The following is a 174495-nucleotide window of genomic DNA, read 5'->3' as shown; positions in this document are numbered from 1 at the left end:
TATGTTTTTACCTTCAAATTGTTCCATTTATCAGTATTTTAAAGCAAAAAAATACAGATTTTAAATTAATAAGTCAAAAAGTTTATTTAAAACTCTTTGGATGCCTATTAATTTGTAGGTCGTTAATAGTAGCATTTTCCCATTGTTTGATGTCTAACCCTAAAGCGGTATTAATTTGTTTTAATTTTTCAAGACCTTCTAGTTGATTGTCTTTTTTACAAGGAAACCCAAATTCAAATACCAATTTCCCTTGTTGGTAAAATCCAAAAAGATAGGTTTTATAACCACAACTTACCCAATAAACAGCAGCTTTATACTTGGTGTTCTTTTCATATAAAAATGTTTCAGACAAATTAGCTGTATAAACTTCATTAGAGGCATTAACACCAGAAAATATAATATTGCCTCGTTCGCTATAATAATCTTTTAAAAATAATTCGGTTGGCTGGTATAACAGCATTCCATACATAAACGATTCTCCCCAAAGCGTGTCTTTAAAAACGACAGTTTCTTCTTCATATACATTGGCGTGTTCTTTGCTGGTGTCTTTTTTAAAATCATTAAACTTTCCCATAAATGGAAATACTTGTTCAAGATTCGTAAATACGTAGCTATTATCATTATTATCAATAACCCACTCGTTATTAAAGGGTGCCTTTTGTAGCCAACCTTTTAAGTTTTTATTGGTAAGATTTACTACGTCATTATCCCAATCTAAAGGCTTTTTTGTGTTGCAAGACATAAAAGCGAGTATAATTGTAAAAAGTAGTATGATGGTTTTAGTATTCATAGATGTGTAATGTATGTTAGTTAAATGAATTATAAAATTGTTTTTTATTTCGGTATTTTTTTGAAAATTTCGTTCACGATAGTCTGTCTATCGTTTTTATGAAATTCTTTCAGTGAAAGTTTAATTTTTTTAGAAACTTTTGTTATAAACACAATTTTTTTCTTTTTTGGGTCAAAATGAGCGTCCTGTAGTTCGTTATATTTTATAAGGCGCTTGCTCTGTAATGGCGCAGTGTTAAACTCTAAATGGGTTGTATTTATAATAAGCGCTTTATGGCTTTTTTGCCAAAAGTACCGTAATATTAAAACAATAATCGGGGCTATTAGCGAAAGACTCATGTGTCCTGTTTGTTTAAAAGATATATACATAGAACATAAAATAAATATAATAAGCCCTGGTATTATTTTGTTTGTGTTTTGATTCAGTTTGTACGTTTTCATTTATGGTTTGTTTACAGATTCAATAAGTTTGTTGGCACCTAAAATTCCGATAACTCCAATAGGAATAAATATAAAGCAAGTGTATTTAAATAGTTTTGCTCCAAGTAGAGTTTTATTGGTAATCATAGTAAGCAATAAGCCTACAAGATTTATAGCTAACGGAATAGTACATAAAAGAGCCACTTGTTTACGTACGAGGTCGCCATCCATAGCAAATGAAAGTACAATGATGCAGTGAATGGCAAAAGCAATATACATGCTAATTGGTGTTTTTTTAGTTGTCATAAATATCCTGTTTTTTGTGAACCCAGTTTTTAAAATGTGAGTCGTTTGTGCTTGTAATTTCGTTGCCTGTTTTTGGTATGCTAACCTTAAACGAGGTTTGCACCCAATCTTGAAAATCTAGGTTCACAGATTCGTCGTCATCTGCATCATTCCATTGATAGGCAGTTTTTGTCATGTCAGCGTTTCCTATTTCATCGTAGCCAATGGCTAGCAAACGTAAAAAATCAATAAATGAGGTTGCTAATATGCACAATGCATCACCTTCAGAGCCTAAATGCACAATTTTTTGATTGCCATCATCATCTAGCCAAAAGGCATAAATAGAACCATCTGGTCCGAGCCCAAAAACACCAAAACGGTCTGAAATAGCGGCATTATCAAACCAACTTTTTATACTGTATCCATCATCAGCTTGTAGTTCAAAAAGACCGCTAATCGGGTAGTCGTTTTCATCAACCCAATCACATAATAGCTTTAGTTCTTGTGGTATGGTTATAGTTTTAGGAATTCCTTTTTTAATGCGGGTGTATAAATCCATTTTTATAATATTTCATATAGCTTTTGAGTTCAAAATTAGGTATGAAATAAAGCCTGTATATCCCTAAAAACAGTGATTTTATTTTTTGTAAGTTCAATGTATAAATACCAATTACTTATATTTCCTCGAATAGAATTAATTTACAACCCTGAAGCAACAAGAAAATAATGAGAAATTCGTTGGAAAATTACCTTACAGAAGGTGATTTGTTAACACCTAAAGAAATAAAGGACTCCTTGTCTTTTTTTAAAACAAAACAACTTAAAAAGAATGATTTTTTTGTAAGAGCAGGAGAGGTGTGTAATTATATTGCTTTTATAAATAAAGGAGCTGTTAAAACATTTTCTTTAGGCGATGAAAGCATTACGTGTTTTAAGTTTGAAAATCAATTTATGACCTCTTATGAGAGCTTTATGACTAGAACCCTGTCGCACAAAAACATTCAAGCTATAGAGAATTGTGACTTACAACTTATTTCTTATAAAAATTTCAAACAATTATTAGAGCGTATTCCTTCTTGGAAAGCTTTAATGAACGGGCAACTAGAGCAAGAATATTTAGAAAAGGAACACTATCTCATGCATTTTAATAACAAAACAGCAAAGGCAAAATACATACAGTTACTTGAAGCCAATCCAAAACTTATTTCGCGAACTAAATTAGATGACTTAGCATCATATTTAGGCATGACTCAACGTACACTTACCAGAGTCAAAAAAGACATTTTTCAAGAAACCAATTAGGACAAATGTACTTATTCTGATAGCTTACTTGCCATACTTTTGCTTAAAAACATAACATAATGAAAACCGTAGCAAAAGATGTGTACCACATTCCGTTAATGCCTAGAAATGGTATAAATTGTTATATTATTGAAGGCGTATTAATTGATTCTGGAATAAGAAGTTCTTATAAAAAAATAGCCAAAAATGTTACTGATGTCCCAATACATTTACATGCACTAACACATGCTCATGCCGATCATCAGGGTTGTAGTAACGAAATTTGTAGTCAATTTAAGGTACCCTTATATTGCCATGAAAAAGAAGTAGCTAGAGCAGAATCTGGCTTAGCAACAAAAGATTATCCAGCAAGTCAAGGTATGATTGCAAAATTTCAGCAAAAACATTGGGCAGGTAAGGGGCAAGAGGTCTCAAAACACTTAAAGAAAATGATTACATTGAAAGTTTTAGAGTACTTGAAACCCCAGGACATGCTGATGGTCATCTCTCATTTTTTAGAGAAAAAGATGGTGTGTTAATTATTGGTGATGTGGCAACTAATATGAATTTATTAACCACCTTTACAGGGTTGCATTTACGGCCAAGTATGTTTACAACAAATCAAGACGTGAACATCAATTCGTTAAAAAAATTAAAAGCGTTGCACCCTCAAATTATCTGTTTTGGACATGGTTCTGTTTTGGTTAACAAAAACAAAAAGTTTGAAACCTTTGTAGATAAACTTACCATCTGATTTGATGATAAGTTTTTTTACATTGTGGCTTGAAAAATAACATTTTGATATACTTGTGCATTTCCTTTTTTAATGGAATTTTCTATTGAAAGTAACTTACTCATAAATCAAAATTTATTTTATAGTTCTTCATCGGTTACCAAGCTTGTGATAAGACTTTCGAATGAATTGGCAAGAAAATACATGTTTTCTAAAACCGCTTCTTCATTGGTAAATAGGTATTCTTCTTCGTGTTTCCAAAAGTAAACAGCCCCATTCGTATTATTTAATGAAACATCCAAGCAAATTTGGTTTCCACCAGGGTCATCTCCAATAGCAAGGAATCTTTTGGGTATGCGACCGTCGAATATTTCAATATTCCAAACTAGTCCATTTTTGCCTTTCAATAAACCATTCAACCAATTGATTACAATAATACCTAAATCTGGGTTTTTAGTAAACAAGCATGGTTCAGGAGAGCCGCCATTATGGTTGAGTAAAAACTTGAAATAATCGGTTGGTAAATGTATTTTGTAGTTTTGTTCAAATGCAAGAACTTCGGCTTTGCTTGGTTTGTAATTGGGACTACGATAGGTTACAGGATGTTTTTTCATGGTTTTTAATAATTCAATTCGTTAATTTCATTTATGCATCCTTTTATAAGCGCTAGTAAACTAGGATATTCATGGTTTTTTGTATAACTTATATTTGAAGCATCACCTAAACAGAATTTGCCATGTACCCATCGTAAGGTGTTACAATCGTTTTGCCCAAGCCAAAGTTTACCGTCTTCCCACCACTCAAAAATACTTTCATCAGTACAGGAATGAAATTCTAAAACGACTTCATATCTAAAATTATTAGCTACAGTACATAGATCCAGTAATTCGTCAATAATCGTTTTATTAACTCCTAAAGCAATTGCACGATATTTGAAAGCTTCTAACTCTTTTTGTGTCGCTGGAATCAATGCGCTTCTGTGTTTTTCAGGAAGTGCGTGCAATAATTCCTTTATTTCATTTTGTGCGTTAGTCGTACTCATAACTCATATGTTCACCAAAAGTATTTGCACAGGGCTTTAACCATTGCTGCATTTTAGATTTCTTTTTTAAATACTGTTTTGGGTTTATTCCTACTGTGCTTATATCAATATGGCGTATAAATTTCACATCAAGAGCTGTTTCTAAAGCAGGTATCATAAGCGGAAATTTTGTATAAGATGTTAGTTTTGGCCACGGTATTAGTCTGCGATATTTAAGCTGTTGTGATTCTACCGTTAATCCACTCTCGCGCCATTGCACTAAAAAAAGTTGGTCTTTTCGTTCTAGTTGTGCTACCCAAGACCCTGTAATGTACATGCTTAATGTAAGTTTTAAATCTTCAGGTTTTAATTGGTTACGGCTGTAAAGCCAATGTTCTATGTTTACCGTGCTCATGGTGAGTGTCATGCCCCAATATTCATTACTGTATTTAAGGTTTAAGGATGAAAGCCAGTTTTCTAGAGATGCTTTATTCATTAGTTCTGTAGTTTTTTATTTTCTTTAAACAGATGGTATCTAGATTGCGAATTGCACCTTTTCTAGCGCCGCCACCTCGAGTATTGATAAATGAAATATAGGTGGTTTTATAACCTTCTTTTTTTATAGGAATGTTATATGCAACAGGAGGGGCTTCCATAGTGAATAGTTCTGAAAGCAAAAATTGGTTGTAACGCTTTTCTGGAAGATAAAAATAGCCGTTGCTGTCGGTTTTTGTTGTTCCAACAGTACAATTTACAATAGGGGGTTTTTGCATGTTGGCTATCGTTTCATAGAGCGCATGTTGCTCTAATCTAGAGATGCAACTAGAGAGTGTTACTATAAATACGGCTATGGCGATTGCTTTGTTGCTAGTCATTTGTCACAGTTGTTAGTTTCAAGGGGTCTAATCACTATTATCTTAAAATATCTTTATCAGCCTCTAAATAATTGCATATTTTTTCAAAGTTTAACCAGTGTTGTACGTTGCCCTCATGATCAATCATATGTTCTATTAGTTCAGGTTGTAGCACCTTTGTATAGAGGAGTGTATTTTTATCCTGCCAATGGCAATTTTTGTGTGCTTTATAATTAGGGATTTGAAATCCCCTATAATCATCAGTAAGCAGTAAATTGGTGTATAGATTTTTTGTGCTGATGCTACCGTGATTGTAGTATGCGATAAAGTTTTCAGTTACGTGAATGTCATTGGTTACATAAATTTCACTACCCGAACAAATACAATTTTTAGCGCGTATACTTCCTAACACGACTAATGTGGTATTAATGTCTATTTCAGCATTAATGAGCAGAGAGTTTACGTTTAAATTACCATTAATAACCAATGCGTTTTCTGAAATTTCGTCGAGGTCCAACGTGTCAAAAACAACATCATGGTTGTAGTAAATTGCCGTGGGTTCTGGGGTTTCAAAAGCAACATTGTTAGAGGTAAAATCTTGTGCATTTTTGTTAGGAAGCAAGTTTTTTATTTCACGAAACATGTCTTCCATTTCTTTTCTTCCTTTTGGGCTTGTGTTGTATTTGTACTCTTCAACTAACGAAAGTGTTGGGAAGTTTGGAAGTTTTTCTGCTAATTTTACAAGGCTTATTGTAATCATGTGGTTTCTATTTTAGTACGCCGTTAGACTACTATTAGCAAATTGATGTGTTTTAAACTCTATAAATCGCTTGTTTATCATTTTTGTTATTGCTTCTATAGTTTTTAAGTTAATCGGAATATTTTTTAATGCTTCTTGAGCCTTATCTATCTGGTAGTTATTAAAAAGTTTTTTTTCGTTTAAATAGACATGGGCAATATCACGTTGGTAAACAATATCATAGTCACTTAAATTATGTATTCTTTTATAAAATTTTGCTCTGTGCAAAAATGTGCGACATATATATACCCGTTTAAAAAGCTCTGTGTGATGAATGCTACTAATGTATTTACGTCGTTCAACGCTTTTTGCGCTAGTGCCTTTTGTTGTAAACTAGCTCTAAAAAGCTGATTTTCTATGGGCCAATACACAAAACCAAGCGTTGCTAATCTCTCTGGTGATGTTATAAAATTGTTGATACTTTCCTTAGCTAAAGGATCAAACAAAATGAACAGAATTTCGTTTTCAACAATAGTTGTTTGAACAGTTTCTACCTGTTTGCTATTTGTATTGTACTCAATGTATTGCTGAACACCTTTCGGGCTGTCTATAACTTTGTGCCATGAATAAAAACTTTCTGAACCGTCATTGTTTAACCAAAGGTTGCTTATATCACTACTTTTTCCCGTTGGTTGCCCTAACTGTGTTTCTAATTGTTTGTAAGAATCGTTGAAATGTATAGGAAACTTAAACTGACTGTTTTGTTTTGAACAAAATACACCACTTATTCTAAATACATAACTGCCCTTCCTTTCGGCTGGAATAGGTGGGTAATCTGAATTGTTTATTTCAATATTCAATACGACTTCTATACCCAGAATTTCATTTGTTAAATGAAGACCAGATTTTCTTGTTTCGCTATCATATCTTGCGGTATCTTTTTTGGGGTATTTTATTTGATACGTTTGTAAAAAAAGTACAGCGTCTTTATCTCGTATTGACTTGCCTAATACTTTTATGATATCTTCCAAAGGGTCTTGGTTTTATTTAATGATTAAGCCGAGGAATAAGCTTTTACAATCTTCTCACAAGGTTATGGTAATTTGGCTCATTTATTATTGTAAGCTAAAAAAGCTATCAAAAATGTCTATTCTGTTATTGTATTTTACTCGATAATCGAGATTTGAAGGCTCCGAGGCTTGCCCTAAAATCAAAATCAAATTTCTATACATGGCTCGTGTGCTTGCACTGAGATGGCTTACTCCTTTTTTTGAACTATTGTAGTGGTCATGGCAATATTGTTTATGCCATTTGCGCGGTGTGGGGTAAGCTTGGTTTCTAAAATATTGCTTCTAATCCATTGAGCATCTGTTTTCGTTAAATAAGCTCTTGCAGTAATAGTATAGTTACTTTCTTTTCTTTGTTGAAATAATTCGTGTTCTTCCCATGAACTATTGGTGTTTAATTGAATGGTAGCACCATCCTTTTTTATAAGTGTGTTAGGTGTTAAACGTCCTTCTGCATAGTTAAAGGTTTGGTTTAAAACCATAGTTAAATATTTAGGATTGATGTAAGTTTTTAACTCCAGAATAGGGTCTCCATGTCGTAAGTTTACTTTGTTTTTGTAATCCTTCCAAGGAATTTCTCCCGATAAAAATTTAAAGGTACCATCGGCTGTTCTTTCAAATAGAAATTGTGTGTCTTTGAGTTTTTTGTAATGTGCTAACCACTTGTTTAACTTTTCTTGTTTCTCTTTTTTAAAATACACTTTTCCAAAAGAGCCTTTGGTATTCCCTGTGGTATCTATGCGGCTGTCATAAACAAATGTACAAATGGGAGAAGGTACTTGTATGGAAAACTCATTTAGCTTTACAGTATATCTGTTGGTCTTGTTTTTAGCGATTTCTAAATTTAATTCATGATTGATAATAGAGGGATTGTATGAAGATATATATGTTTCACCTGTACCTTCTTTCCTCTCTATTGTAAGAGTATAATTACCTTTTATAGTGTTTAATTGTGATACAGAAATGGTGTTTTTTGCTTCGTTACTTTTGTTATTAACATCTTTACAAGTTATTACTGTTGTAAAAAGCAGTAAAAGGGGTAATAATTGATTTATAAAACTTTTCATTGTGAATCGGTTTGTTTTAAAATTATATGTTGTTAAATAGCGTCCTTATTCTGAACAGTTGCCATTTTTTAAATTTTCAAATGTTGGGTTGTAACCATTAAATTTTGTCCTAAATGATGTTGAATTTTGATTTTCTTGCGCAAAGCTTGTTAAAGCACAGAAATTAGTAAGCGAATTGTTAGAAACCACATCAATTACAGAGGCGTTTTCAAGGCTATTTATGCCGTTAAGATTTTTTAAGTTAATATTATTTAACACCAATAATTTAGAAGTTTCTGTTAAGTTTTCCAATCCAGATAAATCAATTAAATTCTTATTGTCGTTTATAAATAATTGCCCTTTAATTATTGTTAATCCATTGAGACCTGTAAATGAAGTTAAGCTGTCATTATTGATAATATTAACGTTTGTTAAAACCAGTGATACATTGTCAAGACCTGAAATAGAGGTTAGTTCAATATTATCCTTAATTGATATAAAATCTACCTTCTGAATATTTTCTAAACCCTCTAAAGACTTTAAATTGTGGTTGTTGTTTATGATAATGCCATTTACTTCTTCTAGGTTTTCTAGCGCTCTTAAATCTGTAATTTCATAGGTGTTTTTTATAATTAAATTACCATTTATAGTCTTTAATGCTTTGGTTTTTGGAGTGCTTAAATCTTTTAAAGATCGGATTTCAAGATCACCTTCTAAATGTGTGTTCAGTTTTTTTATTGAGTTGTCGTCACTGCATGCAAGCAACGTAAGTGAGATTAAAAAAAGAGTAAGTCTTTTCATTTTTAACTGGTTTGTATTATCAACCAAAAATAAAAGTATCAGGTTAGATATGATTCCCTGAAAACAGGGATATTATATAAAGCTTTTAGAAATATAGGTGTATGTAGGCATAAGTTAATCTCATATAATCGTCAGTTACAGGATTAAAGATAGTGCTTTGAGTTAAGTATTGACTTTAGAAACTTCAATTTGAGTGGATTCGAACATGATTGAATTTGCCATAATTGCGGTTATATATTATTGGGCAATGTGTTTTTATTACGTATATAAATTTCAATGGCTTTTTTGTGAAAATCTCTAAATTCGTTTTTGTTGTTATGGCTCATAAGAGATTCTTGAATATTCAGCATATCTACACAATAGGTTTTAGAGATCCAATAGGCGAGCTGTTTTAAATTATAAACTATCTTGCTTATTCCTAGTTTGATGCGTTTTGTGTTTTGATATGCTTTGTCGGTTGCTGTAATCACTTTTTCTTAATTTTTTGAAGCCCTTGTTTCTGTGATTGCTTAAAGCTTTATCGCTACTTTTGTTTTAGTTTTAACCGGTGGTTTGTTTTTTGCTTAAAATCGCTTTGCCATTGCTCTAAATTAAAATGATACCTTTCTTGAAAAGATGTTGTTTCTCTATTCATCATCAGGGCGTAATTTTGTTCCATAATTAAGGCTTTGTCAATGTCTTCTATGACGTTGAGTTCCGAGAGGATTTCGCTAATTATCGTATAAATTTTATTTTCTTTCACGCCCCCAAAATGAAGGTCAAAAATATTTCTGTTTTTAATTAACGGATGCTGTTTTAGCGCACCAACAGGATGTATGTTTTTAAGCGTATATAAGGCATTTTCTGATGGATGCTGTATTGCCCAGTTAGAAAAAATAGCATTTATGATACTTTTTTGAAACTCTAGTTGATTACCATCTTTTTCATGTAATAAGGCTAATTTATACCAGTTCTCACTGTATTCACCAAAAACATCAGTGCTTTGTTTGTAATATGCCAATGCTTGTTTGGTTTGACTTTGTTTTAATTGATTACCGCCTTTTTTTATGAGATTTAGAACAAAGGCGTCATCATCTATTTCGTCTTCTCCCCAGTCATAATCGTTTAACTGATACCATTCTAAAAATTTATTCAAGCCAGAAAACCTTGGCATTATGATACCTTCATCATGTAGTATTTCACAAATAATTGGTTCTTGATGTTCTTTTCCAAATTCCCAATACAAGCCAAAATAATCACCATTGCCAAAGCTGGCTTCTTCAAATTTTTGAAAACCATTTGGAGGGAAAGGACCTATCTCTTTATCCTCAATTAAAGTAATCTTATCAATATTCTCAGGTAGCTTCATGGTATTGGAGTTACTTAATGTTTTTGTAAATGCCTATGTTTAAAAGGTTACTTCCTCTAACTTCTAAATAATAACCTCTAAACGGTAATACCCGCTCTTTATAATCTTTATAAAGACTTGGATTAATCTCTGCATTAAACAACAGTTGTAGATTCTCGTTGAATGTTTTAAGAGAAATGGAATGGTTTTGTTTGTTTAATTGAAAATATTTCTCCGATGGAAATCTGCTATAGCTTTTTATCCAAATGGTGCCTTCTTGTAATTCTCCGTCTTTAAATACAGCTTTGTATTTGGGCTTATTGTTGCGATACTGAATAACTTCCCCTTGAAGTTGATCGTAAATTTCGGTATATGAAAGCAATTTATTGTTTTTTAAATCATAAACAGTAACCTGTTTTGTTGCTTTATCTTTATGGATGGTAATGGTTTTAATAGTTTGGTAGGTGTTGTTATGTGTTTCTACATCTGTATGGTTTGTTTCTTTAACAATACTCCCGTTTTTATATACCTTTTCATCGTTAAACCTATTAACAGTAACACCTTCAAAAGGCTTGTCGTTTTTATAGAGTAGACGATAGGTTTTATTGGTTTTCACATTGTAGCTTGTTGAATAGCCTTCACGTTTACCATTTTTGTATAACACCTTAGAAATTTCTTTGCCTTGTTTGTTGTATTTAATGGTGTATCCATCACGTTTGCCATGTTTGTAGTTTTCTTCTTTTTGCTTGACTTTTTTTGACTTATAAGAAGTTCTAACACTTCTCCATGTAATAAATTTTCCGTGTTTTTCTCCATTTTCATAATAGCCTTGTTCGCGGATGGTTTTTTCATCACCTGTATAATCTACATATTCACCGTGTTTTTTTCCATCTTTTACTTGGGTTTTTCTGTTGTTTTTATAATCGTACACCACACCAGACCATGGTTTTCCATTTTTAAATGGGGCTTTAGCTATAACAGTGCCTTTTTTGGAGTAAAATATTGATTCGCCATTGGCAGTAACATCTTCTCGAAGTACACTTTTGTACGCTTTGAGGTTGCTGTCATACACACGCTGATACCGTCTTCCAGCGATGAATTGTCCGTTTTTTTGCGTGCTAACTTCTTTAATAGCATCAGAATTTTCATAAAATTCATAGAACGTACCTGTTTTGGTTTGGTAGTTGAATTCTGAAATTTTATCGCCATTTTTATTAAAAAAGATGCCTTTTTCTTTTTTTCCAGTAGCAGGATTAAAAAACAGTTCATATTGTTTGTTGCCATTGCTAAAATAAAACGTGTGTTTTAGGGGTTCTTCGTTTTCGTTATAGCGTATATGCTGCTTAAAACGCTTATCTTTTATATAATCAAAAGTTGTTTTTTGTGTTTTTTTATAGTTTTTAAAGGTTGTTTTACCTGCAATACGTTGATTAAGGTCTGGAGTCACCAAGGTTCCTTCAATAGGTATTGGTACGTATTGGCCAGTTTCTAGTCTGTCTGGAATAAACTCACCTCTTCTTAAGTGTACTTTTAAGGTAGTTATGGGGGTACCAAGCGTGTCGTGGTAGGTAATTACAGAATCTTTTAAGGTAGAGAATAACTTTCTAGAGTTTATGTAAGGTATGGTTGCCTTTATAGGAATGTTATTTTTATAGGTGATGATTTGATTGTATTTATTACGAATGGTACCATTTAATTCGTTGTTATTTTTTGTGAATTCCCCTATTTTCTTGCCATCGTCCGTATAGCTAATTGTTCTTGTAATCTCGAAATCGTCATAAAAATTTTCACGTATTAATACGCCACCATTATACTCTTCGTCTTTTATAAGATATTCACTATCGTACGTTTCAATTTTTTCAATTGTTTTTCCGTCAGGATAGAATGTATAGCGTTTTCCGTGATAATAAAGTAATTTGTCCAGCTCACCTTCATATTGCAGTTTGCCCATGACTTTGCCTTTTTCATCATAATAGGTTTTAACTTTTTGAATGGTGTCAAAACTGCTGCGGGTTTTTCCGCTAGGATAATAGGCGTGAGCGTACATAGGGTAATCATCTTTAACGGCTATTATTTCTTTAGGACGCATGGGTTTATTATAATAGATAACCCTTATGCCATGTGCTTTGCCATTTATTGGTAAATGATAGGTGCCTAATAGCTTACCGTTAGTATCGTAATACATTTTTTTATAGATGTGTCCTTTTTTATAGTAATATTCTTTGCGTGCACCTTTTTTATTGGTATCGTATAGTATTTCTTTTATGTGATGGTTATCTTTATAAGTAATCTCACGGACGCTATAAATGCAGTAATCATCAGCACCAGTTTCTTTAACATATTCAACTCCAGCTATTGTTTCATTAGTATTGCTATCGTCACAATCATCATATCTATAATAGGTACTTACACCGTTTAGCTTGTTGTTTTTATAGGTTTGCATTTGCATTATTTTACCATCAGATCGGTACCAAGTAGCAGTACCTTCTAAATGCACAGAATCTTTAAATTTTGAAAGTCCCGTCATTTGTAGTTTACCGTTTATATAGTAGTCATTTATGCGGTATAGGTTGCGTTTTTCTTTTTTTGCGTGTAATCTGTAAAAGTGGGCTTTGTCTTTTGTGGTTTTATCCCAACTACCATTAAACCATATAGTATCTTGTTGTGCAAAAACGGTGACAGTAAAAAGCGTTATTAGTAGGGTTGTTATAGGTAATTTCATCTGTTAATATTTATTTGTTTTTTATGGTCAGATGGAATTCGCCATTGAACATATCGGTTGGTATCAAGATTTGTTATGGCTCATTTCATTAATATAAAAAATTATTAAACCATTTATTTTGAGTTGTTTATATTGGTTATTCTTTTTTAAATGCCCATTATGGGCTTTCATATATGTAGATTCAAAATAAACAGTTAATTTAATATTGCGATGTTATTCGCATAGAGGTTGTTGTAAAGTTCGTTAAACAGTTTTACAGCCCAAAAATAGCGTTCGGACTGATTGCTTAAAATAAGTTCCATCTCATCGTTTTCTTTTGAAAAGAACACCAGATAATCTGCTGAATATGATTTGTAATAAAACATATCAAGACCTACTTTTATGCCTAACATTGGCAGTATGTCTTCTTTTACATTTTCTTGATTAAGATGACGTACATAAAACTCAAAAGGTTGGTTAGGGAATCTATGTGCTTCTTCATATGAGCAAGTAGCAAACCTATCGTCGCTTATAATTTTACGAAGTTTTTTAGAATCTATTTGTGGGTAATAAAACTCTAAATTTTCTAGTCCTCTTAAGGTGCGTTCCCATATGAGCTGTAACGGATTATCTGGTTTTAAGAGCAAACTATTGTAATTGCTATTATTGATAAAATGTTGCTGTGTTTCTTGTTGTTTATATTGGCTATCAGTGGCTAGGGTATATTGTATAAAAAGTTCATTCGTCTTGTTTCCGTCCCATAAAAGTGAACTTTCTTCATCCTTGTTTTTGATTTCTATTAAGTAGGTTTTTTTAGGTTTGCTAAAAAGTCGTTTTAATGGACTTCTAAATTCGTCTTTATCGTCCTTCAAAATTTCTACCTGTTCTTCTAAATTATTATAAAACCAGTAACTAGTACGGTTTTTTAAGAGGTAACTGTTTAAAATTCTAAAAAAGTTGTTATAGCTAATAGACCGGTCTGTAAAAATTCTAGGCACTTTATCCTGTTTTTCATGGTAGAGTAGTGGGAGTAGTTCAAAGGCGTCTTTTACAGGGATAGAGGTGTCTTCTATAACATCAGACACCTTAAAATAAGGTTGTTGTAAGCATAAGCTGTTCAGTTTGGTTATATCACTAAAAGCTATGGGTAAAAATATAAAATCGTCAGCATTTGTATCTATAATCAATACTTTTTGGTGGTGTTTTTTAAACAATGAATTTAGGTAATTATAAACATCACTTTCATCAGGTTCTTGGTCATATTCGTCATCAGGATAGGGTATTTCTTCTTGATGAAAAAAGGTGTAAATATCTAGCGCATCAAAATAATCAAACGCATAGTCATTTACATAAATCAGCTCTAATGCTTCAAGCTTTTCTGTAATAAAAAAAGTGATTTTTTCAGTAGTTGTATGTTCCCAGTCTGGGTACTCTAATTCAAGAGTACATTTTTTTCTGTTATAAAAAATGGCTTCTAAGTCACTCATTACATCTGGGGTAAACTGTGATTTAAAAAGAAGTTTACAAATACTATGTAACGAATTTAAGTGTTTTTTTTTTGTGTCCATTAAACCAATCATTTAATTTGAACAACAAAAATGAAACAATTAATTAATCTGTATATCCCTGTTTATAGGGAAATGGTAAGGTCTTACTTTTGTTTGTAACAAATAAAAAAAATGGAGAATAGTTTTTTTTAAAACTCCAAACACTGGAGAAACCTATTCCGTTATTGCATTATTAGGGATCGCTAGGCTTTCTGCCGTACAAAATTTAAAACGTCCTACTATATTCAGATCTAATAATATGGAATTGTGGTATGCAGGAGGAAAAAATGTGAAAAAATTGGATTATGGGGACACCAGAGGACTACCTGTCTATTATTCGTGTGACTGGGATTACGATGATCTATTTATTTTTTCTCCATTAGTAATAGAAGTAGGAAAAAGTTCGAACCAAAAATTTTAGACTTAATTTTATTTTTGTTAAGTATTAGATTTTTTTTATTGAATGTATTGTTGTTTAGGTGTTTATGGTTCGCTTTTCTCTGCTGGTTTTTCTAAATCTTCTAAAAAATGATTTGGAAATTGTATCGGGAAGCTCACTTAAAGCTTCACTAGAAATAGTGAGGCTTTTTTGTTATTTAAAATTATTTTATTTAGTTATCAAGCTATTTTAAATAACTATACAGTTCGAATTATTTTCACTCATAAAAAGAGTTGTTCCTAGGGTAGGGGACTTTACCTGATAATTAAGGTGAATTAAAACTAGCACTCGTAAAAATCATTTTTTTTTAGTAAATTGTAAGAGGTTAGTGTGTTGTAAATCAGTTTGTTTAGGTGTCTCTTCAAGTCTATTGCCTTTTAGCTATGAAGACAGTGCTGATATAACCCCCATATTTACTCGAAAAAAACATTAGAATTAATTTATTAATAAAACTGAATTAAATGTAATACATGATTGCAAAGAAGTCCCACCCAAACAAAGAAAATAATGAAAAAAGTAGCTACCCTCGTACTCTTAATTTTAAGTGTAACAACTACAGCACAAGTAGGTATAGGAACCTTAACACCTAATCTATCTGCCCAATTAGAGATTAAGTCAAATACAAAAGGTTTATTAATACCCAGATTAAATATTGATAATTTAAGCACAGCTTCACCTGTAAGTAGTGTTACTGTTAATGAAAGCTTATTAGTTTATAATACGAATAAAAATTCAGGAAAAGGTTTTTATTACTGGAATGGAATGCTGTGGGAAAAAATAGTAGATATAACCACAGCTTCAAATCTTATTGCTACACAAGCGGATAATCAACAAATAACAAGTTTTTTTTTAAACAGCTCTAATACTCTAACTATAGAGTTAGAAAATGGAGGTTCACAGTCAGTTGATTTATCGTCTCTTTTAGGCGATAATGAATTACTAACAGGAGAAGGATCGCCCATTAGTAACTCTATAGATCCAGTTACAGGCGCTTTATATGTAGATACTAACTCTGGGGAGGTTTATAGCTCAGACGGAACCTTATGGGAGTCAGTAGTGTCATCAGGAACCGATGGGAAATCGGCCTATCAAGTCTGGTTAGATGCCGGAAATACAGGGACCGAAACGGACTTTATTACTTCTTTAAAAGGAGACACCGGAGTAGCAGGAGCTGATGGGCAAGATGCTGCTTTATCAGGGGTGGGAAACCCTAATGGAACAGTTACAGGTATTGCAGGTCAGGTTTATACAGATACCGTTTCGGGAATATTATATAAAACTAGTGATGGAAATACATGGGGAGTTGTTGATTCAGATACGCAAGATTTGAGTTTAAGTGGGAATACCATTAGCTTAGTTAATGGAGGAACTGTTGATATGGGAGCTTCTTCTTTAGCAGGAGATGTTGCCGGAAACAATGTTTTAGCTACAATTAACCAAACAAATATTGCAACTATTAATTCTTATTTAGCAAGATTAAATAGTATAAGAATTGTAAAGAATCCAACAAGTAGCACAACTATTAATAATTCAGATGGTACAGTAATAATTGAACAAACAGGCCTAATAAATCTTGGACTAGGAAAAGATATAACATTACCAACACCAAACAGTAGTAACCTAGGAAATAAATTAGTGATTGTTAATAGAGCGGGTAATGGGCTTTTAATTGGACTTTCAGTCTCCTTAAATTTAAATATAATAGGCGGAGGCTCTATAAAAGGATCTGGATTGAGTTCATTAGGTACATCCTTGTTAGGAATTAATTCTTCTATAACAATACAATGTGGTTTTGATGGAACAAACTACTATTGGTATAAAATTGATAGTACTTCTTTATAATAAGCAGATAATTATGAAAAAAATAATAATATCATCAATAATTATGTGCTTTGTTATAGCTGTTAAATCTCAAGTGGCAAGTATTGGATCCTTTTATGTTTCAGAGAATACATTGGTAAGTGTTTATGAAGATGTACTTATAAAAGATTATGGGGCAATTACAAACGATGGAGATTTGTATTTATTTAAAAACTTTACTAATAAAGGGAAATTCAAATTTTCTAATAATAAAGTAACAGGTTACACAAGTTTTGTCGGTAATGATAATCAAACTATTTCAGGTAAAGGAACTTCTAGCTTTATGTTTGTAGAATTCGATAACACATCAACTGATTTGGCTTTTAATTTAGATAAAGAAATAGAAATAAATGGAACTACATTTTTTGAAAATGGAATTATAGAAGTAAGTGAAAAAGGTATAGTTACTTATTTAAATGGAGCAACGAACATAGGAGTAAGTAATAAGAGCTATGTAAATAATAAAGCACAAAAAATAGGAAACGAAAGTTTTACTTTTCCTATAGGAGATTATCAATCAAAAACTTTTGTGCCAAGAACGGTAACTATTTCTGCTCCTTTAAGTTTAAGTACAATTTTTTTTGTGGCATTTAATTGGGAAAAGGCAAATATTGATTTCGATAAAAAAGAAGAAGATATTGGTTTAATAGATATGAATGAGTTTTGGGATATTCAAAACAAATCTAATGATGAGTTGGTAAACTTAACTTTAACATGGAATATTGTAACAACTCCTGAAGATGTTTACTCAGACCCAAGTAAACTAATGATAGTACGGTGGAATGGAGAAAAGTGGATTAAAGAAAGAGAAAATATAAAGATAGATGCTTCTAACAAAAGTATAACCGCTAAAGTTTCAGGTTATGGTGTTTTTACATTAGCAAATGATAAAAAAAGAGGGACTATTGATTCAGTTATAGACTTTTCTACCTCTAATTCTTTTTCTCCTAATAATGATGGTGTTAATGATGAATTTGTAATACCAGATTTGGCAGAGAAGTATCCTAAATTTAAAATGAAAATATATAATAGGTATGGAAGTGTAGTATATAGCTACAGTAATAATAATGAGTTAAATCCAGTTTGGTGGAATGGAAAGTCACAAGGTAAACTAACATTAACTGGAGATACAGAAGTAATGCCAGCTGCAACTTATTGGTATGTAGTAGATTTTAATGACGAAAAAACAAAACCATATCAAGGTTGGTTATATTTAAATAAGTAGCTATATGAGAAAGACGGTACATAAATTATTACTAGTTTTTTTGGTATGTATGAGTAGTGAAAATTTTGCACAGCAAGATCCTCAATACACTCAATATGTTTATAATATGGCAGTTATTAATCCTGCCTATGCAGGTAGTAAAGAAGGAATAAGTTTAGGATTACTAGCACGATCACAATGGGTAGGTGTTAGTGGAGCTCCAAAAACATTTAGCGGATTTATACATAGTTCTGTAAGTAGAAAAGTAGGCTTGGGCTTATCTTTAATTCATGATAAGATAGGGCCTGTAAGTGAAACACATGCTTATGCAGATTTTTCCTTTACAATTAATACATCAGAAAAAGCTAAACTAGCTTTTGGATTAAAAGCAGGAGCAACTTTTCAACAAATAGGACTGTTAACATTAAACCAAGTAGAATCGAACGATACTAAGTTTAATCAGAACAGTAATAAAACACATCCTAATTTTGGAATGGGAGTATTTTATTACCAAGAAAAATTTTATTTGGGAATTTCTATACCTAACTTACTAGAAACATTGCATTTTGAAAGATCTAATGGAAAAATAACCAAAGCATCCGAAAAGATGCACAGTTTTTTAACAGCAGGATATGTGATAGATTTAAAGAATAATTTTCAGTTAAAACCATCAACATTAGTTAAGTATGTAGACTCAGCACCTTTATCATTAGACTTATCATTAAATTTATTGTGGAATAATAAAGTGGAATTCGGAGTATCTCATAGGTTAGATGATTCATGGAGTGGAATAGTTAGTTTTAAAATAAAGAAAAATCTACAAATAGGTTATGCGTATGATCATACTATATCTAACTTAGGAGAATTTAGTTCAGGGTCGCACGAGTTTTTACTATTATTCGATCTTAAATTAAGAGAAGATACTTATAAAAAACCAAGATTTTTTTAGAAAGTAATATGAAAATTATTTCATAAATATTTGGTTTTAACTTTATTTATATCAATTGTTTATGTTTTTTTTTGAGTGGGGGAAAAACACTTGTATCAAAATTATAGTCATTAATACTTTGTATTATTACGCTCATAGTTTTTTTAAATGAAAAAGAGAAATAAGAGTTTAACTTCGTTACCACTAACTAATTAAACTTTTAAATTATGGCAACTACTGCAACACAAAACCCAGTAATTAACCAACAAGGTTCAGCAGCTATAGATTCAGGTCAATTCGCAACCTGGAATACAGCAAATGGTTCTACTTCTACTTTAACTGTTTCTAATCCAAGCAGAGCTAACACCTTATCATTAGGGATTACAGGAGCTCCTGATAATGGGATTATTGTTCAAGTAAATGGTGAAAGTAAGTCAACACTGAATAACTTTTATGAGATTCCACCTAATACGCCTTCTTATGTTATTAAGGCACAAGGTAATTTTGGAGGAAAGATTGTTACTATTACTAACAATACGAACGCTCAGAATGATGCAACTGCAGAAATTCAGGCGCAAACTACACAAGGTTAATAAAAAACAAGGATTGTATATTTTATATATAATCCTTGTTTTTTTTGTATTTACGAGTAACACAGCATTTTCTCAAAGCATTACAAAATCCAAACTGGATACAATTGTGCTTTTAAAAAATGAATATGCTGTATTAGATACCAATAATGGGTCTCAATGTATTTGTTATATTAATAATATAAGTAAGGCTCAGCAAGCAACTGTTGTTAACACAGGAGATACTAATAATGTAAAATTTAATGATAGTACTTCGTTTAATGGTATCCATATTTTAAAGATTAGAGAACAGCTTATAGCTGTCGCTGATTTTAAAGGGAGTCAACTGATTGTATCCAATTTATCACCTTACGATGTAATAGTAATTGTATCTATTTTATGTCCTAAGGATGATTAGTTTATAGTGTATCACGATGCTTTTTTGGGGGTGTTTTCCATTCCTTAGTTTTGATACTCATACTTTATTGCACTACCAAGTTATTTTACACACATATTATTCTAATGCTATGGGTTCAACTCTACAAGATACTGAGGGTACTTTATTTAGTAATGTGGATTCTGGAGATCCGTTATTGTATATTAACATAACTCCAGAGTTAAATGAGTGGTCGGCTGTAGTGCTACCAGAAGATTCAACTTATAAAGAATCTACACTTACTTTATCAAAAGCGAAAACACTTTCGGTTTATTTTCTTTTTGCGGAAAATGCTCCTGATAATAATAATATTATCAGTTACATAGATGAAGTTAAGGAGTACTTACAAAAGTATAGAGAAAACTTTTCAAATAATATTACTACTGCTTGGTTGTTAGATGTAAATTCAAAACCAACTAATGAAAATGTTGTTGCAATTAATTATTATGTGAATTCTCAGAATGTAATTAAGGTTAGCCAAACTTTTAATTACACCATGGGAAATGGTTTTGCAACATTATCGATTAGAAATAATACAGAAGTATCTTTCATTCCAGAAGGTGCAGCTACACAAATAAAATTAAGTTACGATTTAAACAGTCCCAATATATCTTTTAATAGTAAAGAATTTGGAAGTGATACGTTGCTTAATAAAGACATAGCTATAGCATTTACTCAATATAATTGTGGTGCATTTAGTTTTTCACTAGGATTTAATTTAGAAAGTGATTTTAAGGCCTTTTATTCAGAAACTTGTTATTACCATACAGAACCAACAGACAAGAGTATTGAAAAATATAGTTATCCTATTTTTAAACCTCAATCTGATGCAGAGTATGCAATGACTCAAGCGGCTATTGATCCTTTAGATATAGGAAATAAAAAAGGGTTAAATACCTATTTTGCGTTTACAGGAAGCATTTTTAATAGTACTTCAGGAAAATCGACACCTTGCTATTTACCTAGTTTTTTTTCAATAAATACAGGGCATTCTATTACTTTATGGCCAAAAGCCAATTTAATTGAAAATACGAATCCGTCTAACAATTTAACTCCATTACCTAATAGTTCCTTATTACTTATTTCTCCCAGAGATATTAATGAAACAGAGCGATTTTACTTACAGCCTGAGGGAGATTTTTTTCTAGACCCAGAATCAGATCAAGTAGATGAAAATGGACAATTTGATTTTCTACCAGGGTTGTCAGGAACAGAAACTATCTCTTTTACACCTTATTCGATTAAAGATGGAACTCCTGTTGGAGATGTATTACGATTTAAAAGCAAACAACCAGCTTACGCTCCAAATTTTCCTGCACAAGAACTTTCACTGGTAAACCCAGGAACCAATAATTCAACTTTAGAAAATAAATATTTAACAGGATGGTGTAATATTATATCTGATGTAGCTGAGAATATACAATATGTTTCTCAGCCTGAAGGCGCTTCTTTATTTGCTAAAGATCATGGAGTAAGCCAAGTTATTACGGGTAAATCTAATTTACTAGGATTTTATGAACCTAGTGTAGATATGCCTCAACAAAATTTTTATGTTCCTATTGTTCCATACTTGGCAGTAGAAGCAGATTCTCAAAAACCAGGAAACGATAATTTAACTAGTTTTGAATCTGAAGTACTTAGTAAAGAACGAAAAACACTTATTGCAGCACAATTAACTACACAAAGGGCATCAAAAAGTGCAAACAAAAGAAAAAGACTTTTGAGTAATGCAGATAGCAGTTATACAAGTTCTACAACACCGCAAGGATTAATAGCAAATGTAAATAATAATGGAGCTTGGAGTTTACTCAACTTAGGGCAAAATGATATTAACCAGGGGGCTACACCTGAATATTTGTATCCTGAAAACCAGACACCAACTGACCCAGCCCAGTACCAGATGAGCTTTGTAAATCTATCCACTACATTACAGAGTGCTTTTTTAACCAATCAGCAGTTTTTAGTAGCGACTCAAAACAATCATTTAGGTGCACTATTTTCTAAAAGTGGAGAACAAGGAGGGCAAACTACAGCAGAGGCTATATTTAATAACAAAATGTCAATTGAAGATTGGCCGTTTGATATTAATGTAGGAACAACAAATACTTATGCTGATTATAATAATGTAGTTATTTTTAAATTTTGCAAAGGAACTTTATTAGATAGAGTTAAAGATCCAAAAACTTGGACTCAACCCAATACTTTCAATACAGAAGGAGTTGAAGATCCAGCCAATGCTTATCAACAGTTAATAGCTATTTCATCATGGATACAGAGTTATATAGAAGATGCTGAAAAAGCTTATCAATATGGTTTAGAACACCCAGAAAGTAATCAGGCAATTCTGTATGAAAAGTTCCATAATATTATAAACAATAAAGATTGGAACGGAATATTGGTACTCAAAGCCGATATTGATTTACAAGAGTTTCCTCAACAATTAAAAGGATTGATCTCTGGTATTGACTTGACTAGATTTAATGCGCATCATTTTGGAATAGAAGTCAATAAAGTAAATGCTGATGGTGAAATTCAAATGCAAAAAAAGAGTTCTCTTTTTGGACTCATTAATTATCTAGACACAGCTTATCAGCAACAAGTATTACAAGGATTAAATATAAACAAACCTGTTCCTCCTTTAGCGGGAGCTACTTACGATTTTAAAGTGCTTCAATTACAGGTTCTTTTTGAAAATACAGCGATAAAATTTTTCCAAAGTAAGGTGCAATTAACGATGAACAATTTATTTTCTGATACCGTTATAGGTACCAATAATAAATACGGTTCTAAAACTCTAAATACGGTAGTGCTTGATGGAACTTATCAAGATCATGATGGTACACCAGTATATGTGTTTGAAAATACGGATGATAACTTATTTTATTTTGATAGCAACCTTCTTAAAAATGTAGAAATTACCAAAATTCAGTTTAATACATTAACAACCGATCCAAAAGCAACTTATATAGAGTCTAGTTTTGCCATGTGGGGGTATTTAAACTATGCAGTAATGCAAACAACCATACCTGTAACAAATGAAACTGAAGAAAAAACAATTGTTATGGATGCTTTTTCTTTTGGTAATGGTGATGGTAAAGATACAGACATCATAGACGGTTTAAGTTATAGCAACTTATATATTGATATGGCTTTTGATATCAGTACACCAACAGTGGTAGACTACGTTTTTGATGCTTCAAAAATAGTATTTAACTCAGATCTTAGTACGACTAGGCAGCTAAGTTTATACCCTAACTTTGCACTACAAATCAATAACCTTGTTAGTGGAGATAAGGATACCAAACCTTCTAGTTTAGGATATCTTAATTTAAGTTTGCCAGGAATCAATACTACTGGGCTTTCAGAAAATTGGTATGGACTAGAAATGACCTTAAATATGGGAACTCCCGGTGAATTAGCGGCGTCATTAGATTTTAATGCTAGTTTACTGATTGCATGGAGCCCAGGGAATAAAGCTACCGATACTTCCTATAACGCATTTGTAGGAATAAAACTCCCAGGAACCAGCAGTAATGCTAAACTTCTTAGTCTACAAGGAGTTTTAAAATTATCTATTGATACTTTAAAATTAGAATATGTAGAAGCTCAACAATCATATTTAATGACATTGAGTAAAATAGCATTGAAGTTTTTAGGAATTCTCAAACTACCACCAGGAGGAAGTACCAATTTTTTACTTTTTGGTAACCCAAACCCAGGAGCTACTGCCAAAAGTTTAGGATGGTATGCAGCATATAACAAAACAAAACCTTAAGCTATGGCAAGAGTACTCTATTGGAATATACAGCAGTTTGGTATTAATAAAATAAATAACCCAAGTAGAAAAAGGCAACGTGGAAGCTCTTTGTCAGGTCAAGCAGCATCTGTAAATAGAAGACAATATATTATGGATACTATTGTCGCCCATCCTCCAGATATTCTGGTAATAGTAGAGACTTCTACTGGTGGAGGAGCTGAAGGAACTCTTGTGACAGCAGGAGGTAGCCAAGGAGCTTTGGATTTATTAAATAGAATTAGAGCTGCACTTGGGGTAAACTGGATGCTAGTACCTCCTCTGATTCTTGGTGTAGGAGGTGTTTCAGAAGGAATATCTGTCTACTATAACAGTGCTAATCTTAATTTTAGCGGTCCGTGGGGCTGGCAAGGTGGAGGAAATTCGTCAGATTCTATAGCTAATATTGGAGCGCCAAATCTAGCGACCTACGCAGCTCCTTGGAACAATTGTTTACCTGCAGTAGCTGTTCCTGGAGGTAATATCAATGCAGGAATAAATTCTAATAGGTTAGCAGGGCAATGGCTTTTTACAGATAATGCAATGCCTCCGAATAGATTACAATTTCCTGGAGTTGGAAATCGACCACCATATTTAACAACATTTTGGGAGGCAGCTAATAATAGAACTATAAAATTATTGTCATATCATGCACCACCTAATAATGTAGCAGCAGCAAATGGTACAAATCAGCTTTCCAACGTAAGAGAAATAACAAATGATCTAAATGCAGACGAAGTAGGAATTATTGTAGGAGATTTTAATGTTAATATTTTCAATGCTTACTTTGAGCCTATAGCCTATAATAACCTCATTAATTTTTTACCTGCAGGTGCAGGATATACTAGAGCCATAAATCCAACAGCTAATAACGGATGGCCAGATAAAGGGTATGTTTTTACACATATAAAAACTAGTAATAAAGCAAAACCTTGGTTTATGAATGGATATCCTGGATATGAATATATTGGAAGTAATCCTAATTTTCAAGGATATGATAGTATTGACAATGTTTTAACTCGGTATGGAGCTAATGCGGGAGGGCCTGCAACAAATATGACCATAATTAATAGGGTCACAGGTAGTCCTTATAATAGAGTATTACCTACCCCTGGAGGAGCCCCTGCTGGTCATTATGCATATCCTACAAGAATGAATCAAATACCTATTGGAACACCAAATGCTGGATTACCTGTAGCATTACCTCTTCCTCCTAATGGTCCGGGAGGAAATGGAGGGATAGCACCTGGAACTATTGGAGGCCTTAGCCAGTTTAAAGGGTGGTCAAACTATGGTCATATAAGAAGTACCAGCGATCATCTTCCTTTAATTATAGATATATAACAATATATACACCTCGTATTATGAGTCTTTCTAATTTAACAACCACTTTTAGAGATCAGGCAGCTGCTAATAATGGAAATATCACTATTAATGCTGCTACTTTTTCTGCTTCTCAATTAACACCTCCAGAAAACTTAGATGAGTTATTATCTAAAGGATATCAGTTAGCTGAAGGAACTTTTTTATTGATAGATACGTCAGAAACATCTATTCCAGATCCAGCAGGGAATACATTGACCATAAGTAATGCTAAAGCAAACATTTTAAATGTAGAAAAAACTAATACAGATGTTATTTTAAAGGTTGTTGTTGATGAGAAAGGAGAAGCTCAGTTTACTATACAAATAGCATTAAGTGACTGGACTTTTAAGACTAGTTGGGAATATATGACAGGAGGTGTTTTTGATGGGTTACCTTATACTTCACCATCTTTTATGTTTAGTACAGAACAAAAGGATAATTTTAAATGGCAAAATTCAGACATCCCTTTAGTTGAAGGGCAGAATTTCTCTGCTATGATAACTCTTACAGATTGGTTAGCTGATGTTGTTGATTTTTTAACATCATGGTCGGTAAGTACAAAACTTCCTTTAACAGGGATGTTAGATCCATCAAAAGTAGATAATAAGGAGTATTTATATCCAGATATGAATCTTATTGTACCTATAAATGCTACTCCTGTATCTCTTTTGTTTTTAGAAGTAAGTAACCCTGCTGTAGGTTTCAAGATAGAATCTGTAGAGGATGTTGTAGAAGAAGATTTAGAATCAACAACAGAAATAAGTCAAACACCTTCTTTATTTTTTCAATTACAGTTGCATCTTGGGTCAGATATTCAAGTGGATTTCACTACTTCGGTTGCTCCAAAATCATCAGATTTTGATATTGCAATATCGTCAGATCCTCAAAAACCACTTACACCATTAAATATGTTTTCATTAATGGCTGGAAATAATTGGTTCAGTAATATTCCTCCAACATTGCAACAGTATTTAAATAGTATTGCATTCAAAGGGTTTACAACTTCCTTAAACTTTACTAATGGGGTACAAATAAATAGTGTTTCAGCACAAGTGGGGTCAGTTGGTACATGGAACCTTTTTGATAATTTTTCGGTTGAAGAGTTTGATATAAACTGGTGGATATTAGGACCAGGAACAATCAATGCTCAGAGTATCTTTTTTTCATCAAGAGTAAATTTTTTTCCAACCATATTCAAAGGAGGTTTTGATGTAGAAATTACTTCTGATCTTACTTTATCAGCAGCTTTTGATGGAACCGTTTCAATCAATGATTTATTAGCAGCCATAACAGGTGGTTTTATAAAAATACCTGAGAGTTTGGTAAGTGTAGTGTTTACAGGGTTTGGTATCAATATGGATATCAATAGTAAATACTATGCATTTTTTGCATCAGGAGATATTGAAATGAACCTTATAACCAATATATCATTAACTGATGCAGCATTACAGCTTACCTCTACTTCTCCAGTAACTGGAACAGGTTCAAATGTATATACAGCTGCTATTAGTGGTCTTTTTACTATCGGAGATCTAAGATTACAATCAGCAGTAAACTATAATTCTTCAACAGAAGATGGAGGGTGGGATTTAAGCATAAATATGCCTGCAGGTGACAAGTTAAACTTAGGGCAATTGATGGACGGTTTGTTTAAAAAAGTAGGCTTTGAGTTGCCAACTAGTTTTTTACCAGCAGATTTGTCAATTACTAGTTTTGATTTAACAGCAGATATTCCAAATGGAGCAGAAAAAGGCTCTTATGAAGTTAAAACGAGTGTGGAGTGGAAGTTTACTTTCCCTATTATTAATCAGAAAATTGATATTGCAGCGGCGTTAGCCTTAAAATATGATGCAACCAAAGCAGCAGGAAAGCAATATTCTGGCGGTGTAATGGGAAGTGTTTTACTTGAATACTTTAATGCTGAAGTTAAAATTGGTTATAATTTTGATGGTGATGACCAATTATTAATGATTGAATGGGAAGGATTTATAGCGAAATATAATGTTGCGGGAGAAAGTAGAACGATCATTTTTGAGATTAAAAATTGGAGTGTAGGATCGTTACTTACCTCATTTATGAAGATGCTGTTCGATCCTAACTTTGAATTAGATGCTCCTTGGGATATTCTCAATAAAATAAGTTTAGATGGATTTAAGGTTACTTATGATTTAGATACTAAGGAGGTAGTAGTAGATTATAAATTACCAAAAAGCCTTGATTTAATATTCATAACAATCAATGGTATTAAGCTAACAAAAAATGCGCAAGGTGTTCAAATAGCATTTGATGGTAGTTCAGTAGTACCAGCTGTTAACGACAGTAATGTCTTTAACAAAGAAAAAGGACAAGATGTAAAAAATATGCCAGAGGTTCCTGGACAAGGAACGCAATATTTTGAGCTACGTTTATTAGCTATGGGGCAACATGTTGAGCTAAATAATGCAGCTCAATACCAATCAATAAAAGAAGTTACAGATGCTATGGAAAAAGCATTTGATACTCCAGAAAAAGGCAAAGTACCTATTGGTCCTGGTTCAGGAAACTCGTTACTTTCATTTAATGAAAACTCCAATTGGTTAATAGGTACCGATTTTGGAATCCTTAATGTTGGTACCAAAGAAAAACCAGTATGGACATTAGAAATGCAAGCCGTATTCAATGACCCTAACTTATACGGTTTACGAATTGCCATGGCAGGTGATAAAGCTAAAATTTTTGCGGGATTAGATTTTGAGATTATGTATAAAAAAATCTCAGATGGAGTAGGAGTATACCAAATAGCACTTACACTACCAGACGCCTTGAGATATTTGCAGTTTGGAGCAGTTAATATTACACTTCCTTCTATTGCTTTAGCTATTTATACCAATGGTGATTTTATGGTAGATATAGGATTTCCGTATAAACTTGACTTTTCAAGATCTTTTACCTTACAGGCTATTGTACCACCAGGAATTCCAGCAATGGGATCAGGAGGTTTTTACTTCGGGAAATTAAGTAGCGCTACTAGCAAAAAGGTACCACAAACTAATTATGGTAATTTTAATCCAGTAATTGTTTTTGGAATTGGTTTACAAGTAGGTGTTGGTTATAGCATTAATTATGGAGTATTAAAAGCTGGATTTAGTATTACAATTTTTGGTATTTTAGAAGGAGTAATTGCTACATATCATCCATATCAAGGAACTCTTCAAGAGAATAATAAGACAGAAGTAGAAACTTCTTATTACTATTGGTTACAAGGAACTCTTGGGTTAATTGGTAAATTATATGGTTCTTTAGATTTTGGAATTATTTCGGCATCTGTAAATATAACAGTAAAAGTATATGCACAAGCAACTTTAGAAGCTTATAACAAAATGCCTCTGGCTATTGTAGCTTCAGTAGATGTACAAGTTTCAGCAAAAATAAATTTAGGATTATTCTCTATTAAAATTAACTTTAGCTTCAAGGCAGAAATACGAACAGATCTTACTATTGGTACAGATCAAACAAGTATGGCTCCATGGAACAGACAACTTTCAGATTCTGTTGATGGAAGAGCTTTGGTATATGCAGCAAAATCAAGCCAATTGTCGGAATTACCGATCAAAGACATGCATTACAGCTCTAAATTAGTGGTAAGTACAGAAGAAAAGTCACCTACATTGAACATCTATTTTATTCCACACTTAACTGTTGCTGGATCGGAAAATGGGGATTTAAAGAATCAAACAGCGCAGTATGTCACTTCACTTTGGATTGATGCTCCTGATGCAGAAAACTCAGATAGTACAGTTACTTCATCGTTTGAATATTTAAGTCAAGACTTTTTTAGATGGTTAATACAAAACTATGCAGATGAAACAGCTACAGAAAGTACGAGAGCTACGGCAGACGAATTAGCAGTTTCTGCGGCCGATTTACAGCTATTACTAGCTCTGTTGTCAAATGAAGATACTCCATTACCAATTCCTACAGATAAACTATTATCATTCCTTGAAGATACATTTGAAGCAGTGAACATTCAAAACGTTACAGAAAGTTCAAAACCTGAAATAGCAGCCGTATTCCCAATGTTTTTCGATTTAGAATTATCTGTTCCAGATGCAGGGGTTGATGTTGATTTTAGCACGTATAATATGGCAACAGATGCGTATTTATCTGAAGTTAAAAAGTGGTTTAATGAATTAGCTGTAAAAGTATCTGAAGAAAATACGAACGCAGCTCTGAAAAAAAGTACCTCAGTAGAACATTCTTTATCAACATTTGTATTTGAAGACTACTTTGTACTTATAGGAAAACAACTTATAGGATACGCAGAAGATGCATTAAAAAATTACACATATCCATTATCTAAAGGTAACAGTCTAAATGCCATGGCAAACTGGGCTAATAGTATAAGCACTTCTGATGGAACAATCAATGCTGTTGAGGTAAGTAGCCTTTCTAAGGCCAACCAATCTCATCCTTTACATGGTGGAATTGATATTCAAATTACTGGAGTAATGTACACTATTCTTGATGGTGACAATTTTGTTTCTATCGGAGCTAAATACGCCCTAGAAACAGCATTACTGATTACACAAAATGCAGCCATTCCAGGATTATTACAAGTTCAAGAAATTACGTATGACGCTAAGACTTATACAGTAAAAGTGACTGATACTATTAATGAGGTGGCTACGGGATTACAAACTACCGTAGCAGATTTAGCGAATGATTCAAGTTTCCAGAAAAATACACTTTTAACTACGGAAGCAAACTTGATTATTGCTGCTGCAAATTATACAGCAAAAAGCGAAGACACCTTTACTAGTGTAGCTAGTACCACATTTAATAATATTTCAGTAGTTGATTTATTATTACAAAACCAATCTGTTCCAGGACTATTTATATCAGGTGATTCATTTGTTTATGATAGTATTACCTATGAAATTGTACCTGGAGATACCCTAACAGGGATTGCAAAAAAACTAAGTACACCTACTAATACAGTAACAGTAAATGATCTTGCTAATGATGCAGAAGTTCAATCATTGCAAGTACAACCATTAGGGGTATTATTAATTCAACCTTTTGTTCACACAACTGCTACTTTTAGTAATCCAGATGATGCAGAAACTTTAGGTAAAATAGCTCAAAAATATAACACAACCTCTGAGGTTTTAGGAACAAATTATCATAACCAACAAATCAATAATTTATTTTATGATTCAGATAATTACAGTACAGCAAACATACCAGAATTAAGATGCTTAGATGTACAAAGTATATTAGATTATTTCAAAGCAAAACAATCATATACACAATTATCAGGTATGGTATCGAGATACCAACTTCATGGAATGAGGTTGCCAACTACCTTACCAGGTTTAACACTCGATGCAAACTCTCCATGTACAGGTGATGATTGTGCATTATATCGATTAACTGGACAGCAATTTGAAATACCAAGTGACGTTAAAGAAGGGTTTACGATTAATTTAATCAACACTACATTAAGTTGGTTGCAATTTAACGGAGAAGTTCCTTCAGGAGATCCTAAAAAAGCGACACTACCAATACAGTTAACTCCAGAAGACATATCACAAATAGCTACTGTGGTTACTTATGCTCAACAAACAGGTATTGAGCCAAATATTTTAAACCTGGCCGCTATGAAGCCTTATAACTTAATTCCTGTTCAATATACATTTCAAACAGTTACCCAGTGGAGTACCTCAGGAGAGGTAACCCTTCCTTATGGTAGTTTGGGAGGACAAACTGAAATATCTCCACTAATTTGGAATTTCCCATCAGGTCTTATACAACAGATAGCGATACCTAAAAGAGCTGGCTCAGCTATGGATATTCAAATAGGAACATATAATGCCACAACTGGAGCAATGGATTATAAAAACTCTGAGTATTATGGATGGTCTACACTTTTAGAAATAGACATTAAAAAGCAGGCTGACGATACTGCCCCGGGTACAAGTGCATTTACTTATGAGTTAATAGGAGCGAATGAATCAGGAACACAGATTTTAGAAAGATTATTAAGAATTTTAGACCCTAATTCTTCTTCTAATAATCAAGGAGTAATTGAGGATATACAGTGGTTGTATGAAGGAAGTGATGGATTACTTTCTGTTGGAAATCTAAATATGAAAACATTTATAGTTCAATCTAACTTATCAACAGAAACAAATCCAGTACAATTAAAATCATTACAAAAAAGTCTTGAAATAGAAGAAGCTGAAAAGCCTAATGGAGTTTTAAACACATTATACGATTTTGTAAAACTATTATGGGAATGTAGTATTACGAGGTCTGGAGGATACTATTTATTATATAACGAAATTGAAGGAAATACTGGTTTCCCTGATACTATTTTTGATAGTTCAGGAAATGGAACAATATCATTATTGGTTACTTATAGCAATTCATATAATAATATTCTTAAAGATTTTATGAACTGCGCTATAACGGGAGACAAAATTGATACGTCGTCTTCTATCGTTTATGCAGAATCTAAAGCCCAAAAAGATTTAAGCTATACAACGACTTCAGCAAATGAAACGTTACAAAGCATTTCATCTCAATACAACATATTAATTAGTGAGCTCGCTAACTTCAATGAAACGGATGTAAAACTTAATACCTCAGCAAAACCAATTGTATTGGAAGGATTGCAATATGAGGTTGGTCTTTCAACTGATACACCGTCTAATAACTTAACAGCCATTGCAGAATATTTTAATGTAAATCCAGATGATGTTAAGAGCCTTAACCCAAGTATTGACAATTGGGATAGTTTACCTGTGTGGCAATTGGTAGAAATACCTACAGTTACTTATCAAATAACAACAGGAGAAGGTACACCAGGTAATACGATGCAGAGCATTGCTAATTATTATTTTATAGATGTTGATACATTATCTTTTATAATTAAAGATGCAGCTGTTTTTAATGTCAATACAACATTTGCTATAGTTGATCAGGTAGTTCATAAAGTATCATCAATACAACAAGGTACAGCAGGTTTTGAGTTAAGTAGAACAAATCCGGGAACTCCTCCAGATAATCCAAGTGATGCTGGATATGCAGAAACCTATTTGAATAACTTATACAATTTATTAAGCTACCAAGTAGTTGCTAACAGATATTTTAACAAAAGTATTGTAGGCTTACCTTCAGGTCCATCGAATGATAAAGACCAAAATGAAGAGAATACTAATTCGCCTTGGACTTATAATCAAGTAATACCTATTGCACAGTATGCGGTTGATAACCCTAATAATTCTTACCCGGTAGGATTCCCTCAAAAAGAAGACAATCCATATAGAGGTATAGGTAACACATTACAAATACATTTTGATTGGGTTGATTATTACGGTAATGAAACGGTAACACCGTTTAGTAATCCAGAGTTGAATACAAAATCACCTCTTAATAATCCACCAGTAGCGGTAGGGTATTTAGATGAATTAAAAGGGTTCTCGCAATGGCCAAGTTTGTTTATCACTTATGATGTAACCTTAGAAAATGATACAGACCGAGAATTGTTATTAAATTTCTCTTTTGATGTTACACGATACCTAAATACAGATGGTAAACCTTGCGTATCTGACCCTAATAATCCAGATGCACCAGAGTATCAAAAAAATGCATTACACGATTTAGCTGTATATACGAACATATACTATCAAATTAATCAATTTAATCCTTATGTAGAAGATCAAAATACGGTTACACTTTTATTAAGCACTTCATTGCTACCAGGAATTGAAACAGATGTAGACTTAGCACCAATCAATAATTTTGTAAAAGAAATTTACGCTTATTTATATGCTATTGCTTACTGTCAATCGGTTCCTACAGCTCCAACAATGAGTTCAATAAAACAACCAGTTGCAATAGAAAACTTGGAAACAGCTTCTATTTTTGAGTTAACAGTGGCATTACGTATGGAAAGAGATCTTTCTTTTGTTAACAACGATTTTAAAGATAGTCCATCGGTTACTTCAACTAATACAGTTGTTCAGCCAAATACCTATGTTCCTAATCTTGAACAAGAAAATAGTACAGACGAAAAAGTTCAAAACCATTCATTAACAGAATTTGCGGTCAATTTTGAAAAAACATTCTATCAAGAAAATGAATACGTACTTAAAATAGCTACAGGTATAGATAAAGAGTTGGTTGGAAGTCAGAAAAATGAAGCTATTTACATTGTAAGAATGGGACTAAAACCAGGCAATGGTATTTATTGGAATGTTGAGCCAGCAGGTTCTTATGAACTTACAAACGATTCAATTTCTAAACTATCAAATCTAGGTGTTCCTAGTTCTGTAGTAGATAAGATTACTCCGTTAGTAGGAACTATATATATGAGTAAAGCTAGTTTTGATGAAGCGTTACAAGGAGTTCTTACCCAAGAAGAGTTTACCACATATAAGATACAGATCTATACTTATAGTTTATTAAATGCATCTTTTTATGCGCCTTTACCAATTTCCACTAGCTTAGTATCTAAAAAGGATGTTCCAATATGTTCTTATGTAACAGGTAAAGGGCTAGATTGTGAAAAAGGTACAGTAAAGAACTTTACGGATGTAGATATGGATATTTGGGGAAAACAATGTTTAGATGCAATTGACCTTTTCTTAAGTTCAGAATATGCAGTGCCAGCATTTTTGGTAGACGAATTAAAATCTGAAGAAGAAAAAGAGTTTTTAAAATCTTTAAATAGTGATGCTACATCTTACCTTGAAGCCATAACCAAAGCTAAATCATTACTGGCAGAAACTATTTCAACTAAGGTAGAGCCAATTCTTACAGCACCAGAAGTAAATGAAACAAGAAAATTAAATGCTCAAGAAAAGTTTAAACAACAACTACTTATTCAGTTAGGAAATACTTATTCTGTTAATGCAGTGGTACAAATGGAAGTTACTGCCGAATCAGGAATAGCAAGAGAAGGTCAAAATCAGATAGCTCCTCGTTTATATGGTACTCCAAGTATTGTTAGTAGTACAGAAGGAGATAGTAAACTGTATTCAATTTCTAATGCCAAAATACAGTTAGATTATGAAGATGGAGAAAAAACATCTGATATATCTTTTATCTTTTCTACTAAAAACACAAAAGAGTTTACGACAGTGCCTCTAGGAATGGATTATCAAATTACTCATGTTGAATTTGATATTACAGATGTGCCAGATGTAAAAGGATATCAAGCATCAAAATGGTTAACATTTATAGTACCTGTTAATTTAGCTGAAACAGTAGAGCCTGATTTTGATAAATCTCCTTTACAGCAGTCTTTAGGTACTGTAGATATTCCTATAGTTCTTCGTAATTATCCAAAACCACCAACGCTAACAACTCAAGAAGGTAAAGCAGTGTCAGTAGTAGGTGATACAACGAAAGAAGTTCTAGAGAAAGCTTCAGAATGGAATTTCACGTACACTTATTCTGAAGATCAAGCAGCACAAGACCAAATTTATTCTGATGTTAGGTTTAATACTTTTGATAGTCAGGATAATAACCTACAAGCTAAACGTAGTAGTAAACGAAATTTATTCAATGATATGGCTCAAATGGTAAATGTATGGTCATCAGTGTTAAATGATATGACTAAGTATTTAACTCTTATATCTCCTACATCTGATGAGACTGATCCAAATCTTGACAAAGCATTTTATGCAATGCAAGCTATGGTGCAGTTAACTGATAATTTATCATTAGCTTGGGATGAACATAATAAAAAAGCAATGCTTTATAAAGCTTCTCAAGTGGGGGATACAGAAACTACAAGTGCTTATAATTTTATCATACAACAAAAAGAAGATCCACATTTTACTACTACTTGTGATTGCCAAGGAGGTGAAGAGTGTAAGCGTTTGGTAGTAAGTATAGTGCTTCCTCAAGATATGTCTGAAATAGACAAGCAGTTGTTTATGAATGAATTTAAGCTGGCGGAGATTCCTAGTGTTCCATTAATTAACATAAATAATTATACAAGAGTACAAGCAACGGATGAATCTGGAGCACCAATTGAAAATTCGTATTGGTACGTAAAAGACCCTAAAGCCAAGGTAAAGGAGTATTTAGGATATCCTTGTTCTTTTGAAATACCAAATAGAACAGTTGAGGTAAACGGACTAAATGTATTACAGTTCCAAAATACATGGGCTGGAATTGCAGTAATTAGAAATGAAGGATTGGTGGAAGACAACCCTACAAATCCTAAGTTCATTTACAGAACTCCTTTAATTAGATTCTCTAATAAACTAATACCGTTGTTAAGTAATAATACCAAAATTAATATAGCTAAAATCTTAGATGAGAATGGAAGCAGTATGTCTTTGTCAGAACATTTGGCAACATTCTTTAAAACATTCTTTACGTACGATCAATTACATCAACAAACAATTAAGATAACAAGCTATTGGAATTACTATTTACAAGAAACAGCTAAAAGTGACTTACCACCGGTTCAATTACCAGTGTTATTATACACACCTTTTTCTTTTAAAATTCCAGAAGATTATACAATACCGACTGAGGGATGTTCAGAAGAAATTACTTCTAATACACCTTTTGTATGTCAGTTAGCAAAAGCACTAGAAAAATGGTATGAAGATAAAAAACCAACAACAACAGAAGCCTATTTTTCATTTGATTTATCAGTATTCTCTGAAGTAACCGAAACTCAGCTACCACTAATACAATTATCAAATTTAGTATTACCTTATAAGTACATAAAAAACTTATAAGAAAAGTATTTTAAAAAGATATAGATAAAAGAAAAGCGGACGAAAGTCCGCTTCTAAAATTTAACAAAGCTCTTGTTTGCAATCATAAAAACAAGCACTAAACTCTTCTTTAGTCTGAAAGTTTTGAGATTTACAATAATCAAAGCACACTCTACATGTTGGTAATGCACCACCTAGAACAAGTTTTTGTTCTTTTTTTGTTAATGTCAATCCTAAGGCTGAAATGTTTTGTAACATAATTAGTTGTTTTAAATTTCTTAAAAATAGGATATTAGTACTCTTTAAACTTTTTAAAAACCGTAAAATAAGTAAGGCTTTCCCTTTTTTATATAAATATAAAAAAGGGCTAAAATTTAGTATTAATATAATTTATAATTAGTTAACAATCCTTAGTTATATGGTAGGTTGGAATATTAACATTTAGGTAATCAAAACTTAATTTTACTATGGTTAATCTATGTTTTCTCTAAAGTAGTTTTGTTGGTTATAAAAGATGAAATTGTTTGGTATGAGGTTGTTTTTTTTCTTTTTTTTAATAGTTACTACTAGTCTTGGTCAATCTTTAAAATTTAAAACATTAACAACGAAAGATGGACTCTCCAATAATTCAGTAAATGATATTATAAGTGATGTTAAAGGACGACTGTGGATTGCCACTTGGGATGGACTTAATCGTTATGATGGTAAAGATTTTAAAGTTTTCAAACATATAAATAACGACTCAACTTCTCTTGCAGGAAATGTAATTTATAGTCTACAAAGAGATGGGACTAAAACAATTTGGTGTTTAACAGATAATAATACCGTAAGTAGGCTTGTAAATCAATCAATCTTTCAAAATTTTTATTTTTCTGAAACTCCCGTTAACCTAAAGCTGTCAAAGAAAAATAATCTTGTAGTAGAAACTAAAAGTGGACAATATTTAGAGTTTGATGGAATGAGTTTCCTGAACGTAAACGAAACACAAGTAAAAACAAGCAAACAACTAATTAATGATCAATTATTACTTAACAAGTTTCCTGAAGTAATTATTAATGAATCTTATCAAGACAGAAAAGGAAATATATGGTATGCAACAAGAAAAAGTGGGCTTTATGTAATAAGAAATAATCAGGTAGATATTCACGAAACAAAAATAGAGCACTATACCTACGATTTATATAACCCTTACAGTTTTACAGGAAATGAAATTGAAAAAATTTATGAAGACAGCTTTGGTAACATCTGGTTAGGTCATAAAGATGGAGGATTAAGTATGGCTTACGTTGGGTCTGAACATATAAACACTATTGCTCCCCATCCTGTAGAATATAGACATTTGCCTAATGAAACTGTAAGAGCTATAACAATGGACAACGATAATAATCTTTGGTTAGGTTATTATACCAAAGGATTATATAACTATAGTAAATCAGACAAATGTTTTATTAAAAAACGATTAGAGAAAGCAAAAGAAAATAAAGACTGGGAAAGAATACGTAGTTTATATACAGCAACAGACGGTTCTATTTGGGTTGGTACCTATGCAGGACTAATTCACATAAATAAAACAAAAGTGTCTTATTACGCAGCAAAAGAGAATCCTTTACTACCAGCAAATAGGATTTATGCAATGACAGAAACTAACGATGGTAGAATTTGGTTTGCTTGTTGGGGAGGAATTGCAGTGTTCAACACAAAAGAAAATAAGTTTGAAGATGTTGAAGGAAGCGAGCTTTTAAAAGCATACCATATTCGAGACGTTTTTGTTAATGGTGAAGAACTGGCTTTAGCAACAGAAAATAATGGAATGATCCTATTTAATAGGAATAATGGAGAAAAACATCACCTTACTACAGAAAATGGTTTAACAGGTAATAGTGTATATAGTATTGATAAAGATGAAGAAACAGGGTTGTATTGGATAGCAACTTTGGGGGGAGTAACAGTTTTTGATCGTAAAAAAGGAGTGATTAAGACCATTTCAGAAAAAGAAAACTTACCAAGTCATATGGTTTACAGTGTAATTCCTAAAGAAAAAAATGTATGGGTAAGTACAACTAAAGGTTTAGCTTCTATTAATAAAGAAAATTATAAAGTAAATATATTACCTCCAGAAGAAGGATGGCAAGCACCAGAATTTTCAGAAGGAGCTTATTATCAAGATACCAAAGGAGTGTTGTATTTTGGTGGAATTAAAGGCGTAAATTATTTTGCTCCAGAATTAATAAACTTTAATAAACAACTTCCTCAATTAGTTTTAAAAATAGATGGTGTAGAGAATAGAAGAGATATTATTAAAAAAGCATTTTCAGAAAATAATATCAGCCTAGGTATAACTCCTGTAGCCTACCGAAAAAATCATAAAAATTTAATTTTATATAAGTTGAAAGGCTTTGATAAAGATTGGAGAGTGTATAGAACAACCCCTATTTTATATAAGAAAATACCACCTGGAGAATATGTTTTAGAAGTGAAAAATAGTTTAAGTGCTTCTAAAACAAATATATTTTCTATAAAAATAGTAATAGCCCCACCCTTTTATAAAACCTCTTGGTTTGCATGGAGTTTAGCATCAGGAGGGGTAATTATACTCATTTTAGGTTTAGGGTATAAAGTTCGTAAAGATAAAATTTACCAAGAAAAACTTAAACAAAAAATTAATGAACGAACAGCTATAATTAATAAGCAGAAGAAAGACTTAATAAAAGCTAATGCAAAGCTCGAAAACCAAAACCGAAAAATTATCAAACAAAAAGAAGAAGTACTGGCTTTACATCACAAATTAAAAAACGAAGATTTTGAAATAGATAAATTTAAAACGTTTGTACTGGCAGAGTTTAAAAAGCCATTAATGCAAATGCTACAATATAGTCAGCAAAATAACATTCCAAATGAAATACAAACAAAATTAGTTAGTCAAGCGAAAACCATGATAGATGTATTAACGGAGTGGGATTTTCTAGAGCAAGTAAACCGTATAAACACTACAGAAAAATCCGTAATAAAAATCAATACATTCTTAGATTATTTAACGCAAAATTTAGAACGAAAATTACTACAATCACAAATAACCCTTAGCTATCAAACCCAAGTAGAAGACAAGTGGATAACTATTGATTTACTTCGTTTTAAACTTTTTTATAAATATATTTTCAATGACTTTATAAAGTATAGTAATCAAGGTAGTAACATACAAATAACCTATACCGAAAAAGAAAACAAACTAATACTAAAAGTAAATTCTGATAGTGGTATTTTAGTTAATAATATAAAAAGTTTACAACGCTATAGTCCTTATTTTAAAGCAGCGAAAGATTTACTATTAGAATTAAATGGAAAGTTGGATATAAATAATTCTGAAGAAGGAATTATTTCAATAAAGGTAGAAGTACCCTTTCACAAAGTAACCTCAGAAAAAGCCTCAATGATACAGTGGAATCATATAGGGATGATAAATGAGCTCCCACAAGGCAAGCATAAAGTGTTGGTATTGACTAGTGAAATGAACTATGGGATATTACAATCATTATTGGGAGAAGAAACTTATCATTTAATATTTGAAAACAATGTAGATAAATTATTTTCAGCACTTTCAAGTCTCAATGTAGATACTATAGTATTTTATGATGTAAAACTTACAAATAAAGTAGTACAGTTCTTAGAAAACCGTAAAGAAAATATAAAACTATCTAACTATCCTATATTATACCTATCAGAAGAAATTGGATACTTTCAAATGGAAGAAATTACTAAATTAGGAATAGATGTTACCATTCAACTTCCAGTAAGTAAAACTTTTTTACAAGCAAAGCTAACCAACTTACTAAGTAGTAGAAAAAAACTGTTTGAAACAAAAAATCACATCGGTTGGATTGAGAATCATAAAGACGAGCAATTACTATCACCAAACGAAAAGCTAGTAAAAAAGGCACTTACCTATATGCATGAGTGCTTGCACAATCATACTTTTAATATTGAAAGTCTTCAAGAAAAATTAGAAATATCTAAAGTAAAATGCTACCGTGTTTTTAAAGAAATACTCAAACAATCTCCTTCAGAAGTGCTAATTAGCCTAAGACTTCAAAAAGCACAACACTTATTAGGTCAAAATGTATTAAACATTTCAGAAATTAGTTTTGAGTGTGGTTTTGCCAATCCAAAATACTTTAGCAGGCAATTTAAAAAGCATTTTAATATGAGTCCTAAAGCTTACAAAGAACAAAAAGTAGTAGCATAAAAGTTAGCTTCAGATTAGGCTAATGTTAGCAGAAGGTTACTGAAACAAAAGTGTAAGAATTAAGGTGTTTTTATGAGGCTTTTTGAAATATAAGTACTCCTTTTTGAAACCATTTGACCCTCTTTAAAAAGCATCTTGAAATAGATTCGTCTCAGAATCAAAACCTAAATTATCAAATGAAAAAACACTATTTATTTATATTGTTATTATGTTTCGGGGTAGTCTCCGGAACGGTAGCACAAACTATCTTAAAAGGTACAGTTGTATCTAAAATAGACGGTGAACCCATTCCTGGAGCAACTGTTCTTGTTAAAGAGCAAAGTAAGAATGGAGTAGCTACCGATTTTGATGGTAAGTTTACGTTAAGTGTAAATAAAGGGAAAGGAACTCTAATCGTTTCTTTTATAGGGTTTCAAAAAACTGAATTTCCTTTTTTAGGAAACCAAGAATTTTCAATAGCGCTTAATGAAGAATCAAGTGTACTAGATGAAGTAGTGCTAATTGGTTATGGTAGTGCAAAAAAAGGAGATCTTACTTCAGCGATTTCAACCGTAGAAAATATTGAGTCAATGTCTAGTAGACCAGTATCTACGTTAAATGATTTTCTTCAAGGAAGCGTATCTGGGGTAACAGTTTTGCAACAAGGAGGAGATCCATCTGAAGATGGTAGAGTGGTTATTAGAGGATATGGTTCTTTTGCAAATGAAGAGCCACTAACGGTTGTAGATGGTGTGCCTTATTATGGTCCATCGATTAATCCAAATGATATTGCATCGGTGTCAATACTAAAAGATGCAGCAGCTGCTGCCATTTATGGAGCACAAGCAGCTTCTGGTGTTATTGTAATTGAAACTAAAAAAGGGAAAAAAGGAAAACCAAGAATTAGTTTTGACTTTTATAGCGGTGTGCAATCAGCAGCTAAATTACCTACACCTTTAAATGCAAAGCAACAAGCAGATGTATATAATATGGCAGCAGATAATGCAGGTGCTCCAAGACAGTCTGCTCACGAAGCAGAACAAAATCCATGGGGTCAAGTAACACGTACTAATTGGATGGATGCTATTTTTAGATCAGGAGCTATGTACAATACCAATATGAATATAAGTGGTGCTACTGATAAGATGAATTATATGACCTCTTTTGGTTATCATAAAAAAGAAGGATTATTACTAAATACCTATTCAGAACGTTTTTCTTTTAGAGTAAAAACAGACATACACCTTACAGATAATATTACCATAGGTGAAAATGTGTATTATTCAAGAAGTGAAGCAGTAGGTACAAACTCAACAAGTTCTTACTCAGGTAGTATTGTAAATGCATTATACATGCCGTCATCTGCACCTATTCGTGATGCAAACGGAAATTTTAGTGGAGTAGTACCAGAAAATTTATCAAATTATGCAGGAGCTTACGGAGACGTATATAATCCTGTAGCCTTGTTGTTACGTCCAGATATTAGTAATCCTGTTAATTACTTAAACGCTAACGTATATTTTAACTACGACATTACGGACGGGTTAAAGTTTAAAACGAGTTATAGTTATAGTACTACGGATACGAAATATAAAAAGTTTTCTCCAAAAATTCCTGAGTTAGGAAGAACGAATTTAAACAATTATTTATATCAGAGTTACTCAGATACTAAGCGTTGGGTATGGGATAATCAATTAAGCTATAAAAAGAGTTTTGGAAATCATAATTTAGATCTTACCGCTGTTTACTCGTCACAGTTTACTGATTACGAATACTATTTCCAGCAAGGAGAAGGGTTTAGTAGTGAAGAACCTTTCAATCAATTCATGTCTAATGCATCAGTAATTAGAACTCCAGAGATAGATGTGTACGAGGATGCTTTAACTTCTGCAATAGGAAGGGTATTATATAACTATAAAGGTAAGTATTTCTTATCAGGAAGTATTCGTAGAGATGAAACCTCACGTTTAGCTAAAGAAAATCAGGCAGACTATTTTCCATCAGCTTCAGCAGCATGGAAAATATCAGGAGAAGATTTCTTTAATATTAAAGCTATCAATAATTTAAAAGTAAGAGCATCTTGGGGACAAATAGGAAATATCAACTCTGTAGGATATTACTCTTTTGATGTTCCTTTAAACACCACAAATGTTATTTTAGGAGCAGATGGTTCTTTAGACGATAAAGGTACGTATGTAGGAAGACAATCAAACCCTAATCTTAAATGGGAAATTTCAGAATCTTTAGACTTTGGAATTGATATGAATTTATTCAACAATCGACTTTCTATTGTTGCCGATTATTTTGAGAAAACAACAAAAGGAATGATTATTCCTGGACTAGAAGATATTCACCAAGGAACGTCGGCTGCTGATGTAAATGGAGGAGAAGTTAAAAACACAGGATATGAATTTGCAGTTTCGTATAAAGATTATGTAGGAGACTTAAATTATAGTATTAGTGCAAACGCTAGTTTTCTTGATAATGAATTAAAGAACCTTAATGGCTATAACAGTAGTGGAATTGATTATATAGCACACTCAGATAATGTTAGAAGCACATTATATCCATACAGGTCTGTAGTAGGGAAAGAATTATACGCTACATATTTAGTGCCTTACTTAGGAATTTTCCAATCACAAGAAGAAATCAATGCACATAGTAAAGATGGACAATTAATACAGCCCAACGCAGTACCGGGAGATTTTAAGTTTCAAGACACAAACAACGATGGTAAAATAGATAATAACGACCGTGTTTTTATGGATAGTTATTTACCAGAAGTAACCTATAACTTAGGGTTAAATTTAGATTATAAAGGGTTTGATTTAAATATGAATTTCCAAGGAGTAGGAGGTGTTAAAGTATTTAATGCATATAAGTTTACAGCTTTCAACGCTTCTCAACAAGGGTATAATTTAGACAACGGAGTGTTAAATGCTTGGACTCCTGAAAATACAAATACAAGCATTCCGAGGTTGTCTACACAAGATAATAATCAAACGTACGGAACCACTTCAAGCTGGTACTTAGAAGACGCTTCCTACTTACGACTTAAAAACGTAACACTAGGTTATACAGTACCAACAAGTAAAATGAGTTCTGTATTAAGTCAATCATCATTAAGAATCTATGTTTCAGGAGAAAACCTGTTTACAATCACAAACTATAGTGGAATGGATCCTGAAGTAGGAGGTAAGGGATTAGATGTTGGTAGATATCCTTCAGCAAGAACTATCTCAGCAGGAATATCATTGTCATTATAACAAAATAAAAAATAAGAAGATGAAAAATACATATATAAAACTAATTGCATACATCGTAAGTATTCAAGTAGGATTTGTTTCCTGTTCAGATGACTTTACAAATCTAGATCCATTAGGAAGTACTTCATATGAAAACTTTTGGAAAACAGAACAAGATGCTTTGGAAGCAGTAAACAGTTTATATTATTATATGAAAGATGATGATATGTTTGGAAGAGGATTCTTTTGGTACATTAATGCATCAGATGATATGGTAACAGGGCGACTAAATGCTACAGCAGATAATGTGAGAAATTTTAATATAACAGGAGATGAAGGATATACCTCTTGGATGTATCCTCAAAGTTATAAGATAATAAGGAGAGCGAACGATGTTATTTTAAATGTTCCGAAAATGAATATTAGTCAGTCAACTAAAAATCGTTTGTTAGGCGAAGCTTACTTTATGAGAGGGTTTCATTATTTCTGGTTAGCACATACCTATGGAGATAATGATAAAAATGGAGGTATCCCTATTGTTACCGAAGATAATATGAACAATGAAGCAGGAAGTTATAAACGACCACAAAGCGTCATAGAAAATTATGAATTTATTGTTAAAGACCTAAAAAGAGCAGCAGATTTATTACCTCTTTTTACTGAAATGGGAGAAGGTGATTACGGACGAGCACATAAAGATGCAGCCTTAGCGTATATTGCAAAAACCTATTTGTATTGGGCACAATATGACAGTTCTAAATATGCTAATGTGGTAACTTATTGTGATGCAGTAACAAATTCAGGATCAGGTAGAGCACTTATTGATACAGATAATCCAAAAAAAGATTTCAGATTGTTGCACAGTCATCTTAATAACTGGACGAGTGAATATATTTGGTCTGCTAATTCAGGTGTTGAAGGCGGAAGTATTTTACCAGGTGTAATGTTAGAAAATAAAGGCTGGGGGCAATATAATGGTTGGGGATATTATACACCAACAGAAAGCCTGTATAACGAATTTGAACCTAACGATGCAAGAAGAGAAGTAACCATCTTAAAATTTGGAGACGAATTTGAATTTTTTGGAGAAACAAAAAGATACCAGTCAGAAAACTCACTATCAGGGTTTCAGTTCAACAAATACATGTATGAGTATACATTTGAAAATCCAGTAGGAGCTTATATAAATTCCAACGGTAACTCACCAACAACACTATATAATACTCCAATACTGCGTTATGCAGAAATATTGTTAATGAAATCGGAAGCATTAATACAACAAGGAGGAAACGGAGATGCTGATCTAAACAGCGTAAGAGAAAGAGCAGGATTAGCTCCAGTTACCAATGCTACATTAGAAGATATAAAACACGAAAGACGAGTTGAGTTTGCTGGTGAGTTTGCAAACAGACACTACGATTTAGTACGTTGGGGAGATGCTGCTGAAGTATATAGTAAACCTTTGTATGGTAGAATTCACACAGATAGATCAAACCCAGATTCAGATTACACTGTTGAACAAGTGTGGCAAGCAAGAAATTTTGACCCTAGTTATATGCATGTATGGCCAATTCCTAATGAAGCGATTATCTCTTCAGGAATTAAGCAAAACATAGGATGGTAATTTTAGTCATTTTTTTAATTTAAGTTTAACAAAAAGATGTCGTTAAGGCGACATCTTTTTTATAAATGCATAAAATGAAATTTATTCAAAAGATATTTTTATACCTAATATTAGGGGTAGGAGCTATACAAGCACAAACCTCAAATTATACTTATAAAGTACATTCTCACAACGATTATAAACAATCTGTTCCTTTTTGGAAAGCCTATGCAGCAGGAGTTCATTCTTTAGAAATAGATGTAATATTAAAAAATAACACCCTATTTGTAGCACACGAAACAGCTGAAATTATTAATAAGCATACTATAGAATCACTTTATTTAGAGTCTTTACGAACAGCGTTAAAAAATGATCTTCAACTTACACATAAAATACAGTTGTTAATAGATGTAAAGTCAGAACCTTATAGTACACTAAATCGCTTAGTAAAAACTTTAAAAGGATACCCAGATCTTACTAAAAACAAAAATATACAGTTTGTAATCTCAGGCGGAAAACCACAAGTTAAAGACTATGCAGATTATCCAGATTATATACAGTTTGATCATCAAAAACTAACCAAAATTTTAAACCAAGAAGCTTGGAATAAGGTTGGGTTAATCAGTGTTGATTATAAAAACTATTCTGTATGGAACGGAAAAGGAAGAATGGTTGCAGATGATCTTAAAAGAGTAAAAAAAGTAATTGAAACAGCACACAATTTAAATAAACCTTTCCGTTTTTGGGGAGCCCCAGATTCTGAGTCAGCTTGGAAAGTTTTTACAGATTTAAAAGTTGATTTCATAAATACCGATCAACCTTTTGAAGCTACTAAATATCTAAAAAGTTTATCAAAAAGGATAAGTTTCAATAAAGAAAAATCAGAAGTTTATAAACCTACATTTGCCTACGATCAAAAAAACAAAAAAGTAGAAAACATCATCTTATTAATTGGTGATGGAAATGGAGTATCTCAAATTTCAGCAGCAGCTTTGGCGAATGGTGGAGACTTAACATTAACTCAATTAAGAAGTGTTGGGTTTTTAAAAACACAATCTTCAGACGATTTTACAACAGATTCTGCTGCAGGAGGTACAGCTATAGCAACAGGAACCAAAACATACAATAGAGCAATTGGTGTAGGACCAGATGGTAAACCAGTAAAAAACATCAGTGAGTTATTAGTAGAATACAATTATAATATAGGTTTAATTACTACTGATGAAATTACAGGAGCAACTCCATCGGCTTTTTACGCACATCAAAAAGATAGATCACATATGCAACAAATAGCTACAGATCTTGAAAAAAGTGAGATTTCATTGTTTATAGGTGGTGGAGCAAAACACTTCTTAAATAAACAAACGATGCCCTTCAGTATTAAAAATACTATTGAAGAAATTACTAACGATGAAGAAAAAGTAGGAGTTTTTACAGCAGAAGGAGGCATGCCAGGAATCAAGCAAGGAAGAGGTAATTTTTTAGCAAAGGCAACCCAACGTAGTTTGTCTTTTTTAAACTCGAAAAAAGAACCATTTTTATTAATGGTAGAAGGAGCTCAAATAGATAGTTATGGACATTTTAACGATACCCATGGAATTATAGCAGAAGGAATTGATTTTGACAAGGCGGTAACTGAAGCGATAAAATTTGCAGATGCTAATAAAAATACCTTAGTAATTGTTACAGCAGATCATGAAACTTCAGGATTTTCTATTCCACAAGGAAATGTAGAAAACCATATGATTGAAGGAGACTTTACTACTCACGATCATACAGGAGCAATGGTGCCTTTGTTTGCATACGGTCCACAATCAGATAAGTTACAAGGAGTTTATGAAAATAGCGATCTTTTAGGGAAGATTCTAGAAGTCTTAAAGATAAAAACCAATGAATAAATCAATATTTATTTTCAGTTTATTAGTGCTTATGGTGCAAGTAGCTTTAGGGCAATCGCCTAAAATTTTAGGAAGAGTTTATCATGATAAGAATCAAAATGGAATTTATGACAAAGGAGATAAAGTTCTTAAAGGTATACTTGTAAGCAATGGAAAAGATGTTGTAGCAACCAATTCTAAAGGAATTTATAAAATAAAACCTTTACAAAATAATCCACTATTTGTTGTCAAACCAAAGGGGTATGTTTCACCACGTACCCCACAAAACAACTTGAAGTTTTACTATTTATCTCAAGAGTTAACTAATAAAAAATCATTTGATTTTCCGTTATATACTAATAAGGAAAAAGACAAGGTGAAAATAGCGTTGTTAGGAGATCCTCAATCAGATGTAATTGACGATATTCATCATGTAAGCAAACTAGTTACAGAAGAGCTGGTTAAGAATAAACCCGACTTAATAATTCCATTAGGAGATCTTTCGTTTGATAATCTTGACATATTTAAACCATTATCAGAAACCTTAGGACTAGTTGGAGTTCCAGTATTTTATGTAATAGGGAATCATGATTTAAACTTTGGAGAACAAGAGTTTTCTAACAGAGATAAAACCTTCGAAGCTTCGTTTGGACCTTCGTACTATGCTTTTGAATACGGAAACAACCTGTTTTTGGTGCTCAACAACAATTTCCCAATAAATAATCGTGAGTATATAGGTAAGTTTGATGAAGATCAATTAACATTTGTGTCTCACATTACTAAGAAGTTTGCAACCAAGTATAACTCAATAAAAGTTTTTACGCATATCCCTTTGGAGTATACAAGTAATAAGGAAGAATTCATATCATTAATGAATCCTTTTGACAAAGTATTGGTTGCTGCGGGGCATACACATACACAATACCATAGCTACTTTCAAAGAAATCAGAAACAAGCAGTACATCAGCTAGTAGGAGGAGCGGTTTGTGGTGCTTGGTGGCAGGGAGCACACGATATTCATGGAGTTCCTTTTGCTATGATGTATGATGGTACCCCAAAAGGATATTGGTTCTTAGAAACAGAAGACAAAGATTATCATCTTAGTTATAAGGTTTCAGGAGCACCTATAGAAAAGCAAATGCATATTTGGGTTCCAGAGAACAAAGGATGGGATACAGAAATGAACATTTTAAATGAACCTTATGTATATGCGAATGTGTTTGCAGGAGGAGAATCTACAAAAGTTGAGGTTTCTTTTGATGGTACAACATGGCAATCTATGGAGTATTATCAAGGAGTAGCACCAGAGTTAAAAAGATTTTATTTACTGCAAGAATTAGGAAGGTATAAAGGACAAAAACTATCTAAAATGCCCAAACCAACTACAAAAAGTAAACACCTATGGAGGCTTAAAATATCTGAAAACCTTTCAAAAGAAATGCATTTAATAAGAGTTAGAGTGAAAGACGACTTATTAAAATTACAAGCAGAAGACGTAAGAGTTTTTTACAAGCAATAACAAAAGAAGGGGAGTTTCTCGATAACGGTCATTTCGAAAGAGGTTACAATTGAGAAATCTTTTTCTTGGTTTCAGTCACCTCGAAGATAGCTTACGAAGTAAGTTGAGAGGTCTCAAAGTTAAGATTAACTCCCATTCATGAGATTTCTCAGTCGCTCATAAAATCGCTTCTTCGAAATGACCGTTTTAGATTCATGAGATTACGTCACTTTCCACTTTGATTGTGCTCAATGTTTGTTCATAATAACGTTGAAATGTCAGTTCGAGTGATTTTGTGTAACTAAGTGGAACAAAATAGTATCGAGAACCTTATTGTTATTCTTTTTCCATTGATGAAAAAGAACCAAAAAATCTAGTCTTTCGAAACCTTCACTCTAAAATTATCATCCTCGAAACTAAATGAAAAGAACTCGCTATCGCTCAAACAGCTTTTCATTTATAACGTTTCTTGCGGTGTAATTTTTGGCTTGTTTTCTGAGGACGTTCTGTTATCGCCATTGCGAGGAGGTAGGACGAAGCAATCTTTTCCTTGATGCCTGTCATTTCGAAGGAGTATGCGACTGAGAAATCTTTAAGTTGATAGTAACTTACATTCATAAGATTATGAGTAACTCCCATACATGAGATTTAGTTCTACTGAACTTAATGTTAAAAATATCTTCCTATACCTGTACACCAAAAAAATAACCAAACAAAAAAGTGTACAGTACCTGTACACTAAAAAAAAAATCATTTTAAAAAGTGTACAAGTGGTGTACACCAAAAAAGTTGTAAGAAAAAAAAGTGTACAAGATTATTTTCTTTTTATCTAGCAGATAATCGTTTCATAGTATCTAAAAAAGCCTGAAAAAATGCATCATCTTTTGCATATAAGCGATACAAATCTAAATCCTGCTTGCGCTTTTGCGCCATGATATCATCTAGAATCTTTCTGAATGCCAAATCTTTATTTTGTGAATCCTGATTATTAGCAAACTTTTCTTCAAAATCTGGATGCGCTTGTATTGCTTTAGTCAAAGATAAAAAAACTACACGTTGGTCTTCAGGAGTAGCTTCCCAGTCTTTAAACCATCTTTCATTAAAGCTATATACAATATCATCTAATACATCTTTCTCTTCTTTAGAACCATGCGCTCCTCTTGGGTTTGAGTTTTGAGGAAGTATTTCTGTTTCATGAGCATCTAAACCTATTGTATAATTTAACTTAACTCTTTCTAACCCATAGGTAGATAAATCAACACTGTTTAATAACTCATCCAGCTTATCTTTATCCTCATCTTTAATAGGTAGTTTAGGAATTAAGAACTTTAAAAACCAAAATAATTTTTCCCATTTTACATTTAAAAAAGGGAGTATTGCAGCCATTTGTCCGTAAATTTTTACAAACTGTTTTGCTTTTATTTTAAAGTCTGCTTTATCCTCTTCACTAAACCCCAATTCATCTGTAAATCGATAAGCAGAATTATCTATAATAGGACTTAAGTTTTGTGCATCTTCTTTGTTAAAAAAGCGAAGAACAAACTCTTCAACCTCTTGCCATTCGTATACTCCACTATCATCTAAAACATCTTTCAAATCATGTAGTATATTCACATCTGTAGCTTCAGATAAAATGGTTGAAGTATAAAATGGATCAAAAGCAATTTTTATATCTTCAGTTGTATTGAAGAAGTCTAATACAAATAAATCTTCTGTTTTCTTTCCTAACTCTGGATTAGATCTGTTTAAACGAGATAAGGTTTGAACCGCTAGTACACCTTGTAACTTTTTATCAACATACATCGCACACAACTTTGGCTGATCAAAACCTGTTAAATACTTATTAGCTACAACTAGTATTCTATACTCGTCGGTATCAAACATATCTTTGGTTTCCTTATCTGAAAAACCATTCATACTAGCTTCGGTATACTTTATACCCCCAACTTCTTTTTCTCCTGAAAATGCAATAACAATTTTAAATGAATTTCCTTTACTTTCAATAACTTCTTTTAAAGCATTGTAATATTTAATGGCAGATTCAATACTTTGAGTTACCACCATTGCCTTAGCCTTACCTTTCAGTCTTTTTTTGTTGACCACATTAGGTATAAAATGATCTAAAATAATTTCGGCTTTGGTTTTTATTGTTCGCTGGTCTCGTTCAACATAGGCCTTTAAATACTTTTGTGCTTTTTGGGTATCAAACTCTGGATTATCACTAATTGATTTTTCTATTTGATAGTAACTTTTTAGCGTGGTGTAGTTATGTAAAACATCTAGAATAAAGCCTTCTTCTATGGCTTGTTTCATAGAATATAAATGAAACGGGATAAACGTTCCATCGGCTTGTTGCATACCAAATTTTTCAAGTGTTGAATTTTTAGGTGTTGCGGTAAAAGCAAAGTAAGAGGCATTTTGTTTTAATTTTCTCGCTTTCATTGCCTCTACTATTTTGTCTTGAGCGTCTACTTCATCTAAATCGGCACCCATGGCAGTATTCATACTGTCGTGTGCTTTACCACTCTGACTACTGTGCGCTTCATCAATTATTACAGCAAAGTTTTTATTCGTAAGATCACCAATACCATCTAATATAAATGGAAACTTTTGTATGGTAGTAATAATTATTTTCTTACCCTGCTCTAGGCTTTCCCTTAAATCTTTAGATGATAATGCTGGGGCAACAATGTTTTTAACTTCTGAAAACTCTCGAATGTTTTCACGAATCTGTTTGTCTAATAATCGCCTATCCGTTACTACAATAACAGAATCAAATAATGGAAGGTCAACACTTTTTGCTCCCTGTGCTTCAGTATGAGTAGGATAGGTTTCTATTAGTTGATAAGCAGCCCATGTTATAGAATTTGATTTCCCCGAGCCTGCTGAGTGTTGAATTAAATACGTGTATCCTGTACCATTAACACTAGCATGGTCTATTAATTTCCTTACTACATCTAACTGATGATAACGAGGAAAAAACAAGGTGCGTTTTGTTAAAGTATCTTTCTTGGTACCATCTAAACGTACAAAATGTTGAATAATATTAGCTAAACTTCTTTTGGTAAATATTTCTTCCCATAAATAGGCTGTCTTATGTCCGTTTGGATTTTTAGGATTTCCTTTACCATGATTATTTCCTTTGTTAAAGGGTAAAAAGAAGGTGGCATCTCCTTGTAATTTAGTAGTCATATATGCTTCATCAGTATCTACTGCAAAATGAACAATACAACGAGCAAACTGTAATAAAGGCTGTTTAGCATCTCGTTGCTTTTTATATTGATGAATACCATGAGAACGCGCATTTTGTCCTGTCCAATGGTTTTTTAATTCCATGGTAATAATGGGAATACCATTGATAAAAATTACCATATCAATTTCCTCACGAGGATTAGCCTCTGAATAGGCTACTTGACGTGTAACACTAAATATATTCTGTCGGAAATTTTCTTTAACACTAGCACTACTACTGGCTAATGGAGCTTGAAAGAACAAGGTAAAGTGTGCATCATCCACTTCTAAACCTTTACGAAGTAAATGCAATACGCCATACTTTTTTATAAGCCTCTCAAACCTGTTTAAAATTTTTAATTGCCAATCGCTTTGTTTTTGTAGTTTTTCTAACTCTTCTTTTTGTGTATTCTCTAAAAACTGCCAAAAGTATTGCGTGTCTATTGCAAAACGCTTGTCAAAATCACTAGGTTGTCCACTTACAAACAATTCATTAGTATATTGTATATCTTCTTCATTAGAAAAGCCATTTCTTTCTTCTTTACAGCTTCCTGTTAATACTTTTTCTATGGTTTGTTCTAAGGCTATTTCGGAGGTATTGCTATGCATAGTTTTGTTTATAGTAAATTTGATAATTTTTTGGGAGTACCGCCTTTTAAATTTCCTTTTGTATTGTAAAAAATATAATTATTAGAAAATATTTCATCTTTACTACTCCAATCAGACAAACTGCACGGGTTTCCTAACGAAAGACAAATATTGGTACCTTGACTCCACATTTTTTCTTTTAATTTGGTACTGTACCAAAGTAGTTTATCGTTGAAACTTAAACAATCTTCTGGCTTTAATTCTGAAGTACCTTTTTTTTCTATGAATTTATTTATAGTCCCTTTAAATCGTAAAAAATCATTCCAAAAATCTTTAAAAGGATATGTTGTATCTTTTTTTTCGTTGCCTAAATTTCTAATTATTCTTCGCCAATTACTAAAGTTATAATTCCTATAGTAATAAGGACTTACTCTATCATAAAAAGCCCCATAATACAATAACACATGCTTTATTGTATTATGATTTTTGTCTCCTACAGGAAAAAGTTCATAAAATTTATCTCGTATAAGAGTTAAACTTTCAATTGTAATTTCTGATGATTTATCTATTAAATGTGTGATGTTTATATTTCCAACATCTCTACCTAATAAATTATATTCGTGGTCTTCAATCTCCCATATTAATTCTTCTAATTCTTTTTGCTCAGATGGTTTACAAGTGTTATAAATTTTGTTTTTAAAATGCTCATCAACAGTAGATTTCTCTTCTGTATCCATAATTGGTTCTTTCCAAATACCTGAATTAATCTGAGAATTAACCTCTATCTTTATGTTACTTACTGAACGGATATTATTATTATACCTTACCCAATAAATACGTAATAATCTGTAAGTATCAGAAATTAGCTCTATACTTGTTTTAGATTTGGTTAAGTATAGTAAAACAGACCAAATATATACCATAGCATTTCTTTCTACAGCCCTGTTATTATCAGTATAATCAGCAAACCAATTTATAGTATTTGTATTTAATAACTCCCAAAACTTGTCTAATGCTATAGGTAACCACTTACAATAATCTCTTTGCTTAATAAATTGTTCCTTCTTCTCAAATAGTTCTTTTAAAACATTAAAATATTTTTCGATACAACTAATATCTAAAACTTCTAAAATATCAGATATTTTTATTCCATTTTCATCAAATCTACTTTTATTGTAAAATTTAGTTCTGTCATCTTTTAAATATAACTCTAAGCCTGCTATACATGATAAAAATTGATTAAATCCTTTATCTGCATTTTGGTTTTTATCTCTTTTAACCCAGAAGAAATCTTGCCATTCCTCCCATTTTTTGCCATATCTATTTTTCTCCTCAATATCAGGTAGTTTTTCTAATAAAACAGCCTTTATATTTTCGTTAGCCTGCATATGCTCCCCGCGAGCATTCATATAAATATATAACTCCTCACCTTGTTCGCTAATATTTGTATCAAAATACCAAAACTCTACTTTGGTTTCTACATAATCAAATAATGCTTCAAAACTTACTTCTTGGCATTCAAGAATTTCTAGTATTCTATTATAGTTATTTAAAACAGATTGTATTGTCTTATCACTTTCATACCTATTCCCAAAGTAATGAAGCGATTCTTTGAATGTAAAATCTTTATTGGATAATTCGTGAGAAATAAAATCTTGTAAAAAAACATGTGAGCTTTCTCTTACTTTATAGTCTAATTTATGTAAATATGTTGCTTTAAATTTATCTTCTAACTTAGAAAATGCTTTTTTGGTAATAGCCAATAATAATAAAACTATTGTTGTTATTCTTTGTTGTCCATCAATTAGAAAGTATTTACCTTCAGATTGTGCGTCTGTATATGCATAGATAAAACCAATATTTGATGAGTATTTACGTGATAAATAAAACTCTTGAAAAGCTTCAGCTAATTCTAAATCTTCTATTTCAGGTAATTTTATTGAAGAAGATGTAAAGCTTCTGTAATCTGTTAGTATAGAGTTTAACAAACCATCTACTTGTAAATTAGACCATACATAATCTCGTTGAACCTCAGGTATTATTATTTGATTAACATATCTGTTGGCAAAAAGATCTTTAACATTATATTTTCCTGCTTTCATAGCTATTATATCTACAAGGTGTTTATAGTTTGCTTTATATGATTTTCATGTTTTAAAATATCAGTACCTGTCCATGCTTTCATGTTGCCTGTATCTGCTTCTGGAAACATTTTGCTAAATACATCAAAAGTATGTTTAGGTACAAAACTTCCTCTTTGTATACGCTCTAAAATATTTTTTCTTTTATCATTAAAAAACTTATTCCCATTAGAGCTATTATCTTTTAGTGAAAGCAAACACATATTACCAATACTGTTTAACCCCCTATCCTCTTTTAAAGCTTTGTAATAGATTTCTTTCTCTGGCTCTTCTCTAACTTCTAATGCTAAAACAGTCTTTATTTCGTCTGTTATTTTATCTCCTAAAATTTGTTTTATAGCCTCTTTTTGTGGATTATCTAAAACAACATTTTTACCTTCTGGTGTTTGAGGAAAAATATGTTCTAAAGTCCAATTTTCATCTTTATAACTATAAAAATCAAATCTTACATTTTCTTGCCCTATGGGAAATACGTTCATAGCCAATAGTATATTATGTAAAGGGGTACTATCTTCATCAGCATAAGATACTTCATCAATGTTTATGTTTAAAATATCTTTTTTTAATGCATTTAACTCTTCTTTTAATTTTTTAATTGAATCATAGGTTAAAAACTCTAGTAATTTGTTTTTAAACTTATGTTTATTAGCTTTTTCAAACCTAAGAAAACCTATTAGGTTATATATTTCTGTATTGTAAAACCAAGACTCTAGTTTATTTTTAACTTCTACAATTATATGAAAGCTTTTTACAAAATTCTCATTTTCTAAATAATAATTAAATAAGTTAAACTCTCCTTTTTTACTTGAAACATGAATACATTTCTTAACTGTTGATTGGGCTGCTATGTGTAGTAAGTTAAACATTCCATCTGTAGAAGAATCGTTAAAGTATAAATTAAAAATTTCAGGATTATTTGCCCATGCAGTAATTTCATCCCACTGCCTACCAATGGTTATTCTTTTTTCTGTTAATTCTTGAAAAGTACCTTTACCATTATGTTTAATTATCTCTCTACCTACTTTAGTTATAAAAAGTCCTTTTATTAATTCTGTTTCTGTTAAAGGTACTTTGTTACTATTTAAATTTTTAAATACTGTTTCACTTACTATGTGCTTTTCAACAGAATTTACAATTATCTTGACATAGGCACAGATATAATTATAAAAATTTACTAATTCTTTTTTTTGTCTACTTGAAGTTAAAGTTTCATAACATTTTTTAGAAGCCTTAAACAGATAAAAAACATCTTGTTTGTTTAATGAATTATCAGCTGCTATAAGGTTTTCCCAATTATGGGCTACTAAACTTAAAAAAGATTCTTTTTGATATATATGGTCTTTAAAAAAGTTTTCTCTAATAGCATAATCTAATTTACTGTCTGCAATATTTTTATGTTCCAATAAAGCAGCAAAACACGATAGTAAAATGGAAAGTGTTGTTAATCTTTGTTGCCCATCAATTACCTCTAAATACGTGTTTTCATCTATTAGAATAGGTTTTACTGTTATGTATTGCAAAAAATATTCTTTTTTATCTGACGACTTATATTTTTGATATTGATTCCATAAATCGTTTAATAATATTGTAACCGCTCCATGTTTGTCAGATCCCCATTTGTAACCTCTCTGATAGGCTGGTATATGGTAACCAATAGCATTGTATTGAAATAAACATCCTATTTGCTCTTGTGTGTTAAAAATACTTTCAACATTATAGATTAACTCTTTCATTTCTTTTTCTTCTTATATTTTTATTACATTAACACACCTTCACCTTACCCGTTACCACACTATTTATTAAACTGCTTTTGTATTCTTTTAACTTTTCTATTTCTTCTTGTTTTAAACTAATGGTTTTATTTATTTTTTCTGATTTACTATCAATAAACTCAAGAATCCTCTTTTGTTCGGAATAATGAGGTATAGTTACCATAAAGTTCTGAATTAATGGTAATCTTAAACTATCAACTGTTGATTTAGCTTCTCCATTTAAAGCAACATTAAAAAATTCACTTCTTAAATAATAAAATAGAAATTTTCCATGTACCATTCGAAAACTACTAAACTTATATACCCTTTGGTGGTAATCAAACTTTCCATTTATATAATGAAATACTTTACCTACACCCGCGCCATCTCCTGCAGTCAAAATTGCTTCTCCATCAAAAGTATAAGTATTAATTTTTTCAGGAGTTTGCGATCTTACGTAAAAGGGGTATTTCCCGTTTTCTACTTTATCCTCTGTATTTTTAGATCCTGTAGTTATATCACATGTAAATTTAAATCTCTTCACCTCCCAATGCTCAGGAATTTTACCAATCCAATCTACGCCACTATCTTTTAGAGGAACGCTATCATCTAAACCACGAGTTACGGCTTTGTGTATGAGTATTTGTTTACGCTCTTTTAATAAAGCAATTTGTTGCTCTTTTATCTTAATTGCTTCTTGTATTTTTTGAGTTTTATCGTCTAAAAAAGTAGCGATGGCTGTTTGTTCTTGGATTGGAAGGAATACTAACTCTGAATTAGCTATGTGTGTAAAACTTAATGTTTGTCTCACCCCTGAACCTAAGGTTTTCATATAAGCAATATCAAAAATATGTAATAACCACTTAAAATATGATTTTGAGATTTCTATAGCGTTTTGTACTATAATGTAACCAGAACTTACAACAACATCTTTATCCGATAAAGCTATTCTAAGACTAATTAAATCATAATTTAAATTTAAAGGATTTATTAAAAATTCGCCTTTATTTAAAACCTGATAAGATTTTTTCGTTGCTAAAGGAACCTTTTCGTCATCTTTATAAACGACTTTACCAAAACTAATAGAGCCTGAGTTTAATTCAATATTGTGAGTTATTTTCTTCTCTTTAAAAAGATGTTTAAAACGTTTTAACTCCCAATGTTCAGGAATTTCTCCCAACCATTCTACCCCAGAATCTTTATAAGATGGATAACGCTGTAAGCTATTTTCGTTTAATCGTTTTTTAACTGCTTCCATCTTTTTAAAACTTTAAAATATTAGCAATTAAACCATCACTTTGTGTTTCTAAAGCTAAAATATCAGCTGTAACTTCTTCTATACTTCGCAAAGGCTTGTGCTTATAAAAATACTTATTAAAGCTAATTTCATAACCAATTTTGGTTTTTTCTATAGCTACCCAAGCTTCAGCAACATGCGGTTGTACTTCCTTTGTAAAGTAATTATGTATGGTGTCGTTTAGCGGTATGTTTTCATAATCACGTAAATCACTTTGGGTTTCGTAAATAATATATTCATTGGCTTTTTCTGTAGCATAATAACCAAAGTCAGCTAAATTTTCTTTTGCACACCCTAATCGTACTAGAAGCTCTTCTAATTGCTTAGGTGTAAACTTTTGTCGTTTCTTTATCACCTTTTCCGCGGCTTCATCATACCAACTTACTGCCTGTAAAATGGTTTTCTTTTCACTGGCGCTTAGTATGATGTCTTTAGTTTTACACACGGCATCTACCTCTTTTTTAAACACATTAAAATCGGTATACAATGCATTACCAATATGCCTAAATAATTCTTGAGCGCCCTTAACTAAGCTTAAATGTTTATTCCATGTTTTTGGGTTGCTTAACTTTTTACGGTAAGCGCTTGATAAGTTGATATCTTGCGCTTCACACCACGCCAATATCGGTTCTTCTAATGACGCCAAGTCTGTATATACCTTGTCTCCATAGGTTTCATATGCCCATGCCATTGGTGCGTTTAAGGTTTTATCGAAACGCAAGGTTGCTATACGTCCTTCAGTAAATTGAGCGTTTAAACGTGCTGGGCGTTCAATAGTTGCTTTATAATAGCCAAAATCAGTATTGTTAAACACTTGCACTGCCAAATCAGTATCTTCCACTGCCGCTACATTTTGAAATGCCTCATAGGCGTTCATAATTTGCTGAATATGTTCGGCAGTTAATTCACAGTTTTTATTTCCTAAGTTTTTACGGAGCTTTTGAAATTGTTGAGAAGCATCAATTAACAAAACCTTTCCTTTTCTGTGTGAAGGTTTGTTGTTAGTCAGCATCCATATATAAGTGGTAATTCCTGTATTATAAAATAAGTTGTTGGGTAATTGTATAATACAATCTAACAAATCGTTTTCTATAATATAACGGCGTATGTTACTTTCTCCTCCGCCGGCATCTCCTGTGAATAAGCTAGAACCGTTATGTACCGAAGCAATACGTGAACCTAAACCGCTTTCATGCAATGGTTTCATTTTATTTACCATTTCCATTAAAAACAAGAGTTGTCCGTCCGAACTTCTTGGTGTTGCATCTACTGTTTCGAGTTCTCCCCAATAATTTGTTAGATTGATAATGAAACGAGGATCGATAACATCTTTTCCGTCTTTAATATATTTTACATCCGAAGCCCATGATTTCCCATAAGGAGGATTCGACAACATAAAATCAAAGTACTTTCCCGCAAACTCATCGGTAGATAAGGTAGAGCCTACACGAATGTTTTCAGGATTGTTCCCTTTAATCATCATATCCGACTTACAAATAGCGTAGGTTTCATCGTTAATTTCTTTTCCGAATAAATAAACATCCCCCTTTGCTTTAATTTCTCCGTCAGGATCTTTTATAAAGTTTTGCGATTCGGTTAGCATACCACCACTACCACAAGCTGGGTCGTAAATAGTCATTAAGGGAGGTAATTCATTTTTAATTGGATCAAAAACTAAATGCGTCATTAAATCAATTACCTCTCTTGGAGTAAAGTGTTCACCGGCTTCTTCATTGTTTTCTTCATTAAACTTGCGTATTAATTCCTCAAAAACATATCCCATTCCTAAATTTGTTAGGGGCGGTAATTTTCTTCCATCAGGATCTTGCTTTTCAAAAGGAGTTAAATTAATATGTGGTGAGGTAAACTTTTCAAGTACATCCAACAACACATCTTTATTCGCCATATGGCGTATTTGTGCTTTTAAGTTGAACTTCGTTATAATTTCACGCACATTACTACTAAAACCAAGCAAGTACTCTTCAAAATTTGCTTGTAATAATTGTTGACTATTGGTTGCTGTATCATGTAATTTTTGAAGCGTCCATTTACTGGTATTGTAAAACACATAGCCAGAAGCCTTAGTTAAACCGTTTGCATCATCTTCCGTAAAACCCAATTCTTCTTTTTGAAATCGTTTTTCCTCTAATACTTCATCTTTTGTAGGTTCAAGTAATACATCTAACCTACGTAAAACGATCATTGGTAAAATTACATCTCTATATTTTCCTCGTACATAAACATCTCGTAAACAATCGTCTGCAATAGACCATATAAACGATACTAATTTATTGTGGCTCGTATGTGTCATATATTTTATTTCCTTATTAAGGAAGAAATTTTGTGTTATTTTAAACGCCCTAAAATAACAAAACCCGTACAATTACCCTACGGAAAACCATAAGAAAGCGTAAAAAAGAGGTAAGTGTGTTAAAAATAAGATTTAGTATTGTTGTATAAGTTTTAAAAGTATACGTACCGTAATAGAAAAATGTTTGTTTTTAGAATTTTGTTAGTTGTTGTGTGTTGGTTTTTGTTTTTGCGAGGAGGTGGAGAAGAGTATGGATAAACGCCGACCTATTTTTATTTTGCTAGGATTCAAGGTTATGGAGTATAAGAGAATCCAAAGAGTTTACGGTCTGGATTCGAATACGGAATACAACGTAGAATTCAAAAAAAGAAAAATAAGTCTTGATTTTTTGTTTCGTTTTATATCAAGACAAAATGAAAGTATATGTTTGTGAGTAACTCTGCTTCATGAGATTTCTCAGTCGTTCATAAAACCGCTTCTTCGAAATGACCGTTTTAGATTCATGAGATTACGTCACTTTCCACTTCGACTTCGCTCAGTGTCCGTTCATAATGACGTTAAGGTGTCAGTTCGAGTGATTTTGTGCAACGTAGTGGAACAAAATAGTATCGAGAAGCTTGTTGTTATCAAATACTTCTCGATACAAAACTCCTTTTATTATGTTTAATGAATTTCACTCAAAGTGAGAGTTTGTTGTTAATTCTAGGCTTGCTTCCTGAGGACGTTTTATTATCGTCTTTGCGAGGGGGTAGAGAAGAGTATGAGTAAAGACCGACCTATTTTTATTTTAGTAGCATTCAAGGTTATGGAGTATAAGAGAGTCCAAAGAGCTTACGATCTGGATTCGAATATGGAATACAACGTAGAATTCAAAAAAGGAAAAATAAATCTTGATTTTTTGTTTCGTTTTGTATCAAGACAAAATGAAAGTATATGTTTGTGAGTAACTCTGCTTCATGAGATTTCTCAGTCGCTCATAAAATCGCTTCTTCGAAATGACCGTTTTAGATTCATGAGATTACGTCACTTTCCACTTCGACTTCGCTCAGTGTCCGTTCATAATGACGTTAAGATGTCAGTTCGAGTGATTTTGTGCAACGTAGAGGAACAAAATAGTATCGAGAACCTTGTTACTACCAAATACTTCTCGATACAAAATTCCCTTCACTGTATTTCGTGAATTTCACTCGAAGTGACAGTTTGTTGTTAATTTTCGGCTTGCTTTCTAAGGATGGTTTTTACCGTAATTGCGAGGGGGTAGAGAAGGCTTATGAGTAAAAATCGACCTATTTTTATTTTGCTAGCATTCAAGGTTATGGAGTAGAAGAGAATCCAAAGAGTTTACGGTCTGGATTCGAATACGGAATACAACGTAGAATTCAAAAAAAGAAAAATAAGTCTTGATTTTTTGTTTCGTTTTGTATCAAGACAAAATGAAAGTAGTAGTTTGTGAGTAATTCTGATTCATGAGATTTCTCAGTCGCTCATAAAATCGCTTCTTCGAAATGACCGTTTTAGATTAATTGGATTAGGTTGTTATCCAATTCGACTTTAGTGTATGTAAGTAATCTTATTAAGAATACTCGTAAGTACGTCTTTTTTCTAACCAAGAACTCACACTACCTAGTTCACGAGCTTGATAAAAATTATTCTCTCGTAAAATACAATCTGTAGAAGCAGTTGTGTCTATTTTAATAAATCGATATAAAACCAATTTTATAATAGATTCTCTCACTGACTCGTAGGTAGCTCCGTTATTTTGATTGTTGTTAATTATTTCTTGAATAAAATTGTCTATTCTATTAAATTTAGTTTCAGTTAATAAGGCTTTAAAAACTACTTCTTCCATAATTCATGTTTTATACAGGCAAAATTATCTATTAGAACAATGATTTAAAAGGAGAAATATGCAGAAAAAAATGTGGATTTCCGAAGAGGTGTTTATTGGTCTCTGTCCAATTGAAGGAGTATGAGACTAAAAAATAGTAAGAACAGGAGTTACTCACTTTGTGAGATTTAACTACGCTGAACCTTACAATTTCTCACTCGTACCTTCTTCGAAATGAAAAGTATAGGAGAGGGTTAGTTCACCCCACAACACTTTTTGTATTTCACTCCGCTATCACAAGGACAAGGATCGTTTCTGGAAATATCAAGACGTTTTAAATGTAGATTCATGTCATCCATATCTTGCTTAAAAATTTGTTCTAGCAATTCATAAAGGTCAGGGTGTTTTCTAGCTAATAACTTTGGGCGTTCAAAAAAGTATTCGCTTGCTACCGAGAAAAACTCCGCTTTGTTAGTTCCTCCATACGGATTGATATCAGAAGCATCGTTGTATATTTCTTCAATCTTTTTGTTGATTAAGTCTACCCAAGGAATGCTGTATTGTTTTTCTAATAATACATGTGGAATTCCGTCAATATTTCCATCTAGTTTATCAATTAAATGCACAAATTCGTGGATGGCAGTATTCTTTTTATCGGTTTCATTTTCAAAACCTAGATGTAAAGCAGGTTTAGATAAAATCATTTTTCCTTCTAAATACCCGTTACCTACCATTCCTAAAATTCTTCGGTTGTTTCCTTCTGTTTCAAAATGTTCGTTAAACATGGCAGGATATAAAATGATTTCTTTGATGTTGGGGTAGCGCCATTCAGGAAAATTAAAAATAGGAATTACAGCACTGGAAGCTATAAGTAGTTTGTCCGTAATTGTAATCGTAACGTCAACACCAACAACGTCATGATTTAATAAAAATTCAAAAACCTTGAACTCGAACAATTCTTTTTTATCAGGAGTAAGTGCGTTGTAAAAAGCAACTTTTTTAGTTAAACTAATTTTCCATTTGTTAGGAAAGTGAGTTGTAGGTTGTTTCCATTGAGGTGCTGAGATATTTTTTTTGAATACAAGAAAAATACCTACGATTATAATTATAGATAGATAAGTCATTTAAAATAGAGTTGCGACAACCAGTAATTTTTTTCAAATATATAAAAATAGGGTAGAGTGGAAACATTAGTGAAGCCATTTACTAATCGACGGATTCCACTTTGACTTTGCTCAGTATCCATTTGTAATGACAGTTTGATATTAACTTAACGGATTGTTTTTTAAAGATATTTTAGATAACATCTTTGTGAAGATAAAAAGTCTGTGTAAAAATAATTACACAGACTTTTTATAAAAATAAAGAAGTGTTACGATTTTTGTTTTATAGCATTAATCGTTGTTTTTACCACAAACCAGCAGAAACATACAATACCTAAAGAGAATACAATATCTCCTATCATTCGCATCCATTTTAAGGTTTGTACTGTTGGATTGTATAATAACTCTGGATCTCTAGCAAAAGAATATCCTTTGGTTATTGAGGTGTATGCTTGAATTATACCAACTGGTAATAAGCTTAATACGACCATTAATATCAATCCAATATTTAAGAACCAAAATGCATTTTTTACCAATTTTTCGTTCCAAGCAATGTTTGAATATAGACGTAAACAAATTAAAATAAAGCCCATACCTAACATTCCATATACTCCAAACAAGGCAGTGTGTGCATGTACTGCAGTAGTATTTAACCCTTGAATGTAGTATAGTGCAATAGGAGGGTTGATTAAGAACCCGAATACACCAGCCCCTACCATGTTCCAAAAAGCAACAGCAATAAAGAAAAAGATAGGCCATTTATAACGTTGAATCCAAGCATTCTTTTTCAACAAATTCCAGTTTTCTCTAATTTCAAATCCCATTAAGGTAAGCGGTACCACTTCCAAAGCACTAAACGTAGCTCCTAAGGCAATGGCTTGCACCGGTGTTCCTGAATAATATAAGTGGTGTAAGGTACCAATGATACCACCTGCTAAGAAAATTGTTGCTGAGGCTATCGCTGTTTTTCCTGCTGTTTTGGTTGAAATAACTTTCATTCGAGAAAAGATATAAGCAATAACTACGGTAGCAAATACCTCAAAGAAACCTTCTACCCATAAGTGTACGAGCCACCACCTCCAATAATTAATTACTGGTAATGAGCTGTTTTCTCCATACATTAATCCTGAGAAAAAGAACATACCAATAGCAATTACAGCTATTAATAGGATAGAAAGTAAATGTTTAGAATCGTCTTTTTTACGGATACCATACCACACATGTCTACCAACCATAACTACCCATAATATTAAACCAATACCTAAGAATATTTGCCAGAATCTACCTAAATCCATGTATTCGTATCCCTGGTGGCCAAAGAAGAAGTTGGTAGTTAAATCTAAAAACTGATGTACACCTAACCATTCTCCTAACATTGAACCTAAGACAATTATTAATAAGGCTACAAATAAGAAGTTGATACCGAAAACTTGGTACTTCATTTCTTTACCACTGATTATTGGCGCTAAGAATAATCCTGTAGCTAACCAAGTAGCAGCAATCCAAAATACAGCAAGTTGCGTATGCCATGTTCTTGAGATTGAATACGGAAGATATTCAGATAAATTAAATCCGAAGAATGCATGCCCTTCTACTGTGTAATGTACAGTAACAATTCCCAAAACAACTTGTAATACAATAAGTAGGGAAATAACTAAAAAGTACTTCAATACTGCTTTTTGAGACCTAAATAGCTTTAAGTCGAGTAAAGGATCTTTGTTTGGGTTTGTTACTGCTTCTCCTTTTTCATGGTTTCGGATGTAATAATAAGTTAACACTCCAATAAATAGTAGTAATAAAATTATAGAGAACCCTGACCAAAGTTGTGAATCGGGAGTAATCGTATTATTAATTAACGGCTCATGTGGCCAGTTAGAAGTATAGGTGTAATCTTTTCCAGGTCTTTCTGTACTTGCTGCCCAAGAGGTCCAGAATAAGAAAGCATTTAGTTTTCGTAGTTTTTCAATATCGGTTAAGGCGCCTTCTGGAATGGCATATTTTTCATGACCTTTCGAAAAGATGTTTGTGTAATGTGCTGAGTTTGCTACAATAGCTTCTTTTCGTTCTTTTGAAATAGTTATTGATTGGTCTTTTTCATTAAACGTATTGGTTCTAATATCTTTTACCAATCGAGCTTTTAGAGCAGCTTTATTTTCTTCATCTAAAGCGTCATAATCAATATTAAAATCTCTTTTTGACCAATAGTTTAATAAGTAAACTGCTTCTTTATGAATCCAATCGGCTGTCCAGTCTGGAGCTACATAACTTCCGTGTCCCCAAATAGAACCCACTTCCATTCCTCCAATAGATTCCCATATATTTTGTCCATCTTGAATATCTTTTTTAGTGTATATAGTTTCGTTACTTCCGTTAACTTTTACTGTTTCAGGTATAGGGGGTTGGGTTTGGTAAACTTCTGTACCTACCCATATTAATGCAATAAATGATAATACGACTACTGCAATAAATCCAGTCCAAATTTTTCTCATTGTTAGTTATTTAATTGATTTTCTAATTTGATTGCTTTTTTAAATAGAATGTTGTTTTCTAAATGAATGTGTTTGTGTAAATCTTCTTCAAACTCTTGTAACATAGCTAAAGCAACTTTATAAGTGTTGCAGGCATCAGCAGGAGGAGTGTAGTTATTAGTAAGTTTTGAAATGATTCTAAATCTATCCCCTTCATTATCATGCTCAGTATGCATCATATTAATAGGGTTTTCTACCGTGCCAAATGTGGGAGGAGAAAGAGGAGTGTTCGTATTACTAGCCGTGACTAACTTTTTAATAAAAGGAAATAAAATAAGTTCCTCTTTTTTCATGTGAGTTGTTAGTTCACCTGCACTTTTTTTAAAAAGCCGTAAAACTTCATGTAGCTCAGTATGATTGTTACCATGTACCTTAGCTATTTTAGTTAGGTATTCTAAAACTTCAGGAATTTGTTTTTCTACATATACATGGTGATTTTGGTAGATGTAATCACACAAAAAATCTAACGACCAGTTTTGATAATCGTTATTTGATTTTGAACCCTTATCAATACGAATTAGTTTATTGATTAACGTATCTGGAATAATATTTTTTTTCATTGAAACTTCCTGAATAGTTCTATTACCATTGCAACAAAAATCAATTCCATATAGTTTAAAAATTGTAGCTGTTTTATAGTTGTTTGCAACTATGTTAGCTACTATTGAGTTGTTATTTATTTCCATTTTGTTTCAGTTTATACTTATAAATCATAAAAAGACCTTTTTATCTTTTATTAATGTAAATTTTTTTACTCTCGTTTTAGCCAGAAAGTATTTTTTTTATCCCGGGTGTATAATATATCATGAAGGGTATTCTTTTCTAACATTTTTCTTAGGTTATCTCTAATTTCTATAAATTTAAAGTGAAGAGGGCAGGGAGAGCTATCGTCACATTGCTTTAAACCCAATCCGCAACCTGTGTAAATACTATCACCATCTAATACACGAACCACATCACTTAAACGAATTTTTTTAAGGTCAGCTTTGTTAATTACAAATCCACCATAAGGTCCTTTAATAGAATCAATAATATTATTCTTCGTTAAAATTTGGAGTATTTTCCCTGTAAAAGCTTCTGGTGAATCAATAGCAGCAGCAATGGCTTTTACACCAACTTTGTTATCTAAGCTAGATTGCTCTGCAACAAAAATAGTTGCTCTTAAACCGTATTCACAAGATTTTGAAAACATATAAAATAATATGCTACAAAGATATTAGTTTTCTTTATAAAAGACACTAAAGTCTTTTATTTTTTTATAAAAAAAGCATCATTTTCTAATGATGCTTTTGAATGTTTTTAAGACTTAGTTTTTTCGGTACCAGTAAGCGGTTCTACCAAAGGCAGCAAAACCTATGTAGCCTCTAATTTTTAATTTGTTGTCGTTTTCAAGTTTAATATAACATTTATATTCTTTTCCGTTTTTAGGATCTAAAATTTTTCCACCGCTCCATTCGTCACCATCTTTTTTTAGTCCTGTTAAAATATTCATTCCTAAAATAGGGGTGTTTTTACGCTTCCCGCTACATTTATCACAAACAGCTTCTTGACGTTTTTCGTTTGTAATCTCAACAATTTTAGCGTATGCTTTTCCGCCTTTTTTATATACTTCAATTACAGAATCAACTTTGTTAGTTTCTTCATCGCGGTTTTCCCATTTTCCGAAAATAGTTTGTGCGCTCATTGAAAAGCTAATGGTAGTAAGTACTAAAGCAAAAAGTATTTTTTTCATAATTTAAAAGTTTTAATAGTATATCGTTTTCAAAAAGTATTCCAATTAATCGTATTGTGCATCAAAATTGCTATCCCATTTTCCTTGTACACGTAACACTTGTTCAATAATATCACGAGCACAACCGTTACCGCCAGTTTTATCAGAAATGTATTTTGAAATTTGTTGTATTTCACGAGCGGCATCGTTAGGGCAAGAAGGCATTCCAACGAGTTTCATTACAGGATAATCAGGAATGTCATCTCCCATGTACATCACATTTTCAGGATTCAATTTGTGCTTTTCAATCAATTCATTAAACTGTTTAATTTTGTTATGAGCACCTAAATAAATATCGGTAATACCTAAGCCTTCTAAACGTGTACGTACACCTTCATTTTTTCCTCCTGAGATGATACAAACTCTGTAGCCTGCTTTTACAGCAGCTTTTAAAGCGTACCCATCTTTAATATTCATTTGACGTAAGAGTTGCCCATCAGGAAAAACGGTTACAATTCCGTTAGTCAACACACCATCTACATCAAAAATAAAAGTATCTATTTGAGGTAAGTATTCTTTATAACTCTTTTCCATTTTTTTGGATTGATTTTGTAATAAGTTTATAAATTTCTTGTTGTTCAGCATTTAATAATGCTAAATGATTTTGAATAGTTTTTTGGTCATTTCTTTTGGCAGGACCTGTTTGTGCTGCCTCAGGACTCAACTTGGTTATTTTTTGAGCTGTTTCTTTAACCAACGGTTGTAGTACTTCAAAAGGAACTTGGTATTCATTACAAATATCAGCACCAATCTTATACATGTGGTTGGTAAAGTTATTTACAAAAACGGCTGCGACGTGTAATCGTTTACGTTGTTCAGAATTGATACGGTATATCTTTTTTCCGATTGATTTTGCTAGATCTTCTAATAACTGCAAGTCTTCTTCATTTTCAGCTTCTAAACAAAACGGAATTTCATCAAAATTAACTTCCTTGTCTTTTGAAAAACTTTGCAATAAGTAAAAAATACCTTTGCGACCTGTGTTTTGTAACGATTGTATAGCCACACTTCCAGAAGTGTGCACTACTAAACCGTTTTTTTGTTCAATTTTATGAGAAACATCACCAATAGCATCATCAGAAACAGCAATGATATATACATCAGCTTTTGTTAAAAGCTCTATGCTATTTGTAATAGAAGTAACTCCTTTTAAATGTTGAACTTGTTTAATATTTCGAGCATAAACCTGTACTAACGATACTTCGTTTGTTTTACTAAAAGCATTGGCTAAATGTGTAGCTACATTACCGCCTCCTATAATGGTAACCTTAATCATAGCACGAAGATATTGAAATTAATTAAAAATATTTTCGGATATTTGTACCATTATGATTGTATAAGTCGCCTCAAATAGTGGTGTTGCCTCAGCAACAAATAGTTATGTCTTACTCTTTTTAAGACAATTTTATGTATTTATAAAACTTTATAATGACTGATTACAATCAAACATCAAAACAAACCATATTTTCACTTTTTAAAGATGCTGTTTTAGGAAGACAGCAAGATTTTACGACGGGAAGTATTCGTAAAGCAATTTTTGTATTGGCTATTCCGATGATTTTGGAAATGCTGATGGAATCTATTTTTGCCTTGGTAGATATTATTTATGTATCAAGGGTAAGCGTAAATGCTGTAGCTACTGTAGGGTTAACAGAGTCTGTACTTACGTTAGTGTATGCTGTAGCTATAGGGTTGAGTATGGCGGCAACCGCTTTAGTTGCTCGTAGGACAGGAGAAAAAGATGCTGAAGGAGCAAACCAAACAGCAGTACAAGTTATTTTTTTAGGAGTATTTATTTCAATTCTTATTAGTGTTGTAGGGATTTTATATCCAAAAGAAATACTAGCACTCATGGGAGGGGAGCCAGACTTAATAGCTGAAGGTTTTGGTTATACCCAAGTATTGTTAGGAGGAAACATTACTGTAATGTTACTGTTTTTAATCAATGCTATTTTTAGAGGAGCAGGAAATGCATCTATAGCAATGTGGACGTTGATTTTATCAAACGGATTAAATATTATACTTGATCCTATTTTTATCTTCGGATTAGGACCTATACCTGCATACGGAGTAGAAGGAGCAGCTATAGCAACAACAATAGGTAGAGGAACAGCAGTTGTGGCACAATTGCTAGTATTGTTCTTTGGGGCAGGTAAAGTAAAATTAGTTGTTAAAGATCTAGTGATAAGAGCTTCAGTAATGATAAACTTAATTAAAGTGTCATTAGGTGGAATAGGGCAGTTTATTATTGGAACTTCAAGCTGGGTATTTTTAATGCGAATTATGTCTGAATTTGGAAGTGAAGTACTTGCTGGATATACAATTGCTATTCGAATAATGATGTTTACTTTAATGCCTGCTTGGGGAATGAGTAATGCAGCAGCAACATTGGTAGGCCAAAACTTAGGAGCACAACAACCGGAAAGGGCAGAGAAATCTGTTTGGATTACCAGTAAATATTGTGCTATTTTTATGGGAATAGTATCATTGATTTATATAGTTTTTGCCCCAACTTTTTTAGGATGGTTTTCTGAAAATTCTGAAGTTGTTGAAAATGGAGCATTGTGTTTACAAATTATGGCGGCAGGATATATAGCGTATGCATACGGAATGGTTGTAATTCAATCATTCAATGGTTCAGGTGATACGAAAACACCGACCTATATCAATTTTGTGTGTTTTTGGTTATTCCAATTACCGTTTGCATACCTTATGGCAATTACATTAGGTTTTGGCCCTATTGGAGTCTTTTTAGCAATAACCTTAGCAGAAGTTTTAATTGCCATTGTTGGTATTTGGATGTTTAAAAAAGGAAAATGGAAATTTGTTAAGGTATAAGGTAGTTTTTGTAACTTAGCTATTAAAGTTCTGTAAAGAAATCTAAAGTCTAAGGTTTTAAAATCTCTTATTACTATGAATACCAAGCAAAAATTAGGCATTAATACTATTTGTACGCATGTTGGTGAAATAAAAGACGAACAATTTAAAGGAGCTATTTCACCAATATACATGTCAACTTCTTACCAATTTGAAAATGTAGATGTAAAAAGGTATCCACGTTATTTTAATACGCCTAATCAAGAAGCGTTGTGTAAAAAAATATCTGCTTTAGAAAAAACAGAATCAGGCTTACTATTTGGTTCGGGTATGGCAGCTATTAGCACTTCTTTATTAGCTTTTTTACAAAAAGGAGACCATGTAGTACTGCAAGAAACGTTGTACGGAGGAACCTATAATTTTGTAGTAGAAGAATTTGAAAAATTTGGAATAGAATATTCGTTTACCAACAGTTTAGCCATTGAAGATTTTGAAAAAGAAATTCAACTAAATACACGTGTAATTTTTATTGAAACTCCATCCAATCCTTTATTAAAAGTAGTAGATATACAGGCTGTTGCTAATTTAGCAAAGCAACATGGTGTTGTAACAATGATTGATAACACTTTTGCTTCTCCAATTAATCAAACACCAGTTGATTTTGGAGTTGATATTATGATACATTCTGCGACTAAATATATGGGAGGCCATTCAGATATTTTGGCAGGAGCCGTAGCTGCTTCAGAAGAACATATAAAGAAAATATGGAATTTAGCTAAGAACTTAGGAGGGAGTTTAAGTGATTTTACGGTGTGGATGCTAGAGCGCAGTTTAAAAACAATGAATTTACGTGTAAAACGCCAAAGCAAGAATGCCTTAAAAATGGCAAAAATTTTAGAAAAAAATGAGCATATAGCTAAGGTATATTACCCAGGGTTAAAATCGCATACAGACTATGAGTTAGCCAAAGCTCAAATGAAGTATTTTGGAGGAATGTTGTCTTTTGAATTACAAGAAGAAATTGATGCTATGATATTTCAACGTAATTTAGCATTGATAAAACCGTCTATGAGTTTAGCAGGAGTTGAAAGTACCATGCTAAGTCCTGCAGAAACCTCGCATGCGTTACTTTCACCAGAAGAAAGAGCAAAGCAAGGAATAAAAGATGGACTTATTCGTTTTTCGGTAGGAATAGAAGAAACAAAAGATTTAATTAAAGATATAGAACAAGCATTACAAAAAACAATACAATAAATGAAACTAGATATATTAGCTTTTGGAGCGCATCCAGATGATGTTGAATTAGGATGTGCTGCTACCATAGCCAAAGAAATTTCACAAGGGAAAAGAGTAGGGATAGTTGATTTAACTCGTGGAGAACTAGGAACACGAGGTTCCGCTGAGTTAAGAGATAATGAAGCAAGAATAGCTGGTGAAATCTTAGGAATATCAGTACGTGAAAATTTAGGCTTTGCAGATGGCTTTTTTAAGAATGATAGAGAGCATCAATTAGAAATTATTAAAATGATACGTAAGTATCAACCAGAAATAGTATTGTGTAATGCTATTGACGATCGTCATATTGATCACCCAAAAGGAAGTAAATTAGTGTCTGATGCATGCTTTTTAAGTGGTTTACTTAAAATAGAAACAGCGTTAGATGGAGTTAAACAAGAAAAGTGGCGACCGAAACAAGTTTATCATTATATACAATGGAAAAATATAGAACCTGATTTTGTAGTAGATGTTACAGGTTTTATGGATAAAAAGATAGGTTCGGTTATGGCGTACTCATCGCAGTTTTTTGATCCTAAGAGTAACGAACCAGAAACACCAATAACTAGTGTAAACTTTACTGATAGTATTGAGTATAGAGCAAGAGATTTAGGAAGATTAATTGGAGTTGATTTTGCAGAAGGCTTTACGTCAGAGCGTTATGTGGCAGTAGAAAATTTAAGTAAATTAATTTAATAAAAAATTTTGCCAAAATATGAAAAGCTTGTATATTTGCACCCGCAAGTTACATGGTGATTGTAGCTCAGCTGGTTAGAGCGCCGGATTGTGGTTCCGGAGGTCGCCGGTTCGAACCCGGTCTTTCACCCAAAAAGCAAAAGCCTTTCTAAGTAGAAAGGCTTTTTTTGTGGGGTAAACTTATTTGGATAAGCAATAAAAAAAGCTTCTCAGTTATTTCTGAGAAGCTTTTCTGTTTTTTAGCCATTGCTCATATTTGTCCTTATGCTTAAAACGCTTATGTGTCCATAAATAAAACTCAGGCTGTTTCCTGATATTTCGTTCGGTAATTTCTAAATATTTGTCTGTTATTTGATAGTTTTCAAAGTCTTTTGGTGAATCTGTTATCAGTTCAAACTCAACTTCAAAATAACCTCTCTTAATTTTTCTTGCAGCATAATTAACTACTGCAAAATCATATTTTTTTGAAAGTATTTCAGCTCCTGTATGTATGGGAACTTTTACTCCTAAAAATTCAGACCAATAGTGAGTTTTGTGCACTTGAGGAGACTGGTCACTAAGTAGTATGTAGAGTCCTTGTGTGTTGTTTTTGTAATTTTTGTGAATTCCCTTTATGGTTTCAGAAGTTTTAAAACCAGTAACACCAAACTTGGATCTTGATGTTTTTACTACTTTTTCAAAATATTTATTAGCCAGTTTAGTATATGCTCCAAAAACAGGTATATCTAAAACTAAAGGAGTGTTTATAGACCATTCCCAGTTAGCTTGATGCGCTCCTACTAAAGCAATACTTTTGCCTTCTTTTGCAAGTTTGTTAACAAGTTCGGGGTTTTTGTATTTATAGCGTTTAAGTATTTCTTTTTCACTAATTGTAAAAGATTTGATACTCTCAAAAATTAAATCGACAAAGTGTTTATAAAACTTTCTTGCAATGTTTTTTATTTCCTTATCACTTTTATCTGGAAAAGCCATTTTTAGGTTTTCAATAACAACTTTTTTACGGTAGCCTACAAGGTCGAAAACAATAAAGCGAAAAAAATCAGAAATTATATATAATAATCTCATTGGTAAAATTGATAATATCCATATAAGTGGATACACAATAATAAATATGAGTAGTTTCATTAAGTTTTAATTTTAGGCAAATATCGTATTAATTAATGAATGATTTACTTTATTAACTTTTGTTTATGTTTGTGGATATATATAAAACTATGAGTCAAATTATTATTATACTAATTGTAGCTAATGTATTAGTATCTCTTAAAGGGTTTAACGATGCTGTTTTTTTTGATCGCTATAAATTTCAGGTTCAAAAAATATTGGACGGAGAGAAAATACGCATGCTAACCTCTGGTTTTTTACATGTAGATTGGTTGCATTTGGGGTTTAACATGTATGCTTTGTATTTGTTTGGAAAAGTGGTTGATTCAAGTTTTGGAACATTAAACTTTATACTAATTTATTTTGCAAGTTTAATAGCAGGAAGTATGTATTCGTTGCATCAGTATAAAAGGGTACCATACTACAGTGCGGTTGGTGCATCTGGAGCAGTTTCAGGGGTAATATTTTCTTCTATAATGTTGTACCCAGGTATGGAGTTAATTATGTTGCCAATACCAGTTCCAATACCAGGATATGTTTTTGGTGTTGGGTATTTGTTGTACTCTATTTACGGAATGAAAAACCAAGTAGGTAATATCGGTCATTCAGCACATTTAGGTGGTGCTATTGGTGGTTATTTAATAACATTGTTGTTGCGACCAAGTGTGATAACAAATCATACAGTAATGATTGTTATTATGGCGTTAATTATTGTTGGGTTATTTTTCTTTGGAGATAAACTAAAAATGAATAAATAAAAAAACCGAAACTAATGTTTCGGTTTTTTTTGAGCGAGAGACCAGGTTCGAACTGGCGACATTCAGCTTGGAAGGCTGACGCTCTACCAACTGAGCTACTCTCGCATTGGTAAAGTTTTGCAATTACTTGCTATATTTTAATTAGAGCGGGAGACCAGGTTCGAACTGGCGACATTCAGCTTGGAAGGCTGACGCTCTACCAACTGAGCTACTCCCGCAGTAAAGCGGTTGCAAATATAAGACTGTTTCTAATATCTGCAAAGACTTTTTTGAAAAAAATTAACAAAGAATTTACCTTTTAGATATAACTTTCAGAAAGTGAATAGTATAAGGTTTTAAATGTTTTATATGCTGTAAGACTATTTATAGAAGATGAGTATAAAATCTATTTTTTTATGTAATAAAATGCACTAAAACCTGTTTCAATATTCTTGTAGTTTATCATAAGTTATGATGCTGAACATGATTTAAAAATTTAAAAAGGAACTAATATCTAAATAATCAATTAAAAAAGACTATCTTTGTCGCGTTCAAGTAGAACACCTTAATTATTTCAAGGTAGTATATATTAATTAGTTTTTTGAGTTTATTCTCTTCTTGCCTTTTTTATTTCATTATTCCTTTATTTTTTTTAAGTGTTTATAGCATAATAGCTTTTTGTAACTGTGTAATAACATTATAAAATAGTTATATAAAGGTTCTTCTTTTACACAACATTATATAATAATTTAAAATTTAAGTAAGATGCAAGAAGGCACAGTAAAATTTTTTAACAGCTCAAAAGGATTTGGGTTTATTACATCATCAGAATCAGGAGAAGATATTTTTGTACACAACTCAGGGTTAATTGACGACGTTAGAGAGAATGATAAAGTACGTTACGATACCGAACAAGGTAAAAAAGGCTTAAACGCTTTTAATGTAGAAATTGTAGATTAAAGTTGTGGTTAGTTTATAACCTATACATAACTATATAAAAAAGGCTATCTGAAAAGATGGCCTTTTTTTATGTTCAATTTTTAAGCGAATCACCTTTTGAAATAAAAGGTAATCAAAACTCAGAACTCAAGAGTAATAAAAGAAATATTGGTTGCATGTTGTGTTTTTAAATTATAGGTTTTAAGATGTAAGAAATCTGAACCAAATAACAAAGACTAAAAGGATAGTAACCCATGAAAAGATATTAAAAAATAGTTAAAAAAAATTGAAAAACCTGTCTTTGTCAGCTAAAGCTGTTCTATATTTTTCATGGAAGTTTTTTGATCTACTTATAAGAAAACTTGAACCTTTTCTGATAAAAAAGAAAGAGAATATTAAGAATAATGTATCTATAATAATTTCATGCATGTGAGCAAAATTATTAAAAATAGAATAAAGTAAAACTGTAGTATGAGGAATAAAAAAGAACCCACTCAAAAAGATTGAGTGGGAAAATTGCTATGAAAAAGAACTTAAGACGTCTCTTAAGTATTACAAATTTACCTATAATTTAATTAATAAAAGAATAAAAAGACGTAAAAAAAAGTAAGGATAAGCCAAAAAAATATTTTTTTTGATTTGTAGCTCTAATAAAAAGTATAGATTTTAAGGTTGAAGTATTAAAGGAGGAGAAAAAAGCGGGAGAACCCGCTTAGTTTTTTAAAAAGGTTGAGGCTGGCATTGCGGTTCAGTACAACCAAACCAAATTCGAGAACAGGTATTGTCAGGTAATAAACATTATGCTTTACCACCGTTAATAGATCGTTGTTCCTTTTTGTTTAAACTAGTTCCTAAGTTTGAGATATTTCTTACCATAATAAAAGTTTTAAGTTTCTCAAACTTAGGGTATTTAAAATATAATACTAGAAAAAAACCGTAATATAAGTAAGGTTTTATATTATTTATTTTAAACTTTCTTTCAGTCTCTTAGAAGAAAGATTTTTCATTCCTTATAATTTTAAGAAAATGAAAACCATATATTTCAAAGCCTTCGTTATAATAAAATTTATGAGACTTTCTGTTAGCAGTATAAGTGTTTAATTCAACAGCTTCACAACCTTTAGTCTTCGTATAGTTATACACCCATTTAAAAAGTTGTTTACCAATGTTGTTGCCTCTATAAATTTCATCAATAATTACATGGTCTGGCTCTACACTTTTACCAATATAGTGTCTCATACTGTACCAAAGCCCACAAACACCTATAAGCTTATCATCATCAAAAACACCTACACATTCATAGTTTGAGTACTCAGCCATTTCTAAAACTCGAGATTCTAAAACATCTTGCGGTGTAGTAGTATTTGCTTTACGTAAAAGAGGAAGAATTGTAAGGATATCTTCTTTGCTAATCAGGTTAAAATTTATATTCATTCTGTATTTTTGGATTAAAGAAATTTCAGATGATAAAAATAAAAAATATATCAGCTCAAGAAACGTATGATATTCGATTAGCTGTTTTACGAAACAACATTGATTTACCTTACAAGTTTAAAGAAGATAAACTTGAAAGTACGTTTCACTTAGGAGCTTTTTACAACAATAAATTGGTAGGTATAGCATCTTTTATACAAAATAGAATTGATGTTATTAAAGGAGAGCAATATCAATTAAGAGGAATGGCAACGTTACCAGAAGTTAGAGGAATGGGAGCTGGGAGAATGTTAATAGAAGAAGCTAAAAGTGTTTTAAAGGGTAAGGATATTACTATTTTATGGTGTAATGCAAGAAAAGAAGCAGTAGGGTTTTATGAAAGTTTGGGCTTTACAATAATAGGAGAGGAGTTTGAGGTACAAAAAGTAGGGTCTCATTTTAAAATGTATATGGGAATATAGGCATAAAAAAAACCCAAATCTAATGAATTGGGTTTTGTAGCGAGGAGCAGATTTGAACTGCCGACCTCAGGGTTATGAATCCTGCGCTCTAACCAACTGAGCTACCTCGCCTGATTGCGGGTGCAAATATAATTACTTTTTAGTTTTAGGCAACAAACATTTAAATTTTTTTTTAAAAAATAATTATATATATTGGCACTTAAAGAAAAAAATAAATGAGCAAAGTTAAATTTGAGTTAGAGTTTCCTATTCATGCTTCTCCAAGCATGTTATATCAATATTTTGCAACACCAGCAGGTTTAGAAGAATGGTTTGCAGACAGAGTAAATTCACGAGGAAAGCTTATTACTTTTATTTGGGATGATTCTGAAGAAGAGGCAAAGATTATTACCAAGAAAACAGATGAACGCATTAAGTTTAAATGGACTGAAAGTGAAGGCGATGATAGTTATTTTGAATTTAAAATACAGGTAGATCCATTAACAAAAGATGTTGCTGTTATTGTTACAGATTTTGCCGATGATGAAGATGATGCAGAAGAAGCAAAAATGCTTTGGCAAAACCAAATAGAAGAATTGAAACATACAATAGGAGCTTAATACACAAGGAGAAAAGAACTAAAAGATAAACTCGGCAATTTTGTCGAGTTTTTTTGTGGCTAATATTCACCTAAATTGTAAGTTTGCAATTAAAATTTTAAGAAATGGTAAACTTTAATGGAACTTTAATTTCTGATAACGAAGTACAGATTTCGACAAAGAATAGAGCGTTTAAGTATGGCGATGCTGTTTTTGAAACAATTAAAGTATTAAATGGTAAAGTTGTTTTTGTTGAAGACCACTATTTTAGGTTAATGGCATCAATGCGAATGCTTCGTATGAAGATACCTATGGAGTTTACTCTTGAGTTTTTACAAGATGAAATTCTTAAAGTAGTAAAAGAATTACCTAAATCTTCTACTTATAGAGTGCGATTAACTGTTTTTAGAAAAGATGGTGGTTTATATACACCCGTTACAAACGAGATAGATTATATTATTGAAGGAACTCCATTAGAGTACACAGAAAAAGAGGTGTATAGAATGGATGTTTTTAAAGATTTTTATAATTATTCAGGATTACTTTCAACGATTAAAACAACAAACAGAATGTTGAATACATTGGCTGCTGTTTTTGCTGAAGAAAATGATTTAGATAACTGTATTTTGCTAAATGAACGTAAAGGAGTCGTTGAATCTATTAACGGAAATATTTTTATAATAAAAGGAGGTGTCATAAAAACTCCTGCTTTAACTGAAGGCTGTATTAAAGGAATTATCAGAAAAAAAGTAATTGAAATTATAGAAAAACATCCAGAATATACAATAGAAGAAACAACTATTTCTCCTTTTGAAATTCAAAAAGCAGATGAAGTTTTTATAACCAACGCTATTGTTGGAATTCAATCAGTTACCAATTATCGTAAAAAAGAGTTTTCAACAGAGATAACAAATAAAATAAAAAGTAGCTTAAAGCTTGCAATAGTAACTAGCTAGCTAGGGCTAGTTCATTTGAATATCGCTAGGAGCATTAGCCCAAATTTTATACTTTCCACCTCGTTGGAGTAACTTGTCTTTCCAAAAATTTCGATCATTGGTAGTCAAAATATTTTCGTAGTCGTTCTCTGCAATAAACCAAGAATTCATTAATAACTCTTCTTCCAGTTGGCTTGTTCCCCAACCAGAATATCCTAAAAAGAAACGAATATCACCAGCCTTTAACTGTTTATTGTTTAATAACTCTTTTAAAAGGTCAAAATCACCCCCCCAGTAAATACCGTTTGCAACTTCAATACTATTAGGAAGCAAGTGTGGAACTTTATGGATAAAATATAAATTATCCTGTTCTACTGGTCCGCCTTGATATACTGTAAAATCACAGTCTATCTCAGGAACTAAATCGCTAAGTACGTGGTCTAAAGGTCTGTTTAAAATAAAACCCACTGAACTTTTTTCATTATGCTCAGTAAGTAAAACAATAGCTCTTTTAAAAGAACTATCATTTAAAATTGCTGGTTCAGCAATTAATAACCTACCTTTTTCCGGTTTAAATGCAACCATATTTTTTTAGTTTATAAACACTAAGGTAAATAAAAAATTAATAAAACTTTAACAAAAGTGTTAAAAAACCTGAGGAAATAGGAAAAAAACGGTAATTACATTTTTTCTAAAACGCTAATAACTTCATTTTTTTTACGAACTGAAACAGGAACCGTTGTTTTGTTTTTTAAAACTAAATAACCACCATCAGATTTTATAAATTCTTTAATAAACTGAATATTAATTAGATGACTTTGGTGAACTCTTAAGAAATCTAATTCTTTTAACATGTCAGCAAAGTATTTTAGAGTTTTTCCAACCAATATTTTTTGTCCATCATTCATAAAAAACTCAGTGTAATTATTATCTGACTGACAACGGACAATATCATCTAAATTTACCACCATTATCTTATTAGCAGTGTTTAATGATATCTTTTTAGGACGTTGACTCGGTTTTGTAATGGATTGTTGAAGTACTGTTAACTGTTCTTTATCGGGTTTAATTTGATTTTTTGCTTTACTAATGGCATTTGTTAAGTCTTCATTTGAATATGGTTTTAGTACATAATCAATAGCAGCAAACTTAAAAGCTTTAATAGCATACTCGTCACTAGCTGTAACAAAAATAATTTTTGAAGATAGGTTTGGGTGAATTTCTAAAACATCGAAACCTGTACCGTCACCCAACATGATATCTAAAAATAAAATATCTGGTTGTTGTTTACGTAAAACTTTTGAAGCCTCAACCACACTTTTAGCAGTGCCAATAATTTCAATTTCTGGATGAAACTGAGTAAGGTCGTTTTGCAACATATTTAAAGCAGTAGGCATGTCATCTACTAAAATTGCAGTAAGTTTTGTCATGTTTTAAAAATCAGTTTTTAAAGGAATTTTAAAAAGTACTTTAGTCCCTATTATTTTCTCTTCATTATATATTTCATTAATAGAAATAGTACTCTTTTTTGAGAGGTTTTGAATACGCTCTTGTGTAACTTTTAATGCTACTGATTTATGTGAGCTTACTTTTTTTAGTTCTTTCGATTGATGAACTCCAATCCCGTTATCTACTATTTCACAATGTAAAAGGTCTTTCTTTGCAGAGAAATTAATCTCAATTTTTCCATTTTCTACAGAAGAAATTCCATGTTTTATACTATTCTCAACAAAAGGTTGTATAAGCATTGGCGGAATTAAAATTTCTTCAGAATCTATGGTAAGGTTTGTAATTATAGAATACTCAAAGGTGTTTGAGTTCATCTGTTGTTCCAGTTCAATATAGTTTTTCAACGTTGTAATTTCTTCTGCTAAACTAATTTCTTCTTGTCTAGAGTTGTGTAAAACACCACGTAAAAGTGTGGCAAACTTACTAATGGTAGTATTTAATTCTGCCGACTTACCCGAATTACCTAATGCCTTAATTCCGTTTAAAACATTGAAAATAAAATGCGGATTCATCTGTAATTGTAATGCTTTTTGCTCTAGTGATATTAAATAGTTTTCCAGCTCTAGCTTGGCTACTTTAGTTTTATTCTTAGCTTGAATTCTTCGAATGTATGACCAAATAATGAGAGTTAAAATTAAACAGGCTAATCCAACGCTAGACCAAATGACCCAGCTTTTCTTATAGATAGGTGTGTCGATAAAAAAACTAAACTCAATAGGATCACTTTTTGTTTTTCCTATTCTTGATTGGGCTAAAAAGGTGTAGTTTCCTGGAGCTAAATAAGCTAAATCAATGGCACTTTTAGTACTCCAAGGGCTTTTTTTATCGTTGAGTGTATAGCGATACTCTAATTTATTTGAGTTATTAATGTTTATAGTTTTGTAAGAAAAAGAAATATGGTTTTTATTAGCAGGAAGCTGAAGGGTTTTGTTGTAGTTATTAATGTTAATACTATCTAAGGTTGTAAAAACAACCTGGATGTTTTCAAAAGAAATAGTTGGCTTTTTTTGTACTGATTTATCACTTTTAATAAAGTAAACTCCTTTATCTTTTGTAGAAACCCATGTGTTATTTTCATTATCTTGAAAAGCACTAGTAATTTCATTGGTGGTTAAGGTGTTATATTTATTAATATTTCTAACAAAGTTAAAATTAATATCTAATACTTCAATACCCTCATCCTCTGAAACAACCCAAAATTGATTATTAATTTTTTTAATTTCAATAACATTTTTCGCAGTGATAGCTTGTGTTTCTATTTCGTTGTTTCTAATAAACGTAAGACCTTTATTGTAAGTGGTTGCAATTACAGTTTTTTCGTTAATTAAAAGAGAAGTGTAATTATTTACATCAATTCTTTTTAAAATTTGGGGGTTGAAGAGTTTGTCTAGTTTCCACAAAGATTTATTGGTAGCTATCCAGTAAAACTTTCCATCAAATATAATATCGTTTATCTGATTTAAATCAATTTGAAAATTGGTACGAAGAGGCGAGAGGTAGTCTTCACGAACTCTAACAATTCCTTTATTAGTCCCTAAAAAAGTACGGTTTTTAACGGTTAAAATGCAGTTAACATTGTTGCCTTCAAAATTAGTAAACCCATGATGACTTTTTATGCTTAAACCTTTATCAGTACCTATAAATATGGTATTCTCTTTTGAAGAAATGGTATTAACGTTGTTAGAAATTAATCCATTTTTTGTAGTAAAAGTTGTAAACTCATTTCCATTAAATTGAATTAGTCCGTTATTGGAAGCTAACCATATATAACCAGTTTTATCTTGAGTACCACTTTTTATATGTAAACTAGGTAACCCATTATTTTTGGTGTAAGTTTTTAAAGGTTGGTTTTGAGCAGAAATATTAATTAGACCATAAAAAAAATAGCCTAGTAATAAAAAAACAAAATCTTGTATAGAGTGTTTTTGAGTACTCAATACAAAGTTGTTTCTCATAGCTGTTTTTGTAATATGATATTGGGTTTTCATTATAGCAAAAATACTTAAATTAAACTTCATTATAAATAGAAGTAATTATTTCAATTTTCTTCTATTTATAATGAAGTTTGTTCAACAATTATTGGTTATTTCATAGCGTATAAACGTTTATTATTAGTATCTGGTTTTACATGTTCTAGCTCTCCATAAGGTTTCGTTAAAGGTTTTAAAACACATAGAGCAGAAGATTTACCTTTTATAATTAACTGACTGTTTTTTACAGTATACGTCCATCTGAATTTCTCTACAGGAATAGTTGTTTTCTCAACTTCTTTCATTAAATCTTCTTCACTAGCAATGAAATCCATGATTTCTTCTTGCATTACAAAGTGAGGAATTTCGTTGTCAGAGTTATGATAATCTAATTCTAGATTTACAGGAATGGTATACTGAATAGTATAAGGCTCTCCTACATAACGCTCTCTTTCATTGTTTAAAGCATCATACCAAGCAATTTCTTTTTCCTCTGGATATTTTTTAGCAATTTCTTTTGATAAATCTACTTTTCCAGGTGAATTAGCTGTTGGATAAAATACATAGTACGGTTGTGCTAAATAATGGTTTGAAAATTCACCTCCAAAAACATTGTAGTATGGTGATGCAACTACTTGAGGGATTTTACTTTCGGTTATAAAAGCACTTTTTAAAGTGTTTACTAAATCAGTATTTTCAGCCAATTGATTGGTGTGAAAAATAATTCTAGTATCATCTGTAATAGCTTCATTTTTTACTGAGGGTAATGCACCTTTAGTAATTGTTTTTTGCAACGTTTCAGCGGTTACTTTATCTCCATTAACTACAGTTTCTAAATTCATTGCTCGGAAAGGATTGTTGTTATTTACGATATGAACTTCTCCGTAAGGATTTTCAGTAGCATTCTTGTTCATCCAAGAAATAATTTCTTCTACTGAATACTTACCATTAATTATTTCGTAGTTTTTTTCTTTAAAATATACTCTGGCACTGTCATAAAAATGATTATTTCCTTTGTCATTTCCTGTAATAAATACTACGGGATTTCTGTATTCCACAACTGATTTTTCAATTGTTTTTTCAGTGGTAGTAATGTTTCCCTGTTCTTGATTTTTATTGTCGCTTTTTGTGTTGTTGCAACTTGAAAATACTCCGATTAGTAGTAGTAATCCCATTACTGTACCTACTTTTAAAATGTTTTGTTTCATAGTTTTTTGTTTTAAGGTTAATATAGTTACTGTTATTGTTGTAAAATGATGGTTACATCCTTTCCTAAGTTCATACTAGATGATAGTTTATTTAAAATGTTAGGAAGGTTTCGGTCGTTAATCCACTGACCGTTTTCTTGTTTTTCAACAGAAGCGATTAATCCGCTTGTGTTTATTTGTAATTTTAAACTTGTGTATTTCTCCAAATACATTTTTAATACTGATGAATAATTGTTGTTTGACCACATAATTGTTGTTTTTATATGATCAAAATTACCACAGATGTAGAGGCTAATTTGGAGTAAATTAGAATTCGTAGTAGATAAATTAGAATTCGTTGTTTTATAAGTCAGTAGTCAGTAGTCAGTAGTCAGTAGTCAGTAGTCAGTAGTTGGTTGATGGGAAAGGTGATTTGAAATTAGAAAATAATAGCTTTAGCCAACAGACTTCTAATAACAATCCGTTTTAATTTGATTATTCTTTTTAAAGTAGTCTAAAGATGTGTTTAGTTTATTTGAAGTTATCTGTTCTAATACCTTCTCAACACCTTTTAGCATTTTGATAGAACCACAAATCATAATGGTTCCTCCGTTTTGTAAAACAGTAGTAATTATACTTTCTTTTTTTAATAACAAATCTTGTACATATTCTTTCTCTTTTTCTCGAGAATAAGCAATGTGAATATTGTTTTGTTCTATGTTTTTTAACAAAGGAGCGTACATTTTTAGCGACTCTTTAGTTCTACCACCCCAGAATAGATGTGCTTTAGTACCGTTTTTATGTTGCAGCATTCCTAAAAAAGGAGCGATGCCTGTTCCGTTAGCAATTAATACTACTTCTTTATTTTTTTTAGGAAAATAAAAATCTTTATTTTGTTGAATATTTGCTTGAATTATTTCGTTTTCCTGTAGTTGATAAAGTATGTTAGAACATATTCCAAGTTCATGCTTCTTAATACTTAGTATAATATCATTATCTATTTTTCCAATAGAGTACAAGCGTTCAATATTGTCTTTTTTAGGAGTAATAGCTAACAAATCACCAGAGTTAAAACGAATTTTTTTAGTTGGTTGTAAGCGGACCAAAAAGGAATCGTCGTTGTTTAAGTCAGTTTTAGAAACTGTGGTAAAAGTTTGTTGTTTTTTTTGCTTTTTTACCTCTTGTGTCAATTCAAAATTAATTTCAGTTTTTTCGCTCCATAAATGTCCCCAAGTTTTAAAGTCTTGAAAAGACTGGTTGTTAATTTTATATATAGGTAAAAGAGGTGTAAACTCTGGAAGCTGTTGTAGTTTGTTGCTTATATCAATAGCAAATTGACAAAAATGAGGATATGCTCTTGAACCAAAACCAACTATTGAATAGTCAATCTTATTTTGAACCGCTGTTTGTTGAACTAGTTGTAAAAATTTAGAAGCGTTAGAAGGAGCTTCACCTTCTCCATAAGTTGAAGTTAATACGATTAGGTGTTTCGCGTTTTTATACGAAACATAATTGTTTAAAATATCGATGAAAACGGTTTTACCATTTTTAATTAAAGCATTGTATAAAGATGAGGCAAAAGAGTAAGTATTGTTTGTTTCTGAGCCTACTAGTATGATAATTTCAGCATTGTCTTTCTTAGTTTTATTTTTAGGGAGTGAGCTTTTTTGTGTTCTGCTGAAGGTCATCGCAAAGCCTGAATAGATAAAAAACAGGATAGATGTTGAAGAAAGTAACAATACAATTGACCACACAATAGTTCCGTTTCCTGTATGTAATAATAAACTCCAGTTTAAGAGTATGCTGGTTAATGAAAGGTTTTCTTTACTAATGATAGTTCCTGTATACTGATGAACGATTAATTCACTATCGGTTAGTTTTACAAAAAAGTAATCTTCCTCATCTTCAGAAAAAGGAAATTCAACACTTTTTACTTCATTCAAAGTAGTGTTTTTAAATACTGGAAACTCAAGAAGTGTTATTTTTTCTTTTGAAGAAGCTAAAGAAAAATCGTAAGAGTGTTTAATTTTTTCTGTAGGTAGCACTGAAAACCGATCTAACGATAAATATACCCCTGTTAGCGTGATGATAATAAGAGGGATAAGCGTGTAACGACCAATAATAATGTGGTAATATTGTTCAAAATTCTCTTTTACAACTTTAGAAAAAAGCTTTTTAAAGCCTCCTTGTCGTTTGGCAATTAGAATGAACCCTGTGGTAGCAATTAAGCAAAGTAAAAAAGAAATAAAGCCAACAATAAACCTTCCTGTAGATTTTAAAAATAAAGATCTGTGTAGGCTAGTGGCGAATTGAAAAATTGGTTTCTTTTTTTCGATATCACCTATTTTTTCACCTGTGGTTGGGTTTACATAAAATGTGTCACTTTTTCCTTCTTTGGTAACTATCGAGGCTGATACGAAATCATTTTCATCAACAGAGATAGAAATTATTTCATCATATTGCTTTTGTAGTTCAGAAATAGTTTCTGCAAGCGTTATTTTTTCAGTATTAGAAATACTATAGTCTGAAAGCTGTTTTGAAATAGGTTCAAAAGCTAAAATAATACCTGTTAATGAAGCAATGAGTAAAAAAAGGAAAGAAGATATAGCCAAGGTTAAGTGGCTATATCTCCATATAGAAGTGGTCATTTTTGTTAGCTATTTCTATTGATAAAGTTATTGAGGCATTAAACGGATGTAACGAATAAATCCATTTCCTTCAAATTTACCTTTAAGATTATTGGTAGTTAATTCAAATTCTACATCGTCTTTATAATATTCTTGATCTTCTACAGCCGATTCAAATCTAATTTTATATCCTTTGTTAATTTTATCGTTGTCGATTTTTAATACGGTAATCGCTCTGTTACCTCCACTAATTGTTGCGCCAGTTATAGCGTCAATATCAGTACGAACCTTTCCTTGAAATTTCCACCACTCGGTAATGTCAGAGTACCATTCTTCATCATCACCTTGAACGTATAATGTTTGTTCGTATTCTCCATTAGGATTTAATAATGAAATAGCAATGTAAGCACCTTCACCAGTATAATTTTTCATTTGAATCATACATTTATAAGAGGCGCTATCATTTGTGTTAAAAGCCATTATTGTGAATACAGTAATAAAAAGAGCTATGATTTTTTTCATTTTATATTGGTTTATTTTAAAAAGCTAATATCTATATTTTTCTTGTTTAAGATTTCATTTTCTTTAGCTAAATCGTGTACTGTTTCATCAAAATCAGTAGTTATTGATTTGTTAGCTCCAATACTTAATAAATATTTGATTACATCAGTATTATTAGCCTGCATTACAGCTAAATGTAGTGGAGTTAAGCCTTCGCTATTTTTTGCATTCACATCAATTTTTAAAGTATTGATTTTTTTAAGTAAATCGATGTTGTTTTTTTCTACAGCAATATGAAACAACGTATTTTTATTGGCTTGAAGTTGTGTTAAGTTTAATCCGTTATTCGCTAAAAGACTCATTTTTTCATTAAAATCGTTTACCTTCTTAGGATGATAACTTTTAACTAAATAATAAGCTAAAGAGTTTCCTTTGTCATCTTTTACTTGAATATCTGCCTTGTTTTTTACTAAATAATCTACAACAGCTTCTGAGTTGTATTCAACAGCGTACGTAAGTGCTGAATGTCCTCTTTTATTAGTATGGTTAATATTCTTTGTTTTTTCTGATAATAACTTAATAACCTCTAAAGAGTTTCTACTAGCTGCGATAATTAAAGGAGTATTTCCGTTCTCATCAACTTGATTAGCATTTACACTTTTGCTAAGAAAATAGTTAATAGTATTGAGGTCTTTGTTTCCACGAGCTAAGTTATGAAGCGGTGTTTTTCCGTCTTTATTAGTAATATTAGGGTTGATACCTAAATTTTCTAAATATTTAAAAAACTCTAAAGAGTTATAACCACTACGAGAACCTTGAGTAGCTAATAACATAGCATTACCTCCTTTTTTATTTAGGTTTTTATAAGGCAATCCTTTTTTTATTAAAAGAGTTAAAATTTCTTTATTACCTTTTTTAGCAGCGTAGTTAAAAGCACCATTACCATCTTTGTCAACATTATGTAAGCTCAACCCTTTTGAAGTAAGGTAGTCCACAAACGATAAATCTTTTAAACTTGGTAATACTAATAATAAAGCATTAGCTCCGTGCTCGTCAACATCTGTTTTTATATCAATTCCGTTTTGAATACAAAGTTCATAAATTTCTTTATTTGTTTGCCCTGCATTCGCCGCAAAAGTTAATGGAGATAATTGATGAGAGTCTTTTAAATCCATACGAGCATTATTAGCTATCAAATGCTTCATAATTTCAACATTGTTTTTATAGGTAGCCCAAAAAACATAAGTTCTTTTATCGTGTGTTATCTTGTTAACATCATTTCCTTTTTTAGTAAGTAAATGTTTGATTACTTTATTTGGAGCACTGGCTAAGATAGCGTAGGTAACAGCATCAAACCCATTTGGGTTTAATGCTGTTGCGCTATTTCCTTCTTTTATTTTTTCTTCAACAAGTTGAATAGTAGGTTTTTCTTGCCAAAAAGATCTTTCAAAAAATATGTTTTTTGTTTGCGCTTGAATTGCACTAATAAAAAGTACAAGGGCCAATGTTATGTGTTGTTTTTTCATAATAAATTAAAATTTATAACGTAATGTTGAACCAAAACTAGCAGGCTCAATTCTATTAATATAACTTGTACGATAAGCGTTGTAGCCTACTTCGTCAAAGATATTATTTCCAAATATATCAATACTTAAGTTCTCATTGAATTTGTAAGAAGCTTGTACATTAACTGTAGTGTATGAATTTAAATCGAAAGGCTTTGTATCAGGAATAACCCCTGTATGTGTATAGTTTCTAGACCATACATTGTGCGGACGTTTTCCTAAGTAATAAGCTCCAGCACCGATAAATAAACCATTTAAAGATTTTTTAAATGCATAACGTGCCCAGAAGTTAGCAGTATGCTTTGGCGTGTTCATTGGACGAGAGTTGTAATAATATGATGCATGATCTTTGTATTTAGCATCTAAATAAGAATAACCTCCAATAATTTCTAAATTAGGAAGTAAGCGACCTATTACTTCTACTTCTACACCATTTCTTACATCATCACCTCCTTGTGTATAATAACCTAAACTATTACCAGCATTGTCATAAACAGGTAAGTTTAAATTTTTACTTGAGGTATAAAATGTAGTAACATTAAAACGTAAAGCATTGTTAAACCATGTAGATTTAATACCAGTTTCTATTTGATCCCAACGTTCTGTTCCTAATTCGTTACCGTCAACATCCATATAAAAAGAAGTTCTAGGATCTGAGCTACTTGCGTATGAACCAAAAATGATAATATTTTCATTAGGTTTTAGATTAAACCCTAATAACGGGTTAAAAGCATCATCACTTTTAGATTCGCCTAAAGGTCCACCTATAAAGCTACCTCTAGTTCTTTTCATAGTGGTATAACGTAATCCTAAGAAAACATCAGCCCAATTAGTAAGGCTTATTTTATCTTGAATGGTAATTCCATATGACTCTGTTCTTGATCCTGAATCTCTTGCAGGATTTCTTGTAATGATAATTCCGTTAGGAAGTGTGTTATCTATAGGTTGTAATACATCTATAATATCTGCGTATTGATTGTTTGAGGCATATTGTGTAGCATAGGCTATGTTGTCAAATTCAGAGGTTCTAAAATCTGCACCAATTTGAAAAGTATGTTTTAAAAAACCTGTTTCTACATCTTTTCCTACCAAATCTAATTGTAATACACTATTATTATCTTTTCTACCAGAAGCATAGTATTCTCTATAACGTTGGTTGTCTGGTAAAACAGGTAACCCGTTTCTTGAACTTCCTTGAAAAGCGTAAGAGGTTTCAGTATCAATATCTAAATCAGAAACAAAATACCCTGCTTTTAAAGTTAACTTTTCAGTTAACTTTCTATCTGCTCTAATAGCATAAGTTAGGTTTTTGGTAGTAGCATTATCAGAATCATAGCCCATAAAGTTACTGTTAGGTAATTTATAAATATTGTTTACGTCGTAAGCTCCTAAGTTAAGAGTTCCTTGATCTGGAGTTCTGCTATCATGCATATAATCCATTTCTAATGTAATAGTAGTTTTTTCGTCTGGTCTCCAAGCGTATGAAGGGTTTACGTAAAAGCGTTCAGAACCAACGTGGTCTCTAAAACTATCTGCTTTATCATAAGAACCAGCAATTCTGAAGGCGTGTTTTTTATTAGTATCAATAGGTCCATAAACATCAAAAGTAGGACGTAGTTTTCCGAAGCTTCCTGCTCTAAAAGTAACCTCACCACCTGTATAAAATTTAGGAGTTTTAGTCACTACATTAATAACACCACCGGCAGAACCTAAATCACCACCTAAACCTTGGCTAATGGCAGAAATTCCTTTTAATACTTGAATGTTGTCAACACCAGCCATATCGGTAATAACTCCAGTTCCTCTAAAATCAGAATTAATACGAACACCATTTTTAAGTAACGGAATCCCTCTAAAACCTCTTAATGACATACTTTCTTTGGTGTTTCCGTAGGTAGCAAAGGTATACACACCAGCTACATTTTTGGTAACATCACTAAGGCTTAAGGCATTTTGTTGATCGATAAGTTTGTGTGATAATACTGAAATACTTTGTAATTGCTCATTAGGAGCTAAGGGTAATCTTGTAAGCGTTTCTAGTTTCTCAGCTCTTTTGTCTCTTGCTCCAAAAAGTTCAACTTCATCAAGTTGAGTGTCTGATTTTAAAATAAAAACTAAATTTTTAATGTCTCCTTTTACCACAATTTTTTGTGATGATTGATTAAACCCTACAGCGCTTACAATAAGTTTATGATTAGAGTTTGGAACATTTGTTATAGTAAAAAGACCATTTTCATTGGTTTCGGCTCCTAATTTAGTTCCTTTAATAAATACATTCGCATAAGGAATAGTTTCATTGTTTTCTGATTTTACAACTCCTTGTAGAGTTGCTTGACTATACATTGTTTGAATACAACTACATAAAAGTAGTACGGTTGCAATAATTCTCATTTTTTTCCTCTTTGAGAGATTTGTTTTTAAAATATTTAATTTTTCGTTTAGGTATAACTATAAAATGCTTTGAAGCACTTTTACTTTTTTACAAAAGACTCTATAGTTTCATTAATTTGTTGCTCTTCTGAAGTTTTTTCTGAAAATAAATGTTTGTATAAAGGTTTGTTATTTACTTTAGTTTCTAAAGAAAGGTTAGTATTTCTTCCATAAACCTCATCCCACTTATTTCTAACTTTTAGCCATTTCGTACTGTTTTTTTTCCACCAATCTTTTGCAGCTTTACATTTGCTATCAGCTACTTTTACGTACGTGTTATATCCTTTTTCATGAGCTATAACAATATCTTTTTTACCTTCTTCTCTTATAATTTTTTTGTTATCTTGATCATGTAACCAACCGTAGTTTGTGATTTCATGACGGTTACCTCTTTCAGTTACATTATAATCGCTCCTTTTTGTGTATTCTCTTCTTGGTAAAGGTGCATCTGTAGTATTTTCCCAATAGCTTTTTCCGTCTACATGAACCCAAGTGGCAGAACCTTCGTATCGTGGACTATCATCTACTTGATATACCTTTTGAGTCCATTGTTTTTTTACTTCTGATTTTGGTTTGTTTTCATATAACCAATTGTTATTGCCATTGAACATATAAAAATCAGTGTTTTCGTACAGCCAATCTTGTCTCCAATGTTTTACAATATGAGGATTTGCTGGATTGCCGACCTGTAGTAAATGTTGAATTGAAATTTTATCATTTTCATCAACAATTAATTCAGCCCACTCTAAAGCTTTATCTGTTTTTGTTTTGGAAGGTTTGTATAGAGAGTCTTTACTGTTATTAAATGTTTCAGCAAAGTTGAAAGTAACTTCATAACAGCCACACATTTTTTTTATAGCAGCTCTATCTTTTTTCTTTTTGTTTTGAGCGTTAACTGTAAGTGCAGATAGTATTAATAAACTACCTAATAGTATTTTTTTCATCGTGAGTTTTGTTTGAATTTATTTTCTGACAAAAATATAACTTTTATTTAGATTGGTTAAAAATAAAGAATATATTTGCAGAAAAATTATTAAGAATGTTTCTAAATAATAGAATTGTTTTTTTGTTGATGCTTTTAGCGTGTCAAGTCTTTTCACAAGAAAAAGAAGAGGTAAGACGTGACAGTATTCATTATAATAAATTGGATGAGGTTGTTATAACAGGGCAGTACAATCCTAAATCGATTAAAAAATCGGTATATAATGTAACTATTATAGATAAAAAACAAATAGAAAGTCAAGCAGCTAATAATTTAGCGGATGTATTAAATTTTAAACTAAACTTAACAGTTGTTCCAAACTCTCAATCAGGTAAATCAACTATCTCAATGTTTGGTCTAGATTCTCAATACTTTAATATTTTAATAGATAATGTTCCGTTAGTTAGTGATAACGGAATTGGAAATAACATTGATTTAACTCAAATAAATTTAGATGATGTTGAGCGTATAGAATTGGTGGAAGGAGCCATGGGAGTTGAGTACGGAGCTAATTCGGTATCGGGAGTAATTAATATTATAACAAAAAAATCATCTCAAAATAAATGGAATATTCAAGCGGCAATACAAGAAGAAACTGTAAGTAATGAGTATGCTTTATTTAACGAAGGAAAACATATACAGAGTGTTAATGTAGCTCATAATTTTTCTGAAAACTGGTTTGGTAGAGTGAGTTTTAATAGAACAGATTTTACAGGTTTTTTAGATGATAGAAAAGGAAGAGATTATTATAAGAATGATTTATTAAGAGGTTATAGTTGGTTGCCGAAAGAGCAGGTAAATGCCACTGGTTTTTTGAATTATAAAAAAGATCAACTTAATTTGAGTTATAAATTCAATTACTACAATGATAATGTAAACTTTTACAATCCAAAAGTTGATGACAATATTGATGTAGACTCACAAACTAGTAATCCGTTTGCGTTGGACCGCATTTTCAAAACAGAGAGATTTGTAAATAATATTAATTTAAATGGGGTTTTAGCATCGGGGAGTCCTTATTCCTTATCAGCTTCTTATCAAACACAAAAACGACGTTTAAATAAGTTTACTTATTTTATTTTATCTGGTAATAAAACGAATGAGGAAGATAAAGTATATCAATCAAGCAATGTTTTCTTTTCAAAAGGTACTATTTCAAACTTTATAAAAAGTAATCGTCATAATTTTCAGTTAGGTTATGAAGCTCGTTATATAGAAGGATTCGATACGCAGGCCTCTGGTGAAGTTACTCAACAAGATAAAACACGTACTCAGGGTAACTATGCTCTATTTGGTTCTTCTGAAATAAAATTTTCAGATGCCTTAATGGTTCGTCCTGGCTTAAGGTATGAATACAATTCTTTATTTCATTCTAAATTACAAAGCTCTTTAAGTGCTCGTTATTTATTTAAAAACGGATTTGAACTTAGAGGTAATATAGGTACTTCGTATAGAACTCCAAGTTTTCAAGAGCTATATTATTATTTTGTTGACTCTAATCATGACGTAAGAGGAAATGAAAATTTAAATCCCGAAAGTGGATATTCTGCTTCCATTAATTTAAAGAAAAGAAGTTGGTTTGACGATTCTAATATATCATTGTTAAATAGTTTAAAAATAGACTATTTAAATCTGGAAGATAAAATAGATTTAGCAATTGTTAATTCGTCACCTCTACAATATCAATACATAAATATTGATGCTTATAAACTATGGGGAGTTTCTTCAAGAAATACAATAAAAGCAAATAATTGGTCCTTTAATATAGGTGCTAATTTACAAGGTATAGCCCAGGTAGCTAACAATGAAATAAATGCAAAAAATGACTTTTTGTATTCATTTCAATTAACTACGAGTGCTAGCTATGAAATAAAAAATTGGGATACAGTAATAACTTTATTATTAAAGCATAACGGAGAACAACAAAACTATATAGCTTTAGGTACAGATGAAAATAAAAACTCAACTTTCACAAAAACAACTACACAGGCTTATAATTGGTTAGATGCTTCTGTGCAAAAAACATTTTTAAATAAAAAATTACAAGCAACAATAGGAGCCCGAAATTTATTTGATGTTACCAGTGTTAATGTAAGTAACGCAGCTACAACAGGCGCACATGCAACAAACAATAACTCTCTATTGTTAGGCTATGGTCGTTCATACTATTTAAAACTATTATATAATATTAAATTTTAAAATCAATAACAATGAAAAACAAATTTTTCACACTCATATTATTAACAACTATGTACTCGTTCATTAGTTGTGGAAGTGATAATGATTTACCATCTGAACCAATAAAAGTGGTAATAGAAGGAGCAGAAGTAAGCCCAGAAGTAGGTGGACCTAATCAACCAAACCAAGTATATATTGACTTAAGTACCAATACAACAACAGAGGTAAAGAGAGACTCTTGGGATTTAGGATTTTATTCTGGAAATGAGTTTAGAGTTGTTATAAATGGTTCAATATCTATGGCGGTGGCTCAATTATCTACAACAGATATAGATGCTGTTAGCTCTTCAACCCAGGAAGTAAAAGATTTACAGCCTTTAGTAAGAACGAATACATATACTGATGAAAGTGCTCCTTTTGTTGATCATCCTAGTGGAGATATAACAAAAACGGCAATTGCTGAAATTGAAGTAACAGAGGCAAATAATAAAGTATATTTAGTAAACCTTGGTTATGAAGTAGCAACAAATACACCAGCTACAGGTAGTTACTCTGCAAATGGAGATGAAAGAGGTTGGAAAAAAATTAGAGTTTTAAAAGAAGGAGATGCTTATGTTTTACAGTATGCAGATTTAGATGCTACTACGCATAAAGAAATTGTAATAACGAAAACGGAAGGATATCACTTTACATTCTTTAGCTTTAATACAGAAGCTAAAGTTAATGTTGAGCCAATGAAAGAAAACTGGGACTTAAACTTTACAATCTTTACAGACTTATTACCTAGTTATGGTCCGTATGTATATGCAGATTTTGTAGTAAATAATATAAAATCAAATGTAAAAGGATATATGATAGATACAGAAAAAGAAAATTATACATATAATGATTTTACCTTAACAGACGTAAAAGTAGAAAATTTTGTTGATAACCAAACAGTTATAGGTAAGAGCTGGAGAGTAGGAGGAGGCCCTAGTTCTTTACCTTCTCGCAAAGACAATGTTTTCTATGTAATAGAAGATACTGATGGAAATTTATATAAGTTAAAGCTTTTAGCACTAACAAATGATGCAGGAGAAAGAGGTTATCCTGAGTTTGTATATAGCTTATTAAAGTAAAGATTTATTAAATTTTGTTAATTTTTGTTGTGAAAGGCTATCTAACCAAAAGGTTGGGTGGCTTTTCTAGTTAAGAAGGTTTAGTTAATGAGTTTTTCAGCCAAATACTTAGAGGTGTATGATTTTTTATTTTTAGCTAATTCTTCAGGGGTGCCTGCAAAGATTAAGTTTCCACCTTTTTTTCCACCCTCTAAACCAAGATCAATAATATAATCAGCACATTTAATCAATTCGATATTATGTTCAATGACAATAATTGAGTGTCCTCTTTCAATTAGTGCATTAAAAGAAGCTAGTAACTTTTTAATATCGTGAAAGTGTAATCCAGTAGTAGGTTCATCAAAAATAAATAAAGCTTTGTCTTTTGTATTTCCTTTTACTAAAAAAGAAGCCAGTTTTATACGCTGTGCTTCACCACCAGAAAGAGTTGAGGACGATTGCCCTAACTGTACATACCCTAATCCAACATCTTGTAAAGGTTTTAATTTTCGAGCTATTTTGGTTTGTTGATGCTCTGTGAAAAAAGCAACAGCATCATCAATAGTAAAGTTTAAAACATCGTCAATAGATTTTCCTTCAAAAGTTACTTCCAGTACCTCTTTTTTAAAGCGTTTACCACCACAGGTTTCACATTCTAAATGCACATCTGCCATAAACTGCATTTCAATTGTAACCTCTCCTTCACCTTTACAAACTTCACAACGACCACCATCAACATTAAAAGAAAAGTGTTTTGGTTGGTAGTTTCTTATTTTTGATAGTTTTTGAGATGAAAGTAACTTACGAATATCATCATACGCTTTGATATACGTTACAGGGTTAGAACGTGAGGAACGACCAATTGGATTTTGATCGATAAACTCTACATGTTTTAACAAGTCAAAACTACCTGTAACATCTGTATGTTGCCCCAATTTTTCACCATATCCAACTAATTTTTTTTGCATCGCAGGATACAGGATTTTCTTAACTAAAGTACTTTTACCACTACCAGAAACTCCTGTAATAACGGTTAAATTATTAAGAGGAAAGGAAACATCGATGTTTTTTAAGTTATTCTCACGCGCTCCAATAATATCAATAGAGTTTTTTGAAATTCTTCTATTTGTGGGGATTTCAATTTTTAATTCTTCTGATAGATATTTAGCTGTAAGAGACTCAGATTGTAGGATATCTTCAAAAGTTCCTTCGGCAACAACATTTCCACCATAAGTTCCTGCTTCAGGACCGATATCAATAATATAATCGGCTTCTTTCATAATGTCTTCATCATGTTCTACCACAATTACGGTGTTACCTAAATCACGTAAATTTTTTAAGACACCAATCAGTCTTTCTGTATCTTTTGGATGCAATCCTATACTAGGTTCATCTAAAATATACATAGAGCCCACAAGTGAACTTCCTAGCGAAGTAGCTAAATTAATTCGTTGACTTTCTCCGCCTGATAATGTGTTAGAAGTTCTATTTAACGTAAGATAATTTAAACCAACATCCGTTAAAAATTGTAAGCGATTATTAATTTCGGTAAGTAAACGTTTACCAATTTTTTCTTCGTATTTATTTAATTGAATACTGTTAAAAAATACTGCTAATTCATCTAAAGGTAAGGTAACTAACGCATCAATAGTTTTACCGTATACTTGAACGTAGTTAGCCTCTTTACGTAAACGTTTTCCGTTGCACTCTGTACATTTTGTTTTTCCGCGGTAGCGAGATAGCATTACACGGTTTTGAATTTTATAACTTTTTTCTTCTAACTTTTTGAATAGATGATTAATTCCTTTGAATTTTTTGGTTCCGTTCCAAACTAGGTTTTTTTGCTCTTCCGAAAGTTCAAACCATGGTTTATGAATAGAAATTCCGAATTCCTCAGCATTCAGAATTAAATCATTTTTATATTTTTTGTAACTATCTGTTTTAAAGGGAAAAATAGCATTTTCGTAAATAGATAATCCTGTGTTTGGGATTACTAAATCTTCATCAATACCAATTACATTTCCATAGCCTTCACAAGTAGGACAAGCTCCGTAAGGGTTGTTAAAACTGAATAAATGTGTGTTAGGTTCTAAAAAAGAAATTCCGTCTAACTCAAATTTATTACTGAACCCAGCAATACTATTATCTGATAAATTCTCAATACAGCAAATTCCTTTCCCTTCAAAAAAAGCAGTTTGTACGGCATCCCCTAAACGGTTGTAGAAATCTTCTTCGTCTTTTACAACAATTCTATCAACAACTAACTGTAATTCATTTCCTTTAAAATCTTTTATAGGAAATTCATCAATTCTGTATACAGTGTCTTGGTATTTTAAACGAGCATATCCTTGCTGAGTTAATACTTGCAAAACAGTTTTTAGGTCTCTATCTTTACTAATATGTATTGGAGCGAGTAATAATAACTTCGTACGTTCTTCAAAAGTTTTTACATGCTTAATAACATCAGAAACGGTATGTTTTTTTACTTCATTACCAGAAATAGGAGAGAAGGTCTTACCAATACGGGCAAATAGTAACTTGATATAATCGTAAATTTCAGTGGAGGTGCCCACTGTTGAACGTGGGTTAGTAGAGTTTACTTTTTGTTCAATAGCAATGGCTGGAGCAATTCCTTTAATATAATCAACCTTAGGTTTGTGTAATTTTCCTAAAAACTGACGTGCATACGAGCTTAAACTTTCAACATAACGTCGTTGTCCTTCGGCATACAAGGTATCAAAAGCTAAAGAAGACTTTCCCGATCCAGAAAGCCCGGTAATTACTACTAACTTATTACGAGGAATAACTACATCAATGTTTTTTAAATTGTGCAGTTTAGCCCCTTTTATTATAATATTTTCCTTAGGATTAACAGTTGAAATATCAGTCTTCATATGCTCGAAAAAATAAGCGATAAAAGTACCAAATTCAAGTGGTTTTAATGAACAAACATTAGTGTTTTTCTCTTTTTTTATAGTTTTTTTGTATTTATTAATAAAATACATCATATTTGTAACTCGTTATTAATCAATAAACAAAAGCTTATAGGAAAATAATTACTTTTTTAACTTAATATCCCCTAACTAGAAGACAATTAATAAGTTGTTTTCAAAAAAAGTAATTATTATGCAACACATTGTAGATGATAGTGTATTAGTAAAGAACTACATAAATGGTAATGAATATTCCATAGAATTATTGATTAAACGCCACCAACAACGACTTTATAGCTTTATTTATAGTAAAGTACAAAATAGAGATACTACAGAAGATATTTTTCAAGATACCTTTATAAAAGTTATTCGAACGCTAAAAAAAGGAAATTATAATGAGGAAGGTAAATTTTTACCTTGGGTTATGCGTATTGCTCATAACTTGATTATTGATTTTTTTAGAAAGAATAATCGTATGCCTACATTTAATAATACAGAAGAATTTGATATTTTTTCGGTATTAAGTGATGGAGCATTAAATGCAGAGGGAAAAATAATAAAAGAACAGATTTTAAATGATGTTAAAGAGTTAGTTGAAGAACTACCTGAAGAACAAAGAGAAGTTTTAAAAATGCGTATTTATAACGATATGAGCTTCAGTGAAATATCAGAAAATACAGGAGTTAGTATTAATACAGCACTTGGTAGAATGCGTTACGCTTTAATTAATTTGAGAAAAATAATTGAGAAAAATAAAATTATCTTAGTTAGTTAGACAATATTTAGAAAAAAGCATCGTTAAATCATTGATAATAAGTAATAATAAGGGAATATATGATGCAAGTTTACTCTAAGAGGTCTCCTGACTTTAAAATGAAACCTAAACAAGAAACAGTTCAATATTTGATTAATTTTTCTAAATCGCTAACAGTAGTTAAAACAAAATCAAACTATCTCATTGAATTGAATTTGAATTAAGAGTGGAAAAAGCTTCAACAAGGTTGGGGCTTTTTTTATACTCTCTTTTTATTATAATCGTCTATTATCGATTTTCTCCCAATCGTTTTAGTAATTACGTCGCTCTCTAACTTCCAACCACGCGCAGGTGAGAATTCTCGCCCATAATAAATAATTTGTAAGTGAAGTTTATTCCATAATTCTTTTGGAAATAAACGCTTAGCATCTTTTTCGGTTTGAGCAACATTTTTTCCGTTAGTTAAGTTCCAACGATACATCAATCTATGAATATGTGTGTCTACAGGAAAAGCAGGAATGTTAAAAGCTTGTGACATTACCACGCTAGCAGTTTTATGTCCTACTGCAGGTAATTCTTCTAAAGCTTCCATATCAACAGGAACTTCACCATGATGCTTTTCAATTAAGATTTTAGATAAACCGTGAATCCCTTTCGATTTCATAGGTGATAAACCAACAGGTTTGATAATTTCTCGAATTTCATCAACGGTAAGTTTTACCATATCATACGGGTTATCAGCTTTTTCAAATAATAAAGGTGTAATTGTATTTACACGTGAATCAGTACTTTGAGCAGACATCAATACAGCAATCAACAAGGTATATGGGTCTTTGTGATCTAAAGGGATGGGAGTTTCAGGATATAATTCTTCTAAAGTATCTATAACAAACTGAACTTTTTCTGCTTTCGTCATTGCTTTATAAAATTTGAAAAAATCAAAGGTACAAAGAAGCTTTGTATGTTTTATGGATAATCAAAATCAACTTTGTAACTTTGACATAATAACTTTGAAACAATATAATATGACAACACTAAAAATAGGAGATAAAGCACCAAATTTTGAATCGGTAGATGAGAAAGGAAACGCTGTAAAACTATCTGATTATTCAGGAAAGAAATTAGTATTATTCTTTTACCCTAAAGCGAGTACACCAGGTTGTACAGCGGAAGCCTGTGACTTACGTGATAATTATAAAACGTTTTTAGCAAAAGGGTATGATGTTTTAGGAGTAAGTGCAGACTCAGCAAGACGTCAACAAAACTTCATTAATAAAAATGAATTGCCTTTTCCATTATTAGCCGATGAAAGTAAAGATGTAATCAATGCGTTTGGTGTTTGGGGCCCTAAAAAGTTTATGGGTAGAGAGTATGACGGAATTCATCGCACCACTTTTGTAATTGATGAAAATGGCGTAATTGAAGATGTGATTGCGAAAGTAAAAACTAAAGAACACGCTAACCAGATATTAAAGTAGTAGTTAAATATATCTAGTAAAAAGAAAAAAGTCGAGTATTTACTCGACTTTTATTTTTTGTAACTTTAAATCTTTTATAGGAGGAGTTTTAAGTTCTTTTTGTAATTCTTTGCTAGTTTTAGAACTTCCATCATGACTCCATCCGGGAGGCATAAATACATATTTTAAGCGTGTTGCCAACGGTAACTCTTTTTTTCGTTTGAAGAAATCTTTAAAAATCTCTTTCCACTCGTGAAATATAATATTAATAGGACCTTTATCCTCTAAAGGTTTCGTTAAACCATAACGTAACTTTTCATATTCAGTTTCATCTTCTTCTGCCTGAAAAGTACCAAAAATACGATCCCAAATAATCAACACCATTCCCATGTTTTTATCTAAATACTTCGTGTTGGAAGCATGATGAACCCTATGGTGAGATGGGGTAACAAAAATATATCCCCACCAACCTAATTTACTTTTAATAAAGTTGGTATGACATAATGTTCCGTAATTTTGATTCATAGCGTATGCAAACATAATATGTAGTGGCATAACTCCAAGAAAAGCTAATGGTAAAAAGAACATGTATCTAAACAAAGGTTGTAAAACAGGAGACCTGAAACCTGTTGAAATATTGTAATACTCCGAATTATGGTGAGTTACGTGTACTGCCCAAAAAAATCGTGAATGATGATCTACATAATGGTGTACATAGTACAAAAAGTCTTGACCAATAAAAGCTAATAACCAATATGCCCACGACATATTACCTTCCCAGTCAATAATTCTGTATTGATAACAAAAGCCCATAATAGCAAATGAAGCTACCTTCATTAATAGGTCTAAGCTAAAATTAACTAAGGCAAAATAAACATTAGTGGCAGTATCTTTAAAATCGTAATTTTTTGCTTTAGCTCTATAGCTAAAGTACATTTCGATAAAAATTACTGAGATGAAAAAAGGAGCACTCCAGTAGTATAATATATCTTGATTAAATATGTTGCTCATACTATTTTTTTAGAGTACAAAAATATTCAATTTTACCCAATTTTACTGTTAAATTTTATAGTCTTTCTTCAATCCAGTTTTTAAAGCTATAAAAGTTCTGAGGGGCTACACCATGACCTACAGGATATTCAGAATATTCATTATTTAAATTAAAATTTTTCAATAAAATAGGAGCTTTACGTGCCCAATCTATAGGAAGAACTTGATCTACTGTTCCATGAGAAATATAATAATCTGTTGTAATAGATTTGTCTATTTCAGTAGGTAATAACTCTTCATTAATATAGCCGCTTAATGCTACTACGTGTTTTATCTTGTTAGGGTATTTAAAACTTAGCGCATAACTTAAAATAGCACCTTGGCTAAACCCTAATAAAAATGTTTTATCAGGGTTTGTGTTATATTTTTCTTTAATTTCATCAATAAATGAAGCAATCTTATCAACAGATTTAGCTGCTTGTTTTAAATCAGAAAACTTACCGTTAACTGAATCAAAATTTATAGCATACCAAGCATAACCACCATAGCCCATATCATGAGGAGCTCTAGCGCTTACAATTAATAAATCGTCTGGCAATTCTTCAGCAAATGAAAATAAATCTTGTTCGTTACTACCATACCCGTGTAATAAAATTAATAATGGAGGAGTAGCATTTGAGACTTTAGGTTCTCTTACAACGTAGTGTAAACTCATGTATTAAATTCCTTTAAATAAGTTTTGAAATTGCTCTCCAACAACTGGTACGAGTTTTTTTTCTCCTTTTAAAACAGCTAAAAGGCTAATTAGCCAAAGTACAAATAATAATACTCCAACAACCCAACCTATTGTGCTTCCTAAATATTTATAAACAATCCACATATTCGCCATGTACAATATGTTTAAACCAAGCATTTGTCTAATATAAAAGCTAGAAAAAGCATTTTTATTGTTCATGTTTAAAACAAAAGCAATGATAAGTCCTATAACTGTAAAGTGACTGATAATTGCAGGAGTTTTTCCTTCGTTTACTGTTTGGTTTTCCATAATTTATGAGTTTAGAATTAGTTGATTATTATTGTAAATACCATATACTTTTCCCTTTAATTTTTTTCCTAGAAAGATACTGTTTTTTGAAGTAGACACAATGTTTTGCTCTGAAAAAGTATATTCTCCATCAGGATTAAAAATAGATAAACTAGCTTTTTCATCTTTTTTTATAGAAGCCAATTTAACGTTAAAACGTTTTCTTGGATTGTTAGATAAACAGCCTATAATAGTTTCTAAATCTAATACTGTATTTAAAGCTCCAAAGGCACTTTCTAAACCTATGGTTCCGTCTTTTGCAGTAGAAAACTCTACTTTTTTATGTTCAACATCAATAGGGTTGTGATCTGAAGTAATTATATCAATAATACCTTCTTTTAAACCTTGTATTAAAGCTCTCTTGTCTTCTTCTGTACGTAGGGGAGGATTTACCTTTTTGTTAGCTTCAAAGCCATGTAATTCATCATCTGTTAATACTAAATTATGTACAGCAACACTACACGTTACATCTAATCCTTTCTCTTTTGCTTCTTTAATTAGTTGAACAGATTTAGCTGTAGAGATTGTAGGAACATGTAGTTTTCCTCCAGTATATTCTAGTAAAAATAAATCACGAGAAATTTGAATTTCTTCTGCAAGTGCAGGAGCTCCTTTCAAGCCTAAAAGCGTACTATTTTTACCTTCATTAGCAACACCTTCACCAGCAATTAAATTATTTTTAGGAAAGCTTAATACTAACCCATTAAAGTTTTGAGCATACAACAATGCTATTTTTAATAGATTATCGTTGCTAACAGGTTTGTTATAATCACCAAAAGCAATAGCTCCCGATTGTTGCATGTCGTACATTTCAGACATTTCAACACCTTTACTTTGCTGCGTTAAAGCCCCAATAGGATGAATGCTGGTTGCAGCTCCACTTACTTTATTAATTAAAAATTCAATAGCCGATTTATTATCAACAATAGGATGTGTATTAGGGTTGATAGCTACATGAGTAAATCCACTTTTAGCAGCTACTTGTACACCATGTTGCAAGGTTTCGCGTTCTTCATAACCAGGTTCTCCAAAAGAAACACTTGTATCAAACCAACCTGAAGATACATGAAGGTTCTCAAACGCTACAACAGTATAGGTTTCTTCACTAGCAATGTTGTTGTCAATTTTGGTAATAATACCGTCGGTAATTAAAATATCTTTAGTTTGTTGGTGATAAGGACTAGAAGCATCTATTATTGTTGCCGATTTAAGCAGCGTTGTCATGGTTTAAAGAATTTTAAAATCAAAATTTCTAAAAGCAAAGATACAATAGCTAAGCCCAAAAACCATTTCCAAAGCCATTGAATTTTGTTTTCATCATTAATATTTTCCAAGGTGTTTTTTACTGAAGTAGATATAGTCATATTGTTAGTTTCAGAAAACATTAAAAAATCTAAACAACTTTCACTTTTGTCGTAATTAAAAGCAATATTTCTAAGTACATTATTCTGTTGCTGTACTTTATAGAACCCATCTACTAAAGGTTGATCTTTAGTTGTAATACGTGTTTTGTTTTGAAAAGTTTGTTGTAAAGGAATAAAAGAACTTTTATTAGTAGCAATACTTAAAACTTCATCTTTTCCTAGTTGGGTATCAATATCAATAGTATTCTGTTTATCAATCGTATAATACAACTTAGAAAGTTGTAAGCTCTGTTTTCCAATGTTATAAAAAACAGGAACAATTAAAGGTGAGTTCGTAAAGTTGCTATTGTCTTTATTTAAAGAACCCGCTACCCAATACATAGAAGCATTAGGTAAGCGAATCTGTTTAATAAAACCTTGTTTGTTTTCAAAAGAAACAAGGTTACTAGTATTTGTAAACTCGGTATTAAATGAGCTTTTTACAAACGGATATTGAAAGTTAGCAACTTTCTTTTCGAAAACATTTTTTAAAAGAGGATGATTATAATTAATCGTAGTAACTTTTAAGCTGTCATTTTTTAGTGAAAATAATTTTCCAGTATTTAGTTTACTAAAAAGGTTGTTATAAGAAGAAAGAGTTACTTTATTACTGGGGATAACAACTATATTTCCACCTTTGGCTGCATAGCTTGCCAAGCTATTTATGAGTGTTTCAGGAATGTTTTTTAACTCATTTAAAACAATAAGATGCTGCTTATCTATCAAATTATAGTTGGTGTTTTGTAGGGTAGAAGAAGTAAAGTTAAACTCTTCTTTCGTATAAATTCGCTGTAGGAAGTTGTTAGGCTCTCCAATAGCTAGTACATTAACTTTTTCGTTAGCATTAATAGTAAAATAAAACGAATTATCAAACCCGTAGGTGTCATTAAAATTAATAATTACTTTACCTAAAAATACAGGTGCTTTTACAACAGAAAAAGTAACCTCTAAAGTCTTGTTTTTTCCAATGCTAAAGGTTTGTTTATTCAATAACTTGTCATTATTGTATATAGCAATAGGAATATCATTTTTAGCATTTCCTTGATTTTTTACAACAATATGTACGTTAAAATTAGAGCCACCATTGTCATCTACAAAAACACTATCAATAGAAATATTACTTTGTTGTTCAGGAACTAACTTTATAAAAGAAGTATTTTTAGGAACGTTGTTAATTTCTTTTTTTTTAGTGTTTTGAAAATCAGAAATCACAATGTTTTTGGTAGGAGAAGTAGCAGATTTATGCTCACTAGTCATCTTTAAAAAAACATCAGCAAGGTTTCTGTTTTTTGCAGTATTTGTTGTCTTCAACAGCTCTTCTTTTAGTTCAGTAGCTGTTTTATTTGCGTAAAAATGATCGTTTGTAAGTAAAGAATAACTTGTTTTTTCTGTAGAATTTTCAATAATTTCTTGGGTAGCAATTTGTAGTAAATTACCTTTTTCTCCAATAGCATTTGTACTTAAAGAATTATCAAGATATATAAAGAAATGTTGCTCTTCATTTGCTTTGTGATTGCTAAAATAAGGCTGAGCAAATGCAAAAATAAGAGCCGCAAGTAGCAGTAAACGCGTGGCTAAAATCAACCATTTTTTTATACGAGAACTTTTACGTGTTTGCAACACTAACTTTTGTAAAAAAGCTACATTGGTAAACGGAACTTTTACAAATCGCTGTAGTTGGAACAGGTGTACCAAAATAGGAATGAGTAAAAAAGCTAAGAAATATAAAATCTCAGGATGTTTAAACTGCATAATTATAATTTACTAACTGTAAAAATACCTAAATAGATGGTTAAAAAAAGAATGTAGTTAAAAATCTGTTAGAAGTCTGGTAAGTTTTCGACAAAGAATTAAATTTTCCTATTTTTGGACTATGACTACAAAAGAGAGTGAGTGTAACATTCCGGAAGAAATTAATTATAAAAAACACTGGAATGCTGCCTACGTAAAAAATCCAACAGAAAAACTAGGATGGTTCGAAAAAAATCCGAAAGAAATAATTGAATTATTAAAGGAATCTAACGTACCAAAAAATGCCAAAATCTTAAATGTAGGCGTTGGTTCATCCATGTTAATTGATGAGTTAGTAGCTGATGGATATTCAGGTTTAATAGCAAATGATTTATCTGAAAAAGCACTAACCGATATACAAAATCGATTAGGAGAAAATGCCTCAAAAGTTAATTTTATAGCTGATGATTTAGTGACTCCAACCAAGTTACATGAGTTTGATGAAGTTGATGTTTGGAACGATAGAGCGGTACTACACTTCTTTTTAAAAACCGAAGAACAAAACGCTTATTTTAATCTATTAAAGAAGCTTGTAAAAGTTGACGGATTCGTAATTATAGCTGTTTTTGCTTTAGACGGAGCAGAAAAATGTTGTGGATTGCAATTACAACGTTACAATACGGAAATGCTACAAGAAAAATTAGGAAACGATTTTGTTTTAGTCAATAGTTTTAATCACACATTTGTAAATCCGTACGGAGGAGAACGTCCGTATGTTTACACCTTATTTCAAAGAACGCACAAGTAATGAACGTAACCAATATCCCTTATAAAAACACAGGATTCTTTTCTAAAACAATGGAGGATTATTTAAAGGCTGATGAAAATATTCAACCTTTTTATAACCGTTATCCGAGTTTGCGAAACTTTGAAAAACAACTAGAAGAAAAGAAAGAAAATCCTATTTCAAGCACTCAAAGAAAAAGGTTGGTTGAAGTATTGAGAAAACAATACAAAGACATTGATTTGTCGTTCGACACGCAAAAAAATATAGAAAGTTTACTAGAAGAGAATACATTTACAATTACAACAGGGCATCAGCTGAACTTATTTACAGGGCCGTTATACTTTTTATACAAGATTATATCAACTATAAACATGTGCGAGCACTTGTCAATGCAATTTCCGAATGAGAATTTTGTACCTGTGTATTGGATGGCAACTGAAGACCACGATTTTGAAGAAATCAATTTTTTCAATTTCAAAGGGAAAAAAGTACAATGGAATTCAGATCAAACAGGACCAGTAGGGCGTTTTACAACGGAAGGGCTACAAGATGTTTTTGAGGTATTTGCAGAGCATTTAGGAAGTTCAAAAAATGCTGTTCAAATAAAAGAGATATTTGAAAAAGGTTATTTGCAACACAAAAAATTAGCAGATGCAACTCGATACATAGCTGATAAACTTTTTGGAAAGTATGGTTTGGTAATTTTAGATGCTGATGAAAGAGAGTTGAAAAGAGCATTGACACCGTATGTAGAATACGATTTATTGCACGAAACCTCTTATAAAGAAGTATCGAAAACAATTACAGAACTAGAAAAGTCATATAAAATACAAGTAAATCCGCGTGAGATAAACTTATTTTATATTACCGATAGGATTCGTGAACGTATTATTCTTGAAAACGGAATATACAAAGTGAATAATACAGATATTTCTTGGACAAAGGATGAAATCTTAAACCATTTACATAGTGAACCAGAATGTTTTTCGCCAAACGTAATTATGCGTCCACTATACCAAGAGGTAATTTTACCTAACCTCTGTTACATAGGTGGAGGAGGAGAGTTAGCGTATTGGTTAGAGTTAAAGGCATATTTTGATAAAGTAAATGTTCCGTTTCCTATTTTGTTATTGAGAAATTCGGCTCAAATACTTTCAGAAAAGCAACAAAAAAAGCTTGAAAATCTTAACGTTTCAGAAGAAGAAGTGTTTTTAAAACAAGATGATTTGTTGGCAAGAAAGGTGTTGGATAATGGTGATGCTAAAGTAGACTTTACCAAACAGAAACAATTTTTACAAGAACAGTTTGACGACTTACGTAAACTAGCTCAAAAAACCGATGTTTCTTTTGTAGGAGCAGTAAATGCACAAGAAAGAAAGCAGGTTAAAGGATTAGAAAACCTTGAAAAAAGATGGCTTCGTGCAGAAAAAAGACATCAAAAAGAAACAGTAGAAAGAATCGTAGCTTTGCAAAACGAATTATTACCTAATCAAAGTTTAGAAGAACGTCAACGTAACTTTTCAGAATTCTATTTAGAATATGGAGCTGACTTTATTACAATTCTAAAAGAAAACTTACACCCGTTACAACTAGAATTTACAGTTATTACACTTTAATGGCAGATAAAAAAGGATTACACAGAAAAAACAAACACAAAAACGGATACGATTTTAAACTCTTAAAAGAAAAGTATCCAAAAATAGCAGAGTTTGTTATTGAAAAATTTGAGAAGGAAACCATCGATTTTTCTGACCCAATAGCTGTAAAAGAGTTTAATAAAGCTTTATTGGCTACTCATTATAATATTGAACATTGGAATTTTTCTGATAATAATTTATGCCCGCCAATTCCTGGAAGAGTAGACTATATCCATCATTTAGCTGATTTGGTTGCGAATGAGGAAACCGTAACAGTGTTAGATATTGGTACAGGAGCAAGTTGTATTTATCCTTTGTTGGGAGTTGCAGAATATGACTGGAATTTTGTAGCTACTGACATCGATTTAGATTCACTAGATTATGCTCAAGACATTATAGACGATAATGGTTTTACGGATAAGGTTGAATTAAGGCAACAGTTTAAAGAAGAGCACATTTTACAAGGAATTATAGAAGAAGAGGATGCGTTTACAATAACGATGTGCAATCCGCCATTTTATAAATCGGCAGAAGAGGCGAGAGGAGCCAACCGAAGAAAATCAAGAAACTTAGGAAACAATGCGGTACGTAATTTTGCAGGAAACTCTAATGAATTATGGTATATAGGTGGAGAAAAAGCTTTTTTACACACCTACTTGTACGAAAGCTCTCAGTTACCAAAAGCGAGTAAATGGTTTACGAGTTTAGTGTCTAAAAAAGAAAACGTAGAAAGTTTACAAAACTCAGGAAAAAAGCTAGGAGTTAAAGAATTTAAAATAATTCCTATGCACCAAGGAAACAAAGTAACACGTATTGTGTGTTGGAGGTTTTTGTAGCTGGTAGTCGTTAGTTTGTTGTTGAGGTGAAATTGTTTTAAAAAAGTTATAACTGTAAAGGTTAACTAATTTGCTGATAACTTTTAATCATTATTGGTTAAGCAATCTTTTTCTCGCTTCCCGTCATATCGAGCGATAGCGAGAAATCTCAAAGTTATGAGTAACTCTGCTTCATGAGATTTCTCAGTCGCTCATAAAATCGCTTCTTCGAAATGACCGTTTTAGATTTATGAGATTACGTCACTTTCCACTTTGATTGTGCTCAATGTTTGTTCATAATAACGTTGAAATGTCAGTTCGAGTAATTTTGTGTAACTAAGTGGAACAAAATAGTATCGAGAACCTTGTTACTACCAAATACTTCTCGATACAAAATTCCCTTCACTACGTTTCGTAAATTTCACTCGAAGTGACAGTTAGATGTAATTTTTGGCTTGCTTTCTGAGGGCGTTTTATATCAAGACAAAATGAAAGTATATGTTTGTGAGTAACTCTGCTTTATGAGATTTCTCAGTTGCTCATAAAATCGCTTCTTCGAAATGACCGTTTTAGATTTATGAGATTACGTCACTTTCCGCTTAGATTGTGCTCAATGTTTGTTCATAATAACGTTGAAATGTCAGTTCGAGTAATTTTGTGTAACTAAGTGGAACAAAATAGTATCGAGAACCTTGTTGTTATCAAATACTTCTCGATACAAAATTCCCTTCACTACGTTTCGTGAATTTCACTCGAAGTGACAGTTAGATGTGATTTTTGGCTTGTTTTCTAAGGGTGTTTTTATTATCGTCTTTGCGAGGAGGTAGGACGAAGCAATCTTTTTCTCAACTACCGTCACCTCGAACATTATCGAGTTCAAAATATATTTTGAACAAAGATAGTTTACGAAGTAAGTTGAGAGGTCTTAAAGTTATGAGTAACTCTGCTTCATGAGGTTTCTCGTTATCACTCGAAATGACCGTTTTAGCATAGTTTATAAAAACAAAAACCTCATCTTTTTTTGATGAGGTTTTTGAGTTTGTATGATTTTGTTTCTATGCTTCCGCTTCCATGTAATCTTCAATAGGATTACAAGAACAAATTAAGTTACGATCACCAAAAGCATCGTCTACACGACGTACTGAAGGCCAAAACTTATTGTCTGCAATATAATCTAAAGGAAATGCGGCTTGCTTGCGAGAATATGGTAAGTTCCATTCATCAGCAGTTAACATTTCTTGTGTATGAGGTGCATTTTTTAGCGGGTTGTTAGGAGTTTCCTTGATTGCTTCAGCAATCTCTTTTCTAATAGAGATTAAGGCATCACAAAAACGATCTAACTCAGCTACACCTTCAGATTCTGTCGGTTCAACCATAATCGTTCCAGCTACTGGGAAAGATACCGTAGGAGCGTGGAATCCGTAATCCATTAAACGTTTTGCGATATCAGTAACTTCAATTCCGTTTTGTTTAAACTCACGACAATCTAAAATCATTTCGTGAGCTGCACGGTTCATTTCACCAGTATATAAAGTGCTATAATGTTCGCTTAAACGCTCTTTAATATAGTTTGCGTTTAAAATAGCATTCTTAGTAGAATTTGTTAATCCGTCAGCACCTAACATAGTAATGTATCCGTAAGAAATTAAACATACTAAAGCAGAACCCCAAGGAGCTGCTGAGATAGCAGTAATGGCACTGTCACCACCAGTTGCTATTATTGGATTGGTAGGTAAAAACGGAACTAATTGTGGTGCTACACAAATTGGTCCAACACCTGGTCCACCACCACCGTGAGGAATGGCAAATGTTTTGTGTAAGTTTAAGTGACAAACATCGGCACCAATGGTTGCAGGGTTTGTTAACCCTACCTGTGCGTTCATGTTTGCACCGTCCATATATACTTGCCCGCCATTATCGTGAATAATTTGCGTAATTTCTTTAATAGCTTTTTCAAATACTCCATGCGTAGATGGGTAAGTAACCATTAAAGCAGCTAAATTATCAGCGTGTTTTTCAGCTTTTGCACGTAAATCCTCTACGTCGATGTTTCCTCTTTCATCGGTTTTAGTAACTACTACCTTCATACCCGCCATAACAGCAGATGCAGGATTCGTTCCGTGAGCAGATGCAGGAATTAAACAGATGTTTCTGTTGGTGTCTCCATTTGCTTCATGATACGCTCTAATAGTCATTAATCCAGCAAATTCTCCTTGTGCACCAGAGTTAGGTTGTAATGAAGTACCTGCAAAACCAGTAATTACATTTAATTGGTTTTCAAGGTTGCTTAACATGATTTGATATCCTTCCGCTTGGTTTAATGGTGCAAACGGGTGAATATTCCCCCATTGAGGATTGCTTAACGGTAACATTTCAGAAGCAGCATTTAACTTCATAGTACAAGACCCTAAAGAAATCATTGAATGATTTAATGCTAAATCTTTACGCTCTAATTTTTTGATATAACGCATCATGTCAGTTTCTGATTGATACGTATTGAATATATCGTTATCTAAGAAAGAAGTTGCTCTCTTTACGTCTGTTGGAATTACATCTGTAGTAGTAAATTCAGTAACTAAAATGTCTTTGATATTGAATGCTTGTTCGAAACAATCAACAATATCGTTGATTTCTTTTAATCCAACGGTTTCATTTACAGAGATTGAAATATGATTTTCATCAATGTAGTTAAAATTGATTCCGTTTGCTTCTGCTACAGGGCGTAATTTGTCTGCTTCAACTTCAACCAAAATAGTATCAAAATAAGCACTATTTTTTTGTTTGAAACCTAAATCGTTTAACGCTTTTGCTAAGGATGTAGTGCTTGTGTGTACACGATCTGCAATGTATTGTAAACCATCTTTACCATGATATACAGCATACATACCTGCCATAACTGCTAATAATACCTGTGCAGTACAAATGTTTGAAGTTGCTTTTTCACGTTTAATATGTTGCTCACGTGTTTGTAGTGCCATACGAAGGGCACGACCACCGTCAACATCTTTGGTAACTCCAATAATACGACCAGGAATACTACGCTTATAAGCTTCTTTAGTAGCAAAATATCCAGCGTGAGGCCCTCCATATCCTAAAGGAATACCAAAACGTTGTGTAGTACCTACCACAACATCAGCACCAAATTCAGCAGGAGCTTTTAACTTTACTAACGATAAAATATCAGCAGCAACAGCTACTTTAATATTGTTTGCGTTACAATTAGCTACGAAATCGGTGTAATCATACACTTGTCCATGCTTTCCAGGGTATTGTACGATAGCACCGTAGAATTCTTCAGAAAAATCAAATTCTTCATGATTACCAACTACTAAATCAATTCCGATAGGAATAGCACGTGTTTGTAATACTGATAAGGTTTGTGGTAAAATTTCTTCTGAAACAAAGAACTTGTTTACGTTTGCTTTCTTTTGTGCTCTTTCACGAACATCAAATAATAAAGCCATAGCTTCTGCAGCTGCAGTACTTTCATCTAATAATGATGCGTTAGCTAATTCCATTCCTGTTAAATCACAAATCATAGTTTGGTAATTTAACAAGGCTTCTAAACGTCCTTGTGCTATTTCAGCTTGGTAAGGGGTATACGCAGTATACCATCCCGGGTTTTCTAAAATATTACGTTGGATAACACTAGGTAAAATAGCTTCGTGGTATCCTAAACCGATATAACTTTTAAAAACTTTGTTTTTTGCACCTAATTCGTTAATGTGATTTAGGTATTCATATTCGCTCATAGCAGGAGCTAAATCAAGCTCTTTTTGTAAACGAATATCGTCGGGAATAGTTTCGTAAATCAATTGGTCTAAACTCTCTATGCCAATTGTTTGAAGCATTTGATCCTGATCTTTAACACGAGGACCTATATGCCTTAGTTGAAATGAATTTGTGTTCATTATTGTGTTGTTGTTTTTCGTGCCTCAAAAATAGTGAAATTGGTTGATTTGTTAACGCATATTTTTTTGTTAAAAGCAATATTTTATTAACCAAAACAACTGGTTATAAACAGAAAAGTTATTTTTGTTAGATGAACCTTTTTAAAAAAGTACTCGATTTTTATATCAACTCTAGCATTCATGTAGCCTTTGCGGTGTTTTCTTTATTTAGAATTACAGAGCTATACTTTGGTTTTTCGTATGATGAATCACTAAGTTTTTTTGTGTTTTTTGCGACAATTACAGGGTATAACTTTGTGAAATATGCTGGTGTTGCAAAACTACATCACCGAAGTTTGACTAAAAATTTACAAATTATTCAAATATTTTCACTGATTTGTTTTTTGTTGATGTGTTATTACGCATGGTTACTTCCATTAAAGACATTATTATTTTTTGTGCCTTTTGGGTTGTTAACTTTTTTATATGCAGTGCCTTTTTTAAGTGGGTTTCAAAAAAACTTACGAAGTATTGGTTATTTAAAAATAGTAGTGGTGGCTTTGGTATGGGCGAGTACTACGGTATTATTGCCAGTATATGCGAGCGAAACTTTTTTTACAAGCGAAGTGTATCTATCTGCGGTACAACGGTTTTTATTAGTGGTGATATTAATTCTCCCTTTTGATATTAGAGATGTACAATATGATGCTATTTCTTTACAAACGATTCCTAAAAAAATAGGTATAGAAAACACTAAAAAGTTTGGTGCTGTTTTGTTAGGGTTGTGTTTGGTGTTGGAGTTTATTATTAGTCCTAATACTCATTTTAGAACTGTTTTTTTGGTGTTGTTTTCTGTACTTTTAGTTTTATTAATGAGATCAAAAGTAAATCAATCTAAATATTATAGCTCTTTCTGGGTTGAAGCTATACCTATCTTTTGGTGGTTGTTCTTACTGGTTTAAAATTGAAGCTTTTTAGAGGGATAAAATCTTAAAAAGTAATAGCTTTTAAAAAGTGTGTTTTCTTTAGTTAAAAACTGAAACTTAAGGGGTTTGTAATATGTGTTTTTAAGAAAACCTTTGTACATTCGTTGCTTAACAACACAACAAGAAAAACACAAATAAATAACATGAATTTAGTAAAACGAAATTTCGTTTTCGATTTCGATAGCACACTAACCAGTGTGGAAGCATTAGATGTTTTAGCTGAAATCACTTTAAAAGGAAATCAAAAAAAGGAAGAGATTATTCAAGAAGTAATCCATATTACCAATCAAGGAATTGATGGAGAAGTGTCCTTTACGGAATCCTTAGAAAAACGTATTCAGTTATTAAGTGCTAAAAAGTCAGATTTACCTTTGTTAATTGAAGAATTGAGACAAAAAGTGTCTCCTTCTATTGAAAGAAATAAAGAGTTTTTTGAGAGCTTTTCTGATGATATTTATGTGATTTCAGCAGGGTTTAAAGAGTTTATTGATCCTATAGTTGCGGAGTATAACATTCCGTCGGAAAGAGTATTCGCAAATACTTTTGAGTTTGACAAAGATGGAGTTATTGTCGGATTTGATACTGAAAATCCATTGTCTAAACATAATGGAAAGATAGATTGTTTAAAATCCTTAAATTTAGAAGGTGAAGTGCAAGTTATTGGTGATGGGTATAGTGATGCAGTTACCAAAGAAGCAGGTGTTGCTGATACTTTCTTTGCATATACAGAGAATGTATCGAGGGATAAAACGATTGCAAATGCCGACCATATTACACCAAATTTAGATGAATTTTTATACGTTAACAAATTGCCTAGAAACTTATCATACCCAAAAAACAGAATTAAGATATTATTATTAGAAAACGTACACTCTGATGCTTTTACAAAGCTAACAGGTGATGGGTTTTCTGTAGAAACTGTATCAAGAAGTTTATCAGAAGATGAATTGATTGAAAAGTTAAAAGATGTTCATGTGTTAGGAATCCGTTCTAAAACACAAGTAACTCGTAAAGTTATTGAAGCTGCCGAAAAGTTAATGGTAGTTTCTGCTTTTTGTATTGGTACGAAGCAGATTGATTTAGAAGCTTGTAAAGAGAGTGGAGTAGTGGTTTTTAATGCACCATATAGTAACACACGTTCGGTGGTTGAACTAGCTATTGGAGAGATTATAATGTTAATGCGTAGTGTGTTTCAAAGAAGTACAGAAATCCATAACGGTCAATGGAATAAAACAGCACAAGGTTCAAGAGAGGTTCGTGGTAAAAAACTTGGAATTGTTGGATACGGAAACATTGGTAAACAATTATCTGTATTAGCTGAAGCTTTAGGTATGGATGTGTATTATTATGATGTAGAAGATAAACTGTCTTTAGGAAATGCTACAAAAATAGATACATTAAATGAATTGTTGAATATTTCAGATGTAGTTACATTACATGTTGATGATAATTCAGCAAATAAAAACTACATAGGAAAAGAGGAAATCGCACAAATGAAAAATGGTGCACACTTGGTGAACTTATCTCGTGGGTTTGTGGTAGATATTGAAGCATTAGTGAGTGCGTTAAAATCAGGTAAAATTGCTGGAGCTGCAGTGGATGTTTATCCTGAAGAGCCAAGAAAAAATGGTGATTTTTATACGGAGTTAAAAGGGCTGGATAATGTGATTTTAACACCGCATGTAGGAGGAAGCACTGAAGAAGCTCAAAAAGATATAGCTGATTTTGTTCCAAACAAAATTATGGCATATATCAACTCAGGAAATACGGTAGATGCAGTGAATTTCCCGAATATTCGCTTGCCAAAGCATAAAAACGCACACCGTTTTTTACATATTCATAAAAACGTACCTGGCGTGATGGCGAAAATCAATAAAGTATTAGCAAAATATGAGTTGAACATTACGGGGCAATACTTATCTACTGATGAAAAGGTAGGTTATGTAATTACTGATGTGGATAAAGAATACAATCAAGAAGTGATTACTAAACTTAAAAAAGTAGAAGGAACGATTAAGTTTAGAGTATTATACTAAATCATGTCTTAAACAAATTATATTGTTCAAGGTCTACAGTAAAATGTAGACCTTTTTTATTTATAATTACTTTTTTAAAGTAGAAAAGTACACCCAAACAATAAAAAAGAACTGTAAAGGAACTCTAAACCATAAATAAGAAAGTCCTTTACCATCATAAGTACCCGTTTGATAGTTTAAGTTCTCCAAGCTTGCTTTTATGTTGGCGGGTAACATTAATACAAGGAATACAATAAGAATCCAGCCCGTGGTTTTTTGGTAGTTTGGTAATAGTAAACCAATTGCCAATATAATTTCAAATACGCCTGTTAGTATTACTATAGATGATTTTAAAGGGATAAAATTCGGAATCATTTTACTCATGCCATCTATAAATAAAAAGTGTCCTAAAGCAGTAAATAGCAACATAGCACACATGGCGATTCTGCCAGAAAGAGTATAGTTCACACTTTTTAAAAATAGTTTCTGAACTCCTGTAGAAATTATAAAAATGATTAGTAAAATAAATAATGGTTTCATTGATTAAAATTTTTCTCAAAATTGAATAAACTTTTAAAAACAATCAATGAACTTGGGTTAATAAATTCGTTTTCTAATTCTACTCAACGCTTGTGGGGTTACCCCAATATAAGAAGCTATATATTTTAATGGAATTTGCTTGATTAACTCAGGTCTTTCATGAAAAAGGTTAAGATATCGTTCTTCAGGGGTGTTGTTTAATAAAGAAAGCTCTCGTTTTGACTTTAGCAAGAATAAACTTTCGGCATTTTTTCTTCCAATTTCATTACCAATAGAAGTATTTTGATAGATGCTTTCTAAATCATTAGAAGATAATCTCCATAAAACAGTAGGAGTCAACGTTTCAATACTATATTCAGATGGAGTTTGTGTTAAAAAAGAGTCATAAGCACTTATAAAGCTATTTTTAAAAACAAAACCAAAGGTAACATCGTTTTCAATTTTTGGAATAAACAATCTTAAAACCCCTTCCTCAACAAAAGAAAGGTAATTTTCTGTTTCTCCTTTGATCAATAGTATTTCCTTTTTTTGAAGCGTTTGTTTTTTTAGTTTAGAAGAAAAGTAATCTGAATCTTTATCAGAAATGTTAGCAAAAGATTGTAAAAGTGTTTTAATTTGTTTCATGATTCAATTTTATAATCTATTAAAATCACTTAGTCTATTTTCTATCTCAGCAGCACCATTCTGTAAGATTTTTATATAGCTAGCAACATTTTCCATTTTAAACCTACTGGAAGGTCCAGATGCGCTCAATCCAGCAATAACCTTTCCTTTTTTGTTGTATATGGGTATTGCAATACATACCAAACCAATTTCAAACTCTTCAATATCTAAAGCAAACTTTTGTTGCTGAATTAATTGTATTTCCTTTTTGAGCTTTGAGGTTGAGGTAAACGTATTTTTAGTGAATGATTGCAGTGTAACTGAACTAAAAAAAGTTCTTTGTGTTTCTAACGAAGAAAAAGCTAATAATAATTTTCCAATTGCGCTGCCATTAATAGGGGCGTAAGAACCAATAGAAGTGCTTATTTTTAGTCCTTGTAAACTGTCTGCTTTATTAATGTGTAGTACTTGTTGTTCTTTTAAAATACCCAACAAAACAGTTTCCTTAATTTCTAAGGCTACTTTTTGTATAGACTCGTTAGTTAAGTTTCTTAGTGATTTATAGATAGCAACACGGTTCCCTAATTCAAATAATTTACTTCCTAGTTGGTATTTTTCGTTGTTGTTTTGTTGCACAGCATTTAACGAAACTAAAGTGCTTAATAATCTGTATACGGTACTCTTGTTATAGCCAGTTATAGTAGCTAATTCTCTAACACCCCATTCTTTTTTATCATTAGTAAAAGCATCTAAAACAGTAAATGCTTTGATGATGGACTGATTTAAATTTTTAGAACCTGTATTCATTTTTTTAAAAAAATATTGACTAATATAATAAAAGTTGGTAAGTTTATAAAACGCTGTTTTAGTATATGAAACACTTTGGTTTTTATTTTGAGTCAAAAATGAAGTATCTTTAGTGTCTTTAAAATGGTTTTTAGAAATAAAGATAAGTATGCACAAACCAACACTTGATTACGCACAACAACTAGATAAAGAAGATAATTTAGCGCATTTAAGAGCGCAGTTTCATATTCCAAAAGATGCCGAAGGAAATGACTGGTTGTATTTTACGGGGAATTCTCTTGGATTACAACCTAAACAAACGCAACAATACATTCAACAAGAATTAGACGATTGGGCAAAATATGGAGTAGAAGGGCATTTTGAAGCTCGAAATCCATGGATGCCATATCATGAGTTTTTAACAAATTCGATGGCAAAAATTGTAGGAGCAAAACCATTAGAAGTGGTGGTGATGAATACCTTAACAACCAATTTGCATTTGTTAATGGTATCGTTTTATCAACCAACTAAAACAAAGTATAAAATTGTTATAGAAAGTGATGCGTTTCCTTCGGATAGATATGCAGTACAATCGCAATTAAAATTTCATGGTTTTGATACTGAAGAAGGATTGATAGAATGGAAACCCCGTGAAGGAGAAGAGTTATTACGAATAGAAGACTTAGAGAAAATAATTGATGAACAAGGTGATGAAATAGCTTTGTTGTTGATAGGTGGTGTGAATTATTATACAGGACAGTATTTAGATATCAAACGTATTGCAGAAATTGGACACGCTAAAAATTGCATGGTGGGAATTGACTTAGCACACGGTGCTGGAAATATTTCTCCAGAATTGCACAATAGTGGAGTTGATTTCGCTGCTTGGTGTACCTATAAGTATCTAAACTCAGGACCAGGAAGTTTAGGAGGCCTATTCGTACATGAAAAACATGCGCACAATAAAGACTTACCTCGTTTTGCAGGATGGTGGAATCATAATAAAGAAACTCGTTTCAATATGCGTCAACCCTTTGATGTAATGGCAGGAGGAGAAGGTTGGCAGTTGAGTAATCCGCCAATTTTATCAATGGCAGCGATTAGAGCTTCGTTAGATATGTTTGAAGAAGTAGGAATGGAAGCGTTAAGAGCTAAATCGGAAAAATTAACGGGATATTTTGAATACTTAATCAATCAGATTGATACGGCCAGCATTAAAATAATTACACCATCTAACCCGAAAGAAAGAGGATGCCAATTATCTATTCAAGTGCAGCATGCAGATAAAAGTTTGCACAAAAAATTAACCGAAAATAATATTATTACCGATTGGAGAGAGCCTGATGTAATACGTTGTGCCCCTGTGCCAATGTATAATAGTTTTGAAGATGTGTTTAGAATGGTTGAGAAATTAAAAGAATTATTGTAATGAGTAAAAAAGATAACATAGTAATTATAGGTGCTGGTTTATGCGGAAGTTTATTAGCACTTCGTTTAGCACAAAGAGGCTATAAGGTAGCAATGTATGAAAGTCGTCCAGATTTACGAGTTACCGATATTTCAGCAGGACGTTCTATCAACTTAGCATTATCTGATCGTGGTTTTAAAGCACTTCGTTTATGTGGTGTAGAAGAAAAAGCGCGTGAAATTTGTATTCCGATGTACGGACGTTTAATGCACGATAGAGAAGGGAATACGTTTGCTTCTAATTATTCAGGAAGAGAAGGAGAGTATATCAACTCTATTCCAAGAGGTGATTTAAACGGAATTTTATTAACGGAAGCAGAAAAACACGAAAATGTAACAATACATTTTAATACGGAATGTACTTCCGTAGATATTGAAAATACAGTTGCACATTTTAAAGATTACAATACTAAAGAAGAGTTTTCAGTAGATGGAGATGTGATTTTTGGGACTGATGGTGCAGGATCAGCATTGAGAAAAAGCTACTATTTAGAAAGAAAATTCTTATTTAGCTATTCGCAGAATTTTTTAACACACGGATACAAGGAATTAGAAATTCCTGCAGACAAGTTAGGAAAACACCTAATTAGTAAAGATCATTTGCATATTTGGCCTCGTGGAGAGTACATGTTAATCGCATTGCCGAACTTAGATGGAAGTTTTACGGTAACCTTGTTTTTGAGTTACGACGAAGGAGAATACAATTTCAACAACTTAACTTCAGAAGAAAAGATAACTGAGTTTTTTGAAAAAGAATTTTCAGATGCCTTAGCGTTGATACCAAGTATTAAAGATGAGTTTATTAATAATCCGACTGGAGCTTTAGGAACGGTAAAATGCTCACCTTGGCATTATCAAAATAAAACCTTGTTACTGGGAGATGCAGCACATGCGATTGTTCCGTTTTATGGACAAGGAATGAATGCTTCGTTTGAAGATGTAACCGTATTTGATACGATTCTAGATACGCACGAAGGAGATTGGCAAGTTACTTTTAAAGCGTATGAAAAAGCACGTAAAGAAGATACCGATGCGATTGCTGATTTAGCCATTGACAATTTTTATGAAATGCGAGACCATGTAGCGAATCCATTATTTAAGCAAAAGAGAAAGTTAGAAATGGATTTAGAAAAGACGTTCCCAACAGAATATTTTTCAAAGTATTCTATGGTAACTTTTAATGAAGAGATTCCGTATGCAGAAGCGATGAAAAAAGGACGTGCGCAAGATAAAGCCTTGTTAAACATGGTAGTTCATCACGATTTAGATACAATCACCGATTTGAATGAGGTGTTAAAAAAGGTGCAAGAAGAAACTAATGAAATTTTAGAAGAAGATAAAATAGCTGGATTTAGATAGTTATTTATTGTAGTTCTCTTTTTAGTTTCAAAAGTTCTTGTTCTAAAAAAGAAAGTTTGTTTTCTATAGAGGTATTAAGGTCAGGAATTCTATTGAAAAATACATATTGTATTTTCCACAATTCTTTAATATCTGTAATAGAAAATGTTTTATCGGGGATGTTTTTATGGTTTGCACGTAGAGTTACAGAATCGTTTTCAATGTATAGTTTGCGTAGAATCAATTCATTTTTAACAAGAGTTAGTGTGAGCTCTCCATTTTTTAAGTTCTTTATAGTGTTGTTTGGTGTAAACTGGCCTATTACTATGTCGTTAGGGTATAATCCATTATTGTGATTAGCCATTTCTAAATTAGAAACGGTATAAGCTCTGAGTTTTTTTTGAGAGTTAATAGGGAGTTGAATTTTGGATAAATCATCAATAAAAGAAGTTTTGTTGTGGTGTTTTATGTATTCTGTAATTGTCTTTTCGGTTATGCAGGGTATAATGGTGAAGGTTTCTTTTGATAGTTTTTCAGTTTCTAGGGTTAAATCCTCTTTAAACTGAAGTAAATTATTAACTGTGAGCTCTGAAGTTAATAAATTGTCTATAGGAATGCTAAAATAATTAGCAATTTTTATAATTGTATCAATTTTTGGTTCGCTTCTGCCTTCTTCATAAGCGCCCAGTGTAGCTCTCTTAAGGTTGAAAAGTTCTGCAAAAGCTTGCTGGCTTAAGCGTTTAACACTTCTTATTTTTTTTATGTTTTTACCAAAAAATGACATGTTTTGCTAATTTTATTTGCTAATTGTTTTTGTTTTTGTATATTTGAGCAAACAATATTAGCTAATTATTTTTGTTTTTGCTAATTTTTTTAGTTTAAAAATTAGAGAGAGGATGTTTAAATATTAAAATTATGTAACTAAATAATATTGTGTTAAGTGTCTTTAAATTTTAGAAACTTTTTGTAATATTATCGTTTAAAAAGAATGCTATACAAACTAATTAAACTACTTGAAAATGAATGCACATTTTAGTAAGGTAAAGATTTTTTTACTAGAGTTAAACTTCAATATTGTAAAAGAGAATCAAGAAGAAGGGATTTTTGTTGTTGAGAAAGAAAACGAAGGAATTAAAAACTTAATTATAGGAGTTGCAAATCCAATTATAATTTTTGAACAATATATCTTTAAAATTAAAGAGCCTAATCAAGAAATTTTTAGGAGTTTACTGCAAAAGAATAGAGATATAATCCACGGAGCTTTTGTCTTAGATGAAAGTGGAGAACGTGTTATTTTTAGAGATACACTTCAATTAGAGAATTTAGACGCCAATGAGTTTGAAGCTAGTTTAAACTCACTTAGCTTACTCTTAAGTGAATACTCAGATCACATTATTAATTTTTCAAAATATTAAAAAAAATAGATATGAATTTTTTTAAAAGACTTTTTAAAATAGGGCAATCAGAAGCAAATTCTGCGATAGATAAGATGGAAGATCCTATTAAAATGACAGAACAAGGAATTAGAGACTTAAAATTAAACCTTGAGGAAAGTTTAGAATCCTTAGCGCAAGTAAAAGCATTGGCTATTCGAGCTAAAAACGATGTAGAAGAGTTAACTTTTAAAAGTCAAGATTATGAGCAAAAAGCGATATTAATTTTGAAAAAAGGACAAAAAGGAGATATGGAACTTTCTGAGGCAGACAGACTAGCGAAGGAAGCTTTAATGAAAAAAGAAGAAATGAACCATAAAATATTAATGGTGAAAAAAGAAGAGGTTCAATTTAATGACTCAGTGAGTAAATTAGAATATAATATTCAGGAAATTAAACAGAATATTAGCAAATGGGAAAATGAGTTGAAAACATTAAAAGCTAGAGTTAAAGTTTCTAAAGCAACAAAGAATTTGAATAAACAAATGGCTGATGTTGATAGTACAAGCACAGTTTCTATGTTAGAACGCATGAAAGAGAAAGTAAAACAAGAAGAGGCTCTAGCTGAAGCTTATGGGGAAATAGCGAAATCTTCTAAATCAATAGATCAGGAACTGTCAGAGGCGGCAGATGTAACTGAAACTTCAGCAGAAGAAAGTCTGTTAAAATTAAAAGAAAAATTAGGGTTAAATAATAAAGAAGAATAAAATTGAACACTTTTACTGATATTATATTTTCATCTGTTAACTTACCACTTACAATACTGGTAATTATACTGTTGTTGTATTGGATAGTGACAATGATTTCAGGAGTTGATTTCGATTTAGATATAGACGTAGACATCGATGCAGATTTTGATATTGATACAGATTCAGGAATAGAAGGAGGAAATGCAGATTTTCACGATGTTTCAAATGCAGAAGTAAATAAAGAGGATGTATTAGGAAAGAAAAGAAAACCACTAAAATGGTGGCAAATATTTCTGATTTATTTCAACTTTGTAGGGCTGCCTTTTATGTTCACATTTACATGTTGGATTTTTATTTGGTGGATTTGTACAGCATTTTCTACTGTTTTAACAGGTAGTATAAATAATAGCTTTGGTTTTGTGCTAATGTTAATAGGTTTTTTACCGTCGCTATTCATCAATAAAATATTCACAACACCTTTTAAAAATTTTTTTAAGAACTTGAATCAACATGGAGATCTACCGATAGAAATAGTAGGTAGAGTAGGTGTTTCTTTATCTAGTATTAAAGAAAAAAAATTAGGTTCAGCCGAAGTAAAAGCTGAAGGGACTTATTTGTCAATAAATATTAAATCATTAGACGGGAGTCCAATACAATTTAGAGAGCAAATCTTGATTATAAAACAAAGTCAGGATAAGTCTTTTTATTACGCACAATCATATATTAATTAAAACAAAAATTTTTTAAAAAAAAGAACTATGACAAACAGTTTATTACAGGTTATTGGAGTAGGAGTAGGTTTAATTCTATTTCTTATTGTTTTATATTTTGCTATAATAGCAATGTTCTACAAAAAGGTACCACAAGGGGAAGCTTTGATACGTACAGGTTTTGGAGGTACCAAGGTGGCTACAGATAAAGGGATGTATGTAATACCTGTGTTTCACAGAGTAGAAATAATGGATATATCTGTAAAGAAAATTCAAATAGAACGTTTAGGTAATGATGGATTGCTTTGTAAAGATAACATGCGAGCAGATATTAAAGTTGCCTTTTTTGTAAGAGTTAATAATGAAGTAGAATTTATTAAAAAAGTAGCACAAACTATAGGTTGCGACAGAGCATCAGATATTTCAACTTTAGAAGACTTATTTGAAGCCAAGTTTTCAGAAGCGTTAAAAACTGTAGGTAAAAAGTTTGAATTTACTGAGTTATATGAGGCGCGTAGGGAGTTTAGAGATGAAATTGTAGATATAATTGGGACAGATTTAAATGGATACACGCTTGAAGATTGCGCAATTGATTATTTAGAGCAAACATCAGTATCTTATTTAAAAGCTGATAACATTTTAGATGCAGAAGGAATAAAAAAGATTACTGAACTAACTGCAGTACAAAATGTTAAGGCGAATTTAATTAAAAGAGACGAAGAGAAAACGATTAGAAAGCAAGATGTAGAAGCTCGTGAAGCTATTTTAGAGTTAGACAAACAATTGGCAGAAAAAGAAGAGCAACAGAAACGTGAAATAGCTAATGTTAAAGCTAGAGAAGAAGCTGAAATCTTAAAAGTTAACCAAGAAGAATTATTAAAGTCTGAGTCGGCAAGAATAGTAACAGAAGAAAAGGTACAAGTTGCAGAGGAAAATAAACAAAGGCAAGTTATTGTAGCAGCTAAGAACAAATTACGTACAGATGTTGTTGAAACTGAAAGAGTAGAAAAAGATAGGATGTTAGAAGCTACTGAACGTGAGCGAATTGTTACATTAGCTCAGATTGAAAAAGAAAAAGTAGTTGAGGTAGAAAAGAAAAACATACAAGATGTTATTCGTGATCGTGTTACTTTAGAAAAAGGAGTGGTTGAAGAACAAGAGAATATGAAAGATATTCAGGCGTTTAAAACAGCAGAAAGGGAAAAACAAGTAGCTATTACATTAGCAGAAGCAAAAGCTCAAGAAGATTTAATTAAAACAATTAAAGAAGCTGAGGCTCAAAAAGAAGCTGCAAAACAAAAAGCAGAAGAAATAAATATTGAAGCACAGGCACACAAAGAAGCAAGTGAAAAGGAAGCAGAGGCTCGTAAGACATTAGCAGATGCAAAAGCAAAAGAAGAAGCTACTTTAGGAATGTCAGAAGCACAAGTAATGCATGCCAAAGCAGATGCTAGCGAACGCTTTGGTACTATGGAGGCTCTTATTATAGAGAAGAAAGCAAAAGCTGAGGCTGTTGGAGTTGAAGCAAAAGCAGAAGCCTTAAGGAAAGAAGGAATGGCAGAAGCTGAAATTATAAGAGAAAAAGCCTTAGCAGATGCAGCTGGAATAGAAGAGAAAGCAGCAGCAATGAAAAAGTTAGATGGTGTTGGTAAAGAACATGAAGAGTTTAAACTACGTTTAGAAAAAGATTTAAAAGTAGATTTAGCACATATTAACATCCAAAAAGATATTGCAGATGCACAAGCTGATGTTATAGGACAAGCATTAAAGTCTGCTAATATTGATATAGTAGGAGGAGAAACAATGTTCTTTGAGCAAATCATGGGGCAAATCACCAAGGCAAAAGGACTGGACAAGATGATTGAAAACAGTAGTAATTTACAAGAAGTAAAAGACGCTATACTAAGTAGTGATGATGTAAAAGGGAATTTAATGGAACGTGTAAGAGATTTTGCAGTGAAATATGGAATTTCTTCTGAGGATATTAAAAATTTAACAATTGCTAATTTGCTAATGAGTTTAAAAGATAGAGCAACATCTGCTGATGATCAAACACTCTTAGGAAACCTTTTTAGTTTAGCAAAAGGATTAGATATTTCTAATAAAAAGATGAGTTAAAATAATATTTTCCGAGTATTGATTTTTCAATGCTCGGAATTTACTTTAAGTGTTTTAATATTAATTTTAAACTCGTAATTTTTTGCATGAAAAATCAACAACTTGATGGCGGAACCTATGAGATTATCCAGAATCGACTTCAAAAACAAAAAAAAGAGCTACTAGATAGGTTACAAAGATTAAACGAAGAAAGAAAACTTGTATTTGGTACAGTTGAAACGAAGCTTATAGCAAATGATAGAATTAACACAGAAAACAACTGTATTGCTAGAGATATAGTTTCTTTAGGAAATACCTCAATCTTTGGGTACAATGTTCATTTTGGACTAAGAACAGTTATCGAATTATCAGATGTTTTTAGTGCATATGAGTTTAATGAAAATCGATTTCAACCTAAACCACTAGATTTTCTTCATAACGAAACCTTTATAACAGACTTTACTAACTTATATAAGTATTATCGAAATACCATTTTTGCAAAATTTGCAATTATCGATAATTACCTTCATATGGTTTTTCAATTAAGTGAAAATAAAACAGATGTAAAGACTTTTAAATGGTTGATAAAAGAAAATGAATTAGTATATGTTGATAATAGAAGTGAACATGAATACAAGTTTCCAAAGCAACATGAATTTAATTGGCGGGAAGTAACTAGAGATATGCACCGTTATGGTACGTATTCTCATATTTCTATTTTAGATAAAGTTTTTGTAGAAACAATTGGAGGTGACCTAACTATCAAGATAGAAGATAACACTGATGAAGGAAAGGGAATTCTTGAAGAACCAGTAGAACATATTGATCAAACATTGGATGACGGTCAGTTTCGTTATGCTGATTTAGGAAACCTTATTTTGCTTGAAATAAAACCATTTCAAGAAGAAGCACGTTATTTTATTTATAACCACAAATTACAAGAAGTTCAAAAAGTTGATAGTATTAAAGACTGTGCAGTGTTATTGCCAGATGATCAAGGTCTTATTTTTCCTGACGGATATTATTTACAAACAGGTCAGTATAAACTTTTTCAAAACAATACTAAAGATGTAAAGTTTCAAGAGAAAATAGTTTCTCCTAACGGAGAAGATTTTTTATATGTATTTTATGCAACAATAAGAGGACTTTACATACTAATGTCTTATAATATTATCGAGCAAGGGGTAAAAACACCTATTGTTTGTAATGGCTTTACAATTTTGGAGGATGGAGAGTTGTGTTATTTTAAAACAGAAAATGAACAAACAAAACATCATGTTGTTCAAATTTGGCAAACCCCTTATCTAAAAACAGACAACATTCCTTCATCAGATGAAGACACTTTGTTGTATAAGATTGGTAATAAGGATATTGTTAAAGCAATGGCAGAATGCCATGAATTAATAACTCTTTTAAATAAAGAAGATAGTTATGCTGGCTTGTACAATGATATAGCTAAGAAATCAAATGATATTAATAGTAGTTATTATTGGATAAACGAACCTGAAACAGAACAATTAAGTATACCTGTTGCAGAAATTAAAGATGCTGCCAATGCTGCAATTGATGAATTTGAAAAAGTAACTCAGTTAAAGCAACAAGCAGCAAAAGAAGGTAAGGTTATTCAAGAAAAATCGAATGTCCTTTTAAGTAAGATTAAAAGTACATCGTTTAAAACGATAGAAGATTTTGTTGAATTACTAAATGAGTTACGAGTATTAAGAGGGCAGGTTATTAGCTTAAAAGATGTTCGTTATATAGCAATTGATGTATTAGAAAAAATTGAAAGTTCTATTGAAGAACAAAGCACTATTATATCAAAAAGATGTGTAGAGTTTTTATTGAATGATCAAGCTTTAAAGCCATATCATAATCGTGTTCAAGAAAAACAAGAACAATTAACATCTATTAAAAAAGTAATAGATGCTAAGAAGCTTGAAAAAGAAGTAGATAAAATAACAGCAGACTTAGAACTTCTAATTGAGATTGTAACAAACTTAGAGATTGAAGATACTTCACAGTCAACCAAAATTATTGATAATATTTCTTTAATTTTTGCAACATTAAATCAATTAAAATCAGGAATAAAAAATGTTATTAAGTCTTTAGGGAATAAAGAGGCTAAAGCGGATTTTGCTGCTCAATTAAAATTGATAGATCAAAGTATTATAAATTACATTGATATGGCTACTTCGCCAGAAAAATGTGATGAATTTCTAACAAAAATAGCAATTCAATTAGAAGAATTAGAAGGTAGATTTGCCGATTTTGAAGAATTTATTTCTTTAATTCTTGAGAAGAGAGAAGAAGTACATAATGCTTTTGATGCTCGAAAAAGTACAATATTAGAAAAAAGAAACAAAAAAATAGAAGCATTAAGCTCTGCCTCTGAAAGAATTTTAAAAAGTATAGCAAAAAAGGCACAAAGTTTCCTATCGGTAGAAGATATAAATGGGTATTTTGCTGCTGATTTAATGATTAATAAAGTTAGAGATATTGTTAATCAATTAAAAGAACTAGAATCAGTAGGTAAAGCGGAAGCTATTGAAACCCAGCTTAAAGTAGCTAAGGAAGATGCGTTAAGAAAATTAAAAGATAAACAAGAGCTATACGAAGATGGAGAAAATGTAATCCGTTTAGGAAAACACAAGTTTGGGGTTAATAAACAACCACTTGATTTATCAATAGTTTATAAAGACCAAACATTACATTATCACTTAATAGGAACAAATTTCTATCAAGAAATTCAAGACGAAACCTTATTGAAATCTGAGAAGTATTGGAATCAAGAATTAATTTCTGAGAACAACTCAGTTTATAGGTCTTCTTATTTAGCATATAAACTGTTTACTTCTTGTTCAACAGAAGAACTATTAAAACTTAATGAACAAGATTTATTAACGCTGGTTCAAAATGAAAGTGGAAGCTTGTTTGCAGAAGGATATGTAAAAGGAGTACACGATATTGACGCATTTAAAATATTACATACCCTCGTTCATAAGCACCACGAATTAGGTTTGTTAACATATACATCAAATATTAGAGGGTTTGCTCAATATTTTTGGAATTCTTTACCTAAAGAAAGTCAAGATTATTACAATTTTTCTATTAAAGCTTCAGGAGAAGTTTTACGATTCTTTCCTGAAAGTAAAGAATATGATTTTTTAATAGATAAATTATACCAAGAAATAATTATTTTTTCAGAAAAAACTTCATTGTTTTCTAAAAAATTAGGAAAAGTAATAGCTAACTATTTATTTAGTCAATTAAATAATACAAATTCATTTGTAATTAGTGCTATTGCACTAGGAATAAAAGAAGATTTTGTAAAGCAATTAACAAAGCAAGATGCATTAAATGTGTTTAATAGCAATCTTGAAAAAACTGTAAATTATAAAGCAAAAATTCAATTAACTAAACAATGGGTTAGCTCTTTTATATCATCTATAAATGGGGATGAAAATTATATACATGAAATAATTTCATTATTACTATTTAATCATGAACCTAATACAGCTTTACATGCGAACCCTAAACAAACAATTAAAGGACTAAAAGGTGACCATCCTACTATTATTGAAGGAGAACTATATTTTAACTACCATAACTTTATTAAAAAGTTAGAAGTTTTTTCAAAAGAAGATGTTCCTAATTTTTCAGCCTATAAAGAAGCTAAGCATTTATTGGTAGAAAACTTAAAAGAGACTTTAAAATTAAATGAATTTAAGCCGAGAGTATTATCATCTTTTGTTAGGAATAAATTAATAGATGAGGTTTATTTTCCTCTGATAGGTGATAATTTATCTAAGCAACTAGGAACAGTTGGAGATAATAAGCGTACCGATAGAATGGGAATGTTACTTTTAATATCACCACCTGGTTATGGAAAAACTACATTAATGGAGTACGTAGCTAATAGGTTGGGGTTAATCTTCATGAAAATTAATGGACCAGCAATAGGTCATGAGGTAACCTCAGTCGATCCGGAAGCAGCAACAAATTCAGCCTCTAGAGAAGAACTCAAAAAGTTAAATCTAGCTTTTGAAATGGGAGATAACGTAATGTTATATTTAGATGATATTCAGCATTGTAATCCTGAGTTTTTACAAAAGTTCATTTCTCTTTCTGATGGAACAAGAAAAATAGAAGGAGTATATAACGGAAAGCCAAAAACATATGATTTAAGAGGAAAGAAGTTTTGTGTAATTATGGCTGGAAATCCATATACTGAAAGTGGAGATAAGTTTCAAATACCTGATATGTTGGCAAACCGAGCTGATATATATAACTTAGGAGATATTATAGGAGATACAGATCATTTATTTAAACTTAGTTTAATAGAAAACTCATTAACATCAAATCCAATACTACACCAGTTAAGTAGTAAATATTTTGAAGATGTTTATGCATTAATTGATAGAGTTGAGAATAATACAGAAGAAAATACACTAAAAGGAAATCATACAAAACAAGAAATTCAAGATTATATATCGGTATTAGAAAAAGTAATAACTATAAGGGATACCATCTTAAAAGTAAATAAAACATATATTGAGTCTGCTGCAAAGGAAGATGAATATAGAACAGAACCCTCTTTTAAGTTACAAGGTTCATACCGAGATATGAATAAGCTAGTGGCTAAAGTAGTACCGATAATGAATGATAAGGAGTTAAAAAAAATGGTATTATCTCATTATGAAAGTGAGTCTCAAACATTAACATCTTCTGCTGAAGCAAATTTATTGAAGTATAAAGAATTAATAGGAGACTTAACAAAAGAAGAAGAAGCTCGTTGGAATGATATAAAAGATATTTTTGCGAAAAATAATAAGTTAAAGGGATTTGGAGATAAAAATGAAATGGCACAAATACTAAGTCAAATGATGTTATTTTCAGATAATTTAGAAGGAATCAAAGAGGTTTTAAGAAAAGGGCTTTAATGAAAAGATATATCGTCATATTACGTGGAATTAACGTATCAGGAAAGAATAAACTTCCGATGGTGGATTTGCGAGATATGTTAAATGAATTAGGGTTTCAAAATGTGCAAACCTATATTCAAAGTGGTAATATTATTTTAGATTCAAAAGACACAAAAGAGATCGTTTGTCAGAAAATTAAAGAAGCGATTGCTGCTAAATTTGGATATGATATACCTGTATTGGCTAGAACACCAGAGGAATGGGAAAGTACACTAGAAAACTATCCGTTTTCACAAGAGAATGAAAAAATAGTAGCTTTTACTTTTTTAGATAAAGTAACTAAAGAATCAGTTATTGAAGTTACAGGAATTAACGAAGACGAATATAAAATAGTTGATGACGTAGTGTATTTGTATTGTCCGTCTAGTTTTGGAAAAACTAAACTGACAAATAGTGTAATCGAAAAGAAGTTGAAGATAACAGCGACCACACGAAATTTAAAAACAACGCTAAAACTATTAGAATTAGCAACTTCATAAACGTCATTTTGACCAAAGGAGAAATCTCATGGAAATGTGTTTGGAAGCAAAAAATAAAAAACATGGATAGCAAAGTAATCAAAGGAAAGGCAATACCAAGAGGAAAATTTCCGCATGTAAAACAAGTAGGAGATTTCATTTATGTATCTGGAACCAGTTCACGTAGACCTGATAATTCTTTTGAAGGTGTTGAGGTAGATGAATTTGGAACTACCAACTTAGATATTAAAAAGCAAACCCGAGCGGTTATTGAAAACATCCGAGATATTTTACAAGAAGTAGGCGCAGATTTGTCAGATATTGTTGATGTAACGTCATTCTTAGTAAACATGAATGATTTTGGAGGGTATAATCATGTATATGCAGAATATTTCGATTATAACGGACCTACCAGAACAACAGTAGCGGTACATCAATTGCCACATCCACATTTATTGATTGAAATTAAAGTGGTGGCTTATAAGAAAAAAGAATAAAGAACCAAGAACCAAGACAAAAGAAGTCTCTTTTCTTTTCTCTTTTTTCTTTAATCTGTGAATGAAATGAACATTAAAAACTACATAAACGGAGAATTTATAGTACCAGTGGCAAATAATTATATCGATAATTATAATCCATCAATTGGAGAGGTCTACGGGCAAATACCAAACTCTACTAAAGAAGATGTAGCATTGGCGTATAAAGCTGCTAAGGAAGCTTTTCCGTATTGGTCAAATACGACGTTGAATGAACGTAGAAGGATTCTTTCTAAAATAGCGAGTTTGATTCAAGAAAAACTTCCTGAATTAGCAGAAGCAGAAGCTAAGGACAATGGAAAACCATTAAGTTTGGCGACAGCAATAGATATTCCGAGAGCATCGTCAAATTTTCAATATTTTGCAGATGCGATTACGCAATTTTCTTCGGAAGCTCATGAGAGCATTGGGTTAGGGGCAATGAATTTTACCTTGCGCCAACCTATTGGTGTAGTAGCGTGTATTTCTCCGTGGAATTTACCACTCTATTTATTCACATGGAAGATTGCTCCGGCCATAGCAGCAGGAAATTGCGTGGTAGCAAAACCTAGTGAAGTTACACCAATGACTGCCTATTTGCTAGGAGAGATTTGTAACGAAGCAGGTTTGCCTAAAGGGGTATTGAATATTGTTCACGGATTAGGAATTACCACAGGGCAAGCCATTATTGAGCATCCAGATATTAAAGCGATTTCATTTACAGGAGGTACTACTACAGGAGCACATATAGCTCGAGTAGCAGCACCCATGTTTAAGAAGTTGTCGTTAGAGTTAGGAGGTAAAAACCCAAACATCATTTTTGCCGATTGCGATTATGATAAGATGTTAGAAACTACAGTTCGTTCTTCATTTGCGAATCAAGGACAGATTTGTTTGTGTGGAAGTAGAATTTTTGTAGAAGAAAGTATCTATGAACAATTCAAAAAAGATTTCGTTCAAAAAGTATCAGAATTAAAAATAGGAAACCCGTTTGAAGCCGATACAAATATTGGAGCATTGGTATCGAAACCACACTTAGAAAAGGTAAAGTCGTATATAGATATTGCGGAACAAGAAGGAGGGAAAATTCTATATGGAGGTGACAGAGTCACTGTCAATAATTGTGAAAACGGATACTATTTACAACCGACGATTATTGAGGTTTCTAGTAATCAGTGTAGATTAAATCAGGAAGAAATTTTTGGGCCTGTAGTTACGATTATGTCTTTTAAAGCAGAAGGTGAAGCTTTAAAGTTGGCTAATGGTGTAGTGTATGGTTTGTCATCAACACTTTGGACAAACAACCTGACCAGAACTATGCGAATGTCTAAAGAATTGCACACAGGAATTGTTTGGGTAAATACTTGGTTGTTGCGTGATTTAAGAACACCTTTTGGAGGTCAGAAGGCAAGTGGAGTAGGGCGCGAAGGAGGTTTTGAAGCGTTACGTTTTTTTACAGAACCGAAAAATGTATGTATAAAATATGAATAAGGAAATACGACAAAAAATAATTGCTATCTGTGAAGAGAAGATTGCTAAAAAAGGAGAAAATGTAGGGCTTTCGTTTTATGCATTTTTCAAAAATAAAAATGAGAATCCGAAAGTATTAATGGAAGTGGCTACTTGGTGGATTCAAACGCATCAATTAGATCATTTTGAGAAAGCAGTTAAGATTAAACAAATGATTCAGAATAACAAATAGAGATGAATTTAGAGATACAACATAAAAATGCCTTGGTATGTGGTAGTACACAAGGAATAGGAAAAGCATCAGCTATACAGTTAGCTCAAGAAGGAGTAAATGTAACCTTGGTAGCTAGAAATGAGGAAAAATTAAAAGCAGTTTTAGCTGAGTTACCAAACAACAATCAAAAGCATGGATATTTGGTAGCCGATTTTTCAAAACCAGAAGAATTAAAAGAGAAGTTAGCAGCGGCTGATTTACAGTTCCATATTCTAGTAAATAATACGGGAGGTCCAGCTGGAGGTCCAGTATTTAATGCTAAAATAGAAGAATTTGAAAGAGCCTTTACAATGCACTTAAAATGTAATCATGTGTTGGTACAGGCGGTAGTCCCATTTATGAAATCAGAAGGTTATGGTAGAATTATTAATATAATCTCCACTTCGGTAAAACAACCATTGGATGGCTTAGGAGTTTCTAATACCATTCGTGGTGCTGTAGCTAATTGGAGTAAAACTTTGGCAAATGAATTAGGACAATTCGGAATTACTGTAAACAATGTGTTACCAGGAGCCACTGGTACTGAAAGGTTGACTGAAATTATTAATAACAAAGCAGCAAAAACCGGAAAGACAATTGAAGAAGTTGCAGAGACCATGAAAAATGCTTCTCCAGCAAAACGTTTTGCGAAACCTGAAGAAATAGCTAATGCGGTAGTGTTTTTAGCGAGTGAGAAAGCGAGTTTTATCAACGGGATAAATGTTCCTGTTGATGGAGGTAGAACAAAGTCTTTATAAAAGAATCCAGTATAAAGACTTTTAGAAACAAGACTATTTAAGTACCTTTAAAACAATCTCGAATTTGATGTCTAAAAGTTTAAAAATCTAAATAAAATGAGCAAGTTAGTACAACCTTTGAATTTCAAAAAATGGATAGATGAAAACCGTCATTTACTAAAACCACCTGTAGGAAATAAGCAAGTATGGGACAATGGTGAGTATATTGTAATGGTTGTAGGAGGGCCTAACAATCGTAAAGATTATCACTACAATGAAACACCGGAATTCTTCTATCAATTAGAAGGAGATATGGTATTGAAAATCATTGACGACAAAGGGGAAATGATCGATGTTGAAATTAATGAAGGAGATATTTATTTGTTACCAGGAAAGGTGCCTCACTCACCACAACGTAAAGCGAATACGGTAGGTTTGGTTATTGAATATCCACGTGATGAAGGAATGATGGATGCTTTAGAGTGGTATTGTGAAAATTGTGGGTATCAATTGTATAGAGAAGAATTTGCGTTAGATAATATTGAAACCGATATGCCAATAATTTTCGATAAGTATTATTCTGATACAAAAAAATGTACTTGTGATAAATGTGGAACAGTAATGGAAGCTCCTAATAAAGCATAGATACCTTAATAGAAAAGAAAATGACAAAACGCAAACTACGAATAAACGGACATTCACATTTACTGCCTTACCCTGAGCAGATTCCTCAGTTTATGAAAGACAAAGGAATTTTTTGGGTAGATAAGGATAGAAAGTTCATGTTGCAAAAAGATTGGAGTCGACCAGTAACAGATTCTAGTTTCTTTTTAGATGAAAAACTTGAATGGATGGACCATTTTAAAATTGACCATGCAGTTGTTTTGAATCTATCTCAGTTATACGGAAACGGATTACGTTTAGAAGAAATGAAGCAAGCGTTACGTTTTCAGAATGATTTTAATGCACGTGTTCAACATGATAATCCAGGTAAGTTTACTTGTGGTTTTGTGGTACATCCAGGTTTTGTTCGTGGAGCTTTATGGGAAATTGAACGTTGTGTTGAGGTGTTAGGTATGCGTTTGTTGTGCTTACCAACGCATTATATGGATACAATTGGTACTTGGCGTTGTATTTTTGATGAGGAAAATGAACCGATTTTTGAGTTGGCAGATAAATATAATTTAGCGGTTGAAATTCATCCGTATGATGGTGAAAAATTTATCAAATTACAAAATACTTCGTGGCGTTTCCATTTAATTTGGATGTTAGCACAGTGTGCAGATGCATATCACTTTTTAACATTGAATGGGTATTATGAGAAGTACCCAAACATGCGTGTTTGTTTTGCGCATGGAGGACAACTAGCTCAAATGAATTTAGGACGTCGTATTCAAGGGTTTGATGGAAGACCAGATTTATTTGAAGGAAAAAGTCATCCAAGAAAAGCGGTAGGAAGTAAAAATATCTTCTTTGATACGTTGGTACACGATACAGGGTCTTTAGATTTGTTGATTAAAAACCAAGGCTCAAAACAAGTGTTAATTGGATTAGATGATCCTTATCCATTAGGAGAAATGGAAAGCGAAATTCAATCATCATACCCAGGGAAAATCTTAGATTTAGCTATTGATAGAAACATTATTAACGAGCAAGAGAAGGATGAGATGTGGGAGGATAATGTACTACAATGGTTGTTTGGAGATGATAAAAAAGCGAAAAAAGATTTAGTTTCTAAAATCTTACGATAAATGGCTGAAGTAACACAGTTTCATAACTTACTGCATACGTGTATTTCTTTTATTGGAGCTGTGTTATTGTTGGCAATCTACTATAACATTAGGAAACGATTTAAAGAAGTTTTAGAAGATGGAAACTCAATAAAAAGAGTTGATAAAGGTCTGTTATATTTCAGTTTTGGAATGTTGGTGTGGGTTACCTCTGGTATTTGGGCACTTTCAGCTAATTATTTCACTTTTGAAAAAACAACTATCTATCAAATTGGAGTAAACATCTTGTCAACAGTAAATAATTTATTTTGGCTGATGGCATTATATTATGTACATGATGCTCCAAAGTTTATTTACAGAAATGAAAAGAATGTAAAAATTATAGGGCTTATAATTGTTGTTGTGGCTTCTATAACTTTGTTGTTTTCTTCTTTATATGGAAACAGTTTTTATTACGGAGTAAAAGTAGCAGCGCTTCCAGATGTACTATTAACGACTTTTTTATGTTTTTTAATGGGAGTTTCTTTCTATAGAACTTTTATGTATAGAGATTTAAAATTAGTTGCTTTTATATCAATTATAGCAATACTATTGCTGTTCATTTCTCAACTATCTGATGTTTTAATTGGTTTTGATAATGAATTTACAAATCAATTAATTAGAGTTGTAGCAAAAACATCGTTAGTATCGGTTTTTTTAGTGTTAGCTACAAGTTGGGTAATACAATTAGCACATACACCAAAGCCCAATGAAATGAAAATTCAGTTTTTAGATTGGTCATTAATAAAGTTAACCATTCCTTCTAAAGGAATTGTAAATGCTAAAATAGATTTTGGATCAAAAACAACGCAATATAAAAACCTACTAACATTTGCTTATAGAAGAAAATTTTTAGAGGCAGAAAAACAATCAATCATAGTAAATTCAGGAGGAGATATCAAAAGTCAAACATACGTTACAAGAATTATAGATAATATAAATTCAATTTTGAGGCTAGAAGAAGAAAAATTAGAACGTAAAGATCTCATTACATTTATAGGTGAAAGTAAATATCGTTTGCGAATTCTTCCTGAACATATCGTTATTGATGAGGCATTGTTAGAAGAGTATAAACAGCAATTATAAACTGCATTAATTTTAAAATTTCACTAAAAACAACTCCTCAAGTAACTAGTATAACTAAAACAATCCAAGAAGCAGAAACTTGTGCTGCTTGTAATAAATTTATAATAGCTTGTAACCTAAAGGTAAAGATAAAGCAACAATACCTTCAAAAATAGCTTAATATGTTATTTGTAAAGTGTCTTTTTTTTTGGATTTATTAATCCAAGAAATCGTTGCCAAGGGATTAGTTTATTTTTCATTTAAAAGTACGTTTAATGTTAATTCTATAAAGAAGGATGCAGTACTCGTGTTTTTATCACAATTAGTAAGTGATTTAAAGTGTAATTTTACAAATTGTTGATGTAAAACCCCTTCAATTATAGTACTTGCTAGAGCTAAAGGATGCTTGTAAGAACTATTGTAATTACTAATTATTTCAGCAAAACGTTTTACCACTTCTTTGTATAGTTTAAAGAATCCTTTTTTATTTTCGGTATCTACTTCTTTTGTAGAGTACGATTTAGAGTTTTCGTTGATTACAATTAGGCTGAGTATTAATTAACTTTTCTTTAGGGCTGCTAATGCTATAAGTTTCTATTACTAATGAATACTGAATCCAACCACAATACCAAGAAGTTAAGTAAACTAAAAGTTTATGTTTACTTTTAAAGTAACGATAAATTGAACTTTCGTTAGAACCTATTAGTTTACCTAGTTTTTTAAAGTTGAAATGTTCAAAACCAGTTCCTTCAATTAATACGATACTACTTTCTATTATTCTCTTACCTAATTCAGAAGTCTCAGGATCTTTTATATAAATTCCTGAAGGTATTTTTAAATTTGACAATAAATTCCTCATAAATAAAAATTAATAGCGAAAATGTAATAGTAAAACTATTAATATAGGGTTTGAATGTATTAATAAGATATTAATTTTTACTATTAAATAAGGTTACAAAAAATTACAAAAGCTTATTTTTTACTACAATTAACTACATACCTTCTGATTTTATATGTGTAAAAATATATTAGCATAAACTTAAAATTTATTGAAGATATGAATTCAAAAACTGATGTTTTGGGGCATCCAAGGGGACTTTTATATTTATTTTTTGCTGAACTATGGGAGCGTTTTTCTTTTTACGGAATGCGAGCCTTATTGGTATTATATATGACAAAACATTTATTGTTTTCTGATGAAATGTCTTTTGGAGTGTATGCTGCATATATGTCTTTAGTGTATGTCACTCCAATGATTGGAGGAATGCTAGCTGATAAAATTTTAGGGTTTAGAAAAGCTATTATTTTAGGAGGTGTATTAATGGCGCTAGGACACTTCTTTTTAACTTTTGAACATCCTATGTTTTTTTATGGATCACTGTCTCTAATTATTGTTGGTAATGGATTTTTTAAGCCTAATATATCTTCATTTGTAGGGAAATTATATACAGAAGGAGATAGTAGGAGAGATGCAGGTTTTACTATTTTTTATATGGGGATAAATATTGGTGGTGCTGTAGCTCCATTATTATGTGCATGGTTAGCGGAGTTATATGGTTGGCATTATGGATTTGTTTTGGCAGGAATAGGAATGTTATTAGGATTACTGGTTTTTAAAGGAGGACTTAGAAGAAATGTTTTTGAAGATAAAGGTTTGATGCCAAATCAAAAGTTATATGAAGAAAAACAATTTGGAGTTAAAAAGGGAAATTTAGTAACAATAGCAGCGCTTTTGTCTGTACCAGTATTTGCTTTGATAGTTTATTATCATGAGTTTGAACATTACTTGGTTTGGATTGTTTCGTTATTTTTAATACTATTTTTAGTGAAGATTTTACGAACGGTAACTTTAAAAGAACGTAAAAAACTTTCAGTAGCCATTTTTTTTACTGTTTTATATACATTGTTTGCAGCAATCTTTGAACAAGCGGGTAGCTCATTAACCTTGTTTGCTGATAGGAATGTTAATTTAGTAGGGATGAATGCTGCTCAAACAAATAGTATTAATTCAACTTTTATAATTCTTATGGCAATACCATTTTCAATACTTTGGGGCTATTTACATAAAATACATAAGAATCCAAACTCTGTTATAAAATTTGGATTAGGTCTATTGTTTTTAGGTGTAGGTTTTATAACTTTTGGTTTATCAGGTTATCAAGTTGATGAATTAGCAAAAACTCCAATGGTGTATTTGATTTTAGGGTACTTTATACTAACAACAGGAGAGCTGTTTTTATCTCCTATTGGATTATCTAAAATGACAGAGTTATCCCCAGTAAAGTATATTGCTTTTATAATGGGTGTATGGTTTTCAGCAAACTTTTATGGTCATTTTTTTGCAGGTAAAATAGCTAACTTAACTACTGTTGTTAGTGGGAGCTTAGGAGTGTTTTCAAAAGGTTTTTTTGGTGAGGTAACAGAACTACTTACAGGTCTGTCTTCAAAAACTATAATGGAGCAATCAGAAGTTTTTCATCAATTATACTCATATGTTTCTGTATATGCTAACCTAGGAGTAATCTCAGTAATAATAGGTTTATTAGTTATAGTTTTTTATAAGCCAGTAAAAAAATGGATGTTTGAAGTATACTAAAAATAAAAAAGCCTCAGAATTACTCTGAGGCTTTCAAATATGTTTTTAATCGGTTTTATTTAAAAACAGATGTAATGTTTAAAGCTACTTCATCCCAAGTTTTAGAAACACCATCAGCACCTTTATGCAAGTCTTTACATGCAGTATTTAAAGACTCTAATGCTTTGTTAGCTTGCCAATCGGTAATTTTCATAGTTGTATTTAAGCTAAATTCTTTTCCGTTTAAAGTATAATTAAAAGGTAATTTTTTAGTAACGCCATTCATAGTAATGTTAGCGTAACCAATAGAATCATTTTCTAAAACTAACTTACCAGAAAGTAATTCAGTCTTATCCATTACTCCAAAGAAAAACTTTTTAATTTTAAAATCTCTGCTTGTATCTTTCGTGAAAATACTACTTACAGGAATAGAAAATTCAGCATTGTTGATAGCGTCTTTGGCTGTATCAGCTTCACCACCAGCAGTAATGTTTACTTTTTTAAACTGACCATTAACAGGTATTTTCTCAGTAGTTTTGTAAGCTACCCAGTTTATAGAATTGTTAGCATCTTGTAATACAAACGCAGCTTTTTTTTCTGTTTTAACTTCTTCCTTTGTGGTTTTTGTCTCTTTTTTTGCTTCTGATTTACAAGATATCATTTGAAAAGCTGTAAAACAGATAACTAAAGAATAAACGATTTTTTTCATGAGGTTTATTTTATGATTGAATTTACTAATTTAATATATTCTTTTTTTGCTTCTCGTTCGTTCATGCCTCTAAGTTGCATCCAAGCATTAAATTTAAAAGCATTTCTTAAGTCGCTATTATCATTAAAAGTAAACCGATCTCCTTTTACCGCTTGTTTATAGTAAGCATATAAACGTAACATAAGGTCTGGAGGAAGCTTTTCCTCTAATTCAGATGCTTTTTGATAAGCTTCTTTAAACTTCAAATCTAAATCATCTTTCATAAATGAGGTTTGTATATGTAGATAGTTTACATAATGTAATGAATGTACAAATATACGAAGGGAGCAAGGAAAAACAAGCTATCTAGTCTATCTAATAAGCCTCCGTGACCTGGCATAATTGTACCGCTATCTTTCACATTTGCTTGTCTTTTAAACTTAGATTCTACTAAATCTCCTAAAGAACCAAAAATAGCCACTATAATAGCAATGATTATCCAATCTAAAATTGAAAAAATTCCTGAGTATTGACCGATTATAAAACCAGCAATTATTGAAAATAATAGACCACCTATAAAACCTTCAATTGTTTTTTTAGGAGATACCTTTTCGAATAATTTTCGTTTACCAAAATTTTTACCTACCAAAAAAGCAAAACTATCATTAGTCCAAATAATAAAAATTATATAAATAATTATGTTTGGATGATAAGTGTTTTCAATAAAAGGAAGGTTCATTAAGAAGTAAAACGGTAATATCAAGTATATAACTTGTAAAAATAACTTTTGAGTTAAAGTGCCCGTTTTAATTAGCTTAGAGCTTATAAGTAAATATAGTAAGATAAGTGACCCGACTATAGTAAAACCGAATAAGTAGTCGTTATACTTAAAAGCTGTACCTTGAAAGGAAATATAAGTAATACAGGCTAAAAGAATATAAGGGATAATACTTTTAATTTGTGTAATTTTAGAAAGCTCCCAGATACAAACAGTAGCAAAAAGAGCAAGCAGTCCTATATATGTTTCTGCTGAAAAAAGAATGGCAGAAATAAATAGAAAAGCATAAACAAGAGCAGAAAGGCTTCTTACAAAAAGGTTAGACATATTTTAAAGGTCTTCAAAGAGCAGCAAATATAAATCTTTTGTGTTATTATTACCATAACTCAAGAAATTATCATCTTCAACTTCAAACGTATAATTCTTAACAGAACTAATGTTGGTTGGTATATTACCGCTAAAATGTGTTTTAATACCTGTTAATCCTTCTCCTGTGTTTTTTACTAGCTGACTCGTAGTTGCATAAACAATAAAATGTTTAGAGAGAGAAGCTATTTTATGACTGCCTAATTGATTAGATGAGAATAAAATTTCTCCTTTATCGGCAATTAAATGTTCACAAGATGTAAAAAAAGGTACAGATTCTGAGGAATGGTTTTGTACAGAGATATCAATTTTTTCAGTAATCTTTAATAAATCAAAATCGGTGCAAGTAACTTTACGCCAATTATTTTCCTGTAAGATGTTTTTTAAATTATTACTTACTTCATTTATTGATGTACAGTATAAAAATTTCCCTCCTTTATTAATAAAATGATGAACAAAAGAATCATCTAAAGACAAATGAACTTCTTGTTCGTTGACTTTTTTTTCTTTAGATGATTCTTGATATGTTCTAAATAATTTTTTGAAAAAATTCATTAAAATAAAAACTATTCTTCTGTTGTAATTTCAGGTTTTTCCTTTTTACCAAAAGGCCTGTCTCCAAATATTTTTACTAAATCATCTTTAAATATAACTTCTTTTTCAAGTAATAAATCAGCCAATTCAGTTAATTTATCTCTGTTTTGATCTAGTAAATCAACAGCTCTTTTATATTGATTTTCTATTATTTCAGAAATTTCTTCATCAATTTTTTGTGCAGTTGCTTCACTGTACGGCTTTACAAAGGAATCATTACCTGAAGAATCATAATAAGTAACGTTTCCTACTTTGTCATTTAAACCATAAACAGTAACCATAGCTCGAGCTTGTTTAGTAACCTTTTCTAAATCACTTAACGCTCCAGTTGAGATTTTATTGAAAATTAATTTTTCAGCAGCTCTACCTCCCATGGTAGCACACATTTCATCAAGCATTTGTTCTGTTTGAACAATTTTTCTCTCTTCAGGAAGATACCAAGCAGCACCTAATGATTGACCACGAGGAACAATAGTTACCTTAACTAAAGGAGCAGCGTGTTCTAACATCCAACTAACGGTTGCGTGACCAGCTTCATGAAAAGCAATTACTTTCTTTTCTTTAGGAGTGATAACTTTATTTTTCTTTTCTAATCCGCCTACGATTCTATCAACAGCATCTAAAAAGTCTTGATGCTCAATAGCTTCTTTCCCTTTTCTGGCAGCAATTAAAGCGGCTTCGTTACATAAGTTGGCAATATCTGCACCTGAGAATCCAGGTGTTTGTTGTGCTAAAAATTCTAAATCGGCATTCGCAGCTAATTTTAAAGGTTTAATATGAACCTCAAAAATTTCTCTACGCTCATGTAAATCTGGTAAGTCAACATAAATTTGACGATCAAAACGACCAGCACGCATTAATGCTTTATCTAATACATCTGCACGGTTGGTAGCAGCTAACACAATTACATTAGTGTCAGTACCAAAACCATCCATTTCAGTAAGTAATTGGTTTAAGGTATTCTCACGTTCATCATTACCACCAGTCATGCTATTTTTACCTCTGGCACGTCCAATAGCATCAATTTCATCAATAAATATAATAGAAGGTGACTTTTGTTGCGCTTGTTTAAATAAGTCACGCACACGAGAAGCTCCAACCCCTACAAACATTTCAACAAAATCTGAACCAGATAAAGAGAAAAAAGGCACACCAGCTTCGCCAGCAACTGCTTTTGCTAATAAGGTTTTACCCGTTCCAGGAGGTCCTACTAATAAGGCTCCCTTAGGAATTTTACCACCTAATTTTGTGTATTTTTCAGGGCTCTTTAAGAAGTCTACAATTTCTTGAACTTCTTCTTTAGCACCTTCTAAACCAGCTACATTTTTAAAGGTAGTTTTAACCTTAGTATTTTCGTCAAAAAGTTTTGCCTTAGACTTACCGATGTTAAAGATTTGCCCTCCAGCACCGCCACCTCCAGCAGCTCCTGACATTCTTCTCATAAAGAAAAGCCAAATAACAATCAATAAAATAAAAGGAAGGAAGCTAATGATTGTGTCCATCATACTAGTTCTTTCTACATTTACTTTATCGAAATCAAGGTTTTTATTTTCTTTCTCTTTGTTGATTTCGTTTTCAAAGTTTTGTAAATCCCCAAAGTTGTATGTGTAAAGAGGCGATCCTTTTCTGTAAAAAGGAGAATCTGCTAGTTTCTTATGCTCTTCTTTTTTTTCTGCTTCAGGCTTTAAAAATATTTGAGCAACATTGTTGTTTTCTACAACAATTTCTTTAATATCGTTTGCTTGAAGAATTTTAGTAAACTCGTTTTTTGTAATATTACGAGAACCTAAGTTACCAGAATTAAAAAAGCTTAATCCTAGTAAAATAACTATTATTGGTATGTATAGCCAAAATGAGTTAAAACTAAATTTTGGCGCATTTTTTTTATTATCACTCATAAAAAGGTGTATAAAATGTTAGCAATTATGCTGGATTGATTTCTGTAATTTTTGCATCTCCCCAAAGGCTTTCAATATCGTAAAATTCACGAACTTGTTTTTGAAAGATATGTACAACAACGTTTACGTAATCCATAAGAACCCATTCAGAGTTTCCTTGCCCTTCAATATGCCAAGGTTTATCTTTTAGTTCTTTACTTACTATTTTTTGTACAGAGCCCGAAATGGCATTTACTTGTGTGTTCGAGTTAGCAGAACAAACTACAAAATAATCACAAACAGTGTTTTCTATCTCTCTTAAATCTAGTAATTGGATATCCTCTCCTTTTACATCATCAATCCCTTTAATAATCACAGCTAAAAGATCGTCTGTGTTTGTTTGTTTTATTGTCATTAAAAAAAATTAAGTTTTAGCAAAGTTATTATTTTTTTGCGAGTAATTTATGTAATATTGATACTTGTTTTACACGCAAAACCTACATGAAAATAATCAAACTTAATGCCATCGACTCTACCAACACCTTTTTAAAGAATATGGTGTCAAAAGTGGTAGTTGATGATTTTACAGTGGTGGTTGCAAAAACGCAAACCAAGGGGAGGGGGCAAATGAATTCTGAATGGGTTGTTGAAGAGGGAAAAAACCTTACTTTTAGTGTGTTTTCTAGGTTTATAGACTTAAAAGTGGAGAATCATAAATATTTGAATTTTTGCGTTTCACTGAGTGTTTTTCAAGCTTTAGAAGCGTTGGGGTTGCTAAATTTGTCGGTAAAATGGCCAAACGACATTCTGTCAGGAAATAAAAAGCTAGGAGGTATATTAATTGAAAATATCCTGAAAGGTAGTAATATAGTGTCTTCTGTAATAGGAATTGGGGTTAATGTAAATCAAAATTCATTTCCTGAGAATTTACCCAATGCGTCTTCTGCAAAAAAGATTTTAGGAAGAGAATTTGATTTGGATGTGTTATTAGAAAATATTTTAAAGAATCTAAAAGGGTATTTTAATCTCTTAGAAAGAAAAGAATATAATTTACTAGAAGAGGCTTACTTAAAAGTATTGTATAAAAAAAATGTTCCAACGATGTTTAAAAACAGCCAGAACATTTTATTTATGGGTAAAATTATTGGAGTTTCAAAAAATGGAAATCTCCAAATAGAGTTAGAAAACGAAACGATTCAAGAATTTGGTTTGAAAGAAGTTTCGTTTGCCACTTTATAGCTTTTCTAAATTTTCAGTTAGCGTACCAATAAACTTTGTTAATGGTGCTTTAACCATCATAGCCATCATTGCATTAAATTCACCGTTGAATTTTAAAGTAGCTTGACTCTCATTATCGCCAATCTCAATAATGTTAGCAGCTAAAGTAAAAGGTAATTTACTACTTGCGGCACCTAAAGTAACATTTGAGTATTCCGTTTTTTCTTTCATTACTAAACGAATTTCTGGCATACCTTTTAAGCCAAAAATAAAACTATCACCATCAACCTCAAATTTTTGAGTATTTTCAGGCATTAGTTGTTCAAAGTTTTCTAATTTGGTTAGAAATTCAAATAAATCTTTAGATGATTTTTTTACAGTAACTGTATTTCCTTCTATATTCATTATTGTGTTGTTATTTATCGTTTTGATTCCATTCACTAGGGGCAATTCTCCAATCTTCTAAAGTTCGAAGTTCTTCACTAGTAATATATTTACTATCTAAAGCTTGCTCTAATAAATGCTCGTAATTACTTAAAGTAGTAAGTTCTACTTTATCATTGTTAAAATTCTCTGTAGCAATATTAAATCCATAAGAAAAAATAGCAATCATTCCTTTTACATTGGCATGTGCTTCTTTCAATGCTTTTACAGCATTTAAACTACTTTTACCTGTACTAATTAAATCCTCAATAACTACTACGTTTTGACCACTTTCTATATGTCCTTCAATTTGGTTTTGTCTACCATGTTTTTTAGGTTCAGGCCTAACGTATACAAAAGGCACTCCTAATTCTTGAGCAACTAATATACCAATAGCAATAGCGCCAGTAGCAACTCCTGCAATAACATCAGGTTTGCCATGTTTTTCTTCTACTAGTTTAGCAATTTCTTGTTTTAAAAAGTTTCTAACGGGAGGGTAAGATAATGTGATTCTGTTGTCACAGTAAATAGGTGATTTCCAACCAGAAGCCCATGTGAAAGGTTCTTGGGGGCTTAATTTTATAGCCTTAATTTGCAAAAGAAGCTCGGCAGTTTTTTTTGCTGTATCTTTGTTAAAATCCATAGCGCAAATGTATAAAGTTTTTGTTAATGATAAACCAATAATCTTTACAACTTCAATTAAAAATGAAGAAGATTATCCAGTTTATATTTACAAAAATACAATTATTGAAGAACTTATTTATAAGTTAAAAGTAGGTAAATTAAGTAGTGTTTATATCTATTCTAATAACCTGACAGAGGATTGGTTAGATTTTAAAGTAAAGTTTAAAGTAATTACAGCGGCTGGAGGACTAGTTTTAAATGAAAACAAAAAAATACTATTTATTTATAGAGGAAATAAATGGGACTTGCCTAAAGGACGCGTTGAAGAAGGGGAAGGATTAGAAGCAGCAGCTGTTAGAGAGGTTGAGGAAGAATGTGGTATAGAAAAACTAATAGTTCAACAAAAACTACTCGTTACTTATCATTTATTTATGCAACAAAACGAATATCGTTTAAAAGAAACACACTGGTATTTAATGTATTCTAATTATAAAGGAATTTTGAGCCCTCAATTAGACGAAGGGATTACAAAAGCTGTATTTAAAGACGAAAAAGGCACAAATAAAGCGTTACAAAATACATTTGCTAACATAAAAATGGTATATGAATCCTATTTAGAAACGTCGAAAAATGACACACTGTCATAAAAAACGACTTATTTTACATCTTTTCCTGTCAAAATATAGGCAAAAAACCAATGGCATACAGTTTGACTAATACTACTCGTAAAATTGAATTTAAAACTTTTAAAAAAGATAAATAAAAATTATGAGTAAAATTATAGGTATAGATTTAGGTACTACGAACTCATGTGTGTCTGTAATGGAAGGTAATGAGCCAGTAGTAATTCCAAATGCAGAAGGAAAAAGAACAACCCCTTCTATTGTAGCATTTGTTGAGGGAGGAGAGCGTAAAGTAGGAGATCCTGCAAAGCGTCAAGCGGTAACTAACCCAACTAAAACAGTTTATTCTATTAAACGTTTTATGGGGAATAAATATTCTGAGTCTGAAAGAGAAGCAGGAAGAATTCCTTACAATGTTGTAAAAGGGGACAACGATACACCAAGAGTAAAGATTGATGATCGTATGTACACGCCTCAAGAAATCTCTGCAATGATATTGCAGAAAATGAAGAAAACTGCTGAAGACTATTTAGGTCAAGGAGTTTCTGAAGCGGTAATTACTGTACCAGCATACTTTAACGATGCGCAGCGTCAAGCAACTAAAGAAGCAGGTGAGATTGCTGGATTAAAAGTTCGTCGTATTATCAACGAACCAACTGCAGCAGCTCTAGCTTACGGATTGGATAAAGCAAACGATGATAAGAAAATTGTTGTATTTGACTTTGGTGGAGGTACACACGATGTTTCTATCTTAGAATTAGGAGACGGAGTATTTGAAGTATTAGCTACTGATGGTGATACACACTTAGGAGGTGATGATGTTGATGAGAAAATCATTAACTGGTTAGCAGATGAGTTTAATGCTGAAGAAAACATGGATTTACGTAAAGATCCTATGGCATTACAACGTTTAAAAGAAGCTGCTGAAAAAGCAAAAATCGAATTATCAAGCACAACTTCTACAGAGATTAACTTACCATATATTACTGCTACAGCTAGTGGACCAAAGCACTTGGTAAGAACGTTAAGTAGAGCTAAGTTTGAGCAGTTAATTGATGATTTAGTAAAAAGAACGATTAAGCCATGTCAAACAGCGTTAAAGAATGCTGATTTATCAACATCTGATATTGATGAAGTAATTTTAGTAGGAGGATCAACTCGTATTCCTGCGATTCAAGAAGCAGTTGAGAAGTTCTTCGGGAAAGCACCAAGTAAAGGTGTAAACCCAGATGAGGTTGTATCGTTAGGAGCAGCAATTCAAGGAGGAGTGTTAACAGGTGATGTAAAAGACGTATTATTATTAGACGTTACACCTTTATCATTAGGAATTGAAACAATGGGTAATGTATTTACAAAGTTAATCGATGCAAATACAACCATTCCAACTAAAAAGTCGCAAGTATTCTCTACAGCAGTAGATAACCAACCATCGGTAGATATTCACGTATTACAAGGTGAAAGAGCGATGGCAGCAGATAACAAAACAATTGGCCGTTTCCAATTAACAGATATTCCACCAGCACAAAGAGGTGTTCCTCAAATTGAAGTAACTTTTGATATTGATGCAAACGGAATCATCAAAGTATCTGCAGTAGATAAAGCAACTGGTAAATCACAAGATATCCGTATCGAAGCTTCTTCAGGGTTATCTGATGAAGAAATTCAAAAGATGAAGCAAGAAGCTGAGGCAAATGCTGATGCTGACAAAAAAGCAAAAGAAACTGCTGAAAAAGTTAACGGAGCAGACTCTATGATTTTTCAAACAGAAAAGCAACTAAAAGAGTTTGGTGACAAATTATCAGCTGATAAAAAAGAGCCAATTGAAGTTGCTTTAGAAGAGTTAAAGAAAGCACACGAATCTAAAGACCTTGATGCTATTGATGCAGCAATGGAAAAGATTAATGAAGCTTGGAAAGTTGCCTCTGAAGAAATGTATAAAGCACAACAAGATGCACAAGCTAATGGAGCTGGTGCGCAAGGAGGTGCTGATGCAGGAGCTTCATCAGAAAGCGGAGATAATGTAGAAGATGTAGACTTTGAAGAAGTAAAATAAATTTTGATTGTATTATCCTAAAAAGCATTACAAGTTTTATTAGGACTATAGATATAAAAAAGCTCGTCATTTGACGAGCTTTTTTGTTTTTAAATAGATATTAGGTGTTTTAGAAACAAAAAAAAGTGTTTTAGAAAAAGATAAAATCACTTCAGCAGTTTTTTCATTGTAAGAGGTGTCTTGTGTGTAATTTTACTTCCAATATAAGGGAGAAGTGCTTTATAACTATAAGGAAGCACAAAAAATTAAATCAGAAAAATAAACACACATGAGAAAAAAAATTAACATGTATGCAAGTGCTATTCTTTTTGTACTTGTAAGTATCACAAGTTGTGATAAAGATGAAGAAATTATTCCAGCAGAGTTTTCTATTACTGATATAGAAAAGAATTTTGGAACAGTAGAAGTAGAAGAAACTATTAACTATTCGTTTAAAGTAACAAATGAGGGAGGTTCAGATTTAGAAATAGATGAATTTGTATTAAAAGGAACAAATGCTGCTGATTTTTCAACTAGTGCAGTACCGAAAGTAATTAAAAAGGAAGAATCGTATACTTTTGAAATTTCCTTTGCTCCTTTAACAGAAGGAGAAAAAGAGGCTATCTTAGAAATTACGACTAATATTGGAAAAAAAGAAGTAAAAGTAACAGGAATTGCAAAACCAAAACCATTACCAGGTGTTGATTTAAGTGAAACGGCTTTGGTTTTTGGAAACGTAGAGATTAACCAAACAAAAGACGCTACGTTTACTATAACTAATAGTGGAGATGCAGATTTAGAAATTACGGGCTTTGAAATAAAAGGGGACAATGCTGCTGATTTTTCAACTTCAGCAACAACAGAAACTTTAGCTGCTGGAGAAACAAAAAACATTACGGTAGTATTTGAGCCAACCAATGTAGGAGAAAAAACAGCAAGTTTAGAGGTGACAACTAATGCAGGTGTTAAAGCTATTGCCTTAAGTGGTAAAGCTACAGCAACACCTATATCAGTTATAGAATTTAGTGAATCACCTGTAAGTTTTGGGAATGTTGAAGTAGGTAAAGACTTATCTAAAAATATTACAGTTTCTAATACAGGAAATGCAGATTTAGAGATTACTAATGTGAGTATTATAGGAGGTAGTTCATCATCATCTTTTACAGTAATAGGAGGAACAAGTTCATTAATAAGAACTATTGCTCCAGGTGATACATATACTTTTGAAGTTAAGTTTACGCCAAGTTCACAAGGGTTTGCTTCAGGATCTATTAAGTTTTTTAATAATTCTAGTGATAATGAAGCGTCTTTACCAATGAATGGAACAGGAACAGCACCAGCACAACCTGCAATTGCTTTTAGTGAAACTGGATTAAGTTTTGGAGATGTTACAGTAGGTAATTCTTCAAATGATTTAACTTTTGCTATTCAAAATAATGGTCAAGGAAGTTTAGAGGTAAGTAATATTAGAATGAGTGGACTTAACTCTAGTGACTTTACCTTGGTAAATGTATCTGCACCACAAACAATTGCTCCTAATGGTGGCGTTTATGAGGTAACAGCACGTTTTACACCACAATCTGAAGGACAAAAACAAGCAATGATAGTTGTAGAAAGCAATGATCCTACAAAACCAAGTTATGCTATTATGATTAATGGCACGGGGTTACAAGCCGCAACTGGTACTATTGTAAATATACCAGATGCTAATTTTAAAACGGCTTTAGTAGCTGATAACGCTATTAATACTAATGGAGATAGTGAAATTCAAGTATCAGAAGCTCAGGCATATTCAGGTTCAATTCGTGTTGATGGGTTAAGTATTTCAGATGTTACAGGTATAGAGGCTTTTGTGAATATTACAGAGTTTCATGCTATGAATAATTCGTTAACAAGTATAGATTTAAGTCAGAATACAGCAATAACAAGATTAACGTTAAGAGGGAATAATTTAACAGCTTTAGATCTTTCAGCTAATACAGCTTTACAAACTATATTAATTGAGCAGAATAATATAAGCTCAATCGATTTATCTAATCACTCAAGTTTAGTTAGCTTTCAATGTGGAGGTAATAATATCTCAACATTATTATTACCAACAACAGCCAATGGGTTAAGAACTTTATACTTAGAGCAAAATAAAATTAGTACGTTAGATGTTTCTATGTATTCAAATTTAAGAACTTTAGTTGTTTACAACAACAATTTAACAAGTGTAGATATTTCTAATAATTCAAAAGTTAGGGGTTTACAAGTTAGAGGTAACAATTTAACAAGTTTAAACGTAGCTAATGGTAACAATATAAACTTTATTTATATGGTTGCAGATAATAATTCTAACTTAACTTGTATTCAACATGATGCTGGTTTTGATCCTTTAAATCCACCAAATACACAAGCAAACCAATGGGCTAAGCCATCTGGAGCTTCCTGGAGCACAGTCGCATGTCAATAAAAAACATTCCCTTTAAATAGTAGTTCAAGAAAGTTACCTGTGTAAAAAGCAGGTAGCTTCTAATAGTATAAAAATAATAATAGAAATGAAAAAATATACAATATTAGTTTGTTTATTCTTCGCTAGTTTTTTGTTTCATCAAACAGCCAATGCTCAGTTTGGTAACATGTTAAAAAAAGCTAAGCAAAAAGTGACAAAAAAAATAGAAGAGAAAGCTTCTTCATCAATAGAAAAATCAGCTACAGGTTCAAGTATTAATTCAACGTCTAATACAAATGAGTATTCAGACGAAGAGTTTAAAAAAGAGTTAGCTAAAAAGTATCCCAACGATAAAGAAAAGCAAGATTTTTATTTTAAAAAGTATAAAGAATATCAACAAAAACAAGCAGCAGAAAAAGAAGCTTTATTAGCTAAAGAAAATAGTAAAGGAACGGTTGTGAGTGAAATTCCTTCACCTATAGAAAGTAGTGAAAATGATAAATTTAAAGACAATCAAATTTATGTGTTAAACAGAACAAAGTTTAAAAAAATACCTGCTTATGATGGTGGTTTTTCTGATAAAATGGAACTGTCTGGTTACTACCATCTATCACAATATTTTGTTAGAAATCCAACAAACCATTTTGATAGAGATCCAGGTGATATTTACGAAGGTTTTTCTATTGAATACGATCCAACATCATATCAGTTAAATGCATATTTTTCACCAAACCAAAAACGTTATGGTGTGGTTCCTGAAAAATATAGAAAATCTGCCGATAAAGGCAATATTCAGTTCCAATTTGGAATGGGAGGCGGACCAGAATGGACTAATGCTAATGTTCTTTTATTGGAGCCAGGAGTATTATTAATTGGAGCAGCGGTATATCATAAAAACGATAACGTTGGTCATAAGTGGATGAATAATGCTCAACCAAAGCAGTTTGTAATTGCTGCAAAAGATCCAGAAAAAATTAAGAAGTATTATAAAAATCCTGAATTAACATCTCAAACAACTTTTGCTAAGTTTGATAACTTACGTAAAGATTGGTTAGGAGCAAAGTTAAATAGTGTAACAATGCCAGCAAAAGGAATTTTTGATAAAAACTCAGCAATTAAAAATGTAGCTGTAAACGGATTGAATAAATATTTTGGTAAAATGAGTATGCAAAATATATATCAATATATGACATCAAATAGGTGGTCAACAGTAAAACATAAGGTAACAGGAGTGCCTTTATATCAATGGGCTGTAGGAGCTGTTGTACAGAAAAATTCAGATGGACAATGTATGTTACAACAGTTTATAGTAAGAAGAGATTACACTGGAGGTGGAAAATATGGAAGACCTTTTTTTAATGGAATTAACAGAGGAAGTGTTAGAGCTCCTTATGGAGGATATGTAAAATGTGATGCTAAACCTAAAAACTAAATATAGACTTTAAGTTAAGAGTAGTTCTAAAAGGTGGTGTTTTGCGTATTATTGCATAACCACCTTTTTTTGTAGTAAAATTAAATTTGTGAAAAAAACTTTTTATATACTAGTCTTTATTTCTTTTCTCTTTGAAAATGTATTTTCACAGGAGCCTTTTTATACACAATTTACATCTGATGATGGATTAGTATCTTTAGCAAATTATAATATTATACAAGATAAAAATAACCTAGTTTGGGTGGGAGGGGAGCAAGGTTTGTTTTATTACAATGGTAAAAGATTTAGGCAAGTTAAAAATACTATTTCAACCACAAAAAGTATTTTTAACTTACAAATAGATGAGGAAGGACAAATTTGGTGTTCGACCATTTCAGGACATATTTATAAAGTAGTAAATAAAGAACTACAATTATTTAAAGATTTTTCAAATGATTTAAAAGGAACCTATGCTCATTTAATAGTGATGAAGAATAATATCTTTTTTCTATCACAGAAGAAGAGCTATCTTATAGCTAAAAAAACCGGATTTGTAAAAAAAGATTTAAATGCAGAAATTTCAAAAATAGCAAAATCTGAAAACGGTTTTTTTTATTATAATTTAAAAGAAAGAAATATAATTACTCATGTTTATGAAAATGAAGATGAACCTGTTTTTAGAAAAGTAAAATGTAATAAAGAAAAATATTTTTTAGATAATGGAAACTTTCAAATGTTTCAATGGTTCGATGAGATTGTAATTAAGTTAGATAAAGATGTCTTAAAACCATTTTCAATTAATATACATACAAGAAAAATTACCACAACAAAACTCCCTCAAGCTCTTGAAAAAGCACAGATTTATAATACCAAAAAGTTTAAAGAAAACTGGTTGTTAACATCAAAAGGTATTTACAGAACTTTAAATAAGAATAAAGTAAATAATACTAAACAAATTTTTAAAGATTATCATATAACTGATGTTTTAAAAGATTATGAGAATAATTATTGGCTTACAACACTGCAAAATGGAATTTTCGTTGTGCCAAGTTTAGAAATAACGAAGAAAAATTTTTTAGAAATAAAAGAAGATATTATCTCAATAGAAACCATTGGTAATAGTAGGCTGTTATTAGGAACTCAAAATGGTAACTTAATAGATTACAATACAGAAGGTAACGGTTATAAAATTATTAGTTTATCTAATCAACGACCTGTTAATAAAATAAAATATAATAAAAACCTACAAAAAGCATATATAAGCACAAACGGAACGAGTAGCTATACATATGATATAAAAAAGTTAAAAATTACTAATGCAGGAAATCAGTTTACCACAGCTAAAGGTTTTACGAAAATAAATAAAGATTCATTGGTGTATCTATCATATCGACGTGCTATTATTTATACTCAACTTTCTAGAAATAAAGATTATATAGTTTTAGAAAACAAAAGACCTATTAGTACTCATTACGATTCAAAAAACAAACTTATTTACGTTACTTATATTGATGGAACGGTAGCCTATAACAGTAAACTACAAACTATTCCAGTACATCATCAAAATAAACCTATTATTTTTTCTGAATATACTCAAACTACTAACGGTAAAATATGGGCAACCACAAGAGATAAAATTTTAGGTTTAGAGGCAGGAAAAGTAACTGACAGCATAACATGTTTAAACGGATTGTTACAATCTCAAATAAAAGGAATTTTAGGGAAGGACAATTTTCTATGGATTGTTACTGAAAAAGGAATACAGCGATACGATACAGATAAAAAAATAATAAATACAATAAATTTAACTGATAAAAGTGCTATAAAATTTAAAACTCCAGTAATACAAAATAATTATTTATGGATACCTGGTAACAATTTTTTATGTAGAATAAATACATCTGTTCCAGAGTTAATAGAACCAAAATTAGCTCCGTTAGCCTACATAAGTAATGTTAAAATTGGAGGAATAGAACAAGAAATAAAAACAAAATACAAACTGCCTTACAAAACTAACGACATTACATTTAACTTTAATGCTAATGGATTTAAATCTAGTAGTAAAAATGTTTTTCAATATAAACTTTTAGGTTTTAATACAGAGTGGCAAACATCTGAGTTAAACGATGATGTAGTAAGGTATATTGGAATTCCATCAGGAAAATATAAGTTTTTACTTAGAACTAAAAGTTTAGATGGAAGTATAGGAAAAGAAAGTAAAGGAGTTAAAATAATTGTACAAAAGCCTTTTTGGGAAAGTTGGTGGTTTATTGTGACAATATTTATAATATCTGTTTTAGGAATAATAATATATTACCGAATTAAATTAAAATGGAAAGAAGAGGAAGGAGAGCGAGAACTAGAAAGGGTAATTTTAGATAGTAGAATAAGTAAGTTAAGGCTAGAAAACTTACGCTCACAAATGAACCCTCATTTTATTTTTAATTCCTTAGGAGCTATTCAAGATTATGTAATGAAGAATGAGAAATATTTAGCAAGTGATTACTTAGTTAAATTTTCTCGTTTAATAAGAATGTATTTAAATCATAGTAGAGTAAATGTAATACTACTCAAAGAAGAACTTAGTTCACTCGAGATTTATATATCATTAGAGCAATTACGATTTGAAAATAAATTTAAGGTTCACTTCTTAGTAGATAAAAACATAAATAAAGATCAAATTGAAGTTCCGCCGTTGTTTATACAACCTTTTGTAGAAAATGCTATAAAACACGGACTTGTTCATAAGAAAGACCGAGGGAATTTATGGATAACAGTAGAAGAAAATATTAACAAGGTTTTAATTATAACGATAAAAGATGATGGTGTTGGACGAAAAAAATCTTCAGAAATTAATAAGAAAAGAAAAGGACATAAGTCTTTTGCTGTAAACGCTACTCAAGAGCGAGTTTTGTTGTATAAGAAAGAAAAGTTATTTGATATTTCAGTAGATTTTACGGATAAAGTAGATGAAAACAATAATGCTACAGGAACGATAGTAACACTAAAAATAAAAAGAATTTAATAATGAAAGCTTTAATAATTGATGATGAGGCAAAAGCACGTAGTGTAATGAAAACGATGCTTACAGAGTTTTTTTCTGAAATAAAAAATGTTATTACAGCAGATAACTTAGTAAATGGAGTAAAGTCAATTAAAGAAAACAATCCAGATATTGTTTTTTTAGATATTGAAATGCCTGAGTACTCAGGTTTAGAAATATTAGATTTTATTTCAGAACCTATAGAGTTTCAATTAATTTTTACAACAGCATATCAACAATACGCATTAGAAGCATTAAAATTATCTGCAATAGACTATTTGGTTAAACCAATTGATAGAGAAGAGTTACGAGTAGCTATAAATAAAGCAAAAGTTAATATTAACCAAAAAAAGGTAACAGCACAATTTTCAGAGTTAAAAAAAGCCATTCAATCGTTATCATCACATAAAATAGCTTTAGAAGTACCAGGAGAAATTATTTTTGTTTCGCATGAAGATATTTTATACTTAGAAGCAGATGGAATGTATACAAAAGTACATTTAGCAAATAAAGAAAGAGAATTAATTTGTAAACCACTAGCATACTTTGAAAATCAACTTCAGGGAAATAACTTATTTTTTAGATGTCATAGATCTTACTTAATAAACCTTCATTATTTAGAAAAATTTGTAAAAAAAGACGGAGATTTTTTACTAATGCAAAATCAAACAACAATTCCTATTTCAAAAACAAAAAAGCAAGAATTTCTAAAAATTATAAAAGAAGTATTTTAGATTTGTAAAATGCAATTTTATCAAAAAGAAATTCAATTACCAGAATTTAATAGGGGGTATTATTTAATTACTGGTATTTTGTTAAAAGCACTTCCAGAACTTAAAAATATTAAGGAAGGGCAGTTTCAAGCATTTATTAAACATACATCTGCAAGCTTAACAATTAATGAAAATGCAGACCCAACAGTAAGAATAGACTTTGAATCGCATATCAATAAAATGATTCCTGAAAATATGCCATACTATAAACACAATTATGAAGGTGCCGATGATATGCCAGCACATATTAAAAGTTCTATGTTAGGATGTCAGGTACAAATTCCAATTACCAATGGAAAGCTCAACTTAGGAACTTGGCAAGGAATATACTTAGGTGAGCATAGAAATTATGGAGGTAAAAGAAAAATAGTACTAACCGCTTTTGGAAATTAAATGAAGTATCATAAATTCAATTTTTACCGAAGTACGTACTGTGAGTTTGAAATGCAAAATGTCAATTTCTTTGATGATATGAAGGCGCATTTTCAAAGTAAATCAGGTAGTTATTACTATTACACAGCGGAGGGTGTTTTTCGTTATTCAAATCACTGGGGTAGAGTAGCCAATTGTCGTTGGAAGATTCAAGGGATAGATAATTATAAAAATCAGCAATATTATGTAGGATATGCAAATTGGTCAGGCTTTTATCCACTTAATACTACAGATAAAGTGTTTTATTTAGATGTTGACTATGCAAAAGCCAAAGTAAGCATTAAAAGAGTGAAAAATAGCGCTACAATTAACCAATACTTAATGACTTCAGAGTTTGCACATCAGCGCTTAAAACAAATTCAAACTTTGTTTAAAGAATACAAGTGGGCACGTTATTATGAAGAGGATATTGAAACTTTAAGAAAAATAATAATTGATAAACTCATCACAACAAACAAAACCTTACAGCAAGTAAAATTAGAGTTATGAATCTTTATAATCTCTATTAACACCAATACTAAACCCAAAACGGGTATCACTTTCCCTACCTAGCCTGTGAATAGCAACTTTTCCTAATGGAATTTTGCCAAACTCATTATTGGTAATTTCTTCATTATTTAAAAAAAGCTTTCCTTTAAACTGTTTTTTGGTGTTATATTCACTTCTATCTTTTTTATTCTGATAAACATTCATAGATAAAATATTATCTCTATCAGTATAACCACAAAAAATACCGTGTGTATCCCAAATAATATAATCATTACTTTTTTTTAGTTCTCTACTAGGTTTACCTAAAACATCAACTAAAGTGGTATAATTAGTGGGAAATGTAAGGGGTTTATTATTAATATGTATAACGTTAGTATCACATATAATAGTTAAACTCGTTACTTTTTTCTTTTTAAAAAAATTAAACATGACAGTTCTTGATTTGATTAACGGGGGTTAAACGTAAAACTAAAAAATAAATTTTAACTAACTCCTTTCTCTTTTAGTTAAATTTGCTAATTAGATTTAAAACCCTAATAAACAATGAACATACCTCAAACAAGTTTTCCTCGAATAATAATTATAGGAGGTGGGTTTGCAGGATTAGCAGTAGCAAGAGCTTTAGAAAACCAAGATTTACAGGTGGTTTTAATAGATAAGCACAATTACCATACTTTTCAACCTTTATTATATCAAGTAGCTACAGGAGGGTTAGAACCTGATAGCATAGCGTTTCCTTTAAGAAAAAGATTTAACGATATAGAAAACTTTTTCTTTAGGCTAGCAAAAGTTACACAAATACATCCAGAGAAAAACTATATAGAAACTACGATAGGAAATTTAGAATATGATGAACTAATTATAGCAACAGGATCAACAACTAATTTCTTTGGAAACACTAATATTCAAAAGTACGCTATGGAAATGAAATCGGTTCCACAAGCACTAAATATTCGTAGTTTGGTATTAGAAAACTTTGAAGAAGCATTATTGGTTACCGATTTAGAAAAACGAAGAGCATTAATGAATTTTGTAATCGTTGGAGGTGGACCAACGGGAGTAGAGTTAGCTGGAGCTTTGGCAGAAATGAAAAAAGGAATTTTACCTAAAGATTACCCAGACTTAGATATTCGACAGATGAAAATCAACCTTATCCAAAGCTCAGGAGAGCTATTAAAAGGGATGAGTAATAGAGCTTCTAAAAAAGCGGAAGATTTTTTAATAAAACTAGGCGTAGATGTGTGGAAAAATCTTCGTGTGCTAGACTACGACGGAGAAACAGTAACCACAAACGGAGAAGATCACTTTAAATCGCAAACAGTTATTTGGGCAGCAGGAGTAAAAGGAGACGCTATTAATGGTTTAAAACAAGAGAGTGTAGTTGAAAGAGCCAACCGATTTAAAGTAGACGAATATAATAAGGTAATTGGTTATGATAATATATATGCAATTGGTGATATAGCATATATGGAAGCAAAAGGTTATAAAAGAGGACACCCAATGATGGCACAACCAGCCATTCAACAAGGACGATTGTTAGGTAAAAATATCTTAGCAAAATTAAAAAGTAAAAAACAAAAGCCATTTGTGTATAACGATAAAGGTTCCATGGCAACTATTGGAAGAAATAAAGCGGTAGTAGATTTATCTCGTTGGAAATTTCAAGGAGTTTTTGCATGGTTTATTTGGATGTTTGTACACTTATTTTCACTTATCGGATTTAGAAATAAAGCAGTTGTGTTTATGAATTGGGTATATAACTACGTACGATTTGATAGAGAAACAAGGTTAATTATCCGTCCTTACAAAAAGAAAAATAAGTATAGCTTTAAAGAACAAGAAAATGGCAATCACTAGAAATGTTAAATGTCCTAACTGTGGAGTTTTCAATAAAAATAGAGATTACTGTAAAAACTGTAATACATTAATTTCTTTTGAAAAAAAACAAGAAGAAAAAGTTACAGCTTATAAGCAAGAAGAACTCAAAAAAGCGAAGCATGAAATAGAAAATCCTAATTTAGCAGAACGATTAAAAAAACATCCATTTTGGTTGTATCGTGTTGTTGGTTGGATTTTATATTCAGCATATTTATTGGTGAGTGCTATAGGTGCTTTAATAGCATGGTTTATAGCTATGGTAGCAGCAGGGTAGTGTGCGAAAAAAGATACTTACATATTATTTTATAGTTTCGATAATTATAGGAAGTCTAATTTATACCGCACAAAAGCTTAGTATAAAACTTCCTTCTTTCATTAATAATTATGTGAACGACTTTCTAATAATACCTATAATATTAACTACATGCCTTTATATTTTAAGATGGAGTAAGAATAATAAACATTATCAAATACCATTAGGAGCAATAATTTATATATGCGCATTATATTCGGTTTTTTTTGAGTTTATAATACCGAAATATATGGAAAGGTATACAGCAGACATATTTGATGCTATTTTATATTTTATAGGAGGTTTTGTGTTTTTTATTTTGCAAAAAAAAGGTAGAAGTACATGAAAAATCGATTAATAATTTTATCAGACCTTTGGGGAACGACTGATACTCGTTGGGTTTCGATGTATGTTGATAAACTGTCAGAAGACTTTGAGGTTACATTTTATAGTAGCTGTGAACTATCTGAAATGCCAGAAAAGAATTTGTCAGAAGAAGAGCGACACCATTTTTTTGTAAACGGAGGAATAGAGAAGGCAGTTAAAAACTTAATAGAGTTAGAAAAAGAACGACTTACTGTTTTAGCTTTTAGCATAGGAGGAACTATAGTTTGGAAAGCCTGTTTAAAAGGTTTAGATGTTGAAAGTCTTTATACTGTTTCAGCTACAAGATTACGTTATGAAATAGAAAAAAACAAAGGAAAAATAGTGCTTTATTATGGTGAAAAAGATACTTATAAACCAAATAATAATTGGTTTGAAAGAATGGAGGTTGATTATAGTATAATTCCACAGAAAGCTCATGAGGTGTATAAGGAAGAAGAATTTGCTACAAAGTTATGTTTACAAATAAAAAGTAGTTATGAAATCATCTAAAAAAATACCTAATAAAACAGCAATTCGCATAAGCAAGGCTATCGATTTTATAGAAGAAAACTTAGAAAAGAAACTTATTCTAGAAGAAATAGCAGAAAGAGCTTACTTCTCTCCATATCATTTTCACAGACTTTTTAAGGCAGTAACTAAAGAAACCGTTAATGATTTTATAACCAGAAAGAGAGTAGAAAAATCGGCTTCGTTTTTACTAAATAAAAAAAGCAAAACGATTACAGAAGTGTCTGAAATAGTTGGTTTTACAAGTTTGTCATCGTTTTCAAGAGCATTTAAAAAATTTTACGGAATGAGTCCTGCTGAATTTAAAAAAGAAAGTCCATCTAAATATAGCAAGATTTGTAAAACAGAAAGCAAGAATGGAAAAATAGAAACACAGTTTGAACAATATATTTGTAACATAGATACAAACTTAAAATGGATGCAAATGAAAGCTAAAACTGAAGTAAAAAAAATGCCAACCTTAAAAGTAGCCTACTTAACACATCAAGGAAAAATGGATGCAGTAGAAAATGCTTACCATAAACTAATGAAGTGGGCTTACCCTAAAGGGTTAATGCAGCAGGAAAATTTAAGAATGTTAACGGTATATCACGACAGTCCTAAAATTACTGATGAAGACAAAATAAGAATGAGTATTTGTTTAACTTTAAATTCAGAGGTAAAAACTGAAGGAGAAGTAAGTATAAAAGAAATACCAGAAGCAAAATGTGTGGTTTCTCGTTTAGAAATTACTCCGTCAGAATTTCAACAAGCATGGGAAAGTAGTTTTGTGTGGATGAGTGAACATGGTTTCAAAAAAGCAGATCAAGATCCGTACGAGATTTTTTATAACAATCCTAATGAGCATCCAGAAGGTAAATGTATCGTAGACATTTGTATACCTGTAGAGTAAAATACCATAAAACAAAAATAGTGCATAGCACTATTTTTGTTTTATGGTATCAAAGGTTTAATCAATAGAATTCCCCGATGCTTGCGTCGGGTGTAGCGTAAAGATATGTAATTTTGGATTTATGAGTGAGCATATTCATAAAAGCCATAATAAGAGTTTGCTGTTGTATCATTTGGTTTGTCCAATTAGATATAGAAGAAAAGTTTTGAGCGAAGAAGTCTCTGAGACCTTACGAGAAGTTTGTTTAGAAATATCACATCGTTACGAGGCTCATTTTTTGGAGATAGGTTGTGATGAAGATCACGTACATTTTTTGATTCAAAGTGTACCGATGTTATCACCTCAAAAGATAGTTAATACCATAAAAAGCATAACAGGGCGTGAGATTTCCAGATTACATCCAGAAGTAAAGCGATTTTTATGGGGCGGTAAATTTTGGACAAGTGGTTATTACATCAATACTGTTGGTCAATATGCGAATGAAGAGGTTATAAAGAAGTACGTTCAAGGTCAAGGAAAAGGACAAGAGTATCAAAAGATACACAAGTCACAGCTTAAATTGTTTTGATACCTCGTACCCTTGGGTCGAGGTAGTTCATTGTTTTATCACCTAAGATAATTCTTTTATAGTATTAGGTTTTGCAGACAACATATTTCTAACAACAAAATAACTAACTAAACCACAAGCCAGTCCTACCATTGCAGCAGGGAAAATAGTATTATCATTTATACCCACAGTAAAGGCAAATATTACAAAACCTAAGATTTCAGCTCCAAACCAAGAACCAATCATTATACCTCTCCATTTTTTAGGACTTTCTCCTTTTTCTTCTGCTAATTCAGCTATTTTCTTACCTAAAAAAACTAATGCTAATATTTCTATCATACTTTTATTTTTGATTAAATTTTTCTTTTCATTCATTATGTATTAACACATAAATAAGACAAAAATTACTATTGCACCTTGTTATAATATAAAGGAAGAAGTCTATAGCAATTTTCACGGTGTCAAATATAAAAATAAATGCAAAACATGTTTAATTATTATCGGAGTGATACCCCAAGCCTAATTGGGATGTCTTTTCCTGTATAAGGGGAGTGGCACTCCCATAGTAAGGGGAACGATACTCCTTGGGTAAGGGGAGTAACATTCATTGCCTAATAGAAGTGTTTTAAACAAACTATTTGTTGTAGAAAAATGTTAGTTAATTAGTAAGGTTGAAAAAAAAGACTGTAATAACTGATAGTTGTATAAAACAAAAATCCCGAGTTAATTAACTCGAGATTTTTGTTTTATATATTGTTTTGATTAGTAGTTTACATAATCAACAATTTCTAGTCCGTAACCAATCATACCCACACGTTTGGTTTGTTTGGTGTTAGAAACTAAGCGTAATTTATGAATGTGTAAATCGTGTAAAATTTGTGCACCAATACCAAAATCTTTGTTGTCCATCACCACATTAGGAGCTTTCATTTCTCCTTTAGCTTGGTTTTCTTTTAGCATACGAAGTCTATTCAATAAATTTAAAGCTTGCATTTGTTGATTAATGAATAAAATAGCGCCTCTACCTTCTTCATTAATAACCTTAAACATTTGGTCTAGTTTTTTGTCGGCATTATTAGTTAAGGTTCCTAAAATATCGTTGTTTACTAAAGTAGAGTTTACACGAGTTAAAATAGGTTCGTTTTTACTCCAAGTACCTTTAGTTAAAGCAATATGTACTTGATTGTTGGTAGTTTGTTGGTAAGCACGTAAGCGGAAATCACCAAATCGAGTTTGAATATTAAAGTCTTCTTTCTTTTCTATTAAAGAATCGTGTTCCATTCGGTAGGCTACTAAATCTTCAATAGAAACAATTTTTAAATCGAATTTTTTAGCAACTTTCATTAGTTGAGGTAAGCGAGCCATGGTACCGTCTTCATTCATAATTTCAACGATAACTCCAGCAGGCTCTAAACCAGCTAAACGAGCAAAGTCAATAGCTGCTTCAGTATGACCAGTTCTACGTAATACACCACCGTTTTTGGCTTTTAAAGGAAAAATATGCCCTGGTCTAGCTAAATCAAAAGGTTTGGTATCTGGATTCATTAAGGCTTGTACAGTTTTAGCTCTATCAGATGCAGAAATACCCGTAGTAACCCCGTTTCCACGTAAATCTACCGATACGGTAAAAGCAGTTTCCATAGGGTCAGTATTGTTACTTACCATCATATTTAGTTCTAATTCTTTACAACGAGTTTCGGTTAATGGAGTACAAATTAATCCACGACCATGGGTTGCCATAAAATTGATCATTTCTGGAGTAATCTTTTCAGCAGCAGCTAAAAAATCACCTTCATTTTCACGATCTTCATCATCAACTACGATAATAACTTTACCGTTTTTAATGTCTTCTATAGCTTCTTCAATTGTATTTAATTGAATATTAGTTGGAGTTTGTGTTGTCATTGTTTATTTTTTTAGAAAGATTTATTTTTTCTCTTAAATCTTTCAGAGTATAAAAATATATGATAAAATAAAAAGGTATGCCTAAAAATAAAAGAACTACATGTAGAATATCTCTTTTTTTATTTAAAGCTTTATAAATATTGTCATAATGAGCAATGGATTTAATAATATAAATAAGCGATAAAATAACGACAAAGTATCTAATAATAATTAAAGAACCTGTTAAAACAAAGTTATTATCAAAATAGCTTTCAGTAAAATAAATTAAGAGAAACAGCAAGTAAAGAATAAGAGCTTTTTTAGCATTTACTTTGTATTCTATAAAATAAGTGTCTATTAATTTTAGATTAATAATATTATCTTTTTTTAGTTTAGATTTTATAGTAGGTAAAAAACTATTAATATCAAATAGTCCTTTGTCTTTGGTCGCTCTAACAGTTAAAGTAATAGCCAAAGGTAGCATTAAAAATACACTTAGCCAAGAACCAGTAATGGCTGTAAGTGAACTTTCTTCTGCTAAATTCCTTCCAAAAGTATTGGAGAAAAAGTATAGTACATAAATGGCTATTGCCAAAATCATAGGTAATCCCATTCCTCCTTTTCTAATAATAGAACCCAAAGGAGCACCAATAAAGAAGAGTAATAAACAAGAAAGTGAAAAAGCTACCCGATTGTAAAACTCAATATCATATAAGTTTAAATACTTTCGTTTGTTTTTTAAGGTGTCTTTGTTAGACTTGTTGTTATTTATTGTACGTTCTAATTTAGAAGTAGCTGTTGAGAGAATATTTAGTTTTTCTTTTAACTCAAAGTTTTCAAGAATATCTAAGGAAAGGTCTTTGTTTTTTAATGAATCAGGATACTGATGTAAGTCTTCTACATCAATACTTAAAAATAAGTTTTTTGCTCTACTATTAACAAAGGCATCGTAGTTTTGCTTCAAGGTTGGCAAAGTATCTTTTAACTGAGCCAAACTTAACATATTGTAGTTTGTTTTATACTTTTCGTCTTCTAGGTCATCGTTACTAAACGAAGAAATATCAATATTAATGGTGTATTTTTCAAAGTCTGCGTATGAGGCAGGCATCTTTTCACGCTCTTTAAAAGAAGCTCCGTTTTTTAAATGATGCTCAAAATAATAACCATCTTTTAAAACTAATGTCATATAACGACTACCTTCTTCTGAAATAATTTCACCTCTTTTTGCTGTAATAATTTTATTGTTTCCTTTTTTAGAAGATAGATCGTAAATCATTACCTCTTTTAAAAGGTTGTCTTCTTCGCCGTATTTCTCTTTAAATTTTATTTGAAAATTAGGGATTTCAGTGTTAAAGCTTCCGGCAACTAAAGCAATAGCTGGTTGTTTCTTTTTAATGTTTACCTTCATGTTTAATTGCTTAAGCATTGCATATGGATACACGTAATTAAGAAACAAAAAGTTAATACCACTTAAAAAAATAGCTAAAAAAACGATAGGACGAACCATACGTTGTAGAGATACACCAGCAGACTTGGCTGCGGCAAATTCATAATTTTCAGATAAACTACCCAGCGTCATAATAGAAGATAATAAAACACCAATAGGTAAGGCTTGAGGGGCTACAAGAAGTGTAGTGTACCACAAAAATTTTAAAATAATTCCAGCACTAATACCTTTACCAGCAAAATTATCAAAAGCCAACCACAGTACTTGCATTACTAGTACAAATAAAATGATAAAGAAGGTTGCTAAAAAGGGAACTATAAAACTTTTTAATATATATCTGTCTAATGTTTTCACAGAAGCAAAGGTAGTAGGTTAGTGGTATATAAACACAAAAGTTTTGTTAATGATTTTTTAAGTAAACCAGTAACAAAACTTCTATATAATTTTTTAGTCGATATAGTATCCTTGTTTAGCGTACTTAGTTCTATCAAAAGAAAAAAGCTGAGCAGATATAGGTTGATTACTTTTAAACTTAGTAATTGTAAAGGTAGTTTCAGCTCCGTTAGAGCCTATTTGGGTTAATTTATAAATATGCTTTGTTTTAGCATCGATACCTAATTGAACTTTTACAATATCAGAGTTACTATCAATAGGAGTAAGCTCTATATATTGAACTTTACGTCCGTTACTGTTCTTTAAAGCTCCCATTTGGTAATTATATCCTTCTTTGTAAAAAGTTAATAGTTTAGAAGGGTAAATAAAACCGTCTTCTTCATCTAAGTTACCGTTGTTAATACTTACTTCTTTTTCATCTTGGTTGATAACAACTAATTTTTTTCCATCAAAAATAAAGGTGTTCCCAAGATAATCTAAGTTGTACTTTTCACCAGATAAGGTAATTACTCCTCTAATAGGAGGGTCGTTGGTAATGCCTGCTTCTCTATTTATTAAAGATGAGTTAAAACCGATAACCATATTTCTATAGGTGCCCATTTTGTCTGAAACTTCATCAAGCATTTTTTTTGCTTCAGAAGAATTTGTTTGCCCCATAGCACTAATGCTAATACATAATCCAATAAATAATAATCCTATTTTTTTCATCGTCTTTCTTGTTTCCACTTTCGGAATAGTTTATAATTATTAATTTTTTTCACTCTCTAATAATTGCTCTAAAGCAATTAAATCTGGTACAAGTACTTGTCGTGCTTTACTGCCTTCAAAAGGACCTACAATACCTGCAGCTTCTAATTGATCTATCAATCTTCCAGCACGATTGTATCCTAGCTTTAATTTACGTTGCAATAACGATGCCGAACCTTGTTGCGCAGTAACAATAACTTCAGCTGCATCTTTAAACAGTTTATCCCTGTCTGCAATATCAACATCAAGATTTGTGCCACCTTCTTCACCAACATATTCTGGTAATAAATATGCTTCAGGGTAGGCACGTTGAGAGCCAATAAAATCAGTAATTTTTTCTACTTCAGGAGTGTCTACAAAAGCACACTGAATACGTATAACATCATTTCCTCCAGAATATAACAAATCACCTCTACCAATTAATTGGTCTGCTCCTGGAGCATCTAAAATAGTTCTAGAGTCAATTTTTGAAGTTACTCTAAATGCAATTCTAGAAGGGAAGTTAGCTTTAATAATACCTGTAATTACATTTACTGAAGGACGTTGTGTTGCTACAATTAAATGGATACCGATAGCACGTGCTAATTGAGCCAAACGTGCAATAGGAGTTTCTACTTCTTTACCCGCGGTCATAATTAAATCAGCAAACTCGTCAATTACCAATACGATGTATGGTAAAAAACGGTGTCCGTTTTCAGGGTTTAGTTTACGAGCCTTAAACTTAACATTGTATTCTTTAATGTTACGAACCATGGCATTTTTAAGTAAGTCGTAACGGTTATCCATTTCAATACACAATGAATTTAAGGTGTTTACTACCTTAGTAGTATCGGTAATAATAGCTTCAGAATCGTCTGGTAATTTGGCTAAATAATGACGTTCTATTTTGTTGAATAATGTTAATTCTACCTTTTTAGGATCAACCAATACAAACTTTACTTCAGCAGGATGCTTCTTGTATAAAAGTGATGTTAGAATAGCATTTAATCCTACCGATTTACCTTGTCCTGTAGCACCAGCCATTAATAAGTGAGGCATTTTAGCTAAATCGATAACAAAAGTTTCGTTTGAAATGGTTTTACCTAAAGCAATAGGAAGTTGCATAGGTGACTCTTGAAACTTTTTTGAAGCAATTACCGAATGCATAGACACGATAGTTGCTTTTTTATTAGGGACCTCAATACCAATGGTTCCTTTACCTGGAATTGGAGCAATAATACGTATTCCTAAAGCTGAAAGCGATAAAGCAATATCGTCTTCTAAATTTTTAATTTTTGAAATACGAACTCCAGCTTCAGGTACAATTTCATATAAAGTAATGGTTGGACCAACTGTAGCCTTAATTTGAGCAATACCAATTTTATAGTTTTTTAAGGTCTCTACAATTTGATTTTTCTTTGCTTCAAGTTCAGTAGGGTCTACAGAAATACTTTCATTATATTCTTTTAGTAAATTGAAAGAAGGGAATTTAAAGTTTCCTAATTCTAACTTAGGATCAAATTCACCAAAATCTTTTACTAATTGATCGGATAAGTTTTCAGAAACACTTTTTTCTTCTGCAATTTTTTCAATAGCAACTTCTACTTCTTTTTTACTTTCTTCTGATATTTTTGATGATGGTTCACCAGTTTGAGTAATGTCTAGAGAAATTTCTTGTTTTTTCTCATAGTCTGAAGTTTCGTCAACACCAGAGTAGTTAGAAATAGTTGGTTGTAAGTTTTCTAATGATAATTCAAAGTCTGATTTATCTTTTCTAGACTCTTCATTTTTTGGACTTTCGGTATTGTTTACATCAGTGTCATTTAAAATAGTTGAATCATCTCGGTTTACTTTTGTAGAGTTTTCTGCAGTGGTTGTTTTATTTTCTTTATGAACTTTTACTTTTTCACTAATTGCTTCTGGAGTAATACTAAAACGGATAATTAGATAGGCAACCAAAAAGAAAATGAGAAGAATAGCTAATCCTGTTTTGCCTAAGAAAGTTTGTAAATATTCATTTAACTCAAAACCTATAACTCCTGACAACAGGGCATGCTTTTTTTCAACAAAGCCAAGAGCAGTAGCAAACCAAAGCATAATTAAGATACCCCAGTTCCAGGAAATTATAATTCTTTTTAGGTTGGTTTGTAGTAAGATTCTAGCCCCTGTTAAAAATAATGTTAGAGGTATAATAAAGGCACCTAGCCCGAAACCTTTGTATACAAGAAAGTTGCTTAGTTTAGCACCTATTTTTCCTAATAAGTTTTTAGTAGGGATAGTTCTGTTAGCAAATTGATTGAGTGTGCTTTGGTCTTCTTGCCATGAGAAGAAAAAAGAAACAAAAGCAACAGTTAAAAATATAGAAAACAATATCAGAAAAAAACCTAAGATAGTTTGGTTTTGTCTGTTTGAAAAAAAGGATTTAATCCTTTTAATAATAGATTTTTGAGGCTGTTTCTTTCGAACAGTTGTCTTCTTTTTTGCCATGTATTTTTGTTAGAAATAAATTGAACGCTACAATATAGCTATTATTTTAGGAAGGTAAATTATCCCAGCAATAATTAATGATATCATAGCTGCAAATGCAGGAGCACCTGCAGCAATATCTTTAATGAAACCTATTTTTTTATGATAATCAGGATGTATGAAATCGGCTACTTTTTCAATAGCAGTATTTAAAGCTTCTGCTACTAAAACTAATCCGATAATTAAAGTTTGAATCATCCATTCAGTAGAGGAGATTTTAAAATAAAAACCAAATAAAGTAGCTATTAAACCAAAGAAAAGTTGTGCTTTTATACTGTCTTCAGTGGTTATTAATAACCACATTCCTTTTAAGGCAAATTTAATACTACGTATGCGTCCTTTTAAAAAGCCGTCATTCGGATTCTTCATATGTTTTTAAAGTACTTTTAATGCAGCTTCGTAATTAGGCTCATCTACAGTTTCACTTACCTGTTCTGTATATATTACTTCTCCATTTTCGTCAATAATAACGATGCAACGAGAGTGCAAACCAGCTAAAGGACCTGAAATAACTTCTAAACCATAATCCTTACCAAATCTTCCTGCAGCAAAGTCAGACAACATAACTACATTCTCAATACCTTCAGCCCCACAAAAACGACCTTGAGCAAAAGGAAGGTCTCTTGAAATACATAAAACTTTAGTGTTTTTTAAATCAGCAGCTTTTTTGTTAAACTCTCTAACAGAAGTAGCACAAGTACCTGTATCTACACTTGGAAAAATATTTAAAATTAATTGAGAACCACTGAAATCACCTAAGTTTTTAACTGATAAATCAGTAGCAACTAACGAAAAATCAATTGCTTTGGTTCCTGTTTTAGGTAGGTTTCCTATTGTTTCTATTGTATTACCTTTTAGTGTTATTGAAGCCATTTTGTATGAGTTTTTAATAAAATTCAAAGGTAGTTAAATTAATTATAAAACAAATAAATTAAACTTTCGAGACTTTTAAAAAAGTTATCTTCGCAGATTGAAAAAAGGTAAAAATTGAATTTAAAAAAATATACTTCAGAGTTTAAATACAACCTAAAACTTGCAGCCCCAGTAATGTTAGGTATGTTAGGGCATACATTTGTGAGTTTTATAGATAATATAATGGTAGGACAGCTAGGAACTGCTGAGTTAGCAGCAGTTTCATTAGGAAATAGTTTTATGTTTATAGCCATGTCGTTAGGTATTGGTTTTTCTACTGCAATTACACCTTTAGTTGCTGAGGCTGATTCTTCTAATAATTTTACACAAGCAAAATCTGCATTTAAACATGGGCTTTTCTTATGTACAATGATGGGAATTATATTGTTTTTGGTGGTTTTCTTTTCTAAACCATTAATGTATTTAATGAAACAACCTATAGAAGTGGTTGAGTTGGCAATTCCGTATTTAGATTTGGTTGCCTTTTCATTAATTCCGATGATTATTTTTCAGGCATTTAAACAGTTTAGTGACGGAATGTCTATGACGCGTTATCCTATGTATGCAACGTTGATAGCTAATGTATTAAATGTAATATTAAACTATTTACTTATTTATGGAAAGTTTGGTTTTCCAGAATTAGGAATAGTAGGAGCAGCATACGGAACTTTACTGTCAAGGGTTGTAATGGTTGTATATTTATGGTGGTTGTTAAGCAAGAAAGAGCGTTCAAAACGCTTGGTAACCAATATTAAGTTTTTTGTTTTAGATACTTTGATGATTCGAAAAATATTAAGTTTAGGTACACCAAGTGCTATGCAGATGTTTTTTGAAGTAGCTATTTTTACGGCAGCAATTTGGTTAAGTGGATTGTTAGGTAAAAACCCTCAAGCAGCAAATCAAATAGCCTTGAATTTATCTTCTATGACATTTATGGTAGCAACTGGATTAAGTGTTGCTTCTATGATTAGAGTGGGAAATCAAAAAGGATTACAAAATTATAAAGAGTTACGAAGAATAGCATTTTCAATCTTTTTCTTAGGAACAATATTAGCGGTTGTGTTTGCTATTTTCTTCTTTGTTTTTCATAAATCATTACCAAATTTATATGTTGATTTAAGCGATGCTGAAAATTATGCAGATAATATGGAAGTAATGGGTATAGCAGCAAACTTATTAATTGCTGCCGCAATTTTTCAAATTAGTGATAGTATACAAGTTGTAATGTTAGGTGCTTTACGTGGTTTACAAGATGTTAAAATACCTACGTTAATAACTTTTATATCGTATTGGATAGTTGGTTTTCCTATTAGCTTTTTCTTTGGAGCAAAAGATATGTATGGTAGCTTTGGTATTTGGTTAGGATTACTAGCAGGATTAACTACAGCGTCAATCTTATTATTTATACGATTTAACAAATTAACTATCAAACTTATTAAAACAAAACACCATGAACTTACCTAAATTTTTATTAGCAGATAATAGTGAACATCCAGAAGATATTTTTGTATTACATACTGAATATCCTCGTTTTTTAATCAATTTAAAAGATGATGAAATTGAATGGTTTGAAGATTTATCAAACGAAAATGAACAAGATCTAGCTAATGAATTAGAAGGGTTAATTGAAGCTGCAGGATTGTTTTATGATGCAGAAATGGAAGGGTTAGATTAAAAATTAGCCTTCTAAAAATTCAATAGGGTTTAGATAAAACATTTTTTTCCATCCTTGTCTTTCTGAATCAATCTTCCATACATAAGGTATTATAGTAAATATAGAGTAGTGTAAATGTGGAGCTTTGCCAGTGGCATTCCCACTAGTTCCTATAGTTCCAATTACTTAACTTTTGTTTACAAAAGTTAAAGAAGATGTTTTTACGTTTTCTAAATGTGCGTAGTAGTGTAGCCTCCATTTTGGACCTAAAACTAGTACTGTATTTCCGCCCATACTTGTTTTTCCAGAAAATAAAACTACTTCAATAGTAGAAGAGGTGATTTTAGTATCTTTCTTAGCAAAAATATCTACTCCTTTGTGAGTAACTGATTTACCCCAAGGATAATACCAAAATGATTTTGGGTTGTAATCGGATTTGGTAGCCCCATTAACAGGCATTTTTAAGTTTTGAGGAATTAAAAAACCTGTTAATAGAATTACTAAAATAATAAGTGTTCTTTTTTTATTTTAATTGTTCTTACCACCAAAGCTCTTTTTCTTCATCTTTCCAAAGAATTAACCTGAAATCTTCATAATGATTTCCATTACCAATGGTATGTGTATCTCTGTGTCCTTTACCTAACTTTAATTTATGAAGAATTCCAGCATAGGTGCTTACCCATAAAGTTTGATTGTTGTCAGAAATTGTAATACCGCTAATGGTAGAGCCAAGATAATGTCGCCAAATACAGTTCCCATTTTTATCAAAAGCTTTAATGTACCCGTAAGCATCACCTAAAATGTAATAGTCTTTAGTAGCTGTACCAACATACACTCTCATTTCATCATCAATAACCTTAAAATTATCTGCTTCATCTACATAAGATTCAACTTCTAATCCGTTTAAGTTTTTAGCATCAACCCCGATGGTAATTCCGTTATAAAAATGACAAGAGTTTGTAATAAGCTGTTTGTCATCTTTAGAAAATAGACAAAAATGAGGATAAGAAGATTGCGGGCCAATTTCTCCAATTTGATTTCCTTCGTTATCTAATACTCGATGATCAAAAGATTGATCACCTACTACAATATATTTATTGTCATTAGATAAAGCAGCGTTCTCCATGTCTATGTATGGTTCCCATTCTTCATCTTCTAAATCGGGCAAAGGATGTATCATGTGTGTCTTGTTTTTAGATACTAAAAATATTCCTTCTGAAGTAGTAATAAGTACTTTTTTTCCGTTGTTGAAGGGCGTTATATTTGAAATACCTAATTCATTTATATCACCTAACTCAAATGTTTCAATAATTTCTCCATCCCATTCTTTACGTGTAATTAATGTTTTTGGAGTTTTAATGGCAAAAATGTTATTTTGATGAGATTTTCCTATGGCATCAATGGTATCATCTAACTTAATAAGTATTTTGTTATCTAGAAGATAGGCTTGTCTTTTTTGATAGGCGCTACCTGTTACAAAAACGATTTTTTCATTTTCAATAAAGCATAACTGTTCAATACTTTGTCCTTTTTCTTTAAAATATTTTATTAGTGGAGTATGAGCTGGTGGGTATTGTTCTCTAAACTTTTCAACTTGTTCGCTTTTATTAGCTTCTCTTAATTTTTGTATTATGGTATCCGCTAAATGATCACGGTTATCTTCGGGTTCATTACCTTTCCAGTTGTCCCAGCCATGTTCTTCACCAAAAGTAACCATTTTATTTACCTCAGAGGCATAAGTTTCGCCTATATTATACCATTCTTGTTGTATTTCTGTATCGGTTTTTTTTATAGTTTTCATTATATACTTTTAAACATGTTTTTACTTTCTTATAGCCAATCAGCCTCAATTCCTTTTTCTTGAAATTCTTCTAAAAGTGAATCATTTTCGCTGTAAAGAAGAGAAATGTTTTTTAAGTTAGGAAGTAGTTCAGCATCAACAGCAGAGTTTACACTAAATACATCATCTTCACCGTCCCAAAAAGGGATAATTTGACCATAGATTTCGTCACCACCATCCATGTGTAATTCTTTAATTTTTGTAACCATTTCTGAAGTAATTTTTAAGTTTTTAAAATGTTCTAATACTTCAGGAATAATTTCATAACCTTCTTCTTCAATAACATCATAAGCTTCTGAGCTAGATAAGTTTCGCTGTTTTTCTATAAACTCATAAACGTCTAATTTAGGCTCTAATACTTCTTGAACATACATTAATTCATTAATTACAACTAGTTTAAAGTTTAATTCTTTAAAGTTTAATTGATTACTCATAGTCTATTTTGTATTTTAATTAGTAAGAGGCTAAGTGTAGAAAACACTTAATAGCTTTTTTGGGTGAAATTATTTATAAAAACAAAGGCAATCGACACGAAATTTGTTAAAAAAAATATAAGATTAGCTTGTGAATGATGATTAAAGTTTATGAAAGAAACGCAATAGCGTATTTCTATCACTATTGCGTTTTTAGGTCTATTTAGTTATTTGATGTGTCCAAAAAGCACCACTAATATCAGTTATTTTTAATGTATATGTTCCGTTAGAAAGATTTGAAAAAACTTGATTTTTGAAAATCATTTTAGCTTTAGCACCTAAAGGAACAACCAAGCTATGTTTACCCGGTTTTATTTTAGCAACATAATAATTTGAGATGTTTTCATTAGTTAAAGAAGCTAAGTCTTTTTGAGAATACTGAATAACGGTATTATTTTGTTGGTTTGATAATTCAACAGAGATAACCCAAGAACCGTAAACATCAACACCCTCTGTTCTAAAAAGGTCAAAAGAAAGTATATCGTTACTAATTTTACCTGCTGTTATTTCTAATTTAGGTTTTACTGATTTGTTATGAAGTGTTCCCCAAACTCCGCCATGAAATACTTGGTTAGTGAATAAGGTCATTCCTAAAATAGCCAAGGATCCTATTAAAACAAATTTTGGAAAAATATGGTTCTTAATTGGTATAACTCCTGATCCTAACCATGCAAACCATTTCTTTTTAGTAAAGGAAAAATTGTTTTTTATAAAGTAGTTGTCTATTGAATATTTACCGCTACCTGTTAAAAAAAGTACATAACCTGTTGCAATTCCAAGTACACCAATTTGCCATTCGTCAAGACATGTTGTACCTATCCAACCAGAACCAAGGAGAATTCCCATTGCTAACCCAAATACACCTATACTCATTATTCTGGTAAATAAACCAAATATGATGAATAGGCCTACAATTCCTTCAATAATGGTAAATATTACCATGTTTAACCATAGGATGTCAGGATTTTCTACTAAATATTGAATAAGAGGTTTAATGCCTAAAGCGTTTGGGAGGAAATGATTGAATTTTTCTCCAATGTATCCTGCTACTTCAGGATCAAGTTTATTAGCTAAAATTGTTCTTCTCCAAAAGGCAGAAAAATATGTCCAGCCAATAACCAATCGTATAGCAAGAACTAAAAGTCCAGAATCATTTTTTATATTGTTGTTAATCATTGTTTTTATTTAAGTTAAGTGAGGCCAGCTATTTTAAACTTAAAGCATGGCCATTGAGCTACATAAGTATTGTTTATGTAGGTTGTTATTGTTTTACTTGTGATTGTTAAGTTCTACTTTTTATTAAAGTAAAACTATTAAGTAGAAAGTAGGATTAGAGGTAAACCTTAAAGTTTTTAAATAAGATATAAAGAGGAACTGAAGGTGTAAGAAACTTCTTTTTTTTGTAATTGGATACTGTCTCGTTAGGTATGTTTTCAATAAACTGAACAGAAAAGTTGAAAGTTCTTACAAAAAACAGTTGGAGCACTTTAACTGATGATGATACTTGTATTAGCGACTCATCTACAATTTTACTACTATAGCAACTAAGGTTACTCGTGGTGGTCTGACTTTTGCTAGAAACCTCTGTAAGTGGAACATTAAGTTCTGCTTGTATAAAGTTTCTAACCTTACAGGGAGAGAATAGTAATAAAAATACTAGCCCTACTATAGGAAAAAGGGAAGAGGTTTTTGATATTTTGTTGTGTTTTCTCACATTGTAAACTTATAAAATAAACGGAGTGTTGTGTGTTATAGTTTTCTTAATAAAGTTACTGTATTTGTAAATGCTCCATTTCTTTATCAACTAAAGTCTTTTTACCAACAACTTTAAAGCCTAGTTTTAGGTATAGTTTTTTAGCATTAGGATTGTCTTTGTCAACTAAAAGACCTAATGTTTCATTCTTTTTATGAACATATTCATCAATTAAAAATTGAAGTATTTTAGAACCGACACCCTTACCTTGGAAACTAGGGTTTACGCCAATACAATCAATATAGTATTCTCCAGGTTGTGTTTCTTTTTCATACACTAATGTTTGATTAAACATAGTTTTTATTACTGAGGCAACTGGTGCTCTAAGCTTTTCCAAATCTGCACCGTTATATATGTTTGTTGCAGCAATAACTTTATTATTATCTTCTATGATCCAACAGTTTTCATAAGAGTATTGGTTGTTTTTTTGAATAATTAATGATTCTAAAAAGTGAAGAGCTTTTTTTGTAGAATTTTCTCCAATAAATTTATAAACAATCTCTTCCATTGCTAGCATCATACAGGTAGCAATTTCTTTAGCGTCTTTAGTAGTGGCTTTTCTTATAATCATAGTGAATTTTTTAATTAATTTTATTGAGTTATTAAGTTACGTTCTGTTTTATTTGTTTCCAGGTCATAGGCTCATTATTAATCATTCTAATAATAGA

General features: G+C 31.6%; 141 protein-coding genes and 4 tRNA genes. 66 read left to right on the top strand and 79 right to left on the bottom strand.

Annotated features, from left to right (window positions below):
* Positions 1 to 82: 82 nt before the first annotated feature.
* The 4 genes from Q4517_RS05615 to Q4517_RS05600 are packed head-to-tail and all read right to left on the bottom strand — an operon-like array spanning position 83 to position 2053.
* Entirely contained in the window at positions 83 to 790 is a 708-nt protein-coding gene (locus Q4517_RS05615; protein WP_303507179.1) for a hypothetical protein, read from the bottom strand.
* A gap of 44 nt (positions 791 to 834) precedes the next feature.
* Entirely contained in the window at positions 835 to 1230 is a 396-nt protein-coding gene (locus Q4517_RS05610; protein ID WP_303507176.1) for a hypothetical protein, read from the bottom strand.
* Positions 1231 to 1515, bottom strand: coding sequence for a hypothetical protein (locus Q4517_RS05605; RefSeq protein ID WP_303507174.1), 285 nt, complete (start codon positions 1513 to 1515; stop codon positions 1231 to 1233).
* Positions 1505 to 2053, bottom strand: coding sequence for a hypothetical protein (locus Q4517_RS05600; protein WP_303507172.1), 549 nt, complete (start codon positions 2051 to 2053; stop codon positions 1505 to 1507). The genes Q4517_RS05605 and Q4517_RS05600 overlap by 11 nt, the downstream gene beginning before the upstream one ends.
* A 167-nt stretch (positions 2054 to 2220) precedes the next feature.
* Between Q4517_RS05600 and Q4517_RS05595 the strand changes: the two genes are divergently transcribed.
* The 3 genes from Q4517_RS05595 to Q4517_RS15450 are packed head-to-tail and all read left to right on the top strand — an operon-like array spanning position 2221 to position 3529.
* Positions 2221 to 2796 carry a Crp/Fnr family transcriptional regulator gene (locus Q4517_RS05595; protein WP_303507171.1) on the top strand — a complete coding sequence of 192 codons (576 nt, stop codon included), beginning with the start codon at positions 2221 to 2223 and terminating at the stop codon, positions 2794 to 2796.
* A gap of 59 nt (positions 2797 to 2855) precedes the next feature.
* Complete coding sequence (locus Q4517_RS05590) at positions 2856 to 3314, top strand: MBL fold metallo-hydrolase (protein ID WP_320244240.1); 459 nt, start codon at positions 2856 to 2858, stop codon at positions 3312 to 3314.
* Positions 3233 to 3529 (top strand): MBL fold metallo-hydrolase, encoded by a 297-nt coding sequence (locus tag Q4517_RS15450; protein ID WP_368506462.1) that lies wholly within the window; start codon positions 3233 to 3235, stop codon positions 3527 to 3529. The genes Q4517_RS05590 and Q4517_RS15450 overlap by 82 nt, the downstream gene beginning before the upstream one ends.
* A 119-nt stretch (positions 3530 to 3648) precedes the next feature.
* Here Q4517_RS15450 and Q4517_RS05585 read toward each other — a convergent pair whose 3' ends face one another.
* From Q4517_RS05585 to Q4517_RS05535, 11 genes are all read right to left on the bottom strand, one after another.
* Positions 3649 to 4122 carry an SMI1/KNR4 family protein gene (locus tag Q4517_RS05585; RefSeq protein WP_303507169.1) on the bottom strand — a complete coding sequence of 158 codons (474 nt, stop codon included), beginning with the start codon at positions 4120 to 4122 and terminating at the stop codon, positions 3649 to 3651.
* A gap of 5 nt (positions 4123 to 4127) precedes the next feature.
* Positions 4128 to 4550 (bottom strand): hypothetical protein, encoded by a 423-nt coding sequence (locus Q4517_RS05580; RefSeq protein ID WP_303507167.1) that lies wholly within the window; start codon positions 4548 to 4550, stop codon positions 4128 to 4130.
* The gene (locus Q4517_RS05575; protein ID WP_303507165.1) at positions 4537 to 4944 is read right to left on the bottom strand and encodes a hypothetical protein; all 408 of its coding nucleotides are present in this window, start codon (positions 4942 to 4944) and stop codon (positions 4537 to 4539) included. Before Q4517_RS05575 ends, Q4517_RS05580 begins: the two co-directional genes overlap by 14 nt.
* Positions 4945 to 5017: 73 nt before the next feature.
* The gene (locus Q4517_RS05570) at positions 5018 to 5404 is read right to left on the bottom strand and encodes a hypothetical protein (protein ID WP_303507163.1); all 387 of its coding nucleotides are present in this window, start codon (positions 5402 to 5404) and stop codon (positions 5018 to 5020) included.
* Positions 5405 to 5441: 37 nt separating this feature from the next.
* Entirely contained in the window at positions 5442 to 6143 is a 702-nt protein-coding gene (locus tag Q4517_RS05565; protein WP_303507161.1) for a hypothetical protein, read from the bottom strand.
* Positions 6144 to 6370: 227 nt separating this feature from the next.
* Positions 6371 to 7153 (bottom strand): hypothetical protein, encoded by a 783-nt coding sequence (locus Q4517_RS05560; protein ID WP_303507159.1) that lies wholly within the window; start codon positions 7151 to 7153, stop codon positions 6371 to 6373.
* A gap of 227 nt (positions 7154 to 7380) precedes the next feature.
* Entirely contained in the window at positions 7381 to 8256 is an 876-nt protein-coding gene (locus Q4517_RS05555) for a hypothetical protein (RefSeq protein ID WP_303507157.1), read from the bottom strand.
* Positions 8257 to 8301: 45 nt separating this feature from the next.
* Positions 8302 to 9036, bottom strand: coding sequence for a hypothetical protein (locus Q4517_RS05550; RefSeq protein WP_303507155.1), 735 nt, complete (start codon positions 9034 to 9036; stop codon positions 8302 to 8304).
* Between the two features lie 523 nt (positions 9037 to 9559).
* Entirely contained in the window at positions 9560 to 10384 is an 825-nt protein-coding gene (locus Q4517_RS05545) for a hypothetical protein (protein WP_303507153.1), read from the bottom strand.
* 10 nt (positions 10385 to 10394) lie between these two features.
* A complete protein-coding gene (locus tag Q4517_RS05540; protein ID WP_303507151.1) occupies positions 10395 to 13085 on the bottom strand; it encodes a toxin-antitoxin system YwqK family antitoxin in 2691 nt (896 codons plus the stop codon).
* Between the two features lie 194 nt (positions 13086 to 13279).
* Positions 13280 to 14632 carry a hypothetical protein gene (locus Q4517_RS05535; protein WP_303507149.1) on the bottom strand — a complete coding sequence of 451 codons (1353 nt, stop codon included), beginning with the start codon at positions 14630 to 14632 and terminating at the stop codon, positions 13280 to 13282.
* A 925-nt stretch (positions 14633 to 15557) separates the two neighbouring features.
* Between Q4517_RS05535 and Q4517_RS05530 the strand changes: the two genes are divergently transcribed.
* From Q4517_RS05530 to Q4517_RS05495, 8 genes are all read left to right on the top strand, one after another.
* Positions 15558 to 16892, top strand: coding sequence for a hypothetical protein (locus Q4517_RS05530; RefSeq protein WP_303507148.1), 1335 nt, complete (start codon positions 15558 to 15560; stop codon positions 16890 to 16892).
* A gap of 13 nt (positions 16893 to 16905) precedes the next feature.
* Positions 16906 to 18135: a gliding motility-associated C-terminal domain-containing protein gene (locus tag Q4517_RS05525; RefSeq protein ID WP_303507146.1), complete on the top strand. Its 1230-nt coding sequence runs from the start codon at positions 16906 to 16908 to the stop codon at positions 18133 to 18135.
* Positions 18136 to 18139: 4 nt separating this feature from the next.
* Positions 18140 to 19063 (top strand): type IX secretion system membrane protein PorP/SprF, encoded by a 924-nt coding sequence (locus tag Q4517_RS05520; RefSeq protein ID WP_303507144.1) that lies wholly within the window; start codon positions 18140 to 18142, stop codon positions 19061 to 19063.
* A 206-nt stretch (positions 19064 to 19269) separates the two neighbouring features.
* Complete coding sequence (locus Q4517_RS05515; RefSeq protein ID WP_303507142.1) at positions 19270 to 19635, top strand: hypothetical protein; 366 nt, start codon at positions 19270 to 19272, stop codon at positions 19633 to 19635.
* A complete protein-coding gene (locus Q4517_RS05510) occupies positions 19592 to 20029 on the top strand; it encodes a hypothetical protein (RefSeq protein ID WP_303507140.1) in 438 nt (145 codons plus the stop codon). The genes Q4517_RS05515 and Q4517_RS05510 overlap by 44 nt, the downstream gene beginning before the upstream one ends.
* Positions 20030 to 20138: 109 nt before the next feature.
* Positions 20139 to 23822 carry a hypothetical protein gene (locus tag Q4517_RS05505; protein ID WP_303507138.1) on the top strand — a complete coding sequence of 1228 codons (3684 nt, stop codon included), beginning with the start codon at positions 20139 to 20141 and terminating at the stop codon, positions 23820 to 23822.
* 3 nt (positions 23823 to 23825) lie between these two features.
* The gene (locus tag Q4517_RS05500; protein ID WP_303507137.1) at positions 23826 to 25184 is read left to right on the top strand and encodes a hypothetical protein; all 1359 of its coding nucleotides are present in this window, start codon (positions 23826 to 23828) and stop codon (positions 25182 to 25184) included.
* 20 nt (positions 25185 to 25204) lie between these two features.
* Complete coding sequence (locus tag Q4517_RS05495; RefSeq protein WP_303507135.1) at positions 25205 to 35950, top strand: LysM peptidoglycan-binding domain-containing protein; 10746 nt, start codon at positions 25205 to 25207, stop codon at positions 35948 to 35950.
* Positions 35951 to 36010: 60 nt separating this feature from the next.
* Here the strand turns inward: Q4517_RS05495 and Q4517_RS05490 are convergent, their stop codons facing one another.
* Complete coding sequence (locus tag Q4517_RS05490; RefSeq protein ID WP_303507133.1) at positions 36011 to 36187, bottom strand: hypothetical protein; 177 nt, start codon at positions 36185 to 36187, stop codon at positions 36011 to 36013.
* Between the two features lie 271 nt (positions 36188 to 36458).
* Here Q4517_RS05490 and Q4517_RS05485 point away from each other — a divergent pair, with 271 nt between their 5' ends.
* From Q4517_RS05485 to Q4517_RS05465, 5 genes are all read left to right on the top strand, one after another.
* Positions 36459 to 40169 (top strand): two-component regulator propeller domain-containing protein, encoded by a 3711-nt coding sequence (locus Q4517_RS05485; RefSeq protein ID WP_303507131.1) that lies wholly within the window; start codon positions 36459 to 36461, stop codon positions 40167 to 40169.
* 176 nt (positions 40170 to 40345) lie between these two features.
* Complete coding sequence (locus Q4517_RS05480; RefSeq protein ID WP_303507129.1) at positions 40346 to 43414, top strand: TonB-dependent receptor; 3069 nt, start codon at positions 40346 to 40348, stop codon at positions 43412 to 43414.
* Between the two features lie 19 nt (positions 43415 to 43433).
* On the top strand, positions 43434 to 45017 hold the full coding sequence (locus Q4517_RS05475; protein WP_303507127.1) for a RagB/SusD family nutrient uptake outer membrane protein: 1584 nt from the start codon (positions 43434 to 43436) through the stop codon (positions 45015 to 45017).
* A gap of 74 nt (positions 45018 to 45091) precedes the next feature.
* Entirely contained in the window at positions 45092 to 46894 is a 1803-nt protein-coding gene (locus tag Q4517_RS05470) for an alkaline phosphatase (RefSeq protein ID WP_303507125.1), read from the top strand.
* Positions 46887 to 48392 (top strand): calcineurin-like phosphoesterase C-terminal domain-containing protein, encoded by a 1506-nt coding sequence (locus tag Q4517_RS05465; RefSeq protein ID WP_303507123.1) that lies wholly within the window; start codon positions 46887 to 46889, stop codon positions 48390 to 48392. Before Q4517_RS05470 ends, Q4517_RS05465 begins: the two co-directional genes overlap by 8 nt.
* Positions 48393 to 49196: 804 nt before the next feature.
* On the opposite strand, the gene Q4517_RS05460 is transcribed toward Q4517_RS05465, so the two are convergent.
* From Q4517_RS05460 to Q4517_RS05400, 13 genes are all read right to left on the bottom strand, one after another.
* On the bottom strand, positions 49197 to 52211 hold the full coding sequence (locus tag Q4517_RS05460; RefSeq protein ID WP_303507121.1) for a type I restriction endonuclease subunit R: 3015 nt from the start codon (positions 52209 to 52211) through the stop codon (positions 49197 to 49199).
* An 8-nt stretch (positions 52212 to 52219) separates the two neighbouring features.
* Positions 52220 to 54292 (bottom strand): DUF262 domain-containing protein, encoded by a 2073-nt coding sequence (locus Q4517_RS05455; protein WP_303507119.1) that lies wholly within the window; start codon positions 54290 to 54292, stop codon positions 52220 to 52222.
* Between the two features lie 11 nt (positions 54293 to 54303).
* Positions 54304 to 56064 (bottom strand): DUF262 domain-containing protein, encoded by a 1761-nt coding sequence (locus tag Q4517_RS05450; protein WP_303507116.1) that lies wholly within the window; start codon positions 56062 to 56064, stop codon positions 54304 to 54306.
* A 28-nt stretch (positions 56065 to 56092) separates the two neighbouring features.
* Entirely contained in the window at positions 56093 to 57340 is a 1248-nt protein-coding gene (locus Q4517_RS05445) for a restriction endonuclease subunit S (RefSeq protein WP_303507113.1), read from the bottom strand.
* Between the two features lie 4 nt (positions 57341 to 57344).
* A complete protein-coding gene (locus Q4517_RS05440) occupies positions 57345 to 59690 on the bottom strand; it encodes a class I SAM-dependent DNA methyltransferase (protein WP_303507111.1) in 2346 nt (781 codons plus the stop codon).
* A 1573-nt stretch (positions 59691 to 61263) separates the two neighbouring features.
* On the bottom strand, positions 61264 to 61539 hold the full coding sequence (locus tag Q4517_RS05435; RefSeq protein WP_303507109.1) for a hypothetical protein: 276 nt from the start codon (positions 61537 to 61539) through the stop codon (positions 61264 to 61266).
* A gap of 233 nt (positions 61540 to 61772) precedes the next feature.
* Entirely contained in the window at positions 61773 to 62642 is an 870-nt protein-coding gene (locus Q4517_RS05430) for a zinc-dependent peptidase (protein WP_303507106.1), read from the bottom strand.
* Positions 62643 to 62890: 248 nt separating this feature from the next.
* Entirely contained in the window at positions 62891 to 65110 is a 2220-nt protein-coding gene (locus Q4517_RS05425; RefSeq protein ID WP_303507104.1) for a nitric-oxide reductase large subunit, read from the bottom strand.
* Between the two features lie 2 nt (positions 65111 to 65112).
* Positions 65113 to 65835, bottom strand: a complete 723-nt coding sequence (gene ric, locus Q4517_RS05420; protein WP_303507102.1) for an iron-sulfur cluster repair di-iron protein — start codon at positions 65833 to 65835, stop codon at positions 65113 to 65115.
* A gap of 65 nt (positions 65836 to 65900) precedes the next feature.
* Positions 65901 to 66341 carry an Rrf2 family transcriptional regulator gene (locus Q4517_RS05415; RefSeq protein ID WP_303507099.1) on the bottom strand — a complete coding sequence of 147 codons (441 nt, stop codon included), beginning with the start codon at positions 66339 to 66341 and terminating at the stop codon, positions 65901 to 65903.
* A gap of 114 nt (positions 66342 to 66455) precedes the next feature.
* Positions 66456 to 66881, bottom strand: coding sequence for a DUF2147 domain-containing protein (locus tag Q4517_RS05410; protein ID WP_303507096.1), 426 nt, complete (start codon positions 66879 to 66881; stop codon positions 66456 to 66458).
* A gap of 45 nt (positions 66882 to 66926) precedes the next feature.
* On the bottom strand, positions 66927 to 67454 hold the full coding sequence (locus Q4517_RS05405) for an HAD family hydrolase (RefSeq protein ID WP_303507094.1): 528 nt from the start codon (positions 67452 to 67454) through the stop codon (positions 66927 to 66929).
* Complete coding sequence (locus tag Q4517_RS05400; RefSeq protein WP_303507091.1) at positions 67438 to 68196, bottom strand: Rossmann-like and DUF2520 domain-containing protein; 759 nt, start codon at positions 68194 to 68196, stop codon at positions 67438 to 67440. Before Q4517_RS05400 ends, Q4517_RS05405 begins: the two co-directional genes overlap by 17 nt.
* 152 nt (positions 68197 to 68348) lie before the next feature.
* On the opposite strand from Q4517_RS05400, the gene Q4517_RS05395 reads away from it, so the two are divergent.
* The 4 genes from Q4517_RS05395 (at position 68349) to Q4517_RS05380 (ending at position 71839) form a co-directional block, all read left to right on the top strand.
* Positions 68349 to 69758 (top strand): MATE family efflux transporter, encoded by a 1410-nt coding sequence (locus tag Q4517_RS05395; protein WP_303507089.1) that lies wholly within the window; start codon positions 68349 to 68351, stop codon positions 69756 to 69758.
* Positions 69759 to 69833: 75 nt separating this feature from the next.
* Positions 69834 to 70991, top strand: a complete 1158-nt coding sequence (locus Q4517_RS05390) for a PLP-dependent aspartate aminotransferase family protein (RefSeq protein WP_303507087.1) — start codon at positions 69834 to 69836, stop codon at positions 70989 to 70991.
* Entirely contained in the window at positions 70992 to 71708 is a 717-nt protein-coding gene (gene bshB1, locus Q4517_RS05385; RefSeq protein ID WP_303507085.1) for a bacillithiol biosynthesis deacetylase BshB1, read from the top strand.
* A 55-nt stretch (positions 71709 to 71763) separates the two neighbouring features.
* Positions 71764 to 71839, top strand: a tRNA-His gene (locus tag Q4517_RS05380).
* A gap of 82 nt (positions 71840 to 71921) precedes the next feature.
* Here Q4517_RS05380 and Q4517_RS05375 read toward each other — a convergent pair.
* Positions 71922 to 72833: a lysophospholipid acyltransferase family protein gene (locus Q4517_RS05375; protein WP_303507083.1), complete on the bottom strand. Its 912-nt coding sequence runs from the start codon at positions 72831 to 72833 to the stop codon at positions 71922 to 71924.
* Between the two features lie 89 nt (positions 72834 to 72922).
* Here Q4517_RS05375 and Q4517_RS05370 point away from each other — a divergent pair, with 89 nt between their 5' ends.
* A complete protein-coding gene (locus tag Q4517_RS05370; protein WP_303507081.1) occupies positions 72923 to 73570 on the top strand; it encodes a rhomboid family intramembrane serine protease in 648 nt (215 codons plus the stop codon).
* A 32-nt stretch (positions 73571 to 73602) separates the two neighbouring features.
* Here Q4517_RS05370 and Q4517_RS05365 read toward each other — a convergent pair.
* Both Q4517_RS05365 and Q4517_RS05360 read right to left on the bottom strand, forming a co-directional pair.
* A tRNA-Gly gene (locus tag Q4517_RS05365) sits at positions 73603 to 73675 on the bottom strand.
* A 40-nt stretch (positions 73676 to 73715) separates the two neighbouring features.
* Positions 73716 to 73788 (bottom strand) — tRNA-Gly (locus tag Q4517_RS05360).
* Positions 73789 to 74314: 526 nt separating this feature from the next.
* Between Q4517_RS05360 and Q4517_RS05355 the strand changes: the two genes are divergently transcribed.
* Positions 74315 to 74509, top strand: a complete 195-nt coding sequence (locus tag Q4517_RS05355) for a cold-shock protein (RefSeq protein WP_303507078.1) — start codon at positions 74315 to 74317, stop codon at positions 74507 to 74509.
* 966 nt (positions 74510 to 75475) lie between these two features.
* Here the strand turns inward: Q4517_RS05355 and Q4517_RS05350 are convergent.
* Positions 75476 to 75922, bottom strand: coding sequence for a GNAT family N-acetyltransferase (locus Q4517_RS05350; protein ID WP_303507076.1), 447 nt, complete (start codon positions 75920 to 75922; stop codon positions 75476 to 75478).
* A gap of 29 nt (positions 75923 to 75951) precedes the next feature.
* Here Q4517_RS05350 and Q4517_RS05345 point away from each other — a divergent pair, with 29 nt between their 5' ends.
* Entirely contained in the window at positions 75952 to 76383 is a 432-nt protein-coding gene (locus Q4517_RS05345) for a GNAT family N-acetyltransferase (protein ID WP_303507073.1), read from the top strand.
* A 37-nt stretch (positions 76384 to 76420) separates the two neighbouring features.
* Here the strand turns inward: Q4517_RS05345 and Q4517_RS05340 are convergent.
* Positions 76421 to 76494, bottom strand: a tRNA-Met gene (locus Q4517_RS05340).
* A 104-nt stretch (positions 76495 to 76598) separates the two neighbouring features.
* Here Q4517_RS05340 and Q4517_RS05335 point away from each other — a divergent pair.
* Together Q4517_RS05335 and Q4517_RS05330 are read left to right on the top strand one after the other, a co-directional pair.
* Complete coding sequence (locus Q4517_RS05335) at positions 76599 to 76982, top strand: START-like domain-containing protein (protein ID WP_303507071.1); 384 nt, start codon at positions 76599 to 76601, stop codon at positions 76980 to 76982.
* Between the two features lie 104 nt (positions 76983 to 77086).
* Complete coding sequence (locus Q4517_RS05330) at positions 77087 to 77917, top strand: aminotransferase class IV (protein WP_303507069.1); 831 nt, start codon at positions 77087 to 77089, stop codon at positions 77915 to 77917.
* Positions 77918 to 77923: 6 nt separating this feature from the next.
* Here the strand turns inward: Q4517_RS05330 and Q4517_RS05325 are convergent, their stop codons facing one another.
* The 10 genes from Q4517_RS05325 to Q4517_RS05280 all read right to left on the bottom strand — a co-directional run bounded on the left by Q4517_RS05325 (position 77924) and on the right by Q4517_RS05280 (position 90629).
* On the bottom strand, positions 77924 to 78481 hold the full coding sequence (locus Q4517_RS05325; RefSeq protein WP_115900952.1) for a YqgE/AlgH family protein: 558 nt from the start codon (positions 78479 to 78481) through the stop codon (positions 77924 to 77926).
* A gap of 95 nt (positions 78482 to 78576) precedes the next feature.
* On the bottom strand, positions 78577 to 79326 hold the full coding sequence (locus Q4517_RS05320; RefSeq protein ID WP_303507064.1) for a LytTR family DNA-binding domain-containing protein: 750 nt from the start codon (positions 79324 to 79326) through the stop codon (positions 78577 to 78579).
* Between the two features lie 3 nt (positions 79327 to 79329).
* Entirely contained in the window at positions 79330 to 81360 is a 2031-nt protein-coding gene (locus Q4517_RS05315; protein ID WP_303507062.1) for a histidine kinase, read from the bottom strand.
* A gap of 128 nt (positions 81361 to 81488) precedes the next feature.
* Positions 81489 to 82583, bottom strand: a complete 1095-nt coding sequence (locus Q4517_RS05310) for a hypothetical protein (RefSeq protein ID WP_303507060.1) — start codon at positions 82581 to 82583, stop codon at positions 81489 to 81491.
* 32 nt (positions 82584 to 82615) lie between these two features.
* Complete coding sequence (locus tag Q4517_RS05305) at positions 82616 to 82831, bottom strand: hypothetical protein (RefSeq protein ID WP_099213850.1); 216 nt, start codon at positions 82829 to 82831, stop codon at positions 82616 to 82618.
* A 201-nt stretch (positions 82832 to 83032) separates the two neighbouring features.
* A complete protein-coding gene (locus tag Q4517_RS05300) occupies positions 83033 to 85210 on the bottom strand; it encodes a PepSY domain-containing protein (protein WP_303507055.1) in 2178 nt (725 codons plus the stop codon).
* Positions 85211 to 85237: 27 nt separating this feature from the next.
* A complete protein-coding gene (locus tag Q4517_RS05295; RefSeq protein WP_408034050.1) occupies positions 85238 to 85669 on the bottom strand; it encodes a DUF2271 domain-containing protein in 432 nt (143 codons plus the stop codon).
* Between the two features lie 53 nt (positions 85670 to 85722).
* Positions 85723 to 87216: an ankyrin repeat domain-containing protein gene (locus tag Q4517_RS05290; protein ID WP_303507050.1), complete on the bottom strand. Its 1494-nt coding sequence runs from the start codon at positions 87214 to 87216 to the stop codon at positions 85723 to 85725.
* A 6-nt stretch (positions 87217 to 87222) separates the two neighbouring features.
* Entirely contained in the window at positions 87223 to 89646 is a 2424-nt protein-coding gene (locus Q4517_RS05285) for a TonB-dependent receptor (RefSeq protein ID WP_303507048.1), read from the bottom strand.
* 80 nt (positions 89647 to 89726) lie between these two features.
* Positions 89727 to 90629 (bottom strand): DUF6607 family protein, encoded by a 903-nt coding sequence (locus Q4517_RS05280; protein ID WP_303507046.1) that lies wholly within the window; start codon positions 90627 to 90629, stop codon positions 89727 to 89729.
* A gap of 95 nt (positions 90630 to 90724) precedes the next feature.
* Between Q4517_RS05280 and Q4517_RS05275 the strand changes: the two genes are divergently transcribed.
* Complete coding sequence (locus Q4517_RS05275) at positions 90725 to 92866, top strand: TonB-dependent siderophore receptor (RefSeq protein ID WP_303507044.1); 2142 nt, start codon at positions 90725 to 90727, stop codon at positions 92864 to 92866.
* 11 nt (positions 92867 to 92877) lie between these two features.
* Positions 92878 to 93963 carry an HmuY family protein gene (locus Q4517_RS05270; protein ID WP_303507042.1) on the top strand — a complete coding sequence of 362 codons (1086 nt, stop codon included), beginning with the start codon at positions 92878 to 92880 and terminating at the stop codon, positions 93961 to 93963.
* A gap of 80 nt (positions 93964 to 94043) precedes the next feature.
* Here Q4517_RS05270 and uvrA read toward each other — a convergent pair whose 3' ends face one another.
* A complete protein-coding gene (gene uvrA, locus Q4517_RS05265) occupies positions 94044 to 96836 on the bottom strand; it encodes an excinuclease ABC subunit UvrA (protein WP_303507181.1) in 2793 nt (930 codons plus the stop codon).
* A 232-nt stretch (positions 96837 to 97068) separates the two neighbouring features.
* Between uvrA and Q4517_RS05260 the strand changes: the two genes are divergently transcribed.
* Positions 97069 to 97650 (top strand): RNA polymerase sigma factor, encoded by a 582-nt coding sequence (locus tag Q4517_RS05260; RefSeq protein WP_303507039.1) that lies wholly within the window; start codon positions 97069 to 97071, stop codon positions 97648 to 97650.
* A 238-nt stretch (positions 97651 to 97888) separates the two neighbouring features.
* Here the strand turns inward: Q4517_RS05260 and nth are convergent, their stop codons facing one another.
* Positions 97889 to 98545 (bottom strand): endonuclease III, encoded by a 657-nt coding sequence (nth, locus tag Q4517_RS05255; protein ID WP_303507037.1) that lies wholly within the window; start codon positions 98543 to 98545, stop codon positions 97889 to 97891.
* A gap of 109 nt (positions 98546 to 98654) precedes the next feature.
* On the opposite strand from nth, the gene bcp reads away from it, so the two are divergent.
* Positions 98655 to 99107, top strand: a complete 453-nt coding sequence (gene bcp / locus Q4517_RS05250; protein WP_115900934.1) for a thioredoxin-dependent thiol peroxidase — start codon at positions 98655 to 98657, stop codon at positions 99105 to 99107.
* A 39-nt stretch (positions 99108 to 99146) separates the two neighbouring features.
* Here the strand turns inward: bcp and Q4517_RS05245 are convergent, their stop codons facing one another.
* From Q4517_RS05245 to Q4517_RS05225, 5 genes are read right to left on the bottom strand one after another with little or no spacing between them, the layout of a single operon-like run.
* Positions 99147 to 100097: a sterol desaturase family protein gene (locus tag Q4517_RS05245; RefSeq protein ID WP_303507032.1), complete on the bottom strand. Its 951-nt coding sequence runs from the start codon at positions 100095 to 100097 to the stop codon at positions 99147 to 99149.
* A 55-nt stretch (positions 100098 to 100152) separates the two neighbouring features.
* Positions 100153 to 100791 (bottom strand): alpha/beta hydrolase, encoded by a 639-nt coding sequence (locus Q4517_RS05240; protein WP_303507029.1) that lies wholly within the window; start codon positions 100789 to 100791, stop codon positions 100153 to 100155.
* 3 nt (positions 100792 to 100794) lie between these two features.
* Positions 100795 to 101121, bottom strand: coding sequence for a hypothetical protein (locus Q4517_RS05235; protein ID WP_303507027.1), 327 nt, complete (start codon positions 101119 to 101121; stop codon positions 100795 to 100797).
* 3 nt (positions 101122 to 101124) lie between these two features.
* Positions 101125 to 102384 carry a dihydroorotase family protein gene (locus Q4517_RS05230; RefSeq protein ID WP_303507025.1) on the bottom strand — a complete coding sequence of 420 codons (1260 nt, stop codon included), beginning with the start codon at positions 102382 to 102384 and terminating at the stop codon, positions 101125 to 101127.
* Positions 102381 to 104315 carry a BatA domain-containing protein gene (locus tag Q4517_RS05225; protein WP_303507023.1) on the bottom strand — a complete coding sequence of 645 codons (1935 nt, stop codon included), beginning with the start codon at positions 104313 to 104315 and terminating at the stop codon, positions 102381 to 102383. Before Q4517_RS05225 ends, Q4517_RS05230 begins: the two co-directional genes overlap by 4 nt.
* Before the next feature lie 121 nt (positions 104316 to 104436).
* Here Q4517_RS05225 and Q4517_RS05220 point away from each other — a divergent pair, with 121 nt between their 5' ends.
* From Q4517_RS05220 to rlmF, 3 genes are read left to right on the top strand one after another with little or no spacing between them, the layout of a single operon-like run.
* Positions 104437 to 105102, top strand: a complete 666-nt coding sequence (locus Q4517_RS05220; protein WP_303507021.1) for a class I SAM-dependent methyltransferase — start codon at positions 104437 to 104439, stop codon at positions 105100 to 105102.
* Positions 105102 to 106697, top strand: a complete 1596-nt coding sequence (gene bshC, locus Q4517_RS05215) for a bacillithiol biosynthesis cysteine-adding enzyme BshC (RefSeq protein WP_303507019.1) — start codon at positions 105102 to 105104, stop codon at positions 106695 to 106697. The genes Q4517_RS05220 and bshC overlap by 1 nt, the downstream gene beginning before the upstream one ends.
* A complete protein-coding gene (rlmF, locus tag Q4517_RS05210; protein ID WP_303507017.1) occupies positions 106697 to 107554 on the top strand; it encodes a 23S rRNA (adenine(1618)-N(6))-methyltransferase RlmF in 858 nt (285 codons plus the stop codon). Before bshC ends, rlmF begins: the two co-directional genes overlap by 1 nt.
* Before the next feature lie 1034 nt (positions 107555 to 108588).
* Here the strand turns inward: rlmF and gcvP are convergent.
* A complete protein-coding gene (gene gcvP, locus Q4517_RS05205) occupies positions 108589 to 111444 on the bottom strand; it encodes an aminomethyl-transferring glycine dehydrogenase (RefSeq protein ID WP_303507015.1) in 2856 nt (951 codons plus the stop codon).
* A 131-nt stretch (positions 111445 to 111575) separates the two neighbouring features.
* Between gcvP and Q4517_RS05200 the strand changes: the two genes are divergently transcribed.
* Complete coding sequence (locus Q4517_RS05200; protein ID WP_303507013.1) at positions 111576 to 112385, top strand: hypothetical protein; 810 nt, start codon at positions 111576 to 111578, stop codon at positions 112383 to 112385.
* A gap of 167 nt (positions 112386 to 112552) precedes the next feature.
* Positions 112553 to 114445, top strand: coding sequence for a phosphoglycerate dehydrogenase (gene serA, locus Q4517_RS05195; protein WP_303507011.1), 1893 nt, complete (start codon positions 112553 to 112555; stop codon positions 114443 to 114445).
* Between the two features lie 66 nt (positions 114446 to 114511).
* On the opposite strand, the gene Q4517_RS05190 is transcribed toward serA, so the two are convergent.
* Genes Q4517_RS05190 through Q4517_RS05180 form a run of 3 tightly spaced genes read right to left on the bottom strand, consistent with a single transcriptional unit; the run spans position 114512 to position 116374 of the window.
* On the bottom strand, positions 114512 to 114964 hold the full coding sequence (locus Q4517_RS05190; RefSeq protein WP_303507009.1) for a hypothetical protein: 453 nt from the start codon (positions 114962 to 114964) through the stop codon (positions 114512 to 114514).
* Between the two features lie 57 nt (positions 114965 to 115021).
* On the bottom strand, positions 115022 to 115588 hold the full coding sequence (locus tag Q4517_RS05185; RefSeq protein ID WP_303507007.1) for a Crp/Fnr family transcriptional regulator: 567 nt from the start codon (positions 115586 to 115588) through the stop codon (positions 115022 to 115024).
* 9 nt (positions 115589 to 115597) lie between these two features.
* Entirely contained in the window at positions 115598 to 116374 is a 777-nt protein-coding gene (locus Q4517_RS05180) for an IclR family transcriptional regulator (RefSeq protein WP_303507005.1), read from the bottom strand.
* A gap of 148 nt (positions 116375 to 116522) precedes the next feature.
* Here Q4517_RS05180 and kynU point away from each other — a divergent pair, with 148 nt between their 5' ends.
* Together kynU and Q4517_RS05170 are read left to right on the top strand one after the other, a co-directional pair.
* Positions 116523 to 117782, top strand: coding sequence for a kynureninase (gene kynU / locus Q4517_RS05175; protein ID WP_303507003.1), 1260 nt, complete (start codon positions 116523 to 116525; stop codon positions 117780 to 117782).
* On the top strand, positions 117782 to 119179 hold the full coding sequence (locus tag Q4517_RS05170; protein ID WP_303507000.1) for an NAD(P)/FAD-dependent oxidoreductase: 1398 nt from the start codon (positions 117782 to 117784) through the stop codon (positions 119177 to 119179). The genes kynU and Q4517_RS05170 overlap by 1 nt, the downstream gene beginning before the upstream one ends.
* A gap of 4 nt (positions 119180 to 119183) precedes the next feature.
* Here Q4517_RS05170 and Q4517_RS05165 read toward each other — a convergent pair whose 3' ends face one another.
* Positions 119184 to 119942, bottom strand: coding sequence for a helix-turn-helix domain-containing protein (locus tag Q4517_RS05165; protein WP_047789347.1), 759 nt, complete (start codon positions 119940 to 119942; stop codon positions 119184 to 119186).
* 235 nt (positions 119943 to 120177) lie between these two features.
* Here Q4517_RS05165 and Q4517_RS05160 point away from each other — a divergent pair, with 235 nt between their 5' ends.
* The 13 genes from Q4517_RS05160 to Q4517_RS05100 all read left to right on the top strand — a co-directional run bounded on the left by Q4517_RS05160 (position 120178) and on the right by Q4517_RS05100 (position 135357).
* Complete coding sequence (locus tag Q4517_RS05160) at positions 120178 to 120573, top strand: molecular chaperone Tir (RefSeq protein WP_303506995.1); 396 nt, start codon at positions 120178 to 120180, stop codon at positions 120571 to 120573.
* 11 nt (positions 120574 to 120584) lie between these two features.
* Positions 120585 to 121298: a PspA/IM30 family protein gene (locus tag Q4517_RS05155; RefSeq protein ID WP_303506993.1), complete on the top strand. Its 714-nt coding sequence runs from the start codon at positions 120585 to 120587 to the stop codon at positions 121296 to 121298.
* A gap of 2 nt (positions 121299 to 121300) precedes the next feature.
* Positions 121301 to 122011, top strand: coding sequence for a hypothetical protein (locus tag Q4517_RS05150; protein WP_303506991.1), 711 nt, complete (start codon positions 121301 to 121303; stop codon positions 122009 to 122011).
* A gap of 27 nt (positions 122012 to 122038) precedes the next feature.
* Positions 122039 to 124108 carry an SPFH domain-containing protein gene (locus Q4517_RS05145; RefSeq protein ID WP_303506989.1) on the top strand — a complete coding sequence of 690 codons (2070 nt, stop codon included), beginning with the start codon at positions 122039 to 122041 and terminating at the stop codon, positions 124106 to 124108.
* 86 nt (positions 124109 to 124194) lie between these two features.
* The gene (locus Q4517_RS05140; protein WP_303506987.1) at positions 124195 to 129027 is read left to right on the top strand and encodes a DNA repair ATPase; all 4833 of its coding nucleotides are present in this window, start codon (positions 124195 to 124197) and stop codon (positions 129025 to 129027) included.
* Positions 129027 to 129548, top strand: a complete 522-nt coding sequence (locus Q4517_RS05135; protein WP_303506984.1) for a DUF1697 domain-containing protein — start codon at positions 129027 to 129029, stop codon at positions 129546 to 129548. Before Q4517_RS05140 ends, Q4517_RS05135 begins: the two co-directional genes overlap by 1 nt.
* 62 nt (positions 129549 to 129610) lie before the next feature.
* Positions 129611 to 130024: a RidA family protein gene (locus tag Q4517_RS05130; protein ID WP_303506982.1), complete on the top strand. Its 414-nt coding sequence runs from the start codon at positions 129611 to 129613 to the stop codon at positions 130022 to 130024.
* A gap of 66 nt (positions 130025 to 130090) precedes the next feature.
* Positions 130091 to 131533 carry an aldehyde dehydrogenase gene (locus Q4517_RS05125; RefSeq protein ID WP_303506980.1) on the top strand — a complete coding sequence of 481 codons (1443 nt, stop codon included), beginning with the start codon at positions 130091 to 130093 and terminating at the stop codon, positions 131531 to 131533.
* Entirely contained in the window at positions 131526 to 131744 is a 219-nt protein-coding gene (locus Q4517_RS05120; protein WP_303506978.1) for a DUF6500 family protein, read from the top strand. The genes Q4517_RS05125 and Q4517_RS05120 overlap by 8 nt, the downstream gene beginning before the upstream one ends.
* 2 nt (positions 131745 to 131746) lie before the next feature.
* Positions 131747 to 132523 (top strand): SDR family oxidoreductase, encoded by a 777-nt coding sequence (locus Q4517_RS05115; RefSeq protein ID WP_303506976.1) that lies wholly within the window; start codon positions 131747 to 131749, stop codon positions 132521 to 132523.
* Between the two features lie 96 nt (positions 132524 to 132619).
* On the top strand, positions 132620 to 133147 hold the full coding sequence (locus Q4517_RS05110; protein ID WP_303506972.1) for a 3-hydroxyanthranilate 3,4-dioxygenase: 528 nt from the start codon (positions 132620 to 132622) through the stop codon (positions 133145 to 133147).
* A 20-nt stretch (positions 133148 to 133167) separates the two neighbouring features.
* Positions 133168 to 134253 (top strand): amidohydrolase family protein, encoded by a 1086-nt coding sequence (locus Q4517_RS05105; RefSeq protein WP_303506970.1) that lies wholly within the window; start codon positions 133168 to 133170, stop codon positions 134251 to 134253.
* On the top strand, positions 134254 to 135357 hold the full coding sequence (locus Q4517_RS05100; protein ID WP_303506968.1) for a hypothetical protein: 1104 nt from the start codon (positions 134254 to 134256) through the stop codon (positions 135355 to 135357).
* Between the two features lie 228 nt (positions 135358 to 135585).
* On the opposite strand, the gene Q4517_RS15445 is transcribed toward Q4517_RS05100, so the two are convergent.
* Both Q4517_RS15445 and Q4517_RS15440 read right to left on the bottom strand, forming a co-directional pair.
* Complete coding sequence (locus tag Q4517_RS15445) at positions 135586 to 135792, bottom strand: hypothetical protein (RefSeq protein ID WP_368506461.1); 207 nt, start codon at positions 135790 to 135792, stop codon at positions 135586 to 135588.
* Positions 135793 to 135856: 64 nt separating this feature from the next.
* A complete protein-coding gene (locus tag Q4517_RS15440) occupies positions 135857 to 136195 on the bottom strand; it encodes a TetR/AcrR family transcriptional regulator (RefSeq protein WP_368506460.1) in 339 nt (112 codons plus the stop codon).
* 198 nt (positions 136196 to 136393) lie between these two features.
* On the opposite strand from Q4517_RS15440, the gene Q4517_RS05085 reads away from it, so the two are divergent.
* On the top strand, positions 136394 to 137932 hold the full coding sequence (locus tag Q4517_RS05085; RefSeq protein ID WP_303506966.1) for a peptide MFS transporter: 1539 nt from the start codon (positions 136394 to 136396) through the stop codon (positions 137930 to 137932).
* A gap of 55 nt (positions 137933 to 137987) precedes the next feature.
* On the opposite strand, the gene Q4517_RS05080 is transcribed toward Q4517_RS05085, so the two are convergent.
* Genes Q4517_RS05080 through rsfS form a run of 6 tightly spaced genes read right to left on the bottom strand, consistent with a single transcriptional unit; the run spans position 137988 to position 142629 of the window.
* Complete coding sequence (locus Q4517_RS05080) at positions 137988 to 138620, bottom strand: YceI family protein (RefSeq protein ID WP_303506963.1); 633 nt, start codon at positions 138618 to 138620, stop codon at positions 137988 to 137990.
* Positions 138621 to 138625: 5 nt separating this feature from the next.
* Positions 138626 to 138883, bottom strand: coding sequence for an acyl-CoA-binding protein (locus Q4517_RS05075; protein WP_303506960.1), 258 nt, complete (start codon positions 138881 to 138883; stop codon positions 138626 to 138628).
* A gap of 26 nt (positions 138884 to 138909) precedes the next feature.
* Positions 138910 to 139704 (bottom strand): phosphatidate cytidylyltransferase, encoded by a 795-nt coding sequence (locus Q4517_RS05070; RefSeq protein WP_303506958.1) that lies wholly within the window; start codon positions 139702 to 139704, stop codon positions 138910 to 138912.
* A 3-nt stretch (positions 139705 to 139707) separates the two neighbouring features.
* Complete coding sequence (locus Q4517_RS05065) at positions 139708 to 140298, bottom strand: hypothetical protein (RefSeq protein WP_303506956.1); 591 nt, start codon at positions 140296 to 140298, stop codon at positions 139708 to 139710.
* 11 nt (positions 140299 to 140309) lie between these two features.
* On the bottom strand, positions 140310 to 142235 hold the full coding sequence (gene ftsH / locus Q4517_RS05060; RefSeq protein WP_303506954.1) for an ATP-dependent zinc metalloprotease FtsH: 1926 nt from the start codon (positions 142233 to 142235) through the stop codon (positions 140310 to 140312).
* A gap of 25 nt (positions 142236 to 142260) precedes the next feature.
* Positions 142261 to 142629: a ribosome silencing factor gene (rsfS, locus tag Q4517_RS05055; RefSeq protein WP_047789323.1), complete on the bottom strand. Its 369-nt coding sequence runs from the start codon at positions 142627 to 142629 to the stop codon at positions 142261 to 142263.
* 86 nt (positions 142630 to 142715) lie between these two features.
* Here rsfS and Q4517_RS05050 point away from each other — a divergent pair, with 86 nt between their 5' ends.
* Complete coding sequence (locus Q4517_RS05050; RefSeq protein ID WP_303506949.1) at positions 142716 to 143453, top strand: biotin--[acetyl-CoA-carboxylase] ligase; 738 nt, start codon at positions 142716 to 142718, stop codon at positions 143451 to 143453.
* Here the strand turns inward: Q4517_RS05050 and Q4517_RS05045 are convergent.
* Positions 143448 to 143837, bottom strand: coding sequence for an SRPBCC family protein (locus Q4517_RS05045; protein WP_115900894.1), 390 nt, complete (start codon positions 143835 to 143837; stop codon positions 143448 to 143450). The two genes, Q4517_RS05050 and Q4517_RS05045, sit on opposite strands and share 6 nt — an antisense overlap.
* Positions 143838 to 143847: 10 nt before the next feature.
* A complete protein-coding gene (pyrE, locus tag Q4517_RS05040; protein WP_303506945.1) occupies positions 143848 to 144498 on the bottom strand; it encodes an orotate phosphoribosyltransferase in 651 nt (216 codons plus the stop codon).
* 7 nt (positions 144499 to 144505) lie between these two features.
* On the opposite strand from pyrE, the gene Q4517_RS05035 reads away from it, so the two are divergent.
* From Q4517_RS05035 to Q4517_RS05000, 8 genes are all read left to right on the top strand, one after another.
* Positions 144506 to 145126, top strand: a complete 621-nt coding sequence (locus Q4517_RS05035; RefSeq protein WP_303506943.1) for an NUDIX hydrolase — start codon at positions 144506 to 144508, stop codon at positions 145124 to 145126.
* Between the two features lie 121 nt (positions 145127 to 145247).
* Positions 145248 to 147155, top strand: a complete 1908-nt coding sequence (gene dnaK / locus Q4517_RS05030) for a molecular chaperone DnaK (protein WP_303506941.1) — start codon at positions 145248 to 145250, stop codon at positions 147153 to 147155.
* Positions 147156 to 147423: 268 nt separating this feature from the next.
* Positions 147424 to 149589: a choice-of-anchor D domain-containing protein gene (locus tag Q4517_RS05025; protein WP_303506939.1), complete on the top strand. Its 2166-nt coding sequence runs from the start codon at positions 147424 to 147426 to the stop codon at positions 149587 to 149589.
* 85 nt (positions 149590 to 149674) lie between these two features.
* Complete coding sequence (locus tag Q4517_RS05020; protein WP_303506937.1) at positions 149675 to 151000, top strand: hypothetical protein; 1326 nt, start codon at positions 149675 to 149677, stop codon at positions 150998 to 151000.
* Positions 151001 to 151088: 88 nt separating this feature from the next.
* The gene (locus tag Q4517_RS05015) at positions 151089 to 154004 is read left to right on the top strand and encodes a sensor histidine kinase (RefSeq protein WP_303506935.1); all 2916 of its coding nucleotides are present in this window, start codon (positions 151089 to 151091) and stop codon (positions 154002 to 154004) included.
* A 2-nt stretch (positions 154005 to 154006) separates the two neighbouring features.
* On the top strand, positions 154007 to 154756 hold the full coding sequence (locus Q4517_RS05010) for a LytTR family DNA-binding domain-containing protein (protein ID WP_115900888.1): 750 nt from the start codon (positions 154007 to 154009) through the stop codon (positions 154754 to 154756).
* Between the two features lie 9 nt (positions 154757 to 154765).
* Positions 154766 to 155188 (top strand): secondary thiamine-phosphate synthase enzyme YjbQ, encoded by a 423-nt coding sequence (locus Q4517_RS05005; protein ID WP_303506931.1) that lies wholly within the window; start codon positions 154766 to 154768, stop codon positions 155186 to 155188.
* Entirely contained in the window at positions 155189 to 155716 is a 528-nt protein-coding gene (locus Q4517_RS05000; RefSeq protein ID WP_303506929.1) for a hypothetical protein, read from the top strand.
* On the opposite strand, the gene Q4517_RS04995 is transcribed toward Q4517_RS05000, so the two are convergent.
* Positions 155711 to 156145, bottom strand: coding sequence for a hypothetical protein (locus tag Q4517_RS04995; RefSeq protein WP_303506927.1), 435 nt, complete (start codon positions 156143 to 156145; stop codon positions 155711 to 155713). The genes Q4517_RS05000 and Q4517_RS04995 overlap by 6 nt on opposite strands.
* A gap of 114 nt (positions 156146 to 156259) precedes the next feature.
* On the opposite strand from Q4517_RS04995, the gene Q4517_RS04990 reads away from it, so the two are divergent.
* The 5 genes from Q4517_RS04990 (at position 156260) to tnpA (ending at position 160240) form a co-directional block, all read left to right on the top strand.
* Positions 156260 to 157573: an NAD(P)/FAD-dependent oxidoreductase gene (locus Q4517_RS04990; protein ID WP_303506925.1), complete on the top strand. Its 1314-nt coding sequence runs from the start codon at positions 156260 to 156262 to the stop codon at positions 157571 to 157573.
* Complete coding sequence (locus Q4517_RS04985; protein ID WP_303506922.1) at positions 157560 to 157868, top strand: hypothetical protein; 309 nt, start codon at positions 157560 to 157562, stop codon at positions 157866 to 157868. The genes Q4517_RS04990 and Q4517_RS04985 overlap by 14 nt, the downstream gene beginning before the upstream one ends.
* Positions 157869 to 158228: 360 nt before the next feature.
* Complete coding sequence (locus Q4517_RS04980) at positions 158229 to 158762, top strand: alpha/beta hydrolase (RefSeq protein WP_303506920.1); 534 nt, start codon at positions 158229 to 158231, stop codon at positions 158760 to 158762.
* Positions 158749 to 159672: a GyrI-like domain-containing protein gene (locus tag Q4517_RS04975; protein ID WP_303506919.1), complete on the top strand. Its 924-nt coding sequence runs from the start codon at positions 158749 to 158751 to the stop codon at positions 159670 to 159672. The genes Q4517_RS04980 and Q4517_RS04975 overlap by 14 nt, the downstream gene beginning before the upstream one ends.
* A gap of 121 nt (positions 159673 to 159793) precedes the next feature.
* On the top strand, positions 159794 to 160240 hold the full coding sequence (gene tnpA / locus Q4517_RS04970) for an IS200/IS605 family transposase (protein WP_303506915.1): 447 nt from the start codon (positions 159794 to 159796) through the stop codon (positions 160238 to 160240).
* Positions 160241 to 160282: 42 nt separating this feature from the next.
* On the opposite strand, the gene Q4517_RS04965 is transcribed toward tnpA, so the two are convergent.
* The 7 genes from Q4517_RS04965 to tpx form a co-directional block, all read right to left on the bottom strand.
* The gene (locus Q4517_RS04965; protein WP_303506913.1) at positions 160283 to 160558 is read right to left on the bottom strand and encodes a hypothetical protein; all 276 of its coding nucleotides are present in this window, start codon (positions 160556 to 160558) and stop codon (positions 160283 to 160285) included.
* 423 nt (positions 160559 to 160981) lie between these two features.
* Positions 160982 to 162124: a 3,4-dihydroxy-2-butanone-4-phosphate synthase gene (ribB, locus tag Q4517_RS04960; protein WP_115900878.1), complete on the bottom strand. Its 1143-nt coding sequence runs from the start codon at positions 162122 to 162124 to the stop codon at positions 160982 to 160984.
* On the bottom strand, positions 162102 to 163904 hold the full coding sequence (locus Q4517_RS04955; protein WP_303506910.1) for an LptF/LptG family permease: 1803 nt from the start codon (positions 163902 to 163904) through the stop codon (positions 162102 to 162104). The genes ribB and Q4517_RS04955 overlap by 23 nt, the downstream gene beginning before the upstream one ends.
* A 93-nt stretch (positions 163905 to 163997) precedes the next feature.
* Positions 163998 to 164651, bottom strand: a complete 654-nt coding sequence (locus Q4517_RS04950; RefSeq protein WP_115900876.1) for an outer membrane lipoprotein carrier protein LolA — start codon at positions 164649 to 164651, stop codon at positions 163998 to 164000.
* A 39-nt stretch (positions 164652 to 164690) separates the two neighbouring features.
* Positions 164691 to 167156 (bottom strand): DNA translocase FtsK, encoded by a 2466-nt coding sequence (locus Q4517_RS04945; protein ID WP_303506900.1) that lies wholly within the window; start codon positions 167154 to 167156, stop codon positions 164691 to 164693.
* A 27-nt stretch (positions 167157 to 167183) separates the two neighbouring features.
* Positions 167184 to 167564, bottom strand: a complete 381-nt coding sequence (locus tag Q4517_RS04940) for a diacylglycerol kinase family protein (RefSeq protein WP_303506897.1) — start codon at positions 167562 to 167564, stop codon at positions 167184 to 167186.
* A gap of 6 nt (positions 167565 to 167570) precedes the next feature.
* Positions 167571 to 168068: a thiol peroxidase gene (gene tpx / locus Q4517_RS04935; RefSeq protein ID WP_303506895.1), complete on the bottom strand. Its 498-nt coding sequence runs from the start codon at positions 168066 to 168068 to the stop codon at positions 167571 to 167573.
* Between the two features lie 114 nt (positions 168069 to 168182).
* Here tpx and Q4517_RS04930 point away from each other — a divergent pair, with 114 nt between their 5' ends.
* The gene (locus tag Q4517_RS04930) at positions 168183 to 169571 is read left to right on the top strand and encodes an MATE family efflux transporter (RefSeq protein ID WP_303506893.1); all 1389 of its coding nucleotides are present in this window, start codon (positions 168183 to 168185) and stop codon (positions 169569 to 169571) included.
* Positions 169558 to 169782, top strand: coding sequence for a hypothetical protein (locus tag Q4517_RS04925; protein WP_303506891.1), 225 nt, complete (start codon positions 169558 to 169560; stop codon positions 169780 to 169782). The genes Q4517_RS04930 and Q4517_RS04925 overlap by 14 nt, the downstream gene beginning before the upstream one ends.
* A 165-nt stretch (positions 169783 to 169947) precedes the next feature.
* Here the strand turns inward: Q4517_RS04925 and Q4517_RS04920 are convergent, their stop codons facing one another.
* From Q4517_RS04920 to Q4517_RS04900, 5 genes are all read right to left on the bottom strand, one after another.
* Positions 169948 to 170220, bottom strand: a complete 273-nt coding sequence (locus tag Q4517_RS04920) for a M23 family metallopeptidase (protein ID WP_303506889.1) — start codon at positions 170218 to 170220, stop codon at positions 169948 to 169950.
* A gap of 79 nt (positions 170221 to 170299) precedes the next feature.
* Positions 170300 to 171562: a hypothetical protein gene (locus tag Q4517_RS04915; RefSeq protein ID WP_303506887.1), complete on the bottom strand. Its 1263-nt coding sequence runs from the start codon at positions 171560 to 171562 to the stop codon at positions 170300 to 170302.
* A gap of 29 nt (positions 171563 to 171591) precedes the next feature.
* Positions 171592 to 172035, bottom strand: coding sequence for a DUF6892 domain-containing protein (locus tag Q4517_RS04910; protein WP_303506885.1), 444 nt, complete (start codon positions 172033 to 172035; stop codon positions 171592 to 171594).
* Positions 172036 to 172233: 198 nt separating this feature from the next.
* A complete protein-coding gene (locus Q4517_RS04905; RefSeq protein WP_303506883.1) occupies positions 172234 to 173250 on the bottom strand; it encodes a TQO small subunit DoxD in 1017 nt (338 codons plus the stop codon).
* 593 nt (positions 173251 to 173843) lie between these two features.
* The gene (locus Q4517_RS04900; protein WP_303506881.1) at positions 173844 to 174398 is read right to left on the bottom strand and encodes a GNAT family N-acetyltransferase; all 555 of its coding nucleotides are present in this window, start codon (positions 174396 to 174398) and stop codon (positions 173844 to 173846) included.
* Between the last annotated feature and the right edge of the window lie 97 nt (positions 174399 to 174495).

It is taken from the genome of Tenacibaculum sp. 1_MG-2023 (genome assembly GCF_030547425.1).
Classification (GTDB): Bacteria; Bacteroidota; Bacteroidia; order Flavobacteriales; family Flavobacteriaceae; genus Polaribacter.
The sequence above is the reverse complement of the archived record's forward strand: the minus strand, read 5'-3'. Positions and strand labels throughout refer to the sequence as shown.

Bases quoted from the DNA above. Each gene is read 5' to 3' on its own strand.
- Q4517_RS05615 (WP_303507179.1), bottom strand. From the start codon at position 790: ATGAATACTAAAACCATCATACTACTTTTTACAATTATACTCGCTTTT.
- Q4517_RS05610 (WP_303507176.1), bottom strand. From the start codon at position 1,230: ATGAAAACGTACAAACTGAATCAAAACACAAACAAAATAATACCAGGG.
- Q4517_RS05605 (WP_303507174.1), bottom strand. From the start codon at position 1,515: ATGACAACTAAAAAAACACCAATTAGCATGTATATTGCTTTTGCCATT.
- Q4517_RS05600 (WP_303507172.1), bottom strand. From the start codon at position 2,053: ATGGATTTATACACCCGCATTAAAAAAGGAATTCCTAAAACTATAACC.
- Q4517_RS05595 (WP_303507171.1), top strand. From the start codon at position 2,221: ATGAGAAATTCGTTGGAAAATTACCTTACAGAAGGTGATTTGTTAACA.
- Q4517_RS05590 (WP_320244240.1), top strand. From the start codon at position 2,856: ATGAAAACCGTAGCAAAAGATGTGTACCACATTCCGTTAATGCCTAGA.
- Q4517_RS05585 (WP_303507169.1), bottom strand. From the start codon at position 4,122: ATGAAAAAACATCCTGTAACCTATCGTAGTCCCAATTACAAACCAAGC.
- Q4517_RS05580 (WP_303507167.1), bottom strand. From the start codon at position 4,550: ATGAGTACGACTAACGCACAAAATGAAATAAAGGAATTATTGCACGCA.
- Q4517_RS05575 (WP_303507165.1), bottom strand. From the start codon at position 4,944: ATGAGCACGGTAAACATAGAACATTGGCTTTACAGCCGTAACCAATTA.
- Q4517_RS05570 (WP_303507163.1), bottom strand. From the start codon at position 5,404: ATGACTAGCAACAAAGCAATCGCCATAGCCGTATTTATAGTAACACTC.
- Q4517_RS05565 (WP_303507161.1), bottom strand. From the start codon at position 6,143: ATGATTACAATAAGCCTTGTAAAATTAGCAGAAAAACTTCCAAACTTC.
- Q4517_RS05555 (WP_303507157.1), bottom strand. From the start codon at position 8,256: ATGAAAAGTTTTATAAATCAATTATTACCCCTTTTACTGCTTTTTACA.
- Q4517_RS05550 (WP_303507155.1), bottom strand. From the start codon at position 9,036: ATGAAAAGACTTACTCTTTTTTTAATCTCACTTACGTTGCTTGCATGC.
- Q4517_RS05545 (WP_303507153.1), bottom strand. From the start codon at position 10,384: ATGAAGCTACCTGAGAATATTGATAAGATTACTTTAATTGAGGATAAA.
- Q4517_RS05540 (WP_303507151.1), bottom strand. From the start codon at position 13,085: ATGAAATTACCTATAACAACCCTACTAATAACGCTTTTTACTGTCACC.
- Q4517_RS05535 (WP_303507149.1), bottom strand. From the start codon at position 14,632: ATGGACACAAAAAAAAAACACTTAAATTCGTTACATAGTATTTGTAAA.
- Q4517_RS05530 (WP_303507148.1), top strand. From the start codon at position 15,558: ATGAAAAAAGTAGCTACCCTCGTACTCTTAATTTTAAGTGTAACAACT.
- Q4517_RS05525 (WP_303507146.1), top strand. From the start codon at position 16,906: ATGAAAAAAATAATAATATCATCAATAATTATGTGCTTTGTTATAGCT.
- Q4517_RS05520 (WP_303507144.1), top strand. From the start codon at position 18,140: ATGAGAAAGACGGTACATAAATTATTACTAGTTTTTTTGGTATGTATG.
- Q4517_RS05515 (WP_303507142.1), top strand. From the start codon at position 19,270: ATGGCAACTACTGCAACACAAAACCCAGTAATTAACCAACAAGGTTCA.
- Q4517_RS05510 (WP_303507140.1), top strand. From the start codon at position 19,592: ATGATGCAACTGCAGAAATTCAGGCGCAAACTACACAAGGTTAATAAA.
- Q4517_RS05505 (WP_303507138.1), top strand. From the start codon at position 20,139: ATGGGTTCAACTCTACAAGATACTGAGGGTACTTTATTTAGTAATGTG.
- Q4517_RS05500 (WP_303507137.1), top strand. From the start codon at position 23,826: ATGGCAAGAGTACTCTATTGGAATATACAGCAGTTTGGTATTAATAAA.
- Q4517_RS05495 (WP_303507135.1), top strand. From the start codon at position 25,205: ATGAGTCTTTCTAATTTAACAACCACTTTTAGAGATCAGGCAGCTGCT.
- Q4517_RS05490 (WP_303507133.1), bottom strand. From the start codon at position 36,187: ATGTTACAAAACATTTCAGCCTTAGGATTGACATTAACAAAAAAAGAA.
- Q4517_RS05485 (WP_303507131.1), top strand. From the start codon at position 36,459: ATGAGGTTGTTTTTTTTCTTTTTTTTAATAGTTACTACTAGTCTTGGT.
- Q4517_RS05480 (WP_303507129.1), top strand. From the start codon at position 40,346: ATGAAAAAACACTATTTATTTATATTGTTATTATGTTTCGGGGTAGTC.
- Q4517_RS05475 (WP_303507127.1), top strand. From the start codon at position 43,434: ATGAAAAATACATATATAAAACTAATTGCATACATCGTAAGTATTCAA.
- Q4517_RS05470 (WP_303507125.1), top strand. From the start codon at position 45,092: ATGAAATTTATTCAAAAGATATTTTTATACCTAATATTAGGGGTAGGA.
- Q4517_RS05465 (WP_303507123.1), top strand. From the start codon at position 46,887: ATGAATAAATCAATATTTATTTTCAGTTTATTAGTGCTTATGGTGCAA.
- Q4517_RS05460 (WP_303507121.1), bottom strand. From the start codon at position 52,211: ATGCATAGCAATACCTCCGAAATAGCCTTAGAACAAACCATAGAAAAA.
- Q4517_RS05455 (WP_303507119.1), bottom strand. From the start codon at position 54,292: ATGAAAGCAGGAAAATATAATGTTAAAGATCTTTTTGCCAACAGATAT.
- Q4517_RS05450 (WP_303507116.1), bottom strand. From the start codon at position 56,064: ATGAAAGAGTTAATCTATAATGTTGAAAGTATTTTTAACACACAAGAG.
- Q4517_RS05445 (WP_303507113.1), bottom strand. From the start codon at position 57,340: ATGGAAGCAGTTAAAAAACGATTAAACGAAAATAGCTTACAGCGTTAT.
- Q4517_RS05440 (WP_303507111.1), bottom strand. From the start codon at position 59,690: ATGACACATACGAGCCACAATAAATTAGTATCGTTTATATGGTCTATT.
- Q4517_RS05435 (WP_303507109.1), bottom strand. From the start codon at position 61,539: ATGGAAGAAGTAGTTTTTAAAGCCTTATTAACTGAAACTAAATTTAAT.
- Q4517_RS05430 (WP_303507106.1), bottom strand. From the start codon at position 62,642: ATGACTTATCTATCTATAATTATAATCGTAGGTATTTTTCTTGTATTC.
- Q4517_RS05425 (WP_303507104.1), bottom strand. From the start codon at position 65,110: ATGAGAAAAATTTGGACTGGATTTATTGCAGTAGTCGTATTATCATTT.
- ric (WP_303507102.1), bottom strand. From the start codon at position 65,835: ATGGAAATAAATAACAACTCAATAGTAGCTAACATAGTTGCAAACAAC.
- Q4517_RS05415 (WP_303507099.1), bottom strand. From the start codon at position 66,341: ATGTTTTCAAAATCTTGTGAATACGGTTTAAGAGCAACTATTTTTGTT.
- Q4517_RS05410 (WP_303507096.1), bottom strand. From the start codon at position 66,881: ATGAAAAAAATACTTTTTGCTTTAGTACTTACTACCATTAGCTTTTCA.
- Q4517_RS05405 (WP_303507094.1), bottom strand. From the start codon at position 67,454: ATGGAAAAGAGTTATAAAGAATACTTACCTCAAATAGATACTTTTATT.
- Q4517_RS05400 (WP_303507091.1), bottom strand. From the start codon at position 68,196: ATGATTAAGGTTACCATTATAGGAGGCGGTAATGTAGCTACACATTTA.
- Q4517_RS05395 (WP_303507089.1), top strand. From the start codon at position 68,349: ATGACTGATTACAATCAAACATCAAAACAAACCATATTTTCACTTTTT.
- Q4517_RS05390 (WP_303507087.1), top strand. From the start codon at position 69,834: ATGAATACCAAGCAAAAATTAGGCATTAATACTATTTGTACGCATGTT.
- bshB1 (WP_303507085.1), top strand. From the start codon at position 70,992: ATGAAACTAGATATATTAGCTTTTGGAGCGCATCCAGATGATGTTGAA.
- Q4517_RS05375 (WP_303507083.1), bottom strand. From the start codon at position 72,833: ATGAAACTACTCATATTTATTATTGTGTATCCACTTATATGGATATTA.
- Q4517_RS05370 (WP_303507081.1), top strand. From the start codon at position 72,923: ATGAGTCAAATTATTATTATACTAATTGTAGCTAATGTATTAGTATCT.
- Q4517_RS05355 (WP_303507078.1), top strand. From the start codon at position 74,315: ATGCAAGAAGGCACAGTAAAATTTTTTAACAGCTCAAAAGGATTTGGG.
- Q4517_RS05350 (WP_303507076.1), bottom strand. From the start codon at position 75,922: ATGAATATAAATTTTAACCTGATTAGCAAAGAAGATATCCTTACAATT.
- Q4517_RS05345 (WP_303507073.1), top strand. From the start codon at position 75,952: ATGATAAAAATAAAAAATATATCAGCTCAAGAAACGTATGATATTCGA.
- Q4517_RS05335 (WP_303507071.1), top strand. From the start codon at position 76,599: ATGAGCAAAGTTAAATTTGAGTTAGAGTTTCCTATTCATGCTTCTCCA.
- Q4517_RS05330 (WP_303507069.1), top strand. From the start codon at position 77,087: ATGGTAAACTTTAATGGAACTTTAATTTCTGATAACGAAGTACAGATT.
- Q4517_RS05325 (WP_115900952.1), bottom strand. From the start codon at position 78,481: ATGGTTGCATTTAAACCGGAAAAAGGTAGGTTATTAATTGCTGAACCA.
- Q4517_RS05320 (WP_303507064.1), bottom strand. From the start codon at position 79,326: ATGACAAAACTTACTGCAATTTTAGTAGATGACATGCCTACTGCTTTA.
- Q4517_RS05315 (WP_303507062.1), bottom strand. From the start codon at position 81,360: ATGAGAAACAACTTTGTATTGAGTACTCAAAAACACTCTATACAAGAT.
- Q4517_RS05310 (WP_303507060.1), bottom strand. From the start codon at position 82,583: ATGAAACAAAACATTTTAAAAGTAGGTACAGTAATGGGATTACTACTA.
- Q4517_RS05305 (WP_099213850.1), bottom strand. From the start codon at position 82,831: ATGTGGTCAAACAACAATTATTCATCAGTATTAAAAATGTATTTGGAG.
- Q4517_RS05300 (WP_303507055.1), bottom strand. From the start codon at position 85,210: ATGACCACTTCTATATGGAGATATAGCCACTTAACCTTGGCTATATCT.
- Q4517_RS05295 (WP_408034050.1), bottom strand. From the start codon at position 85,669: ATGGCTTTTAACACAAATGATAGCGCCTCTTATAAATGTATGATTCAA.
- Q4517_RS05290 (WP_303507050.1), bottom strand. From the start codon at position 87,216: ATGAAAAAACAACACATAACATTGGCCCTTGTACTTTTTATTAGTGCA.
- Q4517_RS05285 (WP_303507048.1), bottom strand. From the start codon at position 89,646: ATGAGAATTATTGCAACCGTACTACTTTTATGTAGTTGTATTCAAACA.
- Q4517_RS05280 (WP_303507046.1), bottom strand. From the start codon at position 90,629: ATGAAAAAAATACTATTAGGTAGTTTATTAATACTATCTGCACTTACA.
- Q4517_RS05275 (WP_303507044.1), top strand. From the start codon at position 90,725: ATGTTTCTAAATAATAGAATTGTTTTTTTGTTGATGCTTTTAGCGTGT.
- Q4517_RS05270 (WP_303507042.1), top strand. From the start codon at position 92,878: ATGAAAAACAAATTTTTCACACTCATATTATTAACAACTATGTACTCG.
- uvrA (WP_303507181.1), bottom strand. From the start codon at position 96,836: ATGAAGACTGATATTTCAACTGTTAATCCTAAGGAAAATATTATAATA.
- Q4517_RS05260 (WP_303507039.1), top strand. From the start codon at position 97,069: ATGCAACACATTGTAGATGATAGTGTATTAGTAAAGAACTACATAAAT.
- nth (WP_303507037.1), bottom strand. From the start codon at position 98,545: ATGACGAAAGCAGAAAAAGTTCAGTTTGTTATAGATACTTTAGAAGAA.
- bcp (WP_115900934.1), top strand. From the start codon at position 98,655: ATGACAACACTAAAAATAGGAGATAAAGCACCAAATTTTGAATCGGTA.
- Q4517_RS05245 (WP_303507032.1), bottom strand. From the start codon at position 100,097: ATGAGCAACATATTTAATCAAGATATATTATACTACTGGAGTGCTCCT.
- Q4517_RS05240 (WP_303507029.1), bottom strand. From the start codon at position 100,791: ATGAGTTTACACTACGTTGTAAGAGAACCTAAAGTCTCAAATGCTACT.
- Q4517_RS05235 (WP_303507027.1), bottom strand. From the start codon at position 101,121: ATGGAAAACCAAACAGTAAACGAAGGAAAAACTCCTGCAATTATCAGT.
- Q4517_RS05230 (WP_303507025.1), bottom strand. From the start codon at position 102,384: ATGACAACGCTGCTTAAATCGGCAACAATAATAGATGCTTCTAGTCCT.
- Q4517_RS05225 (WP_303507023.1), bottom strand. From the start codon at position 104,315: ATGCAGTTTAAACATCCTGAGATTTTATATTTCTTAGCTTTTTTACTC.
- Q4517_RS05220 (WP_303507021.1), top strand. From the start codon at position 104,437: ATGACTACAAAAGAGAGTGAGTGTAACATTCCGGAAGAAATTAATTAT.
- bshC (WP_303507019.1), top strand. From the start codon at position 105,102: ATGAACGTAACCAATATCCCTTATAAAAACACAGGATTCTTTTCTAAA.
- rlmF (WP_303507017.1), top strand. From the start codon at position 106,697: ATGGCAGATAAAAAAGGATTACACAGAAAAAACAAACACAAAAACGGA.
- gcvP (WP_303507015.1), bottom strand. From the start codon at position 111,444: ATGAACACAAATTCATTTCAACTAAGGCATATAGGTCCTCGTGTTAAA.
- Q4517_RS05200 (WP_303507013.1), top strand. From the start codon at position 111,576: ATGAACCTTTTTAAAAAAGTACTCGATTTTTATATCAACTCTAGCATT.
- serA (WP_303507011.1), top strand. From the start codon at position 112,553: ATGAATTTAGTAAAACGAAATTTCGTTTTCGATTTCGATAGCACACTA.
- Q4517_RS05190 (WP_303507009.1), bottom strand. From the start codon at position 114,964: ATGAAACCATTATTTATTTTACTAATCATTTTTATAATTTCTACAGGA.
- Q4517_RS05185 (WP_303507007.1), bottom strand. From the start codon at position 115,588: ATGAAACAAATTAAAACACTTTTACAATCTTTTGCTAACATTTCTGAT.
- Q4517_RS05180 (WP_303507005.1), bottom strand. From the start codon at position 116,374: ATGAATACAGGTTCTAAAAATTTAAATCAGTCCATCATCAAAGCATTT.
- kynU (WP_303507003.1), top strand. From the start codon at position 116,523: ATGCACAAACCAACACTTGATTACGCACAACAACTAGATAAAGAAGAT.
- Q4517_RS05170 (WP_303507000.1), top strand. From the start codon at position 117,782: ATGAGTAAAAAAGATAACATAGTAATTATAGGTGCTGGTTTATGCGGA.
- Q4517_RS05165 (WP_047789347.1), bottom strand. From the start codon at position 119,942: ATGTCATTTTTTGGTAAAAACATAAAAAAAATAAGAAGTGTTAAACGC.
- Q4517_RS05160 (WP_303506995.1), top strand. From the start codon at position 120,178: ATGAATGCACATTTTAGTAAGGTAAAGATTTTTTTACTAGAGTTAAAC.
- Q4517_RS05155 (WP_303506993.1), top strand. From the start codon at position 120,585: ATGAATTTTTTTAAAAGACTTTTTAAAATAGGGCAATCAGAAGCAAAT.
- Q4517_RS05145 (WP_303506989.1), top strand. From the start codon at position 122,039: ATGACAAACAGTTTATTACAGGTTATTGGAGTAGGAGTAGGTTTAATT.
- Q4517_RS05140 (WP_303506987.1), top strand. From the start codon at position 124,195: ATGAAAAATCAACAACTTGATGGCGGAACCTATGAGATTATCCAGAAT.
- Q4517_RS05135 (WP_303506984.1), top strand. From the start codon at position 129,027: ATGAAAAGATATATCGTCATATTACGTGGAATTAACGTATCAGGAAAG.
- Q4517_RS05130 (WP_303506982.1), top strand. From the start codon at position 129,611: ATGGATAGCAAAGTAATCAAAGGAAAGGCAATACCAAGAGGAAAATTT.
- Q4517_RS05125 (WP_303506980.1), top strand. From the start codon at position 130,091: ATGAACATTAAAAACTACATAAACGGAGAATTTATAGTACCAGTGGCA.
- Q4517_RS05120 (WP_303506978.1), top strand. From the start codon at position 131,526: ATGAATAAGGAAATACGACAAAAAATAATTGCTATCTGTGAAGAGAAG.
- Q4517_RS05115 (WP_303506976.1), top strand. From the start codon at position 131,747: ATGAATTTAGAGATACAACATAAAAATGCCTTGGTATGTGGTAGTACA.
- Q4517_RS05110 (WP_303506972.1), top strand. From the start codon at position 132,620: ATGAGCAAGTTAGTACAACCTTTGAATTTCAAAAAATGGATAGATGAA.
- Q4517_RS05105 (WP_303506970.1), top strand. From the start codon at position 133,168: ATGACAAAACGCAAACTACGAATAAACGGACATTCACATTTACTGCCT.
- Q4517_RS05100 (WP_303506968.1), top strand. From the start codon at position 134,254: ATGGCTGAAGTAACACAGTTTCATAACTTACTGCATACGTGTATTTCT.
- Q4517_RS15440 (WP_368506460.1), bottom strand. From the start codon at position 136,195: ATGAGGAATTTATTGTCAAATTTAAAAATACCTTCAGGAATTTATATA.
- Q4517_RS05085 (WP_303506966.1), top strand. From the start codon at position 136,394: ATGAATTCAAAAACTGATGTTTTGGGGCATCCAAGGGGACTTTTATAT.
- Q4517_RS05080 (WP_303506963.1), bottom strand. From the start codon at position 138,620: ATGAAAAAAATCGTTTATTCTTTAGTTATCTGTTTTACAGCTTTTCAA.
- Q4517_RS05075 (WP_303506960.1), bottom strand. From the start codon at position 138,883: ATGAAAGATGATTTAGATTTGAAGTTTAAAGAAGCTTATCAAAAAGCA.
- Q4517_RS05070 (WP_303506958.1), bottom strand. From the start codon at position 139,704: ATGTCTAACCTTTTTGTAAGAAGCCTTTCTGCTCTTGTTTATGCTTTT.
- Q4517_RS05065 (WP_303506956.1), bottom strand. From the start codon at position 140,298: ATGAATTTTTTCAAAAAATTATTTAGAACATATCAAGAATCATCTAAA.
- ftsH (WP_303506954.1), bottom strand. From the start codon at position 142,235: ATGAGTGATAATAAAAAAAATGCGCCAAAATTTAGTTTTAACTCATTT.
- rsfS (WP_047789323.1), bottom strand. From the start codon at position 142,629: ATGACAATAAAACAAACAAACACAGACGATCTTTTAGCTGTGATTATT.
- Q4517_RS05050 (WP_303506949.1), top strand. From the start codon at position 142,716: ATGAAAATAATCAAACTTAATGCCATCGACTCTACCAACACCTTTTTA.
- Q4517_RS05045 (WP_115900894.1), bottom strand. From the start codon at position 143,837: ATGAATATAGAAGGAAATACAGTTACTGTAAAAAAATCATCTAAAGAT.
- pyrE (WP_303506945.1), bottom strand. From the start codon at position 144,498: ATGGATTTTAACAAAGATACAGCAAAAAAAACTGCCGAGCTTCTTTTG.
- Q4517_RS05035 (WP_303506943.1), top strand. From the start codon at position 144,506: ATGTATAAAGTTTTTGTTAATGATAAACCAATAATCTTTACAACTTCA.
- dnaK (WP_303506941.1), top strand. From the start codon at position 145,248: ATGAGTAAAATTATAGGTATAGATTTAGGTACTACGAACTCATGTGTG.
- Q4517_RS05025 (WP_303506939.1), top strand. From the start codon at position 147,424: ATGAGAAAAAAAATTAACATGTATGCAAGTGCTATTCTTTTTGTACTT.
- Q4517_RS05020 (WP_303506937.1), top strand. From the start codon at position 149,675: ATGAAAAAATATACAATATTAGTTTGTTTATTCTTCGCTAGTTTTTTG.
- Q4517_RS05010 (WP_115900888.1), top strand. From the start codon at position 154,007: ATGAAAGCTTTAATAATTGATGATGAGGCAAAAGCACGTAGTGTAATG.
- Q4517_RS05005 (WP_303506931.1), top strand. From the start codon at position 154,766: ATGCAATTTTATCAAAAAGAAATTCAATTACCAGAATTTAATAGGGGG.
- Q4517_RS05000 (WP_303506929.1), top strand. From the start codon at position 155,189: ATGAAGTATCATAAATTCAATTTTTACCGAAGTACGTACTGTGAGTTT.
- Q4517_RS04995 (WP_303506927.1), bottom strand. From the start codon at position 156,145: ATGTTTAATTTTTTTAAAAAGAAAAAAGTAACGAGTTTAACTATTATA.
- Q4517_RS04990 (WP_303506925.1), top strand. From the start codon at position 156,260: ATGAACATACCTCAAACAAGTTTTCCTCGAATAATAATTATAGGAGGT.
- Q4517_RS04985 (WP_303506922.1), top strand. From the start codon at position 157,560: ATGGCAATCACTAGAAATGTTAAATGTCCTAACTGTGGAGTTTTCAAT.
- Q4517_RS04980 (WP_303506920.1), top strand. From the start codon at position 158,229: ATGAAAAATCGATTAATAATTTTATCAGACCTTTGGGGAACGACTGAT.
- Q4517_RS04975 (WP_303506919.1), top strand. From the start codon at position 158,749: ATGAAATCATCTAAAAAAATACCTAATAAAACAGCAATTCGCATAAGC.
- tnpA (WP_303506915.1), top strand. From the start codon at position 159,794: ATGAGTGAGCATATTCATAAAAGCCATAATAAGAGTTTGCTGTTGTAT.
- Q4517_RS04965 (WP_303506913.1), bottom strand. From the start codon at position 160,558: ATGATAGAAATATTAGCATTAGTTTTTTTAGGTAAGAAAATAGCTGAA.
- ribB (WP_115900878.1), bottom strand. From the start codon at position 162,124: ATGACAACACAAACTCCAACTAATATTCAATTAAATACAATTGAAGAA.
- Q4517_RS04950 (WP_115900876.1), bottom strand. From the start codon at position 164,651: ATGAAAAAAATAGGATTATTATTTATTGGATTATGTATTAGCATTAGT.
- Q4517_RS04945 (WP_303506900.1), bottom strand. From the start codon at position 167,156: ATGGCAAAAAAGAAGACAACTGTTCGAAAGAAACAGCCTCAAAAATCT.
- Q4517_RS04940 (WP_303506897.1), bottom strand. From the start codon at position 167,564: ATGAAGAATCCGAATGACGGCTTTTTAAAAGGACGCATACGTAGTATT.
- tpx (WP_303506895.1), bottom strand. From the start codon at position 168,068: ATGGCTTCAATAACACTAAAAGGTAATACAATAGAAACAATAGGAAAC.
- Q4517_RS04925 (WP_303506891.1), top strand. From the start codon at position 169,558: ATGAACTTACCTAAATTTTTATTAGCAGATAATAGTGAACATCCAGAA.
- Q4517_RS04920 (WP_303506889.1), bottom strand. From the start codon at position 170,220: ATGCCTGTTAATGGGGCTACCAAATCCGATTACAACCCAAAATCATTT.
- Q4517_RS04915 (WP_303506887.1), bottom strand. From the start codon at position 171,562: ATGAAAACTATAAAAAAAACCGATACAGAAATACAACAAGAATGGTAT.
- Q4517_RS04910 (WP_303506885.1), bottom strand. From the start codon at position 172,035: ATGAGTAATCAATTAAACTTTAAAGAATTAAACTTTAAACTAGTTGTA.
- Q4517_RS04905 (WP_303506883.1), bottom strand. From the start codon at position 173,250: ATGATTAACAACAATATAAAAAATGATTCTGGACTTTTAGTTCTTGCT.
- Q4517_RS04900 (WP_303506881.1), bottom strand. From the start codon at position 174,398: ATGATTATAAGAAAAGCCACTACTAAAGACGCTAAAGAAATTGCTACC.